The sequence below is a fragment of the Bacillus sp. 2B09 genome (assembly GCF_003946835.1).
In the GTDB taxonomy this organism is placed as follows: Bacteria; Bacillota; Bacilli; order Bacillales; family Bacillaceae; genus Bacillus; species Bacillus altitudinis.
The window spans coordinates 171,088-401,773 of the sequence record NZ_RPSG01000001.1 but is presented as its reverse complement, the minus strand read 5'-3'; the positions used below and the strand labels follow the sequence as shown (position 1 = coordinate 401,773).

Here is a 230,686-nt window from a genome sequence, read left to right as displayed (position 1 = left end):
TTGCATGCGGTGTTCAATGCCTTCTTCAATTTCATAGATGCCCTCTAGTTCACTCGTATCCATTGTATGAAAAACATGTTTCAGAAAGCGAAAATAGGCTTCTTGCGTATGTAAAAGACCATATGAAGAATGATAGTCGTGTAATTGCTTTAAAGTAGCGTCCGGGAGATAGGGCGTGACTGCTTGAAATGAGCTCTGTTCTTTTAATGCTTTTCGGATACTTGTGGCGCTTGCGATTTTTTGGTTGTCAGGCAGTTCTTCATCATGATAATCAGATGCAATTCTTTGAGACGTAAAAGGCTGCATGTGAGGAGCTCTCTCTAAGATGGCTTTAACATAATGAAAGCCTAAAATGTTATTTGGTTTGGACAAATCCAGTAAGTGTTCAGAATGAATGGCCTCTTGAAACGCACCTGCTGCGGCGGCGGGATAACTAAGACCTTCTTTCACCTTTTCTTTTGTTAAAAGATCAATCTCTGCCTTTTTTTCATACCAAGCGTGTGCTGTGCGCTCAAATGCGTTGATCTCTCCATCCTCACTACCGAAAAAAAGAGAATGGCATTTTAATGCATCAAGGATGGACACAGCGCCATTGGCGAAGGTTTCTGCCTTTTGTACGGCATATATGTATGGAAGCTCACACACAATGTCTACCCCGTTTTGCAGTGCCATTTTTGTACGTGCCCATTTTGAGACGATGGCAGGCTCCCCGCGCTGGAGGAAAGAACCGCTCATGACGGCAATGGCAACATCTGAGGAGGTTTGTTTTTTCGCCTGATTCACATGATAGGCATGCCCATAATGAAATGGATTGTACTCGACAACGACTCCCACTGCTTTCAATAGATGTTCCGCCTTTCTTGCTATGGTTAAATGGTCTGTGCTACAGTAGCATAAGGGAAAAATGAAGACCATTTTTTTCAGTTTAGGCATTCCGAGAACTGATGTCAAACAGCCCTTTGACGTCATGAAGGACTGTAAAGAAAAAATATTGACAAATAGCATGATGAAAGCTATAATCATGTTTGTTGCTCTTAGAGGTGATACAATTGAAATGGACAGTTTATCAGTTACATCAAAAAGCTAAAAACAGCTTCGATTTTCATGAGACGGTTGACTTAAATGAACTTACTAGCCTTCATTCAGATATACGTCGTATTTCACCAGTAGAGGTGAAAGGGACTGGAGTGATCGAATCAAAGCAAGTCGCATTTGATTTAACCATCACAGGTGAAATGACATTGCCTTGTTCAAGAACGCTTGTTGATGTAAATTATCCATTTGCGATTTCAACAAAAGAACTATTTGTACTTCATAAGACAGACGATATAGAAGATGAAGACGTATCTGTTGTAGAAGACGATATCATCGACTTAACGCCTATAGTCAAGGAAGAAATTCTTCTTGAAGTGCCTATGCAAATCTTTTGCGACCAAGCTGACGTAAAAGGTGCTGCACCACAGGAAGGGAATGACTGGGCGGTCATTTCGGAAGATGCACATCAAAACCGAATTGATCCTCGTCTGGAAGGCTTGAAGAAGCTCTTAGAAGAAAATAATGAATCTTAACTCTTTAAGGAGGTGGGAATAATGGCTGTACCTTTTAGAAGAACTTCTAAAATGAAAAAAAGATTGCGTCGTACGCATTTCAAACTACAAGTACCTGGTATGGTAGCTTGCCCAGAATGCGGTGAAATGAAAATTTCTCATCGTGTCTGCAAATCTTGCGGAACATACAAAGGCAAAGACGTAAAAAGCAACTAATGCTTGATAAAAAAACGTGAGGGAATCTTCCCTTGCGTTTTTTTATTGATCTATTTTTTAGGTTTCTCTCCTGCAAATAGTCTATCTACTCTAGTAAGCGCATATGATGTGGTATTCAGATTCAGGGGGGATGATGAGTTGACGATTACACGGCAGGACGCATGGACACAAGATGAAGATTTACTTTTAGCAGAAGTTGTCTTAAGGCATATCCGAGATGGGGGTACCCAGCTTTCAGCATTTGAAGAGGTTGGAAAAGCATTGTCAAGAACAGCAGCAGCATGTGGATTCAGGTGGAATTCTTACGTCAGAAAGCAGTACCAGGCGGGCATTGAGCTTGCCAAAAAACAGCGAAAAGAACTGCGTAAAAAAATTGGTATCCATTCTTCGGGTTTACCGCAGCATGCGTTCACCATAGAAGAGAAGGCATCTTCTGATCAGACTGAACTGACGCTTCGAGAAGTAATTCGGTTTCTAGAGCAGCTTGAGAAAGAACCATCTGGTCCAGCTTATTTACGGGAGGAGCTTAAAGATGCACAGCATCAATTAAAATCACTCACCGAAGAAAATGAACAGCTGAAACGTCAATTAAAAATGACAGAAGAAGATTACCGGGCACTTATTGGTATTGTTGAAAGAGTCAAACAGAATATCAGCTTAAAAGATTACGCAAAATAAGAAAACGCCCCTCACAGATGGACAGAGGGGCGTTTTCTTAATGATTAAAATGATTAAGCGGACTCACCTGTGTTCTTTTGAATATGTGCAGGCTCCCAAATGAGTGGGTTTTCTCCTTTATCGCGTTCCATATCATATTTCACCGCTTCAAAGCCCATTTTATCCCAAAAACCGGCAGATTTGACGCGTGGATTCGTTCGAATTGGAAGGCCAAAAGATTTTGCGAAATCAACAAGTGCTTCGCCGTAACCTTTACGCTGATATCCTGGCAGCACTTCTAGCTTCCACAGCTCTAGATAATCATGATTATGGTCAAAATACGTCGTCGTCGAGCCATCTACTTGATAGAGGCTCATACGTGCCACAAGCTTATCTCCAAAGTAAATCCCATAAAATGGAGAGTTGCTGTCATTTTCAATCATATTACTTTCTAGGTCTTCAAGCATGGAAAGTTCTTGTATGCCATATTCCTTAAATTGTTTAAATTCCTCTAATGTTTTGTAGTTAATCAGAAGACGTTTTACTTGTGTCATGTGATCTTCCCCCTTACACACATAATGTCGACAGTGATGTCATTGAAGGCGTTTTCATCCCATCCGCCTAAAAAAAGTTTTTACACTTATTATTATAGTTTTTTAATTAAAAAAATTCAATCATAGCGCGTTATCTGCTTTTTGCATCGTAGCACGAAACTGGTAAAATAGTTGATAACATGAAGTAAACAGAAAAAGGGAAGTGCGGCAATTGAAAATTGGAATCATTGGCGGTGGTGCGATTGGTCTGCTTTGTGCCAGTTATTTATCAGAGCATCATGACATCACCCTCTTTACAAGAAGAAAACAGCAGGCAGAAGAAATTCGAGCATTAGGCATTGACCGAATGGTAAGAGGGGAAACCATTCAATCAGCTGTTGGGGCCGATACGGGGGTCAAAGGAATATTTGATTTGCTGATTGTGACAGTGAAGTATCATCATCTGCAAGATGTTCTAGGGGAATTATCGGGACTGCCTCGTCAGCGGATCTTATTTTTGCAGAACGGAATGGCCCACTTATTCGATTTAAAGAACTGGAAAGCGGCACATCAGTTATATATTGGTGTAGTAGAGCATGGCGCAATAAAGGTGTCTGATCGCGCAGTAAATCATACAGGAATTGGTGTCATCAAGTGGGGAGCATTTCTGCATGAGGAAAAAGGACCTATGAGTAATGGATTGTCATCGGACGATTTTCAAATGATTTATACAGATGAATGGAAAAAGATACTGGAGGAAAAACTGCTCGTCAATGTGTGTATTAATCCGTTGACGGCTTTATTACATGTGAATAATGGGGAATTGGTATCGAACCCGTCATATGAACATATGATGACATGTGCATTTGAAGAAGCGGTTTCCATTCTAGGGTTGCTTGAGAAAGATCGTCTATGGGCTCATGTGAAATCAATTTGCCATCAAACGGCTGCCAATCAATCGTCGATGCTGCAAGATATCGTCAAAGGCCGCCAAACTGAAAGAAAAGCAATCATTGGCTACCTTTTAAAAAAAGCTCAAGGTCAAGGGATGACGCCGCCATTCCTCACTTTCTTGAATAGAAGCTTGGAAGTATTGGAAAAAAAGCAAACAAAATCTTTTGAGTGAGCTCATTTACATGCTATACTTTTTTCGGGAAACTAACTATTTATTGAAGAAAGGAAGTTCTAAACATGCAATTGACTGAACTTTCCATCCGAAGTCAGAATTTATTCATACGTGATTATATAGAAGAAAAAAAAGAGATGACTGCTTTTTTTGATTATGATATACATTCTGAGCACACATGGAAAAAGAGATACGACGATCTCATGGAAAGGAGCTTCCCGCGCGAGGCTTTAGCGGATTATATGAGCGCATATCATGCAAAATTTGATTCGGCTGCGATGCGTGAGAATATTGAGAAGATCCGTGATGAACGGAGCGTCATGGTGGTTGGAGGACAGCAGGCAGGCTTACTGGCAGGTCCGCTTTATACCATACATAAAATCATTTCCATTATTCAGTTTGCCAAAGAAAAAGAATCAGCGCTTGGCGTTCCTGTTATTCCGGTCTTTTGGGTAGCGGGTGAAGATCACGACGTAGACGAAATTAACTTTGTGTACACGTCTGGCGAAAAAGGCCCAGTCAAACAAAAGCTTCCATTACATCATGTGAAAAAAACAGCTGCGAAAAGAACACCTCTCCACCAAGAGAAAACAGAGAGATGGCTTCGTGATGTATTTTCAACCTATGAGGAATCTGCTTACACAAATGACTTGTTAGATCAGCTTCTTCGATGTTTACGCAAATCAGAAACGTTTACTGATTTCTTTGAGTGGATTGTTTGCGATCTATTTGAAGAAGATGGACTGCTGTTATTGAATTCAGGAGACTTCGGCGTGAAGCCACTTGAACGTACGTTATTCAAACAAATTGTGGAGTCAAGTGATGCGATCGTGGCTCGCTTAAATAACACGCAGGCTGCCATGAAACAAGCGGGGTATCAGCCGATTATTGAAGCTGGTGACCATCAAGCCAACTTGTTTTACGAATATGATGATGAGCGTTTCCTCATTGAAAAAGAGAATGGCCAATTTTCTATATCCGAAGTGGGGCTTACTTGGACAAAAGATGAGCTTTTGCAGGAAGTCGAGGAGCACCCAGAGCGGTTTAGCAATAATGTGGTGACCCGTCCATTGATGCAGGAAACCCTTCTTCCAACGCTTGCTTTTATGGCTGGACACGGTGAAGTGAACTATTGGGGTGAGCTGAAAGGCATCTTCGAGTACTTCGATGTCAAAATGGCACCCGTTCTTCCAAGACTGCACGTCACCATTCTTGAAAGGCACATTGATAAGAAGCTGCCGATAAGAGAATTGTCGGTTGAAGAAGTGCTGACAAAAGGCGTGAAAGAAAAGAAGGATGCGCACTTTCAGCAAAGTCTTCCAGACAGCTTTGTTCAATCGGTTCAACATGCCAAACGTGAATTAGCGAATGTTCATGAGGCATTGAGACAAGAAGCGCTAGAGATCGAACCAAGCTTTGAACAGCTATTAGATAAAAATGCCAAATTTATAGAAGACCAGCTTCAATTTGTTTATCAAAAGGTTGCAAAGCGTGTGGAAGAGAAGGAAGGATACATCCTTCGAGATTTTGAACGGATTGAAAATAGTTTAAAACCACTCGAAGCACCACAAGAAAGAATTTGGAATATCATGTACTTTTTAAACAAATATGGTCCAGAATTCTTCAAAACGTTCAAAAATCTGCCATTTTCATTTCAAAACAAGCAACAAATTGTCAAACTTTGAAATAAAGTTTTAATGAACCCTGACTAGTTCAGGGTTTTTTTTTATGTAGAAACAGTGTAAAATAAGTTTTGTGGAGAGAAGTGGTGGATAGTGGAGAGTATAGGTGAGAAAGTGGGGCTCTGATATCATGTTCATGGGTGAATACCAACATACGATTGATACAAAAGGGCGCATGATCATCCCTGCTAAATTTAGAGACGGTCTCGGAGAACAGTTTGTGCTGACGAGAGGGCTTGATCAATGTTTATTTGGCTACCCTATGAGTGAGTGGAAACTAATTGAAGAGAAACTCAAAGCACTGCCGCTAACGAAAAAAGATGCACGTGCGTTTACCCGGTTCTTCTTCTCCGGCGCAGTTGAATGTGATCTGGACAAGCAGGGGCGCATTAACATCGCATCCAACCTACTCCAATATGCAAAACTCGAAAAAGAATGTGTGGTCATCGGCGTTTCAAATCGAATTGAGTTGTGGAGTAAGTCGATCTGGGAACAATATACAGAAGAGCAAGAAGATTCTTTTGCTGAAATTGCTGAAAACATGATTGGATTTGATATATAATAATCCCTTGTGCAGCAAGCTTTCTACACATTCATTTCTATTTGAAAAAGGTGGGACCATATCATCATGTTTCAACATGAGACAGTATTATTAAAAGAAACAGTTGACGGTTTAAACGTCAAAGAAGACGGTACATATGTGGACTGCACGCTAGGCGGCGCAGGTCATAGCTCATATTTACTATCTCAATTATCAGAAAAAGGTACATTGATTGGGTTTGACCAAGACGATGCTGCACTGGATCATGCACGAGAGAAGCTCGCGGATTCTAAAGCGAACATTCTTTTCATAAAAAGCAACTTCCGATATTTAAAAGAACGTCTGAATGAACAAGGAATTACAAGCGTAGACGGTGTGATTTTTGACCTTGGGGTTTCATCACCTCAGCTTGACACACCAGAGAGAGGCTTTAGTTATCACCATGATGCACCTCTTGACATGCGAATGGATCAAACCGCTGCTTTGTCGGCAAAACAAGTGGTGAATGAATGGCCATTTGAAGATCTAGTTCGGATTTTCTACAAATATGGGGAAGAAAAGTTCAGCAAGCAAATCGCACGCAAAATTGAAGAAGCCAGAAAAAAAGCGCCAATTGAAACAACAGGAGAGCTTGTCGACATTATTAAAGAAGGAATTCCCGCACCTGCAAGACGAAAAGGCGGACATCCAGCGAAAAGAGTATTTCAAGCGATCCGAATTGCCGTAAATGATGAATTGAAAGTATTTGAAGAAGCACTAGAACAAGCAATAGAGTTACTCAATCCGAAGGGGAGAATTTCTGTCATTACATTCCATTCACTTGAAGATCGGATTTGTAAAAGTACATTTAAAGAAATGTCTTCTCTTCCAGAACTTCCGCACGGACTGCCAGTGATTCCAGAAGGACTTGAACCAAAACTGAAGCTGATCACGAGAAAACCAATCGTTGCATCAGAACAAGAGCTGGAATATAACAACCGTGCCCGTTCAGCGAAGCTCCGAATTGCAGAAAAAAAGTAAACGACACCATAGATGATGATAAAAAGGAGGTTTCTTATGAGTAATTTGGCTTACCAAAGAGAAGTAAAGCAACATCAAACCGAGCAACAAGGTCAATCGGTTGTGATTAGAAGAAGAGGTTCTATTACACTTGGTGAAAAAATCTTACTTGTCATGTTTGTCATGGCTCTCATGTGCAGCTCGATCCTCATCATTTCGAAAGCCTTTGCTGTTTATCACGCAAATATCGAAGTGCAGAAACTAGAACAGCAAGTGTCTTTAGAATCGAAAAAGATCACTGAACTGCAAAAGCAAAAAGATTTACTAAGTGAACCAGAGAGAATCATTGAAGCCGCTAAAAAAGCAGGCTTAAGCATGTCGAAAGATGTTAAGAAGGTCGATTAACATGGCGATGCCTAAAAAGAATAAAATGATGAACAGAGGCGCGGCAATTGCGAGTATTTGCTTCGCCCTGTTTTTCTTTATCATCCTTGCACGTTTTATTTATATTCAGATTACGGGAACCGTCGATGGACAAGTGTTAGCTGCAAAAGCCAATGAACAATATCAATCGAAAAAAACACTTGAAGCCAAAAGAGGCTCCATTTTAGACAGAAACGGAAATGTGATTGCGGAAGATACATCTGTGTATAAACTGATTGCGATCATGAGCAAGAAAATGACGGTCGATCCAAAGCATCCGATGCATGTCGTTGACAAAGAAAAGACAGCAAAAGAGCTGTCAAAAGTCATTGATATGAGTGAGAGTGAAATTTTAAAGCGTCTGAATACAAAAGATGCGTTCCAAGTCGAGTTTGGTAAAGCCGGAAAGGATATTAGTTTTTCAACTAAGGAAAAAATTGAAAAGCTAAAACTTCCTGGGATCGCCTTTGAAAAAGATACAAAGAGGTATTATCCAAACGGCATGTTTGCTTCGAACTTAATCGGTTATGCTAGATTAGATGAAGCCACCAAGGACATGTCAGGCGCAATGGGTCTAGAAAAGGCTCTGAATAAATATTTAAAAGAAAAAGATGGCTATGTAACGTATAACAGCGACAGAAGCGGATGGGCACTTCCGAATAGTAAAGAAGACATCGTTGCCCCGAAAGACGGGAAAAACGTCACACTGACCATCGACCAAAAAATTCAAGCATTTCTTGAAGAAAGTATGACGCAGGTCGCTAAAAAATATAAGCCGAAGAAAATCATTGCGACAGTCGTTGATCCGAAAACTGGAAGAGTTCTTGCAATGGGACAGCGGCCAAGCTTTAATTTAAATGAACTCGACATTACGAATTATAACAACGATGTCATTTCCTACGCATTTGAACCAGGTTCAACGATGAAAATTTTTACACTTGCTGCTGCTATCCAAGAAGGAGTGTACCAAGGCAGTGACAAGTATCAGTCTGGTACTTATAAAGTAGGCGGCGGTCTTGTAAGAGACCATAACAACGGAAATGGCTGGGGAAAAATTGATTTTCATGAAGGTGTTCTACGTTCTTCAAACGTAGCTTTTGCGAAATTGGCAAAAGAAAAATTAGGTTTCACACGCTACGAACAATACTTGCAAAAATTCCATTTCTATGACAAAACAGGCATAGACTTGCCAAACGAAGCGTCTAGTAAAATCAATTTCAGATACGAATATGACAAAGCATCGACTGCTTATGGTCAGGCGTCCGCGATTACCCCAATTCAGCAAATTGAAGCGGCGACAGCCATTGCAAACGGTGGAACGATGATGAAGCCATATGTAATCGATCATATTACAGACCCGAACACAAACAAAACAATTTTACAGCACGAACCAACAGTAGCAGGAAAACCAATTTCTTCTGATACAGCGAAGCAAGTCCGTGACATTTTAGGTGAGGTCGTTTCCTCAAAAATTGGCACAGGACAGCCATACCAAATCAAAGGTTTTGATGTCGCTGGGAAAACGGGTACAGGACAAATTGGCGGTGCTGGCGGCTACCTTCAAGGGAGAAACGATTACGTCTTTTCATTTATGGGAATGGCACCAAAAGATGATCCGAAGCTGCTCGTTTATGTGGCTGTCCAACAGCCTCAGCTATCTGAAACACAAACAGGCTCTGCCCCTGTTTCAGAAATCTTTAACCCTGTGATGAAAAATAGTTTGCTCTATTTAAATATCGCACCAACAAAAACAGACGATAAAAAATCTGGCAAACAGAAAATAAAACAAGAAACAATGCCTTCATTCCTAGATTTAGAAGTGAAACAGGCAGAAACAGAAGCAAAAAACAAAAAGTTATCACCTGTTGTCATTGGTGACGGTTTATCCATTAAACGCCAATGGCCGAGTGCGGGCTCTGAATTCTCTGAAAGCCAGAAAGTCTTTTTGAAAACAGCAGGGAAAACCATTAAAATGCCTGATATGACAGGCTGGTCCAGAAGGGAAGTTCTTCAATATGCGTCTATTTCAGGTGTGCATATTGAAACAAATGGACAGGGATATGCTGTCAAACAAAGCGTGAAAAGTGGAGCGGAGATTTCAGATAAAGTCGTCACAGTGACCTTCAAAAGTCCAAATTAACTTGAAAACCTAGCAAATCATTTGCTAGGTTTTTTTCTTTTGCTTGAGCGATGGACGAGATCGTTCTATAAAAAGACGAGCCTGCATATGATGAAAACAAGCCATATGTAAGGAGTGAACCGGGCGTGCGAGTGTCAAGTGTAACAGTGAGAAAACGATTGCTTTTCGTGCTGCTGTTTGGGGTGATCATTTTTTTCATCATAGATACTAGATTAGGATATGTGCAGTTTATTATGGGCGAGAAGCTGACAAGTTTAGCGAAAGATTCATGGAGCCGTAACCTTCCATTTGAACCAGAACGAGGAGATATTTTGGACCGAAATGGGGTGGAGCTTGCGACGAACAAAAGTGCTCCCTCTATTTTAGTCGTGCCGCGGCAGGTGAAAGACCCAGCAGAAACAAGCAAAAAATTAGCTGCAGTACTGAATATGTCTGAGGAGAAAGCGTACAAGCATGTCACCAAGAAAACGTCCATAGAACGAATTTCCCCAGAGGGGAGAAAAGTATCTCATGAAAAAGCAAAAGAAGTTAGAGAACTTGATTTAGATGGAGTCTATGTAGCAGAGGACAGCATCAGACATTACCCGTTTGGAAGTTTCTTATCTCATGTATTAGGTTTTGCTGGAATTGATAATCAAGGCTTACTTGGGCTAGAAGCGTACTATGATGATGACCTAAAAGGTGAAAAAGGCTCTGTGAAATTTTATTCTGATGCAAAAGGGCAGAAAATGCCAGATGAAGCAGATGATTATACACCGCCTAAAGATGGCCTTGATATGAAATTAACAGTTGATTCAAAAGTGCAAACCATCATCGAACGAGAACTAGACAATGCTCAGGCAAAATATAACCCAGATGGCATGATTGCCATTGCCATGAATCCGAAAAATGGTGAGGTGCTGGGAATGTCGAGCAGACCTGACTTTGATCCGGCTGACTATCAATCAGTTGATTCAAAAGTATTTAACCGAAACTTACCGGTGTGGAGCACATATGAGCCAGGATCGACGTTTAAAATCATTACACTGGCAGCTGCCTTGGAAGAAAATAAAGTGAATTTAAAACGTGATCATTTTTTTGACAGCGGATCTGTGACAGTGGATGGCGCAAGGCTCAGATGCTGGAAAAAGGGAGGACATGGATCACAGTCGTTTCTAGAAGTGGTACAAAACTCTTGTAACCCAGGTTTCGTCGAGCTAGGCGACCGTCTTGGAAAAGATAAACTATTTTCTTATATTAAAAATTTCGGCTTTGGTCAAAAGACAGGAATCGACCTTCAAGGAGAAGGTAGAGGAATTTTGTTCCCGCTTGATCGTGTTGGTCCTGTAGAACAGGCAACAACAGCCTTTGGTCAAGGTGTATCTGTTACGCCGATTCAACAAGTGGCTGCAGTGGCAGCCGCAGTAAATGGAGGAACGCTTTACACGCCGTATATTGCAAAAGAATGGATCGATCCAATTACAAAAGAGGTAGTTAAAAAGCAATCACCAATTGCCAAGAAGAAAGTCATTTCAGCGGAGACGTCTAAAGAAATCAGGTATGCCCTTGAAAGTGTAGTCGCTCAAGGAACTGGCCGGAATGCATTCGTTGAAGGATATCGGGTGGGCGGAAAAACAGGAACAGCACAGAAAGTAAAAGACGGAAAGTACATGGAAAATAACCACATTGTGTCATTTATCGGGTTTGCACCTGCGGATGATCCAAGCATTGTTGTATATGTAGCAGTAGATAACCCAAAAGGCACGATTCAATTTGGTGGGACAGTAGCCGCACCTATTGTGGGCCATATTATGCGAGACAGTCTGCCTGAAATGGGCGTGAAAAAAAGAAAAGGACAAATTGAAAAGAAGTACCAATGGCTGGACACAAAAACCATTGAGGTACCGAATCTTGTAGGAGGATCTGTTTCTGACCTTGAATCACTCCTGATTAATTTAAAGATTGATGCTTCAGGAACTGGCAGTAAAGTGGTGAAGCAATCGCCTGCTGCCGGCACAAAGGTCAAAGAAGGTTCCACGATCCGATTATACTTAAATGATGAATAATAAAGAATGAACAGAGGGTAGCCGCACTCATTCGGCTGCCTCTTTTTGTTGAAAGTGAAGGGTCGCTTTAAAAAAAGAGCATAAAGTGTGTTTTTTCCAAGAGAAACTTAAGGAATACGCTGGATGTATCCTTTTTTTTACGATAAAATATAGACTGTGTGTTTTTTTCACAAGACATGCACGTGAACGAATTTGAGAGGTTTGATATGAAATGAAATTACAAGAACTCCTTACATACTTTAAAAGTGAAAACAGTGAACTGATAAACGAAAATCCGGAGATTACTTCCATTGAAATGGATTCAAGAGAAGTGAAAAAAGGGAGTCTTTTTGTCTGTATAAAAGGCTATACAGTAGATGGACATGATTACGCTGAAAAAGCTGTGAAAAGCGGGGCTGCAGCGATTGTAGCAGAACACCCACTTCACCTAACAGATGTACCAGTCATTATTGTAAAACACTCTCAAAGAGCACTTGCAAGAATGGCAGATGCTTTTTACGAACAGCCAACTCATAAACTCAATCTAATTGGTATTACAGGAACGAACGGGAAAACGTCTACAACACACATGATTGAGCAAATCATGAGAAAAGCCGATAAAAAAACAGGTTTAATCGGTACGATGTATATGAAGGTAAACGATGAAATTCTCGAAGTGAAAAACACAACACCTGAGAGTGTCACCCTTCAGAAGACCTTTAAGCAGATGCTTGATCAAGACGTAGATACGGCCATTATGGAAGTGTCATCACATGCTTTGCATCTTGGGCGTGTTCATGGATGTGATTATGATATTGCCGTCTTTACAAATCTTACCCAAGATCATCTGGACTACCACAACACAATGGAAGAATATAAACATGCAAAAAGCTTGCTCTTTTCCCAGCTCGGAAGTGCCTTTCAGCACGATAAGCCGAAGCATGCCATTTTAAATGCAGATGATGAAGCGTCTAGTTATTTTGAAAAAGTCACAGCTGCTGAAATTATGACGTATGGCTTAGAGCAAGAATCAGATGTAATGGCAAAGAACATTCAAATTAAACCAAAGGGAACACAATTTGATTTGATCACCCCAATCGGCACAAAAAATGTGACGGTTGCCCTTATTGGGAAATTCAATGTGTATAACATTCTAGCAGCTGTATCAGTAGGAATTGTATCAGGCTTAACGTTTGAAACGATCGTTAGTGCCATTGAAGAACTTGAGGGAGTCAAAGGAAGATTCGAACTTGTGAATTTTGATCAAGACTTCCCAGTCATCGTTGATTATGCGCACACACCTGACAGTTTAGAAAATGTACTGACTACGTGCAGAGAATTAACAGAAGGTAGAATTTTCTGTGTAGTTGGCTGCGGGGGCGACCGTGATAAAACCAAGCGCCCTCAGATGGCCCAAATCGCTGTGAAATATGCAGATGAGCCTGTTTTTACATCAGATAATCCAAGAAGTGAAGATCCATCAGCCATTTTGAAAGACATGGAAAATGGCGTGCCAAACGCCTATTATCACAGCTTTGTGAACCGGAAACAGGCCATCTTTTTTGCCATTGCTAATGCAAAAAAGGGCGATACAGTCTTAATAGCTGGAAAAGGCCATGAGACGTACCAAATCATTGGTGATCAAGTCTATGACTTTGATGATGCCAAGGTGGCAGCGGACGCTATTTTAGATCTAAACAAATCTTAAAAATGATGAAAAGAGTGTAATGAAATGAAGCATTTTGTACAAAAACAACATACGAAAGACACGAATGAATATCATAATAATGAATGCTATTTTCTAATGGAAAACGGCTTTGGAAATTCGGAAGGAGTAAAGAACAATGCTTGAACAGGTGATATTGTTTACAATCATAATGGGATTTTTAATCAGTGTTCTTTTATCCCCGATTTTTATTCCGTTTTTAAGAAGACTTAAATTTGGTCAAAGTATTAGAGAAGAAGGACCTCAGTCTCACCAAAAGAAATCCGGTACCCCAACAATGGGTGGAATTATGATTATCTTTTCTATTACAATTACAACGATCGTGATGATTAACAAATTCTCTGAGATTAGTCCAGAAATGTTTTTATTGTTATTTGTCACCCTTGGCTACGGATTATTAGGATTTTTAGATGATTATATTAAAGTAGCGATGAAACGAAATCTTGGCTTAACATCGAAACAAAAACTGATCGGGCAAATTGTGATTGCTGTGATTTTCTATGCAGTCTTCCATTATTATGAGTTTGCAACGACTATTCGCATTCCAGGAACAGATGTCAGCTTTGACTTAGGATGGGCATACTTTATCCTCGTCGTTTTCATGCTTGTCGGTGGTTCTAATGCGGTAAACCTTACGGATGGACTTGATGGTTTATTATCTGGAACAGCTGCTATTGCATTCGGAGCTTTTGCTATATTGGCTTGGAATCAATCTCAGTATGATGTTGCGATCTTTTCGGTAGCAGTAGCAGGCGCTGTCCTTGGGTTCCTTGTCTTTAATGCGCATCCTGCAAAAGTATTTATGGGTGATACGGGATCGCTTGCTTTAGGCGGTGCCATAGTGGCCATTGCCATTTTAACGAAACTTGAGATTTTACTCGTCATTATTGGAGGAGTATTTGTTGTTGAAACGTTATCCGTTATCCTTCAAGTCATCTCCTTCAAAACAACTGGAAAAAGAATCTTTAAGATGAGCCCGCTTCACCACCACTATGAGTTAGTTGGCTGGTCTGAGTGGAGAGTAGTTGTCACCTTCTGGACAGCTGGTTTATTGCTTGCTGTTTTAGGAATTTACATCGAGGTGTGGTTATAATTGAATAGGATGCAAATGTTAAAAGACGAACATGTACTAGTACTAGGCCTTGCAAAAAGCGGATATGCGGCAGCCTCAATTCTTCACGAGCACGGAATAAACGTGACGGTCAATGACCAAAAAGCTTTTGAAGAAAACGAGCCTGCTCAGTTACTTTCTGAAAAGGGGATTGATGTCATTTGTGGCAGTCATCCTCTTCGTGTGTTCGACGATAAAGAAATTACGATTTTAATTAAGAACCCTGGAATTCCTTATGAGAATGTGATGGTCCAAGAGGCGCTTCGCCGAAAAATTCCAGTTTGGACTGAAATAGAATTGGCGTATCATTTGACCTCATCTCCTTTTATTGGGATTACCGGATCAAATGGAAAAACGACCACGACTACTTTGATTTATGAAATGTTGAAAAAAGACAGCCAAAAAACATTGGTAGCAGGTAATATCGGAACGGTCGCAAGTGAAGTTGCCGCGCGTGCAGCGGGCGATGAATGGATCGTAACTGAGCTCTCTTCATTTCAGTTAATGGGAACCGTTGAATTCAGACCTAAAATCAGCTTAATATTAAATATTTTTGACGCACATTTAGACTATCATCACACGCGTGAAGAATACGAAAAAGCAAAACAGAAAGTGTATGCACATCAACTGGAAGATGACATAGCTGTGGTTAACCTAGATGATCCATCTGTTGTCAAACTAGCAGAAGATTCGAAAGCGCAAAAAGTGTTTTTCTCAGTTAAAGAGCCGGTAGCACATGGAGCGTTTATTAAAGATGGTGCCATCTACTATATGAATGAACATGTCATTGACCTAAAGGATGTTGTTCTTCCTGGTGAGCATAACCAAGAAAATATTCTAGCAGCTATTTGTGTTGTAAAAAATGCAGGCTGCTCAAACGAAGCGATTGCACAAGTTCTTACTACATTTAGTGGAGTGAAGCATCGTTTGCAATTTGTGGAGACGATTCAAAATAGAAAATTTTATAATGACAGTAAAGCGACCAATATACTGGCAACAAGTAAAGCTTTGTCTGCCTTCAAGCAGCCGACCATTTTACTAGCAGGTGGACTGGATCGTGGCAATGAATTTGATGAATTAAAACCTTTTATGAAGAATGTAAAAGGAATGATTACATTTGGTGAGACTGCGCCTAAGTTTGTGAAGCTTGGTGAAGAGCTGGGAATACATCACGTAAAACATGTCGATAATGTTGAACAAGCAGTACCTGCGGCGTTTAGCATATCTGAAGAAGAAGACGTGATTTTATTGTCTCCGGCTTGTGCAAGTTGGGATCAGCATAAAACATTTGAAGAACGTGGAGACATGTTTGTAAACGCCGTGCATATGCTTAAATAAGGGCTTGTCTCTCATATGACTGACAGCCCAAATGAAATTATGCTTGGGGTGTCGGTCTCTTGACGAATAAGAAAACTTCTCCGGATTTTTTGCTTGTTGTCATTACGTTACTTTTATTGACGATTGGTTTAATTATGGTGTACAGCGCAAGTGCTGTGTGGGCATCGTATAAATTTGATGATTCGTTTTATTTTGCAAAAAGACAGCTTTTGTTTGCCGGAATCGGAGTTATCGCAATGTTTTTCATTATGCGGGTCGATTATTGGACGTGGCGGACTTGGTCAAAGATACTGATTGCAGTGTGTTTTCTCCTCCTCGTGCTTGTCTTGATTCCTGGTATCGGTATGGAGAGAAATGGTTCAAGAAGCTGGATTGGTGTCGGTGCGTTTAGTATTCAGCCCTCTGAATTTATGAAGCTTGCGATGATTGCGTTTCTTGCAAAATTCTTATCTGAAAAACAAAAGAATATCACATCCTTTCGTAAAGGTTTCGCCCCAGCACTAGGCATTGTGTTTTCTGCATTTGCCATCATTATGCTGCAGCCGGACCTAGGTACAGGAACGGTTATGGTTGGAACCTGTATTATTATGATATTTGTTTCAGGTGCGAGAATCGCTCACTTTATCTTTCTCGGTCTTTTAGGGCTTAGCGGATTTGCCGCACTTGTCTTATCAGCACCCTATCGAATAAAACGAATTACATCTTATTTAAATCCTTGGGAGGATCCACTTGGCAGCGGGTTTCAAATTATTCAATCCTTATACGCTGTCGGTCCAGGCGGTCTGTTTGGAATGGGGCTAGGTCAGAGTAGACAAAAATTCTTCTATTTGCCTGAGCCTCAAACAGACTTTATCTTTGCTATATTGTCTGAAGAACTTGGATTTATAGGTGGATCACTCATTTTGCTGCTCTTTAGTGTTCTATTGTGGAGAGGCATTAGAATAGCCCTCGGGGCACCAGATTTATATGGAAGTTTCTTGGCAGTGGGTATCATCTCAATGGTTGCCATTCAAGTAATGATTAATATCGCAGTTGTCACTGGTCTCATCCCTGTGACGGGCATCACACTGCCATTCTTAAGTTATGGCGGTTCATCACTGACATTAATGCTGATGGCAATTGGCGTACTTTTGAATGTAAGCAGGTATGCTAGATATTAATGTGCTGATAGTTCATGAAACCATATAGACTTTTATTTTGCAAAAGTATGAAAAAATGATTTGAAGAGTGAAAATGGCAGTTTCTGTTTCGAAAACATGATGATTGACTCTTCTTTACAGGTTTTGACGGAGCCCTGTTGTTTAAAACAGGGTTTATACTTTGTTCAGAGCAGAAAAAAATTGAGGGGAAATGGTATAATGCGTATAGTTATTAGTGGAGGCGGAACAGGCGGGCATATTTATCCTGCTCTAGCTTTTATTAAAGAAGTGAAAAGACTGCATCCTGATGTGGAATTTTTATATATTGGCACTGAGAATGGGCTTGAAAAGAAAATTGTAGAAAGAGAAAATATCCCTTTTAAATCAATTGAAATTTCAGGTTTTAAAAGAAAGCTTTCCTTTGATAATGTAAAAACAGTGATGAGGTTTCTAAAGGGCGTCCAAAAAAGTAAATCTTATTTAAAAGAATTTAAGCCGGATGCTGTTATTGGAACAGGTGGTTATGTGTGTGGTCCAGTTGTTTATGCTGCGTCTAAGCTAAAAATCCCAACGATCATTCACGAACAAAATAGCCTACCAGGCATCACAAATAAGTTTCTGGCACGGTATGTGAATAAAGTAGCCATCTGTTTTGAAGAAGCAAAGGAACACTTTCCTTCAGAAAAGGTTGTTTTTACGGGAAACCCAAGGGCCTCTGAAGTCGTCTCTATTAAAGAGGGAAAATCTCTTAAAGAGTTCGGACTGGATGAGAAGAAAAAAACGGTTCTCATTTTTGGCGGGAGCAGAGGTGCAGCTCCAATCAATCGAGCAGTGATTGACATGCAAGATGAATTAAAGGCAAAGAACTATCAGCTTTTATATATTACAGGTGAGGTTCATTATGAAAAAGTGCTGAACGAATTAAAAGAAAAAGGTGAAGCGCCGAATATGATCACAAAGCCTTTCTTGCATCAAATGCCGGAGTATTTAAAATCAATTGATGTCATTGTTGCAAGAGCGGGAGCCACAACGATTGCTGAAGTGACGGCACTTGGAATTCCGACCATCTTCATTCCAAGTCCATACGTGACCGCAAATCATCAAGAAATTAACGCTAGATCACTTGAAAAACATGATGCTGCGATCGTTTTAAGAGAATCAGAGCTTTCTGGAGATCGCTTGCTTCATGCAATTGATGAAATTGCTGGTAATGACGAGAAACTACATCAAATGAGCCGTTTAACAAAAGAACTCGGAGTACCAGATGCGGCCACACGTTTATATAATGTGTTAAAAGAAATTACGACTTCATGATGAATGATATGAGGTAAGGCGGAGGGTAATATGGAGAACTTGAAGAATGAATTATTAGAAGCGCAAGTTGGTAAAGTACTTGAAAATGAACCGCTTGCAAATCATACGACAATGAAAATAGGCGGACCGGCCGATCTATTAGTCATCCCTAAAGATGTCGATGCTGTCAAAACAATTATGGATCAGGTGAAAAAACATGATACTCAATGGACGGTCATTGGAAGAGGGTCCAATTTACTTGTTCTTGATAAAGGAATTCGCGGGGTCGTTTTAAAGCTGGGTGCTGGGCTTGATCACTTAACTGTCAATGATGAAGAGATTACAGTTGGCGGAGGCTATTCAGTTGTAAGACTCGCGACGTCTCTTAGTAAGCAGGGGCTGTCAGGATTGGAATTCGCAGCTGGTATTCCAGGTTCTATTGGTGGCGCTGTTTATATGAACGCAGGGGCACATGGATCTGACATCAGCAAGATTCTTGTGAAAGCGAGAGTCTTATTTGAAGATGGAACGATCGAGTGGTTAACTAATGAGCAAATGAACTTTAGCTATCGAACTTCTGTGCTTCAAAAGGAACGCCCTGGAATTGTTCTCGAAGCAGTGTTCAAGCTTAAACAGGACGAACGTGAGAAAATCACAAAGAAAATGCAGCAAAATAAAGATTATCGTAAGGAAACACAACCGTATAATAAACCATGCGCCGGCAGTATTTTTCGAAATCCATTACCTGAATATGCAGGACAGCTTGTAGAAAAGGCGAATTTAAAAGGATATCAGATTGGCGGGGCTAGAATTTCTGATATGCACGGAAACTTTATTGTCAACGCTGGTGGGGCGAAGGCTCAAGATGTGCTCGACTTAATTCAGTACATTCAAAAGAAAATCAAAGATGACTACAATGTAGAGATGCATACAGAAGTAGAAATTATTGGTGAAGCAAATTAAAGGCTACTACTTATGAATGATGGTATCACAGGAAAACAAACGGCATTTTTTCATGCCGTTTGTTTTCTAATCAATATGAGATAAAGAATGATCCAAAGGTGCGGACAAGCAGCTTTGAATGAGGTGAAGAGTATATATGCGGCCTGATCATGAAAATGAAAAGATCGTCAATATAGAAGAGCGAATCCCTAAAATTAAAGAACAAAGGAAGCAGAAAGCGAATCGGAGATTAATCTCTTTTATTTTGCTGTTTTTTATCATGGTTTTAATTATTGTCTATTTGCAAACACCAATCAGTAAAATTTCTTCTTTAACCATTACCGGTAATGAACATGTACCAACAAAACAGCTCGTTAAACTTTCGCAAATTAAAGAAGGCGAGACAGAGTTTTGGAATTTAAATAAAGATATGACAGCAGACCATATAAAGCAAAATAAATTGATTAAAAGTGTCAGTATTAAAAAACATTTCCCTAATAAGGTCAGTATTGCTGTCAAAGAGTATGCAAATATTGCGTATCTGCAAAAGGGACATTTTTATTATGAGCTTCTTGAAAACGGGACGGCTTTGCCAGATGAAGTAACGCCAAGTCACGCAGGACCTATTTTTGTCGATTGGGACAATAAAGAGAAATTGAAGCAAACAGTGAGAGCTCTGAATCAACTGCCGGCTTCTATTCAGGAACTAATCTCAGAAGTATATTACGTACCGACTAGCTCCAATCAGTGGCTCGTTAAATTTTATATGAATGATGGAAACACTGTTATTGCATCAATTAAAACATTCGCAGATAAAATGACGACGTACCCTGCCATTGTCAAAGAGCTTTCGTCCTCTGAGAAAGGTACGGTTCATATGGAAGTAGCCACATATTTTGAAGCTTTTAAATCTAAGAAAAAGGAAGATGAACGTTGAGAGGTAAAACCGTCATATTCTCAATTGTAATGCTTGTTCTTGGATTTCTGATTTCTTTTTCATACCAATATACGAAGCAGCATCAAGCAGATGTCAACCGAACAGAACAATGGAAAAAAGAATATTCTTTGAAAAGTCAGCTAACAAAGCAAGAAAAGGCGAATCAAAAACTTGAAAAAGAACTTTATCGTCTTCAATCAAAGGTTCAAGCAACAGAGTTTGGTTTGAAAAATGAAAAAGAGCAGTATTTTAATGTTTTGGAAGATGTTGAGAAATACAGAATGTTTACAGGAGAAATAGGTGTAAAAGGGAAAGGGGTAAAAGTATCTCTTGAAGATGCATCTTATATCCCGAGTGGACAAAATGTCAATAATTACATTGTGCATGAGAGCCACATTTTCCATGTGATAAACGAACTATTTATATCAGGGGCATCTGCTGTAGCTATAAACGGACAAAGAATCACACACCAATCATACATACATTGTAACGGTCCAGTCGTCACGGTTGATGGTGTTCAACATCCAGCACCATTTGTCATTTCTGCTATTGGAGATCCAGCTGTTTTAATTCCTGCATTAAACATTGCAGGCGGGGTGGTTGATCAGCTGACAAGTGATCATATTTCCATGACGATTGAAAAGAAGGATATTCGTATGAATCCTCTTCTAAGAAATAAAGATTAAATGTGAAAAGGTGAGTGGTGTTGAGGAAAAAGAAGCCATTACTTAGTTTGACAGTCCTGATGGTCATATTTGGCATCATGGTCTCGATCCAGTTTAACTCTCTACAAAAGCCTAAAGTTCGCGATACTCGAGACGTTTGGGAATTAAGAGAGGATTTATCTGCATCTAAAAGTAAGGAACTGGATTTGTTGAAAGAAATTGATAAATATGATGAAATGCTAAAAAAGTATGGCAACCAAGAAGATCAATCAAAAGAAGCACAATTAACAAAAACGTTGAAGGATTTGAAAGAAAAGGCTGGTTTTACAGAGGTAACGGGTGAAGGAGTCGAAATAGAAATTACTCAGCTTTTTTCTAAGGAACTTACCGGAGAAGAAGTCAAAAATATACCACCTGATCTTCTGAAAAAATTAATCAACGAAGCCAATATGTTTGGGGCAAAACATATTTCCATTAATGAACACCGGGTGATTAACACCAGTGTTATTCGAGATATTAATGGTACGACGAAAATGGATGGTTACAGCATAGATGGTGATACAGTCACGATTAAGATGGTCAGCGAGCAGGCCGATAAATTATACAGCCGTTTAAATGTATCAGATATTGGTGATTTGTTTGCTCAGGAAAATTTCAGTTTGAGTATTAGACCGCCGAAGAAAAAAATTCATTTAAAAGCATTTGACGGTACAATTCAATTAAATGAATTGAAGCCTCTTGACGATGTAAAGGAGGGAAAATCTTAATGTGGCTTCCTGTACTTGGTTTAATCATAGGAGTTGCGATCGGTTTCTTAACGAATTTTACGATACCGAATGAGTATTCTAACTATCTTTCCCTCGCTGTACTTGCTGCGCTTGATACATTGATTGGTGGAATCAGAGCACATCTGCAAGGGGCATACGATGAACTAGTGTTTGTATCAGGTTTCTTCTTTAATATTATACTCGCAATAAGTTTAGCTTTTCTGGGCGTCCATCTTGGTGTAGACTTGTATTTAGTCGGAATGTTTGCATTCGGTGTTAGATTGTTTCAAAATATCGCCGTTATTCGAAGAATTCTACTAACAAAATGGACAATTTCTAGAGAAAAAAAGAAAAAAAGTGAGTCATAAAAAAGGATATACATATGATGTAACGAATATTTTCAGTAATCCTAATAAAAAATGTTGATTTTTTAAGTTTTGTTACACACTTGTAAAAACACATTCATTGTATTGTTGTTCAGCAAATAATAGAATAGAAAGTATTGATATGTGAGGAGGTGCCATAGAATGAACAACAATGAAATTTACGTCAGCCTTGACATCGGTACATCCAATATAAAAGTCATCGTCGGAGAAATGGCGGATGATTCGCTTAACATTATAGGTGTTGGAAATGTCCCTTCAGAGGGGTTAAAAAAAGGATCGATTGTTGATATAGATGAAACAGTTCATTCTATTAGACAAGCATTTGAACAGGCTGAGAGAATGGTAGGTTTTCCTTTACAAAAGGCGATAGTCGGAATTAACGGAAACCACATTCATATTCAGAATACGAGCGGCGTTGTCGCAGTGTCTAGTGAAAATAAAGAAATACATGCTGAAGATGTGAGACGTGTCTTGGATGCTGCACAGGTAGTATCTATTCCGCAAGAACATCTCGTAGTAGACGTCATTCCGAGACAATTTATCGTCGACGGAAGAGATGAGATCACAGATCCGAAAAAAATGCTAGGTGTACGGCTAGAAGTGGATGGATCGTTAATCACAGGTTCTAAAACGATTCTACATAACTGGCTCCGATGTGTAGAGCGGGCTGGTATTGAAATTATGGATATTTGCTTGCAGCCACTCGCATCGGGTTCAGCAGCGTTATCGAAAGATGAAAAAAATCTAGGGGTAGCTCTTGTCGATATTGGCGGCGGCTCTACTACGATATCCGTATTTGAAAACGGGCATCTCTATTCTACTCACAGTATCCCATTGGGCGGAGAGAACATTACAAAAGATTTGTCTATAGGACTTAGAACTTCCACTGAAGAAGCTGAACGAATCAAAAAGCAATTTGGGCATGCATTCTATGATGAGGCATCGTCTGAGGAGACATTTGAAGTTTCCGTCATCGGTACGGACCAAAAACAGACGTATACACAACTTGAAGCAGCCAATATCATCGAAGCACGATTGGAAGAGATTCTGCTTTTTGTGGCAGAGGAATTACGCAATATGGGTGTCCATGATTTGCCTGGCGGATTCGTTCTAACAGGTGGACAGGCAGCTATACCAGGTATTCTTTCTCTGGCACAAACGGTCTTACAAAACAATGTAAGAATCGCAAGTCCTAATTATATTGGGGTCAGGGAACCTCAATATATGACAGGAGTGGGCCTGATCCATTTTGCTTATCGCAATGCAAAGATTCAGGGCAGACAGGTTGGATTCCAAATGCCGGATGAAGCATTTCATGAAGTAGGCGCGTCCATGGAGCCGGTTTCTTCTACACCACAAGTAAAAGAAGCTCAGCCAAGACCGAAAGTGAAACAAAAAGCGCAACAAGAGACAAATAAAAAACCGGGCAAAATGAAAAAACTATTTAATATGTTCTGGGAATAGAACTAGATTTTCGACGGATTAGGAGGATTCAGCATGTTGGAGTTTGAAACAAATATAGACGGCCTAGCATCAATTAAAGTAATCGGTGTAGGTGGCGGCGGAAATAACGCTGTCAACCGAATGATTGAAAATGACGTACAGGGTGTCGATTTTATTGCAGTGAATACAGATGCACAGGCGTTAAACTTATCAAAAGCAGAAACAAAAATGCAAATCGGTGCTAAGCTGACAAGAGGGCTTGGAGCAGGTGCGAATCCTGAAGTCGGTAAAAAAGCTGCTGAAGAAAGCAAAGAACAAATTGAAGAAGTCCTAAAAGGCGCTGACATGGTCTTTGTGACAGCCGGTATGGGCGGTGGAACTGGTACGGGTGCTGCACCTGTCATTGCGAAAATCGCAAAAGATTCTGGAGCCTTGACAGTTGGAGTTGTGACTCGTCCTTTCACATTTGAAGGAAGAAAGCGTCAGCTTCAAGCAGTTGAAGGGATTGCTTCTATGAAAGAAGCAGTTGATACGTTAATCGTGATTCCAAACGATCGCCTGCTTGAAATTGTCGATAAAAACACGCCAATGCTTGAAGCATTCCGTGCAGCAGATAACGTGTTAAGACAAGGTGTTCAAGGGATCTCAGATCTCATTGCAACACCAGGTTTAATTAACCTTGACTTTGCTGACGTGAAAACGATCATGTCTAACAAAGGTTCAGCTCTTATGGGAATTGGTGTCGCAACAGGCGAAAACCGTGCTGCTGAAGCAGCGAAAAAAGCCATTTCTTCACCACTTCTTGAAACAGCGATTGATGGAGCACAAGGTGTTATCATGAATATTACTGGTGGTACGAACCTTAGTCTTTATGAGGTACAAGAAGCAGCGGATATTGTTGCATCAGCCTCTGATGAAGATGTCAACATGATCTTTGGATCTGTCATTAATGATAACTTGAAGGATGAAATTGTGGTCACAGTCATCGCAACCGGTTTTATTGAGCAAGAGCCCGAAGTGACAAAACCTCAAAGAAATCCATTAGGACAAGGATTAAAGCAAAATCAATCCATTCCACAAAAGCGTGAAGTAAAACGTGAGGAACATCAGCAAACATCATCACAACCAAGACAAAATACACAGTCAAGTGATGATACATTGGATATCCCAACGTTCTTACGTAACCGCAATAAACGATAAGCAAGCACGATTCAACCCCTTCCTTTGGAAGGGGTTTTTTTATGTCTGCATGGTGAGAAGATCCTGAGCCTGATTGATATAAAAGTCTTGTTTCTGTGTGTTATTTGGAACTATTGTATGTGTTTTGGCTTGAGTCTCTTAAGTCAAAAGAATCATTTTTAATTTCCTTTACAAAAAACGACAAAATGTTGAAGTTTATTTGACTACATTAATGAGAACACCAAGAAACTTGTCATGATCAAAAAGAAGGGGGAGGGGCAGGATACACACTGTTTGACCATTTGAGGAGGAGGGATTTTATTGAAAGTGAAGTTTCGCAAAACCGCCGTCTATCGTTTCATAAGTCTTTTGGTGATTGGTACTTTAACGATGACAAGCTTTGGGATGGTTCAAGCAAAATCGACTTCTACCTCATATCAGGAGGAAGCCGTTTCCTCTAAGACTACAAAAGCCAAGATTTCTTCGAGATTAAAGAAGCAGTTTCAAAAGGAAGATAAGGTGACCTTCTTAGTCAAAATGAAGGAACAAACGAATGTACAAAAAGTAGCAAAAGAAGCTGTATCAAAAGCAAAAAAACAAAAATTAACTGCGGCTAAAACGCAGTACACAAAAAGATCAGCCGTTGTATCTGAGCTGAGAGCAACATCTGATGAAACGCAGCAAGCGCTCCTAGCGTATTTACAAAAGGAAAAAAAGAATAAGCAAGTGAAAGATATTCATTCCTACTATATTGTGAATGGTCTAGCTGTGACGGCAACAAAAGAAGTGATGGAAAAGGTTGCTTCTTTTCCAGAAGTAGCTCAAGTGCTGCCGAATGAAACACGTCAACTTCATCGTCCTGTTGATTTGAAGCATGCTAAGCCAAACAAACAAATCAAAGCAGTAGATGGAGTCGAATGGAATATTGCTCAGGTGCATGCACCAGAAGCGTGGGATTTAGGCTATGACGGGACTGGAACCGTTGTGGCAAGTATTGATACTGGTGTCGAATGGGATCATCCTGCGCTAAAAGAAAAATACCGCGGGTTTGATCCTGCTCGTCCGAACGAACCATCTCATGAACTGAATTGGTATGATGCCACGACAGGCTCTGAAGTCCCTTATGATGACTTGGAGCACGGGACCCATGTGACAGGCACAATGGTTGGTTCTGAGCCAGATGGAAAGAATCAAATTGGGGTCGCACCGGGAGCAGAATGGATTGCAGTGAAAGCTTTTTCAGAAGATGGCGGTACAGATGCTGATCTGTTAGATGCCGGTGAGTGGATTTTAGCACCGAAAGATCGTAACGGAAATCCTCACCCAGAAAAGGCACCTGATGTTGTGAATAATTCGTGGGGCGGTGGGCCAGGTCTTGATGATTGGTATAAAGATGTAGTGAATGCTTGGAGAGCAGCAGACATCTTTCCAGAATTTTCAGCCGGTAATACCGATTTATTCAATCCAGGCGGCGCGGGTTCGATTGCAAATCCTGCTAACTATCAAGAAGCCTTTGCTACGGGCGCAACAGATCATGACAACAAGTTAGGGTCTTTCTCCCTTCAGGGTCCTTCTCCATATGGCGTAATGAAACCAGATATTGCTGCTCCGGGAGTAAACATTCGTTCTTCGATCCCGGGAAAAGGATATGAGGATGGGTGGAATGGTACATCGATGGCAGGTCCGCATGTCTCAGCTGTTGTTCTTCTTCTTCGCCAAGTGCAATCAGACCTTTCTGTGGATGAAATTCAGCAAATTCTCATTGAGACAGCGAAACCACTGACAGATCAGCAATTTCCTGAATCCCCTAACAACGGTTATGGGGCAGGGTTAGTTGATGCAAGAGAGGCGATTACTGCTTTAACCAATGGAATCGGTACGATTGAAGGTCAGGTGACAAAAGAGGGAGAAGATACAGAACCACCTGTTTTTTCACATAAAGGTCCGAATGAAATTTTTACTGCAACGCCAACCCCATTGACCATCACTGCAGAAGATGGGATAGCAGTGACAAATGTTTCTTTGACTTACCGAGTAGATCAAGGTGAATGGGAGACGTTGCAAGCTGACCGCACGGATGGGAATCATTTAAAAGGAACCTATACGGTGCAGCTCCCTGAACTTGAGGGGGAAAACGTGACGTACCGATGGATTGTGAAAGATTTTGGAGAAAATGAAGCGGCATCAGATTCTTATACACTTCCAATTAAAACATCCATCACCACTGGCTACTCACAAGATTTTGAAGCATGGCCAAGTGGATGGTTCAGTGGTGGAACAAAAGATCCGTGGCAGTGGGGAAAACCGTCCACAGGTCCAAAACAAGCATTTAGCGGGGAACATGTCTATGCCACCAATTTAGACAGTCCTTATGAAAATAAAACGGACGCCAATTTGTCTATGCCGCTCATTGCTGTACCAGATTCAGGTTCTTCCTACCTGCAATATCAATACTGGCATGATCTCGAAGCCAATTATGATTATGTGCATGTCTATGTACAGCCAGAGGGTGAAGACGCTGTTCAAGCGACAGCTTATACGGGGAAAACAAATGCGTGGACAGCAGGCGAAGTTGATTTATCTGCTTATAAAGGTCAAAAAGTGAGAGTCCTGTTTCAGATAAGAACAGATGGCAGTGTCACAAAAGATGGCTTTTATTTAGATGATGTGAAAATCACAGATGAGGCTTTGCCTCAACAAGCCAAGAACCAGCTGGGTGTGATCAAAAAAGAAAAATCCACAAGCCAGAATAAGAAATCAGTTGATCCAAAAAAGGCAAAGCCTGCTAAAGTAAAAAATAAACATGTACACATTCAAAAGCAAAACAGTCATGATGCTCCGTCTATTCAAGCTCTTCCAATGAAAGCGCAAATCAGTGTTCTAGAAAGCGGAAAATCAACTTCCACCGATGAAGCGACAGGGAAATATCAGCTGTCTCAAGGAGCAGGAGAATGGACAGTGAAAGCGGAAGCTTACGGCTTTGAATCACGGTCCCAAAAAGTCAAAGTGGCATCAAAAGAAACTGCAGAAGCGAATTTCTCCTTACAGCCGCTAGAGAAACGAACGATCTCTGGCACGGTCGTCAATGAAACAACTGGTGAAAAGGTGAAGAATGCAACTGTTTATCTTGTGGAGGACGCAAAAATTGAGCCGGTGAAAACAGATGAATCCGGTGAATTTTCTCTAGAGGCATTAAGCGGTGTCTATACAGTCAAAATTTTTGCGAAGGGGTTTAAAGGCTATACGTTTACAGCGGATGTGACGGAAAAGCCGCTTGAAAAGTCAGTGAAACTTGAGCCTTTTATCGGTTTTCCGGGAGAGATTGGCTATGATGATGGAACGGCTGAAAATGCACGGGCTTTCTACGATCCTGGCAATGGTTGGGCTGTGAAGTTTTCATTAGAAAAAGGAAAGAAACAAGCACAAGTCACAGGTGGCCTTTTCCGGTTTTGGACATCAGAATGGCCAGCTCCTGGAGGCGATGAATTTGCTGTTGAAGTATATGATGCTTCTGGGAAGGGTGGCGCACCAGGTGAGAAAATCGCAGGACCTTTAAAAGCAAATGCGCTGCGTAATGGTGAATGGACAAAAGTAGATTTAGAAGATCAAGCCATTACAGTGGATGGCGATTTCTATCTTGTTTATATTCAAACGAAAAAGAATACCGAATCTCCGGGACTTGCCACAGATGAAGATGGCCCTAATGCTGAAAGAAGCTGGCAGCTGACGAGCGGTGCTTTTTCTCCTTCTCCGAAAGAAGAGGGGAATTATATGATTCGTGCGCTCGTAAACTATGAAGCAGATGTACCAGAAATCACTTCTCCAAAGGAAGGAACCATTACAAATCAAGGTGAATTGACGATTGAAGGCACGGCCTCTCCGGGTCTCGATGTGGCCATTTATCAAAATGATGAAGAGGTGGCCAACGTCAAATCAGATGAGTCGGGTACTTTCAAAGAAAATGTATCTGTTCCAAGTGGAGAGCATGTCTTCACGGTGGCGACTGTAACGGATAAAGGCTCAACAAAACATTCCAAGCCAGTCAAGGTGATCATCGATCAAACAGCACCGACGTTGACCATTGATACACCGAAAAAAGGTGACAAGTCTAATAGAGAATCACTCACGGTGGAAGGGAAAGTAGCGGATGATTATCTAGACCAAGTCACAGTCAATGGAAAAAAAGCGACCGTAAAGGATGGGGCATATTCTGCAAGGGTGCTACTTGAAAATGGGAAAAATACAATCAAAGTGACAGCAAAAGATGCAGCTGGAAACAAAACGACTAAAAAGGTCGACATCGATGTACAATATGATGCACCTGTCATTTCTGAATTAACGCCAAAAGAGAATATGAATCTATCATCAGGTGAATCGGTTAAGATTTCATTTAAAAGCAGGGAAAAGCTAGATGCCACCTTTGTTCTTCATATGCCGCTGACAAATGCTAGATCAAAACTTCAAAACACAACCGAACTGCCGATTCGTGAAGTAGCACCGGGAACGTATGAAGGCTACTGGACGGCGACATCTATTGCAAAAGCAAAAGGTGCAGTGATTGAAGTCATTGTCAAAGATGATTATGGAAATGTCACAAGACAGAAGGCAGAAGGAACACTCACCATCAATGAGAAAGAATGACAGCGAAAAAGACACGACTCATCGGAGCGTGTCTTTTTTTTGTGCAATTGATAGAGGAGACACTTGTCCAACAAATCATCCTGATGTTCTTTCTGTTTCATACGTCGACAAAAACGATAACAATCCACCAAAAGTTCTCTATCATCCCCTACAAGAATTGACAGACTTCCATCCTATGACTGTTTTATACTGGTACAAACAAGTGCAAGTACTGCTTTTGATTCTTTGTTTCAGATGAAAGGAGCAGAAGGTGGTCATTTATTTAGATGTGATTTGGCTGTTAAACTTTTGTTTTGATCTATTGCTGCTCTTACTCACGGCATTTATTCTCAAACGACAAGTGAAAAAAAGGCGATATATGTTAGGAGCTCTCATTGGATCGAGCATTGTTCTCTTGCTCTTTACGCCATTTGCAATGATTGTGTCGCACCCTTTAGGCAAACTGCTTTTTTCTGTCTTGATCGTGCTTGGAACCTTTGGCTTTCAAAGATTTCGTTCCTTTTTTCAAAACCTGTTTGCTTTTTACTTTGTCACATTTTTGATGGGAGGGGGCATGATCGGGGTTCATTCGTTTTTGCAGACAAATACAGTCATTCAAGATGGACTGCTTATTTCACAAAATGATGGATTTGGTGATCCCATTAGCTGGCTTTTTGTTCTCACTGGCTTTCCGGCCATTTGGCTGTTTTCAAAGAAACGATTAGGAGAGGTTGGTGCGAAAAAAAGACAATATGACGAACAAGTACTTGTGGAGATCCACATTCAAGGAGAAACGATCCGCTTAAATGGTCTGGTCGATTCTGGAAATCAGCTGTATGATCCATTGACGAAAACACCTGTCATGATCGTCCAGCTCGATCAGCTCACATCTATTTTCGGAGAGCCATTTATAGAAAAAATGAAACAGTTTCATCCTGTTGAATTGATGCAAAAGCTCGATGACCATTTTCCGCTGCTTGATCGTTTAAGACTTGTTCCGTATCGCGCAGTCGGTCATGATCACGGGTTTCTACTATGCTTTAAACCAGATACGGTCGTCCTTTATACAAAAACACATATGATCCAGCCAGCAAAGTGTTTTGTTGGGATGAGTCTAAGTGGATTATCAGTAGATCAGGAATTTCAATCCATCATTCATCCAGAGATGTTAGACGGAAAAATGATACAAGGGGTGTCGTAGTTTTTTGTGATGTCTTTTATCTTACGAAGTCAACTGGACATTTAGAAGGGAGAAGAAGATGAAAAAATTAAAATTTAAACTCACTTACTACTGGTATAAACTCCTCATGAAGCTAGGGCTAAAGAGTGATGAGATTTATTATATTGGTGGAAGTGAGGCACTGCCTCCGCCGTTATCAAAGGATGAAGAACAAGAATTGCTCGTTAAATTACCAAAAGGGGATCAAACAGCAAGAGCCATTTTGATTGAACGAAACTTGCGATTGGTCGTTTATATCGCAAGAAAATTTGAAAACACAGGCATTAACATTGAGGATTTGATTAGTATCGGAACGATAGGCCTCATAAAAGCAGTAAATACGTTTAATCCAGAAAAAAAGATCAAACTGGCCACATATGCGTCTAGATGTATTGAAAATGAGATTTTGATGTATTTGCGTCGAAATAATAAAATCCGTTCAGAAGTATCGTTTGATGAGCCGCTTAACATTGACTGGGACGGCAATGAATTGCTTTTATCAGATGTACTTGGGACAGATGATGATATTATCACCCGCGATATTGAAGCAAATGTCGATAAAAAATTACTGAAAAAAGCGTTAGAACAATTAAACGATCGTGAAAAACAGATCATGGAACTGAGGTTCGGTTTAGTTGGCGGTGAAGAAAAAACACAAAAAGATGTTGCCGACATGCTTGGTATTTCTCAGTCCTATATTTCAAGGCTCGAAAAAAGAATTATTAAACGATTGCAAAAAGAATTTAATAAGATGGTCTAAAAAAATTTTTTTGAAAGCTTTATCCCTGCACTGTCAAAGGGATCACCATTTTTTCACATCTTTCTCGTCGTAGACCGTGCATATTTTTCCATCCCACGGAGATACTGAACTTTGTACAACAGCTCCTGTAGGGAGGGAAAAAAGTGTCCAGAAATAAAGTGGAAATCTGCGGAGTCGACACCTCCAAACTGCCTGTTCTGAAAAACGACGAGATGAGAAAATTATTCAGACAGCTGCAAGATGAAGGTGACGATACAGCAAGAGAAAAGCTAGTCAATGGCAATTTGCGGTTGGTTTTAAGTGTGATTCAGCGTTTTAACAACAGAGGCGAGTATGTTGATGATCTCTTCCAAGTAGGCTGTATCGGATTAATGAAATCAATTGATAATTTTGATTTAAGCCACAATGTCAGATTTTCAACTTATGCGGTCCCTATGATCATAGGAGAAATCCGTCGATACTTGCGCGATAACAACCCTATCCGGGTGTCTCGTTCACTAAGAGATATTGCCTATAAGGCGCTTCAAGTCCGTGAGAGACTGATTAGTGAGACAAGCAAGGAACCAACGGCAGAAGACATTGCCAAAGTGTTAGAAGTCCCTCATGAGGAAATTGTTTTTGCCCTAGATGCCATTCAAGATCCTGTTTCTTTGTTTGAACCGATTTATAATGACGGAGGAGATCCGATTTATGTGATGGATCAAATTAGTGATGAACGGAACAAAGATACACAATGGGTAGAAGAATTGGCCTTAAAAGAGGGAATGCGTAGATTGAATGATCGAGAAAAAATGATTCTTCGTAAACGCTTTTTCCAAGGCAAAACACAAATGGAAGTGGCAGAAGAAATCGGCATTTCTCAAGCACAAGTATCAAGGCTTGAAAAAGCAGCAATCAAACAAATGAATAAAAATATTTTTTAAAGCCGCCGCTAATGTGCGGCTTTTTTCATTCTTTTTAGAGAACCCATCTCTAGTATTGACTCTGTTATTTTTTTCATTTAATCTGTTTTTAACAAATGTTATTTGAAATATCATTTGTGAGGGAATAGAGAAGCGGAAAGAAGGGTTATTATGACATTCCATGATGAAAGAAGGCTGCTCATTAAGGTTGCGCATATGTACTATGAAGAAGGCGCCACTCAATCTAAAATTGCAGAAGCTGTTGGGGTTAGCCGTTCGCTCATATCGAAATATTTGGCAAAAGCACGTGAAGCAGGAATCGTGGAAATCATTATTCATGATGAAGTGAATCAACAATATGGTTCGTTAGAAAGAAAAATAGAGCGAAAATACGGACTGCGAGAAGTCGTGTGTGTGGAATCTCTCAGTCAAGAAACAACAAAAAGTCGAATAGGAGCTGCGGCTGCGGGCTTTTTATTAAAAGTCATGAAGGATGGACAAGTCATCGGTTTTTCATCAGGGACAACCTTGCATGAAATGGCGAAAGCGCTTACGTCTGTTCAGCATTTTCCGTCTGTGACATTTGTTCCGCTAGTCGGAGGCGTCGGAAATGAAGATGTTGATATTCATGCCAACTATATTATTGGAAGATGCTCAGAAGCACTCAAATCCAAATGTGAGTTTTTACATGTGCCTGTCATGCTTGATACGAAAGAAGCGAAAGATGTACTCATTAGACAGCCGTCGATCAAAAAAGTCATTGAATTAGGAGAATCATCAAATATCGCGGTCGTAGGAATAGGCGGGGTTCCGCAACATTCAACGATGGTGAAATCCTATATGACAAGTGGTGAGGAAGATATCCTGCAAGCGAAAGATGTCGCGGGTGACATTTGTTATAACTTTATTGATCATAAAGGTGAAGTGTATCCGCATCCGTGGAACGACCGGGTAATGGGGATCAGTCCTCAAAAACTGAAAGAGATCCCGCTTGTGATTGGTGTCGCTGGAGGAGAAGAAAAAATTGAAGCGATCAGGGCGGCGTTAGAAGGTGGATTAATTCATGTGTTAATTACAGATGAACAAACCGGAGATGCCCTATTAAAGTAACTACCTAAGCCGATTAGGTAGTTTTTTTGAGTCTTTAGACTCAAAAAGATTGAAAATTTTATCGATTTTATCTTGACACAAAGTTGACACATCATATAAACTAAGTTCATAACAAATGATAAATAAAATAACAAATGTTACAAGAAACAGATTTTTGTTAATTTTTATAACATTTGTTAAAAGTTTCAGATTATTTTTCTAGCAATCTATTGTGAAGCAAGAAAACCTGAAAGGATGATTTAGATGTCAATTTATCAACAATTGTTAGCACGAGAACGCAGCGGAGATCCAATCAAAGTTGGGATTATCGGGGCAGGCCAAATGGGCTTTGGACTCATTTCACAAATTTCTAAAATTCCAGGTATGATTGTCGCAGGTGTTTGTGATATTCATCTTAGTGCAGCTGAGAAAGCAGCGAATTTTTACAAGCAGCATGCAAAACCACATCAAATGGTCGTCACAAATGATTACAGAGAAGTGATTCAATCAGATTCTGTGGAAGTCGTTGTGGATGCAACAGGTGTTCCAGAGGTCGGAGCAAACATTTCTTTGGAAGCGCTTAATTCAAAAAAACATCTCGTTCTTTTAAATGTAGAAGTCGATATTACGATCGGTTTGGTCATGCATAAATTATTCACGAATGCAGGACTTGTTTACTCTGGATCAGCTGGAGATGAACCAGCAGCAACGCTAGAACTATATGAATTTGCAAAAACAATGGGGCTTGAAGTATTGGTTGCTGGAAAAGGTAAGAACAACCCATTCTTCCCAGAAGCAAACCCAGATACGTGTAAAGCTGAAGCAGATAGTAAACATATGAGTGCCCACATGCTGGCAGCATTCCAAGACGGAACAAAAACGATGGCAGAAATGAACCTATTAAGTAATGCAACAGGACTTTTGCCTGATAAAGTCGGCATGCATGGAGTAGAAGCGAATTTAGAAAATGTAGCAGATAAATTAAATCAAAAACAGCAAGGCGGCGTACTGGATAACTTCGGAGTCGTTGAATATGTAAACGGACTGGCACCAGGTGTCTTTGTCATCGTCAAGAGTGATCTTGAGCCAGTAGATGAAGAACTTCGCTACTTAAAAGTTGGAAAAGGTCCTCACTACACACTGTATCGTCCTTTCCACTTAGCAAGTCTTGAAACACCAGTGACGATCGCAAAAGCAGTCTTACAACATGATTCTTCAATCCATCCAATTGGTGTACCAGTATCAGAAACTGTCGCTGTGGCGAAAAGAGATATTAAAGCAGGAGAAACACTTGATGGTATTGGCGGATACTCCGTAAGAGGTGTACTTGAAACACATCAAGACATGAAAGCGAACGGACACATCCCAATTGGCTTAATCAGCGGAAAAGTGGTAGCGAAAAAAGATATCAAATTGGGGCAATTCCTATCTCATGATGATGTAGAACTTGATGCAAGCACTACGGTCTGGAAGCTGCGTTCATTACAAGATCACTTATTTCAATCATAAGGACGTGAGGCTATGGAAAAATTAGCAATCGTACTTTGTATCATTCTGATTGTGCAGTATGGTTTATCGTTTATTCAAATCAAGTACTACCGCAAGAGCATGGATTCACTGATTGACGACTATAAAGGGAAACAAGGCTATCACTTGTTTTCAGGAATGGAGCGGCGCAAATTTGGTCCTGGAGCCATTGCGCTCATCATTGTCGATGAATCATACATCATTCAAAAGTGTCATGTGCTGGGTGGCGTCTCGATTTTGTCTAAATTTAAGGAACTGCCTTCCTATGAAGGAAAACATGTGGGGGCTGTGCTTGATGAGCATCACATGATGAAACAAACATTGAAAAAGCGCAAAAGGGGACCAGCTGTCATGCAAGCACTCTCCATGGCAGCGGAGCAGGCGCTTGTCTCGATTTCTAAAAAAAATATAACAAATGTGAACTAAGAAAGGGGAGATGAAACATGGAATGGATTCAATGGTTTGGAGAGCACTTTATCGGGATGTTTGAAGCCGGCGGAAAGCAGTTCATGGGTCTTGTTACAGGTATCGTTCCAACGCTTGTTGTGTTACTTACTTTCACTTATGCTGTCATGAAGTTTATTGGAGAAGAGCGAGTGAATAGAGCGATTCAGTTTGCAGCGAAATATACCATTTTGCGTTATACGTTAATGCCGATCTTATCCGTTCTTATTTTGACAAACCCAATGGCTTATACGTTTGGCCGCTTCTTACCTGAAAAACAAAAACCAGCATTCTATGATTCAGCTGTTTCATTTGTTCATCCGGTAACATCACTGTTCCCGTATGCCAACGCAGGAGAACTGTTTGTCTACTTAGGAATTGCGAACGGGATTAAAGAAGCTGGATACTCTATGTCAGAGCTGGCTGTTCGTTACTTCTTAGTCGGGATCGTTGTCATTTTACTTCGCGGAATCATTACGGAATGGATCACAAAGTACTTAGCAGGAAAAATGAAAGCGAATTCACAATAGGGGAGGGTTAGACATGACAAACCACAAAGTATTTGTTGCAAAAGGTGCTGGCGGATGGGGAAAAGGATTAGAGCTTGAACCAACCGGTAAAAGAAGAAAGGTCGTTTCCATTACAGGAGGAGGCATTCACCCAGTTGCACGTAAAATTGCAGAAATGACAGGGACAGAAGCATGTGATGGCTTTAAAAATTCTATACCAGAAGATGAAATGATGTGTGTTGTCATTGACTGCGGAGGAACAGCGCGAATCGGACTTTATCCAATGAAACGCATTCCAACTGTCGATGTGCTGGCATCCTCTCCTTCTGGACCGCTTGCAAAACACATTACAGAGGATATCTTCGTATCAGGTGTCACAGAAAAAGATATTTCCTTTGCGGAAGCATCTGATAGTGAAGGGAATGTAGAAGGTCAAGAAAGCAGCGGCCCAATTGACAAAGAGAATTTCAAAGAAACCTATTCAAAATTGAAAGAGGAAAATATCGAACGTCAAGAAAAAGGGAATTTCCTCATGAGATTCTCAAGAGGAATCGGAAAAGTAACCGGCACATTCTATCAAGCTGGTCGTGATTCTGTTGATATGCTCCTTAAAAACATTATTCCATTCATGGCCTTTGTCAGTATGTTAATTGGAATTATCAATTATACAAAAATCGGTGATCTGATTGCCCATTTCCTTTCACCTTTGGCAGGATCTTTATGGGGGCTCTTACTGCTCGTTGTTGTCTGTACTTTACCGTTCCTATCGCCTGTCTTAGGACCTGGGGCAGTCATTGCACAAGTCATCGGTGTACTGATTGGTAGTCAAATTGCACTAGGAAATATTCCGCCTCAATTTGCTCTTCCAGCACTGTTTGCGATCAACGGTCAAGTAGGGTGTGACTTTATCCCGGTGGGGCTATCACTTGGTGAAGCGAAGCCGGAAACGGTACAATATGGGGTACCAGCTGTTTTGTATAGCCGTCTCATTACAGGCGTTCTATCTGTTGTGATCGCATACGTTGCCAGCTTCGGTATGTATTAAACGTATTAAAGGAGGAATCGAGATACATGGTAACACAATCTGTCGTAAAAGAAATTGGGATCTTAGTCCCGCAGTTTAAAGAAGATAAGCTGGTTGTTTTATTTGGACCAGCAGCGCCGCAGGAATTAAGAGATATGTCTGTCATTCATGAGTTTGAACACTTAGAAGAAGAGCCGCTGAAATTAGGCGGAACGATTCAAGTGGGCGACCAAACGTATACCATTACTGCTTTAGGCAATAAAGCAAATGACAACTTTAAGGAACTCGGCCATATTTCGATCTACTTCCAAGAGCCGTTTGATGATGTATTACCGGGAGCTGTCTTTGCATCCCCGCATACGTTTCCTGACATTAAAGAGGGCGTACGAATTGAAATTTCGTAACCATGCAAAAAAGCTGTTCCTTAATAGGGAGCAGCTTTTTTGCGTTAGGTTTACTGATTGAAACATTTGCGATATGCTGTAGACGTTATTATTTGTATATTCAGAATTTTTATTCAGGGGGAAAAGATCGTGTCGCTTGACTTGAAGGATGTTTCTTTAAAACGAAATGGAAAATGGCTGCTTCGTTCTATTGACTGGCAGGTGAAAAACCAGGAACACTGGGTGCTTTATGGTTTAAATGGTGCTGGGAAAACGGCTTTATTAAATATGCTTTGCTCATATTATTTTCCAACGTCAGGTGAGATGACGGTGTTAGGCCATGTGTTTGGCAAGGAAGCGCTTGGTGAAAAACTAAGGAAGAAAATTGGTCTCATCTCTGCTGGTCTTGAAAAGAAGCTGCACAGAGATGACAATGCATTTGAAATTGTTTTGAGCGGGGCATTTGCTTCGATCGGACTTTATGAAACGCCGACAGATGAGATAAGAGAGAAGGCGATTGATTTATTAAAAACATTTGGCTCGTTTCAATATGCCAATCGCACGTATGAAACCCTCTCGCAAGGAGAGAAACAAAAAGTGCTGATCGCAAGAGCTTTAATGAATGATCCGAAGCTTCTAATATTAGATGAACCTGTGACGGGTCTTGATTTTTTAGCAAGAGAACAAGTGCTGGAGACGATCTCATTGATTGCATCAAAACCAGATGCGCCCACATTGCTCTATACGACCCACCATGCAGAAGAGATTCTCCCGATTTTTCAGCACACCTTATTATTAAAAGAAGGTACTGTTTTTCATAAAGGGGAGACAAAGCAGATGATGACAAGTGACTTGCTTTCTTCCTTCTTTGAATGTCCAGTCGAAGTCATGTGGCAAAACGGCCGTCCTCACTTAAGTAAATTGTAGATAAGAGAAACTATTGGTCTGCTTCCCTGCTTTTCCATCATACATATTATAGTAGAAAACGAAAGGCGGGGAAGGACAGATGATCAGTATTTCTGAATTCCAAATCAAAGATGTTGTCGATGTGTCCAGCGGAAAAAAATTAGGTACTATTGGAGACATCGATATCAATGTCACGAGCGGTAAAATACAAGCGATTATCATAGGCGGTACAGGTAAAATGATGGGATTTTTCGGAAAAGAAGAGGAAATGATTGTCCCGTGGCGAAATATAGTAAAAATTGGAGAAGATGTGATACTTGTCCGTTTGTCTTCTTAAAATTCGTATAACTCCTCAATGAATCATTCAATGATCCTTAACATAAGCTCTCCATTCTCAGCAATCAATGTCTTTTTCGGGTAAAAAGATTACGTTTTCATATCAATTTGAAAAAAAACCTGTAGAAAGGGCACATTTGAGTGTAATATTTAATGAATCCCACTAACTGTCTTAGCAGGTCTTGTGGTAAAATAGGAGCGATATAAAGAGAGATGAATGAAAGGTGGGAGGCAGCTTTGATAGACAAATATGACCCCTTTCAGCAGAAATCACCTTATGCAATGCTGATTCATGATTGGACGAACATGACATGTTCTGGAAAAGAGATATTGGCCGGTTTTACGACAAAAAATGGCGGCTTTAGCCTTTCTCCATATCAATCAATGAACACTGGACTCCATGTAGGAGATGATGCTTCTAGTGTCCAAATGAATCGTCAAGTCATTGCAGATGCTACTGCTGTGCCGCTCTCTAATTGGGTGTTTGCTGACCAAACACACGAGGATCGCATCATGAAAGTCACAAAGGAACAAAAGGGAAGAGGAAGTCTTCAGTATGATGAAGCACTCTCTAGAACAGATGGTTTATACACCTCTGAACCAAACATCATGCTCGCTCTTTGTTTCGCTGACTGTGTTCCGCTTTATTTTCTAGCGCCGCAATCTGGGCTGATTGGAACGGCTCATGCCGGCTGGAAAGGAACCGTCAAACAAATTGGCGCCAACATGGTTGATGCATGGGTTCGCCAAGAAGGCGCTGATGCCGATCATATACAAGTCGTCATTGGACCATCCATTGGCAGCTGCTGCTACATAGTAGATGATGTTGTCATAGATCAAGTGAAACAGCTTCCTTTTACAACAGAGGATGTGTATTCCGAGATGTCACAAGGACAATACAAAATTGACTTAAAAACACTAAACAAAAACGTATTACTTCATGCAGGATTAAAAGAAGAAAACATACATGTCAGTTCGATGTGCACAAGTTGCAATGAGCAGCATTTCTTCTCACACCGGCGTGATCAAGGGAAAACAGGACGTATGATGTCTTTTGTCGGGTTTAAGGAGGCATAAGTGCAATTGAATGTACGAGAGAATCTCAGACAAATAAATGAACAAATCAACGAAGCATGTAAAAGAGCAGGTAGACATCCAGACGATGTATCGGTTGTCGCTGTCACAAAATATGTCTCGATTGAACGAGCATTAGAAGCAAAGGATGCCGGCATTTTGCACTTTGGTGAAAATCGTGACCAAGGGTTACTTGAAAAACAGGCAGCCATAACCGATGAAAACATTAGCTGGCACTTCATCGGCAGTTTACAGACGCGAAAAGTGAAATCTGTCATTCAGACCATTGACTACTTACATTCGCTCGACAGAATGTCCCTTGCGAATGAAATTGAAAAAAGAGCGGATCACACGGTTCGCTGTTTTGTACAGGTGAACACATCACTTGAGGAGTCAAAACACGGCTTACAAAGCGAAGACGTGATTCCATTTGTCAAACAGCTCGCTGATTTCAAACATATTGAAATTGCTGGACTCATGACGATGGCTCCATTTACAGATGATCATACTGTGATACGAAACTGTTTTAAAACATTAAAAAACCTTCAACAAGAGGTAAAACAACTGAACCAAGTAAATGCACCTTGTCAGCATTTATCGATGGGCATGTCAAACGATTTTGAAATCGCAATTGAAGAAGGTGCGACATTTGTTCGGATTGGCTCTTCACTTGTTGGAAATGAAACAGGAGGTGCGTGACATGAGCATAAAAAATAAGTTTAAAAGCTTCTTCACACTCGATGATGAAGAGTATGAGTACGAATATATTGATGAAGAAAGAGAACCAGCACAAGAAGAAAAAAACACAAAAGATAAAGCGGCATTTCAAGAGCGTCCTCAGGCAGGAAAACAAAATGTCGTCAGCTTGCAAAGCGTGCAAAAATCCTCTAAAGTGGTGTTAAGTGAGCCGCGTGTTTATGCAGAGGCTCAAGAGATTGCAGATCATATTAAAAATCGGCGTGCAGTCGTCGTCAATTTGCAGCGCATTCAGCACGATCAAGCAAAGCGAATCATCGATTTCTTAAGCGGAACGGTTTATGCAATCGGTGGAGACATTCAGCGTATTGGCTCGAATATATTCCTCTGCACTCCTGATAATGTGGATGTATCTGGCACAATATCAGAGCTATTGACAGAGGAAGAACCTCAGAGGTGGTAAACCAAAGTGATTCTATATTACATTTTTCAGTTTCTACAGACTGTATTAACGATTTACTCATTCGCGATCATTATTTACATCTTTATGTCATGGGTACCATCTGCAAGAGAAACAGCGATTGGCCGCTTCTTGACAAACATTTGCGAACCGTATTTAGAACCATTCCGTAAAATTATTCCGCCAATTGGCATGATTGACATCTCGCCAATTGTGGCATTGCTTGTGATTCGTTTCGCATCATTGTATGGACTAACTGGTCTTTATAATATGATTGTACGATTCATGTAAACAGGCTGCCGGGCTTGGCATCTGCCAGGCTCTTTTACATAAAAGGGGAACAAAATGAGCGATATTTATCAACATTTTAGAAAAGACGAACAGCCATTTGTCGACCAAGTATTAGGCTGGAAAAACATCGCACTCGATCAATATCGAATGAAATTAACAGACTTTCTTGATCCGCGTGAGCAGTTCATTACCCAGTCCGTGATTCAGCATTCTGATGAACTGGGTCTCATGTTTTTTGGCGGGTATGAGGAAGCAGAGCGGAAAAGGGCTTTGATCTATCCTGACTATTTAGCACCGACCATACAGGATTTTGAACTGACTTATTTTCAGGTGAACTATGCGAAAAAGTTTATTTCGATAGAACACCCCAACCTTCTCGGTTCGCTCATTGGGACAGGCCTGAAGCGTCAAAAATTCGGTGATTTGTTGTTTTCAGAGGACAACGTGCAATTTATTTGTACAAGCGATGTTGCCGATTTTGTTCGGGCTCAGCTGACGCATGTCGGCAGAGCATCTGTTTCATTAGAGGAAATTAGCAAGGCAGATCTTCAGCCAGTCATCAGCAAAACCGATATCAAAGAAGATACGATTTCTTCACTGCGGCTTGACGCTGTATGTGCTGCTGTCAGCCGTCAGTCTCGGCAAAAAGCACAGCTTTTGGTCAAAAATGGTCTTGTCAAAGTCAACTGGAAAGTCACTGAAGACCCTTCCTTTACAATTGGTGAAGGTGATCAGCTCTCTGTCAGGGGATTTGGCCGCTTTAGCTTAAAAACAATTGATGGGAAGACAAAAAAAGATAAATTCAAAGTAACATTTGAGCTTCTGACATAACGAATTTGAATCTGGAGGTGGCAAGATTGCCATTAACACCTAATGATATTCATAATAAAACATTCACAAAAAGTTTTCGCGGCTATGACGAAGATGAAGTAAATGAGTTTTTAAGCCAAGTACGTAAAGATTACGAGATCGTACTTCGCAAAAAGAACGAGCTTGAAGACAAAGTCAACGAGCTTGATGAAAGACTAGGCCATTTTGCAACAATTGAAGAAACATTAAACAAATCCATTCTTGTGGCGCAAGAAGCAGCAGAAGACGTGAAGCGTCATTCTGATAAAGAAGCGAAATTGATCATTCGTGAAGCTGAGAAAAATGCAGACCGTATTATCAACGAAGCGTTATCAAAATCAAGAAAGATTGCTATGGAAATCGAAGAGCTCAAGAAACAGTCGAAAGTCTTTAGAACTCGTTTCCAAATGCTCATCGAAGCTCAGCTTGATCTTCTGAAAAATGATGATTGGGATCATTTGCTGGAATATGAAGTTGACGCTGTCTTTGACGAAAAAGAATAAGCGCATCATCTTGACATGACGTGCTCATGTTGCATATAATACCATCATAAATTAACAAGAGATAAACGTTTGAAAGGGACACTCGCAGCGGTTACATGCGTAATAAAGCGAATCAGGGATGGTGGAAGCCTGACATTACGAAACGCTGCAATGAGATCACCCCTTTAGTTCCTTTTCTGAAATGAATGAGTAAGAAAAGGCGTCAGATCACGTTACGATTTTAGAGTGGATAAGCGGCAATTTCAAAGCGCTTGTCTAAAAGGGTGGTACCGCGAGACAAGCCTTCTCGTCCCTTATGGGATGAGAGGGCTTTTTTTATTGTTTTTTAATACGAATTTGCATGTGGAGGAATAGGTATGAACTACAAAGACACCTTATTAATGCCAAAAACAGAATTCCCGATGAGAGGGAACTTGCCGAACAAAGAGCCTGAAATCCAAGAGGAGTGGGCAGAAAAAGACATCTATCAAATGGTTTTAGAGCGGACAAAAGGACGCCCGACCTTTATTTTGCATGATGGACCTCCATATGCGAATGGTGACATTCATATGGGGCACGCACTCAATAAAATCCTCAAAGATTTTATTGTCCGTTTTAAATCAATGAATGGATTCCATGCACCGTACGTACCGGGCTGGGATACACATGGCTTACCGATTGAAACAGCCCTTACGAAAAATAAAAAAGTCAAACGCAAAGAAATGTCGACAGCAGAATTCCGTAAACTATGTGAGGAGTATGCTTGGAAACAAATCGAAGGTCAGCGCAATCAGTTTAAACGTTTGGGCGTAAGAGCAGACTGGGACAATCCATATGTGACATTGAAGCCTGAATACGAAGCGCAGCAAATTCTTGTCTTTGGTGAAATGGCGAAAAGAGGCTATATTTACAAAGGTCTTAAGCCTGTTAACTGGTCTCCATCAAGTGAATCAGCACTTGCTGAAGCAGAAATTGAATACAAGGACAAACGTTCACCATCGATTTACGTATCATTTAAAGTGAAAGATGGCAAAGGCGTACTTGAAAACGGCGAGCAGTTCATCATCTGGACAACAACACCTTGGACACTTCCTGCAAACCTTGGCATTTGTGTACATCCAAACCTAGAGTACAGCGTGCTTCAAGTGGGTGCTGAGCGATATGTCATCGCATCTGAGCTAGTTGAACAAGTGGCAAAAACACTTGGCTTTGAAGAGTACGAAGTTGTGAAAACGTTAAAAGGTAAAGAATTAGATAAGATCGTTGCAGCACATCCAATTTACGATAGAGATTCTCTTGTGATGCTTGGCGATCACGTCACAACAGATGCAGGAACAGGCTGTGTTCACACAGCGCCAGGTCACGGGGAAGATGACTTTATCGTAAGTATGAAGTACGGTCTTGATGTGTTATGTCCAGTAGATGAAAAAGGTGTGATGACAGAAGAAGCACCTGGTTTTGAAGGACTATTCTACGAGGATGCCAATAAAGCCATCACAGAACAGCTTGAAGCAAAAGGCGCATTGAAAAAGCTCGACTTTATCACGCACTCCTATCCGCATGACTGGAGAACGAAAAAACCAACAATTTATCGTGCAACTGCTCAGTGGTTTGCTTCCATTAAAGATTTCAGAGAAGCACTATTAGATAATATTAAAGAAACGAAATGGGTTCCAGCTTGGGGCGAAACGCGCCTGTTCAATATGGTGCGTGACAGAGGTGACTGGTGCATTTCAAGACAGCGTGTATGGGGCGTTCCAATCCCAGTCTTCTATGCTGAAAATGGTGAGCCAATCATCACAGATGAAACGATTCAGCACGTTTCTCAATTATTTAGAGAACATGGCTCGAATATTTGGTTTGAAAAAGAAGCAAAAGAATTATTGCCTGAAGGCTTTACACATCCAGGCAGCCCGAACGGTGAATTTACAAAAGAGCAAGATATCATGGATGTATGGTTTGATTCTGGTTCTTCTCACCAAGCGGTATTAGAAGAACGAGATGACCTGGTTCGTCCAGCAGACCTTTACCTTGAAGGTTCTGATCAATATCGCGGCTGGTTTAACTCATCTTTATCTACAGCAGTTGCTGTCACAGGAAAAGCGCCATATAAAGGTGTTCTCAGCCATGGCTTTACGCTTGATAAAGAAGGACGCAAGATGAGTAAATCATTAGGCAATACGATCGATCCGACGAAAGTGGCGAAGCAGCTTGGTGCGGAGATTCTTAGACTTTGGGTATCTTCTGTCAACTATCAAGCCGATCATCCAGTGTCTGATGACATTTTAAAACAAGTCGCAGAAGTTTATCGTAAAATCCGTAACACGTTCCGCTTCTTGCATGGTAACCTGTTTGACTTTGATCCAGCAGTCAATGCAGTACCGGTCGAAGAGCTTCGCGAAGTGGATCAATATATCTTAATCAAATTAAACAAATTGATTGATAAAGTGAAAAAAGCTTATGATGATTACGAATTTGCGGTTGTCTATCATGCCATCCACAACTTCTGTACGATTGAGCTTAGCTCTTTCTATCTCGATTTTGCAAAAGATGTGGTATACATTGAGCATGCGGATCATCCAGACCGCCGCAGCATGCAAACGGTCTTCTATGAAACATTAATGGCGTTAGTGAAGCTGACAGCACCAATTCTTCCGCATACAGCAGATGAACTATGGAGCCACTTAAGCTTTGTTGAAGAGCCAAGTGTTCAGTTAACAGATATGCCAGAAGGTGTGGCTGTTCCTCAAGCAGAAGCGACAGAAGTGAAGTTTGACCGCTTTATGGAAGTACGTGACGATGTGCTAAAAGCGCTGGAAATTGCGCGTAATGAGAAAGTCATCGGACGTTCACTTGAAGCAAGTGTGACCCTTTATGCAACAGAGGAAGTGAAAAACCTTCTTGCATCCATTAAAGAAGATGTGAAACAGCTCTTTATCATTTCTGAATTAACAGTAGAAGATGAGAAGCATGCAGACGCATCAGCGCCTGAATACACATCAGGACGAATTGTCGTTCAAAAAGCAGAAGGAGAACTGTGCGAACGTTCCCGCATTATTTCAAAAGATGTTGGCGCAAATCCAAAATACCCAACATTGTCGCTTAAAAATGCTGAAATCGTGGAGAAATATTACCAGAATTAACAGCGAGATATCACCAACTAGCGCCCCGCATAAAGCGGGGCGTTTTTGATATAGAGAAAATGACAGCGTTTAGAACGAAAGGAAAAATCTTATGGCTTTAAAGTGAACAGGCGGGGCAACAATATGATTATCACGACAGGGCAGGAGTTGAAACAGCGACATGAATGGCGATCTAGAGACGATTTACATGGAACTCCTTCAAATGAGAGAAGAACTGCAATCGAAACTGTTTGAATATGCATCATTGCGTTCACCCGCTGAACATGTCACTTTCGATCAAGCAAAAACGACCACGCTTCTTTATCACATCAAAGAAGAACTGCAAGATGTTTCGCTCGCGATTGCAAAAATTGAACAAGGAACTTATGGCATATGTGAGGCGACAGGGCTTACAATGCCCATTGAACAAATGAGTATTCTTCCGACAGCTCGTACGACTGACGACTTTTTATATCATAAGCAATACGAGAAAAAAGCATTCACCCCTTATCCTCACGAATCAAACGATTCTCATTTTGAAGCCTTCCACATGTAGGGAGGTTTTTGTCTGTCAACTAAAGTTTCTTTACTCCATCCTGTTTTCTTGATAAAATGCTTAAAGACCAAAGTATGAAGATGGAGGAACGTGTGTGTTCTATTACATAATCGCATTCGTGATAATTTGTTTAGATCAATTAACAAAATGGCTCATTGTCAAACATATGATGCTCGGTGATTCTATTCCTGTGATTGATGGCTTCTTTTACATCACATCCCACCGAAATTCAGGAGCCGCATGGGGGATTCTCCAAGGACAAATGTGGTTTTTCTATGTGATCACACTCGTTGTTATTGCAGGAATTGTTTATTATTTGCAAAAACATGGACAAAAGGACAAGCTACTTGGCGTAGCACTTGCCTTAATGCTTGGCGGAGCGATTGGGAACTTTATTGACCGTATTTTCCGTCAAGAAGTGGTTGATTTTGCTCATTTCGTATTTGGGGATTATCATTATCCAATCTTTAATATCGCAGATTCCTCTCTATGTGTGGGGGTCATTCTGCTCTTTATTCAAATGCTGTTAGATGGAAAGAAAAATAAGGAGTCAACTACATGAATCAAGTAAACATTGCCGTTTCAGAAGAACAAACGAGTGAACGGCTTGATAAATTTTTAAGCACAACTGAACCAGAATGGTCAAGAACCCAAGTCCAGCAGTGGGTGAAAGATGGGCTCATCGAAGTAAATGGAAAACAAGTGAAGGCCAATTATAAAGTACAAGCTGGAGATCAAATCAAAGTAGAGATTCCAGATCCAGAAGCACTAGATGTAGAAGCGGAATCAATGGATCTTGATATTTATTATGAGGATGAAGATGTACTAGTGGTCAATAAACCAAGAGGAATGGTCGTTCATCCAGCACCAGGACATGTGACAGGTACTCTTGTCAATGGCCTCATGGCTCATTGCAATGATTTGTCAGGCATTAATGGTGTGATGAGACCAGGAATTGTCCACCGGATTGATAAAGATACGTCAGGACTTTTAATGGTCGCAAAAAATGATATGGCGCATGAATCACTCGTCAATCAGTTAGTGGCGAAAACGGTCACTAGAAAATATACAGCGGTTGTTCATGGTATCATTCAGCATGATACTGGAACGATTGATGCACCAATTGGTCGAGACAAAAAAGATCGCCAAAGCATGACGGTCACAAAAGAAAATGCAAAGCAGGCAGTCACTCATTTTGATGTGATGGAGCGCTTTAAAGACTTTACCGTTGTAGAATGCCGCCTTGAAACGGGAAGAACCCACCAAATTCGTGTTCATATGAAATACATTGGCTATCCGCTTGCAGGAGATCCAAAATATGGCCCGAGAAAAACCGTTGATTTCAATGGACAACTGCTGCATGCAGGCGTGTTAGGATTTGATCACCCTAGAACAGGAGAATATATGGAGTTTACAGCTCCAATTCCAGCTGATATGCGGGGCTTTATAGATTCATTAAGAAATAACGATTGACAGGCCGTTCTTTTTTTGAAATAATAAACGAAGAAATTGAGATTCTTTAAAACAGTCCAGAGAGGCTGAGAAGGATAACGGATCAATTTGTGCACGAGTATGCACAAATGAGCGCCCCTCTCTGCCCTTTGCAGAAGGGGCTTTTTATTTGTCAAAAAGAGGTGTAAAAGATGGAACAAAAAGCAGTCATTCTTGATGAACAAGCGATAAGACGAGCGCTTACCCGTATTGCACATGAAATGATTGAGCGCAACAAAGGGATGAAGGATGTCATCCTAGCCGGGATCAAGACAAGAGGCATTCATCTTGCAAAGCGCCTTGCAGAGCGCATCGAGCAAATTGAAGGAAACCCAGTGACTGTGGGTGAACTTGATATTACGCTATACCGTGATGACCTGACAAAAAAGACAGAGAACCAAGACCCGCTTGTCAAGGGTGCAGACATCCCAGCTGACATTAATGACAAAACACTGATTGTCGTAGATGATGTTTTGTTCACAGGTAGAACCGTCAGAGCGGCTATGGATGCGCTTGTGGATGTAGGAAGACCATCTTCCATTCAGCTAGCTGTTCTAGTCGACCGGGGACACCGGGAGCTGCCGATTCGAGCGGATTATATCGGGAAAAACATCCCGACATCAAAAGCAGAGACAGTCATGGTTCAGCTCAATGAAGTAGATCAAAACGACCTTGTCGCTATATATGAAAAATAACCTTTTTAAATGCATTCCAGAGAGTTTGCAAAGAGGGCATTAACAAGAGACACCGAGCACACGGCTAAAGTGACGTGTACGGTTTTTCTAGGCCTCTTTGCGCATACTCGCAAAGAGGCTTTTTAATGAAAAAGGACACATCTAGGAGGAAAATCATGAGTCAGCAAAAAGCCAATTTAGGCATTCGAGATATCCCAAAACCGTTCACATGGCTGTCACTCAGCCTGCAGCACTTGTTTGCGATGTTTGGTGCAACCATTCTTGTACCAAAGATCATTGATATGAGCCCAGCCGTCGCGCTCATATCAAGCGGGGTTGGAACCATTGTGTATTTAATCATCACAAGAGGGCAGATTCCGGCGTATCTTGGATCGTCCTTTGCTTTTATCGCCCCCATAGTGAATGTAAAAGCCACTGGCGGCCCTGGAGCTGCAATGGTAGGTGCCTTTATGGCGGGTGTGGCTTATGCACTCATCGCATTATTTATCAAATGGCTCGGCACAGGCTGGCTAATGAAGCTTCTGCCTCCTGTCGTTGTAGGACCCGTCATTATGGTTATCGGACTCGGACTCGCTGGAACAGCTGTTAACATGGCGATGTACGTCGATCCAAATGCAAAGGAGCTTGTTTACAGCCTGAAGCATTTAATGGTTGCAGGCTTCACGCTCGCTGTCACCATTATTAGTATGATCTTCCTAAGAGGATTCCTTAGCTTGATTCCAGTCTTAATCGGCATTATTAGCGGCTACCTCTTTGCCTTAACACAAGGCATTGTGAACTTCCAGCCGGTCATTGCTGCAAAATGGTTTGCTGTTCCAGACTTTGTTGTACCATTTGTCGACTATACACCCGCTGTGACCTTAAGCATTCTCACAGTGATGGTGCCGGTTGCCTTTGTGACCATGTCTGAGCACATCGGCCATCAAGTCGTGTTAAGCAAGGTGGTCGGGCAGGATTTTATTAAAAAACCAGGTCTTCACCGCTCCATTTTAGGAGACAGTGCAGCGACGATCTTTGCATCACTCATTGGCGGACCTCCAACAACGACTTATGGAGAAAACATTGGCGTCCTTGCCATCACAAGAGTGTTCAGTATCTTCGTCATCGGCGGAGCAGCGGTGTTTGCGATCTGCTTCGGCTTTGTTGGGAAAATTTCAGCATTAATCAGTACAGTACCGTCCGCGGTTATGGGAGGCGTTTCGTTCCTGCTCTTTGGAATCATAGCTTCAAGCGGACTGCGAATCCTGATTGATCATAAAGTGAATTTTGAAGAAAAGCGCAATCTCATTATCGCATCAGTCATCTTAGTCATTGGTATTGGCGGGGCATTCATTGAGGTGAAACAAATCAATCTGACGCTGTCAGGAATGGCACTCGCTGCTATTACTGGCGTCCTGCTAAACCTGATTCTGCCGCATCAAAAGGCAGAAGATGATGAGTCAAATGAATCGAATACCGAAAACCTTTTAAAAGAAGTCCAGTGAGGCTGACAAGGGTTCTAAACGGAGCAGAACGTGCGAAAGCACCCCTGCTTCTTTTGGAGAACCCTAAGCTGCCGAGGCTTAGGGTTTTTTTGAACCTGAAAGTGATGAAAAACTAGAGGGGGCAGAAAAAATGAATGATTTATCGACAATGAGCAGCTTGTCAAAGGAAGAAATTTTACAGCTGATTGAAGAAGCATGTGCATTGAAAAAAGGGAAACAGGAACATGGTTTAGCAGGTGAATTTGTAGCGAACCTCTTCTTTGAACCAAGTACAAGAACGCGTTTTAGCTTTGAGGTGGCAGAGAAAAAACTTGGAATGAATGTGCTGAACCTAGACGCAGCAAGTACCTCTGTTCAAAAGGGAGAGACCCTTTACGATACAGTGAAAACACTTGAATCCATCGGAGTGAAGGCATGTGTCATCAGAGACAGTACAGACGAATATTACAAAGAGCTGATTGGGAAGGTCGGGATTCCAATCATTAATGCGGGAGATGGCTGCGGTCAGCACCCTACCCAATCATTGCTGGATTTGATGACGATCTTCGAAGAGTTTGGCGGTTTTGAAGGCTTAACCATCTCGATTCATGGTGATATCAAACATAGCAGGGTGGCAAGGTCCAATGCTGAAGTCCTCGCAAGACTAGGAGCGACAGTGCTCTTTTCAGGACCAGCTTCCTTCCAAGATGAACAAAATCCTCATGGAACGTATGTCGAGGTGGACGAAGCCATGAAGCGGTCTGACGTGGTGATGCTGCTGAGAATTCAGCATGAAAGACACTCAGAAAAGATGGGCAACGAGGGTTACTTATCGACTTATGGATTAACAGTAGACAGGGCAAGCAAAATGAAAGAAAGAGCGATTATTATGCATCCAGCACCAGTAAATAGAGGTGTTGAAATAGATGATTCATTAGTAGAGTCAAAACAGTCAAGGATTTTCAAACAAATGGAAAATGGTGTGTATATCCGAATGGCTGTGTTAAAAAGGGCTTTTCAAAATAGCAGACTACATCAAAAAGGGAGAGATTCTGTCTATGTCATATCTCATTAAAAACGGTTTTATCTTAACAAGCACAGGGGAAAGAGTGCAGCAGGATATTAGGGTAGAAGGAAAAGTGATTCAAGCAATGGGTCATTTAGAAAGAGAAGACGGAGAAGAAGTCATTGATGCAGCAGGGCTATTTGTATCACCAGGTTTGATTGATCTGCATGTGCATTTAAGAGAGCCAGGCGGCGAGAAAAAAGAAACCATTGAAACAGGTTCTAAGGCAGCAGCAAGAGGCGGGTATACGACCATTGCAGCGATGCCAAATACACGGCCAGTTCCAGATACAAAAGAACAAATGGAATGGCTGATGAATCGAATCAACGAGACCTCCTCTGTAAGAGTACTGCCATACGCTTCCATCACGACGAGACAAATTGGCGAAGAGATGACAGACTTTGCAGCGTTAAAAGAAGCGGGCGCATTTGCCTTTACGGATGACGGTGTTGGTATTCAAACCGCAGGCATGATGTACGAAGCAATGAAAAAGGCAGCAAGCCTTGATCAAGCCATAGTGGCGCACTGTGAAGATAACTCACTCATTTATGGAGGATGCGTTCATGAAGGAGACTTTTCAAAAGCAAATGGGTTAAACGGGATACCGTCAATTTGTGAATCGGTGCATATTGCAAGAGATGTCCTCTTAGCAGAAGCAGCGAATTGTCATTATCATGTATGCCATATCAGCACAAAGGAATCCGTCCGAGTGGTACGCGATGCAAAAAAAGCAGGCATTCGTGTGACAGCTGAGGTCTCGCCACATCACCTGCTCTTATGTGATGCAGACATTCCAGGTCTTGACACAAACTATAAAATGAATCCGCCGCTCAGAGGAGCAGAAGATCGCGAGGCACTGATCGAGGGGCTTTTAGATGGCACGATTGATTTTATCGCCACAGACCATGCACCGCATACAGAAGAAGAAAAGAACGAAACGATGCAGAGGGCACCTTTTGGGATTGTCGGACTTGAAACAGCGTTCCCGCTTCTGTACACACGTTTTGTGAAAACAGGGGAATGGACATTAAAAGAACTTGTTGATTATATGACCATCAAACCAGCAGAAGCCTTTGCTCTTCCATACGGAAAGCTGGAAGAAGGTCAAATCGCTGATATCACACTGATTGATTTAAACAAAGAAATGGCAATTGACAAAAAAAGCTTCTTATCTAAAGGACAAAATACACCGTTTGACAAATTGACTGTATCAGGATGGCCGGTCATGACACTTGCATCTGGGAAAGTCGTTTATGAAGAGGGGAGACTAGTAAAATGAAGAGACGCTTAGTGCTAGAAAACGGAACAGTATTCGAAGGAACAGGCTTTGGCAGCTTAGAACCGTCAGTCGGAGAAGTCGTCTTTAACACAGGGATGACAGGCTATCAAGAGATTTTGTCTGACCCGTCGTACTGCGGACAAATTGTCACACTCACTTACCCGCTGATCGGCAACTACGGCATTAACCGTGATGATTTTGAATCGATCACACCGTTTGTGAAAGGGCTGATCGTGAAAGAGCTTTGTGAAAAGCCTTCAAACTGGCGCTCTTCATACTCACTTGATGAGTATTTAAAAATGAAAAATATCCCGGGTCTTAGCGGCATTGATACACGCAAGCTCACGCGCATGATCCGAAGTGCAGGTACATTAAGAGGAGCTTTTGCAGGACCGGATGAACAAGTAGAAGACGTTGTAAGCCGCCTTCAAACGATGCAGCTACCAACAGATCAAGTAAGCCAAGTATCTGTGAAAAATGCGTATCCAAGCCCAGGAAGAGGCAAAAGAATTGTGCTTGTCGATTTCGGCATGAAGCACGGCATTTTGCGCGAGCTCAATAAGCGAGATTGTGATGTCATTGTGGTGCCATACAATATCACGGCAGATGAAGTATTACAGTTAAAACCAGATGGCATCATGCTTTCAAACGGACCTGGGGATCCAGTCGATGTGCCAGAAGCAGTTGAAATGATTCAGCAGCTGATTGGAAAGGTACCACTCTTTGGTATCTGCCTGGGACACCAGTTATTCGCGCTTGCGTGCGGCGCAAGTACAGAAAAAATGAAATTTGGGCATAGAGGATCCAATCATCCAGTCAAAGAACTAGCAACTGGCAAGGTAACCTTGACGTCTCAAAACCACGGTTACACGGTTAGCGCCATTAATGAAGACGTGCTTGAAGTCACACATATTGCGCTAAATGACAATACCATTGAAGGATTAAAACATAAAGAAGCACCAGCATTCACTGTCCAGTATCACCCAGAAGCATCACCGGGTCCAGAAGATGCGAACTACTTATTCGACGAGTTCATGGACATGATTCATACAACTGAGAAAGAAGGGGAAGAAGTATGCCAAAACGCGTAGATATCAAAAAGATTTTAGTGATCGGTTCAGGTCCAATCATCATCGGTCAGGCAGCGGAGTTTGACTATGCAGGCACACAGGCTTGCTTAGCGCTAAAAGAAGAGGGCTATGAAGTCGTTCTTGTGAACTCTAACCCGGCGACGATCATGACAGATACAGAAATGGCCGATAAGGTATACATCGAACCACTGACACCAGAATTTTTAACACGAATCATTCGAAAAGAACGTCCTGATGCGATTCTGCCGACACTTGGCGGACAAACTGGATTGAACCTTGCTGTTGAGTTATCAGATCTTGGTGTACTCGCTGAATGCGGTGTTGAAGTACTAGGCACCAAGCTGTCAGCTATTCAAAAAGCAGAGGACAGAGATTTATTCCGTAATCTAATGAATGAATTAAATGAACCTGTACCAGAAAGTGAAATCATCCATAACCTTGAAGAAGCGATGGCATTCACAGATCAAATCGGTTTCCCGGTCATTGTTAGACCAGCCTATACACTAGGCGGAACAGGCGGCGGAATTTGTACAAATGAGCAAGAATTAAAAGAAATCGTCGAGAATGGACTGAAGTTAAGTCCGGTGACACAATGCTTGCTTGAAAAAAGTATCGCAGGCTTTAAAGAAATTGAATATGAGGTCATGCGTGACAGCGGAGATCATGCCATTGTGGTTTGTAACATGGAAAACTTTGATCCTGTCGGCATCCACACAGGTGACAGTATCGTTGTGGCACCAAGTCAAACGCTAAGTGATCGTGAATATCAGCTGCTTCGTAATGTGTCACTCAAGCTGATTCGTGCACTTGGCATTGAAGGCGGATGTAACGTACAGCTGGCGATTGATCCAGACAGCTTCCAATACTATATTATCGAAGTAAACCCGCGCGTGAGTCGTTCTTCTGCTCTTGCGTCTAAAGCAACTGGATATCCAATTGCAAAACTTGCAGCGAAAATCGCAGTTGGCCTAACACTTGATGAAATGATGAACCCAGTCACAGGTAAAACATATGCAGCGTTCGAACCAGCACTCGACTATATCGTTTCAAAAATCCCGCGCTGGCCGTTCGATAAATTTGAATCTGCCAACAGACGACTTGGAACACAAATGAAAGCAACGGGTGAGGTCATGGCGATCGGCCGTACATTAGAAGAGTCTCTTTTAAAGGCTGTTCGTTCACTTGAAGCGGATGTGCATCACATTGAATTAAAAGACGAAGCGGACATTACGAACGAAGTGCTCGAAAAGCGGATTATCAAAGCAGGAGATGAGCGTCTGTTTTATATCGCTGAGGCGCTAAGAAGAGGCTATACCGTCGAACAGATTCATGAATTCTCGAAAATTGATTATTTCTTCCTTCATAAGCTGGAAGGCATCATCGCATTTGAAAAGACACTAAAAGAAAACAAAGGCAATGTAGACGTTTTAAAAGAAGCGAAAGAAAAAGGTTTCTCAGATATTTATATTAGCCGCGAATGGAATATGAATGAGGCAGATGTCTATAACCTAAGAACAGAAGCAGGCATCGTTCCTGTGTATAAGATGGTGGACACATGTGCGGCAGAATTTGAATCAGAAACACCGTATTTCTACAGCACATATGAAGATGAAAATGAATCCGAACGAACAGATAAGAAAAGTGTCATCGTGCTAGGCTCAGGTCCAATCAGAATCGGACAAGGGGTTGAATTTGATTATGCGACCGTTCATTCAGTGTGGGCAATCAAACAAGCAGGCTATGAAGCCATTATTATTAACAACAACCCTGAAACCGTCTCAACAGACTTTAGTATTTCAGATAAGCTCTACTTTGAACCACTCACTGTAGAAGATGTGATGCACATCATCGACCTTGAACAACCAGAAGGTGTCGTTGTTCAGTTTGGCGGACAAACAGCGATTAACTTAGCAGATGAATTATCAAATAGAGGGGTTAAGATACTTGGAACATCGCTTGAAGACCTTGACCGCGCGGAAAACCGTGACAAGTTTGAACAAACATTAGAAACTCTCGGCGTGCCGCAGCCAAAAGGTAAGACAGCAACGTCTGTGCAAGAGGCAGTAGCGATTGCGAATCAAATCGGTTACCCCGTGCTTGTCCGTCCTTCCTATGTATTAGGCGGCCGTGCAATGGAAATTGTGTATCAAGAAGCTGAGCTCCTTCACTACATGGAGAATGCGGTGAAAGTCAATCCGCAGCACCCAGTGCTCATTGACAAGTATTTGACAGGAAAAGAAATTGAAGTAGATGCTGTGTCTGACGGAGAAACGGTTGTCATACCGGGCATTATGGAACACATTGAAAGAGCCGGCGTTCACTCTGGAGACTCCATTGCGGTCTACCCGCCGCAAACTTTGTCAGAGGACATCAAAGCGAAGATCGCAGAATACACGATTAAACTCGCAAAAGGCCTTAACATCATTGGGCTTTTGAACATTCAATTTGTTCTATCAAAAGGAGAAGTGTACGTACTTGAAGTGAATCCGCGCTCAAGCCGGACTGTCCCATTCTTAAGTAAAATTACAGGCATTCCAATGGCGAACTTAGCTACAAAGGTTATTTTAGGAGAAAAACTGAAAAACTATGGCTACCAAGAAGGGCTTCATGTTGAGCAAGAAGGCGTATATGTTAAAGTTCCAGTCTTCTCTTTTGCAAAACTAAGAAGAGTAGATATTACACTAGGGCCTGAAATGAAATCAACAGGTGAAGTCATGGGGAAAGATGTCACAATCGAAAAAGCCCTCTACAAAGGATTGATTGCATCAGGCATTCAAATTCCAAAAGACGGAACGGTTCTCCTGACAGTGGCTGATAAAGATAAAGAAGAAGGACTTGAGATTGCAAGAAGATTCCATTCCATCGGCTATCATATTTTAGCAACAGAAGGAACAGCGAATTACTTAAAACAAGCTTCCATTCCATCAAGTGTTGTCGGCAAAATAGGAGAAGAAGGAAAGAATCTGCTGGATGTCATTCGAAATGGTGAAGCCCAATTTGTCATCAACACCTTAACAAAAGGAAAACAGCCGGCAAGAGACGGCTTTAGAATTAGACGTGAATCTGTTGAAAATGGTGTCGCTTGCTTAACGTCACTAGATACAGCAGAAGCGATTTTAAGAGTGCTAGAGAGCATGACATTTAGAGCAGATGAAATGCCAGAAGTGAAAACGAATGCTGAGGTGACAGTAACGATATGAAAAAAGCATACTTGACGGTCGTCTCAAACCGAGAGATCGCTGATCATATTTACGAAATGACATTAAAGGGTGATCTTGTTGAATCCTTTCAAACAGCTGGACAGTTTCTTCATATAAAGGTCAGTGAATCCATGACACCGCTGCTGAGAAGACCGATCAGTATTGCCAACATTCATGCCGAAAAGCAAGAAGCAACCATCATTTACCGCGCAGAGGGAGAGGGCACAAAGCTCCTTTCCCAAAAGCGGGCGGGAGAGTCAGTCGATGTGTTAGGACCGCTTGGAAACGGCTATGACCCTTCAGTCGTTCAGGCCGGACAGACTGCATTATTAGTCGGTGGAGGAATCGGTGTGCCTCCGTTATATGAACTGTCTAAGCGGTTAACGAAAAAAGGCGTCATCGTAAAACATGTTCTCGGTTTTCAATCGAAAAAGGATGTATTTTATGAGGAGAAGTTTCAAGCACTCGGAGATACGTTTATCGCAACCGTTGATGGGACATATGGTTCGAAAGGTTTCGTGACAAATGTCATTGAAGAGAATGAGCTGGACTTTGATGTCTTGCTTTCCTGTGGACCGACACCTATGTTAAAAGCACTAAAAGACTCTTATCCCGATAAGCCTGTCTATATTTCAATGGAAGAACGAATGGGCTGCGGAATCGGTGCATGCTTTGCTTGTGTCTGTCATACCGATCAGCACGAGAAACCGTACGTTAAAGTTTGTCTGGATGGACCTGTTTTTAAAGCGGAGGAGGTGGCGCTATCATGCTAAACATCGAATTACCCGGCTTATCTTTAAAAAATCCAATCATTCCTGCATCAGGCTGTTTTGGATTTGGAAAAGAATTCGCATCATTATATGACCTTTCCTTGCTGGGCGGCATCATGATTAAAGCCACGACCCTTGAACCGAGATTTGGCAACCCGACACCTAGGGTAGCTGAGACAGGAGCCGGTATGCTGAATGCGATTGGTCTCCAAAATCCAGGTCTAAAAGGCGTGCTTGAACATGAATTACCTTGGCTTGAGCAGTTCGATACCCCTATTATTGCCAATGTTGCTGGATCACAAGTTGATGATTATGTTGAAGTAGCAAAGCAAATTAGTCAAGCAAGCAATGTTCATGCCCTTGAACTGAATATCTCGTGTCCGAATGTGAAAACAGGCGGAATTGCCTTTGGGACCGATCCAGAAATGGCGGCTACATTGACAAAAGCCGTTAAGGAAGTTTCCTCCGTTCCTGTTTATGTGAAACTGTCACCTAATGTAGCCAATATCGTTGAGATTGCTAAAGCGATTGAATCGGCTGGAGCGGATGGACTCACCATGATCAATACCTTGATTGGGATGCGTTTAGATTTAAAAACAGGCAAACCCATTCTTGCCAATAAAACAGGTGGATTATCAGGTCCTGCTGTAAAACCTGTTGCCATCCGAATGGTGCATGAGGTCAGTCAGGCCGTTTCTATTCCGATTATTGGGATGGGCGGCGTGCAAAGCGCTGAAGATGTACTTGAATTTTTACTAGCTGGCGCAAGTGCGGTAGCTGTTGGGACAGCCAATTTTGTGAACCCATTTATTTGCCCGGAAATCATTGATGAACTGCCGAATGTGTTAGCGGCTTATGGGTATTCATCTGTAGAGGAATGCATCGGAAGGAGCTGGAAACATGAAGCACTTGCCCATCATCGCGCTTGATTTTCCATCAGGACAGGAGGCGCACGCCTTTATAGATCGTTTTGAAGGCACTCCATTATTCGTAAAGGTCGGCATGGAGCTGTTTTACCAAGAAGGTCCTGCCATTATTGACGCACTGAAAGAAAAAAATTGCCGTATTTTCCTTGATCTGAAGCTTCATGACATTCCAACAACTGTGCAAAAAGCGATGAACAGGCTTGCTGCACTTGGTGTTGATTTGGTGAATGTGCATGCAGCCGGCGGGAAAAGGATGATGCAGGCGGCTTTAGAGGGGCTTGAAAGCGGAACCCCTGCCGGCCAAAATCGCCCGGGTATTATTGCAGTGACCCAGCTGACAAGCACGTCAGAAGATATGATGAAAAAAGAATTACTAATTAACCGCCCGTTGCAAGAGGCTGTGCTTCATTATGGACAATTGGCATATGAAAGTGGACTTGATGGTGTGGTGTGCTCTGTTCATGAATCAAAACAGCTTCATGAACAAATCTCTCCTTCCTTTCTCACTGTGACGCCAGGAATTCGCTTACCAAATGATCAAACGGATGACCAAAAGCGTGTGGCGACACCTGCCTTTGCCAAAGAGCAGGGTGTTTCACAGATTGTTGTGGGAAGATCGATCACAAAAGCCACAAACCCAGTGGAAGCTTATCAACAAATTTTGAAAGAGTGGGAGTGACTGCCGGATGAAAACGAAAATCGCGAAGCATTTATTACAAATCAAAGCTGTCTCTTTAAAACCAGACGAACCATTTACATGGGCGAGCGGTATCAAATCACCGATTTACTGTGACAATCGCCTCACCTTGTCTTATCCTGAGGTCAGAGGAGACATTGCGGAAGGTTTAAAAGACTTGATTCTCACTCATTTTGAAGGAGCGGAAGTTGTCGCAGGTACAGCTACAGCTGGCATTCCTCATGCGGCATTAGCAGCTGATCGTCTGAACGTACCGATGTGTTATGTAAGAAGTAAACCAAAAGCACACGGAAAAGGAAATCAAATTGAAGGAGCCGTATCACCTGGACAAAAGGTGGTTGTCGTAGAAGACCTCATCTCAACTGGAGGCAGCGTTCTTGAAGTTGTGGCTGCTCTAGAAGAAGAAGGCTGTGACGTACTCGGAGTTGTTGCGATCTTCACTTATGGACTGCCAAAAGCAACTGCGGCTTTTCAAGAGAAAAACATTCCCTATGTCACGCTGACAGACTATGACACACTGACAGAAGTGGCACTTGAGCTAAAAGCAATTGAGCCCTCTGCTATGAATAAACTAAAACGCTGGAGACAGGATCCTTCGTCTGAATCTTGGATGGAAGAAACGGTCTAAAAAGCTTGTCCTTTTTTAAAAAAGCTGTGCTGCGCTGCACAGTTTTTTATTTGGTTAAAAATAGTAAAATAGACTCAAATTTAAATAAAAACTAATCCTATCAATAAAGTCGGGTTGACTTTTGTTTGAATTGTGTTAATATTTAATACAAATTAAAACTCTTATCCAGAGAGGTGGAGGGACTGGCCCGATGAAGCCCGGCAACCTGCGATTTGCAAGGTGCTACTTCCTGCAAAATGATTCTATTTTGAAAGATAAGGAAATCGTGAGCTTCCTCATCTTTCTTTCGGACTGAAAGAAAGTTTTTTTATTTTAACGGTGAGGAGGAAGAGGAGATGGAACTGAAACAAAACCAGGATGAGGACTTAGTAAAGCATATGCAAGAGCTGATTGGGGATATGAAATTCGGTTCAATTACGTTGATCGTTCAGGACGGTCAAGTGATTCAAGTGGAAAAAAATGAAAAAATCAGATTAAAGTAGTGCGGAGAATAGCAATAGAAGCAGTACTCCGGAAGGGGAGAAACAATGTTAACTTATGAAAATTGGCAAGAGCCGTCCATTACATTTCAAGAGGACGATTTGTATAAAGGGGCCCTATCTGTGCTGAAATGGGCGTACGGCCACTATGGTGATCAGCTCGTTTATGCATGCAGTTTTGGCATTGAGGGCATTGTCCTGATCGATCTAATTGCGAAAGTAAAAAAAGATGCAAGAATTGTCTTTTTAGATACAGGTCTGCATTTCAAGGAAACATACGACACCATTGATGCAGTGAAGGAAAGATATCCTGGTTTAGACATCGTGCTGAAAACACCTGAGCTGACGGTGGAAGAGCAGAATGAGCAGCATGGTGATAAATTATGGGAAACGAATCCTCAAAGCTGCTGCCATATGAGAAAGGTCATTCCATTGCAAGAGGCACTATCTGGCTATCCGGCATGGCTGTCTGGTTTAAGAAGAGAGCAGTCGCCTAAACGAGCAGGTACGAACTTCTTAAATAAGGATGAAAAATTCCAATCAGTCAAAGTATGTCCGCTCATTCACTGGACGTGGAAGGACATATGGAGATATGCGTCTAGAGAGGATCTTACTTATAATCCGCTGCACGACCAAGGATATCCAAGCATCGGGTGTGCACCATGTACACAGCCGGCATTTACTGCTGATGATTTGCGTTCTGGAAGATGGTCAGGGACAGCAAAGACTGAGTGCGGATTACATGAGTAAGGGAGTATAATGTATGGAAATCGCCGCAATTTTATTTAGCTTATTCTTTGCTTTAAATATTGGCGCAAGCGGAGCAGCCGCTTCGATGGGCATCGCATATGGTTCAGGTGCGATCAAAAAGCCAATATACGCGCTCAGCGTTTGTGCGGTTGGAATATTAGCAGGTTCAGTGATTGGCGGCGGTGAGGTCGTCAAAACGATCAGCTCCGGGATTATGCCGGAATCTGTCATCACACTTGAAATTGTGTGTATCATCATTGGCTCGGCCGCATTATCACTTTTCATAGCGAACCTCTTGGCCATTCCTTTATCCACAAGTGAGGTCACAGTAGGTGCTGTGGTCGGTGTGGCAGCCGCATATAAAGTGCTATATGTGAAATCGATCTTAGTCATTGTCTCTTTTTGGGTGATTATTCCGATTGTTGCCTTTGTTTTTACCTTTGCTGTTGTCAAAATCATCAGATTGTTCCCTAAACGGACATTATCCAAAAAAGGTACATTGATCTTATCTGTTGTTTTGATTATCAGTGGGTTTTTAGAAGCATTTTCAGCCGGCATGAACAATGTCGCCAATGCGGTCGGCCCGCTTGTCGCGTCAGGTGTTTTATCAGTCGGGCAAGGAACCCTTTACGGCGGAATCTTTGTGGCCATTGGGGCGCTGCTTCTAGGAAGAAGGGTACTAGAAACAAACGGAAAGAAAATTACACGCTATCAAACGGGTGAAGGCATTCTATTATCGAGCACCGGTGCAGGACTTGTCATCGTCAGCTCTATATTCGGACTCCCTGTTCCCCTTACTCAAATTACCTCCTCGTCCATTATTGGGCTTGGTATGGCAAAGGGTGGACCGAACATTTTTCATAAACATGTTGTGAAAAAAATGCTGAAGGTATGGGTTGTGTCACCTTTCTTATCACTTAGTCTATCTTATTTGTTGGTAAGCCTTTTCTTAAAAGGAGACTATTACTCTATCTTTATCATGATGAGTGTACTGCTTGCTTCACTAGGTGCACTGAGTCTTATGAAGGCAGTTAAAAATGAGAGCAGCTCGATTCATGAACAGGGCGGCGGGATTTAAATATAAATCCGACTATTAACATCTAATAAATATGAACATTGAGAGGAAGATGAACAAATGAGTTTAACACCACATGGTGGCGTATTAATTAATCGAGTAAATGAAGAATTTGATCTAAGCACAGCTGCGAAAGAAATTGAGCTGGATGCCATCTCTTTTGCAGACCTTGAACTCATCGCAATTGGCGGGTATAGTCCAATTGAAGGGTTTTTAACGAAAGCTGATTATGAAGCAGTTGTCAGCAGTATGCGACTAGCAAGTGGTGTCGTTTGGTCTCTTCCGATTACTCTGCCTGTCACAAAGGAACAAGCAGCGGAGATCAATCAAGGTGACATTGTTCGTTTATCGTATAATGGAACAGTATACGGGGTCATTGAGGTGGAAGATCAATACACACCTGATAAGGAAAAAGAAGCAGTGAATGTGTATAAAACAGATGACCGCAATCACCCAGGCGTGAAAAAATTATTTGAACGCGGTGACACGTATATTGGTGGTAAAATTACACTGACAAAACGCAGTGAAAAACCTTTCCCGCAATTTACGTATGAGCCAGAAGAAACAAGAAAACAGTTTAAAGAAAACGGCTGGAAAACAATTGTCGGTTTCCAAACGAGAAACCCAGTCCATCGTGCGCATGAATACATTCAAAAGACAGCACTGGAAACAGTGGATGGTCTATTTCTAAATCCACTTGTTGGTGAAACAAAATCTGATGATATTCCAGCAGATGTAAGAATGAAAAGCTATCAAGTGTTACTGAACGGTTATTACCCGAAAGACCGCGTCTTTTTAGGTGTTTTTCCTGCTGCCATGCGTTATGCTGGACCAAAGGAAGCGATTTTTCATGCGCTTGTGCGTAAAAATTATGGCTGTACACATTTTATTGTCGGCAGAGATCATGCAGGTGTTGGTGATTATTACGGCACATACGAAGCGCAGGAGCTATTTGAACAATTTACAAGCGAAGAAATTGGGATCACACCATTAAAATTTGAACACAGCTTTTACTGCAATACATGTGAAGCCATGGCTACACCAAAAACATGCCCACATGATAAAAGCGAACATGTCATTCTCTCAGGTACAAAGGTTAGAACGATGCTGAGAAATGGTGAATTACCACCGAGCACGTTCAGCCGAAAAGAAGTCATTGAAACATTAATCGAAGGATTAAAAACGACGGTATCTTAAAGGAGGATATGACATGAGCAACGAACATATCGTGTGGCATGATTCATCTATTACTAAAAAAGAATATCAACAGAAAAACAACCATACAAGCGGGATCATTTGGCTGACAGGTCTAAGCGGTTCAGGTAAATCGACGATCGCCAACGCAGCGGCTCGAGAGCTGTTTGAACAGGGGTACCAAGTGACAGTTCTTGACGGCGATAATGTACGCCATGGACTCAATAAAGACTTAGGCTTTTCAGATGACGACAGAAAAGAGAACATTCGGCGCATCGGTGAAGTGGCGAAATTATTTGTTGAGCAAGGAACGATTGTTATTACTGCTTTTATTTCACCATTTCAAGAAGACCGCCAAATCGTAAGACAGTTAGTCGAAGACGGAGAATTTCACGAAGTGTTTGTGAAATGTGATCTGAACGTGTGTGAAGAGCGTGATCCAAAGGGATTATATAAAAAAGCAAGAAACGGCGAAATTCCATTTTTCACGGGAATCGATTCACCATACGAAGAGCCAGCTGCGCCTGAGCTCGTTCTAGATACAGGTGAATTATCACGCGAGGAGTCAAAACAGCTCCTTGTTGATTATGTAAAGAATAAAACGAAATAATCGCCTGATGGCAGGGGGAGAAAGCAAGATGGGGAAAGTATACATTGTTGGTGCCGGACCGGGTGACCCAGACTTAATTACGCTAAAGGCCCATAAGGCAATACAGCAGGCAGATGTCATTTTATATGATCGTCTTGTCAATCAAGAGATTCTTGCCCATGCCAAACCGGAGGCGGAGTTGATCTATTGCGGCAAACTGCCGAATCATCATACGATGAGACAGGAAGCGATTAATGAAGCACTTGTTGCTCATGCGAAGGAAGGGAACATAGTCGTTCGTCTAAAAGGCGGTGATCCCTTTGTATTTGGCCGTGGCGGTGAAGAAATCGAATGCTTAGCTGAGCATGGTATTCCATATGAAGTTGTCCCAGGGATTACTTCTGGCATTGCAGCCGCTGCTTATGCAGGCATTCCAGTCACGCACCGAGAATTCAGCTCAAATGTTGCGTTTGTAACAGGGCATTATCAAAAGGATGAACATTTTGAAGAAAAGTGGGAAGCGCTGGCGACGGGGATTGATACCCTTGTCATTTACATGGGCGTCAAAAACGTGGAAAGAGTCCAGCGGCTGCTTTTGAAAAATGGGCGGAATCCTGAAACCCCAGCTGCGTTTATTCACTGGGGAACGACCACAAGGCAAAAGACGACTTGCTGCACGGTGGCGACACTATCTAAAACGGTTGAAAAAGAAGGGATCGAGCACCCAAGTTTAATCGTGGTAGGAGATGTCGTTCACTTTCATCAAAAGTTGAACTGGTTTGAACCAGCACTGATTGAGAAATGAGAACAAAGGTGAAAAGACACGTGTGGACATCGTGTCTTTTCGTCTGAATAAAACTAAGGTCGCAAGGAGGAGTCAAATGAAACAAGCTGTCCTTTATGTTGGGCATGGAAGCAGGGTAAAAGAAGCACAGGATAAAGCCATTTCTTTTATGAAAAGCTGTATGCCGTTAGTGGAAGCAGATATCCAAGAAATTTGTTTTTTAGAGTTGACGGACCCTTCAATCGAAGAAGGGTTTGAGACTTGTGTACAAAAAGGAGCAACCCACATTGCGATCGTCCCGCTCCTCCTTTTAACTGCCATGCATGCCAAATCAGATATTCCAGATGAGATTGTGAAAGTACAAAAACGTTTCCCACAAGTGAAGGTGACATATGGAAGACCTATAGGCGTGAACCAAGAAGTCACGAAAGCGGTTATCGCAAGGATTGAAGAAGCAGGATACAAGGGAGAGCACGCAAAAATTCTCTTAATTGGCCGTGGAAGCTCTGATCCAGATGTAAAGCGGGATGTGTTTGGCATTGCAGATGATGTCCGTAGCATGTTGCCTTGTGCAGAGGTTTTTCCGTGTTTTATTACAGCGTGTGAACCGAATTATCGTGACGTCTTAGCACAGTTAACAGTAGATGACGATACGCCTGTCTATCTCGTGCCTTATCTTTTATTTACTGGCATTTTAATGAAAGAGATTGAGAATGAAGCGAATCAGGCGAGAGAGCGGTTGCGAGATGTCCGTGTCTGCCGATATATTGGGTTTCATCCCCATGTAAAAGCAGCTTATATTGAACGTGTGCAGGAAACCATCTTAAACAAAGAGGATGCGTTTCGTTTTCAAGGAGAAAGCCATGCTTCCAGTTCATCTTGATCTAACCAATAAACATGTGCTGATTGCCGGCGGTGGAAGGATTGCGACTAGAAGGACGAGTGCGCTATGCATGGAGCCATGCAGCATAACCATTGTAAGCCCTGACATTTGTGATGAAATGGCGAATCTCATTGAGACATATCAGCTGACTTGGAAGAAAAAGAAAGTTGATGCGGAAGATGTAAAGGATGCATTTTTGATTGTCGCTGCTACAGACGACCCTTCAGTAAACGAGTGGATGACGCAATCAGCGCTTCCTCATCAGCTCGTCAACTGTGTGAGCCAGTCAGAGCTAGGCAATGTAATTGTGCCAAAGGTTGTAAGGGCAGGAAAAGTGACAATCTCTGTATCTACGAGTGGTGCAAGCCCAGCCCGCACTAAACAGCTGGCTGAGGCCATTGAGACCTTGCTTGAACAAGAGGATGTAGATGCACTCGATGAGCTCTATATAGAAAGAAAAAAACGACAAAGAAAAAGCCGATAAAATCTCATCCAAAGATTTAATCGGCTCTTTTTTATTTTCTCAGCTTTAGGACAACATCCTCATCAGGCGTCACAAATAATGTTTGCTGCTGATCATACGTGACAAAGCCCGGTTTTGCTCCGTTTGGTTTTTTCACATGCCGGATTTTCGTATAATCGACAGGGACGGAGCTTGATTCTTTTGCCTTCGAGAAGTAGGCAGCAATTTGTGCCGCTTCAAGCAAGGTTTGTTCATCAGGTGCTTTGTGACGAATGACGACATGTGATCCAGGAATATCCTTTGTGTGCAGCCAAATCTCATCACGAGCTGCCGCCTTTGTGGTCAAATATTCGTTTTGCTTGTTGTTTTTTCCAACGAGAATCGGAACACCTTGAGAAGATTCATATGCTTCAAGCTGAATGGTCGATGGTTTTTTCTTTTTGGCGTTGCGTTTTTGTTTGGGACGCAAATATTTTCCTTCCACCAGTTCTTCTCTTATTTCCTCTAAATCTTTTGGTGAGGCAGAGGACAGCTGCTGGATCAGCTCGTCAAAATAAACAATTTCTTCATGCGTTCGCTTGATTTGTTCATTTACGGCCTCTACTGCATTTTTTGCCTTTTGGTATTTTGTAAAATACGCTTGCGCATTTTCAGAAGGGGTTTTGTTTGTTTTGAGCGGGATCGTGATCTCTCCGCCATCTTCATCATAATAATTGATAACTGTCGCTTCTTTATCCCCTTTTTTAATCGCATATATATTGGCAGTAAGCAATTCACCATAAAGCTGGTACTTGTGCGCATTTTGAGATTCTTCAAGTGTTCTTGTTAGTTTTTTCAGCTTGTTTTCATTTTTCTTTTTTTCATTCGCAACAAAGCGTTCAAGGTCAGCCGCCTGCTGTTTGACTCTATCTCTTTCAGCTTTTCCGAAATAAAAGCGGTCAAGTAGCTCACTAAGAGAATCAAACGTCTTCATGTCACCATCGACGTGCTGAAGTTCTAATAAATAAAAATACTCTTTCCCGTCTTTTCTCGTGAGCTGAGGGGTAAAAGAATGCGCCTGAATGAGCTGGAACATCTCGAGCAATGTACTTGGAATCGTTTCCTGATTGGCAAGACCGGCCCTGTGGACAGCTTCCTTAGCAAACAGCGGAGAAACCCCGGAGAATGTATCGACAATTTGATTGGCAATTTTCCCTTCTTGAAAACGTAAATGCTTTAAAATATCTTCCTTCGTCACGTCAAAAGGATTCAGCTTTTGCTGTGCCGGCGGCAGAAGATATTGATGTCCTGGCAGCACCGTTCGATAGCTGTTCACAGATGGAGAAAGGTGTTTCAGTCCGTCAATGATCTGTTCCGTTTCGTCCTCCACGAGAATTAAGTTGCTGTGCCTGCCCATAATTTCAATATACAGCTTACGGGTTTGTTCATCGCCAATTTCATTTCGGCTTCGCACGTGCAGCACGATCACCCGATCTAACCCAATTTGTTCAAAACGTTCAATGAACCCACCCTCAAGATGTTTTCTGAGAAGCATACAAAACATTGGCGGTTCGCTCGGATTATCATCATGGTGCTCAGTGAGCTGTACTCTTGCATAGCTCGGGTGAGCGGATAAAAGCAGCTTATGATTCTTCCCCTTTGACCGGATATGAAAAATCAGCTCATGCTTGTAGGGCTGATGTATTTTCGAAATTCTTCCGCCAGTTAATGTTTCTTGCAATTCATTAGTCATACCGTATGTAAAAATGCCGTCAAATGACATGTTGGATACACCCTCTTCTTTCACACAAATCTACTGAAAGAACCTTACGTTTTCTCGTTCTTTAGGCAGTCTTATTATTATAGCATGATTTAGGACGAGTCTGAATAAACTGGCTTATAGAACACTGCATAAGAGAGAGAACAAAAGAGGAGTGGACGAGGTCAAATGAATTGGCATGAACTGAACCAAACCGATTTATTAAAAACAATGAATACATCGATAGGTGACGGACTGTCAGAAAAAGATGTGCAAAAGCGGCTTGAAAAGCATGGGCCAAATGAATTGCAGGAAGGGAAAAAGGCGTCGGCATTCGTTATTTTTTTAGCGCAATTTAAAGACTTTATGGTGTTAATCCTGCTTGCGGCAACGATTATTTCTGCCTTTTTAGGTGAATACATTGATGCTGTGGCGATTGTGGCGATTGTGCTGATAAATGGTGTGCTTGGCTTTTATCAGGAACGCCGTGCGGAAAAGTCCCTCCAAGCACTAAAGGAATTATCAACGCCGCATGTCTATGCAAGGAGAAACAATGAATGGGTCAAGATCCCGTCGAAGCACCTCGTGCCGGGAGATATTGTGAAGTTTTCAAGTGGGGATCGAATTGGGGCAGATATCAGATTACTAGAAACAAAGAGTTTGGAAATCGAAGAATCTGCCCTCACTGGAGAGTCCATCCCAGCGGTCAAACATGCGAGTCCGCTCTCGCGAGATCATGTCTCACTTGGAGATTTGACGAACATGGCCTTTATGGGGACGCTTGTCACGAGGGGAAGCGGTGTAGGGGTTGTCATTGGTACAGGGATGAATACGGCGATGGGACAAATTGCCGGTATGCTTGATTCAGCAGGTAATATGGAAACACCGCTGCAAAGACGCCTTGAGCAGCTGGGGAAAATTTTAATTGTTGCTGCATTATTTTTAACTGTGCTTGTGGTTGTTCTTGGTGTGGTGCAAGGTCATGATTTGTATCATATGTTCTTAGCGGGTGTATCTCTCGCTGTTGCTGCGATTCCAGAAGGACTGCCGGCGATCGTCACTGTCGCACTTTCCCTAGGTGTGCAGCGGATGATTAAACAAAAATCCATTGTCAGAAAGCTGCCGGCTGTGGAAACACTTGGCTGTGCCTCGATTATTTGCTCAGATAAAACAGGCACAATGACACAAAATAAAATGACAGTGACACATGTATGGGCAGAGGGGAAAACGTGGAATATTTCTGGCACTGGGTACGAGCCGTCAGGTGATTTTACCTTAAACGGAGAACTTGTCCATGTAGACAAACATCCAGCCCTGCAAAAGGTGCTATTATACGGAGCACTTTGTAATACATCGACCATCGTTGAAAAAGACGGAGAGATGAGACTTGATGGCGATCCGACAGAAGGAGCACTTCTAACCGCTGCGCGTAAAGCGGGTTTTACAGAGCAATTCATCGAAGCGGGATTTCGTGTGGTGGAGGAATTCCCTTTTGACTCTGAAAGAAAAATGATGTCAGTCGTCGTGGAAACGAATCAGAAGGAGCGGTATGTCATTGCCAAAGGGGCGCCAGATGTGCTGATGAACCGTTCAAGTCATATGATGCACGGCGGACGCACCGCCTCATTTTCAAAGGCCCACCGGCAAGAAACAGAAGCTGCCATTCAAGGTTTAGCAAGACAAGCGCTTAGAACCATTGCGATTGCATATAAAAAAGTAAGCCTGACAGAAAAAATCACCTCTGTTCAGCAGGCGGAAACTGGCCTCACATTTATCGGTCTAGAGGGCATGATTGATCCACCTCGTCCTGAAGTGAGACGAGCGATTAAAGAATGCCGGGATGCTGGCATTAAAACAGTGATGATTACAGGCGATCACGTAGAAACGGCTAAAGCGATCGCTAAAGATTTAAGTCTCTTACCGAAGCAAGGAAAGGTGCTTGATGGAAAAGCTCTGGATCAGCTAAGTGACAAAGAGCTGGAGCAAACAGCAGAAGATGTGTACGTCTTTGCCCGTGTATCACCTGAGCATAAACTGAGAATTGTGAAGGCCTATCAAAAAAATGGCCATATTGTCGCGATGACAGGTGATGGGGTGAATGATGCGCCAGCGATTAAACAGGCGGATATCGGCATATCCATGGGGATTACCGGAACAGACGTTGCCAAAGAAGCTTCTTCTCTTATTTTGCTTGATGACAACTTTGCGACCATTAAATCCGCTATTAAAGAGGGCCGGAATATTTATGAAAACATTCGCAAATTTGTCCGCTATTTGCTGGCATCGAATGTGGGAGAGATTTTGGTCATGCTGTTTGCGATGCTTCTTGCGCTTCCATTGCCTCTCGTTCCAATTCAAATTTTGTGGGTAAACCTTGTCACAGACGGCTTGCCGGCTATGGCACTTGGAATGGATAAACCAGAAGGCGATGTCATGAAGAGAAAGCCGCGGAATATGAAAGAGGGGATTTTTGCAAGAGGGCTTGGTTGGAAGGTCATATCAAGAGGGTTTCTGATCGGGATTGCCACTTTGTTAGCCTTTATGTTTGTGTATCACCGTGATCCGAACAATCTTCAATATGCGCAGACGGTTGCATTCAGCACACTCGTTTTGGCGCAGCTCATTCATGTGTTTGACTGCCGCAGTGAACGGTCTATTTTTGAACGCAATCCATTCGGGAATATGTACTTAATCGGCGCCGTTGTGTCTTCCCTGCTGCTGATGCTTGTGGTCATTTATTATCCGCCGCTTCAGCCGATTTTCAAAACGGTGGCGGTCGCACCAGTTGATTGGCTTCTGATCATCGGTATGTCTGCATTGCCAACTTTTTTACTGGCAGGATCACTTTTGACAAGAAAAAAATAATTGGTTATGGTATAATTTTGAGGTAATAGTGTCTGCTATTACCTTTTTCATTTTATTAATATGAAAGAATTGGGTGTTTTCACATGATACGCAGTATGACGGGATTCGGCCAAGCGAGTAAAACGGATGGAGAACTGACAGTGTCAGTTGAGCTAAAATCGGTCAATCACCGTTTTAAAGAGGTTCATGCCCGTTTGCCGAGGCCGCTTTTATATTTCGAAGATACATTAAAAAAAATTATTCTTCGTCACGTGCAGCGCGGTCGAATTGAGCTGTTTGTTACGATTGAAGGCGGTAAACTTGCAAGCCGGTCTTTACAGATTGACTGGCCGCTGCTTGATGAATATATGAAAGCCGCAAAAGACCTTGAGGACCGCTATCATATTTCAGGTATTCAGCATGCACATGACTTACTGAAGCTGGAACAGGCTGTTCAGGTGGAAGAGTCAGTTAGCCGAAATGAGCAGCTGGAGCATTTGCTGATAGACACTTGTGAAGAAGCTGTCAAGGAGCTTTGCTTCATGAGAGAGCAGGAGGGAACATCACTTCAAAAAGACTGTGAACTCAGGCTGTCTGAACTCGAGGCATTTACAGAAGAAATCAAAGTGTTTGCACCAGAGGTTGTGAGTCAGTACAAAGAACGATTGAATCAAAGATTGCAAGAATGGATCGGAGAGGCGCTTGAAGAGAGCAGGCTGACCACAGAGGCGGCCATCTTTGCGGATCGCTGTGACATTACAGAAGAGATTACCAGGCTGAAAAGTCATTTTCAGCAGTTCCAGCAAATTTTGACGCAAGGCGGCGCTGCCGGACGAAAGCTTGACTTTCTTGTACAGGAGCTCAACCGTGAAGTGAACACGATTGGATCAAAAGCAAACCATCACCATTTAACAAAGCTCGTGGTTGAAATGAAAAGCGCTATTGAAAAAATAAAAGAACAAGTGCAAAATATAGAATAGTCATTGTGTATGCTGTTTACAGTGCGTCTCTTTCGGCGAGACTAGAGACGTTTATATTACAGGGGGACGTTAGAAGATGACCATAAAGTTGATCAATATCGGATTTGGAAACATCATTTCAGCGAATCGGATGATTTCGATCGTCAGTCCGGAATCAGCACCGATTAAACGAATGATACAAGACGCAAGAGATCGAGGCATGCTCATTGATGCGACATACGGAAGAAGAACCCGTGCTGTTGTCATTATGGACAGTGACCATGTCATCTTATCTGCCGTTCAGCCTGAGACTGTCGCGCAAAGACTTTCTGTAAAAGAAGAAATCATAGATGAAGGGCAGGGGTAATACGCCATTATGAAAGAAAGAGGACTTTTAATCGTTCTCTCTGGACCTTCGGGAGTTGGAAAAGGAACGGTCAGACAAGCCATTTTCTCCCAGGAAGATACGAAATTTGAATACTCTATTTCTGTGACAACCCGCAAACCGCGTGAAGGTGAAAGAAATGGTGTTGATTATTTCTTTAAAACCAGGGAAGAATTTGAACATATGATTGAAAACAAAAAGCTGTTAGAATGGGCAGAGTATGTTGGGAATTACTACGGCACGCCTGTTGACTATGTAGAACAAACATTGAGCGAAGGAAAAGATGTTTTCCTTGAAATCGAAGTGCAAGGTGCACTTCAAGTAAGAGAAGCATTCCCAGAAGGTCTCTTTATTTTCCTTGCACCGCCAAGTCTTTCAGAACTTCAAAACCGCATTATTACACGCGGGACAGAATCTGAGGATCTCATCCGTAACCGAATGGCTGCTGCAAAAGAAGAAATTGAAATGATGGATGCTTATGACTATGTCGTTGAAAACGACGATGTCGAGCTTGCATGTGAAAGAATTAAAGCGATCGTCCTTGCAGAGCACCTGCGAAGAGACAGAGTCGCACCAAGATATAAAAAAATGCTGGGGGTAGAATAAACCATGTTAGATCCTTCAATTGACTCATTGATGAACAAACTTGACTCAAAATATACACTTGTCACAGTGTCTGCACGCCGTGCACGTGAAATGCAAATCCATCAAGATCAACAAATCGAAAACACAAAATCCTATAAATTTGTAGGGAAAGCTCTTGAAGAAATCGATGCTGGTCTTTTGACATTTGAAAAAGAAGAGCAAGAATAACATCGCTTCTGCTATGCAGATACGATACGTTCAAAAAAGTCAAAACTATGATTGGTTTTGACTTTTTTGAATTGTAGACGAATTTGTGAAAAAGGCCGTTAAGGGGGACAAACAAATGTTACAGTCGAAAAATATTTTACTCGGCGTCAGCGGAGGAATCGCCGTATATAAAGCAGCTGCACTCACTAGTAAACTCGTACAGGCAGGCGCAAACGTAAGAGTGATTATGACAGAATCTGCCCGTGAGTTTGTGTCTCCGCTCACCTTCCAAGCCCTATCTCGGCATGAGGTGTATGTGGATACATTTAAAGAAAACAATCCAAAAGTCATTGCGCATATTGATGTAGCTGACTGGGCCGATCTCATTCTTGTTGCCCCTGCAACAGCACATACCATTGGTAAAATGGCCGCAGGACTTGCTGATGATATGCTCACAACCACCTTGCTTGCTTCAACAGCTCCTGTATGGGTTGCACCGGCTATGAATGTGCACATGTATGACCATCCAGCTGTCAAACGGAACATCCGCACTTTATATGAAGACGGCTACCGGTTTATAGAGCCAAGTGAAGGCTATTTAGCATGTGGCTACATTGGAAAAGGACGCTTAGAGGAGCCTGAAAAAATTGTTGAACACATCCGTGCGTTTTTTGATGAGCCAGCCAGCTTGCCGCTTTCAGGTAAAAAAGTCGTGGTCACAGCTGGCCCTACACGAGAAGTGATCGACCCTGTTCGTTTCCTTTCAAATCGATCTTCTGGGAAAATGGGCTATGCCATTGCAGAAGCTGCCGAGCAAATGGGGGCTGATGTCACGCTCATTTCAGGACCTGTTTCGTTAACTGCGCCTGAGCATGTGGATGTGGTGCAAGTGGAATCGGCTGAGGAGATGTATCAAGCAGCGTTAGAGGTGTACGAGAAAGCGGATATCGTGATTAAATCAGCAGCTGTTGCCGATTATACGCCTGTCACAACGTATTCTCATAAAATGAAAAAACAAGACGGTGCACTAGCGGTTGAATTTAAGCGGACGAAAGATATTTTAAAAGAGCTTGGGAAAAGAAAAGAACATCAGGTGCTAGTCGGCTTTGCAGCTGAGACGCAGGATGTAGAATATTATGCGAAAAAGAAAATCGAATCCAAGCATTTAGATATGATTGTCGCGAACAATGTTGCAGCAGAGGGCGCAGGCTTTGGCACAGATACAAATGTCGCAGCATTGATCAAAGCAGACGGAACAAAAAAAGAGCTGCCAATGATGAGCAAAAAAGACCTTGCCTTTGAAATCTTACAGGAGGCAAAGCAGCTGCTGCCAAAAGAGCGTGATCGAGCATGATTGCTGAAGTGATCGTCGATGTCACAACGAAAGCCATTGACAGGCCATTTGACTATCGTGTGCCAGACCGCTTTAAAGGCCTTGTCAAGGCTGGTATGAGGGTAGTGGTTCCTTTTGGCCCAAGGAAGATTCAAGGGTTTGTGACAAAAATCAAAGAAGAAACAGACGTACAGTCAGGAAACATCAAGGACATTGTCGATTTATTTGATTTATCTCCTGTTCTGACAGATGAGCTATTGGAGCTTTCCCACTGGCTGACGGAAAAAACATTGTCCTATCATATTACGGCGCTTCAATCGATGCTCCCAGCAGCGATGAAAGCCAAATATGAAAAAGAAATTCAGGTGTTATCAGCTGAGGAACTTCCGCAGTCATTGAAAGAGCTTTTCGGTCAGCAAGAGAGCATCCTTTACGCTGACATTCCGCCTGAACAGCTGAAGCCTATTCAAAAGCATGTCCAAAAAGGCCATCTAGAAGTCAGATATCACGTCTCACAAAAATCCGGAAAGAAAAAGGTGCGGACACTTCAGATAGCAGTTACGAAAGAAAAACTTGAAGAAAAACAGAAGCAGTTAAAGAAAAATGCGGTGAAACAGAAGGCGCTGCTTACCTTTTTATTTCAAGCGAATGAAACGACGTTTTTAGCAAAAGATCTGCAGCAACAAACAGGTGCTAGTTCTCAAACGATAAAAGCCTTGATTCAAGAAGGTCTGTTAACAGAAAGCTATGAAGAGATTTATCGAGATCCTTATCGGGATAGGGAGTTTACACCGTCTACTCCTCTTGATCTCACAGCAGAGCAAGCAGAAGCGGCAAAACCCATTCATCAAGCAGTGAGCGATGACAAACATGAAACGTTTTTACTGCACGGAGTCACAGGAAGCGGTAAAACCGAAATTTATTTACAGACGATTGATCATGTCCTCCAAAAGGGAAAAGAAGCGATCGTCCTAGTTCCTGAAATTTCATTAACGCCTCAAATGGTCCAGCGTTTTAAAGAGCGCTTCGGGTCCAATGTGGCTGTTCTTCATAGCGGCTTATCGACTGGGGAAAAATACGATGAATGGCGGAAAATCCACCGCAAGGAAGTCAAGCTTGTCGTTGGCGCAAGATCGGCTGTTTTCGCCCCGTTTGAAAATCTAGGAATGATCATTATAGATGAAGAACATGAATCGTCATATAAACAAGAAGAAATGCCTCGGTATCATGCGAAAGATGTGGCCATTGAACGAGCAGGGCGGCACCAATGTCCGGTTGTATTAGGCAGTGCAACGCCTTCACTTGAGTCATATGCGCGTGCGAAAAAGGGTGTGTATACACTGCTGACGCTCAAACGGCGCGTCAATCAGCAGCAGCTGCCGCACGTTTCGTTAATTGATATGAGAGAAGAATTAAGAAACGGCAACCGTTCCATGTTCTCAGAAGAATTAATGCTCAGGTTAAAAGAAGTACTTGAAAGGAAAGAACAGGCGGTTTTATTTCTCAATAAAAGAGGTTATTCATCCTTTGTGATGTGCCGAGATTGCGGATATGTGGAACAATGTCCTCATTGTGAGATCTCTCTCACTTATCACCGCTTTCAAAAACGGCTGAAGTGCCATTACTGCGGTCACGAAGCTCCTGTACCTGCAGAATGTCCAGAATGCCATAGTGAGCATATTCGCTATTTTGGTACAGGCACGCAGCGTGTGGAAGAAGAGCTGACGAAGGTATTACCAGAAGCAAGGGTCATCCGAATGGATGTAGATACAACCTCTCGAAAAGGTGCGCACGAAAAGCTTCTCACGTCCTTTGGCAACAAAGAAGCGGATATACTGCTTGGGACGCAAATGATTGCAAAAGGATTAGACTTCCCAGATGTTACACTTGTCGGTGTCCTTAGTGCGGATACGTCTCTTCACATCCCTGATTTTCGTTCAAGTGAAAAAACGTTTCAGCTTCTCACGCAAGTAAGCGGACGGGCGGGACGTCATGAAAAAGCGGGGTCAGTCATTATTCAATCATATACACCTTCGCATTATAGTATTGAATTAACCAAACAGCATGATTATGAAGCCTTTTATGAGCAGGAGATGTTGCACCGTCGTCATCAGTCCTATCCGCCATTTTATTTTTTGGCGATGGTGACTGTATCACATGAAGAAGTGACAAAGGCAGCGCATGTCACAGACAAAATTGTTCAGTTCCTGAAAATGAATTGTGCACCGAATACAAGGATTCTCGGTCCTGCTGCTTCTCCGATCGCTAAGATCAAAGATAGATATCGATATCAATGCGTGATAAAATACAAAAGGGAAAATGAACTGGCAAGTTTATTACGGAAAATACAAGATCATTATCAAAAAGAAATGGAACAAAAACAGTTGATGATATCAATCGATATGAATCCATATATGATGATGTAAAACGGAGGTCTTTTCGTGGCAATTAAACCGATAGTCTTACATCCTGCAGACGTGCTTGAACAACAAACAGAGCTTGTTGATACATTCGATAAAAAACTGAAAAAACTGCTGGATGATATGTATGATACAATGCTTGAACTAGATGGAGTCGGCCTAGCCGCACCACAAATCGGCATCTCAAAAAGAATCGCCGTGGTCGATATCGGCGAAGATTCTGGGAGGATTGACTTAGTAAATCCTGAGATTCTTGATGTGGAAGGGAGCCAGACAGACATTGAAGGCTGCCTGAGCTTTCCATCTTTATACGGAACGGTTGAAAGACCAAATTATGTGAAGGTGAAAGCCTTTGATAAGAAAGGCAAACCATTTACAATAGAAGCAGAAGGATTTTTAGCAAGAGCTTTATTGCATGAAATTGATCACTTAGACGGTGTATTATTCACGTCGAAAATCATTCAAACGTATACAGAAAAAGAACTTGCGGAAATGGAAGGGTGAAGAAAATGGCACGTATCGTATTTATGGGAACCCCTGATTTCTCAGTACCTGTGCTGCAAACACTTATAACAGAAGGATATGAAGTTGTCGGGGTCGTCACACAGCCTGATCGCCCGAAAGGCAGAAAACGAGTGCTCACGCCGCCTCCTGTAAAAGTAGAAGCCTTAAAACACGGCATTCCAGTTTTACAGCCTGAAAAGGTACGTCTTGATGAAGAAATTGATAAAGTGCTTGCGTTAAAGCCAGATTTGATCGTAACAGCAGCGTTCGGACAAATTTTGCCAAAAAGATTACTTGATGAACCTGAATTTGGCTGTATCAACGTTCATGCCTCACTGCTGCCAGAACTAAGAGGCGGTGCACCGATCCATTATGCGATCCTGCAAGGCAAAAAGAAAACAGGCGTGACGATCATGTATATGGTAGAAAAGCTTGATGCAGGTGACATGATTAGCAAAGTAGAAGTAGAAATTGATGAATTAGACAACGTCGGAACACTGCATGATAAATTAAGTGTGGCTGGTGCGGCGTTATTAAAAGACACAGTTCCAAATGTGTTAAGCAGGTCTATCTCGCCAATTCCGCAAAATGAAGAGGCAGCAACGTATGCACCAAATATTAAGCGGGAGCAGGAAAGATTAGACTGGACCAAGCCAGGAGAAGAGCTTTACAACCAAGTTCGCGGCTTAAATCCATGGCCAGTTGCCTATACTGAATGGAACGGTGCTAACTTAAAAGTATGGGAAGCGAAAAAAGTTCCGCTTCAAGCACCAGAAGAACCTGGGAAAGTGATTGAGCTTCAAAAAGAAGGACCAGTCGTTGGAACAGGAAATCAGCAAGGCCTTTTATTAACGAGTGTACAGCCCGCTGGAAAGAAAAAAATGAGCGGTGAAGACTTCTTAAGAGGCGCAAATATCGAAATTGGACAGAAATTAGGGCTAATCAATGAAGAAAAGTAATGTGAGAGAAGTAGCGCTAGACGCTTTAATCAAACTCGAACAAAATCAAGCCTACAGTAACTTGCTTTTGCAGTCAGTGATGAAAGAGAAAGAACTTTCCGATCAAGACAAACCGCTATTAACAGAACTTGTATACGGTACACTGCAAAACAAGCTGGCACTTGATTATATGCTCACACCCTTTGTGAAAAAACCGCAAAAAGTGGCTCCATGGGTGATGCAGCTTTTGCGGATGTCTCTTTATCAGATGGTTTACCTTGAAAAAATTCCAGATCGTGCAGCCATCCATGAAGCAGTGGAACTAACGAAAAAGCGCGGACATAAAGGTATTTCTTCACTAGTCAACGGCGTTCTTCGTTCTGTGCAAAGAGAAGGCGTGCCAGCATTTGATGCGATCAAAGATCCGGTAAAAAGGCTTTCAATAGAGACAAGCCATCCATTGTGGCTCGTACAAGAATGGGTGGAGGCGTACGGTTTTGAAGCAACAGAAAGCATGTGCCGTATTCATTTAGTCCCGCCAAAGCAGACATTGCGTGTCAATCGAATGAAAAAAGACCGCCCTGCACTGCAGCAAGAACTCATGGATGCAGGAATTGAAACAGAGCTCGGCGACTTATCTGAGGATGCACTCAAACTCATGAAAGGATCTATCGTATCTACTCCTTTCTTTCAAGAGGGCTTTGTCACGATTCAAGATGAAAGCTCCATGCTTGTCGCAAGAGCGCTGGATCCTCAGCCGGGAGAAATGGTGCTTGATGCCTGTGCCGCTCCTGGTGGTAAATCAACACATATCGCAGAGCGAATGAACGATGAGGGGAAGATTGTGTCTCTTGATTTACATGAGCACAAAGTAAAACTGATCAAACAGGCAGCAAAACGTCTGAACTTAACGCATATTGAGGCAAAAGCGCTTGATGCAAGGAAAGTATCCGACCATTATGATGATGCTTCGTTTGACCGTATTCTCATTGATGCACCATGTTCAGGTTTTGGCGTCATCAGACGAAAACCAGATATGAAATATACAAAGTCCTCGGAAGACTCAGCAAGACTTGCGACAATTCAGCAATCGATCTTGCATGAAACAGCCCAGCTGCTAAAGCCAGGCGGAACCCTTGTATACAGTACATGTACAATGGATCCAACAGAAAATCAACAAGTGATTCATGCGTTTTTACAAGAACACCAAGACTTCGACCCCGATCTATCTCTTAATGAACGGCTGCCTGAGCAGGTTGCTCCGTTTGTTCAAAACGGAAGTGTACAAATTCTTCCTCATTATTTCGGAACAGATGGTTTCTTTATTTGCAGCATGAGAAAGAAGGGATAAAAAATGACAGAACAAAAACAAAAAGTAAGAAAAGAACTGAAAACAGACATGCCGTCGATCTACTCGTTCGAGCTAAATGAAATCAAAGACTGGTTAAAGGAACAAGGCGAGAAGCCTTTCCGTGCAACACAAATTTTTGAGTGGCTTTATGAAAAACGCGTCACGTCCTTTGATGAAATGTCTAACCTTTCAAAGGAATTAAGAGAAAAATTAAAAGATCAATTCGCCATCACGACTTTAAAAACAGTGATAAAACAAACATCTCAAGATGGAACGATCAAGTTCTTATTTGAATTACACGATGGCTATACCATTGAAACCGTGCTGATGCGCCACGAATATGGCAACTCTGTCTGCGTCACAACACAGGTTGGCTGCCGGATTGGTTGTACATTCTGTGCATCTACACTTGGCGGTTTGAAACGTAACCTTGAGGCGGGAGAAATTGTGGCCCAAGTATTGAAAGTACAACAGGCGCTTGATGAAACAGATGAACGCGTCAGCTCAGTTGTCATCATGGGAATTGGCGAACCGTTTGATAACTTTGATGAAATGCTTGCATTCCTTAAAATCATTAACCATGATAACGGCTTAAATATTGGTGCACGTCATATTACCGTTTCGACGAGCGGGATCATTCCAAAGATTTATCAATTTGCGGATGAGCAAATGCAAATCAACTTTGCTGTCTCCCTGCACGCACCAAATACTGACATTCGAAGCCGCCTCATGCCAATCAATAAGGCATACAAGCTGCCAAAATTAATGGAAGCTATTGAATACTATATTCAAAAAACAGGCAGACGCGTGAGCTTTGAATACGGTCTGTTTGGCGGAGTCAATGATCAAGTCCATCACGCAGAAGAACTTGCTGATTTATTAAAAGGAATCAAATGCCATGTAAACCTCATCCCTGTGAACTATGTACCAGAAAGAGATTACGTGAGAACACCAAGAGAACAAATCTTCCTATTTGAAAAAACGCTGAAAGAACGAGGCGTAAACGTAACGATTAGACGAGAGCAAGGCCATGATATTGATGCTGCTTGCGGTCAGCTAAGAGCGAAGGAGCGTCAGGAAGAGACGAGGTGACGAATGTTGATAAGGGCAGCCTTTCAAACCGATACAGGAAAAGTCCGTCAGCATAATGAAGATGATGCAGGTATTTTTGAAGCAAAAGAAGACACACTTCTAGCTGTTGTAGCAGATGGAATGGGAGGTCATCTTGCTGGTGATGTAGCCAGCAAGATGGCAGTTTCTTCTTTAAAAGAATACTGGCAGGAAACATCTTCAATTCCAAATAAACCAGCCGATCAAGAAAATTGGTTAATCTCAAAAATTAGCGACATTAATGACCAAGTATACGAACATGCGAAAAACAATGAGGAATGCCAAGGAATGGGGACGACCATCGTTTGTGCGCTCGTTCATTTGCAAACGGTCACAATTGCCCATATTGGTGACAGCCGCTGCTATTTGCTAAGAGAAGGTGCGCTGACCCAATTAACAGATGATCACTCACTAGTGAATGAGTTAGTGAAAACAGGAGAGATTTCAAAAGCGGATGCAGAATATCATCCAAGAAAAAATGTGCTGACCAAAGCGTTAGGAACGGATAAACACGTTCAAATTGATGCACGAACTTTTGAAGTGGATCCAGGAGATCAAATTTTGCTTTGCTCAGACGGATTATCGAATAAAGTAGAAGAAGAACATTTGATTCAGATTTTATCGCAAACAACCGCACCAGATGAAAAAGTAACAGAGTTAGTTCAAACAGCGAATGACAACGGCGGTGAAGATAACATTACAGCAGTACTGTTAGAAATCTCCTCCCAAACAGAGGAGGGTGACAGCAAGTGTTGATCGGAAAAAGGATCAGCGGCCGTTATCAAATTCTTCGCGCCATAGGCGGAGGCGGAATGGCCAACGTTTATTTGGCGGAGGATATGATTTTAGATCGCGAAGTGGCGATTAAAATTTTACGGTTTGACTTTGCAAGCGATGATGATTTTATTAGACGGTTCCGGAGAGAAGCGCAATCAGCAGCCAGCTTAGATCATCCGAATATTGTCAGTATCTACGATGTAGGGGAAGAAGATGACATTTATTATATTGTCATGGAATATGTCGAAGGGATGACGCTGAAGGAATACATACACGCCAATGGACCGCTTCATCCAAAAGAAGCCGTTCGCATTATGGAGCAAGTCGTTGCGGCGATGGAAGAAGCCCATGCGAAACAGCTCGTCCATCGAGACATTAAGCCTCACAATATATTAATAGACAACTTGGGGAATATCAAAGTCACTGATTTTGGCATTGCCATGGCACTTAGCTCAGCGACCATTACCCATACGAATTCTGTTCTTGGCTCCGTGCATTATTTGTCCCCAGAGCAAGCGCGCGGCGGTCTTGCAACGAAAAAGTCAGACATTTATTCACTTGGTATTGTTCTTTATGAGCTGATTTCAGGACGCATGCCATTTGAAGGAGAATCCGCTGTCAGTGTCGCACTGAAGCATTTGCAATCAGAGCCGCCATCTGTGAGAAGGTGGAATCCTTCTGTACCACAAAGCGTGGAGAACATCATTTTAAAAGCGATGGCCAAAGATCCATTCTATCGATACGAAGATGCATCTGAAATGCAAAAAGACTTAAAAACGGCTTTTGACCCTGCAAGACTAAAAGAAAAACGCTTTGTCATTGAAGAAGATCATGAAGCAACAAAAGCCATTCCTATTATAAAAGATCATCAAGTCGATCAAGACAATGAAAAAACAGCCGTCCACCCGGTTCAAAAACCAAAGAAAAAAGAGAAACAAAAGCCGAAGAAAAAACGGAAAAAATGGCCGTGGATTGTAGCGTCGATCTTATTTGTTTTGACGGCTGCGACCATTTTAGCGATCACGGTCTTCCCAGGATTACTCTTTCCAAAGGATGTAGAGGTGACCGATGTTTCTGGCATGACGGTTGAAAAAGCGGAAGACACCTTGAAGAAAGCCGGATTTACCGTCGCTTCTGACCCCATTGATATTGCCGACGAGAAGATTGAAAAAGGGCTGGTTGTCAAAACAGACCCGAAAATTGGAACAAAGGTAAAAGAAGGGACAGAAATTCAGCTTTATCAAAGTACAGGTAAAGAAAAAACCGAATTACCTGATGTAACTGGTGAAAAGGTCGAGAAAGCAAAAGAACGATTAGAGAAAAAAGGGTTTAAACAGGTTGTTGTAGAGGAAGTGAATGATAATGACACAGAATCAGGCATTGTCATGGAACAGAAACCTTCCGCAAATACAGAACTTGTCGCAGCAGATGAAGAGGTCACATTGACCGTCAGCATAGGACCTGCCGATATTACCTTACGGGATTTAACGACGTATAGTAAACAGGCCGCATCAAATTATCTAGAGGATAATGGACTAAAGCTAGATGAAAAAGAAGCGTATTCTGATGATGTGCCAAAAGGTGAGGTCATGAAGCAGGAACCGGGAGCTGGGACAGCTGTTAAACCTGGTGATACGGTCAAAATTACGTTCTCTCTTGGCCCAAAAGAGAAACCGGCTAAAACGGTGACTGAAAAAATTGCGATCCCGTATGAACCAGAAACAGAAGGACAAGAGATGAATGTTCAAATATCCATTGACGATGCAGAACATAGCATTTCTGATTTATATGAAACCTTTAAAATCACTGCGCCTACTGAGCGAACGATTAAATTTAAGATAGAACCTGGTCAAAAAGGATACTATCAGGTGACAGTGGATGATAAAGTAGTAAGCTCCAAAACGATTGAATACCCTGATGATGAATAAAGGAGGGACTTTATGCCTGAGGGCAAAATTATTAAAGCATTAAGCGGATTTTATTATGTGCTGGATGAGTCTCTAGAAAGTGGCAAAGTAATTCAGTGTAGAGCAAGAGGGATTTTTCGTAAAAACAAAATAACCCCGCTTGTTGGAGATTATGTCGTCTATCAAGCAGATAACGATAAGGAAGGCTATTTGCTGGAAGTAAAAGAGCGGACCAATGAGCTGATTCGCCCGCCTATTAGCAACGTTGATCAAGCGGTGCTCGTTTTCTCAGCAGCAGAGCCGACCTTTAGTACATCGCTGTTAGACAGATTCCTAGTGCTTGTTGAAGAGAGCCAGATTGAACCGATTATCTGCATCACAAAAATGGACTTGCTGAAAACAGAGCAAGAGCGAGAAACGATTCAAGCCTATGCAGAAGACTATCGCCAAATTGGATACGACGTTCATTTAACATCGACGATCGAAGGGGATGGAATTGAAAAGCTGACCCCGTATTTCCATCACAAGATTACTGTATTTGCAGGTCAATCAGGTGTAGGGAAGTCTTCTCTCTTAAATGCGATGAGTCCTGATTTAGCACTGAAAACAAATGATATTTCCTCCCATCTTGGCAGGGGGAAACATACAACAAGACATGTGGAACTCATTCGAACGGCTGAAGGGCTCATTGCCGATACACCAGGATTTAGCTCGCTTGAATTTACAGGTATCGAAGCGGAAGATTTAGGGCTCTATTTCTTAGAAATCAGAGAGAAGAGTGCAGAATGTAAATTTAGAGGCTGTTTGCACGTAAAAGAACCTGGATGTGCGGTAAAAGAGGCAGTAGAAGACGATCGCATCAGAGAGTATCGCTATCAGCATTATTTAGAGTTTTTAACTGAAATTAAAGACAGAAAGCCGAGGTACTAAATCATGGTTTATATTGCCCCATCCATTTTATCAGCCGATTTTGCCAATCTTGCGAAAGATATCCGTGATGTGGAACAAGGTGGAGCGGATTATATTCATATTGATGTGATGGACGGTCATTTTGTGCCGAATATGACATTTGGACCAAATGTAGTGGAGGCGATCAGGCCGCATACAAAGCTGCCGCTCGATGTTCACTTAATGATTGAGCAGCCAGACCAGTATATCCCTGCATTTGCAAAAGCGGGCGCTGATATTATTTCTGTTCATGTCGAGGCGTGTCCACACTTACATCGCACGATTCAGCATATAAAAGAACAAGGTGTCAAAGCAGGGGTCGTTTTAAACCCGCACACACCCGTTTCTCAAATCGCGCATGTATTAGAGGATGTTGACCTAGTCTTATTCATGACGGTGAACCCTGGTTTTGGCGGACAGGCGTTTATTCCTTCTGTTCTCTCAAAGGTAAAAGAAGTAAAGACACTTAGTGAACAAAAGGGCTTAACCGATTTACTCATTGAAATAGATGGCGGTGTCAATGTAGAGACAGCAAAGAGCTGCAAAGAAGCAGGCGCTAATCTACTGGTTGCCGGCTCAGCGGTATATGGGAAAGAAGACCGCGCGGCGGCCATTCAGGCCATTCGAGAAGCATAAGAAAAAGAACCAAAGTCATTGTGATCTTTGGTTCTTTTTCAATGGAGAGGAGCGTAATCATGCACATACATATCGTAGCCGGCGGTCCTTTTGCGTACATCCCGCCGCTTGATCATGAAGCATCTGAGGAGGACATTCTCTGGGTCGGCGTAGATCGGGGAACTCTTTTCTTACTAGAGCATGGCATTGTACCTGACAGAGCATTTGGTGATTTTGATAGTGTGACAGAAGAAGAGCTTCATGAACTGAAAAAGAAATTGCCTGCACTCAATCTATTTCAGGCAGAGAAAGATGAAACGGATTTAGAACTTGCGCTGAACTGGTCTTTGCGTCAGAATCCAGCCCATATTCAAATTTACGGCATCACAGGCGGAAGAGCAGATCATTTTCTTGGGAATATCCATCTCCTTTATAAAGGCATTCAGCACAAACAGAGCATGAACCTTGTAGATAAACAAAATATTATTCAAATGTTTGGACCTGGTACATACGAAATCAAACAAGACCCGGATAAAAAATATGTGTCGTTTTTGCCCTTCGGTACATCGGTTGAAAAGCTGACATTAAAAGGTTTCAAATATCCTCTGAAAAATTGTCATATTGAGCCTGGTTCCACACTATGTATTAGTAACGAACTCATCCACTCAAATGGTACTTTTTCTTTTCATGAAGGCATATTAATAATGGTAAGAAGCAAAGATTGACCAACCTATCAATGTGGATGGCTGATTAAGCTCAATTGTGCTGCAAGCGGTACTTTTAGGAGGGGGACAAAATGAAATTTTATACAATCAAACTGCCTAGATTTCTTGGCGGCATTGTCCGTGCGATGCTTGGTTCATTTAAGAAAGATTAATGAGTAATCTCCTTTATTTCCACATAAAAACGCCTGCTACAGTTAAATGTAGCAGGCGTTTACTCTTGCTTATACACGCTCAACTTTACCAGATTTCAAAGCTCGAGCTGATACATATACTCTTTTAGGCTTACCGTCCACTAGAATACGAACTTTTTGAAGGTTCGCGCCCCATGTACGTTTTGTAGAGTTCATTGCGTGAGAACGGTTGTTCCCAGCTTTTGTTTTTCTGCCTGTAATAACGCATTTACGTGCCATTTGTTTCCCTCCTAACTGCGAAAACATCATCATATTCTTCATATACGTACTTAGAGATGCCTCAAGATACTTTAATAATTTACCACAGCTTCAAGGGGTTTGCAAGGATTGTTTGCTCCTCTTTCAAGAAAAATACCTTGACATCTTGATAAAAAATCAAGGCTATAGTATAAGTAGGATTGGGTCGGATTGAATGATTTCTTTTAAAAAGAAGGGTCTTATAGTAAAATAGTGATAACTCAGGGCAATTTCTCAAAAAGGGGGAACCAATGTGTCCATTGAACTTAGAACGAAATACGGACAAATTGATATATCAAATGAAGTCATTGCAATGGTGGCAGGAGGCGCTGCGATCGATTGCTATGGTATTGTTGGCATGGCGTCCAAAAATCAAATAAAGGACGGCTTGACGGATATTCTCCGCAAAGAGAACTTCAGCCGGGGTGTTCTTGTGCGTCAAAAAGAAGATCGCATTCATATTGATATGTACATCATCGTCAGCTACGGTACAAAAATATCAGAAGTCGCACATAATGTTCAAACGAAAGTCAAATATACGATTCATCACACGATTGGACTTTCAGTTGACTCAGTCAACATTTATGTACAAGGAGTAAAAGTTACGAACCCGTAGTAAGGAGGAAATATATTGTCTATTAGAAATCTGGGTGGCCGCTCATTTGCAAAAATGATTCTTGCAGGTGCTCACCATCTTTCTCAAAACGCACAAATTGTTGATGCGTTAAATGTTTTTCCAGTGCCAGACGGAGACACGGGGACAAATATGAATTTGTCAATGACTTCAGGGGCAAAAGCAGTTGAAGAAACAAATACCGATCACATTGGTAAGGTCGGGGTGGCTCTGTCGAAAGGGCTGTTAATGGGGGCAAGAGGAAACTCAGGTGTGATCCTGTCTCAGCTCTTCAGAGGTTTCAGCAAAAATATAGAACAAAAAGAAACAATTGACGCAAAAGAATTTGCGCTTGCCTTGCAGGCCGGTGTTGATACAGCATATAAAGCCGTCATGAAACCGATTGAAGGAACCATCTTAACGGTTGCAAAAGACGCAGCAAAGAAAGCGGTTGCTGTTTCAACAACAGAAGACCAAATCGATCGTGTGCTTGAATTAACGATTGAGGAAGCAAGAGCATCACTTGACCGCACGCCAGATCTCCTTCCTGTTTTAAAAGAAGTCGGCGTTGTAGATAGCGGCGGTAAAGGGCTTCTTTGTGTATATGAAGGTTTCCTTGCTTCATTAAGAGGAGAAGAGCTTCCTCCTAAAACGGCCTCTTTGCCAACATTAAAAGAATTAGTGAGTGCAGAGCATCATAAAAGTGCACAAAGCCATATGAACACAGAAGATATTGAATTTGGCTATTGTACAGAATTTATGGTGAAATTCGAAGAAGACAAACAGTCCTTTGACGAAAATGCCTTCAGAGAAGAATTAAGCGAATTCGGAGATTCACTTCTTGTGGTATCTGATGATACGCTTGCAAAAGTTCATATTCATGCAGAGCAGCCAGGAGATGTCTTATCATATGCACAGCGCTACGGTAGCTTGATTAATATGAAAATTGAAAACATGAGAGAGCAGCATAGCTCGATCGTCAATGAAGAAAAAGATCACTCGCCTGCTGCACCAAAAGCAACAGCTGCTGAAAAACAGCGTTTTGGAGTAGTGAGTGTCGCAATGGGAGAAGGGATTGCTGACTTGTTTAAAAGTATCGGAGCATCCGTCGTCATTGAAGGCGGACAGACAATGAATCCGAGCACAGAAGACATTGTCAAAGCAATTGATAGCATTCATGCCGAAACCGTCTTTATCTTACCTAATAATTCTAATATTGTCATGGCAGCTAAACAGGCGGCAACTGTCTCAAGTCGTGAGGTCGTTGTTATTCCGACAAAGACCGTTCCTCAAGGAATGTCGGCACTTCTTTCTCTCAATGAAGCAGCTTCGAATGAAGACAATGAAGCAGCGATGTTAGAAGCGATTGATCATGTGAAAAGCGGCCAAATTACCTTTGCGGTAAGAGATACCCAAATTGATGGGATCGACATTGCCAAAGGCGATTATATGGGCCTATACAATGGAAAAATCACCTTAACAGCTAAAAATCAATTAGATGCAGCAAAAGAGCTTTTGACCCAAATGGTGACAGAAGATGATGAGATTGTCACAATCATCAAAGGGGAAGATGCATCATCTGATGAGATGGAAGCTTTAGAAGCATATATTGAAGACACATTTGAAGATGTAGAAGTTGAAGTCCACGATGGAAAACAGCCGCTTTATTCATATATTTTGGCTGTTGAATAAAGAAAGAAGGGCACATGAAGCCCTTCTTCTTCTTTTGCATTTTTTTACTATGTGTTCATCGGTGAAATGAGTTGCGGGAATCGAATGAATCCATTAGTCTAAAGGGAGTAACAAACCAATCTGTGATTGGTGATGAGAGGGGAAGACCTATGAAATTTAGAAGTGTGTTTGATATTATTGGACCCGTCATGATTGGTCCATCAAGTTCGCACACGGCGGGTGCGGCTCGTATTGGAAGAGTGGCTCGCAGCTTGTTCGGAAGGGAACCGAAACGAATTGTTGTGTCGTTTTATGGCTCTTTTAAAGATACGTATAAAGGACACGGGACAGATGTAGCCATTATCGGCGGTGTTCTTGATTTTGATACATTTGATGAACGAATTAAAACAGCGATTGATATTGCAAAAAGCAAAGAAATCGACATTGAGTTTAAAGAAGAAGATGCGGTGCCAGCGCATCCAAATACAGCAAAAGTAGAAATTTCAGATGCGAATGGAAGCCTTGAATTAATCGGGATTTCCATTGGCGGAGGTAAAATTGAAATCACAGAATTAAATGGCTTTGAACTGAGACTCTCAGGGAATCATCCGGCCATTCTTGTGGTTCATAACGACCGCTACGGGACGATTGCAGCAGTTGCCAATGTGTTAGCGAAATTCGCCATCAACATTGGTCATATGGAAGTGGCACGTAAAGAGGTCGGGCAAGAAGCACTCATGACGATTGAAGTGGATCAGAATATTGATCCAGCGGTTTTAACAGAGCTTGAGACGCTGCCAAACATTATTCAAGTCACACAAATTGCAGAGTAACAACAAGGAGGTTATGTATGATGTTTAAAAACGTCAAAGAACTCGTGCAGCTAACAGAAGAACGGAATACCTCCATTTCAGAAATTATGATTACTCAAGAAATGGAAGTGACAGGGAAGTCACGTGAAGACATTTTCTCGCAGATGTACCGCAACCTAGAAGTGATGGAACAGGCCGTTGAAAACGGATTGAAAGGTGTGAAATCATTATCTGGTTTAACAGGCGGGGATGCTGTGAAACTTCAAGCATATATCGAATCAGGCAAAACATTGTCTGGTCATACCATTTTAGATGCTGTTAGTAAGGCAGTGGCAACAAATGAAGTGAACGCAGCAATGGGAACGATCTGTGCAACGCCTACTGCTGGCTCAGCAGGTGTTGTGCCAGGAACGCTCTTTGCGGTGAAAGAAACATTAAAGCCAACAAAGGAACAAATGGTCAGATTCCTATTTACATCTGGTGCATTTGGTTTTGTTGTCGCCAATAACGCAAGTATCTCTGGTGCAGCAGGCGGCTGTCAGGCAGAAGTAGGATCTGCATCAGGTATGGCAGCAGCAGCCATTGTAGAAATGGCAGGCGGTACGCCGCAGCAATCTGCTGAAGCCATGGCCATCACCTTAAAAAATATGCTGGGTCTTGTTTGCGATCCAGTCGCAGGACTTGTGGAAGTGCCATGTGTGAAACGAAACGCAATGGGCGCTTCTAATGCGATGATTGCAGCAGATATGGCACTTGCCGGCATTACAAGCCGCATCCCTTGTGATGAAGTCATTGATGCGATGTACAAAATTGGTCAAACGATGCCAACAGCTCTTCGTGAGACTGCACAAGGCGGACTTGCTGCAACACCGACAGCAAGGGAGCTTGAAAAGAAGATTTTCGGAGGTGTGACCTCATCTCGTGATACAGAAACTGCAAGATAAGATCTCTGCCCTCAAAGGGATTGGAGAAGAAACAGAAAAAACACTAAATGAACTTGGAATCTACACAGTAGCCGATTTACTCGGCTACTTTCCTTATCGATATGACGACTATGAGCTTCGCAACTTAGAGGAAGTCAGGCATGACGAACGTGTCACAGTTGAAGGAAAAGTGCACAGTGAGCCCGTTCTCACCTATTATGGAAAAAAACGAAGCAGGCTGACATTCAGGCTGCTTGTCGGTCGTTTTTTGATTACAGCTATATGCTTCAATCGCCCTTATTTAAAACGAAGTCTTGTTTTAGGCGATACGGTATCAGTTACAGGGAAGTGGGATAAAAACCGGCAATCCATTATGGTGCAGGAATTTAAAAAAGGAACACACGAACAAGATGGCAGTATAGAACCTGTTTATTCAGTCAAAGAAAATGTAACCGTGAAGATGATGAGACGATTTGTAAAACAAGCGTTGTCACTCTATGTAGACCATGCTGAAGATCCACTGCCAAAGCAGCTTGTAGCTGCTTATAAACTCATGTCTTATCAAGAAGCACTAAAAACCATTCATCTCCCTGAAACGAGAGACTCGCTCAAGCATGCAAGACGACGCTTCGTGTACGAGGAATTTCTCATCTTTCAGCTGAAGATGCAGGCGATCAGAAAAAAAGAACGAGAAAAAACATCAGGCATCCAGCATCCGTTCGCAAAAGAGGCGGTCTTTGAGTTTGTTCATAGCCTGCCGTTCCCGCTGACAAAAGCACAATCAAGAGTGCTGGATGAAATTATGGCAGATATGGCATCCCCGTACCGAATGAACCGGCTTCTTCAAGGAGATGTTGGATCGGGGAAAACAGCTGTAGCGGCAATTGCCCTTTATGCCGCTCATTTATCCGGCTTTCAAGGTGCGCTGATGGTGCCAACTGAAATTTTGGCTGAACAGCATGCCGATTCACTGTATCAGCTATTTGAAAAATGGGGGCTAAATATTGCTCTTTTGACGAGTTCAGTGAAAGGAAAGCGCCGCAGAGAACTGCTTGAACGTCTGAAAGAGGGAGATATTGATATTTTAGTCGGCACGCATGCCCTTATCCAGGACGAAGTGGAATTTCAGCAGCTTGGTCTTGTTATTACAGATGAACAGCACAGGTTCGGCGTGGAACAGCGGAAAAAACTGCGAAGCAAAGGGCAGGACCCAGATGTTTTGTTTATGACCGCAACGCCGATTCCAAGAACGCTTGCCATCACAGTATTTGGAGAAATGGACGTCTCAGTCATTGATGAGCTGCCAGCCGGCCGAAAGCAGATTGAAACGTATTGGGTGAAGCATGACATGCTTGAACGGATTCTTGCTTTTGTTGATAAAGAGCTGAGAAAAGGCAGACAAGCGTATATTATTTGTCCACTTATAGAAGAATCAGACAAACTGGATGTCCAAAATGCGATTGATGTTCACAGCATGCTGACAGAGGCGTATCGCGGAAAATGGTCGATCGGCTTAATGCACGGGAAACTCGCCAGTGATGAAAAAGATCAAGTGATGAGAGATTTCACTTCCAATGAAGTGCAAATCCTTGTGTCAACGACAGTTGTTGAAGTTGGTGTCAACGTGCCGAATGCGACCATCATGGTCATTTATGATGCGGACCGCTTTGGACTGTCACAGCTTCATCAGTTAAGAGGCAGGGTCGGACGCGGAGAGCATCAATCTTTTTGTATTTTAATGGCGGACCCTAAATCAGAGACCGGTAAAGAACGCATGCGGATCATGTCTGAAACAACGGATGGCTTTGAACTGTCTGAAAAGGACTTAGAACTAAGAGGCCCTGGCGACTTCTTTGGCAAGAAACAAAGCGGAATGCCTGAATTTAAAGTGGCAGATATGGTTCATGACTATAGAGCGCTTGAAACCGCTAGAAAAGATGCGGCAGAGCTCGTGCAGTCTGAAGCCTTTTGGACAGACCCTGAATACAAAGAACTTAGGCAAACACTCGTAGACAGCGGTGTGCTTGGCGGAGATAAATTGAGCTGATCAAGTGCTGGAGGAATTTTCTTGTCTTTTTGAAACAAGGATTGATTTATCATCTATGAGATTATATACTACTATTAGTACCTAGTCATAAATGTACGGATGGTGTCTGCATATGAAACTAAATAAAAAAGAACGACAAAAGCTTCTCCAGCAAACGATCAGCTCGACTCCGTTCATTACTGATGAAGAATTGGCAAGTAAATTCGGTGTAAGCATTCAAACGGTTCGTCTTGACCGTTTGGAGCTATCAATCCCTGAATTACGCGAACGAATTAAGCACGTGGCCGAAAAGACATTAGAGGATGAAGTGAAGTCTCTTCCGCTGGATGAAGTCATTGGAGAAATGATTGATGTAGAGCTTGATGATCAAGCGATTTCCATTTTTGAAGTGAGAAAAGAGCATGTATTCAGCCGTAACCAAATTGCCAGGGGACATCATCTTTTTGCCCAGGCAAATTCGCTGGCAGTAGCCGTCATCGACGATGAACTGGCTTTGACAGCAAAAGCAAATATTAAGTTTACAAGGCAGGTCAAACAAGGCGAAAGAGTCGTCTCAAAAGCCAAAGTTGCCTCACATGATAAAGAAAAAGGCAGAACCGTAGTTGAAGTAAACAGCTATGTAGGTGAGGAAGTTGTCTTCTCAGGCGATTTCGTCATGTATCGCTCAAAACAAAAGTAAAAGGTGGCACATAACATGAGAATTGCAGTCGATGCAATGGGGGGAGATCATGCCCCTAAAGCCATTATTGACGGTGTGCAAAAAAGCTTAGAAGCATTTTCAGATATCGAGATTACACTAGTCGGCGATGAAAGCAAGATCAAATCATACATAACAAATCATGAACGCATCACGATCTTAGATGCAAAAGAAGTCATTGAACCAACGGATGAGCCAGTGCGTGCAGTGAGACGTAAAAAGGATTCTTCTATGGTGAAAATGGCGCAGGAAGTTTCAGAAGGAAGAGCAGATGCCTGTATTTCAGCTGGAAATACTGGGGCACTCATGACAGCAGGCCTGTTTATCGTAGGCAGAATTGATGGCATTGACAGACCAGCACTTGCTCCGACGTTGCCAACACTTGATGGCAGCGGGTTCTTATTATTGGATGTCGGCGCAAACGTTGATGCAAAGCCAGAGCATCTTGTGCAATATGCCATGATGGGATCTATTTACGCAGAGCATGTCTTCCCGAAGAGCAATCCACGCGTTGGACTTTTAAATGTCGGGACAGAAGATAAAAAAGGCAACGATTTAACGAAAAAAACCTTTGAATTATTAAAAGCATCAGATTTGAATTTCGTAGGAAATGTAGAATCGCGTGACTTATTAGAGGGTGTAGCTGATGTCGTTGTCACAGATGGTTTCACGGGGAATATCGCCCTTAAAACGATCGAAGGCACAGCTCTTTCTGTTTTTAAAATGCTGAAAGAAACCTTAACATCCAGCTTCACAGCTAAAATAGCAGCAGGTATGATGAAGCCAAAATTAATGCAGATGAAATCTAAAATGGATTACTCCGAATATGGTGGTGCCGCATTATTTGGTTTAAAAGCGCCCGTTATTAAAGCGCATGGATCCTCTGATGAAAATGCGATTTTTCATGCCATTCGTCAGGCGCGCGACATCGTTAAAAAAGACGTTTCAGCTATCATTCATCAAGAAGTTCAAAAAGAAGACACGAATGAGTCGTAATGGAGGTAGAGTAGCATGAGTAAAATTGCTTTTTTATTCCCAGGCCAAGGCTCTCAAAAAATTGGCATGGGAAAAGATTTATTTGACCAAGAAGCAGCATCTAAAGCTGTGTTTGAAGAAGCAGATCAGACCCTTGGTTTTGATTTATCTTCAATGATTTTTGAAGGAGATGCAGAAGAACTGACGCTGACATATAATGCACAGCCAGCTCTTTTAACGACAAGCATCGCGATCTTAAAGAAGTTTGAAGAGAGCGGAATCAAAGCAGATTATGCAGCAGGGCACAGCCTGGGTGAATATACAGCCCTTGTTGCAGCGGGAGCTCTTTCGTTTAATGATGCCGTTTTCGCAGTGAGAAAGCGCGGCGAATTAATGAATGAAGCCGTTCCAGCAGGAGAAGGCGCAATGGCGGCGATTCTTGGCTTAGACCAAGCGGCGCTTGTAGAAGTGACAAAAGAAGTGACAGAAAGCGGTCATCTTGTAGAACTAGCGAACTTAAACTGTCCGGGGCAAATCGTCATCTCTGGTACAGCAAAAGGTGTGGAACTTGCATCAGAGAAAGCGAAAGAAAAGGGCGCAAAACGTGCAATTCCACTTGAAGTGAGTGGACCTTTCCATTCTGCATTAATGAAACCAGCAGCTGAAAAATTCACAGATGTATTATCTAAATTAGACATTTCTGATGCCGCGACGCCAGTCATTTCAAATGTAACAGCAGACATCGTGACATCACGTAATGAAATTGAAACGAAGCTGATTGAACAATTGTATTCTCCTGTTCGATTTGAAGAAAGTGTAGAACGCCTGATTGACTTAGGCGTGACAACATTTATTGAAATTGGTCCTGGTAAAGTGCTCTCAGGTCTTGTGAAAAAAGTCAATCGCCGCCTGACGACCATTTCCGTATCAGATCAAGAAACAATTGAAGCAGCCATTCAAACACTCAAGGGGGATTCTTGATGCTTACAAATAAAACAGCCGTTGTCACAGGTGCATCTCGCGGTATTGGTCGTTCGATTGCGATCGATTTGGCGAAAAAAGGTGCCAATGTTGTGGTGAACTACTCAGGCAACGAAGCAAAAGCAAATGAAGTCGTCGATGAAATCAAAGCACTTGGCCAGCAGGCTTTTGCTGTCAAAGCGGATGTGTCAAATGCAGAAGAAGTACAGGCATTAATGAAACAAGCCGTTGATACATTTGGTTCAATCGACATTCTTGTGAATAATGCTGGAATTACAAAGGACAACCTGCTCATGAGAATGAAAGAAAATGAATGGGATGATGTCATTAACATAAACTTAAAAGGTGTCTTCAACTGTACAAAAGCTGTGACACGTCAAATGATGAAACAGCGCAGCGGAAGAATCATCAATGTAGCATCTGTTGTCGGCGTTTGCGGAAACCCTGGACAAGCAAACTACGTTGCAGCAAAAGCTGGTGTGATCGGATTAACGAAAACAACAGCGAAAGAGCTGGCCAGCCGTCATATTACAGTCAATGCCGTAGCACCAGGCTTTATTTCTACTGATATGACAGACAAGCTTGATGAGAATGTTCAAACAGAAATGCTGAAGCAAATCCCGCTCGCACGCTTTGGTGCGCCTGAAGATATAAGCAACGTTGTTGTCTTTTTAGCTTCAGAAGGAGCAGGTTATATTACAGGCCAAACCATCCAAGTGGATGGCGGAATGGTTATGTCCTAAGAAATATCAAAATTTCGTTACGTTTTCTCTAGTTTTTTAAAAACGAATCAACTATAATACTTTGAGGGGAGGTGAAAGGCAATGGCAGACGTATTAGAGCGTGTATCAAAAATTATTGTAGACCGCCTTGGCGTTGATGAGGCTGACGTGAAAATGGAAGCTTCATTTAAAGAAGATTTAGGCGCTGATTCCCTTGATGTAGTTGAGCTAGTTATGGAACTTGAAGATGAGTTCGATATGGAAATTTCTGACGAAGATGCTGAAAAAATTGCAACAGTCGGTGACGCTGTGAACTACATAAATAGCCAGCAATAAGCGTAACAAAGTCCCGTCTATTTTCATGGCGGGACTTTGAAAATTTATGTTAGTTTCAACATATTCAGCTGATCAATTGTCAGCCTTTTTCAGATGCTAAGGAGCACGGTTTCCTTGCATGTAGAAAGAGAGACTCCATATAATCAGTATCCTTAAAGGCGATGACGCCTACCTGGAGGTTGCTATGCCAAAACACTATAAAGACAAACAGAAACAGAGCAAAAAACTAGAGCAATTCAGAGAATTTCAGCAGCGCATTTCTGTACACTTTAAAAATGAAAAACTACTCTATCAAGCCTTTACACATTCCTCTTATGTGAATGAGCATCGAAAAAAACCTTATGAGGATAATGAAAGACTTGAATTTTTAGGGGACGCTGTTTTAGAATTGACGATCTCACAGTTCTTATTTGCAAAGTATCCAGCCATGAGCGAGGGAGATTTAACAAAACTGAGAGCGGCGATCGTATGTGAGCCATCACTTGTGTCATTAGCACATGAGCTGTCCTTCGGAGACCTTGTTCTTTTAGGAAAAGGGGAAGAAATGACAGGCGGCAGAAAGCGTCCGGCACTCTTAGCAGATGTATTTGAGGCGTTTATCGGAGCGCTTTATTTAGATCAAGGACTTGAGCCTGTTGAACGATTCCTAGAAGCCTATGTGTACCCAAAAATTAATGACGGGGCATTCTCACATGTCATGGACTTTAAAAGCCAGCTTCAAGAATTTGTTCAGCGAGATGGAAAAGGTGTACTTGAATACCGAATCCTGCATGAAAAAGGCCCAGCACATAACCGGGAATTTGAAGCCAATGTATCCCTTAGAGGAGAAGTGCTCGGAATTGGAAATGGCCGTTCAAAAAAAGAAGCGGAACAGCATGCTGCACAGGAAGCACTTGCTAAATTACAGAAACATCATATGAACCAATAAAATCCCCCTCGTGATTCAGGGGGATTTCACTCTGTTTTCCATCATCTTTTTTCAGTTCATATGGTAAGATAATAGTACTTTAAATACATAAGGAGGATCACTCTCATGTTCCTCAAACGTTTAGACGTGATAGGATTCAAATCTTTCGCACAGCGGGTGACTGTAGACTTTGTCAAAGGGGTTACAGCTGTTGTTGGACCAAACGGAAGCGGCAAAAGTAATATTACTGATGCGATCCGCTGGGTACTTGGAGAGCAATCAGCAAAAAGTCTCCGCGGAGGAAAAATGGAAGACATCATTTTTGCAGGAAGTGACTCAAGAAAACGAGTCAACTTAGCAGAAGTGACATTAACGCTCGATAACGAAGATCACTTTTTGCCGATCGATTTTCACGAAGTCAGTGTGACAAGAAGAGTCTATCGTTCTGGAGAAAGTGAATTTCTCATTAACAATCAATCTGTCCGCTTAAAGGATATTATTGATCTTTTCATGGATTCAGGTCTTGGAAAAGAAGCTTTTTCGATCATCAGCCAAGGTAAGGTAGAAGAGATTCTATCGAGTAAAGCTGAAGAAAGACGTAGCATCTTTGAAGAAGCAGCTGGTGTCCTGAAATATAAAACAAGAAAGAAAAAAGCCGAGAATAAACTGTTTGAAACGCAGGACAACTTAAACCGGGTAGAAGATATTCTGCATGAACTAGAAGATCAAGTAGAACCACTAAGAATGCAGGCATCTATCGCAAAAGACTATCTGCAAAAGAAAGAAGAACTTGAAAATGTAGAAATTGCTCTCACCGTCCATGATATTGAAGCACTACACAAAAAATGGACAACACTTGGAGAAGCTGTCGAGCGGTTCAAACAAGATGAAATGAAGCAGTCCACAGACATTCAAGCGAAGGAAGCCAAAATCGAAGAATCGAGAGACCGTATTCAGGCGCTTGACGATTCGATTCATGACCTTCAAGAAGTCCTCCTTTTCACAAGTGAAGAACTAGAAAAGCTTGAAGGGAAAAAAGAAGTTCTAAAAGAACGAAAAAAAAATGCGGCCGCTAACCAAGGGCAGCTAGAAGACACGCTCGTGCGTTTAACCGAAAAACAGTCGTTATTAACGGAAAAGATTGAAAAGCAGAAAGTCACACGTGACAGCCTGCAAACAGAAGTGCAGCAGCTAAAAGATGAAGTGAAAACAAAACAACATCAGCTGTCTCTTCATAGTGAAGATGTGGAAGGGCAAATTGAACAGCTAAAAAGCGATTATTTTGACCTATTAAACGAGCAAGCTTCTATCCGAAACGAACGTAAATTACTAGAAGAACAGCAGCGCCAAGCAGCCTTGCAGCTAGAGCGGTTAACGCAAAATAATCAGAAACATATCGAAGAACGGGTATCTGTGAAGGAAAAGAAAACAGAAGCCGAGAAGCAACTTTCAGAACGAGAAGAAGACATTTTGGCTCAGGTGAAACGCTTTAGAGAAGCGGAACAAAAGCTAGAACAGATGAAACGTCAATACGAGAAAAAAGAAACGGCTCTTTACCAAGCCTATCAATATGTACAGCAGGCAAAATCTAAAAAAGAAATGCTTGAATCCATGCAGGAAGACTTCTCAGGATTTTTCCAAGGAGTGAAAGAGGTTTTAAAGGCAAAGGACCGGTTAGGTGGTATTCACGGGGCGATTGCAGAGCTAATTCAAACAGAGCAGCAACATGAAACAGCGATTGAAATTGCACTTGGCGCAGCCACGCAGCATGTCGTTACTGAAAATGAAGCGGCTGCCAGACAGGCCATTGGATACTTAAAGCAGCATTCCTTTGGGCGTGCGACCTTCCTGCCGATGAACGTCATCAAAGAACGAACCATTCAGTTCAGAGATATTCAAATAGCTGAGCAGCATGACGCATTTATCGGCGTAGCGAGTCAGCTCGTTTCCTTTGATGAAAAGTATGAAAAAGTCATTCAGAATTTGCTTGGAACAGTCCTAATCGTGAAAGACTTAAAAGGTGCCAATGAGCTAGCGAAAATGCTTGGACATCGTTATCGCATCGTGACCCTTGATGGGGACGTGGTGAACCCAGGCGGTTCAATGACTGGGGGAGGCGTAAAGAAAAAGAACAATTCCCTCCTCTCCAGAAACCGAGAGATTGAAACATTAACAAAGCAGCTCGTTGACATGCAAGAAAAAACAACGATCCTTGAAAAAGAAACAAAAGAAACGAAGCAATCGATTGCCGAAAGCGAAGTCCAATTAAATGAATTGCGTCAGCGCGGCGAAATGCTTCGAGAAAAGCAGCAAGAGTTAAAAGGGACATTATATGAACTGCAAGTAGCTGAAAAAAATATTAACGCTCATCTAGAGCTCTATGATCAAGAAAAAGCAGAGTTGCAGCAGCGCTCTAGCGAACTTGCGAGCAAGGATAAAGAGCAGGCAGCCCTTGAAACATCTATAGGTGAGAAACTGACCTCTCTTGACGAAGAGATCAACACGTTAACAAAACGGAAGCAGACCCAAAGCTCAACGAAAGAAACCATTTCTTCCGAATTAACAGAGCTGAAAATCTCGCTTGCCAAAAAAGAGCAGTCTTTAGCAAATGAACAAGAAAAACTGTCGAGCTTAACGGCTGAATTAGAAGAGGCTGAAAAGACGCTGACGGAAACAAAAGAAGATTTGTCCCTCTTAACAAGTGAAATGTCATCCAGCTCAAGCGGCGCCGAACAACTGGAAGAAGCGGCAAAAGAGAAACTGGAACATAAAAACAAAACGACAGCGCTTATCTCAGAGCGACGCAAACAGCGCCTGGCTCTTTCTGAAACATTAGAATTCGCTGAACGTGAACTGAAAGAGCAAAAACGCCTGTATAAACAGCTCACGACAAGCTTAAAAGATGAAGAAATCAAGCTTGGCCGCATGGAAGTTGAACTTGATAACCTCATCAACTATTTAAACGAAGAGTATGCCCTTTCGTTTGAAGGAGCAAAAGAAATGTATCATCTGACGCTATCGCCGGATGAAGCAAGAAAACGCGTGAAATTGATCAAACTAGCCATTGAAGAGCTTGGAACAGTGAACTTAGGCAGCATTGACGAGTATGAACGTGTGAATGAACGTTTTCTCTTCTTAACTGAACAGCGCAATGATCTGACAGAAGCGAAAAATACGTTATTCCAAGTCATTGAAGAAATGGATCAGGAGATGACGAAACGTTTCTCTGAGACATTCTCTCAAATCCGCGGGCATTTTGAATCTGTTTTCCAAGCATTATTTGGCGGAGGAAGAGCAGATCTTAAGTTGACAGATCCAAACGATTTACTAAACTCAGGTGTCGATATTGTGGCGCAGCCGCCGGGGAAAAAGCTGCAAAATCTAAGCCTGCTTTCAGGCGGAGAAAGAGCATTAACAGCCATCGCTTTATTATTCTCGATCTTAAAAGTGAGACCAGTTCCATTCTGTGTGCTAGATGAGGTAGAAGCGGCACTTGATGAAGCGAATGTGTTCCGCTTTGCTCAGTATTTAAAGAAATACAGCCAAGAAACACAGTTCATTGTGATTACACACCGAAAAGGAACCATGGAAGAAGCAGATGTTCTGTACGGTGTCACGATGCAGGAGTCGGGTGTCTCAAAACTAGTATCTGTCAAACTAGAGGAAACAAAAGAGCTTGTCCAGTAATTAAAGGAGGTTTTTGAACCCATGAGCTTTTTTAAGAAATTAAAAGAAAAATTTACGCAGCAAACCGATTCAGTATCAGAAAAGTTTAAAGATGGACTTGAAAAAACGAGAAATTCGTTTCAGGGAAAAGTAAATGAACTCATTTCTCGCTATCGTAAAGTGGATGAAGACTTTTTTGAAGAACTAGAAGAAGTGTTAATCGGTGCGGATGTCGGTTTCACGACTGTGATGGAACTGATTGATGAGCTGAAAAAAGAAGTGAAATTAAGAAACATTCAAGACCCAAGTGAAGTACAAGCAGTCATCTCTGAAAAACTCGTGGAGATTTACAATAGTGGTGAGGAACAAATCTCTGAACTGAACATTGAAGACGGCCGTTTAAATATTATTTTATTCGTAGGCGTGAACGGTGTCGGTAAAACCACCACCATTGGTAAGCTGGCAAACAAGCTAAAAAATGAAGGGAGATCCGTCATTTTAGCAGCAGGTGATACGTTCCGTGCGGGGGCGATTGAGCAGCTTGAAGTATGGGGCGAGCGCTCTGGTGTTCCTGTCGTTAAACAAACAGCAGGCTCTGACCCGGCAGCGGTCATCTATGATGCCGTTCAATCAGCTAAAGCCAAAAAAGCAGATGTCTTGATCTGTGATACAGCAGGCAGACTGCAAAACAAAGTCAACTTGATGAAAGAGCTAGAGAAGGTCAAGAGAGTCATTGAACGCGAAGTGCCCGATGCACCGCACGAAGTACTGCTTGCCCTTGATGCGACAACGGGTCAAAATGCGATGGCGCAAGCGAAGGAATTTTCTAAAGCAACAAACGTGACAGGTATCGCTTTAACAAAGCTTGACGGTACTGCAAAAGGCGGGATTGTTCTTGCCATTCGCAATGAGCTCAACATCCCTGTAAAACTTGTCGGACTAGGTGAAAAAGTAGACGATCTGCAAGAGTTCGATGCTGAATCGTATGTGTACGGATTATTCTCAGACATGATTGATCAAGAAGACTAATCAAAAAGCCGGCAAAACTGCCGGCATTCAGTGTGTAGACAAACCCTCGCATTCTTTGTCAGTCCTGCGTGCCGGTGCTCACGAATGATAAATTCGCTCCGCGCCAGTACTCGTCCTTCCTAGGGCTGCAAAGGTTTTCTATCACGCTGAAAAAGAAGACAAAGGGCTAAAATCAAGTTCATTTTAGCCCTTTGTCAACAATCTGGGGATGCCGGCAAAATTGCCGGCATTTTTATTTATATATCGCCGCAGGAAGTGACAAGATAAAAACTTGACACATAGATCAGAACCGTGTAAACTTAGTTGTTGTAAAGGGAATGAACTTAACAAAGGGGAGAGAGCCCATGACGCTTGAAAAGACAACGAGAATGAACTACTTGTTTGATTTCTATCAATCGTTGTTGACCGCAAAACAAAAGAGCTACATGTCGCTTTACTACCTAGACGATTTTTCCCTCGGTGAAATTGCGGATGAATATGAAGTATCAAGACAGGCTGTTTATGATAATATTAAACGGACTGAAGCGATGCTTGAACAATATGAAGAAAAGCTGCTCTTGTTTAAGAAATTTAAAGAGCGTAAAGAACTTCTCACAAAAATGAGAGAGCTTGTAGCAGATTCCGCGCAAAAGGAAGAAGCAGAAGCTTTAATTGAATCGCTTGAGAAATTAGATTAGGAGGCGGCACAGTATGGCATTTGAAGGATTAGCCGACCGACTGCAGCAGACGATTTCAAAAATCCGCGGCAAAGGAAAAGTGTCAGAGCAAGATGTAAAAGAAATGATGCGCGAGGTACGCCTTGCCCTTCTTGAAGCTGACGTCAATTTTAAAGTAGTCAAAGACTTTGTGAAAAAAGTAAGCGAGCGGGCAGTTGGACAAGAGGTCATGCAAAGTCTTACCCCAGGACAACAGGTCATTAAAGTTGTAAAAGAAGAACTCACTGAATTAATGGGCGGGGAAGAGAGTAAAATCGCTGTAGCGAAAAAATCTCCAACTGTCATTATGATGGTTGGTCTTCAAGGGGCAGGTAAAACGACCACAACTGGAAAGCTTGCCAACTTACTTCGCAAAAAACATAATCGCAAGCCGATGATGGTGGCCGCTGATATTTACAGACCAGCAGCGATCCAGCAGCTTCAAACGCTTGGAAAACAGCTTGATATGCCCGTATTCTCATTAGGTGATCAAGTTAGTCCTGTCGAAATTGCCAAACAGGCAATTGAAAAAGCGAAAGAAGAACATCATGATTATGTCATTTTAGATACAGCAGGACGTCTTCATATTGATGAAGACTTAATGGATGAACTTCAGAAAGTAAAAGAAGTCGCAAATCCAGAAGAGATTTTCCTCGTTGTTGACTCGATGACTGGTCAAGATGCTGTCAATGTCGCAAAAAGCTTTAATGAACAGCTTGGTTTAACAGGTGTCGTTCTGACAAAACTAGACGGTGATACGCGAGGCGGGGCAGCACTTTCAATTCGTGCAGTCACAAATACGCCGATTAAATTCGCCGCACTAGGTGAAAAGCTTGATGCAATTGAACCATTCCATCCAGAGCGGATGGCATCGAGAATTCTTGGCATGGGAGATGTGCTCACGCTTATTGAAAAAGCACAAGCAAACGTTGACCAAGATAAAGCGAAAGAGCTTGAACAAAAAATGCGGACAATGAGCTTCACGCTCGATGATTTCCTCGAGCAGCTTGGGCAGGTTCGCAACATGGGTCCACTTGATGAACTGATCCAAATGATGCCGGGAGCCGGTAAAATGAAAGGGCTCAAAAACGTCCAAGTAGACGAAAAGCAGCTCAATCACATCGAAGCGATCATTAAATCAATGACGACCGAAGAAAAAGAACAGCCAGAGGTCATCAATGCAAGCCGCAGAAAACGGATTGCAAAAGGAAGCGGAACATCTGTACAGGAAGTCAATCGCCTTTTAAAACAATTTGACGAAATGAAAAAGATGATGAAGCAAATGACCAATATGTCCAAAGGAAAGAAAAAAGGCGGCTTTAAATTACCATTTATGTAATTGGTTATACATGATAAAACCGTTGTTAAGAAAAAACACTTTACAAACCCTTTTATCATTGTTAATATACTATCTTGTTGAAATATTTTCGGAGGTGCTAGTAAAATGGCAGTAAAAATTCGTTTAAAACGTATGGGAGCAAAAAAATCTCCTTTCTATCGTATTGTTGTAGCAGATTCTCGTTCACCACGTGACGGTCGTTTCATCGAAACAGTTGGAACATACAATCCAGTGTTATCACCAGCTGAGGTGAAAATCAACGAAGAATTAGCGCTTAAATGGCTTCAAAATGGTGCGAAACCATCTGATACAGTTCGTAACCTTTTCTCAAGCCAAGGAATTCTTGAAAAATTTCATAATGCGAAAAACAGCAAATAATGAATGAGCTGTCCTTGGAAGAATTGATTGTGTCCATCGTCGAGCCACTTGTTGATTTCCCTGAAGATATTCACGTATCTTCATTAGAAAAAGATGAGCAGGTCATTTACACACTGTCTGTCAATGCTGAAGATACCGGAAAAGTGATCGGAAAGCAGGGACGTACAGCTAAAGCGATACGAACAGTCATGTTTGCAGCAAGTGCAGAGTCTTCTAAGAAAGTTCAACTTGAGATTGCTGACTAAAAAGGGAGAGGGCTTAGGACCTCCCCTTTTTTTACACGTTTAAATCTATTTTTCGTTATACTGTAGAGGACAAATGCCTTCGGATAGGGGGACAAAAAGGAAGATGCAGATCATTCAACATGTCACCGTCATGCAAGTATTAACTGAAAGCAGTAAGGACAAACTGTTAACGACTTTTTTGGAGAAAAAAGAAAGACTAGAACGTGAGTGCAATCAACTATATTTTCAACTCAAAAAGCATGAAAAAGAACCACATCAGCAAGAAGCCATCCCTCAATTTCAAAAAGCCATTGAAAAAAGACAAGAGAAAATGAGGCAAATTGATTTTCAAGTCGAGCAGCTGCATATCTTGCCTCTTGGCAGTGAAATGAAAGAAACAGAAGTGGATGCGCTGATTGAAGTAAAAATAGGTGATAAATGGGATGACAAAATGCAAGACAATGTCATCGTCGTGAAAGACGGCACCATTGTGGAAATACGTCAGGGGTGATTAAAGAACATGGAACTAGAATGGTTGAATGTCGGAAAGATCGTCAATACACATGGAGTGCGCGGAGAAGTACGTGTTGTGTCAAAGACTGATTTCCCAGAAGAACGCTACAAAAAAGGCAGCGTCCTTTATATTTTCAAACAAAATCAAAAAGAACCGCTAAAAGTGACTGTCGCATCACATAGACAGCACAAACAATTTGATTTACTGACATTTGAAGAAGTCGGCTCGTTAAATGAAGCTGAGCAATTAAAAGAGTCGATTTTAAAAGTAGAAAAAGAACATCTTGGTTCATTAGATGAAGGGGAATTCTATTTCCACGAAATCATCGGCTGTGAAGTATATGATGAAGAGGACAAACTGATTGGTCAAATCAAAGAAGTTTTAACGCCAGGGGCAAATGATGTATGGGTGGTTGGAAGAAAAGGCAAAAAAGATGCCCTCATCCCTTATATTCCATCTGTCGTCAAAACAGTTGATATTTCATCCAAGAAAGTACACATTGAAGTGATGGAAGGACTCATTGACGAATGAAAATTGACTTTTTAACACTGTTTCCTGAAATGTTTGAAGGAGTGCTTCACTCATCGATCTTAAAAAAAGCTCAGGAAAAAGATGCGGTCTCATTTGATGTCGTGAATTTTAGGGAGTATTCTGATCATAAACATAAAACAGTGGATGACTATCCGTATGGCGGCGGTGCTGGCATGGTTCTGAAAGCACAGCCTGTATTTGATGCGGTAGAAGATTTAACGAAAAAAGCAAACAAGAAGCCCCGCATTATTCTTGTCTGTCCTCAAGGAGAAAGATATACACAAAAGAAAGCAGAAGAGCTTGCAAAAGAAGAGCATCTTATGTTCATTTGCGGCCACTATGAAGGCTACGATGAGCGCATCAGGGAGCATCTTGTCACAGATGAAATCTCAATCGGGGATTTCGTTCTCACAGGCGGAGAGCTGCCAGCGATGATGATTGCAGACAGTGTGGTCAGGCTTTTGCCTCATGTGCTTGGAAAAGAAGCGTCTCATATCGAAGATTCATTTAGTACAGGTCTGCTTGAGCATCCGCACTATACAAGACCAGCTGATTATAAAGGATTGAAAGTACCAGATGTGCTTCTCTCTGGAAATCATGCCAAAATTGAAGAGTGGCGGCGTAAAGAATCGTTGAAGCGAACCTATACAAGACGGCCAGATTTGATCGATTCTTGCAAAACATTAACGGATGAAGAAAAAAGATGGCTTTGGCAGCTTCATAATGACTAGATTGTATTGCACAAGGTATACAGGTGTGGTATGATACTACTTGTGACTTGGACGGCTTGCCGATTCAAGTTTGAAAACGATGTTCCGCTGCAATGAAGAAAGAGGACATGAGCATCTGTTGGAAGGAGTTGAAAACGATGCAACAATTGATTGAAGAAATCACAAAAGAACAATTACGCACTGATCTTCCTGCGTTCCGTCCTGGTGACACTTTACGTGTACACGTGAAAGTTGTCGAGGGTACTCGTGAGCGTATCCAGATCTTTGAAGGTGTTGTAATTAAGCGTCGTGGTGGTGGAATCAGCGAAACTTTCACAGTTCGTAAGATCTCTTACGGTGTAGGCGTTGAGCGTACATTCCCTGTACACACACCAAAAATCGCTAAGATCGAAGTTGTACGTCACGGTAAGGTACGTCGTGCGAAACTTTACTACCTACGTGAACTTCGCGGTAAAGCGGCTCGTATCAAAGAAATCAGACGATAATGATATCAAAAGAAAGAGCTTGTTACCTGTAACAGGCTCTTTTTTTGTACAATGTATAGAGACAACCGTTAGAAGAGAGAAGGTGCACATATGACAATTCAATGGTTTCCAGGCCATATGGCAAAAGCAAGACGGGAAGTCACAGAAAAATTAAAGCTCATCGACATCGTATTTGAATTAACCGATGCAAGAATTCCGATGTCCTCTAGAAACCCAATGATTGAAGAAATCCTCCAAAACAAACCGAAAATTATGCTTTTGAACAAAGCAGATAAAGCAGATCCTCGTATGACAAAAGAGTGGCAGGCACACTTTGAAGCGCAAGGTGTACGGTCACTTGCCATTAATTCTGTCGATGGACAAGGGTTAAATCAAATCATTACGACATCAAAAGAAATCTTAAAAGAAAAGTTCGATCGAATGAAAGCAAAAGGTGTTAAGCCGCGTGCCATTCGAGCTTTGATTATCGGAATTCCCAATGTCGGCAAATCAACGCTGATCAATCGGTTGGCAAAGAAAAATATTGCGAAAACAGGAGATCGACCTGGTATTACGACGTCACAGCAATGGGTAAAGGTAGGAAAAGAACTTGAACTGCTCGATACCCCCGGAATTCTCTGGCCGAAATTTGAAGATGAACAAGTAGGTCTTAGGCTGGCCGTCACTGGAGCGATTAAAGACTCAATCATCAACTTGCAGGATGTCGCAGTGTATGCGCTCCGCTTTTTAGAAGAGCACTATCCAGAGCGGTTAAAAAAACGCTATGATTTAGCAGAAATACCTGAAGATACAGTTGAGCTGTTTGATGCCATTGGCACAAAACGCGGCTGTCTGATGAGTGGAGGATTCATTAATTACGACAAAACGACCGAAATCATTATTCGGGATATTCGAACGGAAAAATTTGGTCCCCTCACTTTTGAGAAGCCTGAAAGCTAAAAGACACGCAGCTCATGCGGGTCTTTATTTTTTGCGAAAAACTGCCGATATAAAGAAGGAGGCTGCGGAAAAGCCAATGTACACGGTCAAACAAATAAAAGAATTAATAGAACAACATGCTGACGACGAGTCATACATTCGTGAACTATTGAAAGACGATACAAGAAAAAGTGTCCAGAAACTGATGGGCAAATGGAACAAAGAGAGAGAAAAGCAGCAAGAACTACGTGCAGCATGGAAGCAAATGCTGCAATTTGAAACCAAAGCAAGAGCGCAAGGATACACTTGTATTGCAGGCATAGATGAAGCAGGAAGAGGACCACTGGCTGGCCCAGTTGTTGCGGCAGCTGTGATATTAAAAGAAGATACCGTCCTACTCGGTTTAAATGATTCAAAACAGCTATCTGAGAAAAAAAGAATGACCTATTATGAGCTCATTCAAAAGGAAGCACTCGACATCGGCATCGGCATTGTTGATGCGGCAACGATTGACGAAATGAATATATACGAAGCATCAAGACTGGCGATGGTGAAGGCTGTAAAGCAGCTCACTCACACACCTGATTATCTACTCATAGATGCGATGACGCTCCCGCTTCCTACTCAACAGGAGAATATCATCAAAGGAGATGCTAAAAGCGCATCCATCGCAGCTGGTGCATGTATTGCCAAAGTGACAAGGGACAAAATGATGGAAGAGTATGGACGCCAGTACCCTGAGTATCAATTTGAAAAACATAAAGGGTATGGAACGAAAGAGCACCTGGCTGCCATTCAAACACATGGCGCCACACCTATCCACCGGTTATCATTTGCACCAGTGAAATCTGTTATTTCATAAATATTTTGACACAAGGAGGCTGCCTGTGATGACAAGAGTTGAAGATATACATACTGCACTGAATAGTCGGCTGAATACGGCAGAATCTGTTCCGCTTAACACGGAAGGAAAGGAAAATATTCACCGGCTCATTCTCGGCAAAGTACTGAAAATGCTCGGGGATGATACAGCACTTGTTCAAATAGGTTCGACCAAAATCAAAGCGCAGCTAGCGGCTCAGCTAAAAGCCGATTCTTTCTACTGGTTCCAATTAGAACAAGAAGGTGGAGGCAGTCTGAGTAAATTAAGACCTGTTCAGCAATTTGACCAAGATCCTAAAACATTAAAGGCTGCCGCAGCTAAACTACTAGAAGGTCTGTCGCTTAAAAATGGACTTGAACAAATGTTAACAGCTACAGCCTTTTTAAAAGAAAAACCGGTCATCAACGAAGCAGAGTTAAAAACGGCAGTAAAATGGATTGAACAACTTCAAGGCGCGGATATCAAAAAAGGTCTGCAAGCACTTCTTTTTGCTTTAAAGAAAGATTTGCCGATTCAGCAAGGAGTGCTCCAATCAATATTAGCGATGAAATCCCCCTCTGCACTTCATCAGGATGTGACAGCACTGCTAGATCGATTAACACAGCTTCCGAAGCAATCAGAAGCCACACAGGCTCTTACACAGGCCGTTCGTACGGTTGTAAATGCTGAGACAACTGTTCATGCAGAAAAGCTCTTATCGGTGCTTCTAGGAGCAAAAGAAGGTCAAACGAAGCAAGGAGAAAGCTTGCAGCAGATGCAGCCTCATGTCAATCCGGCTCAGCAAACAAAGCAGAGCCAGCCCGCCGCTATACAAGGGCGACAGGTGGATACAGTGAATCAGAACAGTGTGCAGCAATTATTAAGTCCAAAACAGCTCCCGCTTCAGCAAATAGAACGCATTCTGACAAGCATCACAAAGCAAGGCACAGACGGACAGCAGCAGCTTGATGTAAAACAACTCACATCACTGGTTCAAGCAGTCCAGCAGGCAGGGCCACAGGCTGACGCAAAGGCAGCCGTGCTTCAAAAGGAATTTCCGTTTCTTTCAAAAACAGAGGCGAACGCATTGGCAAAGGTCATTCAGCAGACTGAACCAGCATTAAGCAATAAAACCGATGTACTCGATTTACTGATGACGATGAAAAAAGCGATAGGTGTACGAGATGAAATTGGGATGCTGAAATTACTGGAAAAGGGCAGCCAAGATGTCAAAAGCCAAGAGCTTCACCAATTAAAGATGGTTTTAAATGATGCAAGGCAAGCTGATGTTCCGGAACCCGTAAAAAAAGAAATGGATCAATTATTCCATAGATTAAATGGGCAGTTACTAGTGCATCAGGAAAACCAAACAGTTAGTCAAATGATGGTTTCTTACCCGCTTTTCTCAAAACATAGTGTTCAAGATTTAACCTTTATTCTAAAAGGGCATAAGAAAAAAGATGGCTTTATTGATATTTCTCAGTGCCGTTTAATGTTTTATTTAAACATGGAGAACTTAGAAGAAACGTTAATAGACTGTACGATTCAGCAAAAAGTGATGTCAATTACAGTCGAGACGGCTCACGAACTTCAAGGGACCATTAATCCAATGATTCCAGCTGTTCGAGAGAATTTAAATGCCCTAGGGTATAGTTTAACGGGGATTACAGCGAAAAAGAGAGAAGAGCCAATTGATCCGTCTGACTTTCTAGATGAACACTTTCATAAAATCAGCGAGAAAGGGCTGGACTTACGAGTATGAAAGATTCAAAACCGCTTAGAAGAGCGGTCGCTCTACACTATGATGAAGAAAAACAAAAAGCGCCAAAAGTCGTTGCAACAGGCAGCGGCTATGTGGCTGATCATATTATTGAAGAAGCTCAAAAAGCTGGCGTCCCTATCCAAGAAGACCGTAATTTAGTAGAACTGATGCGCCACTTAACGCTCGATGAGGAAATCCCAGAAGCGTTATACGATACTGTAGCAGAAATATTTTCATTTATCTATCGGTTGGATCAAAAAATGAAAAAATAAGGTAAAATAAGTGTTTTGACTGAAAAATTTATATTTTTAATAAAATAAAAGTTTGAATGTTTAGAAGGATTTTACGATTTTACATAGAACCCTAGACATTCTCTTTTTTATTCTTTAAAATGAAAGCGCAGTCTATTTTATAATTTTTGTTTCTACATATGTTGGGAGGATGGGAAATGAATATCCATGAGTACCAAGGAAAAGAAATCCTAAGAAAATATGGGGTTTCAGTTCCAAATGGTAAAGTAGCATTTACACCTGATGAAGCAGTGAAAGCATCAGAAGAGCTAGGAAGCTCTGTATATGTCGTAAAAGCACAGATTCATGCAGGCGGCCGTGGTAAAGCAGGTGGGGTAAAAATTGCAAAAACAAAAGATGAAGTGAAAGGGTTTGCAGAGGAATTGCTCGGCAAGACACTTGTCACACATCAAACAGGGCCTGAAGGGCGCGAAATAAAACGCTTACTTATTGAAGAAGGCTGCGATATTCAAAAAGAGTACTATGTAGGACTCGTTTTGGATAGAGCGACATCAAGAATTGTTTTGATGGCTTCTGAAGAAGGCGGTACTGAAATTGAAGAAGTAGCAGAAAAAACGCCAGAAAAAATCGTGAAAGTGGTCATCGACCCAGCGATTGGTCTCCAAGCCTATCAGGCGAGAGAAGTTGCGTTTAAAATTAATATTCCAACAAAATTAGTTGGTCAAGCTGTTAAGTTTATGACAAGCCTTTACAATGCGTTTATTGAAAAGGATTGTTCAATTGCCGAGATAAATCCTCTTGTTGTAACAGGTGATGGAAAAGTCATGGCACTTGATGCAAAATTAAACTTTGATAGCAATGCCTTATATAGACAAAAAGATATATTAGAATACCGTGACCTTGATGAAGAAGATCCAAAAGAGATTGAAGCATCTAAATATGACCTAAGCTACATTTCTCTAGATGGGAATATTGGCTGTATGGTGAATGGAGCAGGCCTTGCGATGTCTACAATGGATATCATCAAGCATTACGGCGGGGACCCTGCAAACTTCCTTGATGTTGGCGGCGGTGCAACTGCTGAAAAAGTAACGGAAGCATTTAAAATCATCTTATCTGATCAAAATGTCAAAGGGATTTTCGTGAACATTTTTGGCGGCATCATGAAATGTGATGTCATCGCAGAAGGTGTTGTTGAAGCGACGAAACAAGTCGGCTTAACATTACCACTCGTTGTACGTCTTGAAGGAACAAACGTTGAATTAGGGAAGAAAATCCTGAGTGATTCAGGCTTAAATATCACTTCTGCTGAGTCTATGGCTGACGGGGCAGAAAAGATCGTATCTTTAGTCAAGTAGAGCAGAAAGGCAGGGAACCTAAATGAGTGTATTTATTAATAAAAATACGAGAGTAATTGTTCAGGGGATTACCGGTTCAACCGCATTATTCCATACAAAACAAATGATTGAGTATGGAACAAATATCGTTGGCGGTGTCACACCTGGAAAAGGTGGAACTGAAGTAGAGGGAGTTCCTGTATTTAATACTGTATCTGAAGCAGTACAGACAACTGGAGCAAATGCTTCTGTTATCTATGTACCAGCACCATTTGCAGCAGACGCCATTTTAGAGGCTGTTGATGCAGAAGTGGATCTAGTGATTTGTATCACAGAACACATTCCAGTTCTGGATATGGTTAAAGTGAAACGCTATATGGAAGGTAAGAAGACAAGACTTGTTGGACCGAACTGTCCTGGCGTGATTACACCTGAAGAATGTAAAATTGGCATCATGCCTGGCTACATTCATAAAAAAGGTCATGTTGGTGTTGTGTCTCGTTCTGGAACGCTTACATATGAAGCGGTACATCAGCTTTCAGAGGCTGGAGTTGGTCAATCAACAGCTGTAGGAATTGGCGGAGACCCTGTCAATGGCACGAACTTTATTGATGTATTAAAAGCCTTCAATGAAGATCCTGAAACGCATGCTGTGATCATGATTGGTGAAATCGGTGGTACTGCTGAAGAAGAAGCAGCTGAATGGGTAAAAGCAAATATGACCAAGCCGGTTGTTGGCTTTATTGGCGGTAAAACAGCGCCTCCAGGAAAACGTATGGGACATGCTGGAGCCATTATTTCTGGTGGTAAAGGAACTGCTGATGAAAAAGTAAAAACAATGCGTGAATGTGGAATTGAAGTGGCAGAGACACCATCTGTCATGGGAGAAACCTTAATTAAAGTGTTAAAAGAGAAGAATCTCTTCGAAGCTTGTAAAACGCATTAATGACACAAGAAGACTTGTTCTTTGACAAGTCTTCTTCTTTCTATCTTAAACTGGAGGAATGGTATGTACAACGTGTCCGAAAGAATGATTTTTCACCGCTTAAAAGGCCTCATCTCACCCTCTTTGTTAACAAAATGGTGGAAAGTCGATCCTGAGCTATATATAAATGAAGAAACACATCATTTCAAACAGGATCGATCATTACAAAAGATCGACTTTACCCGCTTACAACAAGCTGAAGAAAATGAATTCCCCATTTTTCAACACATCGTTCAAGCCTATTTAAAGCAAAATATTCACATGATTCCCATCACATCACCTTTATATCCCAGCTCACTAAAACACATTTATGATCCTCCCCCAGTATTATTCCTAAAAGGAAACGTTACCTATTTAAATGAAGAAAAAAGTTTAGGTGTAGTAGGTACACGAGTGCCATCCTCTTATGGAGAAGCGTGCGTGAAGAAAATTGTTGGAGAACTTGTAGAGGAAGATTGGATGATTGTGAGCGGTTTAGCAAAAGGAATTGATGGACTTGCACACAAAGAGTGCATAAGAAAAAAAGGAAAAACGATTGGTGTTGTAGCTGGCGGCTTTCAACATGTATATCCAAAAGAACATGTGCAAATGGCTCAATATATGGGAGAACATCATTTACTGTTGTCAGAGCACCCGCCTTATATCAAACCAGAAAAATGGCATTTTCCAATGAGAAACCGATTAATTAGTGCCCTGACAAGAGGAACCATCGTGGTCCAGTGCAAAGAAAAGAGCGGTTCGCTTATTACAGCCTACCAGGCATTAGAGCAAGGAAAAGAAGTGTTTGCTGTTGCAGGATCGATCTTTGATTCTAATTCTATAGGTCCAGCTAGATTGATTCAGCAAGGTGCCAAGCTTGTTCATTCAACGAAGGATATTTTAGAGGAATTCTCCTTGAGCGGTGTTCAATATACTGAACTCACATAAAAATATCGTTTGACAAAAGACATCGGAATATTTAATAATAGTGAGGATTTAAGTTTACACTTTGTTTTTCGTGTTTATAATGATGTTCATCATAAAGAATTTTTAACGATTGCCTGTTAAATAGGTGCAATTAACATAAATATAAATTTGTGAAATGGATAAAGAGAGAACACCTCTTAAGGGGGATTTTGAGTATGGCTGATTATTTAGTCATCGTTGAGTCGCCAGCAAAGGCGAAAACGATTGAGCGTTATTTAGGAAAAAAGTATAAAGTAAAGGCTTCAATGGGGCATGTAAGGGATTTACCGAAAAGTCAGCTTGGTGTTGACACTGAGCATGACTTCGAACCGAGATATATTACGATTCGAGGAAAAGGTCCAGTCTTAAAAGAATTAAAAACAGCAGCGAAAAAAGCAAAAAAAGTATATCTCGCAGCTGACCCCGACAGAGAGGGAGAAGCGATTGCTTGGCATTTAGCCCACAGCCTTGACCTTGACCTCTCTTCAGATTGCCGGGTTGTCTTTAACGAGATTACAAAAGATGCAATTAAAGATTCCTTTAAACATCCACGTATGATCGATATGGACTTGGTTGATGCGCAGCAGGCAAGACGAATCTTAGATCGTCTCGTTGGATATAAAATCAGCCCAATTTTATGGAAGAAAGTCAAAAAGGGCTTAAGCGCCGGTCGTGTTCAATCAGTTGCACTCCGCCTGATTATTGACCGCGAGAATGAAATTAATGAATTCAAACCAGAAGAATACTGGACAATTGATGGTACCTTCCTAAAAGGGAAAGAAAGCTTTGAAGCGAGTTTCTTTGGCGTAAATGGCAAAAAACATCCGCTAAAAACAAAAGAAGATGTAAAAGAAATCCTTTCGAAATTAAAAGGAAGCAAATTTTCTGTTGAAAAAGTGACGAAAAAAGAACGTAAACGCAACCCAGCTGTTCCGTTTACAACATCTACCTTACAACAAGAGGCAGCGAGAAAACTAAACTTCCGTGCGAAGAAAACGATGATGATTGCACAGCAATTATATGAAGGGATTGATCTTGGTAAAGAAGGTACAGTAGGTCTCATTACATATATGAGAACGGACTCAACACGTATTTCCAATACGGCAATTGAAGAAGTATCTGCTTTCATTGATCAAACGTATGGCAAGAATTTCTTGAATACAACAAAACGAACTGCCAAAAAGAACGAAAATGCACAGGATGCTCACGAAGCCATCCGTCCGACTTCTACGCTAAGAAAACCAGCAGATGTCAAACATGTGCTAAGTAGAGATCAGCTTCGTCTTTATAAATTGATTTGGGAACGTTTTGTGGCAAGCCAAATGGCACCAGCTGTTCTTGATACAATGAGTGTGGATCTTGAAAATAACGGGCTTACTTTCCGTGCAAATGGAAGTAAGGTGAAATTCCCTGGATTTATGAAAGTATATGTTGAAGGGAAGGACGACCAGTTAGAAGAAAAGGACAAAATGCTTCCTGATCTGAAAGAGGGAGACACCGTTCTTTCAAAAGATATTGAACCAGAGCAGCACTTCACGCAGCCGCCTCCACGTTACACTGAGGCAAGACTTGTCAAAACCCTTGAAGAGCTAGGTATTGGCCGCCCATCTACGTATGCACCAACATTAGATACCATTCAAAAGCGTGGCTACGTGGCACTTGATAACAAACGGTTTATTCCAACAGAGCTTGGAGAGATTGTGCTCAACTTAATTATTGAATTCTTCCCTGAAATCATTAACGTAGAATTTACTGCGAAAATGGAAAAAGAACTTGATAGCGTTGAAGAAGGTACGATTGAATGGGTACGCATTATCGACAGTTTCTATCAAGATTTTGCAAAACGGGTAGAAAAAGCAGAAGCAGAGATGCAGGAAGTTGAGATCGAGCCTGAATACGCCGGAGTTGATTGCGAAGAGTGTGGTCATCCAATGGTGTACAAAATGGGGAGATACGGTAAGTTCATGGCATGCTCTAATTTCCCTGACTGCCGTAACACAAAACCAATTGTCAAAGATATTGGTGTCAAATGCCCGACTTGTCACGAAGGAAATATCGTTGAACGGAAATCTAAGAAGCGCCGCATTTTTTACGGTTGCGATCGTTTTCCAGAGTGTGAATTCGTTTCTTGGGACAAACCAATTGAAAGAAAGTGTCCAAAATGCGAAAATATGCTTGTAGAGAAAAAGCTGAAAAAAGGCATTCAAGTTCAATGTGTGAACTGTGATTATAAAGAGGAACAACAAAAATAGCGGTGAGCAGCCTTGTTCACCTGCTTTTTTATGTCATCAAATAGAACTTACGAAATAGGAGAGTTGTACAATGAGTCAATTTGTAAATGTGATCGGAGCAGGTTTAGCAGGAAGTGAAGCGGCATGGCAAATTGCCAAGCGCGGAATTAAAGTCCATCTGTATGAAATGAGACCTGTCAAACAAACACCAGCTCACCACACAGATAAATTTGCGGAGCTCGTATGCAGTAACTCATTGCGTGCGAATGCTTTAACGAACGCAGTCGGTGTTTTAAAGGAAGAAATGCGTCATTTAGATTCAGCAATCATCGCAGCAGCAGATGAAAGCTCGGTTCCTGCTGGTGGAGCGCTTGCAGTAGATCGTCATGAATTTGCAGCTAACGTTACAGACCGCGTGAAAAATCACCCGAATGTGACGGTCTTTCAAGAAGAAGTGCAAAGCATTCCAGAAGGTCCGACGATTATCGCAACGGGTCCTCTTACATCAGAAGCACTTTCAAAAGAATTAAAATCTTTAACAGGTGAAGAGTATTTATATTTCTACGATGCAGCAGCGCCTATCCTCGAGAAAGACAGCATCGATATGGATAAAGTGTACTTGAAATCACGTTATGATAAAGGGGAAGCGGCTTATTTAAACTGTCCGATGACAGAAGAAGAATTCGATCGTTTTTATGAGGCGCTCATTTCTGCTGAAACTGTGCCGTTAAAAGAGTTCGAAAAAGAAATCTTCTTCGAAGGCTGTATGCCCATTGAAGTCATGGCCAAAAGAGGGAAAAAAACCATGCTCTTTGGCCCGATGAAACCAGTTGGACTTGAAGATCCAAAAACAGGAAAAAGACCTTACGCTGTTGTTCAATTAAGACAGGATGATGCAGCAGGTACTTTATATAATATTGTTGGTTTCCAAACACATCTAAAATGGGGCGATCAAAAGGAAGTATTCCGTTTGATCCCAGGTCTTGAAGAGGCTGAGATTGTTCGCTATGGTGTGATGCATCGTAATACATTTATTAACTCGCCAAGCCTTCTAAAACCGACGTATCAATTTAAAAATAGAGACGACTTATTCTTTGCCGGACAAATGACTGGTGTTGAAGGATATGTTGAGTCCGCGGCTTCAGGACTAGTGGCTGGAATCAACGCAGCTCGTTTTGTTAAAGGAGAAGAGCTTGTGACACTTCCAGAAGAAACAGCGATTGGCAGTATGGCTTACTACATCACATCAACAAACAAGAAAAGCTTCCAGCCGATGAATGCAAACTTTGGCTTGCTGAAAGATCTTGGCGTTCGAATTAAAAACAAACAAGAGCGCTATGCAGAGTACGCTAAACGCGCAATCGAAACTATTCAAACTATTTCGAAATCTCTGTAGTAAAACATTGCACGGGAAGCAAGATATGTGATACCATTTAAAAGCCTTAAAGAGGTGTAAAAATGACAGAGAAACAGCGTCTTGTCCACTTATTCATTGAATATTTGCAGATTGAAAAGAACTATTCAGCTTTAACGATCTCGGGTTATACTGAGGCGATTGAAGAGTTTGTCAGATTTATGAACATTCAAGGAATAGACGGTTTTGAAGAGGTATCCTATCAAGATACGAGAATTTATTTAACAGAAGCTTATGAAAAAGGCCTTACAAGAAGAACGATTAGTAAGAAAGTCTCTGCACTTCGCAGCTTTTATAAATTTTTATTAAGAGAACAGCTTGTGAAAGAAAATCCTTTTTTACTCGTTAGCTTACCAAAACAGGATAAGCGAATTCCTTCATTTTTGTATGAAGAGGAACTAAAAGAGCTATTTACAGTATGTGATGTAAGTACACCGCTTGGTCAAAGAAATCAAGCCATTTTAGAACTTCTTTATGCAACAGGTATGAGGGTCAGTGAGTTATGTTCATTAAAAGAATCTGATCTTGATTTATCGATGGATACAGTGCTTGTTCATGGGAAAGGCAGCAAACAACGGTATGTACCTTTCGGCTCTTATGCACATGAAGCGCTCTCCACATATTTAGAGGATGGAAGGCAGAAGCTGAAAGTGAAGGGAAAGGATCGTGCTGATTCACATGTGTTTTTGAATCAGCGCGGAGCTCCTCTTACAGACAGAGGCGTTCGATTCATTCTAACTGAATTAATGAAAAAGGCGTCTGGCACATTACATATCCATCCTCACATGTTAAGGCACACCTTTGCTACGCATCTTTTAAACGAGGGAGCGGATTTAAGAAGTGTTCAAGAACTTCTCGGTCACTCAAATTTATCATCAACACAGGTGTACACGCATGTATCAAAAGATTCTTTAAGAAAAACGTACATGTCTCATCACCCAAGGGCTTTTAAACGATCCTAAAAGGAGGTTTTTTCATGTCATCATTTCATGCAACCACAATCTTTGCCGTTCAACATAAAGGAAAAAGTGCGATGGCTGGAGACGGTCAAGTCACTTTTGGGCAGGCTGTCGTCATGAAACACACAGCAAAAAAAGTGCGCCGTCTTTTCGGAGGCAAAGTACTCGCAGGTTTTGCTGGTTCAGTTGCAGATGCATTTACACTCTTTGAGAAGTTTGAAACGAAGCTTGAAGAATACGGTGGTAACCTAAAACGAGCAGCTGTAGAACTGGCGAAAGAATGGAGAAGTGACAAGATGCTCAGACAGCTTGAGGCCATGCTGATCGTCATGAATAAAGAAAGCATCCTGCTCGTATCTGGAACAGGAGAGGTCATCGAGCCAGACGATGGCATTTTGGCTATCGGGTCAGGTGGTAACTACGCGCTTAGCGCCGGGAGAGCACTCAAAAAACATGCAGGTGACCATCTCTCAGCTCGAGAGATTGCAAAGGCGGCTCTTGAAACGGCCGGAGAAATCTGTGTCTACACGAACGATCAAATCACTTTAGAAGAGCTTGAATAGAAAGGACATGAGACGTATGGAGAAAAAGCCGTTCACCCCAAGAGAGATAGTTGAAAAGCTCGATCAGTACATTATTGGTCAGCTTGATGCGAAAAAAGCAGTGGCGGTGGCTTTAAGAAACCGTTACAGAAGAAGTCTTTTACATGATAAGCTAAAGGATGAAGTCGTTCCTAAAAACATCTTAATGATTGGTCCGACAGGTGTGGGGAAAACAGAAATTGCCCGCAGAATTGCAAGGATTTCTGGTGCACCTTTCATTAAAGTGGAAGCGACGAAGTTTACTGAAGTTGGATATGTCGGACGTGACGTAGAATCAATGGTCAGAGATTTAGTGGAAACAGCAATCAGACTAGTCAAAGAAGAAAAAATGAAGGATGTTCAAGAAGAAGCGGAAAAACAAGCAAACAAACGGCTTGTTCATCTACTTGTTCCTGGAAAGAAAAAAAGTCAGTCTGTGAAAAATCCTTTTGAGATGCTGTTTGGTGGTTCTGATGCTGATGAAAGTGATCGAGATCACTCAAGTGAAGAAGTAGAGCTTGAGTCGACAAGAAAACGCATTGCGCACCAGCTGGCGATGGGTGAACTTGAAGACCATTACGTCACGATTGAAGTCGAAGAGCAGCAGCCTTCCATGTTTGATATGCTTCAAGGCTCGGGTATGGAGCAAATGGGTATGAACATGCAGGATGCGCTTAGCAATCTCATGCCTAAAAAGAAAAAACGCAGAAAGCTGACCGTCAGAGAAGCGAGAAAAGCGTTAACTGCTGAGGAAGCTTCAAAACTGATTGATATGGATGAAGTCGGTCAGGAAGCCGTGCAAAAAGCAGAGCAGCAAGGAATAATCTTTATCGATGAGATCGATAAAATTGCCAAAAGCGGTGGTGCATCGTCTGCAGATGTTTCTCGTGAAGGGGTTCAACGTGATATTTTACCGATTGTAGAAGGTTCCACTGTGATGACGAAGTATGGGGCTGTGAAAACAGATCATGTTCTATTTGTAGCAGCAGGCGCTTTTCATATGGCGAAACCCTCGGATTTGATTCCAGAGCTTCAAGGGCGCTTCCCAATCCGTGTAGAATTAGATAAATTAAGTATAGAAGACTTTGTGAAAATCTTAACGGAACCAGATAACGCGTTATTAAAGCAATATAAGGCTCTACTTGAAACAGAAGGTATATCTCTTGAATTTTCTGACGATGCTATTCATAAGATTGCCGAAGTGGCTTATCACGTCAATCAGGAGACGGATAACATCGGTGCAAGAAGGCTTCACACCATACTTGAGAAGCTGCTTGAAGAGCTCTCATTTGAGGCGCCTGATATTACAATGGAAACAGTGACCATTACCCCTCAGTATGTAGAAGAGAAGCTAGGAAAGATTGCAAATAATAAAGACTTAAGTCAATTTATACTTTAACAAATGAATAAAGTAATCTAGGAGGATCATTATTATGGCGTTACTACAAAAAACAAGGATTATTAACTCGATGCTGCAAGATGCAGCGGGGAAGCCGGTTAATTTCAAAGAAATGGCAGAAACATTGAGAGATGTCATTGATTCAAACATTTTCGTATTAAGCAGAAGAGGGAAGCTTCTTGGCTACTCCATTAACCAGCAGATTGAAAATGCACGTATGAAAAAAATGCTGGAAGATCGTCAGTTCCCTGAAGAATATACAAAGAGTCTATTCAACATCCCTGAAACATCTTCAAATCTTGACATTAACAGTGAGTATACAGCTTTCCCGATTGAAAACCGTGATTTATTTGAATCAGGTTTGACAACCATTGTGCCAATTATCGGAGGAGGAGATCGTTTAGGAACGTTAATCCTGTCTCGTTTGCAAGATACATTTAAAGATGATGATTTAATTCTTGCTGAATACGGTGCAACAGTTGTTGGAATGGAGATCCTTCGTGAGAAGTCAGAGGAAATCGAAGAAGAAGCAAGAAGTAAAGCAGTTGTCCAAATGGCGATTAGTTCTCTTTCATATAGTGAGCTTGAGGCCATTGAACACATCTTTGAAGAACTTGATGGCAACGAAGGGCTTCTAGTGGCAAGTAAGATTGCAGACCGTGTAGGAATCACTCGTTCAGTGATCGTAAACGCACTGCGTAAGTTAGAAAGTGCAGGCGTTATTGAATCACGTTCTCTTGGAATGAAGGGAACATACATCAAAGTATTAAACAATAAATTTTTAATTGAACTTGAAAATTTAAAATCTCACTAATCAGAAAACCCCTTTTCGGCCGAAATAAATGTTGAAAAGGGGTTTTTTGTATGAAAAAAGAGGATTTGTCCGAAAAATGACACTCTTTTTCCCAAGAAACCCCTTACAATTCTGTAGTGCTTTGAATCTAGGCCTTTATACCTATTCGTAAAATAGATATATATTACGAGTTTTTTTTACAATTACATCATAGACTTTAATCCTATTATTTCTTACAATGAACATATGGTTTTACAAATCTCGACATGATTAAATGGAATGAAATACATATGATTGGAGGTATATGGTTTTGGATATATTTTCTGGAACGATAAGCAACCTTGAGAATGCCTTGGGCAGAGCGAATGTTAAGCAAAAAGTCATAAGCAATAATATCGCGAATATAGACACACCGAACTACAAGTCTAAAAAAGTTGCATTCCACGACATGCTAAATGATGCGTCAATCAAATTAGATGCTAAAAAAACATACCAAGGTCACATTGATTTTTCTAAAACAGGGTCTAATTATTCAGTTGTTTCGAGTAACCGTACTTCTTATCAAGAAAACGGAAATAATGTCGATATTGATCAAGAGATGAGTGAACTCGCTAAAAACCAAATTCAGTATAATGCGTTGGTTGAAAGAATGAGCGGAAAGTTCAATTCTCTTAAAACAGTTTTGACAGGAGGTAAGTGATGTCGATTTTTTCAGGCGTGAACGCTTCGGCCTCAGCATTAACAGCACAGAGGCTCAGAATGGACGTTGTATCCTCTAACCTTGCGAATATGGATACAACAAGAGCTAAACAGGTTGATGGCAAGTGGGAGCCTTATAGACGCAAGCTCGTCACATTACAGCCGTCAGGTGAATCATTTTCATCTATATTGAACTCAAGCATGAATTCGAGCGGCAAATTAGGAAACGGCGTCAAAGTAACAAAAATTACTGAAGACGAAACTCCATTCAACCTTCAATATGATCCTACAAATCCCGATGCCAATGAAAATGGATATGTTCAAACACCAAACGTTGATCCATTAAAGGAAATGGTTGATCTCATCAGCAGCTCAAGATCATATGAAGCAAACGTGACTGCGCTGAATGCGAATAAAAGCATGCTGATGAAAGCTTTAGAAATAGGAAAGTAAGGTGAAAAGAATTGGTTAACGCAATATCTCCTTTCCAGCTTCAAACCGCTCAGCAAGCAAGTGAATTGACGAATGCATCGTCTGTGCAGGCGGCTGCACCTAAAAGTCAAACGAATTTCTCTGATGTGCTGAAGAATTCCATTGAGGCATTAAATCAATCACAGCTGAAATCAGACCAGTATACGAATGCTCTCGCACAAGGGAAAGATGTCAATCTCGATGAAGTCATGATTGCTTCACAAAAAGCGAGTGTGACACTCACAGCTGCAACCGAGTTTCGGAATAAAGCAGTCGAAGCGTACCAAGAGATTATGAGAATGCAGATGTAGGAGGTGCTGGTGGGCAAAAAATAGACTGAATGGAATGACCGGGGGTTAAGATGAATCGTACTTTAATGCAATTAAGAACAAAAACAGTTGAGTTTTGGCGAAATCGATCAAAATTACAAAAAATACTCATGATTGGCGGCGTAGCTGCCCTAGCAATCATTATTACGGTTGTTAGCATCTTTGCTTCTTCTGAAAAAATGGTTCCGTTGTTTAGAGATTTGTCTGAGGCAGAAGCAGGACAAATCAAACAGGAACTGGATGGCAAAAACGTTAAATCGGAACTTGCAAATAACGGAACGACGATTTTAGTTCCAGAAAAGCAAGCAGACACTTTAAAAGTAACACTTGCATCAGAAGGACTTCCTAAAACGGGGAATATTGATTACTCCTTCTTTGCGAACAATTCCGGCTTCGGTTTAACAGATAATGAATTTGATGTTCTGAAAGTAGACGCAACTCAGACAGAACTATCCAATCTGATCAACACGATTGATGGGATTAAAGATTCAAAGGTTATGATTAACCTGCCAAAAGATTCCGTTTTTGTTGGAGAAGAGCAAAGTAATGCATCAGCATCAATTGTGCTGCAAGTTCAACCAGGCTACACGCTTACTCAGCAACAAGTAAAAGGCCTTTATCATCTTATTTCAAAAAGTGTGCCTAATTTAAAAACAGAAAACATTGTCATTATGGACCAAGATTCCAACTACTATGACTTAAACAGCAGCTCAGATTCCTATGCAAGTGGAATGGATGCACAGCAGCAGAAAAAAGAGGAGATTGAAAAGAATCTTCAACGAAAAATTCAACAGCTGCTTGGAACGATGATGGGTCAAGAGAAAGTTGCCGTATCGGTCACTACAGACATTGATTTTACTGAAGAAAAAAGAAAAGAAGATCTTGTCGAACCAGTTGATCAAGAAAACATGCAAGGAATTGCTGTCAGCGCTGAAAAGATTGCTGAAACTTATTCAGGCAATGGCGCAGCAGCTGGAGGCACCGCTGGAACAGGTGACGATGATGTCACAAATTATCAAGGCGCCGATGGAACGAACGGAAGCGGAGATTACGAAAAGAGCGAAGATCGTATCAATTATGAAGTCAACCGCATTCATAAAGATATCAAAGAAAGTCCTTATAAAATCAGAGACGTTGGCATTCAGGCACTGGTTGAACCGCCTACTGCAAACGATCCGAATTCATTAACTGCTGAAAGGCAGGATGATATCAAAAAAATTCTTTCAACCATCATCAGTACATCGATTGATAAAGAATACACAAACGGTCAAGCGCTCACTCAAGCTGACTTAGATAACAAAATCGTTTTATCTGTATCAAAATTAGACGGTAAACAGCAAACGGCAGCAGAAAACCCTTCAAACAATATTCCAATTTGGGTTTATATTGTTGGCGGTGTGCTACTACTCGCCATTATCGCTCTCATCATTCTTCTCGTACGTAAGCGAAGAAAAGATGAGGAAGAAGAGTTTGAGTTTGATGAACGTACACCAATTCATGTTCCTGATATCGATACTGAGCCAGAAACAGAAGAAATGGTGAGAAAAAATCAGCTTGAAAAAATGGCAAAAGATAAACCAGAAGACTTTGCTAAATTGCTACGCAGCTGGCTGTCCGAGGATTAGGAGGAATACACATGTCGAGAAAAGATCCAAATCGACTAACAGGCAGACAAAAAGCAGCAATCCTAATGATTTCCTTAGGGCTAGACGTGTCAGCATCTGTATACAAACATCTGTCTGAAGACGAAATAGAAAAATTAACATTAGAAATTTCCAATGTACGAAGTGTAGATACTGCTAAAAAAGATGAAGTCATCGAAGAGTTTCACAGCATTGCCATCGCGCAGGACTACATATCACAAGGCGGCCTTATGTACGCAAGACAAGTGCTTGAAAAAGCGCTTGGTGAGGACAAAGCGGACAGTATCTTAAATCGCTTAACATCCTCACTTCAAGTGAAACCATTTGATTTTGCTAGAAAGGCTGACCCAGAGCAAATTTTAAACTTTATCCAGCACGAACATCCACAAACCATTGCGCTCATTCTTTCCTACTTAGATCCAGTACAGGCTGGACAGATTTTATCTGAGTTAGGCGAGGAAGTACAAACTGAGGTTGCAAGAAGAATTGCTTTAATGGATCGCACATCTCCAGAGATCATCAATGAGGTGGAACGTATTCTTGAACAAAAGCTTTCTTCAACCTTTACGCAAGATTATACCCAAACGGGCGGAGTCGAAGCGGTAGTCGAAGTACTGAATGGTGTAGACCGTGCAACGGAGAAAACCATTTTAGATACACTGGAAATTCAAGATCCTGAGCTTGCTGATGAAATTAAGAAACGTATGTTTGTCTTTGAAGACATTGTTACTCTTGATAGCAGAGCCATTCAGCGCGTGATTCGAGATGTTGAAAATGACGATTTACTACTTGCACTCAAAGTGGCAAGCGAAGAAGTCAAAGAAATTGTCTTCCGCAACATGTCGCAACGTATGGTCGAAACGTTCAAAGAAGAAATGGAGTTTATGGGGCCTGTCCGGCTTAGAGATGTCGAGGAAGCACAGACTCGTATTGTCAGCATCGTAAGACGACTTGAAGAGGCTGGAGAAATCGTCATAGCTCGAGGTGGAGGAGACGATATCATTGTCTAGGATTATCAAACATGAAACATCTGTTATTCCTGAACAAGGCCGTCAAACCATTCCCTTGCAGCAAGTGGAATTCAAAAGAGAACATCACGAAGAAGAGCTTGTCAACGAGACAGAAGCATCTCAGCTTGTATTAAGTGATGCACAAGATGAAGCAAGCCGTATTTTAGAACAAGCAAATCGTGAGCTGGAACAAACAATGGCTGAAATCAATCAGCGGCGAGCTGATTTTGAAGCAGAAAGAGTACAGCTCATTGAAGAAGCGAAACAAACAGGATATCAAGATGGTTTTCAAAAGGGCGAAGCAGATGCGAATTTACAGTATCAATCGATTCTTGATCAAGCGAATGACATTGTCAGCCTTGCAAAGCAGGACTATGAAGCAAAAATCGAAAGCTCTGCTGAAGAAATTGTCGAACTTGCGTTTGAGCTCGCTAAACGAGTATGGAATGCAGCTGAGGACACAAAAGAACAATTTTTAACGCTAGTGAAGCAGGTCGTTTCAGAAGTGAAGGAATATGACGATATTTCCATCTATGTAGACCCTGCACATTACGAACATGTGATGGAATATAAAGACGAATTAAATAGAATCCTTCAAAAGAATACACATCTTGCCATTTACTCGGATGAAAAAGCACCAAAAGGTACTTGTTACGTCGAAACAAGCTTTGGAAAAGTGGAAGCGAGTGTTGATACCCAAATGAATCAGTTAAAAGAAAAGTTATTAGAAGTCATTGATTCAGGTGATCACAAATGAACATAGATGTGCTAAAAGAAACGATTGAAACCGCCGATCCTTACAAACGTTTTGGTAAAGTCAATCGAGTTGTTGGACTGATGATCGAGTCCAAGGGGCCAGAAAGCTCAATCGGTGATGTATGTCTTATTCACAAAAAAGGGAGTAAGAACCATCCGATAAAAGCAGAAGTCGTTGGCTTTAAAGATGAAAACATTTTGCTCATGCCCTACGTAGAAGCCTCTAACATCTCACCAGGCAGTCTTGTTGAAGCAACAGGTGAGTCGTTAAAGGTCAAAGTAGGAACTGGTTTAATCGGGCAGGTTGTTGATGCCTTCGGTGATCCACTGGACGGCAGCATGCTTCCTAAAGGACTTGCACCTGTCTCAACAGAACAATCTCCTCCAAACCCGATGGACAGACCGCCTATTCGTGAAAAAATGGGCGTTGGTGTCAGAGTGATTGACAGCTTGCTCACAGTCGGCACTGGTCAAAGAATTGGCATATTCGCGGGAAGCGGTGTTGGTAAAAGTACCTTGATGGGGATGATTGCCAAGCAGACAGAAGCGGATCTCAATGTCATTGCACTTGTTGGAGAGCGTGGACGTGAAGTTCGCGAGTTTATCGAAAAAGATTTAGGAGCTGAAGGACTGAAGCGTTCGATTGTTGTTGTCGCAACTTCAGATCAGCCCGCACTGACAAGATTAAAAGCAGCCTATACTGCAACAGCTATTGCCGAATATTTCAGAGACAGAGGCAAAAATGTCATGTTTATGATGGATTCTGTCACAAGGGTCGCCATGGCACAGCGGGAAATAGGACTTGCAACCGGTGAACCGCCAACAACAAAAGGATATACGCCTTCAGTGTTCGCTATACTGCCAAAATTGCTAGAACGAACTGGTACAAATCAACTTGGTTCCATCACAGCGTTTTACACAGTGCTTGTTGATGGTGACGATATGAATGAGCCGATCGCTGATACAGTGCGGGGGATTTTAGATGGCCACATAGTACTTGATCGTGCACTGGCCAACAAAGGACAGTTTCCAGCTGTCAATATTCTGAAAAGTATCAGTCGTGTCATGAGTAATATTGCAAGTCATGATCACAAGGAAGCGGCTAACCGGTTCCGCCAGCTTTTATCCACATATCAAAACGCTGAAGACCTCATTAACATTGGAGCATATAAAAAAGGCTCCTCTAAAGATATTGATGAGGCCATGCAAGCTTACCCACAACTGATTTCATTTTTGAAGCAGGATGTTGAAGAGGCTGTATCGATTGAAGACAGCGTGAGGATATTGCTCAGTTTGATGAATAGAGAGGATTGACAAAAACAGTGAGATATCAATACAAATTTCAAAAGCTCTTAGAATTGAAAGAAAGTGAAAAAGACAAATCACTCGCAGCGTATCAACAATCCGTTTCGGCATTTGAGCAAGCCGCTGAAAAACTCTATGAAAATATGAGTAAAAAAGAGCTAATGGAAAAGAGCAAAGAAGAAAAGCTGAGAAGTGGGATGAGTGTTCAAGAAATGCGTCATTATCAGCAATTTGTGACGAACTTAGATAACACCATTCATCATTATCAGCAGCTTGTGATCATGAAACGCCATCAAATGAATGAAAAACAATCTGATTTAACAGAAAAAAATATTGAGTTTAAAAAGTTTGAAAAAATGAAAGAAAAGCAATTTGAAAAGTTCTCCCTTGAACATAAGGCAATTGAAATGAAAGAAATGGATGATATCTCTATCAGCCAATTCATGTTTCAAGGACATTAGGAGTCGAGATGAATGCCTAAGAAGGAAAAAACAAAGGAATCAAGCGGCGGCGGTAAATTTCAATGGATCTTGTTTATTGTCATTATCCCATTGGTTGTGCTTGTGATTGTAACGGGCACAATCCTTTATATGGCAGGTTATGATCTAAAGAAACCGCTCCAAAACATTCCAGGGATTAGCAGCTTGGTTGGATCAGATGACACATCAAAAACGTCATCTTCAAATAACGATCAACGTGATACAGAGTTGAAAGCGTTGAAAAAGACGATTAAAGAACAAGAGAATGAACTTGAAATTGCTCAAAAAGACTTGAAGACAAGTGATGAAGAGATTAAACGATTGAATCAAAAAATCAATTCACTTGAAAAAACCTCTGATAAAGAGAACACGTCAGCAAGTGACAGTTCATCAAACAGTACATCATCAAGTAATAACGCATCAGGATCTTCCTCTGATTCGTCAGCATCTTCTAATCAGCAATCAAAAGGAAAGGTCGCCAGCATTTATGAAAGCATGGATGCAGGGAAATCTGCCAAAATTTTATCAGAGCTAAGTGATAAAGAAGCTTTGAAGATCCTTGAAGAGCTGAGTAAAAATAAGCTGACGGACATATTAGCAAAACTGACACCTCAGAAGGCAGCAACGTTCACGAAGGAGCTTGCCAAAAAAGAAGAAAGTGAAAATGGGGGTGGACAATAAGTGAAGCTATTGGACATTGGAGCCTTACAGCAATCTTCCCAAAGTCTCTCGGGACTAAAGGGAGAGGGGGCAGTATCTGCTCGCGGCCTGTTTAAACAATTGTTAAATGGCGCAGGTATTCAAAGTGGTCCAGCTATTTCTCAGCCAGCGGAAACCAATCTATCCATGAATGATGCGATGCAAATCATTGAAAAATGGATGCAATCACCTGAAGAAGGAATAGATGGAGATCTTCTTGCGGCACTTCAGGCGCTGCAAGGGCAAAAGCTTGAGGGGGCTGACTTAAAGTCACTTGAAGAGCTATTTCAAAAGATGGAATCGGTGATCTATGGCGATCAGGATGAGAAGCCAGTTGCTGAACATAGTGAACAGCTCATACAAGTCCACTTTTTCTTATATCAAATACTGAATCAGCAGCCGGTGAGCTTTGATGCAAAACTTGTACAGGATATTCAAGCAAAAGGTGAAGATTTCATCAAGTTTCTAACGAAAAACGGAGCAGATGAAAAGCTCATTCAACAAGTAAAAGAGCAGTTCTTCTCGCAAGGATCGGCACCTAAGCTGAATAATATGTCGCAAAGCGAGCTGAAACACTTTAATCAGTTAATCGATCATATGATGGCGAATGCGAAAGGGTCAGATAAAGAGTGGAAAATTTCCTTAGGAGAGTTAAAAGAAATGGTTGCTCCAAGGCAAGAATCTTCCTTCTCATCTCCAGCAAAAGGTGCTGCCTCACTTGAATGGCTTATGAAAAAAGAAGTCACCAAAGGTCAAGGCACTACGGCACCTGCTTCTGAAAAAACAATCACCCATACGCTGCTTCCAGGGCATAAACAGTTCTTCCAACTGCAATCAGCTGCTCCTGTGCAGCAGACGCAAACAACTGACGAAAAGCCAGGCACGGTTGATCAGCAGATTTTAAATACGTGGAAACAAATGAAGTTCACACCATTTGGCAATTCAAGCGGACGGTTTACCGTACGATTAAATCCAGAAAATCTAGGGTTTATTACCATCCAGCTAACGAAACAAAACGGGATGTATGCGAGTAAAATTACAGCTTCAACGCAAGCAGCAAAAGAGCTGCTCGAGCATCATCTGCCGCAGCTCAAGCAGGCGTTACCGAATATGTCGGTTCAAGTTGACCGTTTCCATATACCGCTTCAGTCAAATGAGCAGCCGTCTTTTGGACAATTTAATGAGGAAGGCAAGCAGCAGCCATCAAAAGGACAAAGTTTCCAGCAGCCTGATGAACAGGAAGCTGAATTCCAAGATGTACTGGATGCGCTTGTTGGATCAGAAGAAGAAGAGGAGGAGATCTAATGGCAACTGTTGATGCGACGAATAGAACAGCCGCACAAGCGGACACTTCTTCAAACACAGCAAAGAAAACAGATACACTTGGCCGAGATCAGTTCTTAAAAATCTTGCTTACGCAGCTTCAAAACCAAGATCCGACAAACCCGATTGATGACCGTGAGTTTGTCACACAGCTTGCAACATTTTCTTCTTTAGAACAGCAAATGAATATGAACGAATCGATCACTCAAATGAATCAGATCATGTCTACATTTGTTGCACACCAAGATCCATTTACGACATATGTAGGCTGGATTGGTAAAGAAGTAGAGGGTAAACAAGATGATAAAGACATATCTGGCATTGTGAAGTCTGTGAAAAACATAAACAATGAATACTTCCTATATTTAGAAGATGGAACGAAAATCAGCCCTTGGGACGTTACAACTGTTGGAGAAAAATCGTAAGCAAATCGAGGAGGAAAATAAATGTTACGCTCACTTTACTCAGGAATTAGCGGAATGAAAAACTTCCAAACAAAATTAGATGTGGTAGCCAATAACGTAGCAAACGTCAATACACACGGATACAAAAAAAGCCGTATCACGTTTAAAGATATGGTCAGTCAAACCATTGCAAGTTCTGGTGGACCGACAAATAACTCTGGTTCAATCAACTCAAAACAAGTTGGATTAGGATCAGCTTTATCTTCTATTGATAAAATCATGACATCAGGTTCTTCTCAAAATACAGACGAACCATATGATTTCTATATTAATGGAGATGGATTTTTCCGTATTGAAAAGCAAGGTGAAATCCTATTTACAAGAACAGGGAACTTCAAACCTGATTCAAATGGGGATTTGGTAACATCTGATGGAAACTATCTTCTTGGCATGGATGGGCAAAGAATCAACATTCCACGAGACAATGTGTCAAGTGTTAGTGTTGGGCCAGATGGGACCGTTTCTGTTGTTGAGAACAACGTTTCTCGTACTGTTGGACAAGTATCACTTGTGTCTTTCAGTAATGCAGGAGGATTAGATAAAGTTGGGGATAACTTATATCGCCAAACACTCAGTTCCGGTGCACCAAGTAATGCCATGGCTCCTGGAACTCAAGGAACAGGTGAACTTCAAACAGGTAAACTTGAAATGTCAAACGTTGATTTAACAGACGAGTTTACAGAAATGATTATCGCACAGCGTGGATTCCAATCGAATGCAAAGACGATCACAACATCTGATGAAATTCTGCAAGAACTTGTGAATCTGAAACGATAGGAGGTAGGGGGAGCGGTTTATCGCTTCTCTGCTTAATATGATTGAAGTGACAAGATTAAATGGCAAAGGATTTATGCTCAACGCTCTCCATATCGAGCAAATCGAAAGCTTTCCAGACACGACCATTACACTCGCCAATGGAAAGAAATTCGTTGTGAAAGAAGATGAAGAGCAGCTTCAGGAGAAAATCATTTCTTTCTATAGAAAAATCCAAGTCATTTCATTGAATCAAGGAATAGAGGAGTTTGAATGAAGAAGAAATTAGTCGTAGTAATGCTAATCATGATTATTGCTATCGTCGGAATTGGAGCAGGTATTGTCTTTCTGGTGAATGGGTCAGACGAAGCAAAAGCAGAAAAAGAGCCAACAGCAGATGAAGTCGTAAAAGCTTCTGTTGAAATTCCTGAGATTGTGACCAATTTAAAATCTGAAGGAAATGCGGTTAAACTTGTACTAAATATTGAAACAGATTCAGAAAAAGCCAAAGAAGAGCTTGAAAAAAGAAGCTTCCAAGTGAAAGATGCTGTGATCGATATTTTATCAGACACGAATGCAGATGAACTTGATGGCAAAAAAGGCAGAGAACATTTTAAAACACAGGTCAAAAACAAAGTGAATAACTATTTGCAAGATGGCAAGGTGAAAGAAGTTTATATAACCTCCTTTAATCTGCAATAGAGGCGATTAATTGACACGATGGAGGTGAAGAAATGTCAGGAGAAGTGCTTTCCCAGAATGAGATCGACGCATTATTATCCGCCATATCAACAGGCGAAATGGATGCAGAAGAGCTGAAAAAAGAAGAAACGACGAAAAAAGTGAAAGTGTATGACTTTAAACGTGCACTGCGCTTTTCAAAAGACCAGATTCGAAGTTTAACAAGAATTCATGATAACTTCGCTAGACTGCTTACCACACACTTTTCAGCGCAGCTAAGATCATATATTCAAATTTCTGTCAGCTCGGTTGACCAAGTACCATATGAAGAATTTATTCGTTCGATTCCTAATATGACATTATTAAACTTATTTTACGTCAGCCCGCTTGAAGGAAGAATCATGCTTGAAGTGAACCCAACGATTGGCTATGCCATGATGGATAGGCTGATGGGTGGGATTGGCATTAGTCATAATAAGACAGAATCACTGACAGAAATCGAAACAAAGATTATCTCAAACATGTTTGAGGGAGCTTTGGAAAACTACAGAGAAGCGTGGCAGTCCATAACCGACATCGAGCCAGAAATGGCAGATTTCGAGGTAAATCCCCAGTTTGTTCAAATGGTGTCACCAAATGAAACAGTTGTCGTCATTTCTCTTAATACACAAATTGGTGAGGTAAGCGGGGTTATTAACCTCTGTATTCCTCACGTAGTATTAGAGCCTATTATTCCGAAGCTGTCTGTACACTACTGGATGCAATCTGAACGAAATGAACCGAAACAAGAAGAAACAAAGGCCATTGAAAAACGGATTATGACGGCGAAAATACCGGTAGTCGCAGAGCTTGGACAATCGGAAATGACGGTGGAAGAGTTTTTGAATTTGGAAATTGGTGATTGTATTGCCTTGGACAAACCAGTAAATGCGCCTCTTACTGTTATGGTCGGAAATAAACCGAAATTCTTGGGACAGGCCGGCCGCGTGAATCGGAAACAGGCGATTCAAATTCTAGATCACGACATAAGAGGTGAAGAAGATGGAGAATAACGGAAGTAAATTATCACAAGATGAAATCGATGCGCTCCTTAAAGGAGGCAGCAATGACGATATAGAGCCTGATACACTCCTTTCTGCAATGGAACAAGATGCCATTGGGGAAATCGGAAATATATCATTTGGAAGCTCTGCAACAGCACTTTCAACCCTATTAAGTCAAAAAGTGGAGATTACAACTCCAACTGTCACAGTGATTCAAAAAAGCAAGCTGAATGAGGAATTTCCTCATCCGTATGTCGCGATTGAAGTGAATTATACGGAAGGCTTCAGCGCTAGTAACCTGCTTGTCATCCAGCAAACCGATGCGGCAGTCATTGCGGATTTAATGATGGGCGGAGATGGAACAAATGCTGACCCGTCGTTAAGTGAAATTCACTTAAGTGCAGTACAAGAAGCGATGAACCAAATGATGGGTTCAGCAGCGACGTCCATGTCAACAGTCTTTAATAAAAAGATTGATATTTCTCCGCCTCGCGTTGAGCTGCTTGATGTGAAAGAAGGAGAAGGCACAGACCGCATTCCAGCTGAAGAGATGCTTGTCAAAGTGTCCTTTAGATTAACGATAGGTGAACTCATAGATTCAAATATTATGCAGCTTTACCCTATTACGTTTGCGAAAGATTTGATTGCAGAATTAACAGACCCAGCGGAAGAAGAGCCGGTTCAAGAAGCACCTCAGAGTGCACCTGAACCACAGCAGGCTACTCCGCAAGCACAATCTGCTCCTATGCAGCAATCGGCACCGCCGAAAAGACAGGCGAAACCAAAGCCGGCAGAACCTGTCAATGTGGCGCCAGTTGAATTTGAGGCATTCAGTGAGCCACAGCATACAACAAGTCAGCTCGGTAATCTTGATATGCTGATGGATATTCCACTTTCCATTACAGTGGAGCTTGGAAGAACGCAGCGCAGTGTGAAAGAAGTACTTGAACTTTCCGCTGGAAGTATCATTGAACTGGACAAACTTGCAGGTGAGCCAGTCGACATTCTGGTCAACAAACGAATCGTCGCCAAAGGAGAAGTTGTTGTTATTGATGAAAACTTTGGTGTACGTGTGACTGACATTTTAAGTCAGTCAGAAAGACTTTCTAATTTAAAATAAACAAACATATAGGGAGAGAATAAGTAAATGGCTACTAAGGTATTAATCGTAGATGATGCAGCATTCATGAGAATGATGATTAAGGATATTCTTGTAAAAAACGGATTTGATGTAGTAGGAGAAGCAGAAAACGGCGCACAAGCTGTTGAAAAATATAAAGAAACATCTCCTGATCTAGTCACAATGGATATCACAATGCCAGAAATGGACGGGATCACAGCATTAAAAGAAATTAAACAAATCGATGCTTCGGCAAAAATCATTATGTGCTCAGCGATGGGACAACAATCAATGGTTATTGATGCCATTCAAGCAGGTGCAAAAGACTTTATCGTGAAGCCATTCCAGGCAGACCGTGTACTTGAAGCAATTAATAAAACGTTAGGCTAAAAAAGGGTGTAAGACTTGTTGAAAAAACGTTTGATATGTATAGCAATGATCAGTTTTATGCTTTTCTTGACAGCGCAGCCAGCCTCACTGTTTGCTGAAACAAAAGATCCTGAAAATGGCATGGTGAATGACTGGATCAAAGATGAGAAAGAAAGCAAAAAGGATACAGAAAAGAAAACCACTGACAATCAAACGAATCCGGCAGAAGAAGTTCCCTCTTCTTCTGTCTCCATTATGGATTTTGTCAAAATGATTGGTGCCTTACTTTTTGTCATCCTGCTCATTTACGGATTGGTGAGATTTGTTGGAAAGCAAAACCGCTTACTCAAGCCATTTCGCTATGTTGAAAATATTGGCGGAACGACGGTTGGTCAAAATCGTTCAGTTCAGCTGATCAAAGTGGGCAAACGAGTATTAGTTGTCGGCGTAGCAGACTCAATCCAGCTGCTAAAAGAAATCGATGATGAACAAGAATGCGAAGCGATTGTGAAACAATACGAAGAAGCGATGGAAAGTAAGACTGACTTACCGAAAATGATGCAAAAATTAACATCGCAAGTGAAGAAACACGATCAGCCGACCACTTCTTCTTTTTCAGCCAATTTAAAGGCGCAGCTAGCCGAATTGAAAAAGACCCAATCAGAAGTCAGAAAGAAAGGCCCGAAACAAAATGAATGAGTTTATCGATTTATTTAATTCCAGTGGCGCAGGGAATATTAGCACATCTGTCCGTCTTCTTTTATTGTTAACTGTATTTTCAGTTGCACCAGGCATTCTTATTTTAATGACCTGTTTTACACGGATTGTGATTGTTCTTTCGTTCGTCAGAACATCACTTGCAACCAACTCAATGCCGCCAAACCAAGTGCTTGTAGGACTTGCTTTGTTTCTCACATTTTTTATTATGGCACCCACGTTCTCAGAGATTAATAAAGAGGCACTCACGCCGCTTTTAAATGATGATATTACGTTAAATCAGGCCTATGAAAAAGCCGAAGTGCCAATTAAAGAGTTTATGAGTAAACATACGAGACAGAAAGATTTGGCTTTATTTCTTAGTTACGCAAAAATGGATACCCCTGAATCGATTAAAGATATTCCCTTAACGGCGATGGTACCAGCGTTTGCAATTTCAGAATTAAAGACGGCATTTCAAATTGGTTTTATGATTTTTATTCCATTTTTAATTATTGACATGGTGGTCGCAAGTGTCCTGATGTCGATGGGGATGATGATGCTTCCGCCGGTTATGATATCGCTCCCTTTCAAAATATTGTTATTTGTATTAGTTGATGGATGGTATTTGATTGTTAAATCTTTGCTGCAAAGCTTTTAGAGTAGGTGCTTAAAACATGAGTTCAGAATTTGTCATTACGATGGCTGAAAGATCAGTGTATGTTGTTTTACTTGTCAGCGGGCCGCTTCTTGCGCTCGCACTAATCGTGGGACTAATTGTCAGTGTGTTTCAGGCGACAACCCAAATCCAAGAACAGACGCTTGCGTTCATTCCAAAAATTGTTGCAGTGCTCATTGGACTTGTTGTGTTTGGTCCGTGGATGCTTTCAACAATTGTGTCATTTACAACAGAGCTGTTCTCGAATTTAGATCGATTTGCAGGTTAATCAGAGATGTCAATCATAGAATTATTTCCTGCCTTTCTTCTCGTTTTCATTCGGATCACCGCTTTTTTTGTGACAGTGCCGCTATTAGCGCATCGAACGATACCAGCAGTTCACAGAGTTGGTTTTTCACTGTTTTTGGCTGTCATTAGTTTTAGCACCATTAAAGAACCGCCAGCACTCGATATCGACGGTCTTTACATGATGCTTGCCGTGAAAGAAGCAATGGTCGGACTTCTTCTTGGACTGATTGCATATATCATGGTGTCCGCAGTTCAAATTGCCGGCTCATTCATCGATTTTCAAATGGGCTTTGCGATCGCCAATATTATTGATCCACAAACAGGGGCGCAAACGCCGCTGATGGGGCAGTTTTTTTATACGGTGACCTTGCTGCTGATGCTGGCAACAAATGCACATCATTTGCTGCTTGATGGAATCTATTACAGTTTTCAATATATTCAAGTTGATCAGTATGCACTGAACTTCGGTAGTGAATCCTTTGCTTACTTTATTGCAAAGAGCTTCAACCAAATGTTCATCATAGCCTTTCAAATCTCAGCACCTGTTGTGGCTAGTTTGTTTTTAGTCGATTTGGCATTAGGAATTGTGGCACGTACAGTTCCGCAAATGAACGTATTTGTCGTTGGACTTCCCATTAAAATGGGCGTGAGTTTTATTATGATCATCATTTGTATGGGTGTCATCTTCGGGGTCGTCCAAAATACATTTGAAACGATTGTGCTCACCATGAGGAACTTCTTAGCATTGGTCGGTGGTTCGTCATGACGACAAGACTTAGACTCGACTTGCAATTTTTCGCAGGTGAAAAAACAGAAAAAGCAACACCGAAAAAGAGACGGGATTCACGTAAAAAAGGGCAGGTTGCCAAAAGTACCGACGTCAATACAGCCATCTCATTTCTACTAATCTTTTTATCATTCTTTTTTATTGGGCCTTTTATGAAAGAGCGTATTATTGCGCTCATTGAACGTTTTTATTCAACAACGATGCTAATGAAGGTTAGCACATCTAATATTCACCAGTTATTCTTGGAATTGCTTCAAGAGACAGGTCTCCTCCTCATGCCAATTCTTGGTGTTGGGATGCTTGCAGGGATCATCAGTAACTATTTACAAGTTGGATTTCTCTTTTCAACTGAAGTGATCAAGCCCAAATTAGAAAAGCTTGATCCAATCAAAGGGTTTAAACGAATATACAGTATTCGAGCACTCGTTGAGCTATTAAAATCCATTTTGAAAATTGGTTTTGTTGGTTTTGCGACATTTATCGCTCTATGGATGCACTTTGACGAAATCTTGCGGCTCCCTCTACTCACTGCAGAGGAAACCCTTCATTTCGTGGCTAATATGACCTTGATTATGGGGCTATATGCAGCAGGTGCTCTTCTGATCTTAGCCGGGCTTGACTACATGTATCAGAAATTTGATTATGAAAAAAACTTACGGATGTCTAAACAAGACATCAAAGATGAGTATAAAAAATCAGAGGGTGACCCGCTCATAAAATCAAAAATTAAACAGCGGCAAAGGGAAATGGCCATGAGACGGATGATGCAGGAAGTCCCAAAAGCGGACGTCATCATTACAAACCCGACCCACTACGCAATTGCCCTGAAATATGACGAAGAAAAGATGGACGCACCCTATGTTGTGGCAAAGGGAACGGATATTTTGGCTTTGAAAATTAGAACAATTGCGAAAGAACATGATGTCATGACTGTAGAGAACCGGCCACTCGCCCGCGCCCTCTATGATCAAGTGGATATCAACCAAGCGGTGCCGGAAGAGTATTTTAAGGCGATCGCAGAAATTTTGGCTTACGTATATAAAACGAAACAAAAGATTTTATGAATTTTTGGTTTTAAAAGGAGAGAACAGGCATGTCAGCAAGAGATTTATCTGTTTTATTCAGTGTTATTTTAATCGTGGCGATGCTGGTCATACCGTTTCCGCCCATCCTATTAAGTATTTTAATCATTATTAATATTTCTCTTGCGCTTATCGTGCTTCTCACCACAATGAACATGCAAGAACCACTGCAATTTTCCATTTTTCCGTCTTTGCTTTTGCTCTTAACACTGTTTCGTTTAGGGCTTAACATCTCTACAACCCGTTCTATTTTATCAACTGGAGATGCTGGTAAGGTTGTAGAAACGTTTGGATCATTTGTTGTTGGGGGCAATATACTCGTTGGTCTGGTTGTCTTCCTTATTCTGATCATCATTCAGTTTATTGTCATCACCAAAGGGGCGGAGCGTGTATCAGAGGTTGCGGCCAGATTTACACTCGACGCGATGCCAGGTAAACAGATGAGTATTGACGCAGATTTGAATGCAGGAATGCTGACAGAAAGTGAAGCTAGAAACCGCCGTGAAAAAGTAGCAAGAGAAGCAGACTTTTATGGTGCGATGGATGGTGCAAGTAAGTTCGTTAAAGGGGATGCCATCGCAGGTATTATCATCGTTATTATCAATATTATTTTTGGCATCATTATTGGGATGATTCAGCAAGGAATGTCGATTCAAGAATCAGCTTCCCACTTTACTCTTTTAACAGTAGGGGACGGAATTGTGTCGCAAATCCCTGCACTTCTCATCTCAACAGCGACAGGGATTGTTGTCACGAGAGCGGCTTCTAACGGAAACCTTGGTTCAGACATTACGGGTCAGCTCTTTGCCTTCCCTGCCATGCTTTACGTCACAGCAGGTACGATCTTCCTGCTTGGATTGTTTACGCCAATTGGCGTACTTTTGACAGGGCCGATCGCAGGTTTACTTGCACTCGGTGCGTACATGATGTCGAAAAACAAACAGGATCAAGAAGAGATTGAAGAAGTACTGGAAGAACAGGCAGAGGTAGAAGAGATGAAAAGTCCAGAAAGCGTCATTCATCTCCTGCAAATGGATGCCATTGAATTTGAATTTGGCTACGGGTTGATCCCGCTTGCAGATGCCAATCAAGGCGGAGACCTGCTAGACCGAATTGTCATGATCAGAAGGCAGCTTGCTCTTGAACTAGGTCTTGTTATTCCAGTTGTCCGTATTCGAGACAACATTGCGCTGAACCCGAACGAATACAGGCTCAAAATAAAAGGGAACGAAGTGGCAAAAGGAGAGCTGCTGCTCGATCATTACTTAGCGATGTCTCCAACGCCTGATGATGATCCGATTGAAGGAATTGAAACAATCGAACCATCCTTTGGCCTGCCGGCAAAATGGATATCAGAAGCAGAAAAAGATCAGGCTGAAATGCTTGGGTATACAGTGGTCGATCCAGCATCTGTTGTGTCTACCCACATCACAGAGAAGATTAGACAAAACACCCATGAACTGCTTGGACGCCAAGAAACGAAGCAATTAATCGATCATCTGAAAGAAAGTTATCCAGTTCTAGTAGATGAGGTAACACCGAATCCACTAGCGGTCGGGGATATCCAAAAAGTACTTGCAAAGCTTCTGAAAGAAAAGGTCTCCATTCGAAACCTTGTGACCATTTTTGAGACCCTTGCAGACTACGGAAAATTAACGACTGATACAGACTTGCTAACAGAGTATGTTAGACAGGCACTTGCAAGACAGATTACTGCACAGTATGCAAGAGAAAATGAATCACTGAAAGTCGTGACATGCTCAGGCCGAGTCGAAAAGGTGATTGCAGACAGCGTGCAGCAAACAGAGCATGGGAACTACTTATCGTTAGATCCAGAATCCTCTGAAAGTGTGATTCAATCAGTGGCGAGAGAAATTGAACAGCTTTCGCTTCGTCAGGAAACGCCGGTTCTATTATGCTCACCTCCTATAAGAATGTACGTCAAACAGTTGTTAGAAAGATATTTCCCAGATTTACCGGTACTATCTTATAACGAACTAGAAGCAAATGTGGAAGTACAGAGCATCGGAGTGGTGGATATCTAATGAAAATGAAAAAAATCACAGCGAATTCTATGCAGGAGGCAACGATCCAAATCAGGCAGCAGCTTGGGAAGGATGCCGTCATATTAAATTCGAAAACCGTTGTCAAACGAAAGCTGTTCGGTTTAAAGAAACAGCAAATGGTCGAAGTGATTGCAGTGCTGGATCAAGATTTTGAAGAAAGAGCTGGCAAAGGATTACAACCAGCAGCTGCGCCTATCCCGGTGTTACCGAAAAAGGAGCAGACTCAACACCTTACACAAGAGCAGCCGGCTGCTGCTCAAGCAGTCAAAGCAGCGCCTTCTCATTCTCAGCCTATAGAATATGCAAGAAACGAACGCCATGCCGGGATCTTGCCGGATTCTCTCATGAAAATGGATCAAAAGCTAAAAGATCAAGGTCTTGATGATGAGATTCGAGATGAATGCTTAAAGGGTCTTTTAACAAAGGGTGCTGTGAAAGAAGAGCAGATTGAAAAAGAACTTGAAAAACTACTCACAGGGATGCTGCCGGCTCACACTTCTGATGAGCCGATGATTCGTTCGAAATACATTGTGCTGTTTGGTTCAACTGGTGCTGGTAAAACGACAACGATTGCAAAGCTTGCTGCGAAAACGGCTATTCAGCAGCAAAAGAAAATTGCTTTTATCACAACAGATACGTACCGGATTGCCGCGATTGAACAACTAAAAACATATGCTGAACTGCTGAATGCACCTCTTGAAGTTTGTTATTCAAGAGAGGACTTTGTGAAAGCACAGCAGACCTTTAAAGACTATGATCATATTTTCATCGATACAGCAGGCCGTAACTTTAAAGAAGAGGCGTACATCAAAGAGCTGACAGATATCATTCCATTTGATGAAAGCATTCAAAGTTTTCTCGTCATGAGTGCGACATCGAAATATCAAGATATGAAAGCCATGGTCAAACGTTTTGAACACGTTCCAATCGATCAATTTATTTTTACAAAAGTTGATGAAACAGACACGATGGGAACGATCTTTCAAATCATTGCAGAATCTCAAATCGGGCTCGGGTTTTTAACAAATGGCCAAAATGTGCCTGAGGATATTCTTGAGAGTTCCCCCCTTGATTTGACAAGGATGGTCTTACAATGATGAAGCCTGACCAAGCCGAAGGTTTAAGAAAGCTTGTTCAGCAGAACCAACTGATTGTACCGAACTCTCTTCGTGCGAATGGACAAGCGAAAACCATTGCTGTCATGAGCGGTAAAGGCGGAGTAGGTAAATCGAATTTGACGCTGAATATGGCACTGTCTATCGCAAGTACGGGCAAGCAAGTGCTCATCATCGACCTCGACTTTGGCATGGGGAATATTGATATTTTACTAGGGAAAACATCGACCAGCTCTATATTAGACGTGCTTGTTAGAAAAAAATCCTTCCAAGCGGCTATGACAAAAGGAACGGACAATCTGTATTACATTTCTGGCGGAAGCGGGCTTGAACAGCTGTTTTCTTTAGACAAAGATCAATGGTCGTTCTTTTTAGAAGAGATGGAGAAAATATTGAATGACTTTGATTGTATATTCTTTGATATGGGTGCAGGCTTGTCAAAAGATCAACTCCCATTTGTTTTATCGGCAGGAGAAGTGGTCGTTGTGACAACGCCAGAACCAACATCCATCATGGATGCCTACAGCGCAATTAAGCACTTAGCCATTCATCAGTTTGAACAGTCTGTTCAAATCATTGTCAACCGGTGTAAAACCCCTTCGGAAGGATCTGAAACGTACCGGAAATTAGCAGGAGTGGTGACGTCATTTCTACACCGAAAGCTTGTATTTGCTGGTGCGGTACCTGATGATCCTGCTGTTCCTAAAGCGGTCACTGAACAAATGCCATTTTATATGAAGCAGCCTCATTCAAGGCTAAGTAAAACCATTAAAATGCTGGCTGAAACACTTTATCATCAGCAGATAAGAGAGGCACAGAGAGAGCAGCATACGTTTATAGATAAGTTGTCCTCTTTTTTTAAAAGGAGGAAGGTGGACTCATGATTAGAGTGCTTGTAGTAGATGACTCGGCTTTTATGAGAAAACTCATCAGTGATTTCCTAAGTGCCGAGCAAGAAATTGAAGTCGTCGGAACGGCGCGAAATGGAGAAGATGCCTTAAAACGGATTAAGGAATTGAATCCAGATGTTGTCACACTTGATGTGGAAATGCCTGTTCTAAATGGAACAGAAGCATTAAAACAAATTCTGGCTGAACACGACCTTGCTGTGATTATGGTGTCAAGCCAGACGAAGCAAGGGAAGGAATTAACCATCCATTGCTTAGAACTCGGTGCTTTTGACTTTGTGACAAAGCCTTCAGGAAGTATTTCGCTCGATTTACACAAAGTAAGAGGTCAAATTGTAGAGCGGGTACTTGCGGCAGGCCTGTCGAGAAAACGTACTGAGAAACAAGTTTCTCCTAAGCCGTTCATGAAGCCGCCAAGTCCAATTCCAGCGGCCGCTCCCCGCCTGCAAGAAGTAAGAAGCGGCTCATCACTCCGAAAGATTATTTCAATCGGAACTTCTACGGGAGGGCCTAGGGCGCTTCAACGAGTCGTCACGAAGCTGCCAAAAGACATAGAGGCGCCGATTTTGATTGTGCAGCATATGCCGGCAGGATTTACGGCATCGCTGGCTACTAGATTAGATCATTTATCACAAATTACAATCAAAGAAGCTCAAGATGGAGACATCGCTAAAAATGGAGTGGCTTACATAGCTCCTGGTGGATTGAATATGTCACTTCATGAACAAGGGGCAGCTTTAGTGATCAGGCTGTCCCCAGAAGACACTGACAGCCGTCACAAACCTTCTGTTAACTATTTATTTGAATCCATCAGCAACATAAAAGGTTACGAGAAAATCGCTGTCATTATGACAGGAATGGGTAGTGACGGCACAGAAGGTGTCAAAAAAATGGTCGCAAGTGGTCATACAAAAGTCATTGCAGAAAAAGAAGAATCATGTGTTGTTTTCGGAATGCCTAAATCAGTCATTAAAGCAGGCCTTGCACATGAAACAAGGCATGTGGATGACATCGCACATGCAATTATAAGCTCCATGAAAAAAGAGAGGGCGTGAACACGTTGGATGTAAACCAATACTTAGATATCTTTTTAGATGAAAGCAGAGAACACTTACAAACTTGTAATGAAAAACTTCTTGAATTAGAAAAGAACCCAACAGACTTGCAGCTAGTGAATGATATATTCAGAGCCGCTCATACACTGAAAGGCATGAGTGCAACGATGGGCTATGATGATATGGCTCAATTAACACATCATTTAGAAAACATGTTTGATGCCATCAGAAACGAACAAATGATTGTCACTCCTGAATCAATGGATACGATGTTTGAAGCACTCGATCACCTTGAAGCAATGGTTCAATCGATTGCAGAGGGCGGGGATGGAAAACGTGATGTCACGGAGATTAGTAAAAAACTAGATGTGACAGGAAGCCATGCAGAAACAGCATCTGCCGTTGAGACAGCTGAAGCATCATCAGCTGCAAGCGACCTAGATTATAACGAATTTGAACGAACAGTTCTTGATGAAGCAAGAGAACAAGGCTTTAAATGTTATGAGCTGACCGTGACATTAAGTGACGCATGCTTATTAAAAGCCGTTCGTGTCTATATGATTTTTGAAAGACTGAACGAAGCAGGAGAAGTTGTCAAAACGGTTCCGAATGCAGAACTTTTAGAATCAGAAGATTTTGAATCTGAATTCAGCATTTCTTACTTATCGAAACAGCCGATGGAAGAAGTGAAAAAAATCGTGACAGCGATCTCAGAGGTTGAACAAGTGGAGATTTCTGAAGTCTCTGCCTTTGAAGAAGCGGCTCCGGCTGAAACAAAAGCAGAGAAACCTGAGCAGAAAAATGAAGAAGCCGCAGCGCCTGCTGCTAAAACGCCAGCAAACGATGCGCCAAAAGCAAATGGCAATAACGGTGCAGCTGCCGGCGGAACGAAAACGATCCGTGTCAACATTGATCGTCTAGATTCACTTATGAACCTGTTTGAAGAGCTTGTCATAGATAGAGGACGTTTAGAACAGATTGCCAAAGAACTTGAAAACAACGAACTCACGGATACAGTGGAAAGAATGTCCCGTATTTCTGGCGACCTGCAATCGATCATCTTGAACATGAGAATGGTGCCTGTAGAAACGGTGTTTAACAGATTCCCTCGTATGATTCGTCAATTGACGAAAGAGCTCAATAAGAAAATTGAACTGATCATTGAAGGTGCTGAGACAGAGCTTGATCGAACAGTGATCGATGAAATTGGCGATCCGCTCTTACACTTACTTAGAAACAGTCTCGATCACGGGATTGAATCACCAGAAGAACGTGTGAAAAAAGGCAAACCAGAAAAAGGAACTGTTCTTTTAAAAGCATATCATAGCGGAAACCATGTCTTCATTGAAGTAGAAGATGATGGCGGCGGGATTAACCGTAAAAAGGTCCTTGAAAAAGCATTAGAGCGCGGAGTTATTACGGAAAGAGAAGCGGAAACACTTGAAGATCACCAAATTGATTCATTGATCTTTGCAGCAGGGTTCTCTACAGCTGATACGATTTCTGATATCTCGGGCCGAGGTGTAGGTCTTGACGTTGTGAAAAACAAGCTGGAATCATTAGGTGGTTCTGTGAGTATTAACTCAACAGAAGGTCAAGGCTCACTTTTCTCAATTCAGCTTCCACTCACATTATCGATCATTTCCGTACTTCTTGTGAAACTAGAGGAAGAAACATTTGCTATTCCGATTTCTTCTATTATAGAAACGGCTGTCATTAAGAAGAGTGACATCCTTCAAACGCATGATCGTGAAGTCATTGATTTCCGCGGATTTATCGTACCGGTTGTGTACTTGAAGAAACAGTTCAACGTACCAAATGCGAATGATTTAGAAGAAGAACTGCACATTATTGTTGTCCGTAAAGGAGACAAGCTAACAGCATTTGTGGTCGATTCGTTTATCGGTCAGCAAGAGGTCGTATTAAAATCACTTGGAGATTACCTACCAAACGTATTTGCGATATCAGGCGCAACAATCTTAGGTGACGGTCAGGTTGCACTCATCGTTGACTGTAATGCACTGATCAAGTAAAAAACAATAGAGGAGCGGTCTGAAATGAGTACAGATATCAAAACTGGCGAAAAGATGATTGTGTTTATCGTAAACAAAAAAGAATACGCCATTTCAGTATCAGAAGTAAAGTCCATTGAAAAATGGCAGCAGCCGACAAGAGTTCCTGGCGTTGCCCCTTATATATGCGGTGTCATTAATCTACGCGGTGTCGTGACACCTGTCATTGACCTTAGAGTGAGACTTGGATCAACTGACAACGAGATTACAGACGAAACAAGAATGATTATTGTACAAGTTGGTGACATTGAAGTCGGCTGGATTGTTGATGAAGCAAATGATGTCATTACTGTCCATCAGGAAGAGGTAGAATCTTCTACTGATTCAGCTGAAAAAGAAGGACTGTCATGGGTGACAGGAATTATTAAGCATGATCAGCGTCTATTCAATATCATTCATGCTGGTGCGGTCCTCGACAAGAGCGTGCAAGATGCACCTGTTCATTAAGGGGGATGTGAAATGAGCATTTTCAATGAAATTAAAGATGAACAGCTAGATATATTAAGTGAGGTTGGGAATATCGGAGCAGGCCATGCAGCGTCTGCTCTTGCCAGCCTATTGAATCGCAAAATTGATATGGCTGTTCCTTTTGTCAAAGTTCTCTCGTTTGAAGATTTAATGGATTTCTTTGGTGGAGCAGACCTTCCAGTTGCCAGTATCTTTTTGCGAATGGAGGGTGATCTTACCGGTTCAATCTTTTTCATTATGCCGTTTGAACAAGCTGAACAATTTGTAAGGGAGCTTGTTCAGGACCCAGCATTTGATATTGATACGATTCATGAACACATGCTAGGAACATCAGCGCTTCATGAGCTAGGAAATATTTTAGCAGGTTCTTATTTATCAGCACTTGCCGATTTAACAAAACTGCAGCTTCACCCAAGTGTTCCAGATGTCACGCTCGATATGTTCGGGGCTGTCATTAGTGAAGGGTTAATGCAGTTTAGTCCTCTCGGCGATCAGGCAATTGTGATTGATACATCGATTTTTGATGATCAAAATAAGCAAGAGCTGAAAGGAAATATGTTTCTATTACCAGACTTTGAATCGTTTGAAAAACTGTTCAAAGCATTAGGTAACCTATAATGAACGTGCAGATTCCGGCAGTTGTAAAGGTTGGTATAGCGGATGTTCAGCTTGTGAAAACACCGGACCGTATTCGGACATCCGGTCTTGGTTCTTGCGTAGGACTTGTCCTTTTTGACCAAGAAAAAAAACTGGCAGGACTTGTCCATGTCATGCTTCCAGACTCCTCTCTTTCAAAAGGAGCGGTAGAGAACTTGGCTAAGTATGCAGATACAGGTGTCAAGCATACAATTGATCTGCTCTTAAAAGAAGGAGCACGCAAACATGCGCTAAAAGCGAAGCTTGCTGGCGGCGCAGAAATGTTTAAATTTAAGTCAACCAATGATCTGATGAGAATTGGACCTAGAAATGTATCAGCTGTGAAAGAACATCTGTCTCTTCATCATATCCCGATCATTAGTGAGGACACGGGCGGGAACAATGGACGCACGATTGAATTCGATCCGCTTACAACAGAACTTGAGATCCGCACTGTGAAACAAGGCATTATGAAGATATAACTAAGGAAGTATAGGGGGAGAAAGATGCAATCCTTAAATTACGAAGATCAGGCGCTATGGGCTAGATGGAAAGAGTGGAAGGACCCAGCTGCTGGAGATGATCTTATGCGCCGCTATATGCCGCTCGTCACATATCATGTTGGAAGAATTTCCATCGGTCTCCCGAAGTCAGTGCACAAAGAAGACTTGATCAGTCTAGGGATGCTCGGTTTATATGATGCCCTTGAAAAATTTGACCCCGGAAGAGATCTGAAGTTTGATACATATGCATCCTTCAGAATTCGTGGGGCCATCATCGACGGTCTTCGTAAAGAGGACTGGCTGCCTCGTACATCAAGAGAAAAAACAAAAAAAGTAGAAGCGGCAATTGAAAAGCTTGAACAGCGATATTTGCGAAATGTGACACCAACAGAGGTTGCTGAAGAACTCGGCATGAGTGAACAAGATGTGGTCACAACGATGAATGAAGGGTTCTTTGCGAATTTGCTCTCGATTGATGAGAAGCTGCATGATCAAGAAGACGGAGAAAACGTTCAAGTCATGATTCGTGACGAAAAGACTGTGACACCTGAAGAAAAAATGCTGAAAGATGAATTAATTGAACAGCTTGCCGAAAAAATGACAGAGCTTTCGGAAAAAGAAAAGCTTGTGATTAGTCTTTTCTATAAAGAGGAATTGACGTTAACGGAAATCGGTCAAGTGCTTAATTTATCGACCTCTCGCATTTCGCAAATTCATTCAAAGGCATTGTTCAAGCTTAAGCATCTGCTTGATAAAGCCATTCAATCTTAAAGAGTTAGTGAGTGAAAAAATATGCTATGGCTGATTAGCTTTATGCTTCATGCTGCACTTATTTATTTTGTGATCATTTTATACACGAGAATGAATTCGCTGAAGGCAACAGAACAAAAGCAGCGAGAGCTTTTAGAAGAAACGGAAAATACCCTGGCTGCATTTTTGATGGAAGTCAAAGAAGAGAATGAAAAACTATCAAAAGCTGCAGCTACTTCCCCTGATTTTTCTGCTGAAGAGCTGAAATCGGATCTTCAGACACCAAAGCAACCACAACCACCAATTGAATCCCAGCAATCGGTAGAAAGTGAAGATCCAGTTCCAGAGCACCTGTCGGCTCTCCTTAGCGAAGTTGAGGTGCAGGAAGAGAAGGTAAACGAACCCGTTTCAAGTCTTGAAACAGAAGCTTCTGTGCCTTCTGAAAGTGAAATAGAAGAAACATTTGAGGATCAAGTAAAGGCCTTATATGATCAAGGGCTATCATTAGAAGAAATAGCGAAAGAATTAAAAACGGGCAAGACAGAAATCGAGCTTTTATTAAAATTTAGCGGAAAGCTGTAAAGGATTCTTGATTGTCAGTCCATCATGTGTTATATTATTTCTTGGTGTTAAATACACACGCTTAATGATTCGTATGAAGGTGCTGCCGTGGCGCAGTTTTATGTGAACATGACTTAAGCGGAGGAAAAAAAACCATTATATTAGGAGGCAACAACATGTCAGTTATTTCTATGAAACAATTGCTAGAAGCTGGTGTTCACTTCGGTCACCAAACACGCCGTTGGAACCCAAAAATGAAGCGTTACATCTTTACAGAGCGTAACGGTATCTACATCATCGATCTTCAAAAAACGGTGAAAAAAGTAGAGGAAGCTTACAACTTCACGAAAAACCTTGCTGCTGACGGAGGAAAAATTCTTTTCGTTGGTACGAAAAAGCAAGCACAAGATTCAGTGAAAGAAGAAGCAATCCGTTCTGGTATGTTCTATGTAAACCAACGCTGGCTTGGTGGAACGTTAACAAACTTTGAAACAATCCAAAAACGTATCAAACGTTTAAAAGATATTGAAAAAATGCAAGAAAACGGTACGTTCGAAGTTCTTCCTAAGAAAGAAGTCGTTCAACTGAAAAAAGAATTAGAACGTCTTGAAAAATTCCTAGGCGGAATCAAAGACATGAAGGGTCTTCCAGATGCACTTTTCATTATCGACCCTCGTAAAGAGCGTATTGCAGTTGCAGAAGCTCGTAAATTGAATATCCCAATTATCGGTATCGTTGACACAAACTGTGATCCAGACGAAATTGATGTTGTGATCCCTGCAAACGATGATGCAATCCGTGCTGTAAAACTTCTAACTGCTAAAATGGCAGATGCGATTCTTGAGTCTAAACAAGGCGAAGAAGAAGCTGTTGTAGAAGAAACGACAGAAACTGAAACAACAACTGCGTAACCTATTCAAAAGGTGATAAGAGGGAACTGCCTTTTATCACCTTTTTTTCACCTAGTAATCCGTGTTTTAACATAGAAGGAGGAAATGTAAAATGGCAATTACTGCTCAATTAGTAAAAGAACTGCGTCAAAAAACTGGTGCAGGTATGATGGACTGTAAAAAAGCGTTAACAGAAACTGATGGTGACATCGATAAAGCAATCGATCTTCTAAGAGAAAAAGGGATCGCAAAAGCTGCGAAAAAAGCAGACCGTATTGCGGCAGAAGGATTAACTCTTATTAAAACTGACGGCAACACTGGCGTTATCCTAGAAGTGAACTCTGAGACTGATTTCGTTGCGAAAAACGAAGGATTCCAAAATCTTCTTAACGAACTTGCTGATCATTTACTTGCTGCGAAACCTGCAACAATTGAAGAAGCACATGCTTCTAAAATGGAAAATGGTTCAACAGTTGAAGAACATATTACTTCTGCAATTGCGAAAATCGGAGAAAAAATTACGCTGCGCCGTTTCTCAGTCATCACAAAAGAAGATAACGCTGCATTCGGTTCTTACTTACACATGGGCGGACGCATCGGTGTATTAGCGGTTCTTAACGGAACAACTGATGAAGAGCTTGCGAGAGACATCGCAATGCACGTTGCTGCTGTAAACCCTAAATACATTTCTCGTGACCAAGTGTCTGAAGAAGAAGCAAACCGTGAGCGTGAAGTATTAACACAACAAGCGCTTCAAGAAGGAAAGCCTGAAAATATCGTTGCTAAAATGGTAGAAGGCCGTCTAAACAAATTCTTCGAAGAAATTTGCTTACTTGACCAAGCATTCGTTAAAAACCCAGATGAAAAAGTGAAACAAGTTGTAGGTGCGAAAAACGCAACTGTTCAAACTTATGTTCGCTATGAAGTGGGCGAAGGTATCGAAAAGCGTCAAGACAACTTTGCTGAAGAAGTTATGAGCCAAGTGAAAAAATAATGTTTGAAAAGCTCTCTGGGGCTTTTTTAGGGAGCACAAGCACTGTGTTCCCTATTTTTTAGAGGATATTGATTTACAAAAGACGATTTCTTACGCATAATAAGAGACGGTATAGTTTACACTTGGAGGTTATCATGAGCAAACCGAAATATAATCGCATTGTACTGAAGCTAAGTGGAGAAGCACTAGCTGGTGATGCTGGAAATGGAATTAACCCAACTGTCATTCAATCAATTGCAAAGCAAGTAAAAGAAATTGCAGAGCTTGATGTTGAAGTTGCAGTCGTTGTAGGCGGAGGAAACCTTTGGCGTGGTAAGACAGGCAGTGACTTAGGAATGGACCGGGCAACAGCAGACTATATGGGGATGCTTGCAACAGTGATGAATTCATTGGCATTACAAGACAGCCTAGAAACGCTTGGCATTCAGTCTAGAGTACAAACCTCTATTGAAATGAGACAGGTTGCAGAGCCATACATAAGAAGAAAAGCGATCCGTCACCTTGAGAAGAAACGTGTCGTGATTTTTGCTGCAGGTACTGGTAACCCTTATTTCTCTACTGATACAACAGCAGCACTTCGTGCAGCTGAAATTGAAGCAGATGTCATTTTAATGGCGAAAAACAATGTAGACGGTGTCTACAGTGCTGATCCTCGTACAGATGCGGATGCAGTAAAATATGATAAGCTTTCATATCTTGATGTACTAAAAGAAGGGCTTGCTGTAATGGATTCTACTGCGTCCTCATTATGTATGGACAATGACATTCCATTAATTGTCTTCTCTATTATGGAAGAAGGTAATATTAAACGTGCCGTCAATGGCGAATCAATCGGAACGATCGTGAGGGGGAAATAACGTGTCAAAAGAAGTGTTGAACCAAACAAAAGAAAAAATGGAAAAAGCCGTTCAAGCATACGGACGTGAACTAGCAACTGTCCGTGCGGGCAGAGCTAATGCTTCCCTTTTAGACAAAGTAACAGTGGATTACTATGGTGCGCAAACACCACTAAACCAAATTGCGTCAATTACAGTGCCAGAAGCACGTATGCTGATTATCACACCTTACGATAAAACAGCGATCGGTGATATCGAAAAGGCGATCCAAAAGTCTGATCTTGGTATCACACCAACAAGTGACGGAAACGTGATCCGTATTGCGATCCCAGCACTAACAGAAGAAAGACGTAAAGAACTTGTAAAAGTTGTGAAAAAATACTCAGAAGAAGCAAAAGTAGCTGTTCGTAACGTTCGTCGTGATGCAAACGATGAATTGAAAAAGCTAGAGAAAAATGGGGAGATCACTGAAGATGAATTAAGATCATCTACAGAGGATGTTCAAAAATTGACAGATGAATATGTCGCTAAAATTGATGAAGTGACAAAAGATAAAGAAAAAGAAATCATGGAAGTTTAAGAAAAAACTATGTACAATAGATAATAGTGAAAAGACCCTCTTCATGTTTACAGGGGGTTTTTTTGTTAATACTGTTGAGGACTATATTATTAGCGGGAACGCAACCTTTTTGGGTGATGGAGGAATCTCATGCTCAATATACTCAAAAATTGGAAGAATCAGCAAACAGCAGCTTCCAACTTAGAAAGCCTGACAAAAGAAGACATATTAAATGGAGAAATTCCTGAACATATCGCCATTATCATGGATGGGAATGGAAGATGGGCGAAGAAACGTGCGCTTCCACGGGTAGCAGGACATCATGAAGGAATGAAAGTTGTCAAGCGCATGACCAAGCTTGCAAATGAGCTGAATGTCAAAGTGCTGACTTTGTATGCTTTCTCTACAGAAAATTGGAAACGTCCAAAACTAGAAGTAGACTTTTTAATGAAGCTTCCTGAAGAGTTTCTAAACATCTATCTGCCTGAACTCATCGAGGAAAATGTCCGTGTACGTTTAACAGGTGATCCAGACGGCCTCCCGCAGCATACGAAAAAAGCGGTAGAGAACGCAGTGAAGAGTACGGCGAATAATGACGGACTCATTTTAAATTTTGCGCTCAATTATGGAGGACGGACAGAAATTATTTCTGCATGCAGACAAATTTCTGAAAAAGTCAAAGAAGGCAAGCTTCGAGCAGAAGACATCACAGAAGAGATGTTTTCAGCTTATTTAATGACAGAATCTCTTCAAGATCCGGATTTGCTTATTCGTACGAGTGGAGAAATTAGATTAAGCAACTTTATGCTTTGGCAAATTGCATACAGCGAGTTTGTCTTTACGGATGTGCTTTGGCCTGACTTTTCTGATGAGCATCTCATAGGCGCTATCGGAGAGTACCAGCGCCGCGGCCGGAGGTTCGGTGGAATTTAGAGGGTGGTGCAGATGAAACAAAGAATTTTGACGGGTGTTCTGGCAGCTGCAGTGTTTTTACTTGCAGTGATTTATGGACAAATGCCATTTACCCTGCTGATTTATTTAATGGGAAGTGTCGCTCTCTTTGAGCTTCTTAGAATGAAAAAGATTTCGATTTTCAGCTTTCCTGGCATTGTCAGCTTAATATTGCTTTGGCTTTTAATGGGCGGAGAAAATAGCTTCTTCCCGAACGTAGACGCATCAAAAATGCAGATTGCTTTATTTGCAGTCTTAATCCTTTTAACTTATACAGTTCTGAGTAAAAACTCTTTCACATTCGATGAGGTTGCTTTTGTTATATTAGCCACATTATATATTGGCGTTAGTTTCTATTATTTTATTCAAATTAGAGGCTTGTATGGCATGAGTGCGATCTTCTTCGCAGCGGTGATTATTTGGTCCACTGACTCAGGTGCCTATTTTATTGGGAAATCTATGGGGAAACGAAAGCTTTGGCCAGAGATCAGCCCAAACAAAACAGTAGAAGGATTTATCGGCGGAATCGTCACAGCGGTCGTGCTGTCACTTGTGTTCCAGGCGGTTACAGGATTTTTGCCATCATATCTGCTTGTTATGTTTATTACTCTTTTGCTCAGTATTTTTGGACAGCTTGGCGACCTTGTGGAATCTGCTTTAAAGCGTCATTACCATGTGAAGGATTCAGGGACAATACTCCCAGGTCATGGCGGAATTTTGGACAGGTTTGACAGCTTTTTATTCGTTCTGCCGTTTTTATATTTATTGCTGGCCACGTTTGCTAGCTAACCTCATAGAAACTAATTGAACGAGAGAAGGAGTGGCAATTTGAAATATATTTCGCTATTAGGCGCAACAGGATCAATTGGAGAACAAACATTAGATGTGATCAGGCAGCATCCAGACAAATTCAAGTTGAAAGCGATGACGTTTGGCAGAAATATAGACAAGGCCATCCCTATCATTGAACAATTTCAGCCTGAATTCGTTGGATGTGTAGACGAAGAGACCTATCGCACGTTAAAAGGTCATTCATTTCAATACGATGTTAAAATGGCTGCGGGTGATGAAGCGAACATCGAAGCAGCGACCTATGATGCAGTGAATGTTGTGGTCAATGCACTGGTAGGAAGTGTCGGACTTGTGCCGACATTAAAAGCCATTGAACAAAAAAAGACGATCGCACTTGCAAATAAGGAAACACTTGTGACAGCTGGTCATATAGTAAAAGAGTACGCCAAAAAGTATGACGTGCCTTTACTTCCTGTCGATAGTGAACACTCCGCTATTTTTCAATCCCTGCAAGGTGAACAAGCTAAAAACATTGAACGCTTAATCGTCACAGCTTCAGGCGGCAGTTTCCGAGATAAAAAACGCACGGAGCTTGAAGGTGTAACGGTTGAAGAAGCGCTGAATCATCCGAACTGGTCCATGGGCGCAAAAATCACGATCGATTCAGCGACCATGATGAATAAGGGGCTTGAGGTGATTGAGGCGCACTGGCTGTTTGATATCCCATACGATCAAATTGATGTGCTGTTACATAAAGAGAGCATCATCCATTCCATGGTGGAATTCCATGACAAAAGTGTCATGGCTCAGTTAGGTACACCTGACATGAGGGTTCCGATTCAATACGCGCTCACTTATCCTGATAGAGCGCCATTAAAAGAAGCGAAATCATTAAACCTTTGGGAGATTGGACAATTAAATTTCCAAAAAGCGGATTTTGACAGGTATCGCTGCTTACATTTTGCTTATGAATCAGGTAAAATAGGAGGGACAATGCCTACTGTGCTTAATGCAGCCAATGAAATAGCTGTTGATGCATTTCTAAAAGGCAAAGTAACGTTCCTGCAAATTGAAGAATTGATTGAAAAGGCACTGAACAGACATCATGTGATTTCAACGCCTAGTTTGCAAGATATCCATGAAGTGGACAAAGATACACGAGACTTTGTTCAATCAATCCTCGCATAAGGTGGTATGTTCGTGAATACAGTGATTGCGTTTATTATTATTTTTGGAACGCTCGTTTTTTTCCACGAGCTTGGCCATTTAATTATGGCGCAGCGCGCAGGCATTTTATGCCGCGAGTTCGCAATTGGTTTTGGACCGAAGATTTTTTCCTTTAAACGAAAAGAAACCGTCTATACCATCAGACTTCTGCCAATCGGCGGATTTGTTAAAATGGCTGGAGAAGACCCTGAAGTCATTGAAATTAAACCGGGTCATACAGTGGGTCTCTTATTCAATGAGCAAAATGAAGTAGAAAAAATCATTTTAAATGATAAAGAGAAATATCCTGATGCACTTGTCATTGAAGTTGAACAAATTGATTTAGATCATGCGATGAGAATTTCAGGATATGAGGCTGGAAATGAAGACATTCTCACTGGCTACAATGTAAGCCAAACAAGCTTCTATATTGCAGATGGTGAAGAAATTCAAATTGCGCCATACAACCGTCAGTTTGGTTCAAAAACAGTATGGCAGCGTATTAAAGCCATTGCAGCTGGACCGATTATGAACTTTATCCTGGCATATGTGATTCTAGTGGCTTTAGGATTTATTCAAGGTGTAACCGTGGATGATCCTGTACTTGGTAAGCTGACAAAAGACGGCCGGGCAGCGCAAGCTGGGCTTATGCAGGGAGATCATATCGTTTCAATTAACGGGGATAAAATGAATTCTTGGACAGATGTTGTTCAAACGGTTCAAAAGAACCCAGATAAAAAAATGAATGTCGTCATTGACCGAGATGGCAAAGAAAGCACCATTCAAGTTGTACCGGAAGCTGTGAAGGCCGAAGGAAAAACCATTGGCCGTTTTGGCTCTTATCCGCCAACGGAAAATGGCTTTCTCAAAGTCATTTCATCCTCAGGCACTACAGTGATATCTACAGCAGGTCTCATCTTAACGAACTTGCAAAAGATTGTTACAGGACAATTTTCATTAGATATGCTTGCAGGTCCTGTTGGAATATATGACATGACAGGAGAAGTAGCGAAACAAGGTGTGTTAACATTAATGCAGTTTGCTGCGTTTCTTAGTATCAACTTAGGGATCGTGAATTTATTACCGATTCCTGCATTAGACGGAGGAAGATTACTTTTCCTATTCGTTGAAGCCATTCGCGGCAAACCAATTAATCGTGAGAAAGAGGCACTTGTTGTCTTCATTGGTGTTGCGTTCCTCATGCTATTAATGCTAGTAGTGACATGGAATGACATCCAGCGATTATTTTTATAAAAACCAATGTCTCTTGTTTCTCATTCTGGGAAACAAGAGTTTTTGTGAGAAGTCCTATTTCTTAAATGAGGTGTAACGACATGAGACAATCCCTGACTTTCATTCCAACTCTTCGAGAGGTGCCAGCAGATGCTGAGGCAAAAAGTCATCAGCTATTAGTAAGAGCTGGATTTATTAGACAAAACACGAGCGGTATCTATCATTACCTGCCGTTAGCACATAAAGTGATTCAGCACATTCAAGCCATTGTTCGCAAGGAAATGGAAAAGGCGGGAGCAGCTGAGCTGTTAATGCCAGTGCTGCAGCAAGCAGAAATGTGGCAAGAGTCAGGAAGATGGTATACATACGGTCCAGAACTCATGCGTATGAAAGATCGCCATGGCCGCGAGTTTGCACTTGGCCCAACACACGAAGAAGTGATCACATCACTCGTACGCAGTGAAGTAAAATCGTATAAAAAGCTTCCTTTGACACTATATCAAATCCAATCTAAATTCCGTGATGAACAAAGACCTCGCTTTGGGTTATTGCGCGGACGTGAATTTATTATGAAGGACGCCTATTCATTCCACTCTTCACCAGAGAGCCTTGATGACACATACAACAAAATGTTTACAGCTTACTCGAATGTCTTTTCAAAAGTAGGTCTTAACTTTAGACCAGTCATTGCCGATTCTGGGGCAATGGGAGGAAAAGATACACATGAGTTTATGGCACTGTCAGAAGTAGGAGAAGATACAATCGCATACTCTGACACATCTTCCTACGCTGCGAACATTGAAATGGCTGAGGCTGTGTATCACGGAGAAGAAGCAAACCCTGCGGACTTCAAAGAACTCGAGAAAGTACACACGCCGCAGGTGAAGACGATACAAGATGTTGCGTCATTCTTAGAAGTGGCTCCTTCTACATGTATCAAATCTGTCTTGTTTAAAGCGGACGATGCGTATGTACTTGTCCTGACAAGAGGCGATCATGAAGTAAATGATGTGAAAGTGAAAAACTTAGTTGGAGCACAGCTTGTAGAGCTTGCTTCACGTGAGGAAGTACTAGACGTGATCGGAACAGAACCAGGATTTGTTGGACCAGTGAAGCTTGAAGCGGAAGTAACGATTTATGCAGACCACGCTGTCAAAGGAATGACAAATGCAGTTGCAGGTGCAAATGAATCGGATTATCACTATGTCAATGTCAATCCTGCTCGTGATCTATCAGTGAAGGAATATACAGATCTTCGCTTGATTCAAGAAGGAGACGTTTCTCCAGATGGTGAAGGCACAATCCAGTTCGCAAAAGGAATTGAAGTAGGACAAGTCTTTAAGCTAGGCACACGTTATTCAGAGGCAATGGATGCAACATACCTTGATGAAAATGGACGTGCGCAGCCAATGATCATGGGCTGCTATGGCATCGGAATTTCTAGAACCCTTTCTGCGATTGTTGAACAGCATCATGATGACAAGGGAATTATTTGGCCAGAAACAGTTGCGCCATATGATCTTCATCTACTCGCATTAAATATGAAAAACGATGCACAAAAGGAACTGGCTGAAACGCTGTATGAGCGTTTACAGGAAGAGGGCTATGAAGTCCTTTTCGATGACCGCCAAGAGCGTGCAGGCGTCAAATTTGCCGACAGTGACTTAATTGGACTGCCAATTCGCATTAGCTGCGGGAAACGTTCAGAAGAAGGAATTGTCGAAGTGAAATTCAGAAAATCAGGTGAATCACACGAAGTATCTGTTGATGAACTGATTTCATTTATACGCCAAGCATAAAAAACGAACAAAAAAATGAAGGTACCTCCTGCAAAAAAGAGGTACCTTTCTGATTTGCAAAAGGAGGGTCCTGTCTTGGATGAACAATTACCGATTACCCGGCGGCAATTTCATATATTACTCAATCAGATTCAAATGACAGATGATGACCTCAGTCGTTACTTTGAAGAAGGTGAGATCGTCAAATTGACGGTGCATAAGGCGGCAAAAACATGGCATTTCCATTTTAAATTTAAGGCGCTTTTGCCTTACCAAGTATATGCAATGTTTTTAAGCAGGCTGACAAATGCATTTTCTCATATCGCACAAGTCACTTGTACGATTGAAGTCAATGATCCGCACATATCTGAAGAGCTCGTTCAATCGTATTGGTCCCATTGTGTGGAAGAGCTTCAAGGAATTTCTCCCCCAATCATCAGCTTGCTTCAACAGCAAAAACCAGCGCTGTCTGGACATAAGATCATCATCAAAACAAAAAGCGAAACTGAGGCTCTGGCCATCAAGAAGAAATATAGCCCAATGCTTCAGGCTGCATTTAAACAAGTTGGTTTTCCAGAACTTCAATTTGATACAGAAATTTTTGTATCAGATCAAGAGATTCAGAAGTTCAGAGAACAAAAACTTGCTGAAGATCAAGAAAGAGCCATGCAAGCCCTTGTTGAGATGGAGAAGAAGGAAAGTGAGGATCAAGAGGAAGCTCCTTCTGGCCCTCTGATGATTGGCTATCAAATCAAAGACAATGAAGAAATACGTACGCTTGATAGTATTATGGACGAAGAAAGACGAATCACCGTCCAAGGGTACGTGTTTGATGCAGAAACGCGCGAACTAAAAAGCGGCAGAACCCTTTGTATCTTTAAAATTACCGATTATACGAATAGTATTTTGATCAAAATGTTTGCGAGAGAAAAAGAAGATGCTCAGCTCATGAAATCCTTGAAAAAAGGGATGTGGGTCAAAGCAAGAGGAAGCATTCAAAACGATACGTTTGTGAGAGATCTTGTCATGATCGCAAATGACGTCAATGAAATGAAACCTCAGCTGAAAGAAGATACTGCACCTGAGGGAGAAAAGCGTGTTGAGCTTCATTTGCATTCGCCAATGAGCCAGATGGATGCTGTCACTGGCATCGGTAAACTTGTTGAACAAGCAAAAAAATGGGGGCATGAGGCCATTGCCCTGACAGATCACGCCGTTGTACAATCCTTTCCAGATGCGTATGCAGCAAGTAAAAAGCATGGCATCAAAATGATGTACGGGGTGGAAATCAATTTAGTCGACGACGGGGTACCGATTGCGTATAATCCAGAGCACCGCTTGTTAGAAGATGCGACGTTTGTCGTATTTGATGTTGAGACAACAGGACTCTCTGCTGTGTATGATACGATCATTGAGCTTGCAGCCGTGAAAATCAAAGGCGGGGAAATCATTGACCGCTTTGAGGCATTTGCAAACCCTCATCATCCGTTATCAGCAACAACCATTGAACTAACCGGTATCACGGATGACATGGTGAGAGATGCACCAGATGTGGTCGATGTTGTTCGGGATTTCAAAGAGTGGATTGGACAAGATATCCTTGTTGCTCACAATGCAAGCTTTGATATGGGCTTTTTAAATGCAGCATATAAGCGACTGTTAAAAACAGATAAAGCGTCAAACCCTGTCATTGATACACTAGAACTCGGCCGATTCCTTTATCCTGAATTTAAAAATCACCGGCTGAACACGCTGTGTAAAAAGTTTGATATTGAACTCACGCAGCATCACCGGGCGATTTATGATGCAGAAGCAACTGGTTACCTCATGCTGAAGATGCTAAAAGATGCGGCTGAAAAAGAGATTGCTTACCACGATCAATTGAATGAAAACATGGGGCAGTCCAATGCGTATCAGCGCTCACGTCCTTACCATGCAACCGTGATTGCACAAAATGAGACGGGTCTAAAGAATTTATTTAAGCTTGTTTCACTTTCCCATATTCATTATTTCTACCGCGTGCCGCGTATCCCGCGCTCACAGCTTGAGAAATATCGAGAAGGTTTAATTGTTGGGTCTGCTTGTGATAAGGGTGAAGTGTTTGAAGGGATGATGCAGAAGTCACCTGATGAGGTAGAAGACATTGCCGCATTTTACGACTATTTAGAAGTTCATCCGCCAGAAGTGTATCAGCATTTACTCCAGCTGGAGCTTGTTCGGGATGAACGTGCATTAAAAGAGATCATCACAAACATTGTGAAACTTGGTGAAAAACTGAATAAACCAGTCGTGGCGACTGGAAATGTGCACTACCTGCATCCAGAAGACAAAATTTATCGCAAAATCTTAATTTCATCACAAGGCGGGGCGAATCCACTCAATCGTCATGAACTGCCAAAAGTTCATTTTAGAACAACTGATGAAATGCTAGAAGCCTTCTCTTTTCTTGGAGACGAGAAGGCGAAAGAGATTGTCGTGACGAATACGCAAAAAGTATCTGAGATGGTTGAAAGTATTAAACCAATCAAAGACGATCTTTATACACCAAAAATCGAAGGTGCAGATGAAGAAATTCGGGAAATGAGCTATAACATGGCTCGCAGCATCTACGGTGACGATTTACCGAAAATTGTAGAAGACCGGATCGAGAAAGAATTAAAGAGTATTATTGGTCACGGTTTCGCTGTTATTTATTTAATTTCTCATAAGCTTGTTAAGAAATCACTTGATGATGGATATCTAGTTGGTTCAAGGGGATCAGTTGGTTCATCTCTCGTTGCGACATTAACAGAGATTACAGAAGTGAACCCGCTTGCGCCGCACTATGTATGTCCAAGTTGCAAGCACTCTGAGTTCTTTAATGATGGATCGGTTGGCTCAGGATTTGACCTTCCTGATAAAGACTGTCCTGAATGCGGGACGCCGTATAAAAAAGACGGACACGATATTCCGTTTGAAACGTTCTTAGGTTTTAAAGGAGATAAAGTGCCCGATATCGACTTGAACTTCTCAGGAGAATATCAGCCGATTGCCCATAACTATACGAAAGAGCTGTTTGGTGAAGAGTATGTATACCGCGCAGGTACAATCGGTACCGTTGCAGAAAAAACGGCATATGGTTATGTGAAAGGCTACGCAGGAGATCATAACCTTCATATGAGAGGTGCTGAAATTGACCGGCTCGTACAGGGCTGTACGGGGGTCAAACGGACAACGGGCCAACATCCAGGCGGTATTATCGTAGTGCCGGATTATATGGACATTTACGATTTCTCACCAATTCAATATCCAGCAGATGCGACAGGTTCTGATTGGAAAACGACGCATTTTGATTTCCATTCAATCCATGATAACTTGCTGAAACTAGATATTCTTGGACACGATGATCCAACGGTCATTCGGATGCTTCAGGACTTGAGCGGAATTGACCCAAAAACGATTCCGACAGATGATCCTGAGGTCATGAAAATCTTCCAAGGAACGGAACCTCTCGGTGTCACAGAAGAACAAATTGGATGTAAAACGGGAACACTTGGGATCCCAGAGTTTGGCACAAGGTTTGTTCGTCAGATGCTTGAAGATACAAAACCGACCACCTTCTCGGAGCTTGTTCAGATCTCTGGTCTATCTCACGGTACAGATGTATGGCTCGGCAACGCCCAAGAGCTGATTCATAATAAAACGTGTGAACTAAGCGAAGTGATTGGATGTCGTGATGATATTATGGTCTATCTGATTTATCAAGGGTTAGAGCCGTCACTTGCCTTTAAAATTATGGAATCTGTTCGTAAAGGGAAGGGACTTCCTCCTGAATGGGAAGAAGAAATGAAGAATAATAACGTACCGAACTGGTACATTGATTCTTGTAAAAAGATTAAATACATGTTCCCTAAAGCCCATGCGGCTGCTTATGTATTAATGGCTGTTCGGATTGCTTATTTCAAGGTGCACCATGCACTTCTGTACTATGCGGCTTATTTTACCGTTCGTGCTGATGATTTTGATATCGAAACGATGACAAAAGGATCGAATGCGATTCGAGCGGTCATGGACGATATTAACTCAAAAGGTCTTGATGCATCACCGAAAGAGAAGAACCTATTAACTGTACTAGAGCTTGCACTTGAAATGTGTGAAAGAGGCTATCACTTTAAAAAAGTAGACCTATACCGATCAAGTGCCACTGAGTTTATCATTGATGGAGACGGGCTAATCCCGCCATTCAACTCCATCCCTGGACTCGGAACAAACGTTGCGTTAAATATTGTACGCGCACGCCAAGATGGCGAATTCCTTTCAAAAGAAGATTTACAAAAACGAGGAAAAGTGTCTAAGACCATCCTTGAGTATTTGGATCGTCAAGGCTGCTTAGAAGCACTTCCTGATCAAAACCAGCTTTCTTTGTTCTAATGTGAAAAATGAAGAGCGTCCTTAAAGGGCGTTCTTTTTATATTTACAATAAAATTATTATGTAAACTAAAATATTTTAACTGGAATTATTTTCTTGTTGATTCATATATCTTGATTTAACGTCGTGTTTTGAGAGAAGAGATTGTATGTCATTCTTTCTACCCAAATAGAGCAAAAAAGAGAATTTAGCCGTCTGAAATGTTCTCATACGACATATGATCATTTTGGGTACAGTCACATGAAGAATCAGGAGAAAACCTTCGGTGAGCGTCAAGCTGATGGCTGTTTACTATGCACATTTTTGAAACACGCTTGATTCTTTTCAACACTGTACAAAACACGTACGGAATGACAAGGAGGTGGTCATTTTTTGTTCAATGTTTCACGTTTAAGAAAAAAGAAGGGGTGAGAAGTAGGTACATGTCAGATTACAACTATGTAGAGGTGCTTCAAAAATCCATTTTGTTTTACGAAGCCCAGCGTTCCGGAAAGCTTCCTGAAAGCAATCGTCTTAACTGGCGAGGGGATTCTGGACTAGAGGATGGGAAAGATGTTGGTCATGATTTAACAGGCGGCTGGTACGATGCTGGTGATCATGTGAAGTTCGGGCTTCCGATGGCCTACTCGGCAGCCGTGCTTGCATGGACAGTCTATGAGTACCGAGAAGCTTACGAAGAGGCAGAGCTGCTTGATGATATGTTAGATCAAATCAAGTGGGCAACCGATTATTTTTTGAAAGCCCATACAGGTCCAAATGAATTTTGGGCACAAGTAGGCGATGGGAATGCGGATCATGGCTGGTGGGGTCCAGCAGAAGTGATGCCGATGAACCGGCCGGCATTTAAAATTGATGAACATTGTCCAGGAACAGAAGTAGCCGCCCAAACCGCAGCCGCTTTAGCAGCAGGTTCAATTATTTTTAAAGAAACAGACGCGCCTTATGCAGCAAAGCTTCTCACCCATGCAAAGCAGCTTTATGCATTTGCTGACCAATATCGCGGTGAGTATACAGATTGTGTCACCAATGCTCAGCCATTTTATAATTCCTGGAGCGGCTATATTGATGAGCTCATTTGGGGTGGAATATGGCTGTACTTGGCGACAAATGACCAGACCTATTTAAACAAAGCACTAAAAGCAGTAGAAGAATGGCCGAAGGATTGGGACTATACGTTTACGATGTCGTGGGACAATACCTTTTTTGCTTCGCAAATTTTACTTGCGAGAATCACAAAGGAGAAAAGGTTTATCGAATCGACGGAGCGTAATCTCGATTACTGGTCGACGGGTTTTGTTCAAAATGGAAAAGTAGAAAGAATCACTTATACGCCTGGCGGACTAGCGTGGTTAGATCAATGGGGTTCACTTCGTTATACAGCAAATGCTGCATTTTTAGCGTTTGTGTACGCAGATTGGGTCTCTGATCAAGAAAAAAAGAATCGATACCAAACATTTGCGATCAGGCAAACACACTATATGTTAGGGGATAATCCGCAAAATAGAAGCTATGTCGTTGGGTTTGGCAAAAATCCGCCGATGCATCCACACCATCGAACTGCACATGGCTCATGGTCTAATCAGCTGACAACTCCTTCTTCTCATCGGCACACGCTTTATGGAGCGCTTGTTGGGGGGCCTAATGCACAGGATCAGTATACTGATGACATCTCTGACTATGTATCAAACGAGGTAGCAACAGACTATAATGCCGCCTTTACTGGAAATGTAGCCAAAATGGTACAGCTGTTTGGTCAGGGGCAGTCAAAACTGCCGAATTTTCCGCCTAAAGAAAAAGTGGAAGATGAGTTTTTTGTAGAGGCAGCTGTCATGAGTAACGATACAACATCTACTCAGATCAAAGCCATTCTATACAATCGATCAGGCTGGCCGGCAAGAAGTAGTCAATCACTTTCTTTTAGATATTATGTCAATCTGAGCGAGATATTTGCGAAGGGATTCACTGATAAAGATATTCAAGTGACAGCTGTCTACAATGAAGGCGCTTCCTTATCTCCGTTAACGGTGTATGACGCATCATCCCATATCTATTTTACAGAAATCGATTTTACTGGCGTAGCTATTTTTCCAGGAGGCGAATCGCTTCATAAGAAGGAAATACAGTTCCGGTTATCTGCGCCAAATGGTGCGAATATATGGGATGCCTCAAATGATTATTCCTTTCAAGGATTAACATCCAATATGCAAAAAACAGCGAGAATTCCTGTTTTTGATCAAGGTGATTTAGTATTTGGTACGCTTCCGAATAAATAAATATAAAGGGTGAGGACATGACAAATAAAGAACGGTTTTTAACACTTTATCATCAAATGAAAAACGATGCGAATGGATATTTTTCAAAAGAAGGCATTCCGTATCATTCCGTTGAGACACTCATTTGTGAGGCACCTGATTACGGGCATATGACAACTTCAGAAGCTTACAGCTATTGGTTATGGCTTGAAGCATTGTATGGTCACTACACAGGCGATTGGAGCAAACTAGAAGCGGCTTGGGATAATATGGAAAAGTTTATCATTCCAGTAAACGAAGATGGACATGACGAACAGCCGCATATGAACTCTTACAACCCATCTAGCCCAGCCACATACGCTTCAGAAAAACCATATCCAGATCAATATCCGAGCCAGTTGACGGGTGCTCGCCCTGCTGGTCAAGATCCAATTGATCAAGAACTGAGGTCAACTTACGGAACGAATGAAACGTATTTAATGCACTGGCTTCTTGATGTAGACAACTGGTATGAATATGGGAATTTGCTCAACCCATCACATACTGCTGCATATGTAAACACATTTCAGCGGGGTCCGCAAGAATCCGTATGGGAGGCCATCCCTCATCCATCACAAGATGATAAAACGGCCGGAAAGCCCAATGAAGGTTTCATGAGCTTGTTCACAAAAGAAAATCAAGCGCCAGCCGCCCAGTGGCGCTACACAAATGCGACGGACGCTGATGCACGTGCAATACAGGCGATGTATTGGGCAAAGGAACTTGGCTATAATGGGTCAGTCTATCTTGATAAAGCGAAAAAGATGGGTGATTTTCTTCGTTACGGAATGTACGATAAATATTTTCAAACAATTGGAAGCGGTAAGCAAGGTAATCCGTATCCTGGAAATGGAAAAAGTGCATGTCATCACTTAATGGCGTGGTACACCTCTTGGGGCGGGGGACTTGGAGAATATGCGAATTGGTCATGGCGTATCGGTGCGAGCCATTGTCATCAAGGGTATCAAAACCCAGTCGCTGCCTACGCTTTATCCTCAGATAAGGGAGGCCTAAAGCCATCGTCACCGACTGCTGCAAGTGATTGGGAAAAGACGTTAAAGAGACAGCTTGAATTTTACGTCTGGCTTCAATCAAAAGAGGGAGCGATTGCAGGAGGTGCTACCAACAGCTGGAATGGAGACTATAGCGCTTATCCAGCAGGAAGAAGTACATTTTATGATATGGCTTATGAAGATGCGCCTGTTTACCATGATCCTCCGTCCAATAATTGGTTTGGAATGCAAGCATGGCCGATTGAGCGTGTAGCAGAGCTTTATTATATCTTTGCAAAAGATGGCGACAAAACATCTGAAAATTTCCAAATGGCCAAATCTGTCATCACAAAATGGGTCAACTATTCACTAGATTATATTTTTATTGGCACGCGTCCTGTGTCGGATCAAGATGGGTATTTTTTAGATGGTCAGGGTCAAAGAATTCTAGGGGGGACAAATGTTGCTGTTGCTACGACGAGTGCACCTGGAGAGTTTTGGATTCCTGGGAATATAGAATGGAGCGGCCAGCCTGACACTTGGAGCGGGTTCCAATCTGCAACAGGTAATCCAAATTTAACGGCAGTTACAAAAGATCCTACTCAAGATACTGGTGTACTGGGCAGTCTAATCAAAGCACTCACATTCTTTGCTGCTGCAACAAAGAAAGAGACAGGAAACTACACAGCACTTGGCATAAGAGCAAAAGAGACAGCGGCACAGCTCCTTGAGGTCGCTTGGAATTACAATGATGGTGTAGGGATTGTGACAGAGGAAGACAGAGAAGACTACCACCGTTTCTTTAAAAAAGAAGTGTACTTCCCAAATGGCTGGAATGGAACATTTGGTCAAGGAAATCAGATTCCTGGTTCCAGCACCATTCCTTCTGACCCGCAGCGAGGAGGTAACGGAGTGTATACGAGCTTTGCAGATCTTCGTCCTAAAATCAAGCAAGACCCAGCTTGGTCAGCCCTGGAGAGTAAATATCAATCATCTTTTAATGAAGCAACAGGCAAATGGGAAAACGGAGCGCCAAGTTTCACCTATCATCGTTTCTGGTCGCAAGTTGATATGGCTACCGCTTATGCAGAATACCATCGTCTCATAAACGAATAGAACCTAGTGCAGCTGCCGGCTTTTTTAGCCGGCGGTTTCCTAATAAGATAAATGAAATGAAAGCAAAGGTGATGTCATCATGGTTAATAAGAAAGAATTTATGAATCATTCATCGAATGGCGGATCACAGGAACAAGAAAATCAAAGCTGGAGAAAAGAAGCAAATAATCGAATCTTACAACATAGACAAAGAGAACTTGTCATAAACGTCATCAATAAGGAACAAAAGCCAGTTGCCGGAATAGAGGTGGAAATAAAACAAATCAGACATGAATTTGCATTTGGTTCAGCAATGAATGACCAAGTACTATTCAATCAATCGTATGCTGATTTTTTTGTTCAACATTTTAATTGGGCTGTGTTTGAAAATGAGGCAAAATGGTATGCAAATGAGCCTGAAAGAGGGAAAATAACCTACGAAAAAGCAGATGCCATGCTGAATTTTGCCAATAGACACCAAATTCCAGTGAGGGGGCACGCCTTATTTTGGGAGGTAGAGGATGCCAATCCAAACTGGCTGAAATCATTACCGAATCATGAAGTATATGAAGCCATGAAAAGGCGGCTTGAGCATGCAGGCAATCATTTCAAAGGGAAATTCCGTCATTGGGATGTAAACAACGAAATGATGCATGGTTCATTTTTTAAAGACCGGTTTGGGAAACAGATTTGGAAATGGATGTATGAAGAAACGAAAAAAATTGATCCTCAAGCCTTGCTGTTTGTCAATGATTATAATGTAATCTCATACGGCGAACATCACGCATATAAAGCACATATCAATGAACTTCGTCAGTTGGGGGCACCAGTTGAGGCCATTGGAGTTCAAGGTCACTTTGAAGATCGAGTGGATCCAGTCGTTGTAAAACAAAGACTAGATGTGCTTGCTGAGCTTGGTCTACCGATATGGGTGACAGAGTATGACTCTGTTCATGCGGATGCCAATAGACGAGCGGATAACTTAGAAGCTTTATATCGGGTAGCCTTTAGTCACCCAGCCGTAAAAGGTGTGCTGATGTGGGGATTTTGGGCAGGTGCGCATTGGAGAGGTGAGCACGCAGCCATCGTGAATCATGATTGGTCGTTAAATGAAGCAGGCAGGCGTTATGAAAAGCTACTACAGGAATGGACGACACAAAGAGTGGAAAAAACAGATGCGAATGGCCAAGTGACATGTCCAGCGTTTCACGGGACGTATGAGGTTCGAATTGGTGAAGAAAGTAAAATGTTGCAGCAGCAGACGATTGAACTTGATTCAACTAAACAAACACCGCTTCAACTAGATATCATCGTACCAGTAGAATAAGAGATTGTGAGGAGAATGGAATGAAAAAATGGTTTCAACGGGTGGCTTGTTTTATGCTGCTGATCACTTTATGGGCGGGTTGGTTCACTCTTACTGTAAAGGCCTCCTCCTATGTGCAAACATCTGGTACACATTTTGTATTGAACAACCACCCATTTTACTTTGCTGGCACAAATAATTATTATTTCCATTACAAGTCAAAAAAGATGGTAGATGCTGTTTTTGACGATATGAAGGCAATGGATTTAAAGGTTATTCGTATTTGGGGATTTCACGATGGTACCCCTCAAGAAAACTCAGTCTTACAATCTCGTCCAGGTGTTTATGAAGAATCCGGTTTTCAAAAACTAGACTATGCGATTTATAAAGCAGGGCAGGAAGGAATCAAGCTGGTCATCCCACTCGTGAACAATTGGGATGACTTTGGCGGGGTGAATCAATATGTGAAGTGGTTTCAGGCAGGATCACATGATCACTTTTATACAGATTCTCGGATTAAAACAGCTTACAAAAACTATGTGCGCTATGTATTAGAGAGAACCAATACGTACTCAGGTGTTCAATATAAAGATGACCCTGCAATTATGACATGGGAGCTCGCCAATGAGCCGCGCGCTCAGTCAGACCCTTCGGGAGATATACTAGTAAACTGGGCAGATGAAATGAGTGCATGGATCAAATCAATTGACTCGAATCATCTTGTTGCAGTAGGAGACGAAGGGTTCTTTCGCATGACAGGTCATGACGATTGGTTTTACAGTGGGGGAGAAGGTGTTGATTGGGATCGTTTGACTGCTCTCCCTCATATTGATTATGGAACCTATCATTTATACCCGGATCACTGGAATCAGTCTGCTGCATGGGGAGTGAAATGGATCAAAGATCATATCACCCGAGGAAACGCAATCGGAAAACCTGTTGTATTAGAAGAGTTTGGCTATCAAAATCAAACAGCCCGTCCTGATGTATATGATAGCTGGCTGAAGACAATTGAACAGCTCGGAGGCGCAGGTAGCCAATTTTGGATTTTAACAAGCATTCAAGACGATGATTCCCTCTACCCGGATTATGACGGTTTTCGAGTTTTAAAGGAGAGCCGGGAGGCAGAAATCATTCGTGAACACGCCAAAAGAATGAATGAAAAGAACTGATGAAGAATGCCTGTTTATAAGGAACTTCATTTGCATAAAAAAATTGGATATGGTATAGTTTTTATGGAAATGCTAACGATTACCGAGACAAGAGTGGGGAAACCCGCTCTTTTGTATTGAACAGGCAATTTTTGTCTCGACATTATTCATCCGTTTTCTGCTCCCCCTGCTCACAATAAAGCAGGGTTTTTATGCAGAATGATTGATAAGAGCGTTTATCGAAAGCACAAGGAGGAAGAGAATGAGCAAAAAAGTAGTGGACATCGTAAGCGACATGGTACAGCCAATTTTAGATGGCTTACAGCTTGAACTCGTTGATGTTGAATTTGTCAAAGAGGGTCAAAACTGGTTCCTTCGCGTATTTATTGACTCTGACAAAGGCGTCGATATCGAGGAGTGTGCCAAAGTGAGCGAAGCCTTGAGCGAAAAGCTTGATGAGGCAGATCCAATTAGCCAAAACTACTTTCTTGAAGTGTCCTCTCCTGGAGCGGAGCGCCCATTAAAGAAAAAAGCTGATTTTGAAAAAGCACTTGGAAAAAATGTTTTCATGAAAACATACGAACCAATTGATGGTGAAAAGGCATTTGAAGGTGAGCTTACAAGCTTTGATGGTGAGATTGCAACAGTGACAGTGAAGATCAAGACAAGAAAGAAAGAGATCAATATTCCATACGAAAAAATCGCTAACGCAAGATTAGCAGTTTCGTTCAATTAACCTTTTCATTGATATAAGGGGGAACCATAAAAATGAGTAGTGAGTTGTTAGATGCCCTGACTGTTCTTGAGAAAGAGAAGGGCATTAGTAAAGAAATTATTATTGAAGCGATAGAAGCTGCACTCATTTCTGCATACAAGCGTAATTTTAATCAAGCACAAAATGTGCGTGTTGATTTGAACCGTGAAACGGGAACGATTCGCGTATTCGCAAGAAAAGATGTTGTAGATGAAGTGTATGATTCTCGCCTTGAAATCTCTGTAGATGATGCAGCAAATATCAACCCGAATTACATGGTTGGTGACGTCGTTGAAATTGAAGTCACACCAAAAGATTTCGGACGCATTGCAGCTCAGACAGCGAAACAAGTCGTGACGCAGCGAGTGAGAGAAGCAGAGCGAGGTGTGATTTACACTGAGTTTATCGATCGTGAGGAAGACATCATGACGGGAATCGTTCAGCGAATTGACAGTAAATTCATTTACGTGTCACTTGGCAAAATCGAAGCCCTTCTTCCGGTCAATGAACAAATGCCAAATGAGGACTACAAACCACATGACCGCATTAAAGTGTTCATTACGAAAGTAGAAAAAACAACAAAAGGACCACAAATTTATGTATCAAGAACACACCCAGGTCTTTTAAAGCGTTTATTTGAAATCGAAGTGCCAGAAATTTATGATGGTACTGTAGAGCTTAAATCTGTCGCTAGAGAAGCAGGGGACCGTTCTAAAATATCTGTTCGTACAGATGATCCTGATGTTGATCCAGTTGGTTCTTGTGTAGGACCTAAAGGTCAGCGTGTACAAGCAATTGTCAATGAGCTGAAAGGCGAAAAAATTGACATTGTTCATTGGTCAAATGACCCGGTTGAATTTGTTGCCAATGCGTTAAGTCCATCAAAAGTTCTTGATGTCATTGTAAATGAAGAAGATAAGGCGACAACTGTCATTGTCCCTGATTATCAGCTGTCATTAGCCATTGGTAAAAGAGGTCAAAATGCGCGTCTTGCAGCGAAATTAACGAGCTGGAAGATTGACATTAAAAGCGAAACAGATGCAAGAGAACTCGGTATTTTCCCAAGAACTGAAGACTCTGAATCTCTTTTCTTAGAGGCTGAACCAGTAGCTGAGGAATCTGACGAATAAGAGGTGATATAAAAGGTGAAAAGCCGAAAAAAAATCCCGCTTAGAAAATGCGTCGTGACGGGAGAAATGAAACCAAAGAAAGAACTGATTCGCGTTGTTCGTTCAAAAGAAGGGGAAGTGTCTGTTGACGCAACCGGAAAAATGAACGGGCGCGGCGCTTACCTTTCTCTCGATAAAGAAACCATTCTTGCGGCGAAGAACAAACGTAGTTTACAGCAGCAATTTCAGACACAGATTGACGAACACATTTTTGAAGAATTACTAGAACTAGCTGAAAAGGTGAAAAAACCTAATGACTGAATCTGAATGGTATCCTTTGCTTGGTCTAGCAAATCGAGCTCGTAAAGTCGTGTCAGGAGAAGATCTGGTGATCAAAGAAATTAGACATGCGCGTGCTAAGCTGGTTCTTCTTGCAGCAGATGCCTCATCCAACACAGAGAAAAAGGTATCTGACAAATGCAAATTTTACAATGTTCCGGTTAGAAAAGTTGAAGACCGTTCCGTTCTCGGACGTTCTATAGGGAAGGAAGCTCGCGTAGTTGTCGCTGTCACTGACCAAGGCTTCGCTAAGAAGCTCATAAGCTTGCTCGATTAATTTATTTGGGGGTGAACGAATGGCTAAAGTGAGAGTATATGAATACGCAAAAGCCATAGATGTTTCAAGTAAAGATATTATAGCAGCGCTTAAGGATATGAACGTGGAAGTGAACAACCACATGGCGACGCTTGAAGACGACACTGTGAAAAAGCTAGACGCTATCTATAAAAAAGCCAAAGCAAAAGAGACAGCTAACGAGAAACCCGCAGAACAAAAAAAACAATCATCTAACAAAAACAATGATAGAAAGAAGAATGACGTGCAGAATAATCAATTTAATAAAAACAAAAAAAACAACAACCAAAACAAAAACAAAAATAAACGTGGCGGCAACAACAAGGCGCAGCATCAGCAAGCAAGACCTGTGAAGCCGAAAAAAGAGCTTCCTGAAAAAATTGAATTTACAAATTCAATGACAGTCGGTCAGCTTGCTGACGAGCTTGGCAAAGAAACTGCTGAAATCATCAAAAAACTGATGATGCTTGGTGTTATGGCTACGATCAACCAAGAGCTCGACAAAGATACAGTCGAATTAATTGCTTCTGAATATGGTGTTCCAGTAGAAGAAGTCATCATTTTAGAAGAAACTGAACTTGAAAAGTATGAAGTTGAAGATAAAGAAGAAGATATGCAAGTACGCCCTCCAGTCGTAACGATCATGGGACACGTTGACCACGGGAAAACAACGCTTCTTGACAGCATTCGTAAAACGAAAGTTGTTGAAGGGGAAGCGGGTGGAATTACGCAGCATATTGGTGCATACCAAATTGAAGAAAACGGTAAGAAAATCACGTTCCTTGATACACCAGGACACGCAGCTTTTACTACGATGCGAGCACGTGGTGCTGAAGTAACAGATACGACGATCTTGGTCGTTGCAGCAGATGACGGTGTCATGCCGCAAACGATTGAAGCGATCAACCACGCAAAAGCGGCAGAGGTGCCAATCATTGTGGCTGTCAATAAAATTGACAAACCAACAGCGAACCCTGACCGCGTGATGCAGGAATTAACTGAGCATGGTCTTGTACCTGAGGCTTGGGGCGGCGAAACCATTTTCGTTCCTTTATCTGCAAAAACAGGTGAAGGCATTGACGAATTGATCGAAATGATCCTTCTTGTCAGCGAAGTAGCAGAACTAAAAGCCAACCCAAATCGTGCGGCAAAAGGAACTGTGATCGAGGCTGAGCTTGATAAAGGAAGAGGTTCTGTTGCAACCCTTCTCGTTCAAACTGGTACACTTCAAGTAGGTGACCCAATCGTTGTCGGAAATACATTTGGCCGTGTACGTGCAATGGTCAATGACATCGGACGCCGCGTAAAAACTGCAGGACCATCTACACCTGTTGAAATCACTGGTTTAAATGATGTACCGCATGCAGGGGATCAGTTCCTCGTATTCAAAGATGAAAAAACAGCTCGTCAAGTCGGTGAGGCGCGTGCGTCTAAACAACTTGATGAACAGCGTTCAGACAAAGCGAAATTATCTCTCGATGACCTATTTGAGCAAATCAAACAAGGTGATGTGAAAGATATCAACTTAATCGTAAAAGCAGACGTACAAGGTTCTGCTGAAGCACTGACGGCAGCTCTTCAAAAAATTGAAGTAGAAGGCGTAAAAGTGAAAATCATCCATACGGGTGTTGGAGCGATTACAGAATCTGATATCATTTTAGCAAGTGCTTCTAATGCGATCGTGATTGGATTTAACGTACGTCCTGATGGCAATGCGAAGAGCACAGCTGAAACAGAAAACGTAGATATCCGCTTACACCGCATCATCTACAAAGTCATCGATGAAATTGAAGCTGCGATGAAAGGGATGCTTGACCCTGAATATGAAGAAAAAGTCATCGGTCAAGTTGAAGTTCGTCAAACGTTCAAAGTTTCAAAAATCGGTACAATTGCTGGTGGCTATGTCACTGAAGGTACCATTACTAGAGACAGTGGTATCCGCTTAATTCGTGATGGCGTCGTCATCTTTGAAGGTGAAGTCGACGTATTAAAACGATTCAAAGACGATGTGAAAGAAGTTTCACAAGGCTATGAATGTGGTATTACCATTAAGAAATACAATGATATCCGTGAAGGTGATGTCATGGAATCATTCGTTATGCAAGAAATCGAAAGAAAATGATCGGTTATACCGAGTGTGAGTGTATGATCTATGATGCATCCTCACTGAAGGAAAAACGTGCGGTTCTGCAGCGTATCATGACAAGAACGCGCCATAAATTCAATGTGACCATTGCTGAAATGGACTATCAGGATACATGGCAGCGTACTTCGATCGGAATCGCCGTCATTTCCTCCTCCCGGGTTCAAGTGGAAAAGGAACTTCAGCGTGTGTTAAGCTTTATTGATTCTTTTCCGGAAATTGAACGAACGATCACGAAAACTGAGTGGTTTTAATTAGAGGTGATAAGATCATGAGTATGAGAGCAACCCGTGTGGGTGAGCAAATGAAAAAAGAATTAGGCGACATCCTTGGCAGAAAGCTAAAAGATCCAAGAATCGGCTTTTTGACTGTAACGGATGTTGAAGTATCCGGTGATTTGCAAATTGCTAAAGTCTATATTTCTGTTCTTGGCGACGAGAAGAAAAGAGAGGAAACCTTAAAAGGCCTTGCAAAGGCGAAAGGGTATATCCGCTCTGAAATTGGCAATCGAATCAGACTTCGCAAAACACCAGAGCTTCACTTTGAATTCGATGAGTCTGTAGACTACGGTAACCGAATTGAAAGCCTGATTGCTGAACTAAACACAAAAGATCACGAATAAGACGTTGAAATAAGGATAGGCGATGATCGTCTGTCCTTTTTCATCGTTTATGAAAGGAGAGAACGCAGGTGCAAAACGGTGTTCTTTTATTACATAAAGAAAGAGGCATGACCTCTCACGACTGTGTGTTTAAAGTGAGAAAGATTTTACACACAAAAAAAGTGGGACATACAGGGACACTCGATCCAGAGGTTTCAGGTGTTCTGCCTATTTGTATTGGACGAGCGACAAAAATTGTGGAGTACTTAACAGATAAATCGAAAACGTATGATGCGGAAATCACCATTGGATTTTCTACAACGACAGAAGACCAAACAGGTGAAGTAGTAGAAGAAAAAAAGGTGCCGGTACCGATGTCAGAAGATGACATTGATGCTGCGTTGAAACAATTTGAAGGAACCATTGAACAGATCCCTCCGATGTTTTCTGCTGTAAAAATTGGCGGAAAAAAGCTCTATGAATATGCGAGGCAAGGCATTGAAATTGAACGTCCAAGCCGTGAAATTACCATTCATCGCATCAAGCGGACAACACCTGTCACATTTGAAAATGGTAAAGTATCATTTAGATTCACCGTACTGTGTTCAAAAGGCACATATGTGAGAACGTTAGCCGTCGATATCGGAAAAAAACTTGGGTTTCCAGCCCACATGTCTCACCTCATTCGCATAGGATCTGGTGACTTTACGTTAGATGAATGTATCACTCTTGATGAATTGCGGGAGATCAGCGAGAAAGGAACGGTTGAGGAACATCTTGTGCCGATCGAGCGTGCGCTCAATCATTTGCCGAAATGGGAGATAAATGATACATTAGCAAGTAAAGTGGAAAACGGTGCAGTCCTACCTATGCCTGATGAATTTGCTCATTTTGCAGAGGAAGATCGTGTCGCTGTCTTTGCTCCTTCAGGCCGTTGTATGGCGATTTATATGAAGCACCCGACCAAACAGAACCTGATGAAGCCGGCGAAGATTTTATCACAGGACAAGCAATCTTAAAGAAAAGGTGACCATCTCGTGAAGACTATACATATTTCACACCCACATACATTGAATCAAAAGGATCAAGTCCCGTCTGTGATGGCTTTAGGGTATTTTGACGGTGTTCACCTCGGACACCAAAAAGTGATTGATGCAGCGAAAAACATTGCGGAAAAAGAGGGTTTAGCTCTAGCTGTCATGACTTTTCATCCGCATCCATCACATGTTCTGCAAAAAGCACGTGAACCAAAAGACTTAATCACACCGCTTGAGGATAAGATTGATTTTATCGAACAATTAGGTGCTGACTACTTATACATTGTGCAATTCAGCGAAAGCTTTGCAGCACTGTCTCCTCAAGAGTTTGTCGATCAATATTTGGACGAACTGAATGTGAAGCATGCAGTCGCTGGGTTCGATTTTACATTCGGCCGGTTTGGCGCAGGCACAATGGAAACGTTTGATGAATACGGGAAAGGGCGGATTGCTGCGACCATTGTACCTAAGCTTTCCAACCAAGACCGGAAAGTCAGCTCAACCCTGATACGTTCCGCATTGAAAAATGGAGACGTTGAATATGTGAGTGAGCTTTTAGGGAAACCGTATCAGCTGCGCGGCATTGTGATTCATGGAGATAAACGAGGACGCACGATTGGCTTTCCAACCGCCAATGTTGGTTTGTCTGCTGAATACATCATCCCGCCAACAGGCGTATATGCAGTGAGAGCGGAAGTGAAAGGCAAGGTGTATGACGGTGTTTGTAACGTTGGCTACAAACCAACATTTTATGAAAAACGTCCTGATCAGCCTGCGATTGAAGTGAACCTTTTTGATTTTAACGAAGAAATTTATGGTGAACCGATTAAATTACAGTGGTACAAACGGATTCGCAGTGAACAAAAATTTAACGGTATCCAAGAATTAACGGCTCAAATTAGTCAAGATAAAGAAGAAGCGATTCAGTTTTTTCAAAATCATCTTCATTAAACAAAAAAATCGCAGAAAAACCGCTCTATCATTTGCAAAATCGGCATATTTTTAGTATGATAATTCCTGTAGCTTTAAAACCACTTACTTGGCAGGCCGACTTCACCGACGGTTGCGAGGTAGATGGGGCTAACATGATTTGGAGGTGAAACAGGATGGCTATTACTCAAGAGCGTAAAACTCAATTAATTAATGAGTTCAAAACACACGAATCTGATACTGGATCTCCAGAAGTTCAGATCGCTGTCCTAACAGAATCAATTAACAACTTGAACGAGCATTTACGTACTCATAAGAAAGATCACCACTCACGTCGCGGTCTTTTGAAAATGGTAGGTAGACGTCGTAATCTTCTTACGTATCTACGTAATAAAGACGTAACTCGTTACCGTGAGTTAATTAACAAACTAGGCTTACGTCGATAATCGTAAAAAGCGGGAGGATTCCCGCTTTTTTATCGTATAATCACTAATATTTTATGGTTAAAATGTTGAAAGAATGGCAAAAACCCTTCTACATACAGCTTTCACATTGATATGTGAAAATCATTTTGTTCATAATAAGAAATAACCTAAAAACTTTACGACAAGAGAGGAGTTTATCTCAGAATGGGACAAGAGAAACAAGTCTTCACCATAGACTGGGCTGGACGTCAACTGACAGTTGAAACTGGTCAGCTTGCAAAGCAAGCAAACGGAGCGGTTCTCGTACGCTACGGAGATACGGCTGTGCTTAGCTCAGCAACAGCTTCTAAAGAACCAAAACCACTTGATTTTTTCCCGCTCACTGTAAACTACGAAGAAAGATTATATGCAGTTGGTAAAATTCCTGGTGGTTTCATTAAAAGAGAAGGCCGCCCAAGTGAAAAAGCAATCCTTGCGAGCCGCTTAATTGACAGACCGATCCGTCCACTATTTGCAGACGGATTTAGAAATGAAGTACAAGTCATTAGTATTGTCATGAGTGTGGATCAAGATTGTTCATCTGAAATGGCTGCAATGTTTGGCTCATCTTTAGCTTTATGTGTGTCTGACATTCCATTTGAGGGACCAATCGCTGGCGTGACAGTAGGACGAGTAGATGGAAAGCTCATCATCAACCCAAATGTTGAGCAGCTTGAACAAAGCGATATCAACCTTGTTGTAGCTGGAACAAAAGATGCAATCAACATGGTAGAGGCTGGTGCTGATGAAGTACCAGAAGAAACAATGCTTGAAGCCATCATGTACGGCCATCAAGAGATCAAACGCTTAATCGAATTCCAAGAAGAAATTGTAAAAGCTGTCGGTAAAGAAAAAATCGATATTCCTTTATATGAAGTCGATCAAGCATTAGCAGAGGAAGTAAAACAACTTGCTGAAGCGGATCTACTGAAAGCGATTCAAGTACATGAGAAGCATGCTCGTGAAGATGCTATCAGTGCTGTGAAAAAAGCTGTCGTTCAAAAATTTGAAGAAGAAGAGCGTGACGAAGCAACGATTAAACAAGCGAAGGATGTCTTAAACAAGCTTGTGAAAAACGAAGTTCGCCGCCTTATTACTGAAGAGAAGGTACGTCCAGATGGACGCGGCGTTGATCAAATCCGTCCACTTTCTTCAGAAGTAGGACTTCTTCCAAGAACGCACGGTTCAGGATTGTTTACAAGAGGCCAAACACAGGCACTCAGTATTTGTACATTAGGTGCACTTGGTGATGTACAGATTCTTGATGGTCTTGGTGTTGAAGAGTCTAAGCGATTCATGCACCATTATAACTTCCCGCAATTCAGTGTTGGTGAGACCGGCCCAATGCGTGGTCCAGGCCGTCGTGAGATTGGACATGGTGCGCTAGGCGAACGTGCATTAGAGCCAGTCATTCCATCTGAAAAAGATTTCCCTTATACGGTTCGCCTTGTGTCTGAGGTGTTAGAATCAAACGGTTCTACTTCACAAGCAAGTATTTGTGCGAGCACACTTGCGATGATGGATGCAGGTGTTCCAATTAAAGCACCAGTTGCAGGGATTGCAATGGGACTTGTTAAATCTGGTGAATACTACACCGTGCTGACAGACATTCAAGGAATGGAAGATGCACTTGGAGACATGGACTTTAAAGTAGCAGGTACATCTAAAGGTGTAACAGCGCTTCAAATGGACATTAAAATCGATGGTCTATCAAAAGACATTTTAGAAGAAGCACTTCAACAAGCGAAAAAAGGAAGAATGGAAATTTTAGATAGCATGCTGTCAACTATTCCAGCTTCTAGAGGAGAATTGTCACGTTATGCACCAAAAATCTTAACGATGACAATCAATCCAGATAAAATTCGCGATGTCATTGGACCAAGCGGTAAACAAATCAATAAAATCATTGAAGATACCGGTGTGAAAATTGATATTGAACAAGACGGTACAATCTTTATCTCTTCTACTGAAGAAGACATGAACCAAAAAGCGAAGAAAATCATTGAAGATCTTGTCAGAGAAGTTGAAGTTGGCCAACTTTACTTAGGTAAAGTAAAACGAATTGAAAAATTCGGTGCCTTCCTTGAAATCTTCAGCGGCAAAGATGGACTTGTTCATATTTCTGAGCTTGCACTTGAACGTGTTGGCAAAGTAGAAGATGTCGTGAAGATTGGTGACGAACTACTCGTCAAAGTCACTGAGATCGATAAACAAGGCCGTGTAAACCTTTCCCGTAAAGCTGTTTTACGTGAAGAAAAGGAAAAAGAAGAAAAGCAGTCTTAATGAGAACAAATAAAATGTGTTAGAAGCCAGGTATCCGTGCCAGGCTTCTTTCTTTTCTTGCGCGTAACAATAGTTCTAGCTTGTTTCTCCCCATCATAATTTGTGGTAAAGGGGAGGGACAACCATTGAACAAAACGATACCATTCTTTGTGTTTGTATTTTTACTGCTCGTGTCATATCAAACGATGAAGCAGCCGGCTGCTGTTACATATATGAATTCAATGAAAGAGCACGCCGAGGTAGCATCTGTTTCAAAAGATATTCTGTATCAAGAGATCGAATCGAAGTCTTCTGACTATGAAGAGAAGCCGCAAAATGCTAAGATTGATAAAGTGTGGAAAAAGATGCCTGGTTTAAATGGACAGACAGTCGATATCGATGCTTCTTACGAAAAAATGAAAAAACAGGGCTCTTTCGATGAAAAGCTGCTTGTTTTTAAAGAAACAAAACCATCTGTCCATTTGCATGAACTTGGTGCTGAACCTATCTATAAGGGACATCCAGACAAAAAGATGAATGCATTCCTGATCAATGTAGCTTGGGGCGACGAGCATTTAACAAAGATGTTGAATACACTAGAAAAGCATCAAGTGAAGGCAACCTTTTTCTTAGAAGGCAAATGGGTGAAAAACAGTCCAGACCTTGCTAAAAAAATCGTGGCAGATGGTCATGAAATTGGAAATCATTCATACAATCACCCGGATATGCGCACACTGACAAGAGAACGAGCATTAGAGCAGATGATTAAAACAAATCGCCAAATTGAAGAATCCCTTGGGAAAAAACCAATATGGTTTGCGCCTCCAAGTGGCAGCTTTAAAGAAGAAACAGTAAAGCTTGCGAAACAAGAAGGAATGGAAACCATTATGTGGACAGTAGACACGATCGACTGGCAAAAACCATCACCAGCTGTATTACAAAAACGAGTGCTTGGGAAAATTCACAATGGGGCGATGATATTAATGCATCCAACAGACGCAACAGCGAGAAGTCTTGACGCACTTATCACTCAAATCAAAGAAAGAGGATATGAACTAGGAACGGTTTCTGACCTCCTAAGTGAAAAAAGACACCCGTGATGCGATCTGTTTGTTGAATAGGAGGAGCAAAACTTGGTCAAAACGTATACATGCCAAAACGGAGTAAGAATTGTACTTGAAAACAATCCCACTGTAAGGTCTGTCGCAATTGGCGTCTGGATTGGAACAGGTTCTAGACATGAGACACCAGAAGTAAATGGGATCTCACACTTTTTAGAGCATATGTTCTTTAAAGGAACAAAGACGAGATCTGCACGTGATATCGCAGAATCCTTTGACCGCATTGGTGGTCAAGTGAATGCCTTTACGTCAAAAGAATATACTTGCTATTATGCAAAGGTACTTGATTCACATGCTGGGTATGCCCTCGATGTGTTGAGTGACATGTTTTTCAACTCTGCTTTTGACGAAGAAGAGCTGAAGAAAGAAAAAAATGTGGTCTATGAAGAAATTAAAATGTATGAAGATACTCCTGATGACATCGTTCATGATTTGTTAAGCAAAGCCATTTACGGTGATCATTCATTAGGTTATCCGATTTTAGGGACAGAGGAAACACTCTCTACTTTTAACGGTGATTCCCTTCGAAAATATATGGACGAATTCTATACGCCGGATCGCGTCGTCATCTCTGTTGCAGGGAACGTCGATGACACCTTCATTCGTGAGGTCGAAACATTATTTGGCTCGTATGAAGGAAAGGGAAAAAAGCAGCCTGTCGAAGCCCCGCAATTCCACTATGACAAACTGACACGCAAAAAGGAAACAGAACAGGCGCACCTTTGCATGGGCTTTAACGGACTTCCTGCTGGAGATCAGGGCATCTATGACTTAATCGTCTTAAATAATGTTCTAGGCGGTAGCATGAGCAGCCGGTTGTTCCAAGACGTAAGAGAAGATAAAGGACTTGCGTATTCTGTATTCAGCTATCATAGTTCATTTGCAGATAATGGAATGCTGACGATCTATGGTGGAACTGGAGCGAAGCAGCTGAACCTGCTATCTGAAACCATCTTACAAACATTAGACGTCTTAAAACGTGAGGGAATTACGCAGAAAGAACTTGAAAACTCTAAGGAGCAAATGAAAGGCAACCTCATGCTCAGTCTTGAAAGCACAAACAGCAAGATGAGCCGAAATGGTAAAAATGAATTACTCCTTGGTAAACATCGTACGCTTGATGAAATTATTGATGAAATCAATCGCGTCTCATTAGACGGCGTGAACAATTTATCGAAAAGAATCTTTACAGAAGATTATGCGCTCTCGCTTATTAGTCCGACGGGTGATCAGCCATCATAATGTAAACAAAACGGCAGACTTCTCAAGAGGTCTGCCGTTTATTGTATATCAAGAAGAAAGGGGCTCTGCGTTTATGAAACATGAAAAACTGAAAAGGCTATCTCCGCTTCTTAAACAAGCCATCTCTTTCCAGCCGATGACATCTGGATTTTCGGGAGACCGTACCTTTTTGGTCACAACGCCTAGTGAAAAGCTAATACTCAAGCTATCAGACATTCAGAAATATGCCAGTTTGAAAAAGAAAACATCCATTCTGCAGAATTTAAAAAAACGGGGGGTTCTTTGTTCTGAAGTAATGGAGGTTGGAGTGAGTGCTGAACAAAACTGTACCTTTCGGATTTTTCCCTTTATTGAAGGAGAGAATGCTAGAGCATCCATTCGTCTGCTCACAGAAGAAGAGCAGTATAAAATCGGAAGACGGGCAGGCAGAGACTTGAGGATCATGCATACTTGTGATGCCCCTACCTATGTAGCGCCTTGGGATGATCGGGTATTAGCGAAACATGAACGGTATGTATATGCCTATCAATCAAGTGGAGTTGCCTTTTCCCATGATCAGTTCGTATTAGATTTTATTCAGTCACATGCTGATGCAGTAAAAGAGAGACCAAACCAGTTCCAGCACGATGATTTTCATGTAGGGAATATCATCATACAACGTCATCAATATGCGGGTGTGATCGACTTTGATCAATCCGACTGGGGTGATCCGATTCATGACTTTTATAAACTGTCTTTATTCAGTCGAGAAAACAGCATTCCATTTTCAGCCGGGCAATTGGATGCCTATTTAAGTACGCAGACAACACATGATTTTTGGCTTCTTTTTTCCATCTATACAGCCATGAGCTGTTTTTCTTCTATTGTTTGGACGTTATCCTATGACCCGGGGCATGTAAAAGACATGGTGAATCGAGTGGAAAGAATGCTGACAGACCATAAGCGTTTTACTCAACTGACGCCAGTTTGGTATACAGATTGGCTTGATTCGTGCGTGTAGAACGGGACGGTCTATTCACCCGCCCTGCTGCATATATGATATGGAAGGGGAGTGATGCGATTTTGAGGCTGAGTGAGCTGTCAGGAAAAGAGATCGTCGATATTAAAAGAGCGGAGCGGCTTGGCGTGCTTGGACAAACCGACCTTGAAATAAATGAACAGGACGGTCAAATTACAGCACTCATCATACCTTCCGTCAAATGGTTTGGCTTTCGAAAACAAGGAAATGACATCCGCGTTCCGTGGAATCACATTCAAAAAATAGGATCAGATATGATCATTCTCGATGTGCCTGAAGAACTTCAGCCGCATGGGGAAAAAGAGCACCCATCATAAAAGGGTGCTCTTTTTCTTTTCTCTCCCCGATTTGTTCACAGGCTGAATCCTCTCCTCATATGCTGAAAGGGAGATTCGGAAAATATTACAGACTTTTTTAAATAAAGAAGGTGAACGGTCAGTATGTTGAGCGGTTTAACGGTTGCGGTGATCGGGGGAGATGCTAGGCAGCTTGAAATCATTCGCAAGCTGTCACAGCAGCATGCCAAAGTGTTTTTGGTCGGATTTGATCAGCTGGATCATGGATTTATTGGTGCTGAAAAGCTGAAAATGTCAGAGCTTCCATTTGAACAAGTGGATAGTATGATCCTTCCGGTATCAGGTGCTACAGACGAAGGGGTCGTTGCCACCGTTTTTTCAAATGAGAAGGTCGTGCTAGAAGCTAAATATTTAGAAAGAACCCCTGCACATTGTACCTTGTACTCAGGTATTTCTAATATGTACTTAGACAATATGGCAAAGCAGGTGAACCGGAAGCTTGTGAAGCTGTTTGAGCGAGATGATATTGCCATATATAACTCTATTCCAACAGTTGAAGGGATTATCATGATGGCTATTCAGCAAACGGACTATACGATTCATGGGTCACACGTCGCTGTTCTCGGACTTGGTCGAACAGGGCTCACCATTGCCCGCACATTTCGGGCGCTAGGTGCGGAAGTGAAAGTTGGTGCTGCGGATACAGCCCATTTAGCGCGAGCCTTTGAGATGGGACTTGATCCATTTTCAATGGACCGTTTAAAAGATGAAGTAACGGATGTCGACATCATCATCAATACGATTCCAAGCTTAGTATTAGATTCATCTGTCATCGTCAGCATGACACCAAAGACACTTATTTTGGATATCGCCTCCCGCCCAGGTGGAACAGACTTTGACTTTGCACAAAAGCATGGAGTGAAGGCACTTCTTGCACCAGGACTTCCAGGGATTGTGGCACCAAAGACAGCCGGGCAGATCATTGCAAAAGTGCTTTCTGGGCTCTTATGTGAACTTGCGGAGGAAAAAAGGGGGATGAAATCATGACTACACTAAAAGGGAAAAGAATCGGCTTTGGTTTAACAGGTTCTCACTGCACGTACGAAGCCGTTTTTCCGCAAATCGAATCACTCGTGAAAGAAGGGGCAGAAGTGCGTCCTGTCGTGTCATATACGGTGCAAAATACGAATACGAGATTCGGAGAAGGAGCGGACTGGATTGAGCGGATTGAGAAGCTGACAGGATTTCAAGCGATTGACTCAATCGTCAAAGCAGAGCCACTCGGACCAAAACTTCCACTTGATTGTATGGTCATTGCACCTTTAACAGGCAATTCAATGGCGAAATTTGCAAATGCACTGACAGACAGTCCAGTCTTAATGGCTGCTAAGGCGACCATTCGTAATCACCGCCCTGTCGTTTTAGGCATTTCCACCAATGATGCATTAGGTTTAAATGGTACAAATCTCATGAGACTCATGTCGACAAAGAACATTTTCTTTATTCCATTCGGCCAAGATGATCCATTCAAAAAACCGACTTCCATGGTAGCGCATATGGATCTACTGACGAAAACGGTAGAAGAGGCGCTCGAGCATAGACAAATTCAGCCCATTTTAATTGGAGCAAACGAATAATAGATTCACTAGAAAATCATGAAAGATTCAAAAAAGGTACTTCAAGCCTTGCTTTTCTATGGTAAAATAAAATGTAAAAAGTCATAGGATGGCCATCCGAAAGAAAAGAATCATGGATGGGTCGGAAGGAGTTTTACTGATGGGAAGAGGATTGCATGTAGCTGTAGTTGGAGCGACTGGAGCTGTCGGTCAACAAATGTTAAAAACACTAGCTGACAGAGATTTTGAAATGGATACACTTACCCTACTATCCTCAAAACGTTCTGCTGGAACAAAAGTGACATTCAGAGGTCAAGAGTATACCGTTCAAGAAGCAACACCTGAAAGCTTTGAAGGGGTCAATATTGCACTATTCAGTGCGGGAGGAAATGTTTCCAAAGCGCTAGCTCCTGAAGCAGTCAAACGAGGTGCAATTGTTGTCGATAATACAAGTGCTTTTCGTATGGACGAAAATACCCCTCTTGTCGTACCAGAGGTAAACGAAAAAGATTTGCATGACCATCAAGGGATCATTGCAAACCCTAACTGTTCAACGATTCAAATGGTGGCGGCGCTAGAACCGCTTCGTCAAGCGTATGGCATGAAAAAAGTCATTGTGTCTACTTACCAAGCAGTATCAGGTGCAGGACATGAAGCCATTGACGAACTGTACAGCCAGTCGCAAGCCATTCTAAATAAAGAAGATGTGAAACCAGAAGTCATGCCTTATCAAATTGCCTTTAATGCGATTCCGCAAATTGATAAATTCCAAGATAATGGCTATACATTTGAAGAAATGAAAATGATCAATGAAACGAAAAAAATCATGCATTTGCCAGAGCTGGAAGTAGCAGCAACATGTGTGAGACTACCAATTGAAACGGGTCATTCAGAATCGGTTTACGTTGAACTTGAATCAAATGACGCAACGGTTGATGACATCAAGTCCATCCTAAAAGATGCACCAGGCATCACATTACAAGATGATCCGTCTCAGCAAATTTATCCAATGCCTGCAGATGCTGTTGGTAAAAACGACGTATTTGTCGGCCGCATTCGGAAGGATTTGGATCGTCCAAATGGCTTCCATATGTGGATTGTATCTGATAACCTGCTAAAAGGCGCTGCATGGAACTCCGTTCAAATTGCAGAAAGCTTACGAGCATTAAAATTAGTTTAACATTCAATGGATGATGAGGACGAATAGAAGAGAGTTAGGCATCTTTCGCCTACTCTCTTCTGTTACGTCAGAATGAACTTGGAGTGAAAACAGTGAAAATAATTGTCCAAAAATTTGGCGGTACATCTGTCAAAGATGATCAAGGGAGAAAAAGGGCACTTGCACATATCTTATCTGCAAAAGAGAAAGGCTATAAATCGGTCGTTGTCGTGTCTGCGATGGGACGAAAAGGCGATCCTTATGCGACAGATACGCTGCTTGGTCTGCTTTACGGCAATGCGCAGCATATGACAAACCGAGAAAAAGATTTACTCGTGTCTTGCGGAGAAAATATTTCAGCTGTTGTGTTTTCAAGTATGCTGAATGAAAACGGGCTAAAGGCTGTAGCGATGACTGGATCACAGGCAGGCTTTGTGACAGATAAAGAACATACAAATGCGAAAATTATTGACATGAAGTGTGAACGTCTTGAGGCGGCACTTTCAGAGCATGATGTGGTTGTCGTAGCTGGATTCCAAGGCGCTGCAAAAAATGGAGACGTGACAACAATCGGACGAGGCGGCAGTGATACGTCAGCTGCTGCGTTAGGCGCTGCATTGCAGGCAGATTTCATCGATATTTTTACAGATGTAGAAGGGGTCATGACAGCAGATCCCCGTATCGTAGAAAATGCAAAACCACTGAGAGTCGTGACATACACAGAAATTTGTAACCTCGCATACCAAGGGGCAAAAGTCATTCACCCGAGAGCTGTTGAAATTGCCATGCAAGCAAAAGTACCAATGAGGGTCCGTTCAACATACTCTGATGATGAGGGTACACTCGTGACATCACACTACTCAGATAAAATGAGTCATGATGTGTATGACCGCCTGATTACGGGGATTGCACATGTCAATGATGTCACACAAATCAAAGTCCCAGCTAAAGAGGGACAGTACAGCGTACAAACAGAAGTCTTTAAAGCAATGGCAAATGCCCAAATCAGTGTCGATTTCTTCAACATTACACCGAGCGAAATCGTCTATACGGTGACAGGTGCAATGACTGAAAAAGCAACGGCGATCCTAAAAGATCTGGGCTATACGCCGATTGTCACGACAAACTGTGCAAAGGTATCAGCTGTTGGAGCAGGCATTATGGGTGTACCAGGTGTCACATCTAAAATTGTATCTGCACTATCTGAGCAAAATATTCCGATCTTACAGTCCGCTGACAGTCATACGACGATTTGGGTGTTAGTGAACGAAGAAAACATGAGAGCGGCTGTCAATGCCCTTCATGAAGTGTTTGAACTTTCAAGATAAATGTGATTGAATCATGATGAGGTGAAAAAAATGAATTTCGGAAATATCGCAACAGCTATGATTACACCTTTTGATAAAAAGGGCAACATTGATTTCCAAAAGCTATCAATTCTCATTGATTACTTGTTAAAAAACGGCAGTGACTCTTTAGTCGTTGCAGGGACAACAGGCGAATCGCCAACTTTATCGACTGAAGAAAAAGTCGCTCTTTTTCAGCAATCGGTGAAATTAGCAAATGGTCGTTGTAAAATCATTGCAGGAACAGGCAGTAATAACACAAATGCGTCTATTAAACTAACGAAAAAAGCAGAAGAAGCGGGCGTTGATGCAGTGATGCTTGTCGTACCTTACTACAACAAGCCATCACAGGAAGGCATGTATGCACACTTTAAAGCAATTGCCGAGTCTACATCTCTTCCTGTCATGCTTTACAATGTACCAGGAAGAACGGTTGCTTCATTAGCACCAGAAACAACGATTAAGCTTGCGCAAATACCGAACATTGTCGCAATCAAAGAAGCAAGCGGTGATCTAGATGCCATGACAAAAATCATTGCAGAGACACCAGAAGATTTTGACGTTTACTCTGGTGACGACAGCCTAACGCTTCCTGCGGTTGCGATTGGTGCAAGAGGAGTTGTCTCTGTGGCTTCTCATATCGTAGGCCTTGATATGCAACAAATGTTAAAAAGCTACGCTTCAGGACAAACAGCGAATGCGGCATTGATTCATCAAAAGCTGGTGCCGATCATGAACCAGCTGTTCTCAGCGCCAAATCCAACGCCTGTCAAAACAGCTCTTCAGCTGAAAGGATTAGATGTCGGATCCGTTCGACTCCCGCTTTTACCTTTATCAGAAGAAGAAAGACTGAATTTAAGCAGCGTATTAAACAGCTGATCAAAACAAAAAAATTCGTAAGCGGTCATTCTCAGATGTCCCTGAGTATGACCGTTTTTTATACATAAACACTTTCTTAAAATGTGACTTCATCTTGTTTTCTAAAATTAGATTCAGTTATAATAGCATTAAGCGATGATGGACGGGCTTGAGACTAGGAGGATAAGAATTTTGAAAAAGAAAAATACAGAGAACGTAAGAATTATTGCACTGGGAGGCGTTGGAGAAATCGGGAAAAACTTATATGTCATTGAGATTGATTCCGACATATATGTTGTAGATGCAGGACTCATGCATCCAGAAAACGAAATGCTAGGCATTGACGTGGTCATTCCTGATATCTCTTATTTAACAGAACGAGCTGATCGGGTGAAAGCAATTTTTCTTACCCACGGACATGATGAAGCAATCGGAGGCGTATTCCATTGCTTAAGTAAATTGTCTGTACCAGTTTACGGCACGAAGCTGACCCTTGCGTTACTTCGAGAAAAGTTAAAGCAATACGGCTTCAATCAAAAAGCTGATTTGCGAGAGGTTCATGCAAAGTCAGTCATTACATTTGAAACAACAAAGGTATCATTCTTTAGAACGAATCACAGTATTCCTGATTCAGTCGGAATCAGCTTCAAAACATCTCTTGGTTCAATCGTATGCACAGGTGATTTTAAATTTGATCAAACCCCAGCGCTTAACCAAGCCTGTGACATCGGAGAGATTGCGAAAATTGGAAACAATGGCGTTTTAGCACTTCTTTCAGACAGTGCAAATGCTGAAAAACCAGGCTATACACCTTCTGAGGCGCTCGTCCAAGACGAAATCTCAAATGCGATGTACAATGCTGAAAACCGTGTGATTGTCGCTGTATCTTCATCAAATATTAACCGTGTACAGCAAATCATTAATGCCACAAACCAAAATGGCCGTAAGCTTGCAGTAGCAGGGAAAAATATGATGACAACGCTTCAGCTTGCGATCAAACTTGGTTATGTGACAGCAGACGAAGAATTATTTGTTCCAGTCCAAGAAGTGAAAAAAATGGCGAAAAACAGTGTGGTCATTCTCACAGCAGGAAGCCACGGTGAGCCTCTCGCTGCTTTAACAAAAATGGCGAAACAAAATCACAAACAGCTTCATATTGAAAAAGATGACACGGTTGTGATTGCGTCTACACCTCTTCCGGGACAAGAACTCACCTATTCAAAAACGGTGGATTTCCTTACAAGAAGCGGAGCACAAGTGATTTTTGCTCAAAAACGAGTGCATGTATCTGGACATGGCTGTCAAGAAGAGTTAAAGCTCATGCTGAACTTACTGAAGCCGAAGTATTTAATTCCTGTAAACGGCGAATATCGCATGCAAAAAGCACATTCTCGTATCGCTGAAGAAGTGGGAATGAAACGAAGCGACATTTTCTTAATTGATAAAGGCGATGTTGTAGAATTTAGAGGACAAAACGTAAAGATCGGTGAAAAAGTGCATCAAGGGAACATTTTGATCGACGGTCTTGGCGTTGGTGATATCGGGAATATTGTCTTACGTGATAGACGCCTATTGTCTCAAGATGGCATCTTAATTGTGGTCATTACGCTCGATAAACAAAAGAAACAATTAATTTCTGGACCTGAGATCATCACAAGAGGATTTGTTTATGTAAGAGAATCCGAAGAGCTGATTGTGAAAGCAACAGAAATGGTCAAAGGGATTGTGAAAGAGCAAACGGAAAACTCAATTGTTGAATGGTCAACACTGAAACAATCCATGCGCGATGTACTAAATCAATTCCTATATGAAAAAACAAAACGTAAGCCAATGATCATTCCAATTATTATGGAAGTGTGATGAGAAAAGCCCAAAGAGCACAAGCTCTTTGGGCTTTTTTGATGTGACATGATGAATGCGGATGGAATGTGACGATCTTGTTCATAATAGGAGGAGAGTTTTTAGGAAAGGATGGAGACAAATGGACGAACAGAATGAACAGCAGCCTGAGCGAAAACCAGAAGAAAAAGATAGCATTATGAGCAAAATACAACAGCTTGGTGAAACAGCCGTCCCGCAGTTGTCACAAGATACAAACATACATTGCCTGACTATTATTGGACAAATTGAAGGGCACATGCAGCTGCCGCCACAAAATAAAACAACCAAATACGAACATGTCATTCCACAAATCGTAGCAGTTGAACAAAACCCAAAAATTGAAGGGCTTCTGATCATTTTAAATACAGTGGGAGGCGATGTAGAAGCAGGACTAGCTATTGCAGAAATGCTCGCTTCTTTATCCAAACCGACTGTATCCATTGTGCTTGGCGGCGGTCACTCTATTGGGGTCCCAATCGCCGTATCGTGTGATTATTCATACATTGCCGAAACAGCAACGATGACCATTCACCCTGTACGCTTAACCGGTCTAGTCATCGGTGTTCCGCAAACCTTTGAATACTTAGATAAAATGCAGGAAAGAGTCATTAATTTTGTCACGAGTCACTCAAACATTACAGAAGAGAAATTTAAAGAGCTTATGTTCTCTAAAGGCAATCTAACAAGAGACATCGGGACAAATGTCGTTGGCCATGAGGCGGCTGAATACGGACTGATGCATGAAGTCGGAGGCGTTGGACAAGCGATTAAAAAGCTGAACGAGCTTATTGGCGAACGGGCTGCACAAAACGAGGGGCTGATCCAATGATTTTATATACACCTATGCCTTATGAAGCCATTTACGCTGAGGAACAAGGAGAGCGCAAACTCCAGCAGGTAAACATTCAGGGCGTGCCAGTGATGGTAGAAATGAAAGAAGATGAAGCGGAAATCGTTCAAGTGATGAGTACAAATCCAATGGACTTTTTGAATCAGGAGCTTGCACCAGGTAAGCGATTGAAGTTACATTTAGGCACCAATCAAACCGACTCATATGAATGATTCTATGCTATAATAAAGGGAAAACTTACAACAAGATGCAGCCAAAACCAGGCTGCTTTCTTTCTGATCTTTTCGTAGGTTATATTTTCTTTTGTAGTAAGGTGATGAGTATGGCGAAAAAGAGAAAACGTAAAACAAGAAAAAAACAAAATAAACAGCTAAAACTGAAATATGAACTAAATGGGTTAGTCTGTATTGCCATAGCGATCATTGCCATTTTACAGCTAGGTGTAGTAGGACAAACCTTTGTACATCTATTCCGATTCTTTGCAGGTGAATGGTTTATTCTCTGCCTTATCGGATTATTTCTTTTTGGTGTGACGATCTTTTGGAAAAAACAAATTCCTGATTTACTGACAAGAAGAAAAGCAGGTTTATACTGCATCATTGCGAGTATCTTGCTTTTGTCACATGTGAAGCTTTTTCAGCATCTTTCAACTGCAGGCGTGATAGGCTCTCAAAGTGTGATCAGAAATACGTTTGAGTTATTCTTAATGGATATGAAAGGTGAGACAGGCTCGCCCGATTTAGGAGGCGGTATGATCGGTGCTGTATTATTTGCGGCCGCCTATTTCTTGTTTGCACAAGCAGGGTCGCAAATCATGGCCATTGTGCTAATGCTGATCGGAATTGTGCTGATCACAAACCGGTCACTGCAAGAAATGGTCAAAAAAGTGACGCTGCCTGTATCACAATTTTTGGTGAAGCAGTGGAAAGCATTTATTGAAGATATGAAAGGCATAAGGCAGGCGAAAAAGAATGCACCTGCGCAGAAAACAAGTGAAAAGAAAAAACGTTCACGCTTGCAAGAAGAGACCGAAGAAGATCATGATCATATCTTGATCGAGGAAGAAGAGCAGGCTTCTGACAATCGTCAGCCGATTATCTCAAGTTTTGCTGATCGAGATGACATGCTCACACCGCCGGTTCAAAAAGATCAGCCGGTCAAAGAGCCAGATCCTCTTCAAGAAACTGTACAAGGCACTCCGTCTCATGATACAGGGGATGAACCGAAAGAAGCTCCGCCTATGACGTTTACGGAGCTTGAAAATAAGGATTATGAGCTGCCATCGCTTGATATTTTAGCTGAGCCGCAGCATTCAGGTCAGCAAACAGATAAGAAGAATATTTATGAAAATGCAAGAAAGCTTGAAAAGACCTTCCAAAGCTTTGGTGTAAAAGCAAAAGTGACACAAGTTCATTTAGGACCGGCCGTCACAAAATATGAAGTATACCCTGATGTCGGCGTGAAGGTAAGTAAGATCGTCAACTTGAGTGATGATTTAGCCCTTGCATTAGCAGCAAAAGACATTCGAATTGAAGCGCCGATTCCTGGTAAATCCGCCATCGGAATTGAAGTTCCCAACGCAGAAATTGCAATGGTTTCTTTAAAAGAGGTTTTAGAATCGAAACAAAATGACCGCCCAAATGCCAAGCTGCTCATCGGACTGGGCCGAAATATTTCTGGTGAAGCTGTGCTGGCTGAAATGAACAAAATGCCGCATTTACTTGTGGCTGGCTCGACAGGGAGCGGAAAAAGCGTATGTATCAATGGCATTATCACAAGTATTCTCATGAGAGCAAAACCTCATGAAGTGAAGATGATGATGATTGACCCGAAAATGGTTGAATTAAATGTTTATAATGGCATCCCGCATCTGTTGGCTCCAGTTGTGACTGATCCTAAGAAAGCCTCACAGGCACTTAAAAAAGTGGTTAGTGAAATGGAGCGCCGTTATGAATTGTTTTCTCATACGGGCACAAGAAATATTGAAGGGTACAATGATTACATTAAACGAATGAATCAATCAGAAGAGGCAAAGCAGCCAGAACTCCCTTATATTGTCGTCATTGTAGACGAGCTTGCTGATTTAATGATGGTTGCTTCCTCTGATGTAGAAGATTCCATTACAAGGCTTTCTCAAATGGCACGTGCTGCGGGGATTCATTTAATTATTGCTACACAAAGGCCTTCGGTTGATGTCATTACAGGTGTCATTAAAGCAAATATCCCTTCCCGCATTGCATTTAGCGTATCGTCACAAACCGATTCAAGGACCATTCTTGATATGGGAGGCGCAGAAAAATTGCTGGGCAGAGGGGATATGTTGTTCTTACCTGTCGGTGCGAACAAACCAGTTCGTGTACAAGGCGCCTTTTTATCAGATGAAGAAGTGGAACATGTCGTTGATCATGTCATCACGCAGCAAAAAGCACAATATCAAGAAGAAATGATCCCGAGTGAAGAAACGCAAGATCAGCTTGGGGCTGTGGACGACGACTTATATGATGAAGCAGTTGAACTGATCATTGGCATGCAGACGGCCTCTGTTTCTATGCTGCAAAGGAGGTTCCGCATCGGTTATACCCGTGCCGCACGTCTTATTGACGCAATGGAAGAGCGCGGGGTTGTCGGACCATATGAAGGCAGTAAACCGAGAGAAGTCCTCCTCTCAAAAGAACAACATGACGAGCTCTCTTCATAATTCGAAGAGAGCTTTCCCAACATTAAGTTAACGATATATTGATTATGTTAACTGGATGTCAGACTATTTATTTATTTGCAAAAACGTGATATAGTTATGTTCATCTTATCTCGGAATAGAGATTTCTCATCTTATCATTTGCATTGATTAGACGGAGGGAAAACATGTCGACCAAAACAGACAATCGCCATTTATATTTGAAAGTGATTGACCGTATTAAAGAAGATATTCAAACAGGTGTATATGCCGAAAAAGAAAAGCTGCCTTCTGAGTTTGAGCTCTCAAAGCTTTTAGGCGTGAGCAGAGCGACCCTTCGTGAAGCCCTTCGTATATTAGAAGAAGAGAAGTATTTAATTAGAAGGCATGGTGTGGGAACTTTCGTCAACTCAAGACCGCTTTTTTCTACTGGCATTGAACAGCTGACAAGTGTCACAAAAATGATTGAACAGGTCAATATGACGCCAGGTACCATCTTTTTGTCCTCACAAGAAGGGGAGCCGACAGAGAATGATGTCATTCGTTTTCAGTGTGATGAATCCGAGAAGGTTTTTTCAATGGAACGCGTTCGAACAGCAGATGGACAGCCAGTCGTCTATTGTTTAGATAAAATTCCGGTCAAACATCTTCCCGCTTCTTTTACTCATGAGGAAGAATCGCTTTTTGAGCTGTTTGGCAGAGAACCGCACAGCGGAATTAAATATGCAGTGGCAGACATCGAACCGATTGGTTATCACGATCAGGTTTCACCGATACTAGAATGTGACCCAGAAACAGCGTTACTCTTACTGAAACAAATGCACTATGATCAGGATGATCAGCCGGTCTTATACTCGCTCAATTATTTTCGAGCGGATAAATTCAGCTTCCATGTCATACGTAAACGATTTTAACAAAGCAGTCGCTTCCATAGGCGGTTGCTTTTTGTTTGCCCATACATAAAACCCGTGAAACATGCCACACTAATACGTAACAGCATATAGAATTGGGTGAATGATGTTGGGCGAGAAAACAGTCAGTAAAAAGAATATTATTGCATTATCATCAGTGCCTCTAATCATGACACTTGGGAACTCGATGCTAATACCCGTATTACCAGAGATCGAAAAGAAACTCTCAATCACTTCCTTTCAAGTGTCACTCATTATTACGGTATACTCCGTTGTGGCGATTTTGTGTATTCCGATTGCCGGTTATTTATCTGACCGAATTGGGCGAAAAAAGGTGCTTTTGCCGTGTCTTTTAATCGCAGGACTTGGAGGAGCTGTGGCAGCTGTTGCCTCAACCATCATGAAAGAACCCTACATGTGGATTTTATTTGGCAGGGTCCTTCAAGGAGTTGGCTCAGCTGGGGCAGCACCTGTCGTTATGCCGTTTATTGGCGACTTGTTTCATGATGATGAAGAGGTAAGTGCGGGACTTGGAGCCATTGAAACTTCTAATACAGCTGGAAAGGTACTAAGTCCTATTATTGGGGCACTTCTCGCTTCTTGGTTTTGGTTTGTACCGTTTTGGTTCATTCCATTCTTTTCAATCATCAGCTTTGTGATGGTACTGTTTATGGTTGAATCCGCAAAGAAAGAGGAAGATCCGCCTACATTTAAGGAGTTTTTAAAATCAACAAAGACGATTTTTAAGCATGAAGGGCGCTGGCTTTATGCCATTTTTGCTATTGGCGGTTTTATTATGTTTCTTCTTTTTGGCGTGCTCTTTTATTTATCAGATAATCTAGAGGCAGCGTATCAAATAACGGGTGTCAAAAAAGGCTTGCTGCTAAGCATCCCGCTTCTTTTCTTATCAATCAGCTCGTACATTGCAGGGAAAACAATCGGGAAAGAAAAGGGGAAAATGAGGATATTTCTCATCGTTGGTATGGCTCTTTTATCACTTTCGTATATATTTTTATGGTGGAATCACAGTTTTTACGTGTTGTTTATCTGCTTAAGTATTGGCGGCGTAGGGATCGGCATTGTTCTTCCAGCACTTGATGCGTTGATAACAGAAGGTATTGAAAAAGAGCAGTGCGGAACCATTACGTCATTTTATAGCAGCATGCGGTTTATCGGTGTTGCTTTAGGACCTCCAATTTACGCATTTCTGATGGATAAAGGAGACGCCATCGTTTTTATTCTATCGACCATATGTAGTCTCATTTCATTATTTTTGGTCATCTTTTTCATCCAGCCAGATGAAAAGGATGAAAGTGAACAATTGAAAACGGTTTAAACATAGAAAAAAGACGGTATTTTGCCATCTTTTTTCTTTTTTATAAATTGACATGTAAAATTTTGATAGTTAAACTAATGTATAGTAATATCTTTTAAATTATCCCAAATAGGAGGTGTTCAAAAACATTCATTTTCTGTCTTTGTTTAAGGCAGAAATTGAGCTCGTGGCTGATGATGGATATGCGTTTCTTCAACACGAAAGGACAATTGAATAGGTCATCCTGCCATTAGCACGTTGATGGAGACGAAGTCAGCACTTCAGACACGCTCAAAAACAGCAAATTGATTGATGAACTAGAAGGAGCTTGAAGCAGCTATGTTGCAAATAATTAAAGCAAGATGGATTGTATTAATGGTGTGGATGATAACAGCTGTGATTCTGTTTATTACTGCGCCCAATTTAGAGGAATTAACAAGAGAAAAAGGGCAGTTAAAGGTTCCAGAGGGGACACCAACAGCTGAGGCACTTCACTTATTGGATAAGCTTTCAGATCATAATGGGAAAAAAGATACTGGTGTGATTGTATTCTCCGAACAACATTTGTTCCCTGCCAAAGAGCAGGAATTAAAAAAGGCTTTAGCTGCACTCATGACACATGCCCCAGAACTCCACATTGACGGAATTACTTCGTATTTTCATGTAGAACGTGACATTCAAAAACAACTTTTATCAAAGGATAAAAGTACACTTCTTGTTCCATTCAAATTCGACCACTACGAAACAAAAGCTGTGAAGGTTAAAGAACGAATTGAGGAAGTTTTAAAGCCCTACAACGTCTCATATGAAATGACAGGTCAAAAATTTGTGGACTCAGATGTCATTAAAAGCTCTCAACAAGGTCTGAAGAAAACTGAACTTATTACGATGATTTTTATTTTCTTTATTTTAATAATTGTATTCAGATCGATACTGGCACCTGTTGTTCCGCTTATTACGATTGGCATTTCTTATGCTGTCAGCCGGTGTATTGTGGCTTTTCTCGTAGAATATACACCATTTCCTCTGTCTAATTTCACTCAGATTTTTATGGTAGCTATTATGTTCGGTATAGGAACGGATTATTGTATATTACTTTTAAGCCGTTTTAAAGAGGAGATTGGTCAGGGGCGTGATGTCAAAGAATCGATTATCATCACGTATCAATGTGCAGGGAAAACAGTCTTTTTCAGCGGCTTAGCTGTGTTAGTCGGCTTCTCAAGTATTGGTTTCGCAAAATTCCAATTGTACCAATCAGCCGTCAGCGTTGCCGTAGGCGTTGGCATTCTGCTCATTGCACTTGTCACAATCGTTCCCTTTTTTATGTCGGTTTTCGGAAAATCCCTTTTTTGGCCGTCTAAAAGAGAAAACATTCGTCATCCACAAAGTAAGATTTGGGAATGGGCTGGGCGCTTTTCATTTAAAAGACCGCTCATCAGCTTAGGGGTAGTTGCACTCATCACTGTTCCTCCAATTCTGATGTATGACGGCACTCTTTCTTATAATAGTTTAAATGAGATTGGGACAAAGTATGAGTCAGTGTCTGCATTTAATACGATATCTGAGCAATTTGGCTTTGGTGAAGCGCTGCCGCTGAATGTGCTTGTCGAAAGTGACAATGAGCTCGATAATCAAGAAAAGATCGTCATGATTGAAAAACTGACCCGTAAGTTAAGTGACATTGAGGAAGTAAAAGCGGTTCGCAGTGTCACTCGCCCAGTTGGAGATGGGTTGAGTCAGCTCTATGTTACCTCTCAAGCGAAAGAGCTAGGAGGAGAGCTTGGGAAAGGTCATGAGGGCATCGGGAAAATTACAGATGGCTTGACCGAAACAAACTTAGCACTTCTCAAACAAAAACCAAAAATTGAAGAATCCGCTAAAGGGATTGATCAATTGATTGATGGGACAAAAGCCATCAAAGGCGGGATCGGAGAAGTGAGGAAATCACTCATTTCTTTAGAGGATGGTGTGAGGCGCAGTAAAGAGGGCGTAGGAACCATTCGCACTGAAATCAAACAAGCGAAAAAAGAATTAGAGCAAGAATACCGCAGAAGTGAAACCATGATTCAAGACCTTGAACGAGTCGTAAGCACACTCGAAGGTCACGCAACATCAAATGAGCAACTGATGACAACGATTAAGAAAGTGAAACAATCCTATGAAAACGTATCATTTGAAGGACTTGAAAACCGGCTTCCAGAAATCAAAGATATGAATGAATATAAAGAAATCAAAAAAGTATTCAAAGACACAAAAGGAATGCTCGATCAAGCTGGAGAGCAAATGAGCGTCTATGAAGAGGAAGCATCTGCCTTTAAACAAAAGATCAAGAAAGCAGATCAAGTCATTCAAACGTTCTCAAACAAGCAAAAAGAAATCAAACAACAAGTAAAGGCGCTGATGACAGGTCTAGATCAAATTTATGATGGTCTTGATGAAACGAATAAAGGACAAAAACAGCTCATCAAAGAAATGCCTAAAATTGAAGATGGTGCAGATCAACTGACTGATGGCCAAAAAGCCGTGAAAAAAGGGTTTAACCAGCTATCATCTAAACTCTCACTATTAACAGATGGATTAGATGAAAGTATTTCCGGACTTGAGCAAGTAAAAAGCGGCTTTACCGAGGCGGACAGCTACTTAAAACAGCTTCAGGAAGCACCAGATGAAGAAGTAACGGGCTGGTTTATACCAGAAGAAGTACTGAAACGCCATGAATTTAAGAAAATATTTAATACGTATATGTCCCCAGATCGTAAATTAACAACCTTTGAAGTGATTTTAAATGTAAATCCATACAGCAATGAAGCAATGAAAGGTGTAGCAAAAATTGAAGAAACCCTTGATCAATATTTACCTGTAAGTGGTTTGAAAAACGCCAACTACGGTGTATCTGGTATCTCCAGTTTAAATGTTGACTTAAAAGAAACGTCAGACGGTGACTTTATTAGAACGGTTATTTTCATGTTAATTGGTATCTTTATTATTTTAGTTATATTATTAAGGTCAATCGTCATGCCGATATACTTAACACTGTCACTCATATTAACGTATTTTACATCCATTGGCTTAACAGAATGGATTTTCAAAACATTCTTTGGCTACGATGGTGTCAGCTGGGCTGTTCCATTTTTCAGCTTTGTGATCCTTGTGACCCTCGGCATTGATTATTCGATCTTCCTCATGGATCGTTTTAATGAATGGAAGGGAGAGCATGTTCAAGCATCCATGATATCAGCGATGAGAAATATGGGGTCGGTCATTATTTCAGCAGTTGCTATTTTAGCGGGTACTTTTGCTGCGATGCTGCCCTCGGGTGTATTATCATTAGTTGAAATTGCAACGGTCGTACTCATTGGACTTTTATTATATGCTTTTGTTGTTCTACCACTCTTTATCCCGGTCATGGTTCGCATCTTTGGAAAATGGAATTGGTGGCCGTTTAGAATGAAATAACAACCTGCGTCTCTGCTTTTAGCAGAGGCGTTTTTATTTCCTATCCTTTCCTCTGATTGATATAATGACTATTAAATGGCTGTTTCACGTATATATCAGCTATGTTCTAATACATAATAAATAGGATGAACAAAGGAGGTTTCTCATGACGTACTTACAAGAGAAGACATTTGATACACCTGGTCTTCATACTCATATTGTCAAAACAGAAAAATTTAAAACCGTGACGATCCTTTTTAAAATGCTTGCGCCTTTATCCAAAGATGACGTCACCATGCGTTCTCTTTTCCCGCATGTGCTTTTAAGAGGAACAGAAAAAATGCCGAAAACGGGAGAGCTTCGTGCTTATTTCGACGAGCTCTATGGGGCGACCGTTTCCGCAGACATGGCGAAAAAAGGTGAAAATCACATCATTACCTTTCGTCTAGAAATGGCGAATGAAAAATATTTAAAGGATCAAACCCCTTTACTAGAAAAAGGGATTGCCTTACTTTCTGAACTATTATTCCACCCGTACGTGGAAAACGGGGTATTTCATGAATTGTACGTTGAGCAAGAAAAACGAACATTGAAACAGCGCATTCAAGCCGTTTATGATGACAAAATGCGCTATTCAAACTTAAGACTTGTGCAGGAAATGTGTAATGGTGAGCCATATGCACTGCACGTCAATGGTGAAATGGAAGACGTCGAAGCGATTACGTCAGAAGCGCTCTTTAAAGCATACGAGCATGCACTTCAGTCAAACCAGCTGGATCTCTATGTTGTGGGAGACGTTGATGAACAAGACATCAATCGAATGGTCTCGCAATACTTTAAAACAAGTGAAAGAGAGCCGGTCAAACAAAATACCGAATCATCAAGATTACAAATAGAGCCAAAAGAAGTCATTGATGAAGAGGACGTAAAACAAGGAAAGCTAAACATTGGTTTTCGCACACATACAACGATAGCGGATAAAGATTATCCGGCGCTGCATTTGTTTAATGGCATATTCGGCGGCTTCTCGCATTCAAAGCTATTTATCAATGTGCGCGAAAAGGCAAGTCTTGCGTACTATGCTGTTTCTAGACTTGAGAGCTTTAAAGGTTTGATGATGGTCATGTCAGGAATTGAAGTCGGCAACTATCAGCAGGCAGTAGACATCATCAAAGAACAATTTGATGCCATGCAAAAAGGCGATTTTTCTGATGAAGCAATTGAACAGACAAAGGCTGTCGTCAAAAACCAGTTGCTCGAAACAATTGATACGTCTTATGGAACAGCGGAATACTTATATCAGCATGCCGTCGTGCCAACAGGGGAGAGCCTCGATTCCTTTTTAGATGCGTTAGACAGAGTGACAAAAGAGGACATCATCAAAGTGGGTCAAAAAATCGAATGGGATACGACCTATTTTCTTAAAGGAACGGAGGGTGCTTCATGACAGTGAAAACAATTCAATTCGATCAGCTGCAAGAGACGGTGTATCACGAAAAAATGGACAGCGGACTAGACGTCTATGTGCTGCCAAAGCAAGGGTTTAACAAAACATATGCAACCTTCACAACAAAATATGGCTCTGTCGACAATGAATTTGTTCCGCTTGGCAAAGAAGACATGATCCGAGTGCCTGATGGAATTGCCCATTTCTTAGAGCATAAGCTGTTTGAAAAAGAAGATGGTGATGTGTTTCATACATTTAGTAAACAGGGAGCAGCCGCAAACGCATTTACGACGTTTACGAGAACGGCATACTTATTTTCAAGCACGGCCAATGTCGAACAGAATCTTGAAACACTCATTGATTTTGTGCAAGAGCCTTATTTTACTGAAAAAACGGTCGAAAAAGAAAAAGGCATCATTGGTCAAGAAATCAACATGTATGATGACAATCCAGATTGGCGTTTATTCTTTGGTCTGATCGAAAACCTCTATCAAGAGCACCCAGTGAGAATTGATATTGCTGGAACCGTTGAAAGCATTGCGCCAATTACGAAAGACCATTTATATGAATGCTACGAAACGTTCTATCACCCAAGCAATATGCTTCTTTTTGTAGTGGGTCCTGTTGATCCGGCGCAAATTTTAGACCAAGTAAGAGCGAATCAGGCAAAAAAACCATTTACCGATCAGCCGGATATTCAGCGGAAAGAGATCAATGAACCTGATCGTGTATACCGAAAAGAATACGAACTGAAAATGAATGTACAAGGTTCTAAATGTATGTTTGGTTTGAAAACGAAAAACCCGCATAAAAAAGGAAAACAGCTCCTCAAACATGAGCTTGGCATGAATCTTATTTTAGAGACATTGTTTGGTAAAAGTTCTCTGCAATATGAGCGTATGTATGAAAAAGGCTTGATTGATGAGACATTCAGTTACGATTATACGGAAGAAGGCGGTTTTGGCTTCACTTCAGTTGGCGGAGACACAAATGACCCTGATCAACTCGCAGATGAATTAAAAGAAACGCTTCTTCAAGCAAAAAGCCTGATCACAGCAGAAAAGATTGAACTTGCTCGCAAGAAAAAAATTGGCAGCTTTTTAAAAGCGATGAACTCCCCAGAGTACATCGCCAATCAATTCACTCGATACGCATTCTTAGAAATGAGCTTATTTGATGTCGTGCCAGTACTGGAGCAAATCCAATTAACAGATATTCAGGCAATCTTAGACGAAGAAATTGATGAAGAAAGAATGTCAGTTTTCAAAGTCGTGCCGAAAGGAAAATAAATGAAAAAAAGACAAACTCAACGTATAAGAGTTTGTCTTTTTTGTGTCCAGCTAAAGAAAGCGCTTTATATGTGAAGATATTGATTGACAATTGTTTCGGTAATTAGTTAAACTCTTTAATAGTTAAACAATCAAACTAAAGGAGCAGCATATGGTACAAAATAAAATTGCCCAGCTCATCCAGAGATATGCGGACGTCTATCTCATGATGGAGAAAAAAGTATCGAGTATGATCACGGAAAAGCTCGATAAAGAACTGACACTTGATCAATATTACTCGCTTCGATACATCAATTTACACCCAGGATGTACATCAACAGACCTTGCCATCGAATGTAATGTCAACAAAAGTGCTGTGACATCCATGACCAATCGTCTTTTTAATAAAGATTATATTTATCGTGAACATGATCAAGCTGACCGAAGAAACGTTCATCTCTATGTAACACCTGAAGGAAAAGATGTAGTCAGCCGAATGGAAAAGCAGCTTCAGGATCTTGTTCGGTCATATTTAGAAAAATTTGATGAAAAAGAAATCGAATCATTTATTCAAACATATGAAAAGATTTATCAAATTATCATCGAAGAGGAGGCACAACATAGTAATGAGAGCAATCATAAAGGGTAGATGGCTGATCACGATCCTTTGGGTCGTACTAGCGGCTGTATTATTAATCACCGCTCCTAATATGGCGCAATTAACAAAAGAAAAAGGGCAGATTTCTGTTCCTGATGGTTATCCTTCTTCCTATGCCGATCAATTATTAAAGAACATGTCTGAAAATGGGGATACGGAAAAATCGATCGTCATTGTCTTTCAAGGTAAGGATATCGTCAAAGAAAGAGAAGCCTCTTTAAAGAAAGCGATGGAGATTTTAGAAAAGGATCAAGATCTCCATGTTGAAGACATCACTTCTTATTTTGATGCAAACAAAGATATTAAAAAACAGATGCTCTCTAAAGATCAAACAACACTTCTTGTTCCAGTTACATACGACTCGAACAAAATCAAAGCATCCGATTTTAAAGAAAGAGTCAATGAAAAGCTTAAGAGCCTGAACCTGAAATTTGAAATGACAGGGCAGCCGCTCATCGACGATGATGTCATCACAAGCTCACAAGAAGGTCTGAAAAAAACGGAATTCATTACAATAGGGTTTATTTTAATTGTTCTTGTGCTTGTCTTTAGATCCGCAGTGGCACCATTCGTTCCTTTAGTGGCCGTGGCGCTTTCCTATTTGGTCAGCCAATCCATTGTGGCTTACCTAGTAAAGTATGTTGATTTTCCGCTCTCGACCTTTACCCAAATTTTTATGGTCGCCATCATGTTTGGGATTGGAACCGACTACTGCATCTTATTGCTAAGCCGGTTTAAAGAAGAACTATCTCACGGAAAAGATAAGATTGAGGCGATTATTACAACATATAAGACGGCAGGTAAAACCGTTTTATTCAGCGGAATTGCTGTCCTCATTGGTTTTACGTGTATCGGTTTAGCCGAATTCCAACTGTATAAATCAGCTGTAGCCGTGGCGGTTGGTGTCGCCGTGTTAATTGTGGCACTGCTCACTGTCGTTCCATTCTTTATGGCGGTTTTAGGAAAAGTGTTATTTTGGCCGATCAAAGGCGATATTGCCCACCCGCAATCGAAAATGTGGGAAACAGCTGGTCGTTTTTCATTTAAGAAACCACTTCTCAGCTTGCTAATCGTTGCAATTATTACCCTTCCAGCGATTCTCATGTATAAAGGAACACTTTCATATAACAACCTAGACGAAATCGGCAATAAATACGAATCCGTCAATGCATTTAATACGATCTCTGACAAATTTGGACCAGGTGAAGCCCTTCCAGCAACAGTTGTCGTGAAATCATCCGATCTTTTAGACAATAACGAAGGTCTGATTGCTATTGAAAAACTTAGTCGTGCGATTGAACAAACAGATGGCGTGAGTAAAGTAAGAAGTGCGACACGCCCTGTTGGAAAAGGACTGAATGATCTGTACGTGAAATCTCAAGCCAAAGAGCTAAATAGCGGGCTTGATAAAAGTAACGAAGGGTTGAAAAAGATCCAAGATGCTCTTACAACCATGAGTAAATCCATCGAGGATCAAACACCACAAATTAAATCATCTGGAAAAGGCATTAACAAATTGATTACTGGAACCGAATCCGTAAAATCAGGTATTCAAAACGTCGAAAAAACGATGAGAGATCTGCAAAACGGAATTGATCAAAATAAAAAAGGTGTTTCTGAAATTAAAGAAAGAATAAAGGGTGCGAAAAAGGAATTAACAGATCAAGTCGCACAAGTAAATCAGCAAGTAGCACTGTATAAAAGCATTTCTAAAGAATTAAAAGCCGCATTGACACAAGTCGATACGTCATCCTCTGCCGCAGCGGATGTGAAAGCTTTGATCAGTCAAGCGAATAAACAGTTCAGTACACTTGAGCAGCAAATTCCGCAGGTGAAAGAAAACCAATCATATCAAGCCATCAAAGCTTCATATAACGAACTTTCTGCTACTTTGCAAGAAGGCGCTAAACAGGCAGACAGCTATGCAAAACAAGCAAAAGAAGCAAAAAAACAGCTTGAAGCAGCAGATGCTTTTATCGCAAAAGCTTCAGAGCAGCAAAAAGTGTTTACAAATCAAATTGATGAGCTGATTGCTGGCTTAGAAGCCATTGAAAACGGGCTAGATCAAACGTCTAAAGGCCAAGGGCAGTTAGCTGATGGTATGCCTAAACTTGCAAATGGAGCCGGCGACATCATTAATGGTCAAAAACAAATGAAAGAAAAAATTGGCGGCTTTGGTGACGATCTGACCAAGCTGACGGATGGTCTAAACAAAAGTGTCGACGGCCTTGAGAAAATTTCAAACGGCTTAATGGGTGCAGGAGACTACTTAGATGAACTGAAAAACGCACCAGATCAAGACATGGCTGGTTGGTTTATTCCAAAAGATGTCCTAAAAAATAAAGCATTCAAGCAAGTGTTCGATTCCTACATGTCGGATGACCGCAAAATGACAAAGATTGACGTCATTTTAGAAGACAATCCATATGGAAACGACGCCATGAAAACAATTAAACAAGTAGAAGCTTCGGTCAAACGTGCACTTCCTGAAACAAACCTAAAAGATGTTTCATTTGGCGTATCTGGTGTATCAAGTATGAACGCTGATTTAAAACAGCTGTCAGACCAAGACTTCAATAAGACGGTTCTTTACATGATGATCGGTATTTTCTTAATACTAGTGATTCTCTTCCGTTCGCTCGTGATGCCGCTTTACTTAGTTGGATCGCTGATTTTAACGTACTTTACCGCCATTGGTATAACCGAATTTATTTTCACCCATTTCTTCGGATATCCGGGCATCAACTGGGCTGTTCCATTCTTTGGCTTTGTCATCTTAATGGCGCTTGGAGTCGATTATTCAATTTTCTTAATGGAACGGTTCAATGAATACAAAACAAAAGACATCCAGTTTGCCATGACTGAATCAATGAAAAATATGGGATCTGTTATTATGTCTGCTGCCGTCATTTTGGCAGGAACATTTGCAGCGATGCTGCCATCAGGTGTATTGTCACTCTTACAGATTGCAACACTTGTTCTCACAGGGCTTTTATTGTATGCGCTCGTTGTGCTACCATTGTTCGTACCTGTGATGGTCAAATTGTTCGGATCAGCGAATTGGTTCCCATTTAAACGAAAAGAATAAGGTTTCCATAAAGAAAGTAGGAACAAAGTATGAGTCGTTGGGCACTGATTACTGGTGCTAGTGGCGGAATTGGGCAGGCGACAGCCAAAAAGCTTGCCCAAGAAGGCTGCCATCTGATGCTCCATTATCATCAAAATGAACAAGCGGCTAGTCGTCTTTCCGCTGATCTCAAAGAAACATATCAAGTAGAAACGTACGTCGTTAAAGCTGATTTAGCGAAAACAGGCGGAGCAGCAGAGCTTGTCAGCCGCCTGCCGCTTGATCCAGATATTCTTGTTTTAAATAGCGGAAAGAGTCATGTTGGTTTAGTGACAGATACTGAAAAAGAAGTTCTAGCCAGCATGGTGCAGCTTCATGTGACAAGTCCATATGAGCTTACCCAATCCATTTTGCCTGCCATGATTCAAAAAAAGTCAGGACATATTATTGCGGTTAGCTCAATATGGGGGGAAACGGGTGCCTCGTGTGAAGTACTGTACAGTATGGTCAAGGGTGCTCAAAATGCCTTCATTAAGGGGCTTGCCAAAGAGCTTGCCCCAAGTGGAATTAGAGCAAATGCAGTCTCACCAGGTGCGGTTCAGACTGATATGATGAAAAGCTTCACACAAGAAGACCTTGCGATGATGGAAGAGGAGATTCCACTAGGCCGTCTTGCCGCACCTGAAGAGATAGCCGATGCCATTTGGTTTCTTGCCTCCAAGCAGTCAAGTTATATCACAGGTCAAATTTTATCTGTCAATGGCGGCTGGTACTGTTAAAAAACGTGTATAATTCGTCTCTCCATGACAAAAGCTATGGCTGTAATTCATCTTTTCGAATGGAGGAATCGACATGTCTGTACTTGAGAGCTGGGACCATTGGAAAAACTTTTTAGGTGACCGTTTAAATCATGCACAGGATAAAGGTTTATCAGATGATACCATCAATAACCTTGCGTATGAAATTGGCGGATACCTGGCTAATGAAGTTGAAGCAAAGAATGAGCAAGAAAGAGTACTTTCTGACCTTTGGAGCGTTGCATCAGAAGATGAGCAGCGTGCCATTGCAAACATGATGGTCAAGCTAGTTGAAAATAATAGCTCGCACTAAACAAAAAGAGAGGTCGTTTGTGCCTCTCTTTTTATTTTAACCGTTTAGCAACATTGTGCTTTCTAAAAATGTGAAAATGCTTTATGATAAAGGAAGGTAAAAATTTGCCACAATGAAGGGGGTAATATCATTTGGCAAAGCTCGAATGGTATTTTGAATATGAGATACAGGTGAACCGTCCCGGACTTTTAGGAGACATTTCTTCTTTAATGGGGATGCTTTCAATTAATATTGTGACAATTAATGGTGTTGATGTATCAAGACGCGGCATGCTTCTTCGATGTGACCACACAGACCAAATTAAGCGGCTTGAATCAATTTTAAATACAATGGAAACGATAAAAGTAACGAAACTAAGACAGCCAAAACTTCGTGACCGTTTAGCTGTTCGTCATGGAAGATACATTCAGCGTGATGCGGATGACAAAAAGACGTTCCGTTTTGAAAGGGACGAGCTTGGTCTACTTGTCGATTTTATGGCTGAATTATTTAAAAAAGAAGGACATAAATTGATTGGAATTCGCGGCATGCCGCGGGTTGGAAAAACAGAATCAATTGTTGCTTCAAGTGTATGTGCAAGTAAGAGGTGGCTGTTTGTATCGTCGACTCTTTTGAAACAGACCATTCGCAGTCAGCTGATTGCAGATGAATACAGCCCAGATAACGTCTTTATTATTGATGGGATTGTGTCGACAAGAAGAGGTTCTGAAAAGCACTTGCAGCTTTTAAGAGAAATTATGAGACTGCCTGCTACAAAGGTGGTAGAGCATCCAGATATCTTTATTCAAAATTCAGAATATACAATGGATGATTTCGACTACATCATTGAATTGCGTAATAGTGCAGACGAAGAAATTACATACGAGCACGCTGAAGAACCACAAGTGTTTGATCATTCTGGTTTTTCTGGCTTCGATTTTTAATATGGTAATGGTAGGTGTTTGTTTTGACTGAATTGGGAAAACGGCTCGTTGAGGCCAGAGAGGAAAAAGGGATGTCGCTGGAGGATTTGATGGCGGCTACCAAAATCCAAAAGCGCTATTTGCTAGCAATAGAACAAGGAAACTATGATATCATTCCAGGTAAATTTTACGTCAGAGCGTTTATTAAACAATATGCCGAAGCCGTTGGACTGAATCCTGAACAATTGTTCGAAGAGTTTCGTAAAGATGTACCAAGCACGTATAACGATGAAGTGTCTGATAAATTATCAAATATTAAACCGCAACGAGAGCTGCCAAAGCCTGCCTCAAAGGTACTGGAGCTGCTTCCGACGATTTTAATCATTGGAGGGATCCTTGTGGTGATCGCTATCATTTATGTGATCGTTCAAGCGGTTAATCATGATAGCGGACAAAAAAATAATCAGGCGGCTCCTCAGCAATCAGAATCAAAATACGAAGTGTCTAAGGATTCATCGCTTGCAAAGGATCAAAAGAAAAAGGAAAAAGCTTCGTCAGATGATCAAGAAAAATCATCTGAAAAAGACGATTCCTCAAAGGATTCATCTAAAGACGATGAAGATGTTTCTTTGAAGGCGACGAATACAGAGGGTTCTACGACAACGTATGAAGTATCAGGTGCAGAAGAGATGGAGCTAACCATTTCTGCCTCACAAGCTTCATGGCTTCGTGTGAGAGACGAATCTGGAAAAGTGCTGAAGATGGGTGAATTGAAAGATGGCGAATCGTTTAAAACAGACTTGACTGATCTTTCCCAAGTCGATATTCGCTTAGGAAATGCATCGGGAATCGATATTAAAGTCAATGACGAAACGCTGAAGTACGAATTAGACCCTAAAAACACCATGACACAAAACATTGTGATTGTGAATAAAGGAAAGGAAAAGTCATCTTAAGCAAGTAGATGACTTTTCTTTTGTTCCTACTATTATATACATAAAAAAATGCCTTATTGGAGGATTGGAATTCATGTTTAACTTACCGAATAAAATTACTCTTTCTAGGATCGCCTTGATTCCTGTGTTTATGTTGATTATGCTTGCTCCATTAGATTGGGGTGTTGCGCGCTTTGGTGACGTCAGCATCGAAGTCACTCACCTTGTTGGAGCGATCTTGTTTATTGTCGCTTCGACAACCGACTGGATTGATGGTTACTATGCACGTAAGCTCAATTTAGTCACAAACTTTGGTAAATTTTTAGATCCGCTTGCAGATAAATTGCTTGTTTCAGCGGCTTTAATTATACTTGTTCAATACAATCTCACACCGGCATGGATGGCAATTGTGATCATTAGCCGTGAATTTGCTGTAACAGGCCTAAGGCTTGTCTTAGCTGGAGGCGGTGAAGTGGTCGCAGCCAATATGCTTGGAAAAGTGAAGACGTGGGCGCAAATCATTGCGATTTCCGCACTTCTTTTGCATAACCTGCCGTTTGAACTTGTATCATTCCCATTTGGTGATCTTGCTATGTGGGTAGCGGTGTTCTTCACTGTTGTCTCAGGCTGGGATTACTTTGCGAAAAACTGGGAAGCCTTAAAGAATTCTAACTAAAAAGGACGTGTACGCTTTGAAGTCAGAGAGAAAAGCAGAAATTATTGCAGTCGGTTCCGAACTTTTGCTAGGGCAAATTACGAATACGAATGCACAATTCATCAGCAAACAACTAGCTGAAATTGGTGTGAATGTTTATTACCACACAGCAGTTGGTGACAATCCAGAGCGTTTAAAAAGGGCCATTCAAGTGGCACAGGAAAGATCGAATTTTATTATCTTCTCAGGGGGTCTTGGACCAACGAAAGATGATTTAACAAAAGAAACCATTGCGAGTACGCTCGGTAAAGAGCTTGTGCTAAATGAAGAAGCATTTGAGTCTATTCAAGAATACTTCCGTAAAACCGGACGTGATATGTCACCGAACAACCGTAAACAGGCGCTCGTTCTAGAGGGATCTGATGTGCTCGTAAACCGTTTCGGAATGGCACCTGGTATGTTTATACAAGAGGGAGATACGTTTTACATTCTGCTCCCTGGACCGCCAAGTGAATTGCATCCGATGTTTGAAAACGAAGCGAAGCCGCTTATTTCTGAAAAACTCGGCCTAAAGGAAAAAATCGTGTCTGTTGTCTTGCGTTTCTTTGGCATCGGTGAATCTCAACTCGAAACAGATCTTGAAGATTTAATTGATGCACAGACCAATCCGACGATTGCACCGCTTGCAGCTGACGGGGAAGTGACGCTAAGGCTGACAGCCAAGCATGAGGATGAAAAAGAAACAGAGCGTCTGTTAAAAGAAACAGAAGCACAAATTTTAGAACGGGTCGGCGAGTACTTCTACGGATATGGTGATACATCTCTTGCCTTTGAAGCTTCAAAGGCCTTGCATGAACACGGGAAAACAGTAGCAGCGGCTGAAAGCCTGACTGGTGGTATGTTTTCAGAGTGGCTGACAGATCTCGAAGGGGCATCATCCATTTTAAACGGTAGTGTGGTTTGTTACACAAATCAAGTCAAGCAGCAAGTGCTGGGCTGCCGTGAAGAAACATTGTCTTCTCATGGTGCTGTCAGCAAAGAGTGTGCGTTAGAGCTCGCAGAAGGCGTTAGAAAACTGACGGGAAGCGATATCGGTATTAGCTTTACAGGTGTGGCAGGTCCTGAACCACACGAAGGACAGCCAGTTGGAAAAGTATTTATCGGGCTATCGACAAAAGATCAGACAGACGTGTTTGAATGGATGTTTACTGGCAGCCGATCAGGCATTCGCAAGCGTGCTGTGAAATATGGTTTGCACCACCTTCTCAAATTATTAAAAGAAAGTTAATTTTGGTTTTTATGAGGTTTACTCCTTTATAAAAGAGCGTTTTTTCTAATAGAAACAGCTCTTTTCTTAAATAATCTGCCAAGAAAAAATCGAATATGTGTTCGTTTTTTTCTTGGCAAATGACGTAAAACAAGGTATAGTATAGATAGTGGAATTGATAAAGGAGGAAACAATAGAATGAGTGATCGTCAAGCAGCCTTAGATATGGCTCTTAAACAAATAGAAAAACAGTTTGGTAAAGGCTCTATTATGAAACTAGGAGAGCAAACAGATACACGTATTTCAACAGTACCTAGTGGTTCGTTAGCACTTGATACTGCGCTTGGAATAGGTGGATACCCTCGCGGCCGTATTATTGAAGTATATGGTCCAGAGAGTTCTGGTAAAACGACAGTAGCACTTCATGCGATTGCTGAGGTTCAGCAGCAGGGAGGACAAGCTGCATTTATCGATGCGGAGCATGCGCTAGATCCAGTTTACGCTCAAAAATTAGGTGTCAACATTGATGAGTTGTTACTTTCTCAGCCGGATACAGGAGAACAAGCACTTGAAATTGCAGAAGCACTTGTTCGTAGTGGTGCAGTTGATATTGTTGTCATTGACTCAGTAGCTGCTCTTGTACCAAAAGCAGAGATCGAAGGAGACATGGGAGATTCACACGTTGGTCTTCAAGCACGTTTGATGTCTCAAGCACTTCGTAAACTATCTGGTGCTATCAACAAATCAAAAACAATTGCGATCTTTATTAACCAAATTCGTGAAAAAGTAGGGGTTATGTTTGGTAATCCTGAAACAACGCCTGGTGGACGTGCACTTAAGTTCTATTCATCTGTTCGTTTAGAAGTACGCCGTGCTGAACAGTTGAAACAAGGGAACGACATCATGGGGAACAAAACGAGAATTAAAGTTGTGAAAAACAAAGTGGCACCGCCATTCCGTATTGCCGAAGTAGACATTATGTACGGTGAAGGGATCTCGAAAGAGGGAGAAATCATCGACCTTGGAAGCGAACTAGATATCGTACAAAAGAGCGGGGCTTGGTATTCTTATCAAGAGGAACGTCTTGGACAAGGACGTGAAAATGCGAAGCAATTCCTAAAAGAGAATAAAGACATTCTTCTTATGATTCAAGAGCAGATCAGGGAGCACTACGGTTTGGATACAAACGGAGTGAAATCAACTGACGAAGAAGGACAAGAAGAATTGGAATTGAATGACTAAAAAGACGCTGAAAAGCGTCTTTTTTTTACAATTACATAACAGCTAGCGGGTCAAAAGTTCTGTCTTTGCTTGAAATAACGACTTACGCCTTAGTCTGACTAGCTTGACAAGTATTTCCGACACAATTACAATGGGAATGTATCACTTGTTTTTCTTAACATGATTGATAACTAATTTAAACTTGACAAGGGCAGTGAGGATCTCATTCCCTGTGAAGGCCCTGTATGTTGAGACACAAAACAATGTACATGCCGACACTTTATTTGTAAAACCAAGTTCATAGCAAGAGGAGGTGAAAATATGTCGCCTACGATGTTTACGATCATCTCCATTTTGCTGAGCCTAATCTGTTTAGTTGTTGGCTACTTTGTTCGTAAAACCATTGCAGAAGCAAAAATATCCGGCGCAAGAAACATGGCCGAACAAATTGTTGAGGATGCAAAGCGTGATGCGGAAGCATTGAAGAAAGAAGCGCTCTTAGAAGCGAAAGATGAAATTCATTCGTTTCGTGTAGAGGCGGAGCAAGAAGTTCGTGAAAGACGTAATGAGCTTCAAAGACAAGAAAACCGTTTACTTCAAAAAGAGGAAAACCTTGATCGCAAGGATGAATCTTTAGATAAACGGGAGTCCCTGTTGGAGAAGAGAGATCATTCTCTGAATGAACGACAACAACATATTGAAGAGATGGAAAGCAAAGTGGATGATATGATTCGTTTGCAGAAAGCTGAGTTGGAGCGTATTTCTAGTCTAACTCGAGATGAAGCGAAACAAATCATTCTGGATCAAGTTGAAAATGAGCTTTCCCACGACATTGCAGTCATGACGAAAGAATCTGAAAACCGGGCGAAAGAAGAGGCTGATAAAAAAGCGAAAAACATTCTTTCACTTGCGTTACAGCGTTGTGCAGCTGATCATGTAGCTGAAACAACAGTATCTGTAGTCAATCTTCCAAATGATGAGATGAAAGGTCGTATTATCGGACGTGAGGGACGAAATATCCGTACGTTAGAAACGTTAACAGGTATTGACCTGATCATTGATGATACACCTGAAGCTGTCATCTTATCGGGCTTTGATCCGATAAGACGTGAAACAGCGAGGATAGCTCTGGACAAGCTAGTCCAGGATGGACGTATTCATCCTGCACGAATTGAAGAAATGGTGGAAAAATCACGCCGTGAAGTCGATGATTATATCCGCGAGATGGGTGAGCAAACGACATTTGAAGTCGGAGTTCACGGTTTGCATCCGGATCTCATCAAAATTCTCGGTCGCTTAAAATTCCGTACAAGTTATGGACAAAATGTCCTGAAGCATTCAATTGAGGTTGCACATCTTGCAGGTCTCATGGCTTCAGAGCTTGGAGAAGATGCAAAGCTTGCAAAACGAGCAGGTCTTCTGCATGACATTGGAAAAGCCATTGATCATGAAGTAGAAGGAAGCCACGTGGAAATTGGCGTTGAGCTTGCGACGAAATATAAAGAGCATCCTGTTGTCATCAACAGTATTGCATCTCACCATGGTGACCAAGAACCGACATCTATTATCGCTGTTCTTGTTGCGGCAGCCGATGCATTATCTGCAGCACGCCCTGGTGCAAGAAGTGAGACGCTTGAAAATTACATTCGGAGACTTGAGAAATTAGAAGACATCTCTGAATCTTATGAAGGTGTTGAAAAATCGTTTGCGATACAAGCTGGACGTGAAGTGCGTATTATGGTGAAGCCAGATTCAATTAATGATCTTGAAGCTCACCGTCTAGCAAGGGATATTCGTAAGCGGATTGAGGACGAGCTCGATTACCCTGGTCACATTAAAGTGACAGTTATTCGAGAAACTCGCGCAGTAGAGTATGCAAAATAGAGCGGTGCGCTTAGCGCCGCTTTATTTTTTTGTGTAAATATGCAACACTGATAAGAAGATCATTTTATAAGAGAAAGGGTTCAAAACGTATGAAAATATTATTTGTTGGAGATATCGTTGGTTCACCTGGCAGAGATACACTGAAAGAATACTTGCCAAAGCTAAAGAAAAAATATCAGCCACACTTTACGATTGTCAATGGAGAAAATGCGGCTCATGGGAAAGGTCTTACTGAAAAAATCTATCATGAGCTGCTTCAAGCTGGGGCTGATGTGCTCACGATGGGGAACCATACATGGGATAAAAGAGACATTTTCGATTTCATCGATGATGCACCCCATATTGTTCGTCCGGCAAACTTCCCGCAAGGTACACCAGGGAAAGGGCTTACTTTTATTAAAAAACAAGGTAAAGAACTAGCTGTCATCAACTTGCAAGGCCGCACATTTTTACCTCCGATTGACTGCCCATTTCAAAAAGTAGATGAGCTCATAGCAGAAGCTTCAAAACGTACACCGTTTATTTTTATTGATTTTCATGGTGAAGCCACAAGTGAAAAGCAAGCAATGGGTTGGTATACAGATGGCCGTGCATCATGTGTCGTTGGAACACATACACATGTTCAAACAGCAGATAACCGCGTCTTGCCAAAAGGAACTGCTTATATTTCGGATGTTGGCATGACTGGTCCTTATGACGGTATTTTAGGTGTTGATCGGGAAACGATTATTAAACGATTTAAAACGAGCCTCCCTGTCCGTTTTGAAATTGCAGAAGGCCGCACGACATTAAGTGCAGTGATCGTAGAAATTGACGAATCGTCGAAAAAAGCTGTCAAAATTGATCGAATTTTGATAAATGATGACCATATTTTCTTTGAATAAATATTCACATATTTATTTCAGAAAAATATTAATCAGAAAGAAGGAATATGCGCCCTCTATCGTGAATATAGTAAAAATGGTAGGTAGCCTGCTATTTTTGAAAAACATTTTGGGGATGGATTTTCAAAAAAATAGCAACATCTAACAAAGATTGTTCTAATGAACACTCACTTATCCATTGTAAATTTAAGGGGGAGCAAAAATGGAAATTTTAAAAGTTTCAGCAAAGTCAAATCCAAATTCAGTAGCAGGAGCATTAGCCGGCGTTTTACGTGAACGCGGTGCAGCGGAAATACAGGCTATCGGCGCTGGAGCACTGAATCAGGCGGTCAAGGCTGTCGCCATTGCAAGGGGATTTGTTGCGCCTAGCGGAGTGGATTTGATATGCATTCCAGCCTTTACTGACATTCTTATCGATGGAGAAGAAAGAACAGCAATCAAACTGATTGTTGAACCACGATAATTCTAATTTTATTATTTTCAACCTGCTTACATCATGTAAGCAGGTTGTTTTTGTTTACCGCTATACATTTCTCATATAACATATTTCTTTCACAAAATAGATAGAAAATGACATATTAGAGCTTGCATTTTTTCACCATGATGATAAATTAAGATTAAGTTGAAAATACTTCATCAAAAATAAATATTTAAGTAGGTGAAATAATGATCGAAGCTTTTTTAAAAAGAGGAAAGCTTGTTTTTATTTTATTTTTTATCGTTCTCATTGCTGGAGGTTATTTGTTTACACAGCTTCCTAAACGAGAACTGCCAGAGTTTCAAGCAAATATTGTAACCATTTCGACTGTTTTCCCTGGTGCTGATGCAAAACAGGTAGAAAGTGATGTCACCAATAAGCTCGAGTCGGCCATTTCTGATATCAATGGTGTAGAGAAGACAAGCTCTGTTTCTGCTATTGGTTTCTCAAATATTGTGCTTGAAATTGATGATCAAGCCGATTTTCAAAAGGTGGCAAGTCAAATCAAGAGTGAAACCACAAATGCCGCCTCTTCTTTTCCAGATGGTGTGATGGAGCCAGATGTAAAGGATGAGTTTGGCAATGTGCCAGTTGGTTCTTATATGATTGTAGCAAGTAACTCATCTGATTTAGCAAAAAGTCAGAAATCGCTGCGTGCGTTAAAAGAAAAAGTGGAGGACATCAAAGGTGTTGATGGAGTTGTCATCAAAGGATTCAATGACAAACAAGCCATATTGAACTTGGATTCAAGTAAACTGGAGGATAACGGGTTAAACGTGACCGATGTCACAAATGCCATCAATCAAGAATTTGGCACATCCCCTCTAGGTGACGTCCAGGCAGATGGAGAAAAGGTCAAGCTGTCCATTGATGCTTATGATCGTTTAGATCAAATGAAAAAGATTGAGATTTTCTCAAAAACGAGCCGAGAGCCTGTTACAATCGGTGAGCTTGGTCGTTTAAAAGAAGTAGAAAAAGAGAAAAGTGATATCGTTTCATATAACGGAAAGCCAGCCTATTCATTTACAGTCAATATCAAGCCGGGACTGGATATTCCTAAAATGTATGACAAAGTCAGTGCGGTCATTGAAAAAGAGAAAGAGCTGCCAAATGGTGTGGATTGGATAGACTACTATTCACAAAAAAGTGAAGTAGATGCTATTTTTAACGATTTAATCAAAGAAGCGATCGTGGCCGTCATCGCCGTCATTGTCGTCACCACACTTGGTCTAACCATTGGTGGTGCGTTTATCGTTTCACTTGCGATTCCGCTATCCATAACGATCGGAACCATCCCGCTGCCGTTTTTACAAGTGGACCTTAATCAAATTTCAATTATTGGCTTTATCATTGCGCTAGGGATACTTGTAGATGACGCCATTGTCGTCAACGATAATATTTTGAGGCAGATGAAAAAATACGAAAGTCCGCTTAAAGGAACAATTGCAGGTGTAAAAGAAGTGGCTGGATCCATTTTGACGTCAACACTGGCTGTTGTCTTTGCCTTCTTGCCGCTTGTTTTCCTTTCTGGTGCGAACGGTTCATTTATTCGAGCGTTACCGTCTGTTCTAGTCACAACTGTACTTGCGTCAATGGTCATTTCATTGACACTTGTGCCAGTGTATCAATATACAGCAAACCGAAAAAGAAAGAACAAGAAGATTCAAAAAGAACCGGGTTTTTTAGGCAAACCATTAAAAAGATTAGCTGATTTTTATGCAGATCGAGTACTGACAAACATCGTGAAGCGACCACTTCTCATTGGATTAAGTGGTTTGCTCGTTGCCACACTTGCCTTTTTGCTTATTTTCGCCACACCATTTGAGTTTTTCCCTGCGGCGAATAAGAAAGAGGTTGTTGTCACTGTGACACTTCCGAGTGAAACAACCTTAGATAAAACAAATGACACATTAGAGAAAATAGAACAAGAGATCAAACAGCAAAAAGGCATTGAAGAGACGGCCATTTTTGCAGGCGGCGGTGTGCCGAACTTGTTTAATGAAAGTATCTCAAACGCAAGTGATCATACTGGTCAGATTGTTGTCAGAGTTGACAATAATCAGATGACAAGCAAAGCATTGATCGATCGTATGACAGAGCCATTGCGAAAGAAATTTAAAGATGCTGATATCTTTATGAAAACCATTGTTCAAGGTCCGCCAACTGGAGCGCCTGTGACCGTCACTGTTGCAGGAGAACAATTTTCAAAACTCGTGGATGTGAAAGAGAAGCTCACAAAAGAAATGAAAGAAAGCGGAGCGAGCCTGATCACAGACGATGTCAATCAACCGGTGAAAACCATTTCATTTGAATTGAATCGTGACCGAATGGCAGAGGATGGGCTCACTGCTCAGTTTGTCAGCAGACAGCTTGGCCTTGTTACAGAAGGAATTCCATTAGGCACCTTTAAACAAGGAACAGATGACATCGACCTCGTAGTGAAACAAGACATGAGCACACATCAAAACGGACTGAAGCTAAAAGACATCAAGGTGCCTGTGAGTCCAAATGAGGGTGGCATGCCTCAACTTGAGCCGCTTAGCCGATACGTAAAGGAAAAAGAAACAGAGCAGTATGAAAGCATTCCGCATGAAAACGGGATGCCGACGATCACGTTAAAGGCATATCCTGGTACATCAGATACGTTTAAAGACGATATGACAGAAGTCATAAATGAAGTTGGGAAAAGCGATGCAGCGAAGAATTTGACCATTTCTCAGGGCGGAGAAAATGAAGATCAAACTCAATTCTTTATTGAAATTAGTCTCTTATTTGGGGTAGTTTTGCTGCTCATTTATGTGACCATCGCTTTCCAGTTCAATTCACTCCTGCTCCCGCTTTTAGTTCTTGGAACGGTTTACTTAGCGATCTCCGGCGCCATTATTGGACTATTTGTCACTCAAACGCCGTTTAGCTTTATGGCCACAATGGGGATTGTCTCATTGGCAGGTATTGTTGTCCGAAATGCGGTCGTTTTGTTTGAATTTATTGAACAGCGGCGCAAGCAAGGTCTCGATCAACAGGCAGCTGTGATTGAAGCGGGGAGAGCAAGGATTAGACCTATTTTGCTGACAGCATTTACAGCACTTGTCGCTCTTATGCCCGTTGCTTTAAGTAATGACCCACTCTTTAAGCCGCTAGCGATCTGCATCGTATCAGGTGTCTTTTTCTCAACGATTCTGACACTACTGATTGTGCCGGCTTTATATGTAGCCGTTTCAAAAAAACGCTGACAACTTAAAAGCAAATCTCCGAATAAAAGGAGATTTGCTTTTTTTTTTAGAAAAATATCTAAAAAAATATGTGGAGTGTTCATTTGTCTTCTCCTGAAAGACAGCGGTATTTACGTCTAAAATAAGACATGATAAGATCGGATTGGGAGAAGTTTTTTAACAAAGGGGTTGTACGTCATGTGTGGAACGATGAAAGCGATTGTTAAAAAAGAAAGCGCTTACGGAGCGGCGATGATGGAAATGCCGATTCCAGAAATAAGGGATCATGAAGTGCTTATCCAGGTAAAGGCTACATCGATATGCGGAACGGATGTGCATATTTATAATTGGGATGATTGGGCGAAGGGGAGAGTCAAAGCACCGTACATTTTTGGTCATGAATTCACAGGGGAAGTTGTCAAAACGGGGAACCAAGTCTCACGAGCAAAAGTAGGGGACTTTGTATCGGCTGAGACGCATATTGTCTGTAATCAGTGTTATATGTGTTTAACGGGTCAGCAGCATTTGTGCAGCGAAACGAAAATTTTAGGGGTCGACATTGATGGCTGTTTTGCTGAATATGTCAAAGTACCAGAACAAAATGTGTGGCATAATCCAGCTCAAATGCCAGTGGAACTTGCATCTATTCAAGAACCGCTTGGAAATGCTGTTCATACAGTTCTGCATACACCTGTTTCAGGAAAGTCAGTGGCGGTTTTTGGCTGCGGGCCCATTGGTTTAATGGCGATTGCGGTTGCAAAAGCCTCCGGGGCTGTCCAAGTGTTCGCTGTTGATAAAAATGAATACAGACTGGATCTTGCCCGTAAAATGGGTGCAGATCATATCGTGGATATCGGAAAAGATGATCCTGTTGCCATGATCAAGCAGCTCACGCGGATGGAAGGGGCAGACGTGATGTGTGAGATGTCAGGACATCCCGTTGCGATTAATCAAGCACTCGAAGCTTGTGCAAATGGAGGGAAAGTGAATATACTAAGTTTGCCAGAGCGGCCGGTAACCATTGACATTACGAATCAAATTGTTTTTAGGGGATTAACCGTGCAAGGGATCACGGGGAGAAAAATGTTTGAGACGTGGCGTCAAGTATCTGAACTTTTAAGAACGAATACCATTGATGTAAAGCCGGTTGTCACCCATACGCTGCCATTTGAAGATTTTGAAAAGGGATTTGAACTCATGAGAAATGGTACGTGCGGGAAGGTTGTACTGATCATGCCATCATATCAAAGGGGGACGAAATGATGAAAGAATTTACGTATTTACAAGATGAATTAGACACAATGAAGCAGCAAGGCACCCATCAAACACTGAAAGAAATCGATTCCAAACAATCTTCCACGGTGACATTAAATGAACAATCCGTCATACAACTCTCTTCAAATAACTACTTAGGTCTCACCTCACATCCAAGGCTGATGAAAGCGGCAAAAGAGGCGATTGATGAATTCGGTGCTGGAACAGGATCTGTACGAACCATTGCTGGAACGATGACAATGCATGAACGGCTTGAAAAAAAGCTAGCTGCTTTCAAAAAGACAGAGGCAGCCCTTGTATTCCAATCAGGCTTTACGACCAACCAAGGGGTCTTATCCAGTATTCTCACAAAAGATGATATTGTCATTTCAGATGAGCTGAACCATGCATCAATCATCGATGGGATTCGCTTAACAAAAGCAGATAAAAAAGTATATGCTCATTCTAATATGGAAGAGCTTGAGAAAATATTAAAGAAATCGATGAATTACCGCGTCCGTCTTATCGTGACAGATGGTGTGTTCTCAATGGATGGAGATATTGCACCGCTTCCTGAGATTGTAAGACTTGCAGAAGCATATGATGCCTTTGTGATGGTAGACGATGCCCATGCGTCTGGAGTACTTGGTGAAAATGGCCGCGGAACAGTGAATCATTTTCAACTTGACGGCAGAGTGCATATTCAGGTTGGCACACTTAGTAAGGCAGTTGGTGTGCTAGGCGGTTACGTCGCTGGTTCTGCGGTTTTAATCGACTATTTAAAGCATAAAGCAAGACCGTTTTTATTCAGCACCTCACATCCGCCGGCTGTCACAAGAGCCTGTGAAGAAGCCATTGAAGTGCTGTTAGACGAACCGGAACGCATTGAAACACTTTGGGAGAACGCGGCCTATTTTAAAGAAAAAGTCATCGATCTTGGATTTGAGGTGGCACCAACAGAAACGCCTATTATTCCAATGATGATTGGAGACGAGGCACTCACTTTCCGGTTTTCAAAAGCATTAATCGAGCGCGGCGTTTTCGCTCAAGGCATTGCTTTTCCAACTGTAGCGAAAGGAAAAGCGAGAATTAGAGCCATCATCACAGCAGAGCACACAAAAGAAGAGCTTGACCGTGCACTGACAATCATCGAAGAAGAAGCAAAAAAACTGAATATACTTGATTGAGAGAGCTGAGGCTCTCTTTTCTTTTGATCAAGAGTATTGATGACTGTCCAGATGAATAGACATTTTTCATAGAAAAAACACATATGAATTTATTTTCAATTCACGACAAAATAGTCTATACTGTAGGGTGGAGCTTGGTTTGAAAGGAGTACAAATTCATGAATGAAGAGCAGAGAAAAGCGAGCGGACAAGTAAGTTCATCGGACAAAAAATCCGAGAAGGACTACAGCCAATATTTTGAAGCTGTGTACATTCCGCCTTCCTTAAAAGATGCAAAAAAACGGGGTAAAGAAGAAGTCGAATACAATCAATTTCAAATTGACGAGCGGTTTCAAGGGTTAGGGAACGGCCGCAAGTTTTATATTCGCACATATGGCTGTCAAATGAATGAGCATGACACAGAAGTGATGGCTGGTATTTTTATGGCGCTTGGTTATGAACCAACAAATTCAACTGAAGATGCGAATGTCATCTTATTAAACACTTGTGCCATTCGTGAGAATGCAGAAAACAAAGTGTTTGGAGAGCTTGGTCATTTAAAAGCATTAAAGCGTGAAAAGCCAGATTTAATCTTAGGCGTCTGCGGATGCATGTCACAAGAAGAATCTGTCGTTAACCGTATTTTAAAGAAACACCCATTTGTTGACTTGATTTTCGGTACCCACAACATTCACCGCCTGCCAGAGCTATTATCTGAATGCTACCTGTCAAAAGAAATGGTCATTGAGGTTTGGTCTAAAGAAGGCGATGTGATTGAAAATCTTCCGAGAGCCCGCCAAGGAAAAATTAAGGGCTGGGTGAATATTATGTACGGTTGTGATAAATTCTGTACATATTGTATCGTCCCTTACACGCGCGGGAAGGAAAGAAGCCGCCGTCCGGATGAAATTATTCAAGAGGTCAGACGCTTAGCAGCAGAAGGATATAAAGAAATTACCCTTCTTGGTCAAAACGTGAATGCGTATGGAAAAGATTTTGAAGACATGGAATATGGTCTTGGTCACCTCATGGATGAGCTGCGTAAAATCGATATTCCACGTATCCGTTTTACAACAAGCCACCCGCGTGACTTTGATGATCACTTAATTGAAGTGCTTGCCAAAGGCGGAAACCTTCTCGACCATATTCATTTGCCGGTTCAATCAGGAAGTTCTTCTGTGCTGAAACTCATGGCAAGAAAATACGATCGTGAACGTTACCTTGACCTAGTGCGTAAAATCAAAGAGGCAATGCCAAATGCTTCATTAACAACGGACATTATCGTTGGGTTCCCAAATGAAACAGATGAGCAGTTTGAAGAGACGCTTTCCCTCTATCGTGAGGTTGAGTTTGATGCGGCTTATACGTTCATTTACTCTCCAAGAGAAGGAACACCCGCAGCCAATATGAAAGACAACGTGCCAATGCGTGTAAAAAAAGAACGTCTGCAGCGCCTGAATGCACTCGTAAATGAAATTTCTGCGAAAAAAATGAAGGAATATGAAGGGCAGACTGTCGAAGTATTAGTAGAGGGTGAAAGTAAAAACAACCCTGAGATCCTAGCCGGATATACAAGTAAAAGCAAGCTTGTGAATTTTAAAGCACCAAAAGAAGCGATTGGCAACATCGTCAAAGTGAAAATCACACAAGCCAAAACTTGGTCTCTTGACGGAGAAATGGTTGGAGAAGCTATCGAGGTGAATTAAAATGACGCTTTATTCAAAGAAAGAGATTGTCGAGCGCGCAAGAGAGCTCGCGAAAATGATTTCTGAAACAGAAGAAGTTGATTTCTTCAAAAAAGCAGAAGCGCAAATCAATGAAAATACAAAAATTGCAGCGATCATTAATCAAATTAAGGCGCTTCAAAAGCAAGCTGTGAATTTAAAGCATTATGGCAAACATGAAGCCTTAAAACAAGTGGAAGAAAAAATTGATGCCCTGCAAGAAGAACTGGATGAGATCCCAGTGATTCAAGAATTCAAAGAATCACAAACAGAGGTTAATTCCCTGCTTCAGCTTGTAGCGCACACGATTTCTAATCAAGTAACGGATGAAATCATTCTTTCAACCGGCGGTGACCTTTTATTAGGAGAAACCGGTTCAAAAGTGAAAAACTCATCCCCAAGTTGCTCCATTAAATGAGAAAACCCCGCAGATGCGGGGTTTTTTGTTTGTGTATTCTTATCTATATTTGTTATTTGTAGTTTAAAGGCTGTGACATCAACAATTTGTTGACGCCACAGCCCCTATTTTATTTTATATGGTTAGTTTATTTCTTTATGAAATACCTAATACGAGTTAAAAAAAGTAAAAATTTTTTGATATTCATTTTAATCTTTAATTCTAAACGAAAATTTATATTAATTTTTATATATAGCCACTCCTAAAGGGACTGTGACTTCATTATTAAATCACATCTTTCAGCTTCCATCAACCCCAATCTCTCACTCTCCAACTTTTCCAATTTTCAAGGCAAGTTTATGGGCGACCATGCATACACTGAAACAGAAATGAATTTAATTGAACATGAGACTCAAAATCGTGACACACTAGACGAATGCCCAGCATAAGATAAAACGATCAAGAACAAGGAGGCATGCCGGAATGTCTGAATACAGAGAAATTATTACAAAAGCGGTGGTTGCAAAAGGGAGGAAATTTACCCAAAGCACACACACCATTTCTCCATCGCAAAAACCAACCAGCATCCTAGGCGGTTGGATCATTAATCATAAGTATGATGCTGAAAAGGTCGGTAAAACAGTTGAGATTGAAGGTACATTTGATATTAACGTGTGGTATTCTTACGCAGACAACACGAAAACCGAAGTGGTCACAGAACGTGTAAAATATGTAGATATCATCAAACTGAGATATAAAGATAAAAACTTCCTTGATGATGAGCACGAAGTGATTGCGAAAGTCTTGCAGCAGCCCAATTGCTTAGAAGTGACCATTTCTCCAAATGGCAATAAAATTGTCGTTCAAGCAGAGCGTGAATTCATTGCTGAAGTAGTAGGGGAAACCAAAATTGTTGTAGAAGTCAATTCAAGCTGGAAAGAAAAAGATGATCACGAATGGGAAGAAGAGGTGGATGAGGAATTAGAAGATATTCATCCAGAATTCCTCGCGGGTGATCCAGAAGAGTAATTGATGACTAGGGCGCATATCCCCCTAGTTTTTTTGTGCCTTGATCTAGGGAAAAAAGGTGAATTTTTATGCTATAATGAAAGATGGTATGAATTCGAAAGTAATATAGTGAGGGATTAGAAATATGGCAAGTTATACGCCCATGATACAGCAATATTTAAAGATCAAGGCAGATTACCAAGATGCCTTTTTATTTTTTCGCTTAGGCGATTTTTATGAAATGTTTTTTGATGATGCAAAAGAAGCAGCACAAGAATTAGAAATTACGTTAACGAGCAGGGATGGCGGCACGATTCCAATGTGTGGTGTTCCATATCATTCTGCGTCTGCATACATAGAACAACTGATTGAAAAAGGCTATAAAGTCGCCATTTGTGAGCAGGTGGAAGACCCTAAAACGGCAAAAGGTGTGGTCAAAAGAGAGGTCGTTCAACTGATTACACCAGGTACGGTCATGGATGGCAAAGGACTGAATGAAAACGAAAATAACTTTATCGCGTCTGTTTCCAGCTTTCAAAATGGCTACGGTCTTGCGCTTTCCGATTTATCAACAGGTGAAAACATGGTGGCTTTCATTGAACGGTTAGATGAAGTTGTGTCTGAAATTTATTCTGTCGGTGCAAAAGAGATTGTGGTATCAAAGCAGCTCGATGAAGAAACGGTGAAAACCCTGAAGGAACGCTGCCAAGCGACCATCTCATACGAAGATAGCGCTGAATTAATAGATGAAGCTGAACGACTCGTTTCTCATCTTGACGAACATCTGAAAAGAGCATTTTTAACACTCTATGCATACTTAAGAAGAACGCAAAAAAGGAGTCTTGATCATCTTCAGCAAGTTCAAGAGTTTCAGCTTGAACAAACGATGAAAATTGATCTTTACTCAAAGCGAAACCTTGAATTAACAGAAACCATCCGTTCAAAAAGCAAGAAGGGTTCTTTATTATGGCTATTAGATGAAACAAAAACGGCAATGGGCGGAAGATTGCTGAAGCAATGGGTCGATCGTCCGCTCATCCGCCTTTCACAAATCAAAGAACGCCAGGAAATGGTGCAAATTTTGATGGAACATTTCTTTGAGCGAGAGGATCTGCGAGAACGTTTAAAGCAAGTGTATGATCTTGAACGTCTAGCAGGCCGTGTGGCATTTGGAAATGTGAATGCCCGTGATCTTATTCAATTGAAAGAATCTCTCAAGCAAGTGCCGGCTATTAAAGAGCTTGTCCATTCTCTCCCAGAGGGTATGGCGAAATCTAGAGCAAATGACATTGACCCATGCGGTGATTTACTTAATTTATTAGAAGATGCTCTTTATGAGAATCCGCCGATGACGTTAAAAGAAGGCAATTTGATTAAAGATGGCTACAATGAAAAATTAGATGAATATCGTGATGCGAGCCGAAACGGGAAAGATTGGATCGCTCGTCTTGAACAGCAAGAAAGAGAATATACAGGCATTCGATCGTTGAAAGTCGGCTTTAATAAAGTGTTTGGCTACTATATCGAAGTGACCCGTGCAAATACGCATTTATTAGAAGAAGGCCGTTATGAAAGAAAACAAACCCTTGCCAATGCAGAGCGGTATATTACACCTGAATTGAAAGAAAAAGAAGCCCTTATTCTTGAGGCGGAATCAAATATTAGTGAATTGGAATATGAACTATTTTCTGCGCTTCGGGAACAAGTAAAAGCCTATATTCCTAGATTACAGTTGCTCGCAAAACAAATGAGTGAGCTTGATGCGCTGCAATGCTTTGCCACTGTGAGTGAAAAACGGCGTTATGTTCGCCCTGAATTTTCATCAGATGAAGTGGAAGTCATTGATGGTCGTCATCCTGTTGTTGAAAAAGTGATGGATCATCAAGAGTATGTGCCGAATGACTGCCAAATGGGCAAAGGGAGACAAACCTTGCTCATTACTGGTCCGAATATGTCAGGGAAAAGCACATATATGAGACAAATGGCATTGATATCGATTCTTGCGCAAATTGGCTGTTTTGTGCCAGCATCAAAGGCAACCCTTCCGATTTTTGATCAAATCTTTACACGTATTGGGGCGGCAGATGATTTGATTTCTGGTCAAAGTACTTTTATGGTAGAGATGCTCGAAGCAAAAAATGCGATGGTACATGCGACAAAGAACAGTTTGATTTTATTTGATGAAATTGGACGCGGGACAAGCACTTATGATGGAATGGCTCTTGCACAGGCAATCATTGAATTTGTGCATGATCATATTGGTGCCAAAACCCTTTTCTCCACTCATTATCATGAACTGACGGTACTGGAATCCCAATTAAGCGAACTGAAAAATGTCCACGTACGAGCAGAAGAACATGAAGGGACAGTTGTTTTCTTACATCAAATCAAAGAAGGAGCAGCAGATAAAAGCTACGGCATCCATGTAGCGCAGCTTGCTGAACTGCCTGATGCGATCATTGATCGAGCCCAGACCATCTTAACGGAGCTTGAGAGCGGATCACATGAAGTGATTCCGAGCGTCTCTAAAGCCCCGAAACAAGAAATGGCTGAGGAAAAACAGCAGCTTTCTTTCTTTGAAGTGGAAGAAAAACCGCAAACAAAACCTGTGCTGAAAAACAAAGATCAAGCAGTGATCGAAGAATTGAAGTCATTTAATTTAATGGATATGACACCGCTTGAAGCGATGACAAAGCTATATGAATTGCAAAAGAAATTATAATGTAAGGTGAGGTGAGCAAGAAATGGCAAAGATTATTCAGTTATCCGATGACCTATCAAATAAAATTGCAGCTGGTGAAGTGGTCGAACGCCCGGCTTCTGTTGTGAAGGAGCTCGTGGAAAATGCGATCGATGCTAGTAGTACTGTCATTGAAATCGATGTAGAAGAAGCAGGACTTTCTTCTATTAGAATTATTGATAATGGGGTGGGAATCGATGCTGAAGATTGTAAGCTCGCCTTTCAGCGTCATGCGACGAGTAAAATCAAAGATGAAAATGATCTGTTTCGTGTCAGGACGCTCGGTTTCAGGGGGGAGGCCTTGCCAAGTATTGCCTCCGTCTCTCACTTAGAAATGAAGACAAGTACCGGTGAAGGTGCTGGAACACACTTAGCTCTCCAAGGCGGGAAGATCATTTCGGAGAAAAAAACCACTGGCCGTCGCGGCACCGAAATTGTGGTCACCAATTTATTTTATAATACGCCAGCCCGTCTAAAATACATGAAAACGGTTCATACGGAGCTTGGCAACATTTCTGATGTTGTGAACCGAATTGCACTTGCTCATCCAGAAGTGTCGATTCGTTTGCGACATCAAGGAAAAGTGCTGCTTCAAACAAATGGAAACGGAGATGTGCGGCATGTGCTTGCGGCCATTTATGGAACGGCAGTGGCCAAAAAAATGCTGCCACTACATGTACAATCACTTGATTTTGAAGTGAAAGGCTATATTTCCTTACCAGAAGTGACAAGGGCATCACGTAATTATATGTCTTCTGTTGTCAACGGTAGATATGTCAAGCATTTCCCGCTGGTGAAAGCCATTCATGAAGGATACCATACACTGCTCCCGATCGGACGCCATCCGATTACATTTATTGAGATGAAGATGGATCCCATTTTAGTCGATGTGAACGTACATCCTTCTAAACTTGAAGTCAGACTAAGTAAAGAGCAAGAACTTCATGAGTTGATCAAACAAGGGATTAAGGACGTCTTTCAAAAGCAACAGCTCATTCCAAGTGCTTCAGTGCCAAAAAAAGCACCAATGCCAGCAGTGAAAAATGAGCAACAGTCCTTATCTTTTGATTCTAAACAAACAATGAAAAGCCGAATGGAAACACCTGTTTCCTATGAGCCGGACTCACTCGCATCGGCTGTATACGAGACCAGTCAGAACGACACATACGGGGTGCGTGAACCGGAAAGTACGGAAGCGCCTTTACCAGCATCGTCTGAAGAAACGTTTGACCATGTATATGTAGAGGAATCTGCAGCTTCGCATGAACAACATGACGAAGTGATACTGGAAGACAGTGCAGCCCAGCATCAGGCTGAAAGTGAACGTGTCCCTGTGATGTATCCGATTGGACAAATGCATGGAACGTATATTTTGGCCCAAAATGAACGCGGTCTTTATATCATCGATCAGCACGCTGCCCAAGAGCGAATCAAGTATGAGTACTTTCGTGAAAAGGTAGGAGACATTGAACAGGAAGTGCAAGAAATGCTTGTTCCATTAACCTTTCACTACTCAAAAAACGATATGTTGATTATTGAAGAGCATATCGATATTTTAGCAAAAGTAGGGGTCTTCTTAGAGCCATTCGGATCAGGTAGCTATATCGTTCGATCGCATCCGCAGTGGTTTCCTAAAGGGGAAGAGGCTGAACTCATCGAAGAAATCATTCAGCAAGTACTTGATGAAAAGCGTGTGGATATCAAGAAACTGAGAGAAGAAGCGGCGATCATGATGAGCTGTAAAGGCTCGATTAAAGCAAATCGTCATTTGCGTAACGATGAAATCAAAGCCTTATTAGATGAACTCCGGCAAACACAAGACCCATTTACATGTCCGCATGGCCGGCCGATTATGATTCATCATTCCACTTATGAAATGGAAAAGATGTTTAAACGGGTGATGTAGCAGGATTTTAGCTGGTGGGTGAATCGGTTTGCCCACCAATTAATTTTTCAATCCGATAGTCTGTTTCGTGTTGTTGTGATGTGAAGATAAACACCCGCTGTCATGTTGTAAGGATAACCCCTTTCCTCAAATGGATAGGGGTTTTTGTTATTTGGTTATACGATTAGGTGAAGCGTGATATGATTGTAAAAAGGAGGGAATATGATGACATTTAAAAAAGCGTTCAATATAGGTTACTTTGTTTTGCTTTTATCTTTTTTTGTCGTATATTTTTTGCTTCCAGTCGATCAACTATTTACCGCAATGATGATTCTAACCTTACTATTTGGCGTATATCAATTTGTGATTTTTAAAAAACTAAAAGAGCAAAAATAACAATAAAAAACGCCATATATGGGTTTGCCAACTAATGATGACAGACCATCATGAGATATGGTGTAACAATTATATAAAATGCAGTAAGCACAGTGGCAAGAGATGTAATAAATGAGAAAAAGCGCTCTAAGAGCGCTTTTTTGTTTAGCATCCGCAAGGATTTGGCGGTGTGACGACAACTGGCCGTTTATTAATATCAATCGTATCCTCTGCATAAAATGTGGAACCGATGCTGATCGCACGATTTTCTGCGCGGAACGTATATGTACCTGCAGCAGGAAGTACTTTATGAGAAAGTTGTAATGTATATTGGGAACTTCCGAATAAATCGAAACGAGCTGGAATGCGAACAGTTTTTCCATTGTTCAAAATGTAACTGTCTTTTAAAGCTTTTCCGTTGATAATATCTTTTGTTGTGGCTTGAAAACCTGCTGGTAAAGTAAATTCAACTGCACCAATACTTAGAACAGAATTTGGACGGTAAGTCAGGTCAATGTCAGAAAAAGACCATTCTTGTTTACTTGCTCCTGTGATTTTTGCATAAAGTGCAGCTGGCCTTGCATTCGTTGAAGCTTTGCCTTCCTCTGTTTTAGCCCCTTCAGCTGATGCGGCTAGCGGTACTGAGAGTGCCATGACCAATGTCAGCATCCCCATCATAATGATTGTCCATGTTTTCTTCATTTCTTCCTTCCCCCTTGGTTGATTATAGGTAAATAATAGATGATTACATCCATTATTTACCTATAAGGTTACCATATTCCTATATGTCATTAAATGGTATTTTATACCCTTATTTTGCTTGTTTTTTAGTAATAACGGGGTAGAAATGCATTTGGTTGGTTCATTCCGTAAGCATTTCCTGTCATATGATGATTTGCTGGCATCATCATTTGCATATCATGATAGCCGTATGGCTGGTGGGGAGCCATACCATAACCGCCGTAGTGACCGAAGTGATGGTGATCGTTCATCTGTACATTTGAATAGGGATCATACTGCTTCGTAAAAGGGGAATAGGCTGAATGATGATGCGGGTGGTGTCCGCTATAAGCATCTTTTTTACCGGTATGATAATGATTTGGCATATTCATATGGTCATGCATGTTTGGTGCGATCATATGCTCATGATTGGCTGTATACACATTTTCAAACGTGTGATAGGGATTTCCTTGATGGTAATGGTTGGTTTGGTTATTCATATTATTCATTTTGTATCTCATCCTTTTTTTCAGGTTGCCATATCCTATGAGCTGCACCTGTTTCATGAGCCTATCCATATGAAAGAAAAGAACGACATGTAACAAAAAAACCGGCTTTTCAGCCGGGAAAACAAAAAGCAGGTGTAGCGTCAAACACTAAAATGAGAAGCTATGTCTTTTTCTACGACGCTTCTTACATCTGCTGCAGACACTTTTAGGAAAATAATGGGGATCGTAGCTTCTTGACGTATCCCAAAAATCGCTCTCAAACCAATCATCTTTTTTATGATAAAACTTCTTTTTTTCACACGGATCCATATGGTGATGATCGTCATGCTTTTTATAGCATTTTGAGTGGGAATGTTTGCTCTTGCATTTGCACATTGTCATCCCTCCTAAATGTGACTCAATGCTAGTATATGCAAGAAAGGTGTACGAGGACTGGATGGTGGCGCTCCTTTTGTAAAAAAAGGCTAATTCTTTAAAAACTCAAATAAAAAGAATTGACTAGTGCTAAATTAACATGATAAAATATAAATTTTTATCCTCTGCTGAAATGTGTTATAATGATATTGTGAATACTTTCGGAGGTGGCGGATTTGTTTCAAATAGGTGATAAAATTGTTTATCCAATGCATGGAGCCGGTGTGATTGAAGGAATGGAAGAAAAAGAGATTTTAGGTAAGACGCAGGAATATTTTCTGATTCAAATGCCGAATATGCAGATGATGGTCCCAAAAGGCAGAATCAATCAACTAGGTATACGTCCGGTAGCTGATCAAGCTACGCTGAAAGTTGTGATGAACAATTTTGCAGAAGAAACAAACGACGACACGCTTACTTGGAAGCAAAGATATGATGAAAATCTGAAAAAGCTAAAAACAGGTTCGATTGAAGATGGCGCAGACGTTGTCAAAGATCTGATGAGACGTAATCAGAAAAAAGCCTTAAATTCTAGTGAAAAGAAGATGCTTGAAGATGCACGGGGCATGTTAGTGAGCGAAATTTCACTTGCACAAGGCATGTCGCAAGATGAAGTGCTGACAGCATTAGAGAATGAATTAAGAGTTTAATGCTGGATATACAGAGACTGGCTGTAAACAGAAGGAGACATTCCTTTTGTTTACAGCTTTTTTATTTGAAAAAAGATGAAAATTCCCAATTTTGTAGGTGTTTTTGACTAAAACTAAAATGAGGTCATAGGATTTAGTTTTTACTTGCACATGAACCGTTTTAAAGAAGCCGAAAATACCTAAGGCAACATAAAAAAACAGGTAAGTTCTCCTGATTCATGAAAAGGAGCCGGACATTCTTTGAATTCTTTTAGCGATTGATAGTAAAATAATGCGATAAGATGACATCGAAGAGAATGAAAAGGAGCGGTGAAATGAAAAGACTACTCATAAGTGGATTCATCTTTCTCATCCTGTGTGCTCTTTTAATGGTGAAATGCAGCCATTCTATCCAAGAAAATAAAGAGCAAAAACAACATCATGAAGAAGTAGAAAAGTATAAGAAAGAGCGAAAAAAAGGGGATCAATATGAAAGTTTTAAGCAGCTTATACGGCATGAAAGAGACGGCTATGAGATAGAGTTTCATGAAAAAGGGGGAAGTGACTTACTTGTCTTTTCTCCTCACGGCGGCGAAATTGAACCAGGAACAAGTGAAATTGTAGAAGCATTTGAAAAGAAGTACTCTACGTATTTATTTGAAGGGACAAAACAAGACAACAATCGTGACTTGCATATCACTAGTACAAAATTCGATGAACCGATTTTGGTTCAAATGATTAAAACATATCCCTTTTCTATATCTATCCACGGCTATAAAAGTGATAGAAGACATACACTTGTGGGCGGGACAAACGAAAAAATGCAAGAAGCGGTTGTGCGAGAACTAAAAGACCGGGGCTTCTCCGCAGAGCTCGTGCAAAAAGGCGAGCGCCTCTCTGGTACGGATCCAAACAACATTAATAATCAAAATGCCAGTGGCGAAAGTGTCCAATTAGAAATTAGTACGGCGCAGAGAAAAGCCTTTTTTGACAACTTTGATACAAGAAAAGGAAAGAAAAAAGCATTTAGTCGCTATGTCAGTGGTTTAAAAGAAGTGCTTAGAGAATTCGACCCTTCTTCGTAGAAAAAAGGTTTTGATGGGCAAAAGTACTCTCTTTAAACTTGGTAAAAAAGATAGAAATGTGCAAAATCAACATAAAATATGAAATAAATGACAATTTGCCTTAAAATCATAAATTATGTAAAATAATAGTTATCAGTTTGATATGATAGAATGGGGCTGAAGTGGATGGCACACAAAATACCATCTTCCGAAGTAGGTGTAAAAATCAATCAATGGTACACACATATTTGCAAATTTGAAGTTGATCAGGCAAACGATATGAAGCGCCTTGTTGAAGAAGACATTCATGAGATGGAAGAAGATCAAGATTTATTACTCTATTATTCTCTCATGGATTTTCGTCATCAAATGATGCTTCAGCACTTAACGCCAGTCCATGCAGGGAATGAATCGCTTCAAGCGGTTTCTTTTCCAAAAGAAATTGAAGAGGCAGAAGATGAGATGACGGGTTTATTGGGTTATTACTTTCATTTTTTTCATGGAATGTATGCATTTACCCAGCACCGGTATATCGAAGCCATTTCCTATTATAAGCATGCGGAACATCAGCTGATCTTAGTGACCGATGAGATCGAAAAAGCGGAATTTTATTATAAAATTGCTGAAGTATACTATCATATGAAACAAACCTATTTTTCTATGCATTATGCGAAAAAAGCGAGAGACATCTATAAGAAACATCAGCTTTATGGAAAAAGAAGCATTCAATGCGATTTTGTGATGGCAGGTAATTGGATTGATGTAAGTCAGCATCAAAAAGCGCTCCCGTAT

The 230,686-nt window shown here is 41.5% G+C and carries 218 protein-coding genes, 1 riboswitch and 1 other annotated feature (2 of these 220 running past the window's edge); of the genes, 212 read left to right on the top strand and 6 right to left on the bottom strand.

Translation table 11 applies throughout. The annotated features are described in order from the left end of the window. Positions 1-843 carry the 5' portion of a nucleotidyltransferase gene (locus EBQ12_RS02015; protein WP_346772047.1) on the bottom strand. It extends 405 nt beyond the left edge of the window, so 843 of the gene's 1,248 nt are visible here — the first part of the coding sequence; the start codon lies at positions 841-843; the stop codon falls past the left edge of the window. A gap of 206 nt (positions 844-1,049) precedes the next feature. Here EBQ12_RS02015 and EBQ12_RS02010 point away from each other — a divergent pair, with 206 nt between their 5' ends. From EBQ12_RS02010 to gerR, 3 genes are all read left to right on the top strand, one after another. Further along, complete coding sequence (locus EBQ12_RS02010) at positions 1,050-1,568, top strand: YceD family protein (protein WP_008345010.1); 519 nt, start codon at positions 1,050-1,052, stop codon at positions 1,566-1,568. 21 nt (positions 1,569-1,589) lie between these two features. Beyond that, entirely contained in the window at positions 1,590-1,763 is a 174-nt protein-coding gene (gene rpmF, locus EBQ12_RS02005; protein WP_008354700.1) for a 50S ribosomal protein L32, read from the top strand. A 138-nt stretch (positions 1,764-1,901) separates the two neighbouring features. Beyond that, positions 1,902-2,441, top strand: a complete 540-nt coding sequence (gerR, locus tag EBQ12_RS02000) for a sporulation-specific transcriptional regulator GerR (RefSeq protein WP_017359370.1) — start codon at positions 1,902-1,904, stop codon at positions 2,439-2,441. Positions 2,442-2,494: 53 nt separating this feature from the next. Here gerR and EBQ12_RS01995 read toward each other — a convergent pair whose 3' ends face one another. Next, the gene (locus tag EBQ12_RS01995; RefSeq protein ID WP_007499784.1) at positions 2,495-2,974 is read right to left on the bottom strand and encodes an N-acetyltransferase; all 480 of its coding nucleotides are present in this window, start codon (positions 2,972-2,974) and stop codon (positions 2,495-2,497) included. 211 nt (positions 2,975-3,185) lie between these two features. Here EBQ12_RS01995 and EBQ12_RS01990 point away from each other — a divergent pair, with 211 nt between their 5' ends. The 59 genes from EBQ12_RS01990 (at position 3,186) to EBQ12_RS01695 (ending at position 65,607) form a co-directional block, all read left to right on the top strand. Further along, positions 3,186-4,079 (top strand): 2-dehydropantoate 2-reductase, encoded by an 894-nt coding sequence (locus EBQ12_RS01990; protein ID WP_125588916.1) that lies wholly within the window; start codon positions 3,186-3,188, stop codon positions 4,077-4,079. Positions 4,080-4,144: 65 nt separating this feature from the next. Next, complete coding sequence (gene bshC, locus EBQ12_RS01985) at positions 4,145-5,764, top strand: bacillithiol biosynthesis cysteine-adding enzyme BshC (protein WP_125588914.1); 1,620 nt, start codon at positions 4,145-4,147, stop codon at positions 5,762-5,764. A 127-nt stretch (positions 5,765-5,891) separates the two neighbouring features. Then, complete coding sequence (gene mraZ, locus EBQ12_RS01980; RefSeq protein ID WP_003211163.1) at positions 5,892-6,323, top strand: division/cell wall cluster transcriptional repressor MraZ; 432 nt, start codon at positions 5,892-5,894, stop codon at positions 6,321-6,323. A 66-nt stretch (positions 6,324-6,389) separates the two neighbouring features. Continuing rightward, positions 6,390-7,322 carry a 16S rRNA (cytosine(1402)-N(4))-methyltransferase RsmH gene (gene rsmH / locus EBQ12_RS01975; RefSeq protein WP_125588912.1) on the top strand — a complete coding sequence of 311 codons (933 nt, stop codon included), beginning with the start codon at positions 6,390-6,392 and terminating at the stop codon, positions 7,320-7,322. 36 nt (positions 7,323-7,358) lie between these two features. Further along, complete coding sequence (ftsL, locus tag EBQ12_RS01970; RefSeq protein ID WP_025207292.1) at positions 7,359-7,706, top strand: cell division protein FtsL; 348 nt, start codon at positions 7,359-7,361, stop codon at positions 7,704-7,706. A 7-nt stretch (positions 7,707-7,713) separates the two neighbouring features. Continuing rightward, positions 7,714-9,864 carry a penicillin-binding protein gene (locus EBQ12_RS01965; RefSeq protein WP_045034300.1) on the top strand — a complete coding sequence of 717 codons (2,151 nt, stop codon included), beginning with the start codon at positions 7,714-7,716 and terminating at the stop codon, positions 9,862-9,864. Between the two features lie 125 nt (positions 9,865-9,989). Continuing rightward, entirely contained in the window at positions 9,990-11,909 is a 1,920-nt protein-coding gene (locus EBQ12_RS01955) for a stage V sporulation protein D (protein ID WP_017359366.1), read from the top strand. Positions 11,910-12,120: 211 nt separating this feature from the next. Continuing rightward, on the top strand, positions 12,121-13,596 hold the full coding sequence (locus tag EBQ12_RS01950; RefSeq protein ID WP_058337374.1) for a UDP-N-acetylmuramoyl-L-alanyl-D-glutamate--2,6-diaminopimelate ligase: 1,476 nt from the start codon (positions 12,121-12,123) through the stop codon (positions 13,594-13,596). Positions 13,597-13,732: 136 nt separating this feature from the next. Then, complete coding sequence (gene mraY / locus EBQ12_RS01945) at positions 13,733-14,707, top strand: phospho-N-acetylmuramoyl-pentapeptide-transferase (protein ID WP_007499771.1); 975 nt, start codon at positions 13,733-13,735, stop codon at positions 14,705-14,707. Positions 14,708-14,716: 9 nt separating this feature from the next. Further along, complete coding sequence (gene murD, locus EBQ12_RS01940) at positions 14,717-16,063, top strand: UDP-N-acetylmuramoyl-L-alanine--D-glutamate ligase (RefSeq protein WP_370648319.1); 1,347 nt, start codon at positions 14,717-14,719, stop codon at positions 16,061-16,063. A 59-nt stretch (positions 16,064-16,122) separates the two neighbouring features. After that, the gene (gene spoVE, locus EBQ12_RS01935; RefSeq protein WP_007499768.1) at positions 16,123-17,223 is read left to right on the top strand and encodes a stage V sporulation protein E; all 1,101 of its coding nucleotides are present in this window, start codon (positions 16,123-16,125) and stop codon (positions 17,221-17,223) included. 198 nt (positions 17,224-17,421) lie between these two features. After that, positions 17,422-18,516 carry an undecaprenyldiphospho-muramoylpentapeptide beta-N-acetylglucosaminyltransferase gene (gene murG, locus EBQ12_RS01930; protein WP_024720309.1) on the top strand — a complete coding sequence of 365 codons (1,095 nt, stop codon included), beginning with the start codon at positions 17,422-17,424 and terminating at the stop codon, positions 18,514-18,516. 30 nt (positions 18,517-18,546) lie between these two features. Beyond that, entirely contained in the window at positions 18,547-19,458 is a 912-nt protein-coding gene (gene murB / locus EBQ12_RS01925; RefSeq protein ID WP_007499764.1) for a UDP-N-acetylmuramate dehydrogenase, read from the top strand. A gap of 136 nt (positions 19,459-19,594) precedes the next feature. After that, complete coding sequence (locus tag EBQ12_RS01920) at positions 19,595-20,374, top strand: cell division protein FtsQ/DivIB (protein WP_008344978.1); 780 nt, start codon at positions 19,595-19,597, stop codon at positions 20,372-20,374. Then, on the top strand, positions 20,371-21,060 hold the full coding sequence (locus EBQ12_RS01915) for a DUF881 domain-containing protein (protein WP_017367196.1): 690 nt from the start codon (positions 20,371-20,373) through the stop codon (positions 21,058-21,060). Before EBQ12_RS01920 ends, EBQ12_RS01915 begins: the two co-directional genes overlap by 4 nt. 20 nt (positions 21,061-21,080) lie before the next feature. Next, a complete protein-coding gene (locus EBQ12_RS01910; protein ID WP_007499758.1) occupies positions 21,081-21,806 on the top strand; it encodes a DUF881 domain-containing protein in 726 nt (241 codons plus the stop codon). Continuing rightward, complete coding sequence (locus tag EBQ12_RS01905) at positions 21,806-22,174, top strand: small basic family protein (protein ID WP_003210988.1); 369 nt, start codon at positions 21,806-21,808, stop codon at positions 22,172-22,174. The genes EBQ12_RS01910 and EBQ12_RS01905 overlap by 1 nt, the downstream gene beginning before the upstream one ends. Before the next feature lie 159 nt (positions 22,175-22,333). Next, positions 22,334-23,656 carry a cell division protein FtsA gene (gene ftsA, locus EBQ12_RS01900; protein WP_007499754.1) on the top strand — a complete coding sequence of 441 codons (1,323 nt, stop codon included), beginning with the start codon at positions 22,334-22,336 and terminating at the stop codon, positions 23,654-23,656. A gap of 33 nt (positions 23,657-23,689) precedes the next feature. Continuing rightward, on the top strand, positions 23,690-24,835 hold the full coding sequence (gene ftsZ / locus EBQ12_RS01895) for a cell division protein FtsZ (protein WP_007499752.1): 1,146 nt from the start codon (positions 23,690-23,692) through the stop codon (positions 24,833-24,835). 300 nt (positions 24,836-25,135) lie between these two features. Beyond that, the gene (locus EBQ12_RS01890; protein WP_125588911.1) at positions 25,136-29,455 is read left to right on the top strand and encodes a S8 family serine peptidase; all 4,320 of its coding nucleotides are present in this window, start codon (positions 25,136-25,138) and stop codon (positions 29,453-29,455) included. A 250-nt stretch (positions 29,456-29,705) separates the two neighbouring features. Then, the gene (spoIIGA, locus tag EBQ12_RS01885) at positions 29,706-30,635 is read left to right on the top strand and encodes a sigma-E processing peptidase SpoIIGA (protein WP_125588909.1); all 930 of its coding nucleotides are present in this window, start codon (positions 29,706-29,708) and stop codon (positions 30,633-30,635) included. A gap of 58 nt (positions 30,636-30,693) precedes the next feature. Beyond that, positions 30,694-31,413 (top strand): RNA polymerase sporulation sigma factor SigE, encoded by a 720-nt coding sequence (gene sigE, locus EBQ12_RS01880; RefSeq protein WP_007499746.1) that lies wholly within the window; start codon positions 30,694-30,696, stop codon positions 31,411-31,413. 143 nt (positions 31,414-31,556) lie between these two features. After that, on the top strand, positions 31,557-32,336 hold the full coding sequence (gene sigG, locus EBQ12_RS01875; RefSeq protein ID WP_003211879.1) for an RNA polymerase sporulation sigma factor SigG: 780 nt from the start codon (positions 31,557-31,559) through the stop codon (positions 32,334-32,336). A gap of 150 nt (positions 32,337-32,486) precedes the next feature. After that, a complete protein-coding gene (locus EBQ12_RS01870) occupies positions 32,487-33,425 on the top strand; it encodes a sugar-binding transcriptional regulator (RefSeq protein WP_007499742.1) in 939 nt (312 codons plus the stop codon). 243 nt (positions 33,426-33,668) lie between these two features. After that, positions 33,669-34,913 carry an NAD(P)H-dependent oxidoreductase gene (locus EBQ12_RS01865; RefSeq protein WP_007499740.1) on the top strand — a complete coding sequence of 415 codons (1,245 nt, stop codon included), beginning with the start codon at positions 33,669-33,671 and terminating at the stop codon, positions 34,911-34,913. A 12-nt stretch (positions 34,914-34,925) separates the two neighbouring features. Further along, positions 34,926-35,357 carry a transcriptional regulator GutM gene (locus tag EBQ12_RS01860; protein WP_008354650.1) on the top strand — a complete coding sequence of 144 codons (432 nt, stop codon included), beginning with the start codon at positions 34,926-34,928 and terminating at the stop codon, positions 35,355-35,357. A 17-nt stretch (positions 35,358-35,374) separates the two neighbouring features. Next, on the top strand, positions 35,375-35,905 hold the full coding sequence (gene srlA, locus EBQ12_RS01855; RefSeq protein ID WP_003210918.1) for a PTS glucitol/sorbitol transporter subunit IIC: 531 nt from the start codon (positions 35,375-35,377) through the stop codon (positions 35,903-35,905). Between the two features lie 13 nt (positions 35,906-35,918). Further along, the gene (gene srlE / locus EBQ12_RS01850) at positions 35,919-36,929 is read left to right on the top strand and encodes a PTS glucitol/sorbitol transporter subunit IIB (RefSeq protein WP_024720315.1); all 1,011 of its coding nucleotides are present in this window, start codon (positions 35,919-35,921) and stop codon (positions 36,927-36,929) included. A 26-nt stretch (positions 36,930-36,955) separates the two neighbouring features. Then, positions 36,956-37,312: a PTS glucitol/sorbitol transporter subunit IIA gene (locus EBQ12_RS01845; protein WP_025207300.1), complete on the top strand. Its 357-nt coding sequence runs from the start codon at positions 36,956-36,958 to the stop codon at positions 37,310-37,312. A gap of 129 nt (positions 37,313-37,441) precedes the next feature. Continuing rightward, the gene (locus EBQ12_RS01840; RefSeq protein WP_019743283.1) at positions 37,442-38,218 is read left to right on the top strand and encodes an ABC transporter ATP-binding protein; all 777 of its coding nucleotides are present in this window, start codon (positions 37,442-37,444) and stop codon (positions 38,216-38,218) included. Between the two features lie 79 nt (positions 38,219-38,297). Further along, a complete protein-coding gene (locus EBQ12_RS01835) occupies positions 38,298-38,534 on the top strand; it encodes a YlmC/YmxH family sporulation protein (RefSeq protein WP_008344958.1) in 237 nt (78 codons plus the stop codon). A gap of 212 nt (positions 38,535-38,746) precedes the next feature. Beyond that, complete coding sequence (pgeF, locus tag EBQ12_RS01830) at positions 38,747-39,610, top strand: peptidoglycan editing factor PgeF (protein ID WP_050827240.1); 864 nt, start codon at positions 38,747-38,749, stop codon at positions 39,608-39,610. A 6-nt stretch (positions 39,611-39,616) separates the two neighbouring features. Then, positions 39,617-40,306, top strand: coding sequence for a YggS family pyridoxal phosphate-dependent enzyme (locus EBQ12_RS01825; RefSeq protein ID WP_241215616.1), 690 nt, complete (start codon positions 39,617-39,619; stop codon positions 40,304-40,306). Between the two features lies 1 nt (position 40,307). After that, positions 40,308-40,766, top strand: a complete 459-nt coding sequence (sepF, locus tag EBQ12_RS01820; RefSeq protein ID WP_017359354.1) for a cell division protein SepF — start codon at positions 40,308-40,310, stop codon at positions 40,764-40,766. A gap of 6 nt (positions 40,767-40,772) precedes the next feature. Beyond that, positions 40,773-41,054, top strand: coding sequence for a YggT family protein (locus EBQ12_RS01815; protein WP_017367203.1), 282 nt, complete (start codon positions 40,773-40,775; stop codon positions 41,052-41,054). A gap of 54 nt (positions 41,055-41,108) precedes the next feature. After that, a complete protein-coding gene (locus EBQ12_RS01810; RefSeq protein WP_017367204.1) occupies positions 41,109-41,885 on the top strand; it encodes a YlmH family RNA-binding protein in 777 nt (258 codons plus the stop codon). Positions 41,886-41,911: 26 nt separating this feature from the next. Further along, positions 41,912-42,406, top strand: coding sequence for a DivIVA domain-containing protein (locus tag EBQ12_RS01805; protein WP_008344947.1), 495 nt, complete (start codon positions 41,912-41,914; stop codon positions 42,404-42,406). 59 nt (positions 42,407-42,465) lie between these two features. Continuing rightward, positions 42,466-42,703 (top strand) — a binding site (T-box leader). A 59-nt stretch (positions 42,704-42,762) separates the two neighbouring features. Further along, positions 42,763-45,528, top strand: a complete 2,766-nt coding sequence (ileS, locus tag EBQ12_RS01800; RefSeq protein ID WP_050827242.1) for an isoleucine--tRNA ligase — start codon at positions 42,763-42,765, stop codon at positions 45,526-45,528. Between the two features lie 160 nt (positions 45,529-45,688). Beyond that, positions 45,689-46,063, top strand: coding sequence for a TraR/DksA family transcriptional regulator (locus tag EBQ12_RS01795; RefSeq protein ID WP_007499721.1), 375 nt, complete (start codon positions 45,689-45,691; stop codon positions 46,061-46,063). A 94-nt stretch (positions 46,064-46,157) separates the two neighbouring features. Then, positions 46,158-46,625, top strand: a complete 468-nt coding sequence (lspA, locus tag EBQ12_RS01790) for a signal peptidase II (protein ID WP_008344942.1) — start codon at positions 46,158-46,160, stop codon at positions 46,623-46,625. Further along, positions 46,622-47,536 (top strand): RluA family pseudouridine synthase, encoded by a 915-nt coding sequence (locus EBQ12_RS01785; RefSeq protein ID WP_007499719.1) that lies wholly within the window; start codon positions 46,622-46,624, stop codon positions 47,534-47,536. The genes lspA and EBQ12_RS01785 overlap by 4 nt, the downstream gene beginning before the upstream one ends. 170 nt (positions 47,537-47,706) lie before the next feature. Continuing rightward, positions 47,707-48,249, top strand: a complete 543-nt coding sequence (pyrR, locus tag EBQ12_RS01780; RefSeq protein WP_007499718.1) for a bifunctional pyr operon transcriptional regulator/uracil phosphoribosyltransferase PyrR — start codon at positions 47,707-47,709, stop codon at positions 48,247-48,249. A 155-nt stretch (positions 48,250-48,404) separates the two neighbouring features. Then, positions 48,405-49,733 carry a uracil-xanthine permease family protein gene (locus EBQ12_RS01775; protein WP_017367205.1) on the top strand — a complete coding sequence of 443 codons (1,329 nt, stop codon included), beginning with the start codon at positions 48,405-48,407 and terminating at the stop codon, positions 49,731-49,733. A gap of 130 nt (positions 49,734-49,863) precedes the next feature. Further along, positions 49,864-50,787 (top strand): aspartate carbamoyltransferase catalytic subunit, encoded by a 924-nt coding sequence (locus EBQ12_RS01770; protein ID WP_017367206.1) that lies wholly within the window; start codon positions 49,864-49,866, stop codon positions 50,785-50,787. Further along, on the top strand, positions 50,771-52,057 hold the full coding sequence (locus tag EBQ12_RS01765) for a dihydroorotase (protein ID WP_125588905.1): 1,287 nt from the start codon (positions 50,771-50,773) through the stop codon (positions 52,055-52,057). The genes EBQ12_RS01770 and EBQ12_RS01765 overlap by 17 nt, the downstream gene beginning before the upstream one ends. Next, on the top strand, positions 52,054-53,148 hold the full coding sequence (locus EBQ12_RS01760) for a carbamoyl phosphate synthase small subunit (RefSeq protein WP_019743288.1): 1,095 nt from the start codon (positions 52,054-52,056) through the stop codon (positions 53,146-53,148). The genes EBQ12_RS01765 and EBQ12_RS01760 overlap by 4 nt, the downstream gene beginning before the upstream one ends. Next, on the top strand, positions 53,133-56,348 hold the full coding sequence (carB, locus tag EBQ12_RS01755) for a carbamoyl-phosphate synthase (glutamine-hydrolyzing) large subunit (protein WP_050827245.1): 3,216 nt from the start codon (positions 53,133-53,135) through the stop codon (positions 56,346-56,348). The genes EBQ12_RS01760 and carB overlap by 16 nt, the downstream gene beginning before the upstream one ends. After that, positions 56,345-57,121 (top strand): dihydroorotate dehydrogenase electron transfer subunit, encoded by a 777-nt coding sequence (locus tag EBQ12_RS01750; RefSeq protein ID WP_007499709.1) that lies wholly within the window; start codon positions 56,345-56,347, stop codon positions 57,119-57,121. Before carB ends, EBQ12_RS01750 begins: the two co-directional genes overlap by 4 nt. Next, positions 57,115-58,047, top strand: coding sequence for a dihydroorotate dehydrogenase (locus EBQ12_RS01745; RefSeq protein WP_017359348.1), 933 nt, complete (start codon positions 57,115-57,117; stop codon positions 58,045-58,047). Before EBQ12_RS01750 ends, EBQ12_RS01745 begins: the two co-directional genes overlap by 7 nt. Beyond that, positions 58,019-58,723 (top strand): orotidine-5'-phosphate decarboxylase, encoded by a 705-nt coding sequence (gene pyrF, locus EBQ12_RS01740; protein WP_007499705.1) that lies wholly within the window; start codon positions 58,019-58,021, stop codon positions 58,721-58,723. The genes EBQ12_RS01745 and pyrF overlap by 29 nt, the downstream gene beginning before the upstream one ends. A 7-nt stretch (positions 58,724-58,730) precedes the next feature. After that, the gene (gene pyrE, locus EBQ12_RS01735) at positions 58,731-59,369 is read left to right on the top strand and encodes an orotate phosphoribosyltransferase (RefSeq protein WP_035700698.1); all 639 of its coding nucleotides are present in this window, start codon (positions 58,731-58,733) and stop codon (positions 59,367-59,369) included. Positions 59,370-59,527: 158 nt separating this feature from the next. Further along, positions 59,528-59,630, top strand: a riboswitch (SAM riboswitch). A 74-nt stretch (positions 59,631-59,704) separates the two neighbouring features. Further along, a complete protein-coding gene (locus EBQ12_RS01730; protein ID WP_008344920.1) occupies positions 59,705-59,851 on the top strand; it encodes a YezD family protein in 147 nt (48 codons plus the stop codon). A 45-nt stretch (positions 59,852-59,896) separates the two neighbouring features. Beyond that, positions 59,897-60,598: a phosphoadenylyl-sulfate reductase gene (locus EBQ12_RS01725; RefSeq protein ID WP_008344917.1), complete on the top strand. Its 702-nt coding sequence runs from the start codon at positions 59,897-59,899 to the stop codon at positions 60,596-60,598. Positions 60,599-60,611: 13 nt separating this feature from the next. Further along, positions 60,612-61,676 (top strand): inorganic phosphate transporter, encoded by a 1,065-nt coding sequence (locus EBQ12_RS01720; RefSeq protein WP_008344915.1) that lies wholly within the window; start codon positions 60,612-60,614, stop codon positions 61,674-61,676. A 57-nt stretch (positions 61,677-61,733) separates the two neighbouring features. Next, positions 61,734-62,870 carry a sulfate adenylyltransferase gene (sat, locus tag EBQ12_RS01715; protein ID WP_125588903.1) on the top strand — a complete coding sequence of 379 codons (1,137 nt, stop codon included), beginning with the start codon at positions 61,734-61,736 and terminating at the stop codon, positions 62,868-62,870. Between the two features lie 13 nt (positions 62,871-62,883). After that, positions 62,884-63,477 carry an adenylyl-sulfate kinase gene (cysC, locus tag EBQ12_RS01710; RefSeq protein WP_125588901.1) on the top strand — a complete coding sequence of 198 codons (594 nt, stop codon included), beginning with the start codon at positions 62,884-62,886 and terminating at the stop codon, positions 63,475-63,477. Between the two features lie 28 nt (positions 63,478-63,505). Beyond that, entirely contained in the window at positions 63,506-64,261 is a 756-nt protein-coding gene (gene cobA, locus EBQ12_RS01705) for a uroporphyrinogen-III C-methyltransferase (protein WP_024720329.1), read from the top strand. 76 nt (positions 64,262-64,337) lie between these two features. Beyond that, positions 64,338-65,123, top strand: a complete 786-nt coding sequence (locus EBQ12_RS01700) for a sirohydrochlorin chelatase (RefSeq protein ID WP_125588900.1) — start codon at positions 64,338-64,340, stop codon at positions 65,121-65,123. Further along, complete coding sequence (locus EBQ12_RS01695) at positions 65,104-65,607, top strand: precorrin-2 dehydrogenase/sirohydrochlorin ferrochelatase family protein (protein ID WP_125588898.1); 504 nt, start codon at positions 65,104-65,106, stop codon at positions 65,605-65,607. The genes EBQ12_RS01700 and EBQ12_RS01695 overlap by 20 nt, the downstream gene beginning before the upstream one ends. 31 nt (positions 65,608-65,638) lie before the next feature. Here EBQ12_RS01695 and EBQ12_RS01690 read toward each other — a convergent pair whose 3' ends face one another. Further along, entirely contained in the window at positions 65,639-67,348 is a 1,710-nt protein-coding gene (locus tag EBQ12_RS01690) for an Rqc2 family fibronectin-binding protein (RefSeq protein ID WP_125588896.1), read from the bottom strand. Between the two features lie 165 nt (positions 67,349-67,513). Here EBQ12_RS01690 and EBQ12_RS01685 point away from each other — a divergent pair, with 165 nt between their 5' ends. The 17 genes from EBQ12_RS01685 (at position 67,514) to spoVM (ending at position 85,084) form a co-directional block, all read left to right on the top strand. Next, entirely contained in the window at positions 67,514-70,189 is a 2,676-nt protein-coding gene (locus EBQ12_RS01685) for a calcium-translocating P-type ATPase, SERCA-type (protein WP_125588894.1), read from the top strand. A gap of 83 nt (positions 70,190-70,272) precedes the next feature. After that, positions 70,273-71,148: a YicC/YloC family endoribonuclease gene (locus EBQ12_RS01680; protein ID WP_007499682.1), complete on the top strand. Its 876-nt coding sequence runs from the start codon at positions 70,273-70,275 to the stop codon at positions 71,146-71,148. A 76-nt stretch (positions 71,149-71,224) separates the two neighbouring features. After that, complete coding sequence (gene remA, locus EBQ12_RS01675) at positions 71,225-71,494, top strand: extracellular matrix/biofilm regulator RemA (RefSeq protein ID WP_008344898.1); 270 nt, start codon at positions 71,225-71,227, stop codon at positions 71,492-71,494. Between the two features lie 9 nt (positions 71,495-71,503). Then, positions 71,504-72,118: a guanylate kinase gene (gene gmk / locus EBQ12_RS01670; protein ID WP_007499680.1), complete on the top strand. Its 615-nt coding sequence runs from the start codon at positions 71,504-71,506 to the stop codon at positions 72,116-72,118. 3 nt (positions 72,119-72,121) lie between these two features. Beyond that, positions 72,122-72,325, top strand: a complete 204-nt coding sequence (gene rpoZ / locus EBQ12_RS01665; RefSeq protein ID WP_008344896.1) for a DNA-directed RNA polymerase subunit omega — start codon at positions 72,122-72,124, stop codon at positions 72,323-72,325. A 115-nt stretch (positions 72,326-72,440) separates the two neighbouring features. Continuing rightward, positions 72,441-73,658, top strand: coding sequence for a bifunctional phosphopantothenoylcysteine decarboxylase/phosphopantothenate--cysteine ligase CoaBC (coaBC, locus tag EBQ12_RS01660; RefSeq protein WP_125588892.1), 1,218 nt, complete (start codon positions 72,441-72,443; stop codon positions 73,656-73,658). Beyond that, complete coding sequence (gene priA, locus EBQ12_RS01655; RefSeq protein WP_008344893.1) at positions 73,655-76,063, top strand: primosomal protein N'; 2,409 nt, start codon at positions 73,655-73,657, stop codon at positions 76,061-76,063. Before coaBC ends, priA begins: the two co-directional genes overlap by 4 nt. 15 nt (positions 76,064-76,078) lie before the next feature. After that, the gene (gene def, locus EBQ12_RS01650) at positions 76,079-76,561 is read left to right on the top strand and encodes a peptide deformylase (RefSeq protein ID WP_008344891.1); all 483 of its coding nucleotides are present in this window, start codon (positions 76,079-76,081) and stop codon (positions 76,559-76,561) included. Positions 76,562-76,566: 5 nt separating this feature from the next. After that, a complete protein-coding gene (gene fmt, locus EBQ12_RS01645; RefSeq protein WP_017359336.1) occupies positions 76,567-77,520 on the top strand; it encodes a methionyl-tRNA formyltransferase in 954 nt (317 codons plus the stop codon). After that, on the top strand, positions 77,507-78,850 hold the full coding sequence (gene rsmB / locus EBQ12_RS01640) for a 16S rRNA (cytosine(967)-C(5))-methyltransferase RsmB (protein ID WP_046527262.1): 1,344 nt from the start codon (positions 77,507-77,509) through the stop codon (positions 78,848-78,850). Before fmt ends, rsmB begins: the two co-directional genes overlap by 14 nt. Before the next feature lie 3 nt (positions 78,851-78,853). Then, positions 78,854-79,942: a dual-specificity RNA methyltransferase RlmN gene (gene rlmN / locus EBQ12_RS01635; RefSeq protein ID WP_007499669.1), complete on the top strand. Its 1,089-nt coding sequence runs from the start codon at positions 78,854-78,856 to the stop codon at positions 79,940-79,942. 3 nt (positions 79,943-79,945) lie between these two features. Beyond that, positions 79,946-80,716, top strand: coding sequence for a Stp1/IreP family PP2C-type Ser/Thr phosphatase (locus EBQ12_RS01630; protein WP_034647887.1), 771 nt, complete (start codon positions 79,946-79,948; stop codon positions 80,714-80,716). Continuing rightward, positions 80,710-82,665: a Stk1 family PASTA domain-containing Ser/Thr kinase gene (gene pknB, locus EBQ12_RS01625; protein ID WP_076821729.1), complete on the top strand. Its 1,956-nt coding sequence runs from the start codon at positions 80,710-80,712 to the stop codon at positions 82,663-82,665. Before EBQ12_RS01630 ends, pknB begins: the two co-directional genes overlap by 7 nt. Positions 82,666-82,677: 12 nt before the next feature. After that, positions 82,678-83,574 carry a ribosome small subunit-dependent GTPase A gene (gene rsgA, locus EBQ12_RS01620; RefSeq protein WP_024720340.1) on the top strand — a complete coding sequence of 299 codons (897 nt, stop codon included), beginning with the start codon at positions 82,678-82,680 and terminating at the stop codon, positions 83,572-83,574. 3 nt (positions 83,575-83,577) lie between these two features. Continuing rightward, positions 83,578-84,228 carry a ribulose-phosphate 3-epimerase gene (gene rpe, locus EBQ12_RS01615; protein ID WP_046343514.1) on the top strand — a complete coding sequence of 217 codons (651 nt, stop codon included), beginning with the start codon at positions 83,578-83,580 and terminating at the stop codon, positions 84,226-84,228. 59 nt (positions 84,229-84,287) lie between these two features. Beyond that, on the top strand, positions 84,288-84,932 hold the full coding sequence (locus EBQ12_RS01610; RefSeq protein ID WP_046343515.1) for a thiamine diphosphokinase: 645 nt from the start codon (positions 84,288-84,290) through the stop codon (positions 84,930-84,932). 71 nt (positions 84,933-85,003) lie between these two features. Beyond that, entirely contained in the window at positions 85,004-85,084 is an 81-nt protein-coding gene (gene spoVM, locus EBQ12_RS01605; RefSeq protein ID WP_008354550.1) for a stage V sporulation protein SpoVM, read from the top strand. A 69-nt stretch (positions 85,085-85,153) separates the two neighbouring features. Here spoVM and rpmB read toward each other — a convergent pair whose 3' ends face one another. Beyond that, positions 85,154-85,342, bottom strand: coding sequence for a 50S ribosomal protein L28 (gene rpmB, locus EBQ12_RS01600; protein WP_003212514.1), 189 nt, complete (start codon positions 85,340-85,342; stop codon positions 85,154-85,156). Positions 85,343-85,613: 271 nt separating this feature from the next. Here rpmB and EBQ12_RS01595 point away from each other — a divergent pair, with 271 nt between their 5' ends. The 130 genes from EBQ12_RS01595 (at position 85,614) to EBQ12_RS19275 (ending at position 226,579) form a co-directional block, all read left to right on the top strand. Beyond that, on the top strand, positions 85,614-85,976 hold the full coding sequence (locus EBQ12_RS01595; protein ID WP_008344871.1) for an Asp23/Gls24 family envelope stress response protein: 363 nt from the start codon (positions 85,614-85,616) through the stop codon (positions 85,974-85,976). A gap of 15 nt (positions 85,977-85,991) precedes the next feature. Beyond that, positions 85,992-87,665: a DAK2 domain-containing protein gene (locus tag EBQ12_RS01590; RefSeq protein ID WP_048002836.1), complete on the top strand. Its 1,674-nt coding sequence runs from the start codon at positions 85,992-85,994 to the stop codon at positions 87,663-87,665. Between the two features lie 149 nt (positions 87,666-87,814). Then, complete coding sequence (gene sdaAB / locus EBQ12_RS01585; RefSeq protein ID WP_008344864.1) at positions 87,815-88,477, top strand: L-serine ammonia-lyase, iron-sulfur-dependent subunit beta; 663 nt, start codon at positions 87,815-87,817, stop codon at positions 88,475-88,477. Positions 88,478-88,497: 20 nt separating this feature from the next. Continuing rightward, positions 88,498-89,400, top strand: coding sequence for an L-serine ammonia-lyase, iron-sulfur-dependent, subunit alpha (gene sdaAA, locus EBQ12_RS01580; protein ID WP_041090625.1), 903 nt, complete (start codon positions 88,498-88,500; stop codon positions 89,398-89,400). Further along, complete coding sequence (gene recG, locus EBQ12_RS01575; protein ID WP_035700728.1) at positions 89,378-91,426, top strand: ATP-dependent DNA helicase RecG; 2,049 nt, start codon at positions 89,378-89,380, stop codon at positions 91,424-91,426. The genes sdaAA and recG overlap by 23 nt, the downstream gene beginning before the upstream one ends. 112 nt (positions 91,427-91,538) lie before the next feature. Further along, a complete protein-coding gene (gene fapR / locus EBQ12_RS01570) occupies positions 91,539-92,105 on the top strand; it encodes a transcription factor FapR (protein ID WP_017359102.1) in 567 nt (188 codons plus the stop codon). A gap of 15 nt (positions 92,106-92,120) precedes the next feature. Beyond that, complete coding sequence (gene plsX / locus EBQ12_RS01565; protein ID WP_017359101.1) at positions 92,121-93,119, top strand: phosphate acyltransferase PlsX; 999 nt, start codon at positions 92,121-92,123, stop codon at positions 93,117-93,119. A 15-nt stretch (positions 93,120-93,134) separates the two neighbouring features. Beyond that, complete coding sequence (gene fabD, locus EBQ12_RS01560; protein WP_125588890.1) at positions 93,135-94,079, top strand: ACP S-malonyltransferase; 945 nt, start codon at positions 93,135-93,137, stop codon at positions 94,077-94,079. Beyond that, positions 94,079-94,822, top strand: coding sequence for a 3-oxoacyl-[acyl-carrier-protein] reductase (gene fabG / locus EBQ12_RS01555; protein ID WP_008344855.1), 744 nt, complete (start codon positions 94,079-94,081; stop codon positions 94,820-94,822). Before fabD ends, fabG begins: the two co-directional genes overlap by 1 nt. A gap of 81 nt (positions 94,823-94,903) precedes the next feature. Beyond that, positions 94,904-95,137: an acyl carrier protein gene (gene acpP, locus EBQ12_RS01550; protein ID WP_003212028.1), complete on the top strand. Its 234-nt coding sequence runs from the start codon at positions 94,904-94,906 to the stop codon at positions 95,135-95,137. Positions 95,138-95,321: 184 nt separating this feature from the next. Then, complete coding sequence (gene rnc / locus EBQ12_RS01545; protein WP_017367233.1) at positions 95,322-96,065, top strand: ribonuclease III; 744 nt, start codon at positions 95,322-95,324, stop codon at positions 96,063-96,065. 105 nt (positions 96,066-96,170) lie between these two features. Further along, a complete protein-coding gene (gene smc, locus EBQ12_RS01540) occupies positions 96,171-99,731 on the top strand; it encodes a chromosome segregation protein SMC (protein WP_125588888.1) in 3,561 nt (1,186 codons plus the stop codon). 21 nt (positions 99,732-99,752) lie between these two features. Continuing rightward, complete coding sequence (ftsY, locus tag EBQ12_RS01535) at positions 99,753-100,739, top strand: signal recognition particle-docking protein FtsY (protein ID WP_113747342.1); 987 nt, start codon at positions 99,753-99,755, stop codon at positions 100,737-100,739. A 344-nt stretch (positions 100,740-101,083) separates the two neighbouring features. After that, positions 101,084-101,416 carry a putative DNA-binding protein gene (locus EBQ12_RS01525; protein WP_008344844.1) on the top strand — a complete coding sequence of 111 codons (333 nt, stop codon included), beginning with the start codon at positions 101,084-101,086 and terminating at the stop codon, positions 101,414-101,416. A 13-nt stretch (positions 101,417-101,429) separates the two neighbouring features. Further along, positions 101,430-102,773 carry a signal recognition particle protein gene (gene ffh / locus EBQ12_RS01520; protein WP_008344842.1) on the top strand — a complete coding sequence of 448 codons (1,344 nt, stop codon included), beginning with the start codon at positions 101,430-101,432 and terminating at the stop codon, positions 102,771-102,773. A 105-nt stretch (positions 102,774-102,878) separates the two neighbouring features. Then, positions 102,879-103,151 carry a 30S ribosomal protein S16 gene (rpsP, locus tag EBQ12_RS01515; protein ID WP_125588886.1) on the top strand — a complete coding sequence of 91 codons (273 nt, stop codon included), beginning with the start codon at positions 102,879-102,881 and terminating at the stop codon, positions 103,149-103,151. Next, positions 103,151-103,396 (top strand): KH domain-containing protein, encoded by a 246-nt coding sequence (locus EBQ12_RS01510; RefSeq protein ID WP_012009937.1) that lies wholly within the window; start codon positions 103,151-103,153, stop codon positions 103,394-103,396. The genes rpsP and EBQ12_RS01510 overlap by 1 nt, the downstream gene beginning before the upstream one ends. Positions 103,397-103,499: 103 nt before the next feature. Further along, positions 103,500-103,886: a YlqD family protein gene (locus EBQ12_RS01505; RefSeq protein ID WP_008344839.1), complete on the top strand. Its 387-nt coding sequence runs from the start codon at positions 103,500-103,502 to the stop codon at positions 103,884-103,886. A gap of 9 nt (positions 103,887-103,895) precedes the next feature. Further along, positions 103,896-104,420, top strand: coding sequence for a ribosome maturation factor RimM (gene rimM, locus EBQ12_RS01500; RefSeq protein WP_008344836.1), 525 nt, complete (start codon positions 103,896-103,898; stop codon positions 104,418-104,420). Further along, a complete protein-coding gene (gene trmD / locus EBQ12_RS01495) occupies positions 104,417-105,151 on the top strand; it encodes a tRNA (guanosine(37)-N1)-methyltransferase TrmD (protein WP_007499635.1) in 735 nt (244 codons plus the stop codon). Before rimM ends, trmD begins: the two co-directional genes overlap by 4 nt. A gap of 137 nt (positions 105,152-105,288) precedes the next feature. Further along, positions 105,289-105,636, top strand: coding sequence for a 50S ribosomal protein L19 (gene rplS, locus EBQ12_RS01490; protein ID WP_008344834.1), 348 nt, complete (start codon positions 105,289-105,291; stop codon positions 105,634-105,636). Positions 105,637-105,726: 90 nt separating this feature from the next. Further along, entirely contained in the window at positions 105,727-106,575 is an 849-nt protein-coding gene (ylqF, locus tag EBQ12_RS01485; protein WP_007499632.1) for a ribosome biogenesis GTPase YlqF, read from the top strand. Between the two features lie 76 nt (positions 106,576-106,651). Beyond that, positions 106,652-107,416: a ribonuclease HII gene (locus EBQ12_RS01480; RefSeq protein ID WP_125588884.1), complete on the top strand. Its 765-nt coding sequence runs from the start codon at positions 106,652-106,654 to the stop codon at positions 107,414-107,416. A gap of 28 nt (positions 107,417-107,444) precedes the next feature. Further along, positions 107,445-109,178 carry a glycosyltransferase gene (locus EBQ12_RS01475; RefSeq protein ID WP_125588882.1) on the top strand — a complete coding sequence of 578 codons (1,734 nt, stop codon included), beginning with the start codon at positions 107,445-107,447 and terminating at the stop codon, positions 109,176-109,178. Next, the gene (locus tag EBQ12_RS01470; RefSeq protein ID WP_008344827.1) at positions 109,175-109,450 is read left to right on the top strand and encodes a FlhB-like flagellar biosynthesis protein; all 276 of its coding nucleotides are present in this window, start codon (positions 109,175-109,177) and stop codon (positions 109,448-109,450) included. The genes EBQ12_RS01475 and EBQ12_RS01470 overlap by 4 nt, the downstream gene beginning before the upstream one ends. 176 nt (positions 109,451-109,626) lie before the next feature. Then, positions 109,627-110,787, top strand: a complete 1,161-nt coding sequence (sucC, locus tag EBQ12_RS01465) for an ADP-forming succinate--CoA ligase subunit beta (RefSeq protein ID WP_008344824.1) — start codon at positions 109,627-109,629, stop codon at positions 110,785-110,787. A gap of 22 nt (positions 110,788-110,809) precedes the next feature. Then, complete coding sequence (gene sucD, locus EBQ12_RS01460; RefSeq protein ID WP_007499624.1) at positions 110,810-111,712, top strand: succinate--CoA ligase subunit alpha; 903 nt, start codon at positions 110,810-110,812, stop codon at positions 111,710-111,712. 63 nt (positions 111,713-111,775) lie between these two features. Further along, positions 111,776-112,678, top strand: coding sequence for a DNA-processing protein DprA (gene dprA, locus EBQ12_RS01455; protein WP_017367240.1), 903 nt, complete (start codon positions 111,776-111,778; stop codon positions 112,676-112,678). A gap of 194 nt (positions 112,679-112,872) precedes the next feature. Continuing rightward, entirely contained in the window at positions 112,873-114,948 is a 2,076-nt protein-coding gene (topA, locus tag EBQ12_RS01450) for a type I DNA topoisomerase (protein WP_008344821.1), read from the top strand. Positions 114,949-115,018: 70 nt separating this feature from the next. Beyond that, positions 115,019-116,323 (top strand): FADH(2)-oxidizing methylenetetrahydrofolate--tRNA-(uracil(54)-C(5))-methyltransferase TrmFO, encoded by a 1,305-nt coding sequence (trmFO, locus tag EBQ12_RS01445; protein ID WP_007499618.1) that lies wholly within the window; start codon positions 115,019-115,021, stop codon positions 116,321-116,323. 62 nt (positions 116,324-116,385) lie between these two features. Beyond that, positions 116,386-117,303: a tyrosine recombinase XerC gene (gene xerC / locus EBQ12_RS01440; RefSeq protein WP_125588880.1), complete on the top strand. Its 918-nt coding sequence runs from the start codon at positions 116,386-116,388 to the stop codon at positions 117,301-117,303. Between the two features lie 14 nt (positions 117,304-117,317). Beyond that, positions 117,318-117,863, top strand: a complete 546-nt coding sequence (gene hslV / locus EBQ12_RS01435; protein ID WP_007499614.1) for an ATP-dependent protease subunit HslV — start codon at positions 117,318-117,320, stop codon at positions 117,861-117,863. A gap of 16 nt (positions 117,864-117,879) precedes the next feature. Further along, a complete protein-coding gene (hslU, locus tag EBQ12_RS01430; protein WP_008344818.1) occupies positions 117,880-119,280 on the top strand; it encodes an HslU--HslV peptidase ATPase subunit in 1,401 nt (466 codons plus the stop codon). Between the two features lie 34 nt (positions 119,281-119,314). Further along, positions 119,315-120,094, top strand: coding sequence for a GTP-sensing pleiotropic transcriptional regulator CodY (gene codY / locus EBQ12_RS01425; RefSeq protein ID WP_041507309.1), 780 nt, complete (start codon positions 119,315-119,317; stop codon positions 120,092-120,094). A gap of 289 nt (positions 120,095-120,383) precedes the next feature. Further along, positions 120,384-120,773 (top strand): flagellar basal body rod protein FlgB, encoded by a 390-nt coding sequence (gene flgB / locus EBQ12_RS01420; protein ID WP_017359092.1) that lies wholly within the window; start codon positions 120,384-120,386, stop codon positions 120,771-120,773. Continuing rightward, positions 120,773-121,225, top strand: coding sequence for a flagellar basal body rod protein FlgC (flgC, locus tag EBQ12_RS01415; protein WP_007499610.1), 453 nt, complete (start codon positions 120,773-120,775; stop codon positions 121,223-121,225). Before flgB ends, flgC begins: the two co-directional genes overlap by 1 nt. Positions 121,226-121,236: 11 nt before the next feature. Beyond that, entirely contained in the window at positions 121,237-121,554 is a 318-nt protein-coding gene (gene fliE / locus EBQ12_RS01410) for a flagellar hook-basal body complex protein FliE (protein WP_007499609.1), read from the top strand. Positions 121,555-121,604: 50 nt separating this feature from the next. Then, a complete protein-coding gene (gene fliF / locus EBQ12_RS01405) occupies positions 121,605-123,197 on the top strand; it encodes a flagellar basal-body MS-ring/collar protein FliF (protein WP_024720350.1) in 1,593 nt (530 codons plus the stop codon). A gap of 11 nt (positions 123,198-123,208) precedes the next feature. Next, entirely contained in the window at positions 123,209-124,225 is a 1,017-nt protein-coding gene (gene fliG / locus EBQ12_RS01400) for a flagellar motor switch protein FliG (protein WP_034281776.1), read from the top strand. Then, a complete protein-coding gene (fliH, locus tag EBQ12_RS01395) occupies positions 124,218-124,982 on the top strand; it encodes a flagellar assembly protein FliH (protein WP_024720351.1) in 765 nt (254 codons plus the stop codon). Before fliG ends, fliH begins: the two co-directional genes overlap by 8 nt. Continuing rightward, the gene (gene fliI, locus EBQ12_RS01390; RefSeq protein WP_008344803.1) at positions 124,979-126,295 is read left to right on the top strand and encodes a flagellar protein export ATPase FliI; all 1,317 of its coding nucleotides are present in this window, start codon (positions 124,979-124,981) and stop codon (positions 126,293-126,295) included. Before fliH ends, fliI begins: the two co-directional genes overlap by 4 nt. A gap of 8 nt (positions 126,296-126,303) precedes the next feature. Beyond that, a complete protein-coding gene (fliJ, locus tag EBQ12_RS01385) occupies positions 126,304-126,747 on the top strand; it encodes a flagellar export protein FliJ (RefSeq protein WP_024720352.1) in 444 nt (147 codons plus the stop codon). A 12-nt stretch (positions 126,748-126,759) separates the two neighbouring features. After that, entirely contained in the window at positions 126,760-127,446 is a 687-nt protein-coding gene (locus EBQ12_RS01380; protein WP_017359089.1) for a MotE family protein, read from the top strand. After that, positions 127,447-128,769 (top strand): flagellar hook-length control protein FliK, encoded by a 1,323-nt coding sequence (locus EBQ12_RS01375; protein WP_125588878.1) that lies wholly within the window; start codon positions 127,447-127,449, stop codon positions 128,767-128,769. Beyond that, on the top strand, positions 128,769-129,212 hold the full coding sequence (gene flgD / locus EBQ12_RS01370) for a flagellar hook assembly protein FlgD (RefSeq protein ID WP_052320406.1): 444 nt from the start codon (positions 128,769-128,771) through the stop codon (positions 129,210-129,212). Before EBQ12_RS01375 ends, flgD begins: the two co-directional genes overlap by 1 nt. 21 nt (positions 129,213-129,233) lie before the next feature. Beyond that, positions 129,234-130,028 carry a flagellar basal body rod protein FlgG gene (gene flgG, locus EBQ12_RS01365; protein WP_008344796.1) on the top strand — a complete coding sequence of 265 codons (795 nt, stop codon included), beginning with the start codon at positions 129,234-129,236 and terminating at the stop codon, positions 130,026-130,028. Between the two features lie 37 nt (positions 130,029-130,065). Further along, complete coding sequence (gene swrD / locus EBQ12_RS01360) at positions 130,066-130,281, top strand: swarming motility protein SwrD (protein WP_008344794.1); 216 nt, start codon at positions 130,066-130,068, stop codon at positions 130,279-130,281. Then, positions 130,278-130,706 (top strand): flagellar basal body-associated protein FliL, encoded by a 429-nt coding sequence (fliL, locus tag EBQ12_RS01355; protein WP_007499592.1) that lies wholly within the window; start codon positions 130,278-130,280, stop codon positions 130,704-130,706. Before swrD ends, fliL begins: the two co-directional genes overlap by 4 nt. A 32-nt stretch (positions 130,707-130,738) precedes the next feature. Next, positions 130,739-131,737, top strand: coding sequence for a flagellar motor switch protein FliM (gene fliM, locus EBQ12_RS01350; protein WP_008354483.1), 999 nt, complete (start codon positions 130,739-130,741; stop codon positions 131,735-131,737). Further along, entirely contained in the window at positions 131,727-132,848 is a 1,122-nt protein-coding gene (gene fliY / locus EBQ12_RS01345; RefSeq protein ID WP_125588876.1) for a flagellar motor switch phosphatase FliY, read from the top strand. Before fliM ends, fliY begins: the two co-directional genes overlap by 11 nt. A gap of 27 nt (positions 132,849-132,875) precedes the next feature. After that, a complete protein-coding gene (locus EBQ12_RS01340) occupies positions 132,876-133,238 on the top strand; it encodes a response regulator (protein WP_007499584.1) in 363 nt (120 codons plus the stop codon). An 18-nt stretch (positions 133,239-133,256) separates the two neighbouring features. Next, entirely contained in the window at positions 133,257-133,916 is a 660-nt protein-coding gene (gene fliZ / locus EBQ12_RS01335) for a flagella biosynthesis regulatory protein FliZ (protein WP_041090515.1), read from the top strand. Further along, complete coding sequence (gene fliP, locus EBQ12_RS01330; RefSeq protein ID WP_007499580.1) at positions 133,909-134,574, top strand: flagellar type III secretion system pore protein FliP; 666 nt, start codon at positions 133,909-133,911, stop codon at positions 134,572-134,574. The genes fliZ and fliP overlap by 8 nt, the downstream gene beginning before the upstream one ends. 16 nt (positions 134,575-134,590) lie before the next feature. Continuing rightward, the gene (fliQ, locus tag EBQ12_RS01325; protein WP_003211206.1) at positions 134,591-134,860 is read left to right on the top strand and encodes a flagellar biosynthesis protein FliQ; all 270 of its coding nucleotides are present in this window, start codon (positions 134,591-134,593) and stop codon (positions 134,858-134,860) included. Positions 134,861-134,866: 6 nt separating this feature from the next. Then, positions 134,867-135,646, top strand: coding sequence for a flagellar biosynthetic protein FliR (fliR, locus tag EBQ12_RS01320; protein WP_007499578.1), 780 nt, complete (start codon positions 134,867-134,869; stop codon positions 135,644-135,646). Next, the gene (flhB, locus tag EBQ12_RS01315) at positions 135,643-136,731 is read left to right on the top strand and encodes a flagellar biosynthesis protein FlhB (protein WP_041090513.1); all 1,089 of its coding nucleotides are present in this window, start codon (positions 135,643-135,645) and stop codon (positions 136,729-136,731) included. The genes fliR and flhB overlap by 4 nt, the downstream gene beginning before the upstream one ends. A 29-nt stretch (positions 136,732-136,760) precedes the next feature. Further along, positions 136,761-138,794 (top strand): flagellar biosynthesis protein FlhA, encoded by a 2,034-nt coding sequence (flhA, locus tag EBQ12_RS01310; protein WP_008344782.1) that lies wholly within the window; start codon positions 136,761-136,763, stop codon positions 138,792-138,794. Beyond that, positions 138,794-139,912, top strand: a complete 1,119-nt coding sequence (gene flhF, locus EBQ12_RS01305; RefSeq protein WP_125588875.1) for a flagellar biosynthesis GTPase FlhF — start codon at positions 138,794-138,796, stop codon at positions 139,910-139,912. Before flhA ends, flhF begins: the two co-directional genes overlap by 1 nt. Then, positions 139,909-140,814 (top strand): MinD/ParA family protein, encoded by a 906-nt coding sequence (locus EBQ12_RS01300; RefSeq protein WP_035392057.1) that lies wholly within the window; start codon positions 139,909-139,911, stop codon positions 140,812-140,814. Before flhF ends, EBQ12_RS01300 begins: the two co-directional genes overlap by 4 nt. Then, positions 140,811-141,893 carry a protein-glutamate methylesterase/protein-glutamine glutaminase gene (locus EBQ12_RS01295; protein WP_008344775.1) on the top strand — a complete coding sequence of 361 codons (1,083 nt, stop codon included), beginning with the start codon at positions 140,811-140,813 and terminating at the stop codon, positions 141,891-141,893. The genes EBQ12_RS01300 and EBQ12_RS01295 overlap by 4 nt, the downstream gene beginning before the upstream one ends. A gap of 5 nt (positions 141,894-141,898) precedes the next feature. Next, entirely contained in the window at positions 141,899-143,926 is a 2,028-nt protein-coding gene (locus tag EBQ12_RS01290; protein WP_125588873.1) for a chemotaxis protein CheA, read from the top strand. 24 nt (positions 143,927-143,950) lie between these two features. After that, positions 143,951-144,412, top strand: a complete 462-nt coding sequence (locus EBQ12_RS01285; RefSeq protein WP_008344771.1) for a chemotaxis protein CheW — start codon at positions 143,951-143,953, stop codon at positions 144,410-144,412. A gap of 12 nt (positions 144,413-144,424) precedes the next feature. Beyond that, entirely contained in the window at positions 144,425-145,051 is a 627-nt protein-coding gene (locus EBQ12_RS01280; protein ID WP_017367253.1) for a chemotaxis protein CheC, read from the top strand. After that, complete coding sequence (locus tag EBQ12_RS01275) at positions 145,051-145,551, top strand: chemotaxis protein CheD (RefSeq protein WP_007499566.1); 501 nt, start codon at positions 145,051-145,053, stop codon at positions 145,549-145,551. The genes EBQ12_RS01280 and EBQ12_RS01275 overlap by 1 nt, the downstream gene beginning before the upstream one ends. A gap of 24 nt (positions 145,552-145,575) precedes the next feature. Beyond that, a complete protein-coding gene (locus EBQ12_RS01270) occupies positions 145,576-146,343 on the top strand; it encodes a FliA/WhiG family RNA polymerase sigma factor (protein ID WP_007499565.1) in 768 nt (255 codons plus the stop codon). Positions 146,344-146,364: 21 nt separating this feature from the next. Beyond that, a complete protein-coding gene (locus tag EBQ12_RS01265) occupies positions 146,365-146,904 on the top strand; it encodes a hypothetical protein (protein WP_017367254.1) in 540 nt (179 codons plus the stop codon). 155 nt (positions 146,905-147,059) lie between these two features. Beyond that, a complete protein-coding gene (rpsB, locus tag EBQ12_RS01260; protein ID WP_007499561.1) occupies positions 147,060-147,794 on the top strand; it encodes a 30S ribosomal protein S2 in 735 nt (244 codons plus the stop codon). Positions 147,795-147,885: 91 nt separating this feature from the next. Next, positions 147,886-148,767, top strand: coding sequence for a translation elongation factor Ts (gene tsf / locus EBQ12_RS01255; RefSeq protein WP_007499558.1), 882 nt, complete (start codon positions 147,886-147,888; stop codon positions 148,765-148,767). A 134-nt stretch (positions 148,768-148,901) separates the two neighbouring features. Next, positions 148,902-149,624 carry a UMP kinase gene (gene pyrH / locus EBQ12_RS01250; protein WP_008344767.1) on the top strand — a complete coding sequence of 241 codons (723 nt, stop codon included), beginning with the start codon at positions 148,902-148,904 and terminating at the stop codon, positions 149,622-149,624. A 1-nt stretch (position 149,625) separates the two neighbouring features. Next, on the top strand, positions 149,626-150,183 hold the full coding sequence (frr, locus tag EBQ12_RS01245) for a ribosome recycling factor (protein WP_125588871.1): 558 nt from the start codon (positions 149,626-149,628) through the stop codon (positions 150,181-150,183). A gap of 129 nt (positions 150,184-150,312) precedes the next feature. Beyond that, positions 150,313-151,095 carry an isoprenyl transferase gene (locus EBQ12_RS01240; RefSeq protein ID WP_007499552.1) on the top strand — a complete coding sequence of 261 codons (783 nt, stop codon included), beginning with the start codon at positions 150,313-150,315 and terminating at the stop codon, positions 151,093-151,095. Positions 151,096-151,107: 12 nt separating this feature from the next. After that, positions 151,108-151,902: a phosphatidate cytidylyltransferase gene (locus EBQ12_RS01235; protein ID WP_007499550.1), complete on the top strand. Its 795-nt coding sequence runs from the start codon at positions 151,108-151,110 to the stop codon at positions 151,900-151,902. Between the two features lie 39 nt (positions 151,903-151,941). Further along, positions 151,942-153,093: a 1-deoxy-D-xylulose-5-phosphate reductoisomerase gene (gene dxr, locus EBQ12_RS01230; RefSeq protein WP_125588869.1), complete on the top strand. Its 1,152-nt coding sequence runs from the start codon at positions 151,942-151,944 to the stop codon at positions 153,091-153,093. 6 nt (positions 153,094-153,099) lie between these two features. Continuing rightward, positions 153,100-154,365 (top strand): RIP metalloprotease RseP, encoded by a 1,266-nt coding sequence (gene rseP, locus EBQ12_RS01225; protein WP_007499546.1) that lies wholly within the window; start codon positions 153,100-153,102, stop codon positions 154,363-154,365. Positions 154,366-154,445: 80 nt separating this feature from the next. Next, positions 154,446-156,143: a proline--tRNA ligase gene (locus EBQ12_RS01220; protein ID WP_024720366.1), complete on the top strand. Its 1,698-nt coding sequence runs from the start codon at positions 154,446-154,448 to the stop codon at positions 156,141-156,143. 75 nt (positions 156,144-156,218) lie between these two features. Beyond that, positions 156,219-160,532, top strand: coding sequence for a PolC-type DNA polymerase III (locus EBQ12_RS01215; RefSeq protein WP_017367257.1), 4,314 nt, complete (start codon positions 156,219-156,221; stop codon positions 160,530-160,532). A gap of 420 nt (positions 160,533-160,952) precedes the next feature. Beyond that, positions 160,953-162,803, top strand: coding sequence for a glycoside hydrolase family 9 protein (locus EBQ12_RS01210; RefSeq protein ID WP_035392050.1), 1,851 nt, complete (start codon positions 160,953-160,955; stop codon positions 162,801-162,803). Between the two features lie 17 nt (positions 162,804-162,820). Continuing rightward, entirely contained in the window at positions 162,821-164,929 is a 2,109-nt protein-coding gene (locus EBQ12_RS01205) for a glycoside hydrolase family 48 protein (protein ID WP_125588867.1), read from the top strand. A gap of 79 nt (positions 164,930-165,008) precedes the next feature. After that, positions 165,009-166,235 carry an endo-1,4-beta-xylanase gene (locus tag EBQ12_RS01200; protein WP_125588865.1) on the top strand — a complete coding sequence of 409 codons (1,227 nt, stop codon included), beginning with the start codon at positions 165,009-165,011 and terminating at the stop codon, positions 166,233-166,235. Positions 166,236-166,255: 20 nt separating this feature from the next. Continuing rightward, complete coding sequence (locus EBQ12_RS01195; protein WP_125588863.1) at positions 166,256-167,386, top strand: glycoside hydrolase 5 family protein; 1,131 nt, start codon at positions 166,256-166,258, stop codon at positions 167,384-167,386. A 241-nt stretch (positions 167,387-167,627) separates the two neighbouring features. Then, on the top strand, positions 167,628-168,101 hold the full coding sequence (gene rimP / locus EBQ12_RS01185; protein ID WP_008344744.1) for a ribosome maturation factor RimP: 474 nt from the start codon (positions 167,628-167,630) through the stop codon (positions 168,099-168,101). A 32-nt stretch (positions 168,102-168,133) separates the two neighbouring features. Continuing rightward, on the top strand, positions 168,134-169,249 hold the full coding sequence (gene nusA, locus EBQ12_RS01180) for a transcription termination factor NusA (protein ID WP_007499530.1): 1,116 nt from the start codon (positions 168,134-168,136) through the stop codon (positions 169,247-169,249). A gap of 15 nt (positions 169,250-169,264) precedes the next feature. Beyond that, positions 169,265-169,549: an RNase P modulator RnpM gene (gene rnpM / locus EBQ12_RS01175; protein ID WP_008344742.1), complete on the top strand. Its 285-nt coding sequence runs from the start codon at positions 169,265-169,267 to the stop codon at positions 169,547-169,549. After that, complete coding sequence (locus EBQ12_RS01170; protein WP_007499528.1) at positions 169,542-169,844, top strand: YlxQ family RNA-binding protein; 303 nt, start codon at positions 169,542-169,544, stop codon at positions 169,842-169,844. The genes rnpM and EBQ12_RS01170 overlap by 8 nt, the downstream gene beginning before the upstream one ends. A gap of 19 nt (positions 169,845-169,863) precedes the next feature. Continuing rightward, positions 169,864-171,984 carry a translation initiation factor IF-2 gene (gene infB / locus EBQ12_RS01165; protein ID WP_007499526.1) on the top strand — a complete coding sequence of 707 codons (2,121 nt, stop codon included), beginning with the start codon at positions 169,864-169,866 and terminating at the stop codon, positions 171,982-171,984. Next, complete coding sequence (locus EBQ12_RS01160; RefSeq protein ID WP_017359071.1) at positions 171,981-172,259, top strand: DUF503 domain-containing protein; 279 nt, start codon at positions 171,981-171,983, stop codon at positions 172,257-172,259. The genes infB and EBQ12_RS01160 overlap by 4 nt, the downstream gene beginning before the upstream one ends. A gap of 17 nt (positions 172,260-172,276) precedes the next feature. Beyond that, positions 172,277-172,627 carry a 30S ribosome-binding factor RbfA gene (gene rbfA / locus EBQ12_RS01155; protein WP_007499525.1) on the top strand — a complete coding sequence of 117 codons (351 nt, stop codon included), beginning with the start codon at positions 172,277-172,279 and terminating at the stop codon, positions 172,625-172,627. A gap of 68 nt (positions 172,628-172,695) precedes the next feature. Next, positions 172,696-173,625, top strand: coding sequence for a tRNA pseudouridine(55) synthase TruB (truB, locus tag EBQ12_RS01150; protein ID WP_046343552.1), 930 nt, complete (start codon positions 172,696-172,698; stop codon positions 173,623-173,625). Positions 173,626-173,643: 18 nt separating this feature from the next. Beyond that, a complete protein-coding gene (gene ribF / locus EBQ12_RS01145) occupies positions 173,644-174,594 on the top strand; it encodes a bifunctional riboflavin kinase/FAD synthetase (protein ID WP_125588861.1) in 951 nt (316 codons plus the stop codon). A gap of 155 nt (positions 174,595-174,749) precedes the next feature. Beyond that, positions 174,750-175,019 (top strand): 30S ribosomal protein S15, encoded by a 270-nt coding sequence (gene rpsO / locus EBQ12_RS01140; RefSeq protein ID WP_008354438.1) that lies wholly within the window; start codon positions 174,750-174,752, stop codon positions 175,017-175,019. A 183-nt stretch (positions 175,020-175,202) separates the two neighbouring features. After that, on the top strand, positions 175,203-177,320 hold the full coding sequence (gene pnp / locus EBQ12_RS01135; RefSeq protein ID WP_007499522.1) for a polyribonucleotide nucleotidyltransferase: 2,118 nt from the start codon (positions 175,203-175,205) through the stop codon (positions 177,318-177,320). Positions 177,321-177,505: 185 nt separating this feature from the next. After that, a complete protein-coding gene (locus tag EBQ12_RS01130; RefSeq protein WP_223255630.1) occupies positions 177,506-178,399 on the top strand; it encodes a polysaccharide deacetylase family protein in 894 nt (297 codons plus the stop codon). Between the two features lie 33 nt (positions 178,400-178,432). After that, positions 178,433-179,662 carry a M16 family metallopeptidase gene (locus tag EBQ12_RS01125; RefSeq protein WP_007499520.1) on the top strand — a complete coding sequence of 410 codons (1,230 nt, stop codon included), beginning with the start codon at positions 178,433-178,435 and terminating at the stop codon, positions 179,660-179,662. A 73-nt stretch (positions 179,663-179,735) separates the two neighbouring features. After that, positions 179,736-180,662: an aminoglycoside phosphotransferase family protein gene (locus EBQ12_RS01120; RefSeq protein ID WP_125588857.1), complete on the top strand. Its 927-nt coding sequence runs from the start codon at positions 179,736-179,738 to the stop codon at positions 180,660-180,662. 62 nt (positions 180,663-180,724) lie between these two features. After that, positions 180,725-180,997, top strand: a complete 273-nt coding sequence (locus tag EBQ12_RS01115) for a YlmC/YmxH family sporulation protein (RefSeq protein ID WP_008344726.1) — start codon at positions 180,725-180,727, stop codon at positions 180,995-180,997. A 123-nt stretch (positions 180,998-181,120) separates the two neighbouring features. Next, a complete protein-coding gene (gene dpaA / locus EBQ12_RS01110) occupies positions 181,121-182,023 on the top strand; it encodes a dipicolinic acid synthetase subunit A (RefSeq protein ID WP_007499517.1) in 903 nt (300 codons plus the stop codon). Continuing rightward, complete coding sequence (dpaB, locus tag EBQ12_RS01105; RefSeq protein ID WP_008344723.1) at positions 182,020-182,613, top strand: dipicolinate synthase subunit B; 594 nt, start codon at positions 182,020-182,022, stop codon at positions 182,611-182,613. The genes dpaA and dpaB overlap by 4 nt, the downstream gene beginning before the upstream one ends. A gap of 139 nt (positions 182,614-182,752) precedes the next feature. Then, positions 182,753-183,772: an aspartate-semialdehyde dehydrogenase gene (asd, locus tag EBQ12_RS01100; protein WP_041090413.1), complete on the top strand. Its 1,020-nt coding sequence runs from the start codon at positions 182,753-182,755 to the stop codon at positions 183,770-183,772. Positions 183,773-183,864: 92 nt separating this feature from the next. Then, positions 183,865-185,079 (top strand): aspartate kinase, encoded by a 1,215-nt coding sequence (gene dapG, locus EBQ12_RS01095; RefSeq protein WP_019744173.1) that lies wholly within the window; start codon positions 183,865-183,867, stop codon positions 185,077-185,079. Positions 185,080-185,109: 30 nt separating this feature from the next. Further along, positions 185,110-185,976 (top strand): 4-hydroxy-tetrahydrodipicolinate synthase, encoded by an 867-nt coding sequence (gene dapA / locus EBQ12_RS01090; RefSeq protein WP_019744174.1) that lies wholly within the window; start codon positions 185,110-185,112, stop codon positions 185,974-185,976. Positions 185,977-186,147: 171 nt separating this feature from the next. Beyond that, positions 186,148-187,815 carry a ribonuclease J2 gene (rnjB, locus tag EBQ12_RS01085; protein WP_008344715.1) on the top strand — a complete coding sequence of 556 codons (1,668 nt, stop codon included), beginning with the start codon at positions 186,148-186,150 and terminating at the stop codon, positions 187,813-187,815. A gap of 121 nt (positions 187,816-187,936) precedes the next feature. Beyond that, positions 187,937-188,665 (top strand): ClpP family protease, encoded by a 729-nt coding sequence (locus tag EBQ12_RS01080; protein WP_008344713.1) that lies wholly within the window; start codon positions 187,937-187,939, stop codon positions 188,663-188,665. After that, on the top strand, positions 188,662-188,898 hold the full coding sequence (locus EBQ12_RS01075) for a YlzJ-like family protein (protein WP_008344712.1): 237 nt from the start codon (positions 188,662-188,664) through the stop codon (positions 188,896-188,898). Before EBQ12_RS01080 ends, EBQ12_RS01075 begins: the two co-directional genes overlap by 4 nt. A 110-nt stretch (positions 188,899-189,008) precedes the next feature. Continuing rightward, positions 189,009-191,384: an FtsK/SpoIIIE family DNA translocase gene (locus EBQ12_RS01070; RefSeq protein WP_125588855.1), complete on the top strand. Its 2,376-nt coding sequence runs from the start codon at positions 189,009-189,011 to the stop codon at positions 191,382-191,384. A 164-nt stretch (positions 191,385-191,548) separates the two neighbouring features. Then, positions 191,549-192,274, top strand: coding sequence for a GntR family transcriptional regulator (locus EBQ12_RS01065; RefSeq protein ID WP_008344706.1), 726 nt, complete (start codon positions 191,549-191,551; stop codon positions 192,272-192,274). A gap of 103 nt (positions 192,275-192,377) precedes the next feature. Continuing rightward, positions 192,378-193,607: a bacillibactin exporter BcbE gene (gene bcbE / locus EBQ12_RS01060; RefSeq protein WP_234915753.1), complete on the top strand. Its 1,230-nt coding sequence runs from the start codon at positions 192,378-192,380 to the stop codon at positions 193,605-193,607. A 318-nt stretch (positions 193,608-193,925) separates the two neighbouring features. Next, positions 193,926-197,042: an MMPL family transporter gene (locus EBQ12_RS01055; protein WP_125588853.1), complete on the top strand. Its 3,117-nt coding sequence runs from the start codon at positions 193,926-193,928 to the stop codon at positions 197,040-197,042. A 145-nt stretch (positions 197,043-197,187) separates the two neighbouring features. Continuing rightward, a complete protein-coding gene (yfmF, locus tag EBQ12_RS01050; protein WP_125588851.1) occupies positions 197,188-198,468 on the top strand; it encodes an EF-P 5-aminopentanol modification-associated protein YfmF in 1,281 nt (426 codons plus the stop codon). Next, entirely contained in the window at positions 198,465-199,757 is a 1,293-nt protein-coding gene (gene yfmH, locus EBQ12_RS01045; protein ID WP_125588849.1) for an EF-P 5-aminopentanol modification-associated protein YfmH, read from the top strand. Before yfmF ends, yfmH begins: the two co-directional genes overlap by 4 nt. Before the next feature lie 151 nt (positions 199,758-199,908). Beyond that, on the top strand, positions 199,909-200,385 hold the full coding sequence (locus EBQ12_RS01040; protein WP_007499493.1) for a MarR family winged helix-turn-helix transcriptional regulator: 477 nt from the start codon (positions 199,909-199,911) through the stop codon (positions 200,383-200,385). Next, positions 200,363-203,482: an MMPL family transporter gene (locus tag EBQ12_RS01035; RefSeq protein WP_052320343.1), complete on the top strand. Its 3,120-nt coding sequence runs from the start codon at positions 200,363-200,365 to the stop codon at positions 203,480-203,482. The genes EBQ12_RS01040 and EBQ12_RS01035 overlap by 23 nt, the downstream gene beginning before the upstream one ends. A gap of 29 nt (positions 203,483-203,511) precedes the next feature. Further along, a complete protein-coding gene (gene ymfI, locus EBQ12_RS01030; protein WP_125588847.1) occupies positions 203,512-204,240 on the top strand; it encodes an elongation factor P 5-aminopentanone reductase in 729 nt (242 codons plus the stop codon). 73 nt (positions 204,241-204,313) lie between these two features. Continuing rightward, the gene (locus EBQ12_RS01025) at positions 204,314-204,571 is read left to right on the top strand and encodes a DUF3243 domain-containing protein (RefSeq protein ID WP_008344693.1); all 258 of its coding nucleotides are present in this window, start codon (positions 204,314-204,316) and stop codon (positions 204,569-204,571) included. 131 nt (positions 204,572-204,702) lie between these two features. Further along, positions 204,703-205,494 (top strand): DUF3388 domain-containing protein, encoded by a 792-nt coding sequence (locus EBQ12_RS01020; protein ID WP_003211480.1) that lies wholly within the window; start codon positions 204,703-204,705, stop codon positions 205,492-205,494. 23 nt (positions 205,495-205,517) lie between these two features. Next, on the top strand, positions 205,518-206,429 hold the full coding sequence (locus tag EBQ12_RS01015; RefSeq protein ID WP_008344690.1) for a helix-turn-helix domain-containing protein: 912 nt from the start codon (positions 205,518-205,520) through the stop codon (positions 206,427-206,429). Between the two features lie 73 nt (positions 206,430-206,502). Continuing rightward, positions 206,503-207,084 (top strand): CDP-diacylglycerol--glycerol-3-phosphate 3-phosphatidyltransferase, encoded by a 582-nt coding sequence (pgsA, locus tag EBQ12_RS01010; protein WP_008344688.1) that lies wholly within the window; start codon positions 206,503-206,505, stop codon positions 207,082-207,084. Between the two features lie 16 nt (positions 207,085-207,100). Continuing rightward, a complete protein-coding gene (locus tag EBQ12_RS01005) occupies positions 207,101-208,351 on the top strand; it encodes a competence/damage-inducible protein A (RefSeq protein WP_007499480.1) in 1,251 nt (416 codons plus the stop codon). A 177-nt stretch (positions 208,352-208,528) separates the two neighbouring features. Beyond that, positions 208,529-209,572: a recombinase RecA gene (recA, locus tag EBQ12_RS01000; RefSeq protein ID WP_007499478.1), complete on the top strand. Its 1,044-nt coding sequence runs from the start codon at positions 208,529-208,531 to the stop codon at positions 209,570-209,572. 300 nt (positions 209,573-209,872) lie between these two features. Further along, on the top strand, positions 209,873-211,435 hold the full coding sequence (gene rny / locus EBQ12_RS00995) for a ribonuclease Y (RefSeq protein WP_003211958.1): 1,563 nt from the start codon (positions 209,873-209,875) through the stop codon (positions 211,433-211,435). An 89-nt stretch (positions 211,436-211,524) separates the two neighbouring features. After that, positions 211,525-212,319, top strand: coding sequence for a TIGR00282 family metallophosphoesterase (locus tag EBQ12_RS00990; RefSeq protein WP_008344680.1), 795 nt, complete (start codon positions 211,525-211,527; stop codon positions 212,317-212,319). 202 nt (positions 212,320-212,521) lie between these two features. After that, entirely contained in the window at positions 212,522-212,782 is a 261-nt protein-coding gene (gene spoVS / locus EBQ12_RS00985) for a stage V sporulation protein SpoVS (RefSeq protein WP_003211281.1), read from the top strand. A 203-nt stretch (positions 212,783-212,985) separates the two neighbouring features. Then, entirely contained in the window at positions 212,986-216,030 is a 3,045-nt protein-coding gene (locus tag EBQ12_RS00980; protein WP_125588845.1) for an efflux RND transporter permease subunit, read from the top strand. Between the two features lie 177 nt (positions 216,031-216,207). Continuing rightward, a complete protein-coding gene (gene tdh / locus EBQ12_RS00975; RefSeq protein WP_057079520.1) occupies positions 216,208-217,272 on the top strand; it encodes an L-threonine 3-dehydrogenase in 1,065 nt (354 codons plus the stop codon). Further along, the gene (locus EBQ12_RS00970) at positions 217,269-218,450 is read left to right on the top strand and encodes a glycine C-acetyltransferase (protein WP_125588843.1); all 1,182 of its coding nucleotides are present in this window, start codon (positions 217,269-217,271) and stop codon (positions 218,448-218,450) included. Before tdh ends, EBQ12_RS00970 begins: the two co-directional genes overlap by 4 nt. A gap of 158 nt (positions 218,451-218,608) precedes the next feature. Further along, positions 218,609-220,135, top strand: coding sequence for a tRNA (N6-isopentenyl adenosine(37)-C2)-methylthiotransferase MiaB (miaB, locus tag EBQ12_RS00965; RefSeq protein WP_007499471.1), 1,527 nt, complete (start codon positions 218,609-218,611; stop codon positions 220,133-220,135). Between the two features lies 1 nt (position 220,136). Further along, a complete protein-coding gene (gene ricA / locus EBQ12_RS00960; protein WP_008344661.1) occupies positions 220,137-220,571 on the top strand; it encodes a regulatory iron-sulfur-containing complex subunit RicA in 435 nt (144 codons plus the stop codon). A 462-nt stretch (positions 220,572-221,033) separates the two neighbouring features. Then, positions 221,034-221,579 carry an outer spore coat protein CotE gene (cotE, locus tag EBQ12_RS00955; protein WP_007499466.1) on the top strand — a complete coding sequence of 182 codons (546 nt, stop codon included), beginning with the start codon at positions 221,034-221,036 and terminating at the stop codon, positions 221,577-221,579. Between the two features lie 124 nt (positions 221,580-221,703). Continuing rightward, positions 221,704-224,280, top strand: a complete 2,577-nt coding sequence (mutS, locus tag EBQ12_RS00950) for a DNA mismatch repair protein MutS (RefSeq protein WP_125588841.1) — start codon at positions 221,704-221,706, stop codon at positions 224,278-224,280. Between the two features lie 22 nt (positions 224,281-224,302). Beyond that, a complete protein-coding gene (gene mutL, locus EBQ12_RS00945) occupies positions 224,303-226,204 on the top strand; it encodes a DNA mismatch repair endonuclease MutL (RefSeq protein ID WP_125588839.1) in 1,902 nt (633 codons plus the stop codon). A gap of 204 nt (positions 226,205-226,408) precedes the next feature. Beyond that, positions 226,409-226,579, top strand: coding sequence for a hypothetical protein (locus EBQ12_RS19275; protein WP_017359046.1), 171 nt, complete (start codon positions 226,409-226,411; stop codon positions 226,577-226,579). Positions 226,580-226,723: 144 nt separating this feature from the next. On the opposite strand, the gene bslA is transcribed toward EBQ12_RS19275, so the two are convergent. Together bslA and EBQ12_RS00935 are read right to left on the bottom strand one after the other, a co-directional pair. Further along, the gene (gene bslA / locus EBQ12_RS00940) at positions 226,724-227,260 is read right to left on the bottom strand and encodes a biofilm surface layer hydrophobin BslA (protein WP_017359045.1); all 537 of its coding nucleotides are present in this window, start codon (positions 227,258-227,260) and stop codon (positions 226,724-226,726) included. A gap of 125 nt (positions 227,261-227,385) precedes the next feature. Next, the gene (locus EBQ12_RS00935; protein ID WP_008344023.1) at positions 227,386-227,787 is read right to left on the bottom strand and encodes a hypothetical protein; all 402 of its coding nucleotides are present in this window, start codon (positions 227,785-227,787) and stop codon (positions 227,386-227,388) included. 590 nt (positions 227,788-228,377) lie between these two features. Here EBQ12_RS00935 and EBQ12_RS00925 point away from each other — a divergent pair. From EBQ12_RS00925 to EBQ12_RS00915, 3 genes are all read left to right on the top strand, one after another. Then, positions 228,378-228,851 (top strand): CarD family transcriptional regulator, encoded by a 474-nt coding sequence (locus EBQ12_RS00925; protein ID WP_007499456.1) that lies wholly within the window; start codon positions 228,378-228,380, stop codon positions 228,849-228,851. A 314-nt stretch (positions 228,852-229,165) separates the two neighbouring features. Then, positions 229,166-229,915, top strand: a complete 750-nt coding sequence (locus EBQ12_RS00920; RefSeq protein WP_008344021.1) for a poly-gamma-glutamate hydrolase family protein — start codon at positions 229,166-229,168, stop codon at positions 229,913-229,915. Between the two features lie 165 nt (positions 229,916-230,080). Beyond that, on the top strand, positions 230,081-230,686 hold the 5' portion of the coding sequence (locus tag EBQ12_RS00915) for a Rap family tetratricopeptide repeat protein (protein WP_125588835.1). 543 nt of this gene lie beyond the right edge of the window; the window shows 606 of its 1,149 coding nt (coding positions 1-606); its start codon is at positions 230,081-230,083; its stop codon lies beyond the right edge, outside the window.

Bases quoted from the DNA above. Each gene is read 5' to 3' on its own strand.
- nusA (WP_007499530.1), top strand. From the start codon at position 168,134: ATGAGTAGTGAGTTGTTAGATGCCCTGACTGTTCTTGAGAAAGAGAAG.
- fliY (WP_125588876.1), top strand. From the start codon at position 131,727: ATGGAGAATAACGGAAGTAAATTATCACAAGATGAAATCGATGCGCTC.
- ricA (WP_008344661.1), top strand. From the start codon at position 220,137: ATGACGCTTTATTCAAAGAAAGAGATTGTCGAGCGCGCAAGAGAGCTC.
- EBQ12_RS01380 (WP_017359089.1), top strand. From the start codon at position 126,760: ATGCCTAAGAAGGAAAAAACAAAGGAATCAAGCGGCGGCGGTAAATTT.
- infB (WP_007499526.1), top strand. From the start codon at position 169,864: ATGGCTAAAGTGAGAGTATATGAATACGCAAAAGCCATAGATGTTTCA.
- pnp (WP_007499522.1), top strand. From the start codon at position 175,203: ATGGGACAAGAGAAACAAGTCTTCACCATAGACTGGGCTGGACGTCAA.
- srlE (WP_024720315.1), top strand. From the start codon at position 35,919: ATGACAAACCACAAAGTATTTGTTGCAAAAGGTGCTGGCGGATGGGGA.
- EBQ12_RS01160 (WP_017359071.1), top strand. From the start codon at position 171,981: ATGATCGGTTATACCGAGTGTGAGTGTATGATCTATGATGCATCCTCA.
- fliL (WP_007499592.1), top strand. From the start codon at position 130,278: ATGAAGAAGAAATTAGTCGTAGTAATGCTAATCATGATTATTGCTATC.
- EBQ12_RS01130 (WP_223255630.1), top strand. From the start codon at position 177,506: ATGAAGCAGCCGGCTGCTGTTACATATATGAATTCAATGAAAGAGCAC.
- remA (WP_008344898.1), top strand. From the start codon at position 71,225: ATGACCATAAAGTTGATCAATATCGGATTTGGAAACATCATTTCAGCG.
- pyrR (WP_007499718.1), top strand. From the start codon at position 47,707: ATGGAACAAAAAGCAGTCATTCTTGATGAACAAGCGATAAGACGAGCG.
- rimM (WP_008344836.1), top strand. From the start codon at position 103,896: ATGGAACTAGAATGGTTGAATGTCGGAAAGATCGTCAATACACATGGA.
- EBQ12_RS01200 (WP_125588865.1), top strand. From the start codon at position 165,009: ATGGTTAATAAGAAAGAATTTATGAATCATTCATCGAATGGCGGATCA.
- ftsZ (WP_007499752.1), top strand. From the start codon at position 23,690: ATGTTGGAGTTTGAAACAAATATAGACGGCCTAGCATCAATTAAAGTA.
- plsX (WP_017359101.1), top strand. From the start codon at position 92,121: ATGAGAATTGCAGTCGATGCAATGGGGGGAGATCATGCCCCTAAAGCC.
- EBQ12_RS01685 (WP_125588894.1), top strand. From the start codon at position 67,514: ATGAATTGGCATGAACTGAACCAAACCGATTTATTAAAAACAATGAAT.
- EBQ12_RS01775 (WP_017367205.1), top strand. From the start codon at position 48,405: ATGAGTCAGCAAAAAGCCAATTTAGGCATTCGAGATATCCCAAAACCG.
- EBQ12_RS19275 (WP_017359046.1), top strand. From the start codon at position 226,409: ATGACATTTAAAAAAGCGTTCAATATAGGTTACTTTGTTTTGCTTTTA.
- fliI (WP_008344803.1), top strand. From the start codon at position 124,979: ATGAACATAGATGTGCTAAAAGAAACGATTGAAACCGCCGATCCTTAC.
- ileS (WP_050827242.1), top strand. From the start codon at position 42,763: ATGAACTACAAAGACACCTTATTAATGCCAAAAACAGAATTCCCGATG.
- EBQ12_RS01610 (WP_046343515.1), top strand. From the start codon at position 84,288: ATGCACATACATATCGTAGCCGGCGGTCCTTTTGCGTACATCCCGCCG.
- EBQ12_RS01340 (WP_007499584.1), top strand. From the start codon at position 132,876: ATGGCTACTAAGGTATTAATCGTAGATGATGCAGCATTCATGAGAATG.
- srlA (WP_003210918.1), top strand. From the start codon at position 35,375: ATGGAATGGATTCAATGGTTTGGAGAGCACTTTATCGGGATGTTTGAA.
- bcbE (WP_234915753.1), top strand. From the start codon at position 192,378: ATGTTGGGCGAGAAAACAGTCAGTAAAAAGAATATTATTGCATTATCA.
- fabD (WP_125588890.1), top strand. From the start codon at position 93,135: ATGAGTAAAATTGCTTTTTTATTCCCAGGCCAAGGCTCTCAAAAAATT.
- flhB (WP_041090513.1), top strand. From the start codon at position 135,643: ATGACGACAAGACTTAGACTCGACTTGCAATTTTTCGCAGGTGAAAAA.
- EBQ12_RS01240 (WP_007499552.1), top strand. From the start codon at position 150,313: ATGCTCAATATACTCAAAAATTGGAAGAATCAGCAAACAGCAGCTTCC.
- smc (WP_125588888.1), top strand. From the start codon at position 96,171: ATGTTCCTCAAACGTTTAGACGTGATAGGATTCAAATCTTTCGCACAG.
- rpe (WP_046343514.1), top strand. From the start codon at position 83,578: ATGGTTTATATTGCCCCATCCATTTTATCAGCCGATTTTGCCAATCTT.
- EBQ12_RS01035 (WP_052320343.1), top strand. From the start codon at position 200,363: ATGAGAGCAATCATAAAGGGTAGATGGCTGATCACGATCCTTTGGGTC.
- flgD (WP_052320406.1), top strand. From the start codon at position 128,769: ATGGCAACTGTTGATGCGACGAATAGAACAGCCGCACAAGCGGACACT.
- priA (WP_008344893.1), top strand. From the start codon at position 73,655: ATGATTGCTGAAGTGATCGTCGATGTCACAACGAAAGCCATTGACAGG.
- trmFO (WP_007499618.1), top strand. From the start codon at position 115,019: ATGAGTCAATTTGTAAATGTGATCGGAGCAGGTTTAGCAGGAAGTGAA.
- EBQ12_RS01700 (WP_125588900.1), top strand. From the start codon at position 64,338: ATGAAACAAGCTGTCCTTTATGTTGGGCATGGAAGCAGGGTAAAAGAA.
- EBQ12_RS01480 (WP_125588884.1), top strand. From the start codon at position 106,652: ATGTACACGGTCAAACAAATAAAAGAATTAATAGAACAACATGCTGAC.
- rpsO (WP_008354438.1), top strand. From the start codon at position 174,750: ATGGCTATTACTCAAGAGCGTAAAACTCAATTAATTAATGAGTTCAAA.
- xerC (WP_125588880.1), top strand. From the start codon at position 116,386: ATGACAGAGAAACAGCGTCTTGTCCACTTATTCATTGAATATTTGCAG.
- EBQ12_RS01055 (WP_125588853.1), top strand. From the start codon at position 193,926: ATGTTGCAAATAATTAAAGCAAGATGGATTGTATTAATGGTGTGGATG.
- EBQ12_RS01770 (WP_017367206.1), top strand. From the start codon at position 49,864: ATGAATGATTTATCGACAATGAGCAGCTTGTCAAAGGAAGAAATTTTA.
- EBQ12_RS01195 (WP_125588863.1), top strand. From the start codon at position 166,256: ATGAAAAAATGGTTTCAACGGGTGGCTTGTTTTATGCTGCTGATCACT.
- EBQ12_RS01270 (WP_007499565.1), top strand. From the start codon at position 145,576: ATGCAATCCTTAAATTACGAAGATCAGGCGCTATGGGCTAGATGGAAA.
- ffh (WP_008344842.1), top strand. From the start codon at position 101,430: ATGGCATTTGAAGGATTAGCCGACCGACTGCAGCAGACGATTTCAAAA.
- spoVM (WP_008354550.1), top strand. From the start codon at position 85,004: ATGAAATTTTATACAATCAAACTGCCTAGATTTCTTGGCGGCATTGTC.
- fliR (WP_007499578.1), top strand. From the start codon at position 134,867: ATGTCAATCATAGAATTATTTCCTGCCTTTCTTCTCGTTTTCATTCGG.
- hslV (WP_007499614.1), top strand. From the start codon at position 117,318: ATGTCATCATTTCATGCAACCACAATCTTTGCCGTTCAACATAAAGGA.
- EBQ12_RS01525 (WP_008344844.1), top strand. From the start codon at position 101,084: ATGACGCTTGAAAAGACAACGAGAATGAACTACTTGTTTGATTTCTAT.
- EBQ12_RS01170 (WP_007499528.1), top strand. From the start codon at position 169,542: ATGACTGAATCTGAATGGTATCCTTTGCTTGGTCTAGCAAATCGAGCT.
- EBQ12_RS01300 (WP_035392057.1), top strand. From the start codon at position 139,909: ATGATGAAGCCTGACCAAGCCGAAGGTTTAAGAAAGCTTGTTCAGCAG.
- rsmH (WP_125588912.1), top strand. From the start codon at position 6,390: ATGTTTCAACATGAGACAGTATTATTAAAAGAAACAGTTGACGGTTTA.
- EBQ12_RS01785 (WP_007499719.1), top strand. From the start codon at position 46,622: ATGAATCAAGTAAACATTGCCGTTTCAGAAGAACAAACGAGTGAACGG.
- EBQ12_RS01680 (WP_007499682.1), top strand. From the start codon at position 70,273: ATGATACGCAGTATGACGGGATTCGGCCAAGCGAGTAAAACGGATGGA.
- EBQ12_RS01075 (WP_008344712.1), top strand. From the start codon at position 188,662: ATGATTTTATATACACCTATGCCTTATGAAGCCATTTACGCTGAGGAA.
- rnc (WP_017367233.1), top strand. From the start codon at position 95,322: ATGCCAAAACACTATAAAGACAAACAGAAACAGAGCAAAAAACTAGAG.
- EBQ12_RS01040 (WP_007499493.1), top strand. From the start codon at position 199,909: ATGGTACAAAATAAAATTGCCCAGCTCATCCAGAGATATGCGGACGTC.
- EBQ12_RS00990 (WP_008344680.1), top strand. From the start codon at position 211,525: ATGAAAATATTATTTGTTGGAGATATCGTTGGTTCACCTGGCAGAGAT.
- murD (WP_370648319.1), top strand. From the start codon at position 14,717: ATGCAAATGTTAAAAGACGAACATGTACTAGTACTAGGCCTTGCAAAA.
- EBQ12_RS01070 (WP_125588855.1), top strand. From the start codon at position 189,009: ATGGCGAAAAAGAGAAAACGTAAAACAAGAAAAAAACAAAATAAACAG.
- tdh (WP_057079520.1), top strand. From the start codon at position 216,208: ATGTGTGGAACGATGAAAGCGATTGTTAAAAAAGAAAGCGCTTACGGA.
- rseP (WP_007499546.1), top strand. From the start codon at position 153,100: ATGTTCGTGAATACAGTGATTGCGTTTATTATTATTTTTGGAACGCTC.
- hslU (WP_008344818.1), top strand. From the start codon at position 117,880: ATGGAGAAAAAGCCGTTCACCCCAAGAGAGATAGTTGAAAAGCTCGAT.
- spoVS (WP_003211281.1), top strand. From the start codon at position 212,522: ATGGAAATTTTAAAAGTTTCAGCAAAGTCAAATCCAAATTCAGTAGCA.
- rimP (WP_008344744.1), top strand. From the start codon at position 167,628: ATGAGCAAAAAAGTAGTGGACATCGTAAGCGACATGGTACAGCCAATT.
- EBQ12_RS01235 (WP_007499550.1), top strand. From the start codon at position 151,108: ATGAAACAAAGAATTTTGACGGGTGTTCTGGCAGCTGCAGTGTTTTTA.
- fliQ (WP_003211206.1), top strand. From the start codon at position 134,591: ATGAGTTCAGAATTTGTCATTACGATGGCTGAAAGATCAGTGTATGTT.
- EBQ12_RS01630 (WP_034647887.1), top strand. From the start codon at position 79,946: ATGTTGATAAGGGCAGCCTTTCAAACCGATACAGGAAAAGTCCGTCAG.
- EBQ12_RS01795 (WP_007499721.1), top strand. From the start codon at position 45,689: ATGAATGGCGATCTAGAGACGATTTACATGGAACTCCTTCAAATGAGA.
- pgeF (WP_050827240.1), top strand. From the start codon at position 38,747: ATGAATGAAAGGTGGGAGGCAGCTTTGATAGACAAATATGACCCCTTT.
- cotE (WP_007499466.1), top strand. From the start codon at position 221,034: ATGTCTGAATACAGAGAAATTATTACAAAAGCGGTGGTTGCAAAAGGG.
- ymfI (WP_125588847.1), top strand. From the start codon at position 203,512: ATGAGTCGTTGGGCACTGATTACTGGTGCTAGTGGCGGAATTGGGCAG.
- ftsA (WP_007499754.1), top strand. From the start codon at position 22,334: ATGAACAACAATGAAATTTACGTCAGCCTTGACATCGGTACATCCAAT.
- EBQ12_RS01865 (WP_007499740.1), top strand. From the start codon at position 33,669: ATGTCAATTTATCAACAATTGTTAGCACGAGAACGCAGCGGAGATCCA.
- trmD (WP_007499635.1), top strand. From the start codon at position 104,417: ATGAAAATTGACTTTTTAACACTGTTTCCTGAAATGTTTGAAGGAGTG.
- EBQ12_RS01870 (WP_007499742.1), top strand. From the start codon at position 32,487: ATGACATTCCATGATGAAAGAAGGCTGCTCATTAAGGTTGCGCATATG.
- ftsL (WP_025207292.1), top strand. From the start codon at position 7,359: ATGAGTAATTTGGCTTACCAAAGAGAAGTAAAGCAACATCAAACCGAG.
- EBQ12_RS01905 (WP_003210988.1), top strand. From the start codon at position 21,806: ATGTGGCTTCCTGTACTTGGTTTAATCATAGGAGTTGCGATCGGTTTC.
- EBQ12_RS01950 (WP_058337374.1), top strand. From the start codon at position 12,121: ATGAAATTACAAGAACTCCTTACATACTTTAAAAGTGAAAACAGTGAA.
- mraZ (WP_003211163.1), top strand. From the start codon at position 5,892: ATGTTCATGGGTGAATACCAACATACGATTGATACAAAAGGGCGCATG.
- sdaAA (WP_041090625.1), top strand. From the start codon at position 88,498: ATGTTTAAAAACGTCAAAGAACTCGTGCAGCTAACAGAAGAACGGAAT.
- EBQ12_RS01275 (WP_007499566.1), top strand. From the start codon at position 145,051: ATGAACGTGCAGATTCCGGCAGTTGTAAAGGTTGGTATAGCGGATGTT.
- rny (WP_003211958.1), top strand. From the start codon at position 209,873: ATGTCGCCTACGATGTTTACGATCATCTCCATTTTGCTGAGCCTAATC.
- EBQ12_RS01210 (WP_035392050.1), top strand. From the start codon at position 160,953: ATGTCAGATTACAACTATGTAGAGGTGCTTCAAAAATCCATTTTGTTT.
- EBQ12_RS01120 (WP_125588857.1), top strand. From the start codon at position 179,736: ATGAAACATGAAAAACTGAAAAGGCTATCTCCGCTTCTTAAACAAGCC.
- rpsB (WP_007499561.1), top strand. From the start codon at position 147,060: ATGTCAGTTATTTCTATGAAACAATTGCTAGAAGCTGGTGTTCACTTC.
- codY (WP_041507309.1), top strand. From the start codon at position 119,315: ATGGCGTTACTACAAAAAACAAGGATTATTAACTCGATGCTGCAAGAT.
- fmt (WP_017359336.1), top strand. From the start codon at position 76,567: ATGGCACGTATCGTATTTATGGGAACCCCTGATTTCTCAGTACCTGTG.
- ftsY (WP_113747342.1), top strand. From the start codon at position 99,753: ATGAGCTTTTTTAAGAAATTAAAAGAAAAATTTACGCAGCAAACCGAT.
- pyrE (WP_035700698.1), top strand. From the start codon at position 58,731: ATGAAAACGAAAATCGCGAAGCATTTATTACAAATCAAAGCTGTCTCT.
- fliP (WP_007499580.1), top strand. From the start codon at position 133,909: ATGAATGAGTTTATCGATTTATTTAATTCCAGTGGCGCAGGGAATATT.
- rsmB (WP_046527262.1), top strand. From the start codon at position 77,507: ATGAAGAAAAGTAATGTGAGAGAAGTAGCGCTAGACGCTTTAATCAAA.
- pgsA (WP_008344688.1), top strand. From the start codon at position 206,503: ATGTTTAACTTACCGAATAAAATTACTCTTTCTAGGATCGCCTTGATT.
- fliG (WP_034281776.1), top strand. From the start codon at position 123,209: ATGTCGAGAAAAGATCCAAATCGACTAACAGGCAGACAAAAAGCAGCA.
- EBQ12_RS01065 (WP_008344706.1), top strand. From the start codon at position 191,549: ATGTCGACCAAAACAGACAATCGCCATTTATATTTGAAAGTGATTGAC.
- fliF (WP_024720350.1), top strand. From the start codon at position 121,605: ATGAATCGTACTTTAATGCAATTAAGAACAAAAACAGTTGAGTTTTGG.
- gmk (WP_007499680.1), top strand. From the start codon at position 71,504: ATGAAAGAAAGAGGACTTTTAATCGTTCTCTCTGGACCTTCGGGAGTT.
- EBQ12_RS01265 (WP_017367254.1), top strand. From the start codon at position 146,365: ATGCTATGGCTGATTAGCTTTATGCTTCATGCTGCACTTATTTATTTT.
- EBQ12_RS01860 (WP_008354650.1), top strand. From the start codon at position 34,926: ATGGAAAAATTAGCAATCGTACTTTGTATCATTCTGATTGTGCAGTAT.
- sepF (WP_017359354.1), top strand. From the start codon at position 40,308: ATGAGCATAAAAAATAAGTTTAAAAGCTTCTTCACACTCGATGATGAA.
- rsgA (WP_024720340.1), top strand. From the start codon at position 82,678: ATGCCTGAGGGCAAAATTATTAAAGCATTAAGCGGATTTTATTATGTG.
- EBQ12_RS01470 (WP_008344827.1), top strand. From the start codon at position 109,175: ATGAAAGATTCAAAACCGCTTAGAAGAGCGGTCGCTCTACACTATGAT.
- EBQ12_RS01725 (WP_008344917.1), top strand. From the start codon at position 59,897: ATGTTAACTTATGAAAATTGGCAAGAGCCGTCCATTACATTTCAAGAG.
- EBQ12_RS01720 (WP_008344915.1), top strand. From the start codon at position 60,612: ATGGAAATCGCCGCAATTTTATTTAGCTTATTCTTTGCTTTAAATATT.
- EBQ12_RS01025 (WP_008344693.1), top strand. From the start codon at position 204,314: ATGTCTGTACTTGAGAGCTGGGACCATTGGAAAAACTTTTTAGGTGAC.
- coaBC (WP_125588892.1), top strand. From the start codon at position 72,441: ATGTTACAGTCGAAAAATATTTTACTCGGCGTCAGCGGAGGAATCGCC.
- flgC (WP_007499610.1), top strand. From the start codon at position 120,773: ATGTCGATTTTTTCAGGCGTGAACGCTTCGGCCTCAGCATTAACAGCA.
- acpP (WP_003212028.1), top strand. From the start codon at position 94,904: ATGGCAGACGTATTAGAGCGTGTATCAAAAATTATTGTAGACCGCCTT.
- EBQ12_RS01765 (WP_125588905.1), top strand. From the start codon at position 50,771: ATGTCATATCTCATTAAAAACGGTTTTATCTTAACAAGCACAGGGGAA.
- rpoZ (WP_008344896.1), top strand. From the start codon at position 72,122: ATGTTAGATCCTTCAATTGACTCATTGATGAACAAACTTGACTCAAAA.
- EBQ12_RS01205 (WP_125588867.1), top strand. From the start codon at position 162,821: ATGACAAATAAAGAACGGTTTTTAACACTTTATCATCAAATGAAAAAC.
- EBQ12_RS01745 (WP_017359348.1), top strand. From the start codon at position 57,115: ATGCTAAACATCGAATTACCCGGCTTATCTTTAAAAAATCCAATCATT.
- tsf (WP_007499558.1), top strand. From the start codon at position 147,886: ATGGCAATTACTGCTCAATTAGTAAAAGAACTGCGTCAAAAAACTGGT.
- EBQ12_RS01475 (WP_125588882.1), top strand. From the start codon at position 107,445: ATGACAAGAGTTGAAGATATACATACTGCACTGAATAGTCGGCTGAAT.
- murG (WP_024720309.1), top strand. From the start codon at position 17,422: ATGCGTATAGTTATTAGTGGAGGCGGAACAGGCGGGCATATTTATCCT.
- sdaAB (WP_008344864.1), top strand. From the start codon at position 87,815: ATGAAATTTAGAAGTGTGTTTGATATTATTGGACCCGTCATGATTGGT.
- pyrF (WP_007499705.1), top strand. From the start codon at position 58,019: ATGAAGCACTTGCCCATCATCGCGCTTGATTTTCCATCAGGACAGGAG.
- EBQ12_RS01295 (WP_008344775.1), top strand. From the start codon at position 140,811: ATGATTAGAGTGCTTGTAGTAGATGACTCGGCTTTTATGAGAAAACTC.
- ylqF (WP_007499632.1), top strand. From the start codon at position 105,727: ATGACAATTCAATGGTTTCCAGGCCATATGGCAAAAGCAAGACGGGAA.
- swrD (WP_008344794.1), top strand. From the start codon at position 130,066: ATGATTGAAGTGACAAGATTAAATGGCAAAGGATTTATGCTCAACGCT.
- sat (WP_125588903.1), top strand. From the start codon at position 61,734: ATGAGTTTAACACCACATGGTGGCGTATTAATTAATCGAGTAAATGAA.
- EBQ12_RS01750 (WP_007499709.1), top strand. From the start codon at position 56,345: ATGAAAAAAGCATACTTGACGGTCGTCTCAAACCGAGAGATCGCTGAT.
- bslA (WP_017359045.1), bottom strand. From the start codon at position 227,260: ATGAAGAAAACATGGACAATCATTATGATGGGGATGCTGACATTGGTC.
- pyrH (WP_008344767.1), top strand. From the start codon at position 148,902: ATGAGCAAACCGAAATATAATCGCATTGTACTGAAGCTAAGTGGAGAA.
- sucD (WP_007499624.1), top strand. From the start codon at position 110,810: ATGAGTGTATTTATTAATAAAAATACGAGAGTAATTGTTCAGGGGATT.
- recA (WP_007499478.1), top strand. From the start codon at position 208,529: ATGAGTGATCGTCAAGCAGCCTTAGATATGGCTCTTAAACAAATAGAA.
- EBQ12_RS01510 (WP_012009937.1), top strand. From the start codon at position 103,151: ATGAATGAGCTGTCCTTGGAAGAATTGATTGTGTCCATCGTCGAGCCA.
- EBQ12_RS00935 (WP_008344023.1), bottom strand. From the start codon at position 227,787: ATGAATAATATGAATAACCAAACCAACCATTACCATCAAGGAAATCCC.
- flhA (WP_008344782.1), top strand. From the start codon at position 136,761: ATGTCAGCAAGAGATTTATCTGTTTTATTCAGTGTTATTTTAATCGTG.
- EBQ12_RS01220 (WP_024720366.1), top strand. From the start codon at position 154,446: ATGAGACAATCCCTGACTTTCATTCCAACTCTTCGAGAGGTGCCAGCA.
- EBQ12_RS01285 (WP_008344771.1), top strand. From the start codon at position 143,951: ATGAGTACAGATATCAAAACTGGCGAAAAGATGATTGTGTTTATCGTA.
- EBQ12_RS01760 (WP_019743288.1), top strand. From the start codon at position 52,054: ATGAAGAGACGCTTAGTGCTAGAAAACGGAACAGTATTCGAAGGAACA.
- EBQ12_RS00970 (WP_125588843.1), top strand. From the start codon at position 217,269: ATGATGAAAGAATTTACGTATTTACAAGATGAATTAGACACAATGAAG.
- EBQ12_RS01835 (WP_008344958.1), top strand. From the start codon at position 38,298: ATGATCAGTATTTCTGAATTCCAAATCAAAGATGTTGTCGATGTGTCC.
- dpaB (WP_008344723.1), top strand. From the start codon at position 182,020: ATGACTACACTAAAAGGGAAAAGAATCGGCTTTGGTTTAACAGGTTCT.
- dprA (WP_017367240.1), top strand. From the start codon at position 111,776: ATGTACAACGTGTCCGAAAGAATGATTTTTCACCGCTTAAAAGGCCTC.
- miaB (WP_007499471.1), top strand. From the start codon at position 218,609: ATGAATGAAGAGCAGAGAAAAGCGAGCGGACAAGTAAGTTCATCGGAC.
- EBQ12_RS01920 (WP_008344978.1), top strand. From the start codon at position 19,595: ATGCGGCCTGATCATGAAAATGAAAAGATCGTCAATATAGAAGAGCGA.
- asd (WP_041090413.1), top strand. From the start codon at position 182,753: ATGGGAAGAGGATTGCATGTAGCTGTAGTTGGAGCGACTGGAGCTGTC.
- EBQ12_RS01965 (WP_045034300.1), top strand. From the start codon at position 7,714: ATGCCTAAAAAGAATAAAATGATGAACAGAGGCGCGGCAATTGCGAGT.
- cysC (WP_125588901.1), top strand. From the start codon at position 62,884: ATGAGCAACGAACATATCGTGTGGCATGATTCATCTATTACTAAAAAA.
- carB (WP_050827245.1), top strand. From the start codon at position 53,133: ATGCCAAAACGCGTAGATATCAAAAAGATTTTAGTGATCGGTTCAGGT.
- sigE (WP_007499746.1), top strand. From the start codon at position 30,694: ATGAAAAAATTAAAATTTAAACTCACTTACTACTGGTATAAACTCCTC.
- rplS (WP_008344834.1), top strand. From the start codon at position 105,289: ATGCAACAATTGATTGAAGAAATCACAAAAGAACAATTACGCACTGAT.
- EBQ12_RS01080 (WP_008344713.1), top strand. From the start codon at position 187,937: ATGGACGAACAGAATGAACAGCAGCCTGAGCGAAAACCAGAAGAAAAA.
- rpmB (WP_003212514.1), bottom strand. From the start codon at position 85,342: ATGGCACGTAAATGCGTTATTACAGGCAGAAAAACAAAAGCTGGGAAC.
- rpmF (WP_008354700.1), top strand. From the start codon at position 1,590: ATGGCTGTACCTTTTAGAAGAACTTCTAAAATGAAAAAAAGATTGCGT.
- EBQ12_RS01995 (WP_007499784.1), bottom strand. From the start codon at position 2,974: ATGACACAAGTAAAACGTCTTCTGATTAACTACAAAACATTAGAGGAA.
- EBQ12_RS00920 (WP_008344021.1), top strand. From the start codon at position 229,166: ATGAAAAGACTACTCATAAGTGGATTCATCTTTCTCATCCTGTGTGCT.
- fabG (WP_008344855.1), top strand. From the start codon at position 94,079: ATGCTTACAAATAAAACAGCCGTTGTCACAGGTGCATCTCGCGGTATT.
- flgG (WP_008344796.1), top strand. From the start codon at position 129,234: ATGTTACGCTCACTTTACTCAGGAATTAGCGGAATGAAAAACTTCCAA.
- EBQ12_RS01505 (WP_008344839.1), top strand. From the start codon at position 103,500: ATGCAGATCATTCAACATGTCACCGTCATGCAAGTATTAACTGAAAGC.
- mraY (WP_007499771.1), top strand. From the start codon at position 13,733: ATGCTTGAACAGGTGATATTGTTTACAATCATAATGGGATTTTTAATC.
- murB (WP_007499764.1), top strand. From the start codon at position 18,547: ATGGAGAACTTGAAGAATGAATTATTAGAAGCGCAAGTTGGTAAAGTA.
- EBQ12_RS01280 (WP_017367253.1), top strand. From the start codon at position 144,425: ATGAGCATTTTCAATGAAATTAAAGATGAACAGCTAGATATATTAAGT.
- rlmN (WP_007499669.1), top strand. From the start codon at position 78,854: ATGACAGAACAAAAACAAAAAGTAAGAAAAGAACTGAAAACAGACATG.
- yfmF (WP_125588851.1), top strand. From the start codon at position 197,188: ATGACGTACTTACAAGAGAAGACATTTGATACACCTGGTCTTCATACT.
- EBQ12_RS01810 (WP_017367204.1), top strand. From the start codon at position 41,109: ATGAGCGATATTTATCAACATTTTAGAAAAGACGAACAGCCATTTGTC.
- EBQ12_RS01730 (WP_008344920.1), top strand. From the start codon at position 59,705: ATGGAACTGAAACAAAACCAGGATGAGGACTTAGTAAAGCATATGCAA.
- mutS (WP_125588841.1), top strand. From the start codon at position 221,704: ATGGCAAGTTATACGCCCATGATACAGCAATATTTAAAGATCAAGGCA.
- yfmH (WP_125588849.1), top strand. From the start codon at position 198,465: ATGACAGTGAAAACAATTCAATTCGATCAGCTGCAAGAGACGGTGTAT.
- rbfA (WP_007499525.1), top strand. From the start codon at position 172,277: ATGAGTATGAGAGCAACCCGTGTGGGTGAGCAAATGAAAAAAGAATTA.
- dpaA (WP_007499517.1), top strand. From the start codon at position 181,121: ATGTTGAGCGGTTTAACGGTTGCGGTGATCGGGGGAGATGCTAGGCAG.
- fapR (WP_017359102.1), top strand. From the start codon at position 91,539: ATGAAACTAAATAAAAAAGAACGACAAAAGCTTCTCCAGCAAACGATC.
- fliM (WP_008354483.1), top strand. From the start codon at position 130,739: ATGTCAGGAGAAGTGCTTTCCCAGAATGAGATCGACGCATTATTATCC.
- rpsP (WP_125588886.1), top strand. From the start codon at position 102,879: ATGGCAGTAAAAATTCGTTTAAAACGTATGGGAGCAAAAAAATCTCCT.
- EBQ12_RS01695 (WP_125588898.1), top strand. From the start codon at position 65,104: ATGCTTCCAGTTCATCTTGATCTAACCAATAAACATGTGCTGATTGCC.
- sucC (WP_008344824.1), top strand. From the start codon at position 109,627: ATGAATATCCATGAGTACCAAGGAAAAGAAATCCTAAGAAAATATGGG.
- bshC (WP_125588914.1), top strand. From the start codon at position 4,145: ATGCAATTGACTGAACTTTCCATCCGAAGTCAGAATTTATTCATACGT.
- EBQ12_RS00980 (WP_125588845.1), top strand. From the start codon at position 212,986: ATGATCGAAGCTTTTTTAAAAAGAGGAAAGCTTGTTTTTATTTTATTT.
- mutL (WP_125588839.1), top strand. From the start codon at position 224,303: ATGGCAAAGATTATTCAGTTATCCGATGACCTATCAAATAAAATTGCA.
- EBQ12_RS01690 (WP_125588896.1), bottom strand. From the start codon at position 67,348: ATGTCATTTGACGGCATTTTTACATACGGTATGACTAATGAATTGCAA.
- flhF (WP_125588875.1), top strand. From the start codon at position 138,794: ATGAAAATGAAAAAAATCACAGCGAATTCTATGCAGGAGGCAACGATC.
- EBQ12_RS01845 (WP_025207300.1), top strand. From the start codon at position 36,956: ATGGTAACACAATCTGTCGTAAAAGAAATTGGGATCTTAGTCCCGCAG.
- cobA (WP_024720329.1), top strand. From the start codon at position 63,506: ATGGGGAAAGTATACATTGTTGGTGCCGGACCGGGTGACCCAGACTTA.
- topA (WP_008344821.1), top strand. From the start codon at position 112,873: ATGGCTGATTATTTAGTCATCGTTGAGTCGCCAGCAAAGGCGAAAACG.
- dapA (WP_019744174.1), top strand. From the start codon at position 185,110: ATGAATTTCGGAAATATCGCAACAGCTATGATTACACCTTTTGATAAA.